The sequence below is a fragment of the Actinomycetospora termitidis genome (assembly GCF_030286555.1).
Lineage (GTDB): Bacteria > Actinomycetota > Actinomycetes > Mycobacteriales > Pseudonocardiaceae > Actinomycetospora > Actinomycetospora termitidis.
In genome coordinates, this window is sequence record NZ_JASVWF010000009.1 from 56,790 (window position 1) to 282,655 (window position 225,866).

Genomic DNA, 225,866 nt, shown 5'->3' on the forward strand with positions numbered 1-225,866 from the left:
CTCGGCGAACGGCGGCGCCGGGACCCGCTCGCCCGGCTCACCCCGCGCGAGCGGGAGGTGCTGGGGCAGGTCGCCGAGGGCCGGAGCAATGCCGCGATCGGGCGCGCGCTGGTGCTGAGCCAGGGCGCCGTCGAGAAGCACATCTCCTCGATCTTCGACAAGCTGGACCTGCACGAGGCGTCCGGCGACGACCACCGGCGGGTCATGGCGGTCCTGGCGTGGCTGGGGGTCGTCGCCGACCGGACGCGGGACTGACGCGGGAGGATGACCGCGTGGCTCGCGTGGACTTCTTCGACGACCCGGCCGCGCCGAAGGCGACGACCCGCATCCCCGGCGCCTCGGCCGCCGTGCGGGACGAGCAGGGGCGGCTGCTGCTGATCCGGCGCGAGGACACTGGCCAGTGGGCGCTGCCCGGCGGCATCTTCGAGCTGGACGAGACGATCGCGGAGTGCGCGGTGCGGGAGACGCGCGAGGAGGCCGGGGTCGACATCGAGGTGACCGGGCTGGTCGGGATCTACACCGACCCGCGGCACGTGGCCCTGCTCGACGACGGCCGCGCGATCCAGCCCCTCGGGGTCTGCTTCCACGCGCGTCCGATCGGCGGCGAGGCCCGGCCGGACGGGGTCGAGACGATCGACGTCGCGTGGGTCGAGCCGGAGCGGATCGGCGAGTACGACCTCTTCCTCACGCATCGCGCCCGGATCGCCGACGCGCTGTCCGGCGACCCTCAGCCGCGGCTGGCCTGAGTCGCGCGGCGGGCCTCCCGCTCGAGGCGCGCGACGTGGCCCTGGCGCTGGGCGGCGGCCAGGTTGCCCAGGTTGGAGTGGTCCCGGCGCAGGCCCGCCGCCCCGTCGAGCAGCTCACGGACGATGTCGGCGTGGCCGGCGTGCCGGTGGGTCTCGGCGGTCATGTGCACCAGGATCTGCTGCAGGGTGACCTCGGCGCGCTCCGCGGGCCAGTGCGGCACCCGGCCGGCGGCGTCGAGGTCGAGCGCGTCGATGGTCGCGTCGGAGTGCGCCGCCGCCCGGGTGTAGAGGTCGACGATCCCCTCCCGCGACTCCTCCGCGGCGGCCCACAGGTCGGCCTCGGGCTCGGTGTGCTCCTCGAACCAGTGCTCGGTCTCCGGGAACGGCCGGTCGAACACCACGCCGAAGTAGCCGGACTCGACGATCGCGAGGTGCTTGACCAGACCGAGGAGGTTCGTGCCGGTCGGGGTCATGGGCCGGCGCACGTCGTACTCGCCCAGCCCCTCCAGCTTCCAGAGCACGGCGTCACGCGCCTGCGCGAGGTACCGGTGCAGGGTGCTCTTCGCGTCGGGACCGGCCATGACGCCGAGCCTCCCACCTCCCCCGCCCGGAGCGCGGTCCGACCGATGAGGCATGGTCGGGGCGTCGGCGTGGAGCACGCCGCCACCGGCGATGATGGGAGCAGGACCCGCGATGACCGAGGGACGCACGGGCGTCAGCGAGGCGGACACCGAGGTCGACCGCACCTCGGCGGACTCCGCCACCGACGACACCGCGACCGGGCACGGGACCGGACCCGCCGTCGGGAACGGGTCGGGGAGCGCGCAGGACGAGGGCACCGAGCCGCAGGCGGGTGAGACCGTCCCGGCCGCGACGCTGCCCGGTGAGCAGCCCACCGAGGCGGAGCCGACCGAGGACCAGCCGACCGACGCTGCCGACGAGGGCAGGCACGCCGCGTCCGAGGACGACGAGGCCTGGGCCGACGCCGAGGACAAGGCGTACAACCGCGAGCTCCGCAAGGGCCTCGCGTTCGGGCTGGCCGGCGGTCTGGTGGTCGGCGCGATCGTCGCGCTGCTGCTCGGGGCGTTCGTCTACCCCGGCTACCTGATGGGGCCGGGCAGCCCGGACGACACCGCGAACCAGGCGGTCACCGCGCTCACGGCCAAGGACGCCCCCGCCCTCGACCAGCTCTCCTGCCGCGGACCGGACGGGGCCGCGGTCTCGCAGCTCTCGCCGCAGGTCCTCCAGCTCGTCGCCTCGGTGAAGCCGTCGGGCCCGACGACCACGGTGATCGACACCGAGGCCCGGACCCCGGTCGACCTGACGCTGACCTTCCAGGGGCAGAGCCAGACCCTGCCCTCGGAGATCGTGCTCGGGCAGTCGGGTGGCTCGTGGTGCGTGAAGGGGCTCGCGCAGCGGCAGTAGGGCTCAGCCGGTGAGGCCGGCGGCGTAGGCGAGCAGCCCGACCTGCGTGCGGTTGTCGCAGTCGAGCTTGCGCATCACGGCGGAGACGTAGCCCTTCACCGTGGCCTCGGAGAGGAACAGCCGGGCGCCGGTCTCGGCGTTCGACAGGCCCGCCCCGATCGCGGCGACGACCTCGCGCTCGCGCTCCGAGAGCACCTGCAGGCGCTCCGCGGCGCGGGCGCGGGCCTGGGCCGGGGCGGCCGAGGCGCTGACCAGGCGGGCGGTCGCCTCGGGGGAGAGGACGGAGTGGCCGTCCGCGGCGACCCGCACCAGGCGCACCAGGTCGGCCGGCTCCGTCGACTTCAGCAGGAACCCCGAGGCGCCGCCGCCGAGGGCGCGCAGCACCGCGTCGTCGGCGTCGAACGTCGTCAGCACGACCACCCGCGACCCGGCATCCACGAGTTCCGGGAGCGCGGCGAAGCCATCGACCCCAGGCATCCGCAGATCCAGCAGGACGACGTCGGGTCGGTGCCGGACGGCTTGCTCCACCGCCTCCGCGCCGTCGCCCGCGGTGCCGACCACCTCGAGGTCGGCGGATGCGTCGAGGATGGTCCGCAGGTGCGCGCACACCATCGGCTCGTCGTCGACCACGAGGACCCGGACCGGCACGGCCGGGAGGGTCTCACGTCGTGGTGGGTACGTAGGCCGGTAACCGCGCACGCACCGCGAATCCGGCCGCCTCCGGGCCGGCCTCCAGCGTCCCACCGACCATCGCGACCCGTCGTCGCAAGCCGTCCAGGCCGGCCCCGCCGCCCGTCGCCGCGAGGTCGGGATCGGGTGTGCCGCCGGAGTCGATCACCGCGAGCCGGGCGCCCCGGTCGTAGTGGACCTCGACCGTGACGTGGGCGCCGCGGGCGTGCTTGCGGGCGTTGCTCAGCGATTCCTGGACGACCCGGGCGAGGGTGCGCTGCACGGTCGGGGTGAGCGTCGTCGGGTCGCCGTGCTCGGAGCACGTCACGTCCACCCCCACCGCCCGCGACTCCGCGACGAGGCCGGCGACGGCGTTCCGGTCGGCGGCCGCGGGCGCGGTGGGGGAGCCGGCGGCGGGCTCGCCGGTCCGCAGCACTCCCACGAGGTCGCGCAGCTCCGCCAACGCGGCCCGCCCCGACGTCCGCAGCTCCTCCGCGGCCTGCCCGACGGCGGGGTCGGTCGTCGTCGCCTGCAGCGCTCCGGCCTGGAGGACCATCAGGTTGACGCGGTGGGTCACGACGTCGTGCATCTCGGCCGCCAGCCGGGCGCGCTCCTCGGCCCGGGCGGTCTCCTCCGCGCGGTCGGCGCGCTCGTGCGCGGCGGCGATCAGCTCGCGCCGGGTCCCCACGTACAGCCCGGCCAGCGCCACGAGCACCGAGGCGAACAGCAGGAACGCGTGGTCGTTGACGCGGAAGCCGATCCAGCCCTGCCCGCCGACGAACGACGCCGCGAACAGCAGCGGTACCAGCCACCACAGGTGCACGCGATCGCGGAGGTGCGCGCCCGCCGCGTAGATCGCGCCGTACAGGAACCACGTGCCCGGGAGGACGAGCACGAGCGCCGCGGTCAGGAGCGCGACGACCACCGGGCGGGTACGCCGGAACAGCAGCACCACGGTCAGGACGACCGTGACCGCGAGCTCGCCGCCGGTCGTCAGCGGGACCAGCGGGTGCGGGGGCGACGGGAAGAGCAGGGTCAGACCGACGCCCCAGACGCCGAAGGCCAGGGCGACCACGACGTCGGCCGGCGTCACCCCGCGCGTCACCCCACGCGTCGCAGCGGCGCGCGCTGCCCCCAGGTCAGGCACCGCCACCCCCACTCCACCGGGCCGTAGGCGAAGTGTCGCAGCCAGAGCCGGCTCCACACGATCTGCACGACGAGGATGCCGACGGTCAGGGCGGCGATCTGCGGCCCGTCGGCGAGCGAGTCGATCCCGAGCAGCGGGCCGGACACGAGGAACAGCACCGTGGCGGACAGGTAGTTCGTGAGCGCCATCCGACCCAACGGGGCGAACACGGCGTCCAGCGCGGGGGCCACCGGGGTCCGCAGCAGGAGCAGGACCAGGCACGAGTAGGCGATCGCCCCGGCCACCGACGCGGTGGCGTGCAGCAGGTCGCCGCCCAGGGCGGCACCGAACACGCTCACCACGGGCAGCCGGACTCCCGCGAGCTGGGCGACGGTCCACGCGAGCACGACGACCGCGCTCACGACGAACGCGACCGCGATCCGACCCGGGTGCCGCCGGAGCCCGTCGGGCACGCCGACCCGGGCCAGACCGAAGCCGAACGGCAGCAGGCCCGCGATGAGCCCCACGCTGGTCTGGACCTGCGGCAGCAGGACCAGCAGCACGATCCCGACCACCAGACAGGCTCGCGGCGACAGGAACGACATCGGGATCAGCAGGACCAGCCCCACCAGCGCGTAGGGCAGCAGGGCCTCGCCGACGTGGAAGAACTGGTGAATCCCGCCGATCACCAGCAGGATCGCGAGCCGCCGGGCGAGCACGAGCCGGGGTCGGTCGGTGCGGCGCCCGGCGCGCTCGAGGAACAGACCGAACCCGACGCCGAAGAGCATCGCGAAGATCGGCATGAACCGCTCGAAGAAGATCAGGTCCACGGCCGTGGGCAGGACGTTGCGGCTGGTCGGGTCGCCCCGCAGCCACACCAGCTGCTGGTAGACGTTGATCACGAGGATCCCGCACAGCGCGACGCCACGGAGGACGTCCAGGGACTCGATCCGGTCGCCCGGCGTGGAGACGGCCGCACCGGACTCCTCGTGGGCGGGCCGGCGCCGGGGCACCGTCGGCTCGGTGGTCATGGGATCAGCATGGTCGCCCGCACCCCGCGACCACCGCCCCCGACGGTCGTCCGCGGTACCGACGAAAGTCGGGTGTCAGCCCTGTCAGCCCGGCCATTCCTCCGGGACCTCGCGCGCGATCTCGTCCAGCCAGATGCGCGCGGACGAGTCCGACGGGGCCCGCCAGTCGCCGCGGGGCGACAGCGCCCCGCCCGCGGACACCTTCGGCCCGTTCGGCACCGCGGAGCGCTTGAACTGGGCGAACTGGAAGAACCGCTGGACGAACACCTCGAGCCACCGCCGGATCTCCGGCAGGTCGTAGGCGACGCGGTCGTCGTCGGGGAAGCCCGGGGGCCACGGGCCGGCCGCGGCGTCGTGCCAGGCGTGCCAGGCCAGGAAGGCGATCTTCGACGGGCGGGAGCCGTGACGGAGGATCTGCCACAGCGTGAAGTCCTGGAGGTTGTACGGCCCGATCTTCTCCTGGCTCGACTGCACCGGGGCGTCCTCGGTCGCCGGCACGAGCTCCGGGGTGATCTCGGTGTCGAGCACCGACTGCAGGACCTCGCCGACCTCGTCGGAGAACTGCCCCGAGGAGATGACCCAGCGGATCAGGTGCTGGACGAGCGTCTTGGGCACGCCGCCGTTGACGTTGTAGTGCGACATCTGGTCGCCCACGCCGTACGTCGACCAGCCGAGGGCGATCTCCGAGAGGTCCCCGGTGCCCAGGACGATGCCGCCGCGCTGGTTCGCGGCCCGGAACAGGTAGTCCGTCCGCAGCCCGGCCTGGACGTTCTCGAAGGTGACGTCGTACACCGGCTCGCCCTGCGAGAACGGGTGGTCGAGGTTCGCGAGCATCAGCCGCGCGGTCTCGGTGATGTCGATCTCCGCGAAGGTGACCCCGAGGGCCTCGCAGAGCCGCTGCGCGTTGCCCTTGGTCCGCTCGCCGGTGGCGAACCCCGGCAGCGTGAAGGCGAGGATGTCGCTGCGCGGGCGCCCGGCCCGGTCGAGCGCCCGCGCCGCCACGATCAGCGCGTGGGTGGAGTCGAGCCCCCCGGACACCCCGATCACGATCTTCGGCTGGTTGATCGCCCGCATCCGCTGCTCGAGCCCGGACACCTGGATCGAGTAGGCCTCGTAGCAGTCCTGCTCGAGCCGCGCCGGGTCGGCGGGCACGAACGGGAAGCGCTCGACCTCGCGGCGCAGCCCCAGGTCGCCGTCGGGCGGATCGAGCGTGAACTCGACCGTCCGCCAGTCGGCCAGCCGGTCGGCGTGCTGGCGCCGGTTGTCGTCGAACGTGCCCATCCGCAGCCGCTCGGAGCGCAGTAGGTCCAGGTCGACGTCGGCGACGCAGTGCCGCTGCCCGTCGGGGAAGCGCTCGGTGTCGGCGAGGAGCCGCCCGTTCTCGTGGACGGAGGTCTGGCCGTCCCACGCGAGGTCGGTGGTCGACTCGCCCTCGCCCGCGGCGGCGTAGACATACGCGGCGGCGCACCGGGCGGAGGACGACTTCGTGAGCAGCTGCCGGTCGTCCGCGCGGGCGACCGTGATCGGGCTGCCGCTGAGGTTGGCCAGGACGGTGGCCCCGGCCAGCGCGGCCTCGGCGCTGGGCGGCACCGGGACGAACATGTCCTCGCAGATCTCCACGTGCAGCACGAGACCGGGCACGTCGGTCGCGGCGAAGAGCAGGTCGGCCCCGAAGGGCACGTCGACGCCGTCCACCCGGATCGTGCCGTGCTGGTCGTCGCCCGCAGCGGCCTGCCGCCGCTCGTAGAACTCGCGGTAGGTCGGCAGGTAGGACTTCGGGGCGACCCCCAGGACCCGTCCGCGGTGGACCACGACCGCGCAGTTGTACATCCGGTGCCGGTGGCGCAGCGGGGCGCCGACGACGAGCACCGGGTCCAGCGCCGCGGTCCGCTCCACGAGCGCCGCGAGCGCACGCTCCACCTCGTCGAGCAGGGTGTCCTGCAGCAGCAGGTCCTCGATCGAGTACCCGGAGAGCGTCAGCTCGGGGAACACGACGAGCGCGGCACCCTCGTCGTGGCACGTCCGCGCCATCTCGACGACCGCGTCGGCGTTCGCGGGAGGATCCGCGAGCGAGGTGCGCAGCGTCGCGGCCGCCACACGGGCGAACCCGTGGCGGTAGGCGTTCCTGAAGTCGTACGAGCCGATCGCGGGCAACGGTGGTCCCTCCCGGTGATCACTCCGCGTGCGACCGCAGTGTGCCCGACGGGTCCGACATCGACGCCCGGAAAAGCGGGTGACCGGGACGGGGCCCCGACTCCCCGGCCCCGGTCGGGTGCCTCAGCGGCGCTTCGCGGGACGCCGGCGCTTCGTGCCGTAGCCCGCCATGACGTCGAAGACGCCGAGGACGCGCTCGAACGCGCGTCCGGCCCTGCGCAACCTGCTCATCGCGGATCTGCCCTTCCGGTCGACTCCGTGCGGCGCCGACGGTCCCAGACGAGATCCGTGTGAGGCCGAGGGGGTCAGACCCACGCCATCGCGCGGCGGTACGTCCAGTACTCGCCCACGGGCTGCGCGAGCGAGGTCAGCTCGGCGAGCTCGTCGTCGGACAAGGTCACCGGCGCGAGGTTGGCCGCCAGCTGCCCCGGATCCGCGGCCCCGGACAGCACCACGTCGACGAACGGCTGCGCGGCGATCGCCGCGAGCGCCACCGCGTCCGCGCCGACCCCGTGCGCCGCGGCGACGCGCGCGAGCGGGGCGGGCGGGTCGACCACCAGCCGACCGTTGGCGACGCCCTCCTTGACCAGCACCCGCACGCCATCGTCGTGCGCGCTCGCCAGGGCGTCCCCGACCGAGGTCTCCAGGAGGTTCCACGTCGACTGCACCGCGGTGAACAGCGGCTCGCCGCCCACCCGCAGCGCGAGCCCGCGACCCACCGCGTCGGCCTGGTCGGGACCCGACGTCGAGAACCCGAGGCGCACCCCGCCGTCCCGCAGCCCGCCCAGCGCCTCCAGCAGCGGCCCGTCGTCGAACAGCGGGGAGTCCGTGGTCAGCGAGTGCACCTGGTAGAGGTCCGGCACGCCGAGCGTCGCCCGGGTCTCGGCCCACTGCGTGCGGAAGTGGTCGAGCGTGTGCTCCTTCACCTCGTGGACCTCGGCGTCGGGGTCCCAGCCCGCGGTGTAGCGGTAGCCCCACTTGCTGGAGACGGTGCATTCCCGACGACGGGTCGGGTGCGCGGCGAACCAGGCGCCCAGGAACTCCTCCGCACGGCCGTAGGACCGGGCGGCGTCGAAGGCCCGCACGCCGGCGTCCCAGGCGGCGTCGAGGGTGGCGTGGGCGAGGGCGCGCAGCTCGTCGACCGAGCGGTGCACGCCGTCGCGACCGACGTTGACGTAGGTCGGCCGGCCGAGCGCGGCCAGGCCCAGCGCGAACTCCGTCATCGCTCCAGCCTATCCATCGGCCCTGGTCAGGGCCGCCACGGCGCGATGTCGGGGGGCACGTCTAGACTCGCGGCCAACGCCCGGGCGGGTGTCGACGTCGAGGCCCCTGACGGGTCACCGTCGTACACCCCCGGCGCGCGATCGAGAAGTCCCGCCCGGAGGAGAACGAGCTGTGAAGTCCACCGTCGAGCACCTGTCGCCGACGCGCGTCCGTCTCGCCGTCGAGGTGCCGTTCGACGAGCTCAAGCCGACCTTCGACCAGGCGTACAAGAAGATCGCCCAGCAGGTCCGCATCCCCGGCTTCCGCCCGGGGAAGGCCCCCGCCCGCATCCTCGACCAGCGGCTCGGCCGCGGGGTGGTCCTCGAGGAGGTCGTCAACACCGCGGTGCCGCAGAAGTACGGCGAGGCGGTCGGCGAGGCGGAGCTGAATCCCCTGGGTCAGCCCGAGATCGAGGTCACCTCGATCGACGACGGCGACAAGATCGCCTTCACCGCCGAGGTCGACGTCCGGCCCGAGATCGCGCTGCCCGACTACTCGACGATCTCGGTGTCGGTGGACTCGGCCGAGGTCACCGACGACGACGTCGACGATCAGCTGACGGGCCTGCAGGCGCGCTTCGGCACGCTCAGCGGCGTCCAGCGCCCGGCGCAGACCGACGACTTCGTGGTCATCGACCTGTCGGCCACCGTCGGCGGCGAGGCCCTCGAGGAGGCCCAGGCGTCCGGGATGAGCCACCAGGTCGGTTCCGGCCAGCTCATCGAGGGCCTCGACGAGGCCCTCGAGGGCATGTCCGCGGACGAGACCAAGACCTTCACGACGAAGCTCGTCGCGGGCGACCACGCCGGCGAGGAGGCCGAGGTCACGGTCACGGTCTCGCAGGTCAAGGAGCGCCAGCTCCCGGAGGCCGACGACGAGTTCGCCCAGCTGGCGAGCGAGTTCGACACGCTCGACGAGCTCAAGGCCGACCTGCGCGAACGCCACGGCCGGGTGAAGAAGATGGAGCAGGCCGGCCAGGCGCGCGACAAGGTGCTCGAGGCGCTGCTCGAGGCGGCCGACATCCCCGCGCCGCAGGGCGTCGTCGACTCCGAGGTCGAGGTGCGCGCCCACGAGGCCGTGCACGAGTTCGACCACGACGAGGACGCGCTCACGAAGTACGTCGAGTCCCAGGGCCAGACCCGCGAGGAGTTCGACACCGAGCTGCGCACCACGGCCGAGCAGGCCGTGCGGACCCAGCTGCTGCTCGACGAGATCGCCGAGAAGGGCGAGATCCAGGTCGACCAGCAGGAGCTGATGGAGCGCATCTTCATGCAGGCGCAGCGCTTCGGCATCAGCCCCGAGGAGTACATCCAGCAGGCCCAGCAGGCCAATCAGCTCGGCGCGATCTTCGCCGACGTGCGTCGCGGCAAGGCGCTGGCCTCGGTGGTCCAGGCCGCCACGATCCTCGGCCCAGACGGCGAGGAGCTCGACCTCTCCGAGCTGTTCGGCACCGCACAGCCGGAGGCCGGCGACGAGGCCACCGACGCGGCCGAGGTCGCCGACGAGACCGCGACCGCCGCGTCGGGCTCGGACCAGGACGAGGACGCCGTCGTCGTCGAGTCCGCGGACGCCGCGGCCGGTCCGTCCGACGAGGCCACCGAGGTCGCGGACGCCGACACCGCCGCGAGCACCTCCTCCGCTCCCCAGGCCTGAGTCCCGTCCGGGCGCGTGTGCCCACAGCGGCTGTGCCCACAGCGAACACGCGCCCGGGACGGACGTTCCCGGCGGTGTCGATCGTTAGGGTCGATGGCAGCGCTGCGTCAGGTACCCCCAACACCCAAGGAAAGCAGGGACAGGTGAGCCAGCACCTCTCCGATCCGTCCGGGGCGGTCATGCGGTCCGCCGGCGGGTCGATGACGCTCAACGACTCGGTCTACGAGCGCCTCCTGCGGGAACGGATCATCGTTCTCGGCCAGGAGGTCAACGACACCATCGCGAACCAGATCTCCGCGCAGCTCCTCCTGCTGTCCGCGGAGGACCCGAACACCGACATCACGCTCTACATCAACTCGCCGGGCGGCTCGGTCTCGGCCGGCATGGCGATCTACGACACCATGCAGTGGATCGAGCCCGACGTCTCCACCGTGGCGATGGGCCTCGCGGCCTCCATGGGGCAGTTCCTGCTCTCCGCGGGCGCCCCCGGCAAGCGGCTCGCCCTGCCGCACGCGCAGATCATGATGCACCAGCCCTCCGGCGGCCTCGGCGGCACGGAAACCGACATCACGATCCGCGCGGAGTCGTTGCGCAAGCTCAAGCGCCAGCTCGCCGAGCTGATCGCCGAGCACACCGGGCAGACCTTCGAGCAGATCACGGCCGACTCCGACCGTGACCGCTGGTTCGACCCGTACGAGGCGCAGGAGTACGGCTTCATCGACCACGTCGTGACCCGGGCGAGCGAGACCCGCTCGAACGGCAACGGCACCAGCGCCTGAGGAGACGCACCATGAGTGAGCTTCACGTTCCGGGTGGGCGTGCCGCGGCGTCGCCGGAGGCCCGCTACATCCTGCCGTCGTTCGTCGAGCGGACGAGCTACGGCGTGAAGGAGTCGAACCCCTACAACAAGCTCTTCGAGGAACGGATCATCTTCCTCGGGGTGCAGATCGACGACGCGTCCGCGAACGACGTCATGGCGCAGTTGCTGTTCCTGGAGTCCAACGACCCGGACCGCGACATCACCATGTACATCAACTCGCCGGGCGGCTCGTTCACCGCGCTCATGGCGATCTACGACACCATGCAGTACGTCCGGCCGGACATCGCGACGGTCTGCCTCGGGCAGGCCGCCTCGGCCGCGGCGGTCGTGCTCGCCGCCGGTGCCCCGGGCAAGCGCCTCGCCGTGCCGAACGCGCGCGTGATGATCCACCAGCCGGCCACCGAGGGCTTCTACGGGCAGGCCTCCGACCTGGAGATCCAGGCCAACGAGATCACCCGCATGCGCCGGCTGCTCGAGACGACGCTCGCGAACCACACCAACCGCACCGCGGAGCAGGTTCGCGAGGACATCGAGCGCGACAAGATCCTGACGGCCGACGAGGCCAAGGACTACGGGATCATCGACGACGTCGTGGCCAGCCGGAAGCTCTCGGCGAACCGGTAGCCGCACGCGGTGGGTGGTCGGCGACGACCGCCCACCGCGTCGCCCGGCCGGGACGGCGCGTCGCCACCGGTCTCGGGCACACGACCAGCAGGATCGCCGCACCCCGAAGCCTCCCGCCCCGGCGGATCCGACGGGTACGGTCAATCACGACAGCGCGCACCGTCCGGGTGCGCCGGATGGGACACGGGGTCTGCTGCGATGGCACGCATCGGTGACGGCGGGGACCTGCTGAAGTGCTCGTTCTGCGGAAAGAGCCAGAAGCAGGTCAAGAAGCTCATCGCCGGGCCCGGCGTGTACATCTGCGACGAGTGCATCGACCTCTGCAACGAGATCATCGAGGAGGAGCTCGCCGAGGCCGGTGAGGTCAAGCTCGACGAGCTCCCGAAGCCCACCGAGATCCACGAGTTCCTCGACCAGTACGTCATCGGTCAGGACGACACGAAGAAGACGCTCTCGGTCGCCGTCTACAACCACTACAAGCGGGTGCAGGCGGGGGAGAAGAACCGGGAGAACGCCCGGAGCGACGACACCGTCGAGCTGGCGAAGTCGAACATCCTCATGCTCGGCCCCACGGGCTGCGGCAAGACCTACCTCGCCCAGACCCTCGCGAAGCTGCTGAACGTCCCCTTCGCGATCGCGGACGCCACGGCCCTCACCGAGGCCGGGTACGTCGGCGAGGACGTCGAGAACATCCTGCTGAAGCTGATCCAGGCCGCGGACTACGACGTCAAGCGTGCCGAGACCGGCATCATCTACATCGACGAGGTCGACAAGATCGCCCGCAAGTCGGAGAACCCGTCGATCACCCGCGACGTCTCCGGCGAGGGCGTCCAGCAGGCCCTCCTGAAGATCCTCGAGGGCACGACGGCGAGCGTGCCCCCGCAGGGCGGGCGCAAGCACCCGCACCAGGAGTTCATCCAGATCGACACGACGAACGTCCTGTTCATCGTGGCCGGGGCCTTCGCGGGCCTCGAGAAGATCATCGCCGAGCGCGTGGGCAAGGGCGGCCTCGGCTTCGGCGCGGACATCCGGTCGAAGGCCGAGATGGAGTCTGCGGAGTCGTTCGGCGACACCATGCCCGAGGACCTCATCAAGTTCGGCCTGATCCCCGAGTTCATCGGCCGTGTGCCGGTGATGGCGTCGGTGTCGAACCTCGACAAGCCCAGCCTGGTGCAGATCCTCACCGAGCCGCGCAACGCGCTGGTGAAGCAGTACCAGAAGCTGTTCGAGATGGACGGCGTCGAGCTCGAGTTCGACCCGGCCTCCCTCGAGGCCATCGCCGACCAGGCCATCCTGCGCGGCACCGGCGCGCGTGGTTTGCGGGCGATCATGGAAGAGGTCCTGAACCCCGTCATGTACGACATCCCCAGCCGCGACGACGTCGCCAAGGTGGTCGTCACCGAGCAGACGGTCAAGGACAACGTCAACCCGACGATCGTCCCGCGCCAGCCGTCCCGGCGGGAGCGCCGCGACAAGTCGGCCTGAGCCGCACCCGGACCCTGAACGGGCCGCTCATCACCTTCTTGCGTGATGAACGGCCCGTTCGCTTGTCACCGGGGGAGCCGCGCCTACAGGTGCGGGAACGCCGTCGACGACGAGGCCGGCCCGAACGGCAGCGGCGACGGCGCGACGTGCTGACCCAGGAACGCGATCACCTGCGGCAGGATCGTCGCGTAGTACGACCCGGTGTGCGCCCCGGGACCGATCCGCGAGTACTGCGGGCGCGCCACGTCGATGTAGCGCCGCACGGCCGGGGCGAACGCGTCGCGGTCGCCGCACCACATCCCCGTCGGGGTGCCGGCGAGCTCGGGGTAGAAGCGCAGCGGGTCGTTCGCGATCCAGTCGGCGGCGCCGGCGAACGGCCGCCGCGCGGCGACCGCCCAGTCGAGGAACAGGCCCGGGGACATCGCGGCGACCGCCTTTACGGGGGTCTGCCGCTGCACCCGGGCCCGGGCGTACATCAGCGCGCCCGCCCCGCCCATGGACACCCCGCTCGCGAGCACGGGGACGCCGGCGGTCTCCCGCGCCATGCCCCGCTCACCCAGCCACACGGGCAGCTCGTCGAGCAGCATCCGCATCGGGTCGTCGCCGGGGCGGAACGGGTGCCAGTAGTTGTCCCCGCCGTCGAGCGCGGCGACCGCGAACCGCGGGACCCCGGACGCCCAGGCCGTGCCCAGCGCGCGGCGCATCCCGGGGTCGCCCCACCAGAGCGCGTTGCCGCCCAGCCCGTGCAGGCCGACGGCCACCGGGAGGGTCGTGCGGTCGACCCCCGCGGGCGCGGTGATCACCAGCCGGACGGAGCGGTTCCGCGCCGCGGAGCGCACCCACTCCACGGTGGCGACCGCGTCCGGCGCGCGCGGGGGACGTGGCGCCGCCGGGACACGCTGCGGGATCGGCGCGGGGGTCTCGAACGAGCCGGCGAGAGACGTGGCGCCCGCGGCCAGCGCGCCCGCTCCGAGGACGGCGCCACCGCCGACGAGGAGCCGTCGACGGCTCACCCGCTGCTGCCCCGACACACCTCTCCCCTCGACCCCGCCGTTCTCCTGACGCGGTATCGGATCCGGCGTCGGGCGACGTTACCCAGGATCCTCGTCGACCCCGGTCACGCGGGAGGCCCCCGCGTAGATGTTCATCGACCGGCCACGCAGGAAGCCGACCAGCGTCATGCCTGCGTCCTCGGCCATCTCGGCGGCGAGCGACGACGGCGCCGACACCGCGGCCAGCGCGGGGATCCCGGCCATCACGGCCTTCTGGGTCAGCTCGAACGACGCCCGTCCCGAGACCATGAGCACCGTACCGGCGGCGGGTACCGCGCCGGCGAGCAGGGCGTGCCCGATGACCTTGTCCACCGCGTTGTGCCGGCCGACGTCCTCACGGACCGCGAGGAGGGTGCCGTCGGCGCGGAACAGGCCGGCGCCGTGCAGCCCGCCGGTCGAGTCGAACACCTTCTGCGCGGCACGCAGGGAGTCCGGGAGGGAGAACAGGACCTCGGCGGGGATCGTCACCGGGTCGTCGGCGGGGGAGAAGGCGGTGCGGGTGCGGACGGCGTCGAGCGAGGCCTTGCCGCAGACCCCGCAGCTCGAGGTCGTGTAGAAGCGCCGCTCCACCGAGTCGTCCGGCGGGGCGACGCCCGGGGCCAGAGCGAGGTCGAGGACGTTGTAGGTGTTGCGCCCGGTGTCGTCGACCGAGTCGCAATAGCGCGCCGTCGCGATGTCCTCGGCCGAGGTGATGACGCCCTCGGTGAGCAGGAAGCCGTGGGCGAGCTCGACGTCGTGCCCCGGGGTGCGCATCGTCACCGCGAGCGGCTTCCCGTCGATCCGGAGCTCGAGGGGTTCCTCGGCCGCGAGGGCGTCCGGGCGGCGGGCCACGCCCTGCTCGCGCACGCGGGTGACGGGGCGACGGACGGTCACTCTGCCCATGGGGGACACCTCGCTCGAATGGTGGGACCCGGACGACGGTGACATAGTCGCGGCGTCACACGCCCGTCACACACGGTTGCGCCCGTAGGAGGTCGCTGTGGGTTTCCTCGACCGCTCCGCCATCGTCGCACCACCGGGCTGGAGTCGCTGGCTCGTGCCGCCGGCCGCGCTGGCGGTGCACCTCGGGATCGGGCAGGCGTACGCCTGGAGCGTCCTCAAGACCGGTCTGGGCACCGGCCTGCAGCTCTCCGGGACCGCGACCGCGCTGCCGTTCCAGCTCGCGATCATCATGCTCGGTCTGTCCGCCGCGGTCGTGGGCACGACCGTGGAGCGGCGCGGACCGCGGTGGGCGATGTTCGTCTCCACGATCTTCTTCTCGGCCGGCTTCCTCGTCTCCGCCCTCGGCCTCGCGCTCGAGCAGTACTGGCTCGTCGTCTTCGGCTACGGGTTCCTGGGCGGCATCGGCCTGGGCATCGGGTACATCTCGCCGGTCTCGACGCTGATGAAGTGGTTCGCGGACCGGCCCGGTATGGCCACCGGCATCGCGATCATGGGCTTCGGCGGCGGCGCGCTCATCGCCTCGCCGATCGAGACCAACCTGCTCGCGGCCTTCGGGACGTCCCCCGGCGGGCTCGCCTCGACCTTCGCGGTGATGGGCGTCGGCTACGCGATCTTCATGTCCGTCGGCTGGCTGCTCATCCGCGTGCCCGCGGACGACTGGTCGCCGCCGAACGCCCCGCAGCAGGCCGCGCAGGCCGTCCGCGACGACCTGGCGGTCTCCGCGCAGACCGCGGTCAAGCTCCCGCAGTTCTGGCTGCTGTGGATCATCCTGTGCTTCAACGTGACCGCGGGCATCGGCCTGCTCGAGCGCGCGAACGACATCTACAAGGACTTCTTCGCGACGACGGGTCCGGCCCAGCTGATCGCCGGGGCCGCCGCGGCCTTCGTGTCGATCCTGTCGCTGGCCAACATGCTGGGCCGGTTCATCTGGTCCTCGACGTCGGACGTCGTCGGCCGCAAGAACATCTACCGGCTCTACCTCGGCGTCGGCGCCCTGCTCTACCTGGCGATCCTCACGCTCGGCGAGGGGAACAAGGTCGTCTTCCTCATCGCCTCGCTGCTGATCCTCTCCTTCTACGGCGCCGGGTTCGCGACGATCCCCGCCTACCTGAAGGACCTCTTCGGCACCTACCAGGTCGGTGCCATCCACGGCCGGCTCCTGACGGCGTGGTCGGCGGCCGGGGTGCTCGGCCCCCTGGTGGTCAACGCGATCGTCGACGCCCGCGGCGACATCGAGGGACCCGCCCGCTACAGCGTGTCCTTCACGATCATGATCGGCCTGCTCGTCGTCGGCTTCATCGCGAACGAGCTGGTCCGGCCGGTCGACCCGAAGCACTACGTCGGCACCGAGGCCCCGGTGCGTGAGGAGGCGGCACGATGAGCCAGGCGACGAGCGGTGGCCGGACCGTGCTCACGGTCGTGGCGTGGTTGTGGGTGCTGATCCCGTTCCTGTACGGGGTGTGGCAGCTGGTGATCAAGCTCCCCGCCCTGTTCTAGCCGGTCGTAGGATCGAGGGCGATGCGCTACGAGCCCGACACCTTCGACGCCGACGCCGCGGGCGACACCGACGCGGACGAACTCGCCCAGCTCCTCGCGGCCGCGGGGGGCGACACGACGGCGGGCGGTGGCGCCCTGGCGGACGCGATGGTCCGCACCGGACCCGACCCGGACGCCGTGCCGGCCGCCGAGCACGACACCGCCGAGGAGCTCGCCGCGCTGCGCGAGGTCGAGGCGGAGCTCGACCAGCGCTGGCCGGAGACGCGGATCGCGCCCTCGCTGGACCGGATCCGCGCGCTGTGCGACGTCCTGGGGGAGCCGCAGCGCTCCTACCCCGTCGTGCACATCGCCGGGACGAACGGCAAGTCGTCGGTCACCCGCATGATCGACGCGTTGCTGACGCGGATCGGGCCGCGCACCGGTCGCTACACCAGCCCGCACCTGCAGCGGGTCACCGAGCGGATCGCGCTCGACGGGCGGCCGATCTCCGCCCGCCGTTACGTCGAGACCTGGCAGGAGATCGCGCCGTACGTGGGCGTGGTCGACCGCGCCCGGGACGACGTGGACGGCGTGCACTGCTCGAAGTTCGAGGTCCTGACGGCGATGGCGTTCGCGGCCTTCGCCGACGCCCCGGTGGACGTCGCGGTCGTCGAGACCGGCCTGGGCGGCTCCTGGGACGCGACCAACGTGGCCGACGGTGCCGTCGCCGCGATCACGCCGATCGGGCTCGACCACCAGGACTACCTGGGGTCGGACCTCGTCGGGATCGCCAAGGAGAAGGCCGGGATCATCAAGCCGGGCTCGGTGGCGCTGCTGGCCCAGCAGACCCCCGAGGTCGCCCAGGTGCTCCTGGAGCGCGCCGTCGAGGTCGACGCCGAGGTCGCCCGGTCGGGCGTCGAGTTCGGGGTGCTCGAGCGGTCGGTCGCGGTCGGCGGCCAGCAGCTGCGCCTGCAGGGGCTCGCCGGCGAGTACGACGACATCTACCTCCCGCTGTTCGGCGAGCACCAGGCCGGCAACGCCGCGCTCGCCCTGGCCGCGGTCGAGGCGTTCTTCGGCGCCGGCGCCGCCCGCAAGCTCGACATCGAGGCCGTGCGCGACGCGTTCGCGGCCGTCCGCGTGCCCGGTCGGCTGGAGCGGCTGCGCTCGGCACCGACGGTCGTCGTCGACGCGGCGCACAATCCGCACGGGGCCGCTGCGGCCGCGGCCGCGGTGAAGGAGGAGTTCTCCTTCCGGCGGCTCGTCGGCGTCGTCGCGATCATGGCGGACAAGGACGCCGACGGGATCCTCGCCGCCCTCGAGCCGATCTTCGACGAGATCGTCGTGACCGGGATGTCCTCGCCCCGCGCGATGGACCCCGACGCCCTGGGTGCCCTCGCCGTCGGGCGCTTCGGCTCCGAGCGCGTCGTCGTCGAGACCCGGATGGACGCCGCGCTGGAGACCGCGATCTCGATGGCCGAGGAGACCTCCGACGACGGGGCCACCGCCGGCGGCGGGGTGCTCGTGATCGGGTCCGTGGTCGCGGCCGGCGAGGCCCGCACGCTGCTGGGGCGGGACCCGTCGTGAGCGAGGGGGTGGAGGAGGAGCCGGTCCGGCCGCCGGACCCGCGCCGCGCGTTCCGCGGCCCGGCGTCGGCCTGCCTGGTCCTGGAAGCCATCGCCGTGCCGCTGGTGCTGCCGGTGATGAACTACGTCGAGGGCGGCATCACCGCGGCCAAGCTGGCGCTCGTCGTGGTGCTGACCGTCGGGATGATCGTGGGCTGCGTGGTGATCCTGAAGCCGTGGGGCCTGCGCTTCGCGGTCGGGCTGCAGATCCTCATGCTCCTCGGCTGGGTGCTCTCACCGTCGCTCGGCCTGATGGGGCTGATCTTCTGCCTGGTCTGGGGCCTGATGCTCTGGATGCGCCGCGAGGTGATTCGTCGGCAGGAGGCCTGGTTCGCGGCGCAGTGAGGTGCCATGGTATGGCGATGGGCTCCGAGAACCGCGCTCGCCGCGCGCAGCGCTCGCGGGACAAGACACGGGAGGTCCGGCGGATGCGCCGCACCTCGATCGACGTCGACGACCTCGATCTGGACGCGCTCGACCATCGCTCCCTCCGGCCCCACGCCTCGGATCCACTGGGCCGCTGACCTCGCGGCTGCGCGCGCCCGGGCCGGCGACCAGCTTGTCGCGGGATCCCGGCCCCGAGGACCCACCTTGTCGCTGTGATTCCCAGCGACAGGGTGGGAGCGCGGCCACGAGAACCCGCGACAAGCAGCACCGATCACCCTGTCGTCGGGATCCGCCGCGACAGGATGGGAGCGCGGCCACGAGACGACTCGCGCTCGGCATGATCACCGAGCACCCTGGGCGGTCGCCGACGCGCCCGGGCCGCCGCAGGTGCTCGCTCGACGGTGCGACGGCCCCGCGGAGTCTGCGACGGGGGTCTCAGTAGGCTCGTGCGGGTCCCTGAAGCGTGAACGGAGAGGAGCGCCGTGTCCGACGAGCGCACCCTGGTGCTGGTGAAGCCGGACGGCGTGCAGCGCGGTCTGATCGGTGAGGTCATCTCGCGCATCGAGCGCAAGGGCCTGCGGCTGGCCTCGCTGGAGTTGAAGGACGTCGAGCGGTCGGTGGCCGAGCAGCACTACGCCGAGCACGCCGAGCGGCCGTTCTTCGGCGAGCTGATCGAGTTCATCACGTCGGGCAAGGTGGCCGCGATGGTCGTCGAGGGCCCGCGGGCGATCGCGGCGTTCCGGCAGATCGCCGGCGGGACGGACCCGGTGGAGAAGGCGACGCCGGGCTCGCTGCGCGGCGACCTGGCGCTGGAGACCGGGTCGAACATCGTGCACGGCTCGGACTCGCCGGAGTCGGCCGAGCGCGAGATCAAGCTCTGGTTCGGCTGAGTCGGAGACACCACGGGGGAGTGGTTCACCGGGGCCCTTATCCTGGTGAACCATGTCCCTCGATGTCTCGACCGCGCCGGGGTCGGTGTACGACCGGCTCGAGCCGTTGCTGCCGCGGGTGCGCAAGCCCGTGCAGTACGTCGGTGGTGAGCGCAACGCGACGGTGACGCCGTGGGAGGACGCCGAGGTCCACTGGGTGCTGTGCTACCCCGACGCCTACGAGGTCGGGCTGCCCAACCAGGGCCTCATGATCCTCTACGAGGTGCTCAACGAGCGGCCGGACGCCCTCGCCGAGCGCACCTACGCCGTCTGGCCCGACCTCGCGGAGCTCATGCGCGAGCACGACGTCCCGCAGTTCACGGTCGACGCGCACCGCCCCGTCGCGGCCTTCGACGTCCTCGGCGTCTCGTTCGCCACGGAGCTCGGCTACACGAACCTGCTGGAGATCCTCGATCTCGCGGGCATCCCGCTGCACGCCGCGCAGCGCACCGCCGAGCACCCCTTCGTGCTCGCCGGCGGGCACGCGGCGTTCAACCCGGAGCCGATCGCCGACTTCGTCGACCTCGTGGCGCTGGGCGACGGCGAGGAGGTCGTCGGGGACATCACCGACGTCGTGAAGGCGGCGAAGGCCGAGGGCCTCTCGCGCCACGAGACGCTCGAGCGGCTCGCCGGGGTGCCCGGCGTCTACGTCCCCGGCCTCTACGCCGTCGACTACCACGACGACGGGTCGATCGCGGCCGTGCGCCCGACCTCGCCCGCGGCGCCGGAGCGGGTCCACAAGCGCACCACCAGCGACCTGGACGACTGGCCCTACCCGCGCAAGCCGCTGGTGCCGATGGCCGAGACCGTCCACGAGCGGATGAGCGTCGAGATCTTCCGCGGGTGCACTCGCGGCTGCCGCTTCTGCCAGGCCGGGATGATCACCCGACCGGTGCGCGAGCGGTCCAAGCAGGGCGTCTCGGAGATGGTCGAGGCGGGCCTGGAGGCCTCCGGCTACTCCGAGGTCGGCCTGCTGTCGCTCTCCAGCGCGGACCACTCCGAGATCGGCGAGATCGCCAAGGGTCTCGCCGATCGCTACGAGGGCACCGGCACCGGGCTCTCGCTGCCCTCCACCCGCGTCGACGCCTTCAACGTCGATCTCGCCGAGGAGCTCACCCGCTCCGGGCGCCGCTCGGGCCTGACGTTCGCCCCGGAGGGCGGCTCGGAGCGGCTCCGCCGCGTGATCAACAAGATGGTCTCCGAGGAGGAGCTCATCCGCACCGTCGCCACGGCCTACGAGCACGGGTGGCGCCAGGTCAAGCTGTACTTCATGTGCGGGCTCCCGACGGAGACCGACGAGGACGTCCTGCAGATCGCGACGATGGCCCACGAGGTCGTCCGGGCGGGCCGGCGGGCGTCGGGTCGGGGCGACGTGCGGACGACGGTGTCGATCGGGGCCTTCGTCCCGAAGCCGCACACGCCGTTCCAGTGGGCGGCGCAGACCGCTCCCGAGGTCGTCGACTCCCGGCTGCGCCAGCTACGCGAGGGCATCAACTCCGAGAAGTCGCTCGGCCGCAACATCGGCCTGCGCTACCACGACGGGCAGCCCTCGCTCATCGAGGGACTGCTCTCCCGGGGCGACCGCCGGGTCGGGCGGGTCATCGAGGCGGTCTGGCGCGACGGCGGGCACTTCGACGGCTGGAGCGAGTACTTCTCCTTCGAGCGTTGGGAGAGCGCGGCGGCCCGGGAGCTGCACGGTGTCGACCTGTTCTGGTTCACCACCCGCGAGCGCGACCAGCACGAGGTCCTGCCCTGGGACCACCTCGACTCCGGGCTCGACCGCGGGTGGCTCTGGGACGACTGGCAGGACGCGCTGGACTCCCGGGAGCAGGACGACTGCCGCTGGACGCCGTGCTTCGACTGCGGCGTCTGCCCGCAGATGGGCACCGAGATCCAGATCGGCCCGACGGCGGGGGAGATGGCTCCCGGTCGGATGCTGCCGCTGACGCCCGTGGAGACCCGCACGTCCACGCCGGTGCACAACCCGAGGCTGGGCTCGTCGTGAGCTACAAGGGGGAGGCGGCGCACCCGTCGGCGCCGACCGTTGCGAAGGTCCGGATGCGGTTCGCCAAGCGCGGCCGCGCCCGCTTCAGCTCGCACCGCGACGTCGCCCGGGCGATGGAGTGGGCACTGCGCCGCGCGGGCGTCCCGGTGTCCCTCTCCCAGGGCTTCAGCCCGCACCCGCGGCTGTCGTGGATCGGTGCCGCCCCGACCGGCGCGGCGAGCGAGGCCGAGTTCGTCGAGATCGGGCTCACCCGGGACCTGGAGCCCGAGGCCCTCGGTCGCGAGGTGGGGGCGGTCCTGCCCGAGGGCGTCGTCGTGCTCGACGTGGTCCGGGCCGGCCCGGGCGCGCTGGCCGACCGCATCGACGGCAGCGCCTGGCGGATCGAGATGCCCGGCGTCGACCCGACGGACCTGCGCGCGGCCGTCGCCGCCCTGCTCGCCCGGGAGGCCGTCGAGGTCGAGCGGATGACCAAGAACGGCCCGCGGATGCTGGACGTGCGGTCCGCGCTCGTCGCCCTCGACGTCATGGAACCGCTCGGAGAACGTCACCCGGACGATGAACGAACGTCCGATGACCCGGGCCCGACACGCCCGGACGCGAGCACCGACCGCCGTACGCATGCGCGCTCGGCCGTGTGTGGGACACTGTCGACGGTCGTACGACACACCACGCCGGTCGTGCGACCCGACGACGTGGTGAGCGCACTGCGCACGGTCGCAGGGCTGGAGCCGCCCGTCCCCGTCAAGGCGACGAGGACGGCGCAGGGCCGGCTCGACGACACCGGAGTGCTGCTCGACCCGCTCGAGGTGGACCGCGACCCGATCGGCCGCTGACCCGCACCGGGTGGCACGTCCCGAGAGTTGCGGTGACCGCCCGAGCGTGCTGGGACGGCCACCTCAGGCGAACCACGCGATGCCCTCGTGTGGCCGCGACCGCGAGGTCGCGCCCGGGGGCGAAGGAGTTGCATGACCGAGAACGACGCCCTCCCCGAAGCGTCATCAGCGTCGGAGACCGCCCCCACGACGGAGGCGGGCCGCCCCGACGCCGCGGCGCTGGCCGCGCTCCCCGAGAAGGTGCGGGTCCACGCCGTGGCACGGCTGGTCGGCTCGTCCAGCCGCGAGGTGCTCGCGGTGCTCGCCCGCCTCGAGGTGGCGGCGCGCAGCGCCCAGTCGAGCGTCGACCGCCCCACCGTCTCCCGCGTGGTGGAGCACTTCTTCCCGAGCGCGCCGGCCGAGGAGCCGGCCGTGCCGGAGGTGCCCCCGGCGCTCCCGGATCTCCCCGACACCGCGGAGTCCGTGAACTCCCTGGAACCCCAGGAACCGGCCGAGGCGCCGGTGACCGGCGCGATCTCGTCGGCCCCGGCCGCACCGGCCGCGCTCTTCCTGGCCCCGGACGTCACCACGCCCGCGACGCCCGCCGGTGAGGACGACGGGTCCACCGGGGGCGGCCGCCGCCGGCGCCGGGGCAGCCGGTCCTCCGGGGTGGTCACCCCGGACCGCACCGAGACCCCCGAGGAGCCGACCGGCCCGGCCGTCGACGAGACGTCCGAGGACGAGACCGCGGACACCTCCGGCCCGGCCACCGACGGCACCGACTCCGACGGTGACGACGAGTCCGGCCGCCGGCGCCGCCGCCGCGGTCGCCGCGGTCGTGGCCGCGGCCGGGGCGGGGACGACGGGCCCGACGACGAGTCGACCGACGACGACGGCTCCTCGGACGAGTCCGAGGACAGCGGGGACACCGAGGACCAGTCGGACTCCGACGACACCGAGGACGCCGACGACGGGGCCGAGGACTCGTCGGAGTCGGGGTCCGGGTCGTCGCGCCGCCGGCGGCGTCGTCGCCGTCGCGGGTCGGACGACTCGGGTGACTCGTCGTCGACGCCGGACGACCCGCCGAACACCGTCACCCACGTCCGCGAGAAGACCGAGCCGAAGCGGTCCAGCGACGACGAGGTCAAGGGCGTCAAGGGCTCGACCCGCCTCGAGGCGAAGCGCCAGCGGCGTCGCGACGGCCGGGAGGCCGGCCGCCGTCGGCCCTCGATCCTCTCCGAGTCGGAGTTCCTGGCGCGCCGCGAGGCCGTCGAGCGGACCATGGTCGTGCGCCAGCAGGCGGACCGCAGCCAGATCGGCGTCCTCGAGGACGGCGTCCTGGTCGAGCACTTCGTGGCGGGCATCGGCCAGAACTCGATGGTCGGGAACGTCTACCTGGGCCGCGTCCAGAACGTGCTGCCCTCGATGGAGGCGGCCTTCGTCGACATCGGGCGCGGTCGCAACGCCGTGCTCTACGCGGGCGAGGTCAACTGGGACGCCGCCGGGCTGGACGGCAAGCAGCGCAAGATCGAGCACGCCCTCTCGTCCGGCGACTCGGTGCTGGTGCAGGTCACCAAGGACCCGGTCGGCCACAAGGGCGCCCGGCTGACCACCCAGATCAGCCTGCCCGGCCGCTTCCTGGTCTACGTCCCCGGCGGCGGCGCCACCGGCATCAGCCGCAAGCTGCCCGAGCCCGAGCGCAAGCGGCTCAAGGACATCCTCAAGCGCATCGTCCCCGACGAGGCCGGGGTCATCATCCGCACGGCCGCGGAGGGGATCGAGGAGGCCGAGCTCGACGCCGACGTGCGTCGCCTGGCCGCCCAGTGGGAGGTCATCGAGCGGACCGGCAAGGACGCCGCCGAGGGCAAGGGCAAGAACAAGCCCAAGGTGCCCTCGCTGGTGCACGAGGAGCCGGACCTGCTGATCCGCGTCGTGCGCGACATGTTCAACGAGGACTTCTCCTCGCTGGTGATCTCGGGCGAGCAGGCCTGGGAGACCCTCGAGGGCTACATCTCGCACGTCGCGCCCGACCTCGTGCCCCGCCTGTCCCGCCACACCGGCCCGGAGGACGTCTTCGCCGCGTACCGCATCGACGAGCAGCTCGTGAAGGCCCTCGACCGCAAGGTCTGGCTGCCCTCCGGCGGCACCCTGGTCATCGACCGCACCGAGGCGATGACCGTCGTCGACGTCAACACCGGCAAGTTCACCGGCTCCGGGGGCAACCTCGAGGAGACGGTCACCCGGAACAACCTCGAGGCCGCCGAGGAGGTCGTGCGCCAGCTGCGGCTGCGCGACATCGGCGGCATGATCGTGATCGACTTCATCGACATGGTCCTGGAGTCGAACCGTGACCTCGTCCTGCGCCGGCTCACCGAGTGCCTCGGGCGCGACCGCACCCGCCACCAGGTCGCCGAGGTGACCTCGCTCGGCCTCGTCCAGATGACCCGCAAGCGGGTCGGGCAGGGCCTGCTCGACGAGTTCTCCACGGTCTGCGAGCACTGCAAGGGCCGGGGCGTCATCGTCTCGTCCGAGCCGGTGATCGGGACGAACGGCGGCCACGCGCACGAGAGCAGCAAGGGCTCGTCCTCCGGCTCGAACGGCTCTTCCTCCGGCTCGAACGGGTCCTCGAACGGCTCGTCCGACGCCGGGTCGAACGGCTCCGGCGGCTCGTCCGGGTCCGGTCGCCGCCGTGGCCGGGGCCGTCGGGGCGCGAGCTCCGAGGGCGGCTCGCCGACCACGGTCGCCGCGACGGCGAACGGGGCCGGGCACGTCCCGAGCCCCGCCGACGTGGCCGGCCGCCGGCCCGCGACGGCCGAGGAGGCCGGGGAACCCGAGGAGACCGAGGTGGCCCTCGAGGCCGACCTCGCCGAGGAGTCGACCGGCACCCCCGAGGAGACCGACACGACGCCGGACACCGACGCGGCGGCGGAGCAGAGCGCGACCGACGCCGGGGACTCCGGGGACTCCGGGGACTCCGAGGTCGCCCTGGAGGCCGACCTCGCCGAGGAGTCGACCGGGGAGCCGGCGCCGGAGCCGGCGGGGGCAACGCGGGCGGACGGGACGGTGGACGCCGCCGAGGACGCGGAGGAGGCCGCCGACGAGGCCCCCGAGGGTCCGGAGGTGGCGCGCGCGGCGGGTCCGGGCGAGGAGAGCGTGGCGCCGGAGCTGTCCGCGGCCCCGGCGTCCCCGGTCGCCGCGCCGGTCTCGGAGGAGCCCGACCAGCCCGAGGAGCCGTTCATCACGGGCCGCATCGGGGCGATGGCCCCGTCACAGCCCGCGACGGAGCCGGAGGCCGAGGAGCCCGAGGAGACCGCACCCGCCGTCGGGAACTCCGAGCCGACGCCGAAGCGCCAGCGGCGACGTGCCGCGTCCCGCCCCGCCGGACCGCCGGTGGCGGTGGGCGGGAACTGACCCCCGCGACCCGCCGTCGGGAAGGCGGCGGGTATCGTGGAGCGAGCAGTGCCGGGGTGGACCACGTCGGCACACGGTGAGGCGCCCTCGCGGGCGGGCCTCCCGACCCGAACCGAACGCCCAGCACGACAGGAGCCTGCGTCCGAGATGTACGCGATCGTGAAGACCGGCGGCAAGCAGTACAAGGTCGCGGTCGGCGACGTCCTCGACGTGGAGCTGCTGGACGGCGACTCGGTCGACCTGCAGCCCGTGCTCGTGGTCGACGGCTCGACCGTCCTGTCCTCCGCCGACGACCTCGCGAAGGTCTCGATCACCGGGACCGTCCGCGGTGAGGCGAAGGGCCCGAAGATCAAGATTCTGAAGTACAAGAACAAGACCGGCTACAAGCGGCGCCAGGGCCACCGCCAGCGCTACAGCCAGGTCGAGATCACCGGCATCTCGAAGTAAGGGAGCGGAACACATGGCTCACAAGAAGGGTGCGTCCAGCTCCCGCAACGGTCGTGACTCCAACGCCCAGCGGCTCGGGGTCAAGCGCTTCGGCGGCCAGGTCGTGAAGGCCGGCGAGATCCTCGTCCGGCAGCGCGGCACCAAGTTCCACCCGGGCGTGGGCGTCGGCCGCGGTGGGGACGACACCCTGTTCGCGCTGATCCCCGGGGCCGTCACCTTCGGCACCAAGGCCGGGCGCAAGAACGTCAACATCGTGCCGGTCGAGGCCTGAGCCTCTTCCAGCAGCAGCACCAGGCGAGGGGCGGGCCCGATCGGGTCCGCCCCTTCGTCTGTGTCGAGGAAGGCATCATGGCTCGTTTCGTCGACCGCGTGACCCTGCACGTGACCGCCGGCTCCGGTGGGCACGGCTGCACCTCGGTGCGCCGGGAGAAGTTCGTCCCGCTCGGGGGTCCGGACGGCGGGAACGGCGGGGGCGGCGGGGACGTCGTGCTCGTCGCCGACCCCGGCGTGCACACCCTCCTGGACTTCCACCACCGCCCGCACGCGGTCGCCGGCAACGGTCGCCCCGGGCAGGGGTCCTTCCGCAACGGCGCGAACGCCGAGGACGTGGAGCTCGCGGTCCCCGAGGGCACCGTCGTGATGTCGGCCGACGGCGAGGTGCTGGGCGACCTCAGTGCGCCCGGGATGCGCTTCGTGGCCGCCGAGGGCGGTCGCGGGGGGCTCGGCAACGCCGCGCTCGCGAGCCCCGCCCGCAAGGCGCCGGGCTTCGCCCTGCTCGGCGAGCCGGGGGACTCGCGCGACCTCGTGCTCGAACTGCGCTCGATGGCCGACGTCGGGCTGCTCGGGTTCCCCTCGGCCGGCAAGTCGTCGTTGGTCAGCGCGCTCTCGGCGGCTCGTCCGAAGATCGCGGACTACCCCTTCACCACCCTGACCCCGCACCTCGGCGTGGTCAGCGCCGGGGAGTCGACCTTCACCGTCGCGGACGTGCCTGGGCTCATCCCGGGCGCCTCGGGCGGGAAGGGCCTCGGACTGGACTTCCTGCGGCACATCGAGCGCTGCTCGGTCCTGGTGCACGTGGTCGACTGCGCGACCTTCGAGTCCGACCGCGACCCGGTCTCGGACATCCGCGCGCTCGAGGCCGAGCTCGCCGCCTACACCCCAGCGCTGGGCACGGACCTCTCCGAGCGGCCCCGCATCGTCGCGCTGAACAAGATGGACGTCCCGGACGCGGCCGAGCTCGCCGAGCTGGTCCGGCCCGACGTCGAGGAGTTCGGCTGGCCGGTCGTGGAGATCTCCACCGCCGCGCACACCGGGCTGCGCGAGCTGACGTTCCTCATGGCGGCGGCCGTGGACGAGGCGCGGGCGTCGGCGCTCGTCACGGTCCCGCCACGGGTGGTGCTGCGGCCGAAGGCGGTCGACGACACGGGGTTTACGGTCGCGGCGGACACCACCGTCGACCCGGTCGAGGGGCCGGCGTGGGTGGTGCGCGGCGAGAAGCCCGAGCGGTGGGTCCGCCAGACCGACTTCAGCAACGACGAGGCCGTGGGCTACCTGGCCGACCGGCTCGCAAAGCTCGGCGTCGAGGAGGCGCTCGCCGAGGCGGGCGCGTCGGCCGGCGACATGGTCACCATCGGCGTGCACACCTTCGACTGGGAGCCCTCGACCCCTGCCGGGATCGCGGCCCTCGGCGGGCACATCCGCGGCACGGACGTCCGGGTGGACAACGTCGGGCGGGCCGACCGCAGCTCCGCGGCCGAACGCAAGGCCGCCAAGGTCGAGCGGCGCCGGCACCGCGACGACGCCGAACTCGGTGTCCCCTCCTGGGTCGACGGGGGAGACTCCTACGGGTGGGACGAGGAGTGATCCCGGGGGCGAGCGAAGCGACGGGGGCGAGCACCGGCTCCCGCGCCACCGTCCAGGGCGCGCGGCGGCTCGTCGTCAAGATCGGGTCGTCGTCGCTGACCAGCGTGTCCGGCGGCCTCGAGGTGTCCCGGCTGGACGCGCTGGTGGACGCGGTCGCCGGACGGGTCGCGTCCGGGACGCAGGTGATCCTGGTGTCCTCCGGGGCGATCGCCGCCGGTCTCGCGCCGCTCGGGCTCACCCGCCGTCCGCGGGACCTCGCGACGCAGCAGGCCGCGGCCTCGGTCGGGCAGCTGCACCTCACGCGGGCCTACGCCGACGCGTTCGCCCGGCACGACCGCGTCGTCGGGCAGGTCCTGCTCACCAGCCACGACGTCGTCCGCCGAGCGCCGTACCGGAACGCCCAGCGCACCTTCGAGCGCCTGCTCGGGCTCGGGGTGGTGCCGGTGGTCAACGAGAACGACACCGTGGCCACCGACGAGATCCGGTTCGGCGACAACGACCGGCTCGCCGCCCTCGTCGCGCACATCGTGGGGGCGGAGGCGCTGGTGCTGCTCTCCGACGTCGACGGCGTGTACGACGACGACCCGCGGGCGCCCGGCGCCGCGATGATCGACGAGGTGCACGGCATGGCCGACCTCGCGTCCGTGCGGGTCGCCAAGCCCGGCGCGTCGTCGATCGGCACCGGGGGGATGGCCTCCAAGCTCGCGGCGGCCGACCTCGCCTCCGGCGCCGGGGTGCCGGTGCTCGTGGCGGGCGCGGCGGACGCGGCGCGGGCGTTGACGTCCGGGGAGGTCGGGACGGTGTTCGCGCCGACCGGGCCGCGGCTGTCGGCCCGCCGGTTCTGGCTGCGGCACATGGCGGGCTCGCACGGGCGGCTCCATCTCGACGACGGGGCGGTGCGCGCGGTGGCGTCGGGCCCGGCGGCCCGCCGCCGGTCGTTGCTCGCCGCCGGGATCACCGGGTCCGACGGCGACTTCGAGGCCGGGGACGTCGTGGAGCTCGTCGGGCCGCACGGGGACACCGTCGCGCGGGGCGTGGTGGCGTTCGACGCCGAGGAGATGCCGGAGCTCGTCGGCCGCAAGACCCGCGACCTCGCTCCCGAGTTCCGCCGCGAGGTGGTGCACGCCGACGACCTGGTGCCGGTGGGCCGTCGTCCCGCCCCGGACCCGGCCGCCCACGCCTGAGGAGCGCCTCCGGGTCGCCGCACGATGTCGGCGGCGGCACACGGCTGACGTCGCGGTCCGAGACGCAAGATCCTGTCGGGAAGAGCGGACCGATCGGTCCCCGCCCCACTTCGCGCGGCAGAACGAGATCTTGCGGCTGGGGCACGCGCGCCGCCGCCCGGAACCGCCCACGCCTGAGGATCGACGTGATCGGCATACTGGTCCGATGAGCACTCCCGCCGACATCGTCACCGACTGCGGCGAGCGGGCGGCCGCGGCCGCGCCGGCCATGGCGGCGGCGAACGACGCGCAGATCGCCGCGGCGCTGCGCGGGATGGCGGACCTGCTCGTCTCGAAGGCGCCCACGCTCGCCGTCGCGAACGCCGCGGACCTCGAGGCGGCGAAGGATGCCGGGATGACCGGCGCGCTCCTCGACCGGCTGAGGCTGGACTCGGACCGGCTCATCGCGCTGGCCGAGTCGCTGCGGGTCCTGGCGGACGTGCCGGTTCCGCCGCGGGACACCGTCGTCGAGGAACGGCCCGACGGGCTGCGGCTGATCGAGCGGCGGCGGCCCGTGGGCGTGATCGGGGCGAACTTCGAGGCCCGGCCGAACGTGGTGATCGACGTGGCCTCGCAGCTGGTGAAGTCCCGCAATGCGGGCGTGCTGCGGACCGGCGGCGCGGCGCTGGCCTCCGCGAGCGCCCTGATGGCCGACGTGGTGGGGCCCGCCCTGGCCGTGGCCGGGCTGCCCGCGGACGCGGTGACCCTGGTCGGCGACGCGAGCCGGGAGTGCGCCGTGGAGCTGGTGCGCCGTCCGGGCCTGATCCCGCTGGTGATCCTGCGCGGCTCAGGGGAGACCACGCGCTCGCTCGGCCTCGAGGCGGCGCAGCACGGGGTGCGCACCCTCGCCCACGCCGACGGCGGCGGGGTCCTCTACGTCGACCGCGCGGCCGATCCGGATCTGGCCGCGAAGCTCGTGACGGAGTCCGTGGACCGGCTCGGCGTCTGCAACCGGCTCAACCTGCTGCTCGTCGACGCGCCGCAGTGGGACGCGGTGTCGCCGATCCTCGTCAAGCTGCTCGCCGATGCCGGGGTGACGGCATCGCTGCCGCCGCACGACCACGCCCTGGGCCACGAGTGGGCCCTCGACGACGGGCACGAGGCCACGGTGACGGTGGCGCCCGCCCGGGGCCCGGCCGACGCGGCCGCGATCGCGAACCGGGAGACCTCGGGGCTGGCCGCGACCGTGGTGACCGCCGACGAGGCGGCGGCGCGGACCTTCCTCGACACCTACGCCGGCACCGGCGCCTTCTGGAACGCCACGACGCGCCTGCTCGACGGGTTCAAGCTGCGCCGCGTGCCGGAGACCGGGATCAACGTCGACCACGTGCCGGGGCCCCGCGGTCCGGTGGTGTTCACGGACCTGGTCCTGCGGCAGTTCGTGGTGGTCCCGGCGTCCACGGCCGTCGGGCTGGGGTGATCCCCGGGCCGGCCCGACGCCGGGGCCACGGCCGGGCACCGAGGTGCCCGGCCGCTCCCCCCGGCGGCCGCGACCGGCGTGGCCGGCCGCGGGGCGACGGCCCGTCCCCCCACGCGCCGTCGGGGACAAGGAGTACCGAGAAGATCGGGTCCTGACCACCGCGCCCGAAAAAGTCGACCCGAAGAACGCGCCGACCAGGTATTTCTCCCGGCCCTCGCGGGCATACCGGACGGTATGGGGGAGCAGTCGAGGCGGGCGGGGGAGCCGGGTCGGCGGCCGGCGCCGGTGGAGCGCGACGGGACGCCGCGCCGGGAGCTCGCGCACTGGCTGCGCCGGGCGCTCGCGGAGCACGGTGAGCCGACCCTGGAGACGATGCTCCGCGGTCTGCCCGACGACGCCCGGCTCAGCCGGTCCGCGCTGGCCAAGGCCCTGCGCGGGGAGACGTTCCCGGAGCTGCCGCTCGTGCGGTCGGTCCTGCGCACGGCCGGGGCGGACGACGCCGAGATCGAGGCGTGGGCGGAGTACTGGCACCACCTCGACCGGCTCGAGAAGCGCCGCCGCCAGGGCGAGGCGGTCGTCGCCACCCCTCCGCGCTGGATCGAGGGCGACCCCGCCCCCGAGCCGGCTCCCGTGGTGGAGGAGCCCCCGGCCGACCCGGCTCCGGAACCAGTTCGTCCGTCCCGACGGCGGGTGGGCCGGGGATGGCTCGTGGCGGTCGGGTCCGCGGTGGTCGGGGCCGGCCTCACCCTCCTGGTCGTCGCGCTCGTCGAGGGCCGGCTCGGGCCGTCCGAGCCGTCCGCCGCCACCGTTCTCGACCCGGTGACCTCGTCGGTGCCGAAGACGTTCCGGCTGGTCGGGAACTACAACGGCCTACCCGAGGGCACCCTGCTGTGGGCGACGACGTTCGACCCCGGCACCGGCCGCTACTTCCCGCAGGACAAGCCGTGCGTCACACGCGACGACGAGTCGTTCGACTGCGGCCAGTACTACCTCGGGCGCCAGTTCGCCCCGGACACCGACCCGTACCGCGTCGACCTGTTCGTCGCCGACTCCGGCGCCAGCAACTCGCTGCTGCAGTACCAGATCGACAAGGGCGGCCCGGACGGTCCGAACCCCGGGCTCACGGCTCTGCCGCCCGGCACGACCGTCATCGGCACCCGCACCTACCGACGGTCCTGACGACGGGTCAGACCCGGCGGCGGAAGCGCGCGGTGGCCCCGGCGACGACGGCCGCCAGGCCGGTGACACCCGCCGTCAGGAAGAGGTAGGAGCCGAGCCACACGTGCTTGGACAGCTCGTAGTAGCCGTCCCCGGCCACGGCGAGCGTGACGATCCCCAGCCCGAGCAGTGCGGCGCCGCCGGCGACCCGGACGAGCCCGACGACGAGCGGGTCCCCACGGCGGGCGCGGGGGAGGAGGGTGGCCGCGGCCGCCCCGAGCGCCGCGACGACCAGCGCGAGCGGGAGCCACCCGAGGGCGATCTCGTCCAGCCACCCGACGAGCAGTGTCGTCTGCGGGCCGGCCTCCGGGTAGACCGTCCGGCCCTCGAAGTGCTCGGGCGCGGTCCCGCGGGGTTCGGACGGCAGGTAGGTCAGCTGGGGCCGCATCGTCGCGGTCAGGCCGCGGCCGACCATCGTCGCGAACGCGTCCGGGTGCGCGAGGAGCAGGCTGCGGGCGACCGAGCGGGCTTCGTCGGGGCGGTCGCCGACGGCGGTCGCCCAACCCGGGATGCCGAGACCCCCGGCGACGTAGAACCCCTCGCCGGAGTGTGCCGCGGCGCTCTGCGGGAGACCGACGGCGGGGACGACGACGTCCGGGCCGACCTCCGGCATGACCGCGGTGAAGAGCAGGTTGTGGGCGTTCACGGCCGCGTAGCTGCGGTCCTGGCCCTCGACGGCGGCGCTCACCGGGTGGGCGGCGCCGGCCAGGAGCGCGACCGCGACGAGCGGGCCGGCCAGGCGCCACACCCGACCGCGCAGGCCACCCTCCCGCCGTCGGGACCGGACGACGATCACGGCCGCGGCGGCCGCTGCGACCAGCCCGATGGGGACGAAGCCGGGCTTGGCGGTGGCGCCCGCCAGCCCGCCGAGGCCGACGAGCGCGAGCGCGACGAGGCGCTGGACCCGGTGGTCGGGCCGGGTGCCCGCCACCACCAGCAGCCCGACGAGCAGCACGGCCACCGCGACCAGGGCGGTCGGCTCGGCGTAGAGCGAGACCAGGAAGCGCGACCACCACGAGACCGCCAGCAGCCCGACCAGCGGGAGCACGACCAGCGCGGCGCGCCACGGCCGTACGGTCGCGAGCGTCGCGGCACCGATCCCGACGGCGAGGGCGGCGATCCCCGCCAGCAGCCACGCGTAGGAGGTCAGCGACCAGACCCCGGCGTCGCCCGGCACCACGAGCCCCAGCAGGAACGACGACGAGGACGGTGCCGCCGTGCAGGGCTCCGCGCCGGTGGTGAAGGACGTGACCACCACGCCGCGCCACAGCGAGAACCGCGACGGGGTGTCCGGCGTCAGCCCGGCGGTGCAGAACAGGCGGAACGCGTCGCCGTTGTCGCCGGCGCCGATGAGGCCGCCGCCGAGTCCGGGCAGGGTGACCAGGCCGATCCGCAGGGCGAGCCCGAGCACCGTCGCGAGGGCGGCCGAGAGCCCGACGGCGACCGGGATCGCCACGGCGCGGGGCACCGCGAGCACGGCGTCGCGCAGGTCGCCCGAGGCGGTGCGCAGGCCGTGGCGCAGGGAGCGGCCCGCCCGGTCGCGCAGCTCCGTGCCGCGTCGGCCCCGGGCGGGGAGAGTCGTGAGGTCGATGCTCCGACCGTACGAAACGCTCTCAGATGTCACTCATCCGGGTCCTGCGCTGCCGGTCCCCGGCGTGTCGGTCAGAGGGTGACGCCGCGGTCGCGTACGCGGTCCCACACGTCGACGGGCAGGTCGACCCAGGAGAAGACGTCCTCCACCGTCGCGAAGCGACCCGCGGCCTGGCGGGCCTGGACGATGCGCCCCGCCTGCTCCGGGGTGAGCTCGCAGACGCTCGCGAGCGCCGGCGCGGGAGCCGAGTTCAGGTCGACGAGGCCGCCGTCGTCGTAGTCCCGCGGCTGGTCGGGGCGGCCGATGCGCAGCTCCCGGGCCAGCAGCGGGTCCTCGACGACGATGCGGCGGGCCTCGGCCCGGCGCTGCCGGGAGGCGAGGGCCCGGGAGACGGCGGGGTCGGGTCCCGGCCGCGGGGACGGCGCCCCGCTGCCGTAGACCTGCTGGCGGACGACGACGAGCCCGACGAGGCCGCCGAAGAGGAGCAGGGTGAGGATCACCGTCGCGATCGCGTCGAGCGGCCCGGTCCGCTTCCCGGCCGCGTCGACCGGCGCGAGGGTGACCAGCGTGAACATCGCGACGGTCAGGACGGCGACCGCGGCCGCGAGCCAGAGGTGCACCCGGCGTCGGGACACCGCGGCCGCCGCACCGAACGGGATGACCGCGAACACGCCGAAGCTCAGGAGGTGGACGAGGAACCACCACCCGCCGCGGGTGAACCAGTTGCCCGGCCGGGTGGTCGTCACACCTTGTCCCGGAGCACCCGCTTGAGCAGCTTGCCGGACTGGTTGCGCGGCAGCTCCTCGATCAGGTGCACGGACTTCGGCACCTTGTACTTCGCGAGGCGTCCCTTCGCGTGCTCGATCAGCGTCGCCGGCTCGAAGCCGTCGGCGTGTCCGGGCCGCAGCACCACGAACGCCGTGACCGCCTCGATCCACCTCTCGTCCGGGGTCCCGATGACGGCGACCTCGGCGACCGCCTCGTGGGTGTAGAGCGCGTCCTCGACCTCGCGGGACGCGACGAGGATCCCGCCGGTGTTGATCACGTCCTTGATGCGGTCGACGACCGTGATGAAGCCCTGCTCGTCGATGCGCACCAGGTCGCCGGAGTGGAACCAGCCGTCCCGGAACGCCTCGGCGGTCTCCTCGGGCTTGTCCCAGTAGCCCTCGCAGAGCTGCGGGGAGCGGTAGACGACCTCCCCGGACCCGCCGGGGGCCACGTCGTCGCCCTGATCGTCGATCACGCGCAGCTCGACGAAGAGCACCGGGCGCCCGCACGAGTCCGGACGCTCGTCGTGCTCCTCGGGCTGCAGCACCGTGGCGAGCGGGCCGATCTCGGACTGGCCGAAACAGTTGTAGACGCCGAGCGCGGGCAGCTGCTCGCGCAGCCGCGCCAGGATCGGGCCGGGCATGATCGACGCGCCGTAGAACGCCTTGCGCAGCGACGACAGGTCCCGGGTCGCGAAGTCCTCGTGGTTCACCAGCGGCACCCACACGGTGGGCGCGAGGAACATCGCGCCGATCCCGTCGGCCTCGATCCGGCGGAGGATCTCCGGGACGTCCGGGGCCTCCATCAAGTGGTTCGTGGCCCCGACCGCCAGGTACGGCAGCATGAACAGCTGCATGCCCGCGGAGTGGTAGAGCGGCATCGCGTGCAGCGGTTCGTCGTGCTCGGACATCGACAGCGCGTGGATGCCGGAGACGTACTCGTGGACCAGGCCGCGGTGGGTCATCATCGCGCCCTTGGGCTTCGACGTGGTCCCGCTCGTGTAGAGCAGCTGGACCAGGTCGGTGTCCTCGACCGTCACGTCGATCTCGGGCACCTCGCCCGTGCGGGCGGCGTCGAGCAGGCTCCCGGGGGCATCCCGCATCGGCACGACCTGGTCCGGCCGCTGGGTCAGGGCCTCCACGTTCCCCGCGAGGGCGGGATCGACGACGAGGACCTTCGAGCCCGACTGGTCGATCAGGTACGCGAGCTCCTCGCCGGTCAGCGCGTAGTTGATCGGGACGTGCACCGCTCCGATCCGGGCCGCGCCGAGGAAGCTCAGCACGTAGGCGTCGGAGTTCCGGCCGTACGTGGCGACCCGGTCGCCCTGCGCCAGGCCGAGCGAGCGCAGCCAGCCGGCGGTGCGGCTCACCGCGTCCTCGAGCTCGCGGTAGGTCCAGGAGCGGTCGGCGAAGACCAGCGCGGTGCGATCGGGGGTGCGGTGGGCGCTGCGGCGCAGCACCCCGTCGACGGTGTTGGCGCGGGTGTCCACGTCGTCCTCTCCGGAGCCACTCGTGTGCGCGGTCACTCTCGCCGGTTGATCGGCTCCCGTCCAGCGCCCTCCGCCGGCAGCCTGACCCGCACCCGCCATCCGGCCCCGCACGGCCCCGCCTCGATCGCGCCGTCCGCGACCCGCTCCCTCATCCCCACCAGCCCGTGCCCGCCGGCCGGGGGTGGCCTGTGCCCGGGGACGGGCCCGTCGTCCCGGACCTCCACCTCGGTCGCCGGCCCCGCGGCGCGGACCTCCACCGTCACCCCGGTGGGGCCCGCGTGCTTCGCCACGTTGGTGAGTGCCTCCCGGACCACCTCCACGACCGTGGACACCGGCTCGGTGCCGTCGTCGACCTCGATGCGGACCTCGCCGCCGGAGGCCCGCAACGGCGCCGCGAGGTCGTCGAGCGCGGACCGGAGGTCGTCGTCGTGGCCCAGCGCCTCGAACAGCGAGGGGAGGCCCTGCAACGTCCGTCGCCCGGTGGCGCGCAGGTGCACGACCGCGTCGGCGAGCAGGTCGGGGCGGCCGGCCCCGACCGACCGTGCGGCCGCGGCCTGCACCGCCATGCCCGAGACGTGGTGGGCGATCCCGTCGTGCAGGTCCCGGGCCAGCCGGAGTCGTTCCCGACGGCGGGTGTCGGCCGCCAGCGCGGCCCGGTCGGCCGCGGCCGCGGCGTCGCGGGCGATCCGCTCGCTGCGCCCCAGGAGCCCGGCACCGACCACGACGGCCGTCGTGACCAGCGTGGAGATCATCGCCCCGACCGTCCCGCCCGCGGACGCCTCGGGTAGCACGCCGAACCCGACGGCCGCGAGGCTGACCACCAGCACGACACCGACGCTGAGGACGACCGCGCCGACGGCCCGCCGGGGCGTGGCGTACACGACCGTGGAGTACGCCAGGACCGCCCAGGCCACGACCGCGGCGAGCTGGCCACCGCCCCCGGCTCCGACCACCGTCGACGCCGAGGCCAGGGTCGCGACGACCAGGGCGGCCGCCGGTGCCCGGCGCCGGAATCCGGTGGCCCCGAGCTGGAGCACGAGGGCGACGACGCCGGCGACCGTGCCGGGCAGGGCGAGCACGGCCGCCTGCTCGGGTGGGGTGACGCCGGGGAGCCCGAGGACGAGAGCCAGGACGGCGAGCGCGGTCGGCGTGAGCGGGTCGAGCGCCGGAGCCGGGGCCGCGCGGGCGGACGCCTCCTGGACGGGCGGGTCGCGCAGCAGCGCCAGCATCTCGCGCAGCGCGCCCAGTGCGGCGCGGGCCGAGTCGGCCACGGCGGCGAACGCCTCCGGCGGTCCGTCGGGGTCGAGGTTCTCGGCGCGGGTCACGGTGTCCTCGAGGTGGCCGCGCACGGTGCCGTGCAGCGTCGCCGCCACCGTCCGGCGCTCGGCCTCGGCGGCCGCGGCCCGCTGCGCGGTGTCCTCCGCAGCCCGGCGTCGGGCGCGGCCCACCACCACGTGACGCCGGACCGCCCCCGCGACGCCCCCGACCACGACGGCACCCAGCGGCGCGAGAACGGGAGTCCCGGACGCCGTCGCGAGCGCTCCCGCCGCAGCGGCGGTCCCGGCGGTGGCGGCCAGGGCCGCCCCCGGTCCGGCGGACCGCGCGAGGGTGCCGACGAGGACCGCGAGGACCAGACCGAGCACCGGTCCGCCCGCCGCCGCGGTCAGCCCGGCGCCCACCAGCGCCACTGCGAGCGCGAGCACCGGGGCGTCGCGTCGGGCCAGGACCGGCAGATGGCCGAGCAGCCCGATCCCGACGACCGCGGCACCCGGCAGCCGGCCCGGGACGAGCGGCCCGGTGAGCAGGGTGGACACCGCCCACGGGACGAACAGCAGCACGAGGATCGCGAGGTCGACCCGCCGTGCGCGGGTCACGGGTCACCCCCGACCAGCCCGAGCTCGTGCGCCCGGACCACCAGCTGCACCCGGTCGCGCAGGTCCCACTTGGTCAGCACGCTCGACACGTGCGTCTTCACCGTGCTCTCGGCGACCACGAGGGCGGCCGCGATCTCGGCGTTGCTGAGGCCGCGGGCCACCTGGGCGACCACGTCGCGTTCGCGGGCGGAGAGCCCGGGGGCCGTGTCCCGGGCCGGGGCGGACCCGCCGTCGTGATCGGAGGCGGTGGGGCCGAGCCGCACGAACTCCCCGATCAGCCGGCGGGTGATCGACGGCGCGAGGAGGGCCTCTCCCGCGTGCACGAGCCGGATCGCCTCGACGAGGCGCTCGGGCTCGATGTCCTTCAGGACGAAGCCACCGGCCCCGGCTCGGAGGGCGTCGAAGACGTGCTCGTCGAGGTCGAACGTGCTCACCACCAGGACCTTCGTGCCGGTCGCCGCCGGGTCGTCCAGGATGGCCCGGGTCGCGGTGACGCCGTCCCCGGCCGGCATCCGCACGTCCATGAGCACCACGTCGGGCCGTAGGTGGGCTGCCACCGTGACGGCCTCCGGTCCACCCCCGGCCTCGCCCACGACCTCGATCCCCTCGGCCGCGTCGAGGATGGCGCGGAAGCCGGCCCGCACCACGGCCTGGTCGTCGACCACGAGCACCCGCACGGTCATGCGCCCATCATGGGGCGAAGGGGGCACGGTCGGGCGGGCAGACGGTGCCGTCCGCGGGGAGGTCCCCGTCGACCAGGAAGCCGCTCGTGGCGGTCACGCTGCACCGCGACTGCTGCGCGGCGACGTGTCCCGGGCCGTCCACGACGAGCAGCGAGCTGCCCGGCAGGAGACGCTGCGTGGCCCGGGCGCCCGGCAGCGGCGTGGCCGGATCGGAGCGGTCGTTGACCAGCAGGACCCGGCCGGAGGTGCGGATCGGAGCGTCGAGCCGGGGGAGCGGGGCGGCCGCCCGGGCGGGCCAACCGAGGCAGAGCAGGGTCTCCTCGGCGCGCAGTGCCGCGAAGCGGGGCGCCATCGCGGTCCGGTCGTCCACGGAGGCCGCGTACTCGTCGGCGGTCCCCGGACCCGCGGTCTCCGAGCAGGTGACCGCGGCGAACGCGCTCATCACCGCCTCGGCCGTGGGATCACCGGCGGCGCGGACAGCGACACCCGTGGCCACCGCGTCGCCGACCGCACCCCGCGGGTCCGTCAGGGCCTGCTCGACGGCGCCCAGGAACGGCGCGAGGGTGCTCCGCCAGGTGCTCGGCTGATAGAGCAGGGCGCCGATCTGCCCGACGACGTCGGGAGCGGTGAGGACGCGCGGGTCCTTCGCGCCGACGGTCGCCGGCAGGCGGGCGAGCAGGCGGTCGAGGGCCCCGGCCGGGTCGCTGCCGCCGAACGCGCACCGGGGACCGCCCGCCCGGCACGCGTCGAGGAACTCCGTGAGGGTCTCCTCCGTGCCGACGTCGGGGCGGGTGCGCGCGCTCATCGTGGATCGTCCCGCCGCCGCCCGACCCGGGGCGTCGATCACGCTGTCGAGGACGAAGCGGCCGACGCGGTCCGGGAAGAGATCCGCGTACACGACCGCGAGGAAGGTGCCGTAGGACTGCCCGACCAGGTCGAGCCGCTCCTCGCCGAGGGAGGCCCGGACCTCGTCGAGGTCGCGGGCGGCGTCGACGGTCGAGACGTGGGCGAGTGCGCCGCCGCTGCCCGCGGCGCACCGGGCGCGGACCCGGTCGTCGCGGGCGACGCGGTCGGTGAGTGCGGAGTGGGAGTCGGGGTAGGCGACCGGATCGGTGACGCGTCCGCCGCAGTCGATGCGGGGGCCGCTGCGGCCGGTGCCGCGCTGGTCGACCGCGACCACGTCGTACCGGTCGCGCACCGCGTCGTCGACGGGCGCAGGGAGGGTGCCGGCCGCGACCAGGCCGAGGTAGTCCACCGTGCCGTACCCGGGTCCGCCGCGGTGCAGGACGACGCTCCCGATGCGGTGCTCGGGATCGCGCGCGGGCAGGCGGGCGGCGGCGAGTGTCACCGTCCCCCCGGCCGGGTCGGCGCGGTCCAGCGGCACCTCGAGGCTGCCGCACTCCACGCCCGGGAGGTCGGGGCAGGGAGCCCAGCGGATCGGGGCGGTGCCCGGGCTGCCCGCACCGCCGGCCGCCGGCGGCGCCGCGCAGGCGGCCAGGAACAGGACGACCGCGGCGATCGCACCGAGGGCCGGGAGCCGGCGGGGGCGGGGCATCGAGTCCTCCTCGCGTTGCCGCGGGCCGGTCGGTCCGCGGGTGTGATCACGAGGCTGCCGAGCGCGGAGCGCGTGCACCTCCGGCGTGGGGCGGAATGATCGCGGCGCCACCTCCCCCGCGAGACGGAGGCCTTGTCGGTAACGGTTATCATTTGCTCATGGCTGTCCCGAAGCGGAAGATGTCGCGGGCGAACACCCGGTCCCGTCGATCGCAGTGGAAGGCCGCGGCGCCGGACCTCGTGCCGATCACGGTGGACGGCCGCGTGATCCGCGTGCCGCGGCCGCTGGTGCGGGCCTACCAGCGCGGGGTGTTGCGGCCGGAGGACTGACCCGCCGTCGCCACCACGGCCGCCGTCAGCACCCCTCCGGTGAGGACGAGCGCGTACGACCCGAGCCACACGTGCTTCGCGAGCTCGCAGTACCCGTCGCCCAGCACCGCCACGACGACGACGCCGACGCCGGTGACCGCGAGCAGCGACGAGACGCGCGCGAGCCCCACCGCGGTCGGTGGGAGGCGCCGCCGTGCTGCGGGGACGAGGGTCGAGGCCCCGGCGAGCAGCGCCAGGGCGACGACCGTCGGCGGCACCCACCGACCGGGTAGGCCGTCGAGGTAGACGAACATCGGACCCATCGTCTGGGACCCCTCAGGCACCGGCGGCGCGTCCGCGACGGTCCCGTCGACGGTGCGCGCACCGCCCGTGGCGGAGGCCAGGTACGGGATCTGTGGACGCAGGGTGGCCACGAGACCGCGGTGCACCATCCGGGCGAGCACCACCGGGTGCCTGGCCACGAAGCGCAAGGCGTCCGTCCGCAACTCGTCGGACCGGTCGCCGACCGTCGCCTGCCAGTCCCGCACGCTGCGCCCGCCGTCGAGGTAGAAGTGCTGGCCGGACTGCCCCCAGGCGTCCGGGTGGAGCCCGAGGGGCCCGGTCGCCGACGGCCCGGCTTCCGGGAGCACCGCGGTGAACGCGAGGTTGTGGGCGTTGACCCAGGCGTACGACGCGTTCTGCGCCCGCAGCCCGCCGAGCACCGGCGCTGCGGAGATCCCCACGACGAGCACCGCGGCCAGGACCCCGGGGACACGGCGCCGCCAGGGCGTCGTCCCGACCGTGACCAGCAGGCACGCGACGACGGCGGCGAGGCCGACGGGCAGGAAGCCCGGCTTCGCGGTGACGGCCACGATGCCGCCGATCGCGACGAGCCCGAGCCCGATCACGCGGGTGCCGCGCGCGGTCGGGCGGGTGAGGGCCAGGGCGAGCAGGCCCCACGCCGTCCACACGATCCCGACGAGCCCCGCGGCCTCGCTGAACGAGGAGACCAGGAAGCGCGACCACCACGGCACGACGAGGAGCGGCGCCGCCGGGACGCCGATCACGAGGAGCAGGGCGGGGACGCTGCGCCCGAGGCGACGACCCTGCGTGGCCGTGAACGCCGCGGCGCCGGCGCCCACGACCAGCAGGGCGACGTAGGCGGCTCCGAGCCACTCGAGGGAGAAGCGCGTGGAGCCGTCCGGCGCCGCGGGCGTCGGGTCGAGCGCCGTCGCGACGGCGACGGTCGCCTGCAGCACGAGACCGGCCGAGGTGATCGCGGTGTCGCGCGAGCAGCCCGGGCCGCCGGTGCGGTACTCGGTGATCGCGACGCCGTGACCCGGCGCGGTGCGGTCGGTCGTGTCCGGCACGAGGTGCGCGACGCAGTACAGCCGGCCGGCATCGCCGTTGTCCGCCGCCCCGATCGCGTCGCCGCCCACCAGGCCGAGCCGCAGGACCAGGCCGCCCGCGAGCAGGAGCGCGACGGAGGCGGCCAGCAGCACGCGTGCGGCGACCGCGGAGGGGCGCGAGGCCTCGGTCGTCAGCACCGGCGGGACGGGGACGTGCTCCGCCGGCACGGTTGCGGTCATCGTTCTCCCGGTGGTCCTCCGGGGGCGACGACGACCCAGGCGACGTGGACGCGGTCAGAGTGCCAGACGGAGCTCCGTGCAGCCCCGGAAGGTTCTCCTGGTCGACGGTCGCAGTACCTGGAGGGACATCCACGTCGGAGTGGCCCCGGCAGACCCGTCCCGAATTGGCCGAACGGGTGAAGCTTCTGCGCCGACCGCAACGTAGATACGTCGATGAGCGAGAAGGGAATCGACAACGAGATCGGGGGCTCTGCATGCACGACGATCCAGACGACTTCACGCCCAGCTTGGACGGCGATGACCTCGCCATCGTCGAACTCCTGCAACTTCGGCTGATGACGAAGGACGTCGAAGCAGAACGGGCTGTCGAGCGGCGTGCGAAGAAGCTGGACACACGCGATGAGACCGCTGACCGGTTGGCATCGATCCTCGCGGTTGCCCCTCCAGGAGCCTCGAGTTGGCGTCTCGAGCTGACAGAGAGCCTGCGAGAGCGCACGACGATCGAGGCGCGTGAGGTGCTGGCCCGAAGCGGTCGGACGGCCTCTGCCCACATCAAGGGGCGCGAAGACGCGCTCTGCGTTCTGGTCGCGCTCGCTACGAGCTCGCCATGGCCGGACGGCCTCGCTTGGGTGCCCGCCGCACGCATCCGCGTCCTACAGGATGTTGCCTCTGAGCTGGACGACGCGGGGCAGGCAGACGTCGAGGCGATTGAACACGAGCTCGGCAAGCTCCTCCGGACGATGAAGCGGGAGCAGATCCCGTGGGGACGCGTTGCCGCAGCGGGTGCCGCAGGCGTCGTGCTCGGCGCCGTGACCATGGGGTACGCGGCACCAATGGTCGGTGCCGCGCTCGGCGGAGCCATGGGCCTCAGCGGGGCTGCGGCAACCTCTGCCGGTCTCGCGGCCCTCGGGGGCGGCTCTCTGGCAGTCGGAGGGTTCGGGATGGCGGGCGGTGCGGCCTTCGTCGCGAGCGCAGGTGGCCTGCTCGGAGCCGGACTGGGTGCCGGCGGCATGCGCGTCGCCGGATGTCCGACTCAGTCGCCCGTGCAGGACGTGGTTCGGACCGAACTCCTGGCCCGGCTCCTCTTCGAACACGAGCGGACCGATGACGAGGCTCTCCGGCGGGTCGTCCTCGTGATGGAGGAGAAGCTCGTCGAGGTTCGGTCGAAGGTGAGCCTGCTCGCCGAGCGAGTGCGTCAACTGGAGGAGGAGAAGCGGGAACTCGAGAGCGAGGTCGCGCGTCTTCGGCAGTCGAAGGGCCCCGAAGAGGCTCCTTCGCCGGAGCTGTTCGAGGCTGAGGAGAAGCTCGAGCGGAACGGCCGGCATAGGGCCGAGAGTCGGACACTCCGGAGTGAGCTGCAGCTGTTGGTCGTTGCTCTCAGGGCCGCGATCCGGCGTCTGCAGCGACGGTTCGCCGGCTGAGGCGGAGCGAGATATGGGCTACGACGACGCCGCTATGGTTCTCGATGCGCAGCGCCGCAGACTCGCCGAGATCGAGGCCGCCGTTGATGCAGCCTTGGCCGGTGAAGCGATCGATCTCTCCCCACATGTCGAGACGTCCTCCTACGAGGAGGTGGTCGAGGCGACGCGCACGCTTCGAGCGGAGCGGGACTGGGAGGGTCACCTACCTCTCCCTGGCCGAGGTCGCCTCCCGTGGGCGCGGGAGGACCTGGCCGTCGCAGGTCTGGCCGGTGCTGTCGGCTTCGCTGCGGCCTGGTTCGACGCACCGATCGACGGCTTCGTGCGCGAGCGCATGAAGAAGCTGGGCGACACCGACCTGATCAAACGCTGGGAGCGTGAGGCCAAGCTGCCGATCGATTTCATGGGCAAGGGCTTCGGCGGGCCGAACCACCGAGTGCGGAGTTCGGGGCACGACATCCTGCGCCCTGTCTCCGCACTACGTCAGATCAAGAGCGGCTGTTTCGAGGGGCGTCGTTGGAGCGGGGACGCTCCTCTTCGGGAATCGATTCCGGTCACCGGTGGTGTCGAGTCGACGGCCGAAGCTCTGATCCTCTGGTGCAAGCACCTCGCGTCGGACGTGTTCAGTGATCGGAGTCTGCCGATCCCGGGGTGGACGTTCCTGAATGAACTTCCTTGGGAGGACGCTCAGAAGTTCGCCCGCTACGTCTACATGGGAAGGCGTGATGGCGCTCCGGGCCTCACGATGCGGACCCTCGCTCTGCAGCCACTGCCGGTGCTCGCAGTCGAGACGATCGTTCGGGTCCACGCCCACTCGCGGGCTCTTCATGAACGAGGCACACCCGCCTTGGAGCCCGAGGAGCGCGCACTGCGGGACGAGATGCTGCTCGCCGGTCACGCTCTGACGGCGGCCGGCTCGCTGGGAAGAACTCTCGCTACCGCCTACACCACGAGCGGGCCTCTGGCGCTCCGGCACATCAACCTGCCGTGCCTCCTCAGAACCGGGACCCTGGCGCATTCCGTGCTGGTCCAGCGCCACGATCGCCTTCCCGAGTGGTCCGAGCTCATCGCACGGATCGAGGAGCCGTGGAGCCTCGACCTCGCCGGTGAGATCGACCGTGCCGCAGCTATAGAACTCCGGGCTACCTAGTTCGTGGTCGTCAGCGTGAACGGCAGCACGGCCGGCGCACCCGCACGGCGCAGGAGCATCGCGGCGACGGTGAGCGTCCACCCGGAGTCCGACACGTCGTCGATCAGCAGCACCGGCCCGGACGACGGGTCCACGCCGCTCGGGACGGACAGCCGCCGGTACACCTCGGCGAGCCGCTGGGCGGAGTTCGGCGGCTCGGGCTCGCTGTCGTCCTCGGGGTCGGAGTAGACCGGCGGCGCACTGTCGGCGAGCGCCCCGAGGAGCGGGAGCCGGCCGATCGAGGCGATGCGCTGGGCGAAGCTCTCCACGAGAGCGGGCCGAGTTCGGCTCGGCAGCCACACGATCCCGGACGGCCGCTCCGACCAGCCCCACCCCTTGAGGACCTCGACGGCCGCGTCGACCACGGCGTCGGGCACGAGATCGTCGGAGCGCAGCAGCGGACGCAGGCGCGGACCCCACCCGACGTCGGTGAGCCGCCCGATCGCCCGGCCCTCCTCCATGGCCTCCTCGGGCTTGATCTTGCCCTTGAGCGGCACGTCGAGGGCGTCCATCCCGCTCGGCCACTGCTTGCGCGGCGCGAGCGGCACGCCCGGACGGTCGAGCACCTCCTGGGCCTGCCCCCGGACGTCCTCGCCGACGGTCGGGTCGTAGTGCTTCCCGGTGCAGTTGTCGCAGCGTCCGCACGGCGCGGCGCCCGGATCGTCGAGCTGGCGGCGCAGGAACTCCATGCGGCAGCCGTCGGTGGCGATGTAGTCCAGCATCGCCTGCTGCTCGGCGCGGCGGGCCTTCGCGAGGCCGGTGTAGCGGGCGCCGTCGTACTCCCAGGGCTGCCCCGTGGCCTCCCAGCCGCCCTTGACCCGCTTCACCGCCCCGTCGGTGTCGAGGACCTTGAGCATCATCTCCAGGCGCCCGCGCGACAGCTCGACGCGCGGCTCGAGCGCGGCGGTCGACATCGGGCGGCCCGCATCGCCGAGCACCGACAGCGCCACCCGCACCTGCGGCTCGCCGGGGAAGGCGAGCGAGGCGAAGTAGGCCCAGATGTCGCGGTCCTCCGGGCCGGGGAGCAGCAGCACCTCGGCGCGCTCGACGCCACGGCCGGCACGCCCGATCTGCTGGTAGTACGCCACCGGCGACTGCGGGGCGCCGAGGTGCACCACGAACCCGAGGTCGGGCTTGTCGAACCCCATGCCGAGCGCGCTCGTGGCGACCAGGGCCTTGACCCGGTTGGCCAGCAGGTCGTCCTCCGCCCGCTCGCGGTCGGCCGGGTCGGTCTTGCCGGTGTAGGCCGCGACCGCGTGGCCGCGCTCGCGCAGGAACGCCGCCAGCTCGTCGGCCGCGCTGACCGTGAGCGTGTAGATGATCCCCGACCCCGGCAGCTCGTCCAGGTGCTGCGCGAGCCAGGCGAACCGGTCGGCGCCCTTCGGCAGCGGCAGGACACCGAGGCGCAGGGACTCCCGGTCGAGCTCGCCCCGCAGGACGAGCGCGCCGTCGCCGTCGCCCGCCACCCCGAGCTGGTCGGCGACGTCGGTGGTCACGCGGTCGTTCGCCGTCGCCGTGGTGGCGAGGACGGGCACGCCCTCGGGCAGCTCAGAGATCAGGGTGCGCAGGCGGCGGTAGTCGGGCCGGAAGTCGTGCCCCCAGTCGGAGATGCAGTGGGCCTCGTCGACCACCAGGAGCCCGGCGGTGCGCGAGAGCTCGGGGAGCACCTGATCACGGAACTCCGGGTTGTTCAGCCGCTCCGGGCTGACCAGCAGCACGTCGACCTGACCGGCGCGGACCTCGCCGTAGACCGCGCCCCAGTCGTCCGTGTTGGCGGAGTTCACCGTCACCGCGCGGATACCGGCGCGCTCGGCGGCCTCGATCTGGTTGCGCATCAGCGCGAGCAGCGGGCTGACGATCACCGTCGGCCCCTTCCCGCGGGCGCGCAGCAACGCCGTGGCCACGAAGTAGACCGCGGACTTGCCCCACCCGGTGCGCTGCACCACCAGCGCGCGCCGCCCGTGCGCGACCAGCGCCTCGATCGCCCGCCACTGGTCCTCACGCAGGACGGCATCCGGCCCGGCGAGGCGCTGCAGGGTGGCCTCGGCGTCGGCTCGCAGGTCGGTCGCGACGGTCATGGCTCCACGAAAGCACAGGAGTCCGACACCGTGGGCCGCACCGGGTGGATCCGCCGGACCCGGGTCACCGAGAAGCACACCAGGCACGTTCCGAGGCGGCGGAACGTGCCTCCTGTACCTCTCGGCGAGCGGACCGCCGCCCAACACGTGCCGAGTGCGACACCACGCAGGACCTGCCGCCCCGGGACCTGCGTCATGTCGCACTCGCGCCGGACCCTCGTCGTCCAGGCGCTCAGCGCGCGTTCGCATAAGGGTGTTGACCTCCGGCCGAGTGAGGTTAGGCTCCCCTTACTTAGACGGGAGGCGCCGTGGACGACTGGACCGTGATCACCGACGAGGCCGCGCTGCGCGAGGTCGTCGCCGAACCCCCGCGCGCCGTCGCGGACAAGGCGATCGACCACGTCGACGAGGAGTCCGCACGGTTCCTCGCCGCCTCGCCCTTCTTCCTCTTCTCGACGACGGGTGCGGACGGTTCCGTCGACGTCTCACCCCGCGGCGACCCACCGGGCTCGGTGATCGTCCTGGAGGACGGGCGGCGCATCGCCTTCGGCGACCGCAAGGGGAACCGGCGCCTCGACTCGCTGCGCAACGTCCTCGAGCGTCCGCAGGTCGGGATGCTGTTCCTGGTCCCGGGCAGCAACGACACCCTGCGCGTCAACGGCACCGCGCAGATCGTCCGCGACCCGCCGTTCGCCCACCGGCTGGCGGTCGGGCGCTCGGTGCCCGACCTGGCCGTCGTCGTGACGGTGGAGGAGCTCTTCCTGCACTGCGCGAAGGCGTTCCTGCGCTCGACGCTGTGGGACCCGCAGAGCTGGCCCGACCCGGCCGACGTCCCGTCGGCCGGTCGCATGGCCCGCAGCCAGTTCGGGATGAAGGTGCCCGCCGGCGTCATCGACGCCGCGCTGCGCGTCGGCAACCGCTTCACGAAGTACTGACCAGACCGACGAGGAGACCGACCATGACCGACGGGGCGACCGTCGAGGACCGCCGCGCCATCTCGGGGCTGGTGTTCGGCCACATGGCCGCCCAGGCGCTGGCTGCAGCGGTCCGGCTGGGCCTACCCGACCGGCTCGACGACGGGGGGCGCCCGGCCGCCGACGTGGCCGCCGACCTCGGGGCCGACCCGGCGGCGACGCTGCGGCTCCTGCGGGCCCTCGCGGCGCACGGGCTGGCGGCCGAGACGGGCTCCGGGGTGTTTGCACTCACCGAGCGAGGGGCCCTGCTGCGCAGCGACCGGCCGGGGTCGATGGCCGCCTTCGTCGAGATGTTCCTCGACCCGGCCATGGTCGCCGCGTGGGCCCGGCTCGACGACAGCGTGCGCAGCGGCCGGACCACCTTCGACGACGTCTTCGGCACCGATTTCTTCGCCCACCTCGCCGCGCACCCCCACCTCTCCCGCACCTTCAACGCCTCGATGCGCCAGGCGAGTGCCGCGGTTGCCGCCGTGCTGCCCGGCGCGGTCGACCTGGGGCGGTTCGGCTCGCTCACCGACGTCGGCGGCGGGGACGGCACCCTGCTCGCCGCGATCCTGGCCGGCCATCCGCACCTGCGCGGCGTCCTGTTCGACTCCGCGGCCGGGTCGGCGGAGTCGACCGCCGCCGTCGCCGACTTCCCGGGCCGCGTCGAGGTGGTCACGGGGGACTTCTTCACGGCCGTGCCCTCCGGCAGCGACGCCTACCTGCTGAAGTCGATCGTCCACGACTGGGACGACGACACCGTGGTCACGATCCTGGGCCACGTCCGGAAGGTGGTGCCCGACCACGGGCGGGTGTTCGTCGTGGAACCCGTCCTGCCCGCGTCGGTCGACGGTTCGATGCACCCGAACATCTACCTGTCGGACCTGAACATGCTGGTCAACGTCGGGGGACGGGAGCGGACGGAGGAGGAGTTCCGGGGGCTGTTCGGCGCCGCCGGGTTCGACCTCGTCGCGGTCGACCCGCTGCCGGCACCGGCGGCGTTCAGCGTGCTGGAGGCCGCTCCCGCCTGAGCCCCGGCCCCGACCGCCGCCACCACATCCCGGGACAAGCCGACGATCAACGGGCAGGATGCGGGCCGTGGGCAGCGACTCGACCGGACGGACGACCCTCTTCGACTCCGTCGACGACGTCGTCTCGAGGCTGGCCGGCGTCGGGTACCTCGCGTCGACGGCCGTGGCGACGACCGTCTTCCTGGCCGACCGCCTCGGCAAGCCGTTGCTGGTCGAGGGCCCGGCCGGCGTCGGGAAGACCGAACTGGCGCGGGCGGTCGCCGAGGCGACGGGCTCAGGGCTGGTGCGCCTGCAGTGCTACGAGGGCATCGACGAGGCCCGGGCGCTCTACGAGTGGAACCACGCCAAGCAGCTGCTGCGTATCCAGGCGAGCCAGGGGCAGGCCTGGGACGAGGCCCGGGACGACGTCTTCTCCGAGGAGTTCCTGCTCACCCGCCCGCTGCTGACCGCCATCCGGCGCGACGAGCCGACCGTGCTGCTGGTCGACGAGACCGACAAGGCCGACGTCGAGGTCGAGGGGCTGCTGCTGGAGGTGCTGGGCGACTTCCAGGTCACCGTGCCCGAACTCGGCACGATCACCGCCACGCAGCGCCCGTTCACGCTGCTGACCTCGAACGCGACCCGGGAGCTGTCCGAGGCGCTCAAGCGCCGCTGCCTGTTCCTGCACCTGGACTTCCCCGACGCCGAGCTCGAGCGGCGGATCGTCGCGGCGCGCGTCCCGCAGCTCCCCGAGGCGCTCGCGGAGGAGCTGGTCCGCATCGTCGGGGTGCTGCGCGGGCTGGAGCTGCGCAAGGCACCGTCGGTGTCCGAGACGATCGACTGGGCCCGCACCGTCGTCGCGCTCGGGCTCGACACGCTCGACGACGACGCCGTCCGGCAGAGCCTGAACGTCGTGCTCAAGCACCGGGCCGACCTGGTCAAGGCCACCTCCGAGCTGCGGTTGAACTGATGGACACCCCGCAGCGGGGCCTGCCCGCCCACCTCGTCGACTTCGTGCACGCGCTGCGCGACCACCACGTCGACGTCGGGCCGGGCGAGACGGTGGACGCCGCGGCCGTCATGGCCGAGCTCGACCTGTTGCGCCGCGAACAGCTGCGCGAGGGGCTCGCCGCCGCGCTGCTGCGCCGCAGCGGTCAGCGGCAGACCTTCGACGCGCTGTTCGAGCTGTGGTTCCCGTTGGGGCAGGGGGCGGCGCTGGGGGAGGTCGCGCTGCCCTACGCCGACGACGGGTCCGTGGACGTCGACGCCCTGCGCGACCTGCTGGCCGAACTCCTCGCCGGGGGTGACACGGCAGCGCTGGCCGAGCTGGCGCGGGCCGTCGTCGACGGGCTCGGCGCGCTCGGGCCGGGCCGCGGACCCGCTGCGGGCGGCAGCGGGGGACAGGGGCGGGACGGGCAGGGCCGGGGTGGTGCGGACCAGCCGTCGGGCTTCTCCTCCTACCAGGCCCTCAACCGCGTGAAGCCGGAGACGCTGCTCGCGCGCGTGCTCGCGGAGCTGCGTGCCCGCCGTCAGGAGGAGGCGGCGGACAGCCCGTTCGCCGAGGAGGTGGCCCGCCGCGAGACCCGGGCGCGGATCGCCGACTTCCGCCGGATGGTGCAGGCCGAGACGACCCGGCGGGGCAGCGAGATCCGAGGCCGGGAGGCGGCCGCCCGCACCGGGGTGCGCCGCCAGGCCGAGCAGACCGACTTCCTCTCGGCCGGCGCGGACACCCTGGCCGATCTACGACGGCGGGTCGCGCCGCTGGGTCGTCACCTCGCCACCCGGCTCGCCGCCCGACGCCGACGCGCCCACCGCGGCGCGATCGACATGCGCCGCACGCTGCGGCGCTCGATGTCCACCGGCGGCGTGCCGGTGAACCTGGTGCACCGCCGGCCCCGCCCGGGGCGCCCGGAGCTGGTGCTGCTCTGCGACGTGTCCGGCTCCGTGGCGGGGTTCAGCCACTTCACGATGATGCTGGTCCAGGCGCTGCGCGAGCAGTTCTCCCGCATCCGCATCTTCTGCTTCGTCGACGGGTGCGTGGAGGTCACCGACCTGTTCACCCCGGGCGCCGACCTCGGCGGCATCCTCACCGAGGTGCACTCCCGGCGCGGGCTCGTCGCCTGGAGCGGGCACTCGGACTACGGCCGCGCCTTCGACCGGTTCGCCGAGCGCTGGCCGGACGCGGTCACCTCGCGCACGGCGCTGCTCGTCCTCGGCGACGCCCGGACCAACCACCAGGACCCGGGGCTGGGAGTCCTCGCCGCCGTCGTCGGGAAGGCCCGGCACGCGCACTGGTTGAATCCCGAGCCGCAACGGCAGTGGGGGACCGGGGACTCGGCCGCCCCCGAGTACGCCCGCGTGCTGCCGATGCACGAGTGCCGGACGGCGGCCCAGCTGGCCGGCGTCGTCGGCGGGCTGCTGCCGGTGTGACCGAAGGGAGCGATGGCGATGCGCGTCGGCGTCATGGGCGGCACGTTCGACCCGATCCACCACGGCCACCTGGTGGCCGCGAGCGAGGCCGCCCTGCGCTTCGACCTCGACGAGGTCGTGTTCGTGCCGACCGGGCAGCCGTGGCAGAAGTCGAAGACCGACGTCACCGCGGCGGAGGACCGCTACCTGATGACGGTGGTGGCGACGGCGTCGAACCCGCGCTTCACGGTCAGCCGCGTCGACGTCGACCGTGACGGCCCGACCTACACCGTTGACACCCTGCGCGACCTCGCCGCGATCTTCCCCGACGACGAGCTGTACTTCATCACCGGCGCGGACGCCCTGGAGCAGATCCTCTCCTGGCACCGGGCGCACGAGATGTTCGAGCTCGCGCACTTCGTCGGCGTCACGCGACCCGGCTTCGAGCTGGTGGCGGACCACCTGCCGCGCGGCGCGGTCACCGTGATCGAGGTGCCCGCGATGGCGATCTCGTCGACCGACTGCCGCGCGCGCGTCGGGAAGGGCGAGCCGGTCTGGTACCTCGTCCCCGACGGGGTGGTGCAGTACATCGCCAAGCGCGGGCTCTATCGCGACGGCGGGTCCCCGTCGCGGCTGGAGCACCTGGGGTGAGCGTCGAGCAGCCGGAACTCGTCGTGGCGGACGCCGACGCGTGGCGGGCGTGGCTCGGGGTGAACCACGACGACCCGGTCGGGGTGTGGCTGGTCCTGGCGAAGAAGGCCGGGCTGGCGGTGGCGGACCCGGAGACGACGCTGACCTACGCCCAGGCCCTCGACGAGGCGCTGTGCTTCGGGTGGATCGACGGGCAGGCCAAGCGCCGCGACGACCTGACGTCGTTCCAGCGCTTCACCCCGCGCCGGGCCCGGTCGCCGTGGTCGACCCGCAACGTCTCCCACGTCGCGCGGCTCAGCGAGGAGGGCCGGATGCACGCGGCCGGGCTGGCCGAGGTGGAGCGGGCGAAGACCGACGGCCGGTGGGACGCCGCGTACGCGGGCCCCGCGACCGCCACGGTGCCCGAGGACCTCGCGACGGCCCTCGCCGCCTCGCCGGCCGCCGCCGCGATGTTCGAGACGCTGACCAGCCAGAACCGGTTCGCGCTCACGCACCGCCTCGGGCAGCTGAAGCGGGCGGAGACCCGGGCGCGGCGGGTGGCCGAGTACGTGGCGATGCTCGAGCGCGGCGAGACGATCTACCCGCAGAAGCGTTAGCCGAAGGCCAGCACCGACGCGGTGAAGCCGTGCAGGTGGTTCTTCGACGCGACCGGGCCGATCTCGCCGTCGGCGAAGAACCCCGCGACGTGCGGGGCGAGGCCCCGCCGGATCGCCCGGACGTCGTGCGACGGGCCACCGGCCGCCGACCCGTCCTCGCCGAACATCACCCGTCCCCGCCCGGTGCACGAGAACAGCAGGGCGCCCCCGGCCGGGGCGTCCTGGGCGGCGAGCGTCATGAGCGCGTCGAGGTCCTCGCCCGCCGTCGTGGCGTCGCGGACGTGGAACCGCACGGAGCGGCCGACCTCGACCACGTCGCCGACGGTGACCGTCCCGGCCTCCTCGTCGGCGTTCATCACGCCGCGGATGAGGAAGTCGCCGCGGCCGTGGACGTCGGCGTACTCGTCCATCGCGATGCCCAGGTGCAGGCCGCGCATGACGAGCTGCGCGTCCTCCTCGCCGAGCTCGCGCAGGATCTCCTCGAGCTTGCGGTAGGCCGGCGTCCCCGCGAGCGAGGTCAGCTCCGAGCCCGACGAGCCGGTGACCGTCATCGTCGGGCCGATCGGCCGGCAGCCCTGGCTGACCAACGTGCGCACGGCCACGTCGCCACCCAGCAGCACACCGACCGCGCCGCGCTCGTGCACCTCCCCGTCGAGGAAGAGCCGGGCGCCGCCGGGACCGGGCCGCGCCGGGCCGAGCGCGGACGTGCCCACCGGCGCCGTCGCGAGCCCGCCGACCAGCGGGAGACCCGGCAGCGCCTGGCCGGACTGCTCGACGAAGCCCTGCGCCGGGAAGGTGAAGGGGTCGGCCAGGAGCACCGCGACCGCGTCGTCGTCCGCGGGCACCGGCATGCCGCCGATCGAGATGCCGCCCTCGTGCCGGGCGGCCTGCAGGTGGAACGGCGTGACCCGTACGTCGGGCAGCGAGGCGGCCCACACCGACACCGCGGGCGCGTCCTCCACCCCACGCCCGTCGCCGATCACCCCGGACGCCCGGCACCCGAGCGTGGTGGTGGCCCCGGCGATCTGCATCGCCTGCCGCCCGACGTCGGCGGCGACGTCCGGATTCGGGTGCGAGACGAACACCGACATCAGGTCGGGACGGCGGCCCTGCAACGGGGCGGTCGCGGCGGCCACCGCGGTCTCGGCGGCGGCCTGCAGATCGGGCCCCTGGGCGAGGCCGTCGCCGAAGGCGGTCGTCCGGGTCGTCGCGGCGTCGTGCATGTCCGGAGTATGAACGCCGCCACCGACGGCGAAACCCGGGCGGCGGTAGGCTTCCCCGCGATGGCCGCCACCGATCACGCGCGCCGCCTGGCCGAGGTCGCGGCCCTGGCCGCCGCCGACAAGCTCGCCCACGACGTCGTCGCGATCGACGTCTCGGAGCGCCTCCCGCTCACCGACTGCTTCGTCATCGCCTCGGCGCCCAACGAGCGCCAGGTGCAGGCGGTCGTCGACAGCATCGAGGAGAAGCTGCGCGACTCCGACGTCAAGCCGGTCCGGCGGGAGGGCACGCAGGAGGCCCGCTGGGTGCTGCTGGACTTCGGCGACGTCGTCGTGCACGTCTTCCACTCCGACGAGCGGGACTTCTACGGCCTCGAGCGGCTCTGGAAGGACTGCCCGCACCTCGAGCTGCCGGCCGAGGTCGGCCTGCCGCGCTCCGCGGAGTGACCTGAGTGCTCGACCGCATCGTCCTGCTCCGGCACGGGCGCACCGCCTGGAACGCCGAGCGTCGGATGCAGGGCCGCCTCGACCCGCCGTTGGACGCGACCGGGCAGGCGCAGGCCGAGGCGACCGCACCCGGCGTCACCACGCTGGCTCCCGTCGTGGTCGTCGCCTCCGACCAGAACCGCGCGTGGCAGACCGCGTGCACCGCCACCGAGGGGCTCGACGTCGAGCCGCGCAAGGAACCGCGGCTGCGCGAGACCGACGTCGGCGCGTGGCAGGGGCTGGTCGACGCCGAGGTGGACGCGGGCTGGCCCGGCGGGCTGGACGCGTGGCGGCTGGACCCGTTCCACCGGCCGCCGGAGGGCGAGTCGCGCCACGACGCGTACCTGCGCTCCGTGCCGGTGCTGCACGAGCTGCTCGACGCCGACCTGGACGGCACGGCGCTCCTGGTCGCCCACGGCGGGGTGCTCCTGGGCCTGACCTGCGGATTCCTGGGGCTCCCACCGGAGCACTGGGGCTCGCTGGGGCCGCTGGGCAACTGCCGGGCCGCGGTGCTGGAGTACCGGGTCGACCGCTGGCGCCTGATGCGGTGGGGCGCCGACGTGTGAGTCTGCTCGTCCTGGGGGACTCGCTGAGCTTCCACGGGCCGCGCACCGCCCATCCCGTCGACGAGCCGCGGCTGTGGCCGCACGTCGCCGCGTCGTCCCTGGCGACGACGGCGGACCTGCACGTCGGGCTGGGCTGGACCGCGCGGCACGCCTGGACCGCGGTGCGCACCGATCCGCGGGTGTGGGCCTCGGTGCGGACGGCGGACGCGCTGGTGCTGGGGATCGGCGGCATGGACTCGCTGCCCTCGCCGCTGCCGACGGCCGTGCGCGAGCTGATCCCGGTACTGCGTCCGCCCGCCGTGGCGGCTCGGGCGCGGCGGCTGTACCGCTCCCGCCACGCCGGGCTCGTGCGAGCGACCGGCGGGCGCCCGACGGCGCTGGCCCCGGCGGAGACCGTGCGGTGCCTGGAGCGGATCCGGGTGGCGGTGACGACGTTGCGCCCGCACGCGCCGGTGGTGCTGCTGCTGCCCTCGGTGCACCGGTCGGGGTTGTACGGCGGGGTGCACTCCGGGCGGTCGGCGCACGTGGCGGCGATGCGGTCGTGGGCCTCGGCGCACGGGGTGCGGGCGCTGGAGGTCGCGCCCCTGGTCACCGAGCACGTGCTGGGCGGGCACGGCAACCCCGACGGCATCCACTGGGGCTGGTCGGCGCACCGGGTGGTCGGGGAGGCCGTGGCGGAGCTGCTCCGTCCGGCGGAACCGGTTGTCCCCAGCGGCAGTTCGTCGGGAGTTGTCCCCAGGGCACGGTGCTGACCTGGGAGGACGCGGCGGGACGGTCCTAGCGTCGGTCGGGTGATCTCCGACCCCCGCTCGAGGCTGCAGGCCGTCGTTCCCGACGGTGCTGCTCCCGCCCGGCCCGAGCTGCGGCGGGGGTGGCCGACGGCGCCGGCGGGGACGCCGGGCGCGGGTCTGGTCTACAGCGAGGAGTCGCAGGTCCCGGAGCCGACCGGGCCGCCGGTGCACGAGCCCGTCCGGGCGAGCGCCTGGGATCCGTCGCCGCGGGGGCTCGCACGGTGGCTGCCCGCGTCGTGGGCGGGGGCGCGGTGGGACCCGGGCGGGCGGGGCGCGCTGGCGTTGGCGGCCGTCGTGTTGCTCGCCGCGGTCGTGGCGGCCTGGGTGGTGTTCTCGGGACGGCCGGTCGCCGAGCCGGTGCCGGCGCTGCCGGTGGTGGCGGGCGTGGCGTCGGCGCCCTCGTCCGCGGCGGCTCCGGCGCCGGGGGCGCCGGTGGTGGTGCACGTGGCGGGGAAGGTCCGGCGGCCGGGGTTGGTGACGCTGGCCGACGGCGCGCGGGTGGGCGACGCCGTGGACGCGGCGGGCGGAGCGCTGCCGAAGGTCGACCTGACGCCGTTGAACCTGGCCGCGCGGGTGGTCGACGGGCAGCAGATCGTGGTCGGGGCTGCTCCCGCGCCGGCCGCACCGGCCGGGCCCGCCGCCACTCCGGGTGCTGCCCCTGCTGCGGGAGGCGACGGGAAGCTCGACCTCAACGCGGCGACCCTCGAGCAGCTCGACGGGTTACCCGGGGTCGGGCCGGTCACGGCGAAGAAGATCCTGGACTGGCGGACGCAGAACGGGCGGTTCGGGGCCGTCGAGCAGCTCCGTGAGATCCCGGGCATCGGTGAGGCCCGGTTCGGGACGCTGCGCGAGCTGGTGCGGGTGTGACCCCGCCGGACCCGGACGAGGAGCGGCCGACCCTGGACGCGCGCCTGGTGCCGGCGGCGCTGGGCGCCTGGGCGGCGGCGTTGGTCGCGCTCGGACTCGGGTGGGGTCCGGGAGCGGTGGTGACCGTGCTGGCCCTCGGGGCGCTCGGGGTGGCCGTGGCACGTCGTGACCGGCGGTGGGCGGCCGGGCTCGTCGCCGCCGGGGCGTGCGTCGCGGCGGTGGGCGGGCTCTCCTCGGTGGCGGCCCATCAGGTCGCCGCGCACCCGCTGCACGCCGCGGCGGCGTCCGGATCGGCGGCCACGCTCGAGGTGGTCCTCACCGACGACCCGGCGCCGCTGCGCTCCGCCGGGCTCGGCGGCCCGCGGGTGGTGGTGCGCGCCGAGCTCGTCTCCGCGCAGGGCGGCGGGGGTCGGTGGGTGGGGGACGGGCGCGTCGTGCTGCTCGCACCCGCCGAGGGGTGGGCGGGGCTGCTGCCCGGTCAGCGGGCGACCGCGAGCGGGTCCCTGGCGTCCTCCGCGCGCGGCGACCTGACGGTCGCCGTGCTGCGGACCCGCGGAGCGCCCCGGGAGGTGGCCCCGCCCCCGACGGTGCAGGTGGCGGCCGGTGACCTGCGGGCGGGGCTGCGCGACGCCGCGCGGGCCGTGCTCGACGACGACCCGGCCGGGCTCCTCCCGGGCCTCGTCGTCGGCGACACGTCCGGCGTCGCCCCGGACCTCGCCGACGACTTCCGGACGGCGGGCCTCACGCACCTGACCGCGGTGTCCGGCTCTAACGTCGCGTTCGTGCTGGGCGCGGTGCTGCTCCTGGTGCGCCTGGCCCGGCTCGGTCCGCGGACGGCGGCGGTGCTGGGCCTGGTCGCGCTGGTCGGGTTCGTCGTGCTCGCGCGGCCGTCGCCGAGCGTGCTGAGGGCCGGGGCGATGGGCGCGGTGGTCGTCCTGGCCCTGGCGCTCGGTCGGCGGCGATCGGTGCTGCCCGCCCTGGCGGCGACGGTGGTCGTGCTGCTGCTGGTCGATCCCGCCCTCGCGGTCGACGCGGGGTTCGTCCTGTCCGTGCTGGCCACGGGCGCGCTCGTGCTGCTCGCGCCGCCGCTCGTGGCGCGGATGCGGCAGCGCGGGATCCCGCCCGGGATCGCGGAGGCGCTGGCGGTCCCGGTGGCGGCGCACGTGGTCACCGCGCCGGTGGTGGCGGGGCTGTCCGGGGAGGTCAGCCTCGTCGCGGTGCTCGCCAACCTGCTGGTGGCACCCGTCGTCGCCCCGGCGACGGTGCTCGGGGTGCTGGCCGCGCTGCTCGCGCCGTGGTGGACGTGGGGTGCGCACGCGGCGGTGTGGCTCGCCGGCCCGGAGGTGTCGTGGCTGGTGTGGGTGGCACGGCGGTGTGCGGGGGTCGACGGGGCGACGGTGAGCTGGCCGGGAGGCGTGGTCGGCGGGCTGGCGCTGGCTGGGCTGGTGCTGCTCGGCGCGGTGGCCCTGCGGTGGCGACGGGTGCGCCTGGTCGCCCTCGCGGCCGCGGTCGGCCTGCTGCTGGTGTTCGTGCCGACGCGGATCGTCCCGGCCGGCTGGCCACCGACGGGCTGGGCCGTGGTGGCCTGCGACGTCGGGCAGGGCGACGCGCTCGTGCTCGCGACGGGCGAGCCGGGGCGGGCGGTGCTGATCGACGCGGGACCGGACCCGGGGCCGGTCGACCGGTGCCTCGCCCGGCTCGGGGTGCGCTCCCTGGCACTGGTCGTGCTCTCCCACCTGCACGTCGACCACGTCGGTGGGCTGGCCGGGGCGCTGCGGGGCCGGCCCACGGCGGCCGTGGCGGTGGGGCCGGTGCGCGAACCCGCGGCCACGCTCGGGCAGGTGACCGCTCGCGCCCGGGCCGTGGGAGCACCCGTCGTCGGGATGGAGCGGGGGACGACGCTGCGGTGGCCGGGGCTGGCCGTGGAGGTGCTCGGACCGCTGCACCCGAGCCCGCACGTCGACGCGGACGACGGGGCGCAGGTCAACGACACCTCGCTGGTGCTGCGGGCGGCGACGCCGCTCGGGCGGGTGCTGCTGCCCGGGGACGCCGAGCGGTCCTCACAGGACACGCTGCTCGCGGCCGGGGTCGACCTTCACGCGGAGGTGCTGAAGGTGCCCCACCACGGGTCGCGGTCGTCGCTGCCCGCGTTCCTGGTGGCCCCGGGTGCACGGCTCGCCCTGGTCAGCGTGGGGCAGGGCAACAGCTACGGGCACCCGAACCCGTCGATCATCGGGCTGCTCACCGGGACGGGCGCGCTGGTGCGGCGCACCGACCGGAGCGGTGACCTGGCGCTCGTCCCGGGGCTGCGGGGCCCGGCCGTGGTCGCGCGCGGCGACCCGCTGCCGGACCCGCGGCGCCGTTAGAGCCCGAGGGCCTCGCGGACCGCCTTCGAGGTGGCCGGCACGGTCGCCTTCGGGCCGACCTGGTGCTCGATCGCGTCGAGGGTCTTCAGGCCGTCGCCGGTGATGAGCAGGACGGTGTCGGCGTCCGGGTCGAGCTGACCGGACTCGACGAGCTTCTTCGCGTTCGCGACGGTCACGCCGCCGGCGGTCTCGGCGAAGATGCCCTCGGTCCGCGCGAGCAGCCGGATGCCGTCGCGGACCTCGTCGTCGGTGACGTCGCTGACGGCGCCGCCGGTGCGGCGCACCGTGTCGAGGACGTAGGGGCCGTCGGCCGGGTTCCCGATCGCGAGCGAGCGGGCGATGGTGTCCGGGCGCTGCGGCCGGACGACGTCGGTGCCCTCGCGGAACGCGGTCGACACGGGGGAGCAGCCGGCCGCCTGCGCGCCGAAGATCCGCCAGTCCGCCTCGTCGACCAGCCCGAGCGAGACGAGCTCGCCGTACGCCTTGTCGATCTTCGTGAGCTGCGAGCCGGAGGCCACCGGGATCACGGTCTGCGCGGGGATGCGCCACCCGAGCTGTTCGGAGATCTCGTAGCCCAGGCTCTTCGAACCCTCGGCGTAGTACGGGCGGACGTTGACGTTGACGAACGCCCAGTCCTCCTGCTCGAAGGCGAGCTCGGTGGCGAGGCGGTTCACGTCGTCGTAGTTGCCCTCGACGGCGAGCAGGTTCGTGTCGTACACGGCGGTCATGAGGACCTTGGCCCGCTCCAGGGAGGAGGGGATGAGCACGACCGACTCCCACCCGGCGCGGGCGGCCGCGGCGGCGGTGGCGTTCGCGAGGTTGCCGGTGGAGGGGCAGGCCAGCACGGTGAAGCCGAGCTCGCGGGCGGCGGCGAGGGCGACGGCGACGACGCGGTCCTTGAAGGAGTGCGTGGGGTTGCCGGTGTCGTCCTTGACCCACAGGTTGCGGATGCCGAGCTCGGCGCCCAGCCGGTCGGCGCGGATCAGCCGGGTGAAGCCCGGGTCCATGTTCGGGTGCTCCTCGACCGTGCTGGGCACCGGGAGGAGCTTCTTGTACCGCCAGATGGACTTGGGGCCCCGCTCGATCTCCTCGCGGGTGATCGTCGGGAAGTCGTACGCGATCTCGAGGGGCCCGAAACACTGCGGACAGGCGAATTCCGGGGCCAGCGGGGTGCGGTGCCCACAGGCGCGACACGAGAGCGCGGCCGCCGGGCCCAGGTCGTAGCCGGTCGCCGTCTGGTCGGGCGCAGTCAGGGTCATGGAAGAGTGATCTCCTCATCTTCCCCGCCGGTGGGCGGGTCGGAATTGGCACCGGTCTTGCGCAGGGAGATGCGCCGCCGGTTGCCGGGGTGTCGTCGGGCCGTTCCCTCTACCCCTCTGGATGAGCCGTATTCGGTTGTCGGCGTCCGGCGGGTGAGGCCGTGATCGCGCTACGGGCACGTTACGGCACCTGGAGCACGGACGGCCACCGGTGGACACGTTGCCCACGCCACGCTGTCGGGGGCCGGTGCGAGGATGAGGGCGTGCCACCCCGTGCCAGGAGCAAGCCCGCGGACGAACTCGCGCCGGTCCGGCTCGTCGTCGGTGACGAGGGCCTGCTCGTGGAACGCGCCGTCTCGACGGCGATCGCCGCGGCCCGCCGTCAGGACCCGGATGTCGAGGTCCGCACGCTGAAGGCGAACGAGATCACCGCCGGCGTGCTCGCCGAGCTGGTGAGCCCGTCGCTGTTCGCGGAGTCGCGCGTGGTCGTGCTCGAGGCGGCGCAGGACGCGAACGCCGAGGTCACCACGGTGCTCGTCGAGTACGCGAAGGCGCCGACCGACGGGGTCGCGCTCGTCGTCGTGCACCCGGGCGGGGCGAAGGGCAAGGCGCTCGTCGACGGCCTGAAGAAGACCGGTGCCGCGGTGTCGGAGGCGGCGAAGTTCAAGCCCTGGGAGAACGACCGGCGGGCCGACTTCGTGCGCAACGAGGTCCGCCAGGCCGGCGGCGGGATCACCGGCGAGGCGTTGTCGCTGCTGATGGAGGCCGTGGGCGCCGACCTCCGGGAACTCGCCGCCGCAGCGTCGCAGCTGGTCAGCGACTCGGGCGGGCAGGTCGACGCGGAGGACGTGCGCCGGTTCCACCGCGGCCGGGCCGACGTGACGGGGTTCGCGGTGGCGGAGAAGGCGGTGTCGGGGGACCGCGCGGGCGCGCTCGAGGCCCTCCGCTACGCCCTCGACACGGGGGTGCCGCACGTGTTGGTGGCCGACGCCCTGGCCGACGCGGTGCGCACGATCGCCCGGGTGTCGGCCGCCGGGCGGGGCGACCCGGGCGCGTTGGCGTCGCGGTTGAAGATGCCGCCGTTCAAGGTGAAGAAGGCGATGGGCCAGGCCCGCGGATGGGACGCGCCCGGCCTGACCCGAGCGATGGCCCTGGTCGCGGACGTGAACGCCGACGTGAAGGGGGTCGCGGCGGACGCGTCCTACGCCCTGGAACGCGCCACCGTGGAACTCGCGGGCCTCGCCGGGCAGGCCCGCCGGCGCTGACGCGCGAGAGCGACACCATGCAGGAATGCGCGCCCCGGGACCTGCGCTCTGTCGCACTCGCCGTGGCGACCCGGCCGCGCCCTCACGCGAGAGCGACACCACGCAGGAATGCGTGCCCCGGGACCTGCGCCATGTCGCACTCGGGACGGCGCCCGGGCCCGGACAGACGAAACGGGCGCCCCGGAGTCGGGGACGCCCGTCGTCGGGAAGAGCCTCAGGCCGGGGTCTTGCCGCCCTTGGCGTCGACCGTGAAAGTCGTGGCGCGGTGGGCCATGCGCGACTTCTTGTTCGCGGCCTGATTCTTGTGGATGACGCCCTTGCTCACGGCCTTGTCGAGCAGGCGCGCGGCGTGGCGGCGGCGCTCGTCGGCCGCGGCGGCGTCGCCGGACTCGACGGTCTCGCGGTAGCGCCGGATCGCCGTCTTGATCTCCGACTTGGCCGCCTTGTTGCGCTGGCGGGCCTCCTCGTTCTTCCGGTTACGCTTGACCTGCTGCTTGATGTTCGCCACGGGGCCTTCGAACCTCTTGATCGCTGGGGTGTCTTCGTGCGGGCGCGCAACAGGCGTCCAGCCCGCACGGCGCAGTGGCGTCCAGGTTACCAATCGCCCTCGCCGACGATGAGCGTCGGGGGGCCGTGGGACGATGAGCAGGACCGTCCGACGACATGGAAGGCGAGACCTCGTTGACCGAGACCACCACCCAGCAGTCGACCAAGACCCCTGGCCGACCGGGCACCGTGGGCTACGCCGACGAGACGTTCACGCCCCCGGACCGGATCCGCAACTTCTGCATCATCGCGCACATCGACCACGGCAAGTCGACGCTGGCCGACCGGATGTTGCAGCTCACCGGCGTCCTGGGCGACCGCGCGTACCGCGCCCAGTACCTCGACCGGATGGACATCGAGCGCGAGCGCGGCATCACGATCAAGGCGCAGAACGTCCGCCTGCCCTGGTACGCGGCGGGCCCCGACGGCGAGATGCGCGACCACGTCCTGCACCTCATCGACACCCCCGGCCACGTCGACTTCACCTACGAGGTCAGCCGTTCGCTCGCCGCGTGCGAGGGCGCGATCCTGCTGGTCGACGCCGCGCAGGGCATCGAGGCGCAGACCCTGGCGAACCTGTACCTCGCGCTCGACCACGACCTGGAGATCATCCCGGTCCTCAACAAGATCGACCTGCCCGCCGCGGAGCCGGAGAAGTACGCCGCCGAGATCGCGCACCTCATCGGCTGCGAGCCCGAGGACGTCCTGCGGATCAGCGCCAAGACCGGCGACGGCGTCGCGGCCGTGCTCGACGAGGTCGTCCGCCGCGTCCCGGCCCCGGTCGGTGACGCCGACGCCCCGGCCCGCGCGATGATCTTCGACTCGGTCTACGACACCTACCGCGGCGTCGTCACCTACATCCGGGTCGTCGACGGCAAGATCACCCCGCGCGAGCGCATCCGCATGATGAGCACGAACGCGGTGCACGAGCTGCTCGAGGTCGGGATCATCTCGCCGGACCAGAAGCCCGCCCAGGGTCTGGGCGTCGGCGAGGTCGGCTACCTGATGACCGGCGTGAAGGACGTGCGCCAGTCCCGCGTCGGCGACACCGTGACCACCGAGCGCAAGGGCGCGTCCGAGTCGCTCGGCGGCTACCAGGACCCGCAGCCGATGGTCTTCTCCGGCCTCTATCCGATCGACGGCAGCGACTACCCGCTGCTGCGCGACGCCCTGGACAAGCTGCGGCTCAACGACGCCGCGCTCTCCTACGAGCCCGAGACGTCGGCGGCGCTGGGCTTCGGGTTCCGCTGCGGCTTCCTCGGCCTGCTGCATCTGGAGATCACCCGTGACCGGCTCGAGCGCGAGTACGGGCTCGACCTCATCTCCACCGCGCCGAACACCGTGTACCGGGTGGCGCTCGACGACGGGGGCGAGGTCGAGGTCACCAACCCGGCCGAGTGGCCCGAGGGCAAGGTCTCGACGATCTACGAGCCGATCACGAAGGTGTCGGTGCTCGCGCCGTCCGACTTCGTCGGTTCGATCATGGAGCTCTGCCAGTCGCGGCGCGGGTCGCTCGAGGGCATGGACTACCTGTCCGACAGCCGCGTCGAGCTGCGCTACACGATGCCGCTCGCCGAGATCATCTTCGACTTCTTCGACGTGCTGAAGTCCAAGACCCGCGGCTACGCGTCGCTGAACTACGAGCCGGCGGGGGAGCAGGCGGCCGACCTGGTGAAGGTCGACATCCTCCTGCAGGGCGAGCCGGTCGACGCGTTCTCCGCGATCGTGCACAAGGACGCCGCGTACGCCTACGGCAACACCATGGCCGGCAAGCTGCGCGAGCTCATCCCGCGCCAGCAGTTCGAGGTGCCGATCCAGGCCGCCATCGGCTCGCGCATCATCGCCCGCGAGACGATCCGGGCGATCCGCAAGGACGTGCTCTCCAAGTGCTACGGCGGCGACATCACCCGCAAGCGCAAGCTGCTGGAGAAGCAGAAGGAGGGCAAGAAGCGGATGAAGACGATCGGCCGGGTCGACGTCCCGCAGGAGGCCTTCGTCGCCGCGCTCTCCACCGACCAGAACGCCGTCGACAAGGCCAAGTCCGGCAAGAAGTGACGCAGCACCCGCCGTCATGAACGCCCTTCCTGACGGCGGGCCGGTGCCGGTCGCGTAGAGTGGTCGTCGAGGTGCCGAGCTGTCGGCCTGGGATGGACCGCGCGTGTGTCGGGTCCGCGGACAGCTCTCACCGTCCGACGAACCCCTCTTCGAAAGAGTTCTGTGACCGACGCTGCTGTCCTGTCCGATGCTGATCTTCCTCTGGACCCGTTCCTGACCGACGAGGTCGAGTCCCCCGACGACGAGCCCGCCAACGGCTTCGCCGCGCTGGATCTCGACGAGCGCCTGCTCGCCACCCTGGTGGAGCAGGGCTTCCACACGCCCACGCCCATCCAGACCGAGACGATCCCGCTGCTGCTCGACGGCCGCGACGTCCTCGGCCTGGCCCAGACCGGCACGGGCAAGACGGCGGCGTTCGCGCTGCCGCTGCTCTCGCGCCTCGACGCGAGCGTGCGCGCCCCGCAGGCGCTGATCCTCACGCCGACCCGCGAGCTCGCGATCCAGGTCGCGGAGGCCATCGAGTCGTTCTCGGCGGGCCTGCCGCACGTCCACGTCGTGCAGCTCTACGGCGGCGCGCCCTACGGCCCGCAGCTGTCGGGTCTGCGCCGGGGCGCGCAGATCGTCGTCGGGACGCCGGGTCGCGTCGCCGACCACCTCGAGAAGGGCACCCTCGACCTCACCGACGTCGGGTACTTCGTGCTCGACGAGGCCGACGAGATGCTCAACATGGGCTTCCTCGAGGAGGTCGAGAACATCTTCGGCCTGCTGCCGGCCGACCGTCAGGTGGCGCTGTTCTCCGCGACGATGCCGGTGGCGATCCGCGAGGTCAGCCGCAAGCACCTGAACGCGCCCGCCGAGGTGTCGATCAAGGGCAAGACGACGACGGCGGCGAACACCCGCCAGCGCTACGTCGTCATGCCGGAGCGGCAGAAGGCCGACGCCCTCGCCCGCATCCTGCAGGTCGAGGACTTCGACGCCGCCCTGGTGTTCGTGCGTACCCGGCAGAACACCACCGACGTCACCGAGGCGCTGAACCGTCGCGGCTTCGCGTCGGTCGCCATCTCCGGGGACCTCTCGCAGGCCCAGCGCGAGAAGACGATCGCCGACCTGCGCTCCGGGAAGATCGACGTGCTGGTCGCCACCGACGTCGCGGCCCGCGGGCTCGACGTCGAGCGCATCAGCCTGGTCGTGAACCACGACCTGCCGACCGACCCCGAGTCCTACGTGCACCGCATCGGCCGCACCGGGCGCGCGGGCCGCTCCGGCGAGGCGATCTCGTTCGTCACCCGCGGCCAGATCCGGCTCATGCGGGCGATCGAGAACACCACCCGGCAGAAGGCCGAGGAGATGTCGGTGCCCGGCACCGACGAGGTCAACGACCGCCGTCGGGCCAGGTTCGCCGAGAAGATCACGGCGACCCTGTCGGGGCACGACGACGGCGGCGACCCGATCGCCGTGTTCCGCCGGGTCATCGACGAGTACGTCGCCGAGCACGACGTGGACCCCGTCGAGCTGGCCGCCGCGCTGGCCAAGATGGTTCAGGGCGGCCGGCCGCTGCTGGTCGAGGAGCTCCCGGCCCCGCCGGCGCGTGGGGAGAAGCGGGGCCGTGACGACAAGCCGGGCCGCGGGCAGGGCAAGCGTCCGGCGTCGGCGCCGTCGTGGAGCGTCGGCTCCGGCACGGACACCTACCGCATCGAGGTCGGGCACAACCAGCGCGTGAAGCCCGGCGCGATCGTGGGTGCCATCGCCAACGAGGCCGGCCTCGACTCGGCGCACATCGGCCACATCGACATCCGCACCGACCACACGCTGGTCGAGCTGCCCGCCGACGTGCCCGGTCCCGTCGTCAAGCGGCTCCAGCGGGCTCGTGTCGCCGGGCGTCCGATGGGTCTGCGGCGCGCCTCCGAGGCGGGCGGCTCGAGCTCGGGTCCCCGCCCCGACAAGCGCGGTCCGCGCCGGGAGCGGCCGACCCGCTGAACCCGGGACTGACCGAAGGGCCCCTCCGCTCGAGTAGATCGAGCGAAGGGGCCCTTCGGTCGTTCCGGGCCGGTGACGCCGCCGACTGGCGGTGGGCGCCCACGGCCCGTCTATCCGACCGAACGGGCCCTTCGCTCAACCGGGGCCCCGCCCCGACCGCACCACATCGGGTGGCCGCGACCGCACCCCGCGCCTACCGTCGGGTGGCATGACGCGCTCGGTCGTGATCGTCGGTGGCGGGCCGCGGGGGACCGGGGTGCTGGAGCGGATCGTCGCCGGCGCACCCGGGCACGGTGTCGACGCGGAGCACCCGCTCGACGTACACGTCGTCGACCCGTACCCAGCGGGCGCGGGCCGCATCTGGCGCACGAAGCAGTCCGAGCTGCTGTGGATGAACTCCATGGCGGCGGACGTGACCATGTGGACCGACGACTCGGTCGTCTGCGCCGGGCCGATCATCCCCGGTCCGAGCCTCATCGAGTGGGCCGAGGAGGTCCGGGACGCCCACGCGGAGCCCGAGGGCCGGGTGGGCGAGGAGGTCCGGGCGCTGCGCGCGAACACCTTCTCGACGCGGCAGCTGCAGAGCCACTACCTCGCGGACGTGTTCCACCGGGTCCTCGACCTGGCGCCCCCGGGCGTGCGGATCCACCTGCACGAGGAGCGCGCGGCCGGGATCGAGGACGGCGACGTCCGCCGGGTCCGCCTCGAGAGCGGTGAGGTCCTGGACGCGGACGCGCTGATCCTGGCGTCCGGCCACCTGGACGCCGCGCCGACCGACGACGAGACCGCACTGGTTCGCTGCGCCGAGCGCCTCGGCCTGCGCTACTTCCCGCCGGAGCAGACCACCGACTCCGACCTCGACGCCATCCCGCCCGGCGAGACCGTGATCGCCCGGGGCATGGGGCTCGCGTTCATCGACCTCATGGTGCTGCTCTACGAGGGCCGGGGCGGTCGGTTCGAGGAGGAGCCCGACGGTGACGACGACGGGTCCGGGCGCGGCCGGCTGCGCTACGTCCCGTCGGGGCGGGAGGTGTACCTGCACGTCGGGTCGGGCCGCGGGGTGCCTTACCACGCCAAGACCGAGTACACCCTGATCGGCCCGCGGCCGCCGCTCCCGACGTTCTTCGGCCCGGAGCAGGTCGCCGAGCTGGCGAGCCGGCAGGGCGGGGCGAGCCTGCGCGACGACGCCTGGCCGCTCATCGCCAAGGAGGCGGGCTGGGGCTGGTACCACGAGCTCTTCCACGGCCACCCGGACCGCGTGCACGGCGACTGGGACACGTTCGCCGTGGCCTACGCCGACCTCGACTGGTACTCCGTCGAGCGGGAGCGGCTGGTGGAACGGCACGTTCCCGACGAGGCCGACCGACTCGACTTCGAGCAGCTCGACCGTCCCCTCGACGGGGTGCGGACCGACTCGGAGACCCTGCAGAAGTTCCTCCGGAACTACATCGCCGACGACCTCGCCCGCCACGTCGACCCGGCCCACACCGAGGAGCTCGGCGCCTTCACGGCCCTGCTCAGCGCCTTCATGATGTCGGTCGAGCTGGCCGGCCGCGACGGGCTGACCGCGAAGTCCCGCGCCCGCGACCTCACCTGGTGGCAGAACCTGTTCTCCTCGATGGCCAGCGGTCCGCCCGGCCCGCGCCTGCGCCAGCTGCTCGCCCTCAACCGCGACGGGTTCGTGACGTTCCTCGGGTCGGGCGTGAGCGTGGAGATCGAGGAGAGCACCCCGGCGTTCGTCGCGACGAGCGCGGCGCTGGACGAACCCCCGACGACCGCCGGGACCTTCGTGGACGCACGCCTGGCCTCACCCAGCGTGCGCCGCAGCTCGGACCCGATGCTGCGGTCGCTCATGCGGGCCGGGCTGCTCGACGAGGAGACGTTGAGCTGGAACGCGTGCTCGCGCGGCGACGACTACTCCGGCGTCGTGGAGCACTCGACCGGACTGATCCCGGTGCGCACCGCGGACCATCGCGTGCTCACCGGGTCCGGCTACGACGAGCCGGCCGACCGGCTCTTCGCCATCGGACCGCACACCACCGTGCGGCTGCCGGGGGCGTTCTCGCGGCCGAACACCAACAACCTGAGCTTCCGCGCCAACGACGCGCTCGCTCAGGCGGTCCTGGCGACCGTCGCCGCGGGCTGAGCGGTCGCGGCGTCGCGGACCCGGGCGCGCTCGCGCAGGCGCTCCAGGGTCTGCGAGAGCAGCCGGGAGACGTGCATCTGCGAGATCCCGAGCTTCTCGGCGATCTCGGACTGCGTCTTCTCGTGGACGAAACGGAGCACGAGGATCGTCCGCTCCCGCTCGGGGAGCGTCCCGACGAGGTCGCGGACGAGGGCCCGGGACTCGACGTGCGCGAGGTCCGGGTCGTCGTGGCCGAGCACGTCGGAGACGGTGGTGTCGGTGCCCTGGGTCAGCGTCGAGTCCAGGGAGTCCGGGCGGTAGGAGTGGTGCGCGGAGATCGCTTCGATGACCTCCTCGCGGTCGATCCCGAGGTGCTCCGCGAGCTCGGTCGCCGTGGGGGCGCGACCGAGCTGCTGGCCGAGCGTGGTCGACGCGGTGCCGACCTGGAGGTAGCGGTCCTTCACCCCGCGCGGGGTGCGGATCGCCCAGGCGGCGTCGCGGAAGTGCCGCCGGACCTCGCCCATCATGGTGGGGACGGCGTAGGACAGGAAGTCGCGACCCTGCTCCGGGTCGAACCGGCGCAGGGCGTGCAGCAGTCCGATGGCCGCGACCTGCTCGAGGTCGTCCACGGACTCGCCGCGCCGGGAGAAGCGTCGCGCGATGTTCCGGGCGACCGGACGGAAGGCGTCGGTCAGCTCGGCGGTCAGGACGTCGCGACGGGGGTCGCCCTCGGCCAGGGAGGCGAGCTCGTCCAGCTGGGGGGCGTAGTGGTCATAGGCAGAAGTGCGTTCGGACACGGGCAGACCTCGCAGACACGCGCGAGCGTTCCGTCTGGCTGCGATGTGAACTCAGACGGGGGAGCAGACGGGACGCATCGATCGCGCGTCCCGGACAGGGACTGTCGGCTCAACCCCTCGGCACCTGGGTGTCCCGGGTACGCAAACGTGAAACCTGGCCCGACGGCGGGACCGGGGGTGGACCCGCCGTCGGGAACGGGTCAGCGCGTGAAGACGATCTTCCCGGCGGTCTCGCCGTCGGACATCGCCCGGAACCCCTTGGCGGCCTCGGTCATCGGCAGCTCCTGCCCGATCTCGGGCGTGATGCCGGTGGTGGCGACGAAGTCGAGCAGGTCGCGCAGCTCGTCGAGCGTGCCCATCGTGGAGCCGACGAGGTTCTTCTGGAGGAAGAACATCTGGGCGAGCTCGGCGGGCGGCTGGTTGCCCGAGGTGGCGCCGGAGCAGACGATCGTGCCGCCCGGCACCAGGGAGCGCACCGAGTGCTTCCAGGTGGCCTCGCCGACGGTCTCGAAGACCGCCTGGACCTTGCCGGGCAGCTTCCCGTTCGACTCGAAGACCTGGTGGGCGCCCAGCCGCAGCGCCAGCTCGCGCTTCTCCTCGGAGCGGCCGGTGACCCACACCTGCATGCCCGCGGCGCGCCCGAGGGCGATGAGCGCGGTGGAGACGCCACCCGAGGCACCCTGCACCAGCATCGTCTGGCCGCCGCGCAGCCCGGACTTGGTGAACAGCATCCGGTAGGCGGTCAGCCACGCGGTGCCCATGACGGCGCCGGAGACCGCGGACATGGCCTCGGGCCGCGGGAGGGCGTTGCGCTTCGGGACGACGACGTAGTCGGCGAAGCTGCCCTGCGCCCACTCGGTCAGCATCTTGCGCTGCGGGTCGAGGGTCTCGTCGCCCTTCCAGTCCGGGTCGCCCATCAGCGAGTGCAGGACGACGGGCGTGCCGTCGTCCAGCGTCCCGGCACCGTCACAGCCCAGGATCATCGGGAACTGCTCGGCCTTGATGCCGACGCCGCGCAGGGTCCACAGGTCGTGCATGTTGAGGCTCGCGGCCTCCACCTTCACCCGCACCCAGCCCTCGGGGACCTCGGGATCGGGGCGCTCACCGACCACGAGGGAGGCGAGCGGGTCGTCGGCGTTGGGCTCGGAGGCGTACACGGCGAACATGGCTCCGAACCTAACGGGGACCACGGGGCGCCGCGACGGGCCCGGTACCGTGATCCGCGTGCTGCACGCCGTCGCGACCTGGTGGGACGGGGTCGAGCTCTGGTTGACCCAGCTCGACTTCACGCTGCAGGTGATCATCGTGGTCGGCGTCGTCGGGCCGGCCTGCTGGGCGCTCGCCGCGCTGGTGGACACGCTGGTCGAGCGGACCGTGGCGTGGCGCCTCGCGGCGATCGAGCGGCGCGGCGACGGCCCCGGCCAGTAGATGGACCGCCGCTACGCCCGGCTCTGGGTCTCGGGCACCCTGATCGCGCTGATCGTGCTGGTCATCGTCCTGAATGTGCGCTAGCGCAGGTGAGCACCTCTTGTCGCCATAGCGACAACAAGTGCTCACCTGGGCGAAGCCCACCTGGCCGGACGCTTCTCCGCGAACGCCGCCATGCCCTCCTGGCCCTCCTCGGAGGCGAAGAACTCCGCGGACAGCGAGAGCATCGCGGCGAAGTCGGCGCCCATGTCGTCGGCCGGGGTGCGGCGCAGCATCGCCTTGGTGGCCGCGAGGGCGTTCGGTGCGCCGAGGGCGAGCATGTCGACGTAGCGGTCGACCGTGGCGTCGAGCTCCTCCGGGTCGACGGCGGCGTTGAGCAGCCCGATCGCGGCGGCCCGGTCGGCGTCGAACACCTCGCTGGTGAGCATCAGCTCGTGCGCGGCGCGGGGGAGCAGGCGCGGCACCACCGTCACCGAGATCACCGCGGGGACGACGCCGATACGCACCTCGCTGAACGCGAAGGTCGCGCCCTTCACGTCACCGCCCGCCCGGACCGCCACGGCGATGTCGCACGCCGCCACGAGGCCCACGCCACCCGCACGGGCAGGGCCGGCCAGCCGCGCCACCACGGGCTTCGACGACTGCCACAGCAGCTGCAGGATCGCCGGGAACTCCTGCACGCCCTGGTCGTCCGACCCGGCGCCCCGGGACTCCCGCAGGTCCATCCCGGAGCAGAACACGGGGCCGGTGTGGGTCAGGACGATCACCCGGACCGCGTCGTCGGCCAGGGCTGTCTCCAGGTGCTCACGCAGCTCGCGGCGCAGCTGGGCGGAGAGGGCGTTGCGGTTGGCTGGCGAGTCGAGGGTGACGGTCGCGCGGCCCGCGGCGACGTCGAGGTGCACGAGTTCGGTCACGACCCCGCACGCTAGATCAGCGCACGACCCCCGCGCGCATCGCCAGCGCCACCATCTGCGCCCGGTCGCCGGTCCCGAGCTTGCGGCCGATGCGGGACAGGTGCGACTTCACCGTCAGCGCGGACAGTCCGAGCTCCGAGCCGATCTCGGAGTTGGAGTGGCCGTCGGCGACCTGCTGGAGCACCTGCACCTCGCGCTGGGAGAGCTCGCGCGGGGCACCGTCCACCGCGGCGACGCGGGTGCCGGACCCGGTCAGCGGGGCGACCGTCGGGTCGGGCTCCACGACCCGGCACATCCCCGACGACGACGTCAGGTACGCCAGCGCCCCGGCGGTGAAGGCGGCCTGGGCGGCGGTGTGGTCGTCCGGCCCGACGGCGACCGTGCGCCAGCCGTCGGTCCGCAGCTCGGCGAGCAGCGCGAACGCCCCGCCGTCGGGAAGACCGAGGTCCACGACGGCGAGCTCGCACGGCGGCCCGTCGAAGGCGCGGCGGCGGGCCTCGTCGGCCGAGGAGGCCTCGTGCACCGTGCCGGCGCCGGCCTCGGCGAGCGAGCGGGCGAGGACCTCGCGGCGCCGGTCGTCGCCGTCGACGACGAGCACGGACAGACGCGTGCCGCCCTCGGGGAAGGGCTGGGGAGCCGGGGCGAACAGCGAGCCCGGCACGGTGCGCTCCGAGAGGGGAGCCCGGGCGGCGGGGATCGTCGCTCGACGGGTGTCACCCGAGGGAGCGGCAGCCTCCGGACGGACGAAGGACTGGTGATCGATGAGCGGGAACACACCACCCCATCGGTCGTCCCTCGATCAGGCTTGAGCGCCCCGGTCGAGTCCGGTCGTTCCCGACGACGGGTCCTCGCCACGGCCAGTCCCGGGTGCACTCGCCTGCACGGCCGAGCGCTCACCCGATCAGCCCTCCGGCGCGGGTCGAACCGTCTCGGAGGCCGGGCGAGAGACCGAAGGCGCTGCACCACATGGACCAGTTGAAGGCGTGACCCACATCACACTACAGCTCGATGGGATGCAGCCGGCCCTGTGCGGCACGTCGGTGGCGGTGTCGCTGACCACCTGCGATTGCACGGCCCGCCCGCCGCTGTTCGACTCGACCGGGTGCCCCGCCGAATCCGCCTCAACGCCTTCGACATGAACTGCGTCGCCCACCAGTCGCCCGGCCTGTGGCGACACCCGCAGGACCGCTCCGCGGACTACAAGGACATCCGCTACTGGACATCGCTCGCGCAGCTGCTCGAACGCGGGGTCTTCGACGGCATCTTCATCGCGGACGTGCTCGGGACCTACGACGTCTACGGCGGCACCGACACCGCCGCCGTGCGCCAGGCGGCGCAGATCCCGGTCAACGACCCGATGATGCTGGTGTCGGCCATGGCCGCCGTCACCGAGCACCTGGGCTTCGGTGTCACCGCCGCGACCGGCTTCGAGCACCCGTACCCCTTCGCGCGGCGGGCCTCGACCCTCGACCACCTCACCGACGGCCGGTTCGGGTGGAACGTCGTCACCGGCTACCTGCCCGCGGCGGCCCGGGCGATGGGCGAGGCCGACCAGCTGCCCCACGACCAGCGCTACGACCACGCCGACGAGTACCTCGAGGTCCTCTACCGGCTGTGGGAGGGCTCGTGGGAGGACGGCGCCGTGGTCCGGGACGCCGAGCGCGGGGTGTTCACGGACCCGGAGAAGATCCACCACGTCCACCACCACGGGACCTACTTCGACGTCGACGGGGTGCACCTGTGCGAGCCGTCGCCCCAGCGGACCCCGGTGATCTACCAGGCCGGGGCGTCGCCGCGCGGGCAGCGGTTCGCGGCCGAGAACGCCGAAGCCATCTTCACCGGCGCGCCGACGAAGGAGGGTCTCGCCCGGACCGTCTCCGACATCCGCAAACAGCTCGCCGACGTCGGCCGGGACCCGTACAGCGCGAAGATCTACACGATGCTGACGGTGATCACCGACGAGACCTCCGAGGCCGCACGGGCCAAGCACGCCGAGCTCGCGTCGTACTCGAGCGACGAGGGCGCGCTGGTGTTCATGTCCGGCTGGATGGGCGTCGACCTGTCGCGCTACGACCTGGACGACCCGATCGGCGAGGTCGAGTCGAACGCGATCCAGTCCGCGGTCGCGTCGTTCCAGCAGGCCGACCCGTCGGGGAAGGAGTGGACCGTCCGCGACATCGCGCGCTGGGGTGGGATCGGCGGGATGGGGCCCCGCGTGGTCGGGTCGCCGACGGAGGTGGCCGACGAGCTGCAGTCGTGGGTCGAGGAGACCGACGTCGACGGGTTCAACCTGCCCTACGCCACCACGCCGGGGACGTTCGCCGACGTCGTGGAGCACCTGGTCCCGGAACTCCAGCGCCGCGGGGTGTACCCGACGTCGTACGAGCCCGGAACGCTGCGGCAGAAGCTGTTCGGGCGGGGCGACCGCCTGCCCGACGAGCACCGCGGGGCGTCGTACCGGGTCTGAGGAGCCCGGTGATCGTCGGACCGCGCGCCGGCTACGACCCGGCGACCGGCGTGCGGGCCGGGCGTCCCGACGACTCCAGCACCACGTCGTGCCGGGTGCCACCGACGCCGATCGTCACCGTCTCCGCCCGCGGCGCATGGCCGGGCGCGGAGCAGATGAGCAGCGCCGTTCCCGGCCGGGCGCGCAGCGTGAACGAGCCCTCCGCGTCGGTGCGGGCGCGGCCGATCTGGGTGCCGCCGGAGTCCGTGGCGGTCAGCGTCGCGCCGACCGCACGCCCGTCGGGGGTGGTGACGCGGCCGGTGAGAACGGCGGCCGACCCGGTGTCGCGGCCGCGCGGAGCGCCCGCACCCGCCGTCGAGAATGCGCCGTTCGTGCCACTGGACGTCTGCATGGCCGCAGTGCTGACACCGGAGGGAGCCGCGTGCGCCACCGTCGGGGCCGGGAGCGCCGGGCCGGCCGGGTCGCCCTCGGCGGGCTCGACCCGGTCGGCCGCGCCGTCCTGCCCGTGCACGTACTTGCCGCCGCGGAACAGCGAGGCGACGGCACCGACCAGCGACACCGCGATCGCGACCGCGAACACGACCACCAGGCCGTCGTGGAACGCGCCGGTGACGAGGTTCGGGAAGAACTGCTTGCCGACCAACGTCGCCGCATTCTCCGGCGGGAGCGTCCCGAGCACCGTCGGGCCGAGGATCTCGGCCATCGGGTTGTAGCCGAGGAACGCCGCGAACAGCGTGCCGACCGGCGGGAGCGCCGCCACCTGCTGCGCCACCCCGGCCGGCACGTTCTGCGCGGTCAGTCCACCGAGCAGGGCCGCGGGCATCGAGGACGCGAGCCCGGCGATGAGCATCGAGAAGAAGATGCCGATGGACAGGGCCATGCCGGAGTTCTGCAGCGTGGACATCATCCCGCTGCCGGCGCCGCGCTGGTCGGCCGGCAGCGAGTTCATGATTCCGGTCATGTTCGGCGAGATGAACAGGCCGGAGCCGATGCCGTTGACCAGCAGGATCGCGGCGAACCACCAGTAGTTGAAGTCCGTCGGCAGGATCAGCAGCCCGACGAAGGTCAGCGCGACGATGACGAGGCCCCCGGTGGCGAACAGCCGCGCGCCGAACCGGTCGGACAGCACGCCGGAGATCGGCGCGGACACGAGGAAGCCGATCGTGAGCGGCAGCATGTAGATCGCCGACCACAGCGGGGTCTGCTCGTACTCGTAGCCGTGCAGCGGCAGCCAGATCCCCTGCAGCCAGATGATCAGCATGAACTGCAGGCCACCGCGGGACAGCGCGCTCATCAGCGTCGCGACCAGCCCGAACGTGAACGCCCGGATGCGGAACAGTTCGAGGTGGAACATCGGCTGGGTCACCCTGGTCTCGACCACGCAGAAGATCGCGAGGACGACGACGCCGGCGATCAGGCAGCCGAGCACGAAGGGGTTCGTCCACCCCTCGGCGTGCCCGCCGTAGGGCTGGATCGCGTAGATGACGCCGACCAGCAGCAGGATCAGCCCGATGCCGAAGGTCAGGTTGCCCCACCAGTCGATCCGGTGTTCACGACGGCCGGCCGGGTCGCGCAGGGTCTTGTAGGCCCAGATCGTGCCGAGCACCCCGAACGGCACGCTCACCCAGAAGACCAGCCGCCAGTCGACCTCGGAGAGCACGCCGCCGACCAGCAGACCGATGAACGAGCCACCGATCGCCGCGACGGAGTTCGTGCCGATCGCGAATCCGCGCCGCTCGGCGGGGAACGCGTCGGTGAGGATCGCGGTCGCGTTCGCCATGAGCATCGCGCCGCCGATGCCCTGCACGACCCGGATGAGGATGAGCCACATGGCCCCGCCGCCCCCGGAGAAGGGGTCGAGGGCGAGGGCGATCGAGGCGACCGTGAACACGGCGAAGCCCGCGTTGTAGATCTTCGCGCGGCCGTACATGTCGCCGAACCGGCCCAGCGTGACCACCAGCACCGCGGTGACCAGCATGTAGCCCATGATCATCCACAGCAGGTAGCTGATGTTCCCGGGCTCGAGCGGGTTGATCCCGATGCCGCGGAAGATCGCGGGCAGCGAGATCAGGACGATCGACGAGTTCATCGTCGCCATGAGGACGCCGAGCGTCGTGTTCGACAGGGCGAGCCACTTGTAGCCGGGGTGGTCCGGGTGGGCGCGGGAGAGGGGCGCGGCCGGAGCGGCGGTCGTCATGGGCGGTCCCGTGGTCGTTAGGGCGAGCAATGGAACCGTTGCATTGTGCACCTATCCGCGCGGAGGGGCACCTGTGACGTGCGACCGACGTCGGGTCTAGGTTGAGGGAACAACTGTTCGCTTGTGAACGGAGTTCTCGTGAAGATCGGAATGGCCGTGCTGCGGCTCGTGGTGGGCCTGCTGTTCGTGGGTCACGGCATGCAGAAGCTCGCGGGGTGGTTCGGCGGCGGCGGCATCCAGGGCACGGCGCAGGGCTTCGAGGGCATGGGCCTGCGGCCGGGTCGCGACAACGCGGTCGCCGCCGGTGTCTCGGAGGCGGGCGGCGGTGCCCTCCTGGCCGCCGGTCTCGCGACGCCCCTCGCCACGACGATGATCTCCGGGGCGATGGGCTCGGCGATCTACCACGTGCACAAGCCCAACGGCCCCTGGGTGACGCAGGGCGGCTGGGAGTACAACGCCGTCCTGACGGCGGCCGTCTTCGCCGTCGCCGCGGCCGGCCCCGGGGAGCTGTCGCTGGACCACGCCCTCGGCATCGAGCGCTCCGGCCCGGCGATCGCCCTGGCCGCCCTCGGCGCCGGGCTCCTCGGCTCGGCGGGCGTGGCGGCGCGCGCGAAGGCGCTGGCCTAGATTCCGGGGCCCGGGGACCGGCCGACGTCGGTCCCCGCCCCGTGATCGATGGAGGAGAGCCCGTGGAGCTGTTCGACCTGACCGGCAGGGTCGCCGTGGTCACCGGGGGCACCCGGGGGATCGGGCTGATGATCGCGCGCGGACTGCTCGACGCCGGGGCGCGGGTCTACGTCAGCTCACGCAAGGCCGCGGCGGGCGACGACGCGGTGCGCGAGCTCGCGCCGCACGGCGACGTCGTCTCGATCCCGGCCGACGTCTCCACCGAGGACGAGTGCCTCCGGCTGGCGGCCTCCGTGCGCGAGCGCGAGCCCGCGGTGCACGTGCTGGTCAACAACGCCGGCGCCACCTGGGGCGCGCCGCTCGAGGAGTTCCCCGCCGCGGCGTGGGACAAGGTCCTCGACCTCAACCTCAAGGCCCCGTTCTTCCTGACGAGGGCCTTCCTCCCGCTGCTCGAGGCGTCCGGGGCCGCGGAGGAGACGGCGAGCGTGATCAACGTCGGGAGCATCGACGGCCTGCGCGTGACCCCGCTGCCGACCTACCCGTACTCGGCGTCGAAGGCCGGCGTCCACCAGCTGACCCGCGTCCTCGCGGCCGAGCTGGGCCCGCGGAACGTCCGCGTCAACGCGATCGCCCCCGGACCGTTCGAGTCGAAGATGATGGCGCAGACGCTCGCCGAGCGCGGCGACGAGATCGCAGCCAATTCGGTGCTCGGCCGGATCGGACGGCCCGACGACATGGCGGGCGCCGCGGTGTTCCTCGCCTCGCGGGCGAGCGCCTACGTCACGGGCGCGGTCCTCCCGGTCGACGGCGGGATCTGGGCCGCGCACTGAACCACGGAATGCCCGGGCGTTCCTGTTGCCGCGCGTCCACCATGGAGGTGTGAGAGCGCGCGAGGGGGCGCAGGCCTACCGGGAGGTGCTCGCCCAGCCGGGGCTCCGGGGGCTCTACGCGATCGGGTTCGCGGCACGGGTCCCGCTGAGCGCGACCGGGACGGTCCTCACCCTCCATGTCGCCGTCGGGCTCGATCGCGGGTTCGCGGCCGCGGGCCTGGTCGGCGGCGCGGTCACGCTGGGCACCGCGCTCGGCGCGCCGTGGCTGGGCCGGCTGATCGACCGGGTCGGTCTCCGGCCGGTCCTGCTGCTCTGCGGGCTCTCCGAGGTCGTGTTCTGGTCCCTGGCCCCGTTCCTCGGCGTCACGGTGCTCGTGGTGACGGCGTTCGTGGCCGGAGCGCTCGCGCTGCCGGCCTTCTCGGTGGTCCGGCAGTCGCTCGGGGCCGTGGTGCCGGAGGTCCGGCGTCGGCCCGCGTTCGCGTTGGACGCGATGTCGTCCGAGGTGTCGTTCATCGCCGGCCCGGCCCTCGGGACGGGGGCGGTGCTCGCCCTGCCCTCGACGGTCGCCCTGTGGCTGGTCGGCGTGGGCTTCGTCCTCGCGACGGCAGGTCTGTGGTGGCTGAACCCGCCGACGCGCCACGACGGGCGGCCGCCCGGTCGGGAGGCGCCGTCGATGCGCCACTGGCTCGGCGCGCCGATGGTCGTCGCACTGCTCGGTGCGGTCGCGGCCGTCCTGCTCCTCTCGGCCACCGAACTCGCCGTCGTCGCCGCGCTGACCGCGCGCGGGGAGACCGGGTGGTTCGCACTGGCGAACACGGTCTGGTGCCTGACGTCCCTGGTCGGCGGCTTCCTCTACGGCATCGCCGCCCGCCCGCCCGCACTCCCGACGCTGCTCGCGGCCCTCGCCGTCGGGACGATCCCGGTCGCCTTCGGCGGGCCGTGGTGGCTCGTGACGGTGCTCGTCGTGCCCGCCGGGGCGTTCTGTGCGCCGGCGCTGTCGTCGGCGGCCGAGGCGGTCGGGCGGCTGGCGCCCGACGGTGCCCGTGGGGTCGCGACCGGGCTCCACGGCTCGGCGATCATGCTCGGCGCCGCGCTGGCCCAGCCCCTGACCGGCCTCCTCATCGACCGGGTGTCCCCGACAGCGGCCCTGCTCGCCGCGGTCGGCATCTGCCTGCTCGTCGCGGCGGGGGCTGCGGTCGGACTCCGTTCCGACCGTCAGATCGCGTCGCCGTAGATCCGCTCGACGGTCATCGTCATGAGCACGCGGCGGTCCGCGACCATCGTGGCGCGGTAGTCGTCCCAGTCGGGGTGCTCGCCGGCCGCGGCGCGGTAGTAGGCCACGAGGGCCTCGACCTCCGGGCCGTGCGGATCGGAGCCGGGTCCCGTGAGCGTCACCGGGCCCTCCGCGGTGGCCCACGACCGGCCGTCGGGCGCCGTCACCTCGACCGCCGCCCGTGGGTCGCGCCGCAGGTTGGCGGTCTTGGCCCGGCCCTCCGTCATCGAGACCTGCAGGGTGCCGGCCTCCGGGTCGTAGAACGGCTGGACGGGGGAGAGCTGGGGGAGCCCGTCGCGCTTGATCGTGGCGAGGACGCCGAGGCGGCTGGACGCGAGGAGGGCGCGGTGGTCGGCCATGGCGGCGATCCTGCCGGTTCGGGGCGCCGCAGGAACGGGAAATCCTCCCGGCCATGCCCCTCCTCGACCGCGAACGCTGCGACACGCTGGTCCTGGCCGCCCTCGAAGCGGCCGACCGGAACGGCGACGAGATCCTCCGGCACCTGGAGCGCACGACCGGACGGCTGCCACGGCCCTCCGTCCGACAGGTGTACACGACGCTGCACCGGTTGGAACGCAATCGTCTCGTCGCCCGCTCACGCGGCGACGGACGACGCCGGCGCCTCACCGACACCGGGCTCCGCGTGCTCCGCGCCCGGGTCGCGGCGGCCCAGGCCTACGGCTCGGCGCTGAAGGTCGTCACCGCCTCCTGACCCCCTTCCCGACGGCGGGTCGGTGCGGGTCGCGCGTCGAGTGCGACGTGGGGCAGGTCCGCGGGCGCCGATTCCTGCCTGATGTCACTCTCGCCCGGGGCGCCGGGAGCGGGCCGCCCGCGAGCGCGACATGACGCATGGTGGCGGGCCGGCGTTCCTGCGTGGTGTCACTCTCGGCGCGCGTGCTCCCGTCGACCGGGTCCGGCCCCGCACTCGCGCGGCGGGCCGGCTCGCGGTGGACCGTGTGCATGGAGCAACGGGCTGTGCGATGACGCAACAGCGTCAACCGACCGAGTCGTGGGGACGCGGACCGCCAGCTCGTGATCAGCGCGAATCGTGTGCGGGACGCAACGCCGACCGCGGGCCAGTCGGCCGGCTCCGGCCGTGTGCGGGGCGCAACGCCGACCGCGGGCCAGTCGGCCGGCTCCGGCCGTGTGCGCAGCGCAACGCCTGCCGCGGGCCAGTCGGCCGGCTCCGGCCGTGTGCGGGACGCAACGCCGATCGCGGGCCAGTCGACCGGAGCCGCTCAGGACGAGGCGCCGGACATTCCCCCGCTCAGGGCCTCGTCGAGGGTGCGGAAGACGTAGCTCGGAGAGGCGGTCGGGTCGGGCGTCCATGCCGGCGGCCCCGGAACGCGCTCGCTCGGCGCCACGCTCTCCGGCCCGTACTCGAAGAGCCACCAGAGGGTGTCCCACGGGTCGCGGAGCCGGGCGAGGCGTTGCCCGCCGTGGAAGGGCGTCGGCTCGGTGATCACCTCGGCGCCACGGGACCGGGCCAGCGCCACGGGACCGTCCAGGCCCGCCACGTACACCTGCAGCAACGCCGGGGCCGGGCGCCAGTGCGGCTTCGTGTCGGCCAGCATGACCGTCGAGTCGCCCACCCGGACCTCGGCGTGGATGAGGAGGCCGTCCGCGTCCGGGGTCCGGGCGGCCGCGGTCTCGGCCCCGCCGAACACCTCGCACAGGAACCGGATGTATTCGTCCGCTCCCCGGACCAGGACGAAAGGGTTCACCGTGCCGTAGCCGGGTGGGAGCGCGGTGCCGGTGAGGAGGCTCATGGCCCCAGCCTCCCGCTCGACCCGGCCACCTTTGGTCCTGTTCAGGCCACGGGAGCGTCGTCCAGCACCTCGGCCGGCGGACCCACCCGCTCGACCCGCCCGTCGCGCAGCACCACCACGGTGTCGGCCACCTCGCGGGCGAACGCGATCTCGTGGGTGACCACGACCATCGTCGTGCCCCGCTCCGCCAGATCCCGCAGCACGGCGAGGACCTCCCCGACGAGCGCCGGGTCGAGGGCGGACGTCGGCTCGTCGAACAGCATCAGGGTCGGGTCCATCGCCAGCGCCCGGGCGATCGCGACCCGCTGCTGCTGCCCGCCGGAGAGCTGGCGCGGGTAGGCGTCCTCGCGGCCGTCCAGCCCGACGCGGGCCAGCAGCGCCCGCCCCCGCTCCTCGGCGTCGCGACGGGACCGGCCGAGCACCCCGATCGGCGCCTCGACGACGTTCGCGAGCGCCGTCATGTGTCCGAACAGCTGGAACTGCTGGAACACCATCCCGATCCGCCGCCGCTGGGCCGCGATCGTGCGCTCCGGCAGCTCGCGCAGCACCTCCCCGTCCCGGCGGTAGGCGATCAACGAGCCGTCCACGGAGATCGTCCCGGCGTCCGGGGTCTCGAGGTGGTTGATGCAGCGCAGCAGCGTCGACTTCCCCGAGCCGCTGGGCCCGACGATCACGGTCACCGACCCGGCGTCGACGGACAGGTCCACCCCGTCGAGCACGGTCGTCGTCCCGAAGGCCTTCGTCAGGCCGCGGATCTCGAGCAGGCTCATCGGACGACCTTCCGCAGCCGCTGCAGGGGAGTGGGCGGCAGCGTCCGCTCCGCCCCGCGCGCGTAGTACCGCTCCACGTAGTACTGCCCGACCGAGAGCACCGACGTCAGGATCACGTACCAGACCGTCGCCACCAGCAGCAGCGGGATGATCTCGTAGGTGCGGTTGTAGATCGTCTGCACCGAGTACAGCAGGTCGGTCACCGCGATCACGGAGACGATCGAGGTGCCCTTCAGCGTCCCGATCACCATGTTGCCGGTCGCCGGGATGATCGAGCGCATCGCCTGGGGCAGCACGATCCGGCGCAGCACCCGGGCGCGGGTCATGCCCAGCGCGACCGCGGCCTCGGACTGTCCCGCGTCCACCGACAGGATGCCGCCGCGCACGATCTCGGCCGCGTAGGCCGCCTCGTGCAGGATCAGCCCGAGCAGAGCGGCCACGAGGACGCTGATCAGGTTCACCGACTCGACCGAGAAGAACGTCGGCCCGAACGGGATCCCGAGCGAGAGCTGCGGGTAGAGGGCGCCGACGTTGTACCAGAACAGCAGCTGCACCAGCAGCGGCGTCGAGCGGAACAACCACACGTAGCCCCAGCTCACCGACGACAGCACCGGGTTGCCGGACAGGCGCATCGCCGCGAGCCCGATCCCGAGGACGAAGCCGACGACGGTCGTCGCGAACGTCAGCAGCAGGGTCGTGCCCAGGCCGCGCAGGACCGCCGTCGTGAACAGGTACTGCCCGACGGTCGACCAGCCGAAGGCCGGGTTGAGTGCCACGGAGCGCAGGGCCCAGACGACGAGCACGACGACGACGGCGGCCCACACCCAGCGCCCGACGTGCCGGGAACCGACGGTGCGTGGTGGTGGCGATCCCGACGACGGGTCGGTCGTGATCTCGGGCGCGAGGGAGGTCATGGGTGTGCTCCGGTGGCAGACGTCTCGGATGCACCCGCGTCCCTCAACGCCGGCGTCCGCACGGTACGACGGCCGTACGCGCTGCGTCGAGACGGACGCGCCGCGTCACATCGACCTTGACCGTGTCCGCCCCGGGTGGTTCTGTCCTGTCCATGGCACCCGGCGGCACGCTCGTCACGCGTGAGCACGTCGACCTGTGCCGTGTGTGGTCCTCCGCCTGTCGCTGAGCGTCTCCGCAGCTCACCGCCGCAGCAGGACCCACCCCTCGGCGCGTCCCACCGCGTCGGGTCCTCCGCTCGGCTCCACCTCCCTGAGTGACAGGACCTCGTCATGTCCCGTGCCGTGCTGCCGGCGCTGGTCGCCCTCGTGGGCGTGCTGCTGGCCGGGTGTGCGTCCCCGCTCGACGACGCCGACGCCGGCGTCCCGCGCGAGGACGTCACGGCGGCCGTGGCCGCGGACCCCGCGGCGGTCGCCCTGCTGCCGGACGACGTCCGGACGGCGGGCGTGCTGTCGGTCGGCGCGAGCGTGTCCGCCCCGCCGAGCGCGTTCCACCTCGCCGACGGGGTCACGACGACGGGTCAGGACATCGACATGACCGAGGCGGTGGCTCGGACCCTGGGCCTGCGGGTGCAGCGCACCGAGTCGACGTTCGACGGGATCGTGCCCGGCCTGACCAGCGGCAAGTTCGACGTCGGCACCGGCAACTTCGCGGTGACCGAGGCGCGCAAGAAGCAGGTCAGCTTCGTGACCTACATCAACGACGGGCAGGGCTTCGCCGTGCGCGCCGACGACCCGCAGCCGCCCATCCGCGACCTGGTCGAACTCTGCGGCCGCACGGTGTCCGTCCTGACCGGCTCCACCTTCGAGTCCACCCTGGCCAAGGCCCAGCCGCGATGTAGCCAGGCGGGCCGACCGGCCATCGAGGTCCGCAGCTACCCCGACGGTGCGACGACGGGTCTCGCACTCGCCCAGCGCCGCGCCGACGTCACGATGAGCACGATCAACGGCCTGCGCTACCTCGTGTCCCAGCAGCCCCGGCTGCGGTTCGTGGGGGAGTACCGCCGGCTCGACGTCGGGTTCGCCCTCGCGAAGGACTCGCCGCTGATCCCGGCCGTGCAGGCGGCCGTCACGAGGCTCATGGCCGACGGCACCTACGCCCGGATCCTCGCCAAGTGGGGCACCTCGCCCTCCGCGCTGCGCACCTCCCAGGTCGACCCGCCCGAACCGGTTTGACCCCACCCCTCCTCCGCTTCCCGGGAGACACCTGTGTCCTTCACCCCCCGTGGCGCCGCGGTCGCCACGTTCCTGACCCATCTCGACGCCGTCGTCCAGCGCGAGGTGTCGGCGGTCGATGCCGGCGCCGGGCGCTGGGAGATCGAGGCCGAGCGCATCGCGGCCGAGGTCGCCGGCTCGCTCGCCCTGCTGCGTACCGAGCTCCAGCGCCACCGCACCGCCTTCGCCGAGTAACCACCACCACCCGACGTCAGGAAGGCATCACCATGACCGAGCCCGCCCCGCCCGCCCCGGCCCCGGAGCCGCGTCCCACCGGTCTCGCCCGCCTCGGCGCGGACTGGATCGCGGTGATCGTCGCCGGGGCCCTCGTCCTGCTCGCGGGCCTGGGCCTGCTCCCGACGATCCCGTTCCTCATCAAGTGACCACCGAGACCGCCGAGACCTCCCCGACGGCGCCGTCGGGGCTGGTCCGGGCGATTCCCGGCATCCTGCTGCTGGTGGTGATCGGGGTCGTCGGCGTGGCGCTGCAGGCCGGCGTCCGCGAGCTCGGCGCGGCCACCGGCACGCGGCTGCCCGACGTCGAGTACGTCCTGTGGGCGATCCTGCTCGGGCTGCTCGTGCGGAACACGATCGGCGTCGCGCCGGTGTTCCGACCTGGCGTCGCCAGCTACGAGTTCTGGCTCAAGATCGGGATCGTGCTGCTGGGCGCGCGCTACCTGCTGGGCGACCTGGTGAAGCTGGGCGGGCTGTCGTTCGTCCTGATCCTGATCGACATGGCCGTCGCGACGACGGTGATCCTGCTGATCGGCCGGTGGCTCGGCCTGGGCGGGAAGCTCTCGTCGCTCCTCGCGATCGGCACCTCCATCTGCGGCGTGTCCGCGATCATCGCCGGCCGCGGCGCGATCGGGGCCGACGACGAGGACTCCGGCTACTCGATCGCCGCGATCCTCGCGCTCGGCGCGGTGGCGCTGTTCAGCTTCCCCGCGATCGGGCACCTGCTCCAGCTCTCCGACCTCCAGTTCGGGCTCTGGGCGGGACTCGCGGTGGACAACACCGCGGAGACCACGGCCACCGGCGCCGCGTACTCGCCCGCGGCGCAGGACGTGGCCGTCGCGGTGAAGAACACGCGCAACGCGCTGATCGGCGTCGTCGTGCTCGGGTACGCCGCCTATTGGGCCACCCGGGGCGGCCGGGCGATCGCGAGCACCGGCCGCGAGCGGGCCGTCTTCGTCTGGGCGACCTTCCCGAAGTTCGTCCTGGGTTTCCTCGCGGTCGCGGCGCTCGGGACGATCGGGTTCTTCTCCGGCGCCGACAAGACGAGCCTCGGCAACCTGTCGAAGTGGGCGTTCCTGCTCTGCTTCGCCGGAGTGGGGCTGAACTTCGACCTGCGGGCACTGTCCCGCAGCGGCTGGCGCCCGCTGATCGTGGCGGCCGCGGGCCTCGTCGTGGTCGCCGCCTGCTCGCTGGGGCTCGTCCTGATCGCCTCGCCCGCGCTGGGCGCCGCTCCGTGACCCTCCGTCCGGACAGTCACCGACATCACGTCGGTGGCCCCCACGACCGGGGCATGGCAGGCTCAGTACCCGTGACCTCCGCCGCCGACGTGCGCCTCGTGGCCCGCCGCCACGTGGACTTCGGCCGCGTGTACAGCTGCGCCTGTCTCTCCTCCTGACACACCCGCGCGACCCGCCGTCGGATTCCCGACGGCGGGTCGAACGCGGGTGGGACGCGCCGGATCACCCCGTCAGCCGACCCCGCCGCCGAGCGCGGGGCCTCCTCAGGAGAACCACCACCCGTGTCCCCTCACCGTCGGCGCACCCTGCCTGCCGTCGTCATCACCCTCCTCGCCGCCGCCCTGGCCCTCGCCGGCTGCTCCCGCGCGCAGGAGTCCACCAGCACCCCCGCCGCCGACGCGGGGCCCGCGCCGGAGCTGCGTCTCGGGTACTTTCCGAACATCACCCACGCCGGTGCCCTGATCGGCGTGCAGAACGGGCTCTTCGCCCAGCAGCTCGGTCAGACGAAGCTCTCCACGCAGACCTTCAACGCCGGGCCGGAGGAGACCAGCGCGCTCTTCGGCAACTCGATCGACCTCGGCTTCATCGGCTCGGGTCCCGCGATCAACGCCTACAAGCAGAACCCCGAGGGCGTGCGCGTCATCGCCGGCGCGACGTCGGGTGGGGCCCAGCTGGTCGTCCGACCGGGCATCACGAACCCGCAGCAGCTCCTGGGCAAGAAGATCGCGACGCCGCAGCTGGCGAACACGCAGGACATCGCGCTGAAGAAGTGGCTCAAGGACAACAACCTTCCGGCCGGCACCGGGCCGGGCGCCGTCGAGGTCGTCAACATCGACAACGCCCGCGCGCTGGACGCCTACAAGACCGGCCAGCTCGACGGCGGGTGGCTGCCGGAGCCCTTCGCGTCCCGCTTCGTGCTCGAGGGCGGCGCCACGGCGCTGCTCGACGAGAAGACCCTGTGGCCGAACGGGCAGTTCCCGACGACGGTCGTCATCGCACGCACCGACTACGTCGCGCAGCACCCGAGCACCGTCGCCGCGTTCCTCAAGGGCCTCGTCGCCGCCGAGGACCTCGCGCGGACCGACCCGAACGCCGCCAAGACCGCCGCGAACGCCGGACTCGGCGCCTCGGGCAGCAAGCCGCTCGCGCAGAACGTGCTCGACCGCGCGTGGGACGACGTGCAGCTCAACCCCGACCCCCTGGCGGGCACCTTCCCGACCCTGGCGCAGAACGCCGTCGCAGCAGGGACGGCGCAGTCGGCCACCGACGTCAAGGGCCTCTTCGCCCTCGGCCCGCTCAACGAAGCGCTGCAGGCCGCCGGACGACCGACCGTCGACCCGGCCGGTCTCGACACCAAGTAGTCCTTCCTCGAGGAGCATCACCATGACCGCCACGCTCGAGCGCTCCACCCCGGACCCGCGGACCGGACCTCCCGCGCTGGACGTCCGCGGCGTCTCGAAGGTCTTCGGCAGCGGGACCGACGCCGTCGTCGCCCTCGACGGGGTCGACCTGTCGGTCGCGCCGGGGGAGTTCGTCTGCCTCCTCGGTGCCTCGGGCTGTGGCAAGTCGACGCTGCTCAACCTGGTCGCCGGCCTCGACCGGCCCACGAGCGGCACCGTCGAGACCTCCGCGGCGCGGCCGGCCGTGATGTTCCAGGAGGCGGCCCTGCTGCCGTGGCTGGACGCCGGGCGCAACGTCGAGCTGCCGCTGCGCCTGGCCGGGATCGGCCGGTCGGCGCGGCGGGAGCGCGCCCACGAGCTGCTCGCCCTCGTGCGGCTGGAGGGTCAGGCGGACAAGCGTCCGCACGAGCTCTCCGGCGGCATGCGGCAGCGCGTCGCCCTCGCTCGGGCGCTGGCCGCGGCAACGGGGCTCGGTGAGGGCGGGACGACCCGGCACGAGCCGGGCGTGCTGCTCATGGACGAGCCGTTCGGGGCGCTCGACGCCATCACGCGCGACGTCCTGCAGGCCGAGCTGCTGCGGGTGTGGGAGGCGACCGGCACGACCGTGCTGTTCGTGACCCACGACGTGCGCGAGTCGGTCCGCCTCGCCGAGCGGGTCGTCCTGCTCTCGTCGCGGCCCGGCCGGGTCGTCCGGGAGTGGGCCACCGCCTCGGACAGCGACCCCGAGGAGCTGCACGGGGACATCACCGGTGAGCTCCGAGAGGTGATCTCGGCCCATGCCCGCTGACACGACCACCGACGAACAGCGGCCGGGCACACCCGACGACGCCGCCGACGTCGGGCGGGGTCTCGACGCCCTCGACACGCCCACCGAGCAGCGCACCCCGCTGTGGAAGCGGTTCCTCACCGGCGTGGTGCCGCCGATCGTCGCGGTCGTGCTGTTCGTCGTCGTCTGGCAGATCCTGTGGGCCTCGGCGATCTGGCCGGAGTTCAAGCTGCCCTCACCGCAGGCGGTGTTCGGGCAGATCGGCACACAGCTCGCCGACGGGCAGGCGCTGTCGATCATCTGGACCTCGATCAGCCGCGCGGTGCTCGGCTTCCTGCTGGCCGTGGTGATCGCGACCCCGATCGGCCTGCTGGTCGCGACGGTGCCGCTGGTCCGGTCCGCGATCGGCCCGATCCTCACCGGGCTGCAGAGCCTGCCGTCGGTGGCGTGGGTGCCGGCCGCGGTGCTGTGGTTCGGGCTGAACGACCAGACGATCTATTTCGTCGTCCTCATGGGCGCGGTGCCCTCGATCGCGAACGGGCTCGTCTCCGGCATCGACCAGGTCCCGCCGCTGCTGCCGCGGGTCGGGTTCGCGATGGGCGCCAGCCGGTCCCAGTCCGCGCGGTTGATCATGCTGCCCGCCGCCCTGCCCGGGTTCCTCGGCGGGCTCAAGCAGGGCTGGGCGTTCGCGTGGCGTTCGCTGATGGCCGCCGAGATCATCGCGACCTCGCCCAGCCTCGGGTTCGGCCTGGGCGCCTACCTCAACCAGGGGCAGTCGCTCTCGGACATGTCCTCGGTGATGGCGGCGATCCTGCTCATCCTCGTCGTCGGCATCGGCGTCGAGCTGATCTTCTTCCGACCGGCCGAGCTGCGCGTCCTGCGGGCGCGGGGCCTCGCGACGGGGCCGTGAGCGAGGTGGCGGGTCTGACCCGGCGACGGCACGTGGACCACGGGTGGGTGGGCAGCGCGCTCTGTCGCTGACGGCACCGGAGAGTCCGTCCCCCTGACGAGGAGCCGTCGTGTCCACCATCGTCCACCCGTCCTCCGTGCCCTGCACCGGTGGCGCCACCGTCTGGTTGACCGGCCTGCCCAGCGCCGGGAAGTCCACCGTCGCGATCGGCGTCGCAGAGCAGTTGCGGGTCGAGCGCTGCGGCGTCGAGGTCCTCGACGGGGACGTCATCCGCACCAACCTCTCCAAGGGCCTCGGCTACAGCCGCGAGGACCGGGCGGTGAACATCCGCCGTATCGGCTTCGTGTCCGGTCTGCTGGCTCGCAACGGGGTGGTGGTGCTGGTCGCCTCCATCGCGCCGCACGCCGACGTCCGCGACCAGGTCCGCGCCGACCACGACGACCTCGGCGTCCCCTACGTCGAGGTGCACCTCTCGACCCCGGTGGAGGTCACCGCGCAGCGGGACGTCAAGGGCCTTTACGCCAAGCACCGGGCGGGCGAGATCACCGGGCTGACCGGCGTCGACGACGCCTACGAGGTCCCCGAGCACCCGGATCTGGTCCTGCCCACCCACGAGCAGTCGGTCGACGAGTCCGTGGCCGCCCTCGTCGACCACCTGGTCGCCCGGGGGATCCTGGAGCGTCCGCATCCGGGCCTGCGCGACGCCGACCGTCGCCAGGCCGTCTGAGAAGGAGGAGCTCCCCCGTGAGCCACATCGACCGCACCGGCGCCCCGCTGCCCGACGGGACGTCCGCCGTCGTCGTCGTCCCGCCGCCGGACGGCCGGCCCGGCACCTGGGCCGGCGCGCCGAGCGCGGTGCGGCACGACGGGTCGGTGTACCTGGCCTACCGGCTGCGCCGGCCGGAGGGGGAGGGGCGCGGGTACGCGAACGTCGTCGCCCGGTCCGAGGACGGGGTCTCCTTCGAGGTGCTCGCCGTCGTCGAGAAGGAGCGCTTCGGCGCCGAGTCGCTGGAACGGCCCGCGCTCGTCGTGACGCCGGCCGGGCGCTGGCGGCTCTACGTCAGCTGTGCGACGCCCGGCACGAAGCACTGGTGGGTCGAGCTGCTCGAGGCCGACACTCCCGAGGCGCTCGCCACCGCACCGTCGGTGACGGTGCTGCCCGGCTCGGACTCCCTCGCCGTCAAGGACCCCGTGGTGCAGTCCCACGGCGGGCTCTGGCACCTGTGGGCGTCGGTGCACCCGCTCGACGACCCGGACGCCACGGACCGCATGACCACCGAGCACGCCACCAGCCCCGACGGCGTCGCGTGGACCTGGCAGGGCACGGCGCTCGCGCCGCGGCCGGGGGAGTGGGATGCGCGTGGGGTGCGGATCAGCAGCGTGGTCGACCTCGGTGACCGCCTCGTCGCGCTCTACGACGGCCGCGCGACCGCGGGGGAGAACTGGGAGGAGCGGACCGGAGTCGCCGTTCAGGTTCCGGACGGCGGGTTCGGGCGGTTCCGGGGCGAGGGTTCCGACCCGGCGGCCGAGGCGCCCGGTGTAGGAGGCCTGCGCTACGTCCACGTGCTGCCCCTGCCCGGCGGCGAGTACCGCCTGTACTACGAGGTCACACGGGCCGACGGGGCGCACGAGCTGCGGACGGAACTGGCCCACGCCTTGGTGGGAGCGACCTAGTGGCGCTCCCGGACTTCCTGCTCCTCGGCGCCCCCAAGTGCGGCACGTCCGCGCTGCACCGGGCGCTGCAGGGGCACCCACGGCTGTTCCTGCCTGAGGTGAAGGAGCCGAAGTTCTTCCTCACCGACGGTCCGCCGCCCACCAGCGGCGGAGGGCCCGGGGACGTGGCCACCTGGGGCGAGCACGTGTGGCGCCGGGAAGACTACGAGGCGCTGTTCGACCCCGCGCCGCCCGGCGCGCTGCGCGGTGAGGGCACCGTCTTCTACCTCTACGACACCGACGCCCAGCAGCGGATCCGGGACCTGGTCCCGCGGGCGAGGCTGGTCGCGGTACTCCGCGACCCCGTCGAGCGCGCACACTCGAACTGGTCGCACCTGCGCGACGCCGGCCTCGAGCCGGAGACCGACTTCCTCACGGCGTGCCGGCTCGAACCCGAGCGCCGGGCGGCGGGCTGGGCCCACTTCTGGCACTTCGTCTCGGCGGGCCGCTACGGCGAGCAGGTCGAGGCGCTCTACTCGCGGTTCGACCCGGAGCAGGTGCTGTTGCTGCGCTACCGCTCGCTGCGCGACTCCCCGGCGTGCACGGCCGACCGGGTCTGCGCGTTCCTCGGCGTGGAGACCGGGGTCGTCCGCGGGGTACCGCGCCACCACGTGCGCCCCGACGTGCACGGACGCTCGTCCGGGCTCTCCGCGGAGGAGCGGGCGGTGGCGCTGGAGTGGTTCGCCGACGACGTGGCCCACCTCGAGAAGCTGACGGGCTGGAACCTCACCGACTGGCGGCGCTGATGGCGGACCCGCGGTGGTTCCTCGCCCGGGAGCGCACGGTGCTGTCGCGGCTGCGATTCTCGCTGGCGTTCTCGCTGGCCGCGATCGCGATCGCCGTGCTGGTCCCGCCGCAGGTGCCGACGCCGGTCGTCGTCGTATCGGGCGGGCTCTGCGCGCTGGCCGGGTTGGGCTCCGCCCTGGCGATCTTCCGTTCCTGACGACGGGTGCGGCACGATCACGGTGATCGAACCGTCCGACACCAGGAGTGAGCCGTGCCGCGTCCGTACGCCAGTGGAGTCGTCGCCGCGCCCGTCGACCAGGTCTGGGCCCAGCTGCGCGCCTTCAACGACCTGCCGTCGTGGCACCCGGCCCTGAGCCACAGCGAGCTCGTCGAGGGCGTCGACGGGCAGGTCGGGGCGGTGCGCCGGCTGACCATGGCGGCCGGCGGGGACCCCTTCGACGAGCGGCTGATCACCCTCGACGACACGAACCGCACCCTGACCTACACCTTCGCCGGCGCGAACCCGTTCGGGGTCCGCCGGTACCTGTCGACGGTGCGGGTCTGCCCGGTCACCGACACGGGCGAGTCCTTCGTCGAGTGGTGGGCGGAGTACGACGCCGACGCGAGCCAGGAGGAGGAGCTGAACCGCACCTTCGCGGACGGTGTCTTCGGCACCGGCATCCGCGAGCTGCGCGACGCACTCGCCTGACGGGGCTACGAGTCGGCGGCGGTGCGGCTCGGCTCCCGGCCCATGTCCGACTCGCCGATGCCGTCGACCTCGGCGAGCGGGCGGCCGGCCATGTCGCGCATGAACCACAGGACCGGGATGCCGGCGACAATCACGACGACGGTCGCGTAGATCGCCGGGGAGAGCGCGATCCCGGTGCCGGCGATGAGGCCGGTGGCGATCAGCGGTGAGAGGCCGCCGAAGAGCACCGTCGCCACGTTGTAGCCGACGGCCATCCCGGAGAAGCGCCCGATCGCCGTGAACTGCTCCGGGACCGTCGCCGCCGCGACCGCGCTCCACCCGGCGGCCGGGATCGCCAGGAACGCCGCCCCGAACACCGCGAGGCCGGGCTCGCCCGTGGACATCAGCAGGTAGGCCGGGATCGTCGTCAGCACGATCACCCCGGTGAGCAGGGCCAGGGACGCCCGCCGGCCCCACCGGTCCGAGGCGAGCCCGATGAACGGGGTGACCACGATGGCGACCACGGCGGCCACCGTGCCCAGGGCCAGCGACCCGGCGTTCTCCAGGTTCGCGACGTCCTCGAGGTAGGTCGGGACGTAGGTGATGTTGAGGAAGTAGCTCACCGAGCCGATCGTCGAGATCGCGAAGGCGATCAGGACGGCCCGCGGCTGGCCGAGCAGCACCGCCACCAGCGGCGAGCGCCGGGCCACCGACGGGTCGACGTCGAGGGTCTCCTCCTGCGCCCGCTCGACGGTCTCGGTCTCCACCATCATGCGGCGCAGCGGGATCATGACCAGAGCGAGGAGCCCGCCGACGACGAAGAGGACCCGCCAGCCCCACTGCTGCATCGCGTCGGGCGACAGGTTGCCCGCCAGGAGCGCGGCGATCCCGACGGCGAGCAGGGCCCCGATCTCCGAGTTCGCGGCGGCCCAGGAGGCGGCGAAACCACGTCGGCGCGGCCCGGCCGACTCCATCAGGAACACCATGATCCCGGTGTACTCGGCGCCCACCGAGAAGCCCGCGAGGCAGCGCAGGAGCACCATCCCGACGCCGCCCCAGATCCCCACGGTCGCGTACCCGGGCAGGGCCGCGGTGCCGAGCATCGCGATCGCCATGAGGACCGCGGAGATCACCAGTGCGGCCTTGCGCCCGGTCCGGTCACCGATGTGCCCGAACACGATCGCGCCCAGCGGCCGGAACAGGAAGCCCGCGGCGCCGACCCCGAGGGTGAGGATGAGCGAACCGCTCTGGTCGCCGAAGAACTCCCGGGTCAGGATCGTCGCGACGTAGAAGTAGATCGAGAAGTCGTACCACTCGATGATCGAGCCGAAGGCGGCGACGAACATCGAACGTCGACGTCCGGCCTGGTCCGGCACGGCGTCCGCGGGTGTGGTGGACATGGAAGAGGGCTCCCCCCGAGGGCGTCGCCGACCGCGTCGTGGCGCGGCCGGCGACGGCGGACGTCAGACCGTGGCGGGCGATTCGACGCGGGTCCAGACGTTGTCGAACTCCAGCCCGCTGCGCTTGAACAGCTGCGTCACGGGGCACCGGCGCTCGGTCTCCGACACGAGCTGCGCGAACTGCTCCTCGCTGGCGTCGGTCTCGATCGTGGCGCGGACCTCGACGCGGTCGAAGTTGGCGTTGCCCTCCGCGCCGCCCACGAGCACGGCGGTGTCGAGGTCGCCGACGATGTCGAAGTTCCAGCTCGTGACGGTGATACCCAGGTCCTTCGCGACGAGGCTGCCGGTCACCTGGTTGCACGAGGTCAGGGCGCCGAGCGCGTAGAACAGCGGGCTCGGCGCGGAGTCCTGGCCGCCGAAGGCGGGGTAGGCGTCGGTCGCGAAGGCGTGCCCGCCCGCGGTCAGGTTCTGGTAGACGCCGGTGCCCTCGCCGTGGACGGCGAAGGGGACGACGGTCTCCTTGGGCTTGATGGCCATGCTGGGACTCTCCTGGGAGGTGAGGACCCGGTGCGCGGGGTCGCGGACCGGGAGACGACGCGCCCGACGTCCGCACCGGGACGCCGGGCGGGTGCGCGGATGTGACGGGGTCGCTCAGGCGGTGCGGGCGGGGCGACAGCCCATCGCCGGCACGCGGCACAGGTCGAGGTGCAGGCGTCGCACCAGGCCCGGTCCGGTCACGGGTTCCAGTGTGATCGTCCGCGCGCCGAGCGCAACCCCACCGTCAGGACAGGAGTCCGACGAGTCCCTTCGCGGCGAGGTAGAGCCCGAGGACGCCGAGCACACCGGGGACGAGGATGCGGCGGTGTCGCACCGCCCAGTCGCGGACGGCGTCGGTGGCCGACCGGGCCTGCCGAGGGCGGGTCACGCAGAGGACCAGGACCGCCGCCGGACCGCCCAGGCGCAGGACGGTGTAGACGACGACCTGCACCATCGCGCCCACCGGCCCGGCGCCGGTCTCGAGGATCGCGACGAGCCCGGCGACGTAGAACAGGCCCGGCAGATTCGTCAGGGCCCCGGCCGCGGCCGCGATCGGGATCGACGGCTCCCGCAACCGCGCGAGCAGCGCGTCGACGCGCCCGGGTCGCCGGTCGCCCCCACGGCCCGCGAGGCGGCCCGAGGCGTAGCCGGCTGCGTACCCCACCGCACCGACGCCGAGCACGAGGTCGACGATCTGCCGTCCGGCCGAGGCCTCGGCGTCCCCCGGGTCCCCGGCACCGACGGCGGGTCCGAGCCAGAGCACGACGACGGCCCCCACGGCGAGACTCACCGCGATCCCCGTGACCACGTAGGCCGCGATCGGCCGCCGCGGGTCCCGGCTGAGCAGGAACCCGGAGACGATCGCGAGCGGCGTGGCCCGGACGGCGCTGAGGAGCCCCAGGATCAGCGCCTCGATGCTCACGGTCGGCAACCCTACGAGGCCGTCGCCCGCCGTGGCCGCCCGGTCGGTCCAACCGTGATTACGCTGTGCGCCTGCTTTCGCGCGCCGCGCCCGCCCGGCACGATGATCTCCGTGACGAGCGAGCGGGGCGGGGCGGGTCCCGTCCGTCTCCCTCCGGCCCTCCTCCTGCTGCTGGGGGCCGCCGCGGCGGTCGTCGTGGCGCTGGGGGTGCGGGAGCTCGCGTGGTTGATCGGGCCGGTGCTGCTCGCGCTCGTCGTCGTGATCACGGTCCGGCCGGTGGAGGGCCTGCTCCTGCGCCGCGGCGTCCCCCGGTGGCTGGCCGTGATCGTCCTGGTCCTGCTCGTCTACGCCGTCGTCGTCGTGCTGGCGGGGGTGATCGTCGGCTCGGTCGCGCGGCTGGTGACGATCCTGCCGACCTACCGCGACGAGCTGGACGCGGTGCTCGGCGGGGTGTTCGCGCTGCTGCGCGAGCAGGGCGTCGGGGTCGTGCCGCTCTCCGAGATCGCGTCCTCGCTCGACCTCGGTCGCCTCGCCGTCGTGCTGGGGGCGCTGCTGTCCGGGGTCACGGGCCTGGCAGGCAACGTCGTCTTCCTGCTGTCCGTCCTGCTCTTCCTCGCCATCGAGTCCGGGGGCTTCGAGGCGAAGCTCGCGGCGATCGCGTCCGCACGGCCCGACGCGGCCCGGGCCCTGCGCGACTTCGCCCGGGGCACGCGCCGGTTCCTGGTCGTGACGACGGTGTTCGGCCTGCTGACCGCCGTCGTGGACACGGTCGTGCTCCTCGCGCTCGGGGTGCCGTTGGCGGTGCTGTGGGGGCTGCTCGCGTTCATCACCAACTACATCCCCTACGTCGGCTTCTTCATCGGCGTCGTCCCGCCCGCCGTGCTCGCCCTGCTCGAGGGGGGCTGGTCGCGGATGGTCGTCGTCGTCCTGATCTACGTGGTGGTCAACTTCGTGCTCTGCTCGCTGGTCCAACCGCGCTTCATCGGTGACGCCGTCGGGCTCTCCCTCGTCGTCGTCTTCCTGTCGCTGGGCTTCTGGGCCTGGATGCTCGGACCGCTCGGGGCCGTGCTCGCCGTGCCGCTGACCCTGCTCACCAAGGCCGTGCTGGTGGACGCCGACCCGCGGGCGGCGTGGGTGTCGGCTCTGCTCGCCGCGCGGCCCGAACCCTCCCGGGAGCCCTCGTGACCATCTCCGTGCCGCGGCGGCTCGCCCTCGCGTGCCAGGGCGGCGGCAGCCACACCGCCTTCTCCGCGGGCGCGCTGGCCCGCTTCTTCGACGTCGGCGCGGTGACCGCCGGGGAGGTCGTCGGGATCAGCGGCACGTCGGGCGGGGCGATCAACGCGCTGATCACGTGGTCGTGCCTGGTCCGCGGTCGTCCTGACGAGGTGGGGGACGCGCTCGCCGGCTTTTGGGCCGACAACGCGGCGTCCGGCCCGCTCGAGCGGTGGCTCAACGTCGTCATGGTGGGCGCCGGGGTCGGCCAGAACCTCGGTCTGGTCCCGCCGCTGAACCCGCACCTCCTCCCGCCCGCGCTGGACGGCCGTGAGGAGTTCCGGCGCCTGCTGCGCCGCCACGTCGACTTCGACGCGCTCCCGGTCGACAGCGAGGGACGGCACCCGCGCCTGGTGCTCGGCGCCGTGGAGATCCTGAGCGGCCGCTTCCGGGCCTTCGACAGCCGCCGCGACCGCATCACGCCCGACACGGTGCTCGCCTCCGCCGCGATCCCGACCCTGTTCCGGGGCATCCGGGTCGGCGACGGGGTGCACTGGGACGGGCTGTTCTCGCAGAACCCGCCGGTCTCCCAGCTCGTCGACGACCGTCCCGACGAGCTGTGGGTGCTCCAGATCAACCCGAGCCGGATCGACCGCGAGCCCCGCACCACCCTGGACATCGCGGAGCGGCGCAACGAGCTCGCCGGCAACCTCTCGCTGAACCAGGAGCTGCACGGCATCGAGCGCACGGACCGTCTGCTCGAGTCCGGCGCCCTCCGGCCGGACAGCGGCTACCGCCCGATCATGGTCCGGGTCCTGGAGATGCCCCGCGTCCCCGACCTGCTCGGCGCGGCCTCGAAGCTGAACCGCGACCCGGCGTTCCTGGCCCGGCTCCGCCGGGACGGTGCGACGCAGGCCGACCGCTTCCTCGTCGGGATCGGGTTCGAGAAGGCGTGGCTCGACGGGGACGTGTCCGGCCTGGAGAAGCTGCTCCTCGGCGCGTCGATCACGGTGTCCGCGCCCTTCGAGCCTCTCGCCGGCGATCCCGTGCACGCCGCCGCCGAGCTCCTGGCTCGCGACGTCACGGTCGACGTCACGCGCAAGCAGCTCGCCGGCGCCGAGCTGACGTGGTCGGTGCGGGTGACCCGCCCGGACGGCACGCGGGTGGAGGGCGCGGCGACCGCGACCGTGGCCGACGACGGCATCGCCACCTTCCGACTGGGGCCCGCCGACGAGGCCTGACCCTCAGCGCAGCAGCGGCAGCACGCCCTCGCCGAACTGGTAGGCCTCCTCCAGGTGCGGGTAGCCGGACATCACGAACTCGTCGATCCCGAGATCGTGGTACTCGGCGATCCGCTCGGCGACCTGCTCGTGGCTCCCGACGAGGGCCGTCCCCGCGCCCCCGCGGACCAGGCCGATCCCGGCCCACAGGTTGGGACTGATCTCGAGCGAGTCGGTGGACCCGCCGTGCAGCGCGAGCATCCGCTGCTGGCCGACCGACTGGCTCGTGCGCAGGGTGGCCTGCGCCCGCTCGATCGCCGCGGGGTCGAGGGCGTCGAGCATGCGCTGCGCCTCGGCCCAGGCCTGCTCGGCGGTGTCGCGGGTGATGACGTGCAGCCGGATGCCGAAGCGGATCGGCCGTTCGAGTTCGTCGGCGAGCTTGCGGACCCGGCCGATCTTCTCCGCGACCCCGGCGGGCGGCTCGCCCCAGGTCAGGTAGACGTCGGCGTGCCGGGCGGCGACGGGCAGGGCCGCGTCCGAGGAGCCGCCGAAGTAGATCGGCGGCGTCGGCTCCGGCGGGGCGTAGGTGGAGGCGCCGACGACGCGGTAGTGCTCGCCCTCGACGTCGAACGGCTCCGTGCCCCAGGCGCCCCGCAGCACCGTCAGGAACTCGTCGGTGCGGGCGTAGCGGGCGTCGTGGTCGGCCCAGTCGCCGAAGCGCTGCTGCTCGACCGCGTCGCCGCCGGTGACGATGTTCAGCATCAGCCGGCCGTCGGAGATGCGCTGATAGGTCGACGCCTGCTGGGCGGCGAGGGTGGGGGAGATGACGCCGGGGCGGAACGCCACGAGGTAGCGCAGCCGGCGGGTCTCGCGCAGCAGGGCCGCCGTCGTGATCCAGGCGTCCTCGCAGAACGAGCCCGTCGGCGTCAGGACCCCCTCGTACCCGAGGTGCTCGGCCGCGCGCGCGACCTGGGCCAGGTAGTCGATGTCGGCGCCGCGGGAGGCGTCGCCGATGTCGCCGCGGTCGGCGTGGCGGCGGGCCACGATGCCGCGGGCATCGCCCGAGGTGGGCAGGAACCAGTGCGGGACGATGGTCATGGTGTGCGCTCCGTGCAGGTGAGCACTCGTTGTCGCTATAGCGACGATGAGTGCTCACGTGGGCGGAGCCCACCTCCTTCCCGAGTCGAATCGGCGGTCGATCACGTCGGCGAAGCGGACCCGGCCGGGGATCACCCCGGCGTCGGAGAACGCGTCCGCGAGGTCCTGTTGCGAGGCGACGAGCGTCTCGTCCATGGGCACCGGGAGGTCCGGGCCGCGGTCGGTGGCGATCGTCGTGACGGCGATCGGCAGCTTCGTCTCCGCGCTCCACGACCGCGCGCGTTCCGGACGGTGGGTGTCGGAGAAGCGCATGGCGGCGTCGACGCGGCGGAGGTAGTCGTCGAGGGCGGCCTGGGTCCGCGGGTCGGCGAGGGTCTGGTTGCTCGCCACCTGGAACGAGTAGCCGTTGGCGGTCCCGGTGCCGTCGGCCAGGATCCGCGCGCCGGTCTCGAGCTGGGCCTGCGCGGTGTAGGGGTCCCACACGGCCCACGCGTCGATCTGGCCCTGCTTGAACGCGCCGTAGGCGTCGGCGGGGGAGAGGTAGGTCGGATCGACGTCGTCGATGGTCAACCCGGCCGCGCGCAGGGTCAGCAGCAGCTGCCCGTGCGCGGACGTGCCCTTCCCGACGGCGATGCGCTGGTCCCGGAGGTCGTTCACCGCGCGGATCGGCGAGTCCCGCGGCACGAGGATCGCATCGCTGACCACGTTGCCGCGCGCCGCGGCCACGAGCTGCACGCGCGCCTTCGCGGCCGCCGCGAAGATCACCGGTGTGTTCCCGACGTACCCGACGTCGATCGCCCCGGCTCGCGCCGCCTCGATCAGCGGCGGGCCGGCGCTGAAGGTCGTCCACTCCACGCGGTAGGGCGCTCCCGCCAGCCCTTTCGCGGCCTTCAGCAGGGACTGGATGCCGCCCTTCTGGTCACCGACGCGCAGCACGACCCCGGTCGGGTCGGCCGGCGGCTGGACCGGAGGGCGCGAGATCGGCACCGCCGAGCAGCCGGCCAGGACCGCCGTCGTCCCGAGCCCGAGCAGGAACGCCCTACGCCGCACCGTCGACCACCCCGAGCTCGGAGAGGACGGTCGCGCGCAGGGCGGCAACGTCGGTCCGCGGCCGTGGCCCCGGCGCGTGGTCGGCGACGATCCGGCCCTCGTCGAGCACCAGCACCCGGTCGGCGAGCACGATCGCCTCGTCGACGTCGTGGGTGACCAGCAGGATCCCGGGGCGGTGGCGTTCCCACAGGTCCAGCACCAGGTCGTGCATCGCGATCCGCGTCAACGCGTCGAGGGCACCGAACGGCTCGTCGAGCAGCAGCAGGCCCGGTTCCCGGACGAGGGCCCGGGCCAGCGACGCGCGCTGCGCCTCACCGCCGGAGAGCGTCAGCGGCCAGGCGTCGGCGCGCTCGGCGAGCCCGACCTCGCCCAGCACGCGGTCGACGTCCGTGTCCGTCCGCAGGCCCAGCGCCACGTTGTCCCGCACGCTGCGCCACGGCAGCAGCCGGGGCTCCTGGAACGCGACCGCCACCGACGACGGCACCGACACCGACCCGGCGTCGGGAACGTCCAGGCCGGCCAGGACCCGCAGCAACGTCGACTTCCCGGACCCGCTGCGCCCGAGCAGGGCGACGAACTCGCCCGCGTCGACGGTGAGGTCGAGGCCGTCGAGGACCCGCCGTCCGGAGAACTCCCGGACCAGCCCGCTCACCTGCGCGGCACTGCTCCCCGTCGCTGCGCTCGCCCGGGCGCTCACGACCGCCACCGCAGCGCGCGCTTCTCGATGCGCCGCACGAGCGCGTCCGTCCCGAGGCCGAGCAGGGCGTAGACGACGAGCCCGACCACGATCACGTCCGTGCGCAGGAACTCCCGCGCGTCCATGATCAGGTAGCCGAGCCCGGAGTCGGCCGACACGGTCTCCGCGACCACCAGCGAGAGCCACGCGATCCCGAGCGAGAGCCGCAGCCCGGTCAGCGCCGAGGGCAGGGCGCCGGGGATCACGACGTGGCGCAGCACCTCGCGCCGGTCGAACCCGGACACCTGCGCCATCTCGAGCAGCTTCGGGTCGACGCCACGGACGCCGGCGTGGACGTTGAGGTAGATCGGGAACAGCACCCCGAGCGCGACGAGCAGGATCTTCGGCGTCTCCTGCACCCCGAACCACAGGATGAACAGCGGGACCAGGGCCAGGTGCGGCAGCGTGCGCAGCATCTGCACCGGCGGGTCGATGATCAGGCCGCCCCAGCGCGAGAGCCCGGACCAGACGCCCAGCACCACGCCGAGGACGGCGCCGAGCGCGAACCCGACGACCACGCGGACCAGCGAGACGAGCAGTCCCTCGGGGAGCTCGCCGGAGAGCGTGACGTCCCACGCGGCCTGCACGACCCGGATCGGTGAGGCGAGCTCGTCCTCGGCGAGCAGTCCGGTGCTCGACGCGAGCTGCCAGATCACGAGGATCGCGACCGGGGAGATCCAGCGTTGCCAGGCTCTGCCGGGTTCCTGACGACGGGGCGGTGCGGTCTCGACGGCGCGCGCGGGCGCGCCCGGGAGGGTGGTGGACACACGGGCTCCGGGGGGTTCGGGCGGCGAGGGTCGGCGTGTCCTACCGACAGGTCGCGGCGTCGAGGCGCATGAGGTCGACGTGGCGACGCCACGCGAACCGCCAGCCCCGGAGCATGCCCCGATCGTGCGGAACCGGGCGCCGGGTCGCAAGTGGAGCGTGACGTGGCCCGCCGTCGGGCCCGGTGATCATCGAGCACCTGGGGTCGTCGGCCCGCCCGTCCCGCCGCCGAGAGTGCTCGCTCGTCCGGCGCGCGAACGCCCGGCCCCACCGTGGGGTGGGGCCGGGCGTCGGCGTGGTGGGCGATCAGTTCTCGCTGCCCTCCGAGGTGGTCTGGGCACCGGACTCCTCGGCGCCACCCGCCGAGGTCTCGGTGCCCTCCGACCCCGACCCCGATGCCGAGCCGGTGCCCGTCTCGGTCTCCGAGGTGCCCGCCGTGGCCTCGCCGCCGGTCTCCGCGACCGGGACCTCGGGGACGGCCGCCGCGCACGGAGCGGTGGTGTCACCGGTGTCCGTGGTCCCGGCGGGGCAGACCGTGGCGTCCGTGCCACCGGTGCCGGCCTCGGCCGGGATGACCGGAGCCTGCTCCCCCGCGGCGGGGTCGATCGGCGCCTGCTCGCCGGCTGCGGGGTCGATCGGGGTCTGCTCGCCCTGGTCACCGGTCAGCGTCTGGTCCTTCGGCTCCTCGGCCGGCTTCGTCGCCGGCTTGTTCGCCGATGCCTCGGCGTCCTCCTGCGCCTTCTTCGCCGCGTCCTCGCCGGCCTTGGCCACGTTCTCGTCGTTGCGGGCCTTGGCCTCGGCGTTCGTGAGCTGGCTCTCGGCGGTGTCGGCCTCCCGGTCGGCCTTCAACGCGGCGTCCCGCGCCTGGATGCGAGCGTCCTCCGCCTGGGCCTTCGCCTTGCCCGCTTCGTTCCTCGCCGCCTCGGCGGCCGCGATCCGGGCGGGGTTCGGGGGGACCTCGGCCTTGGCGGCCTGCAACTCGGTCACGGCGGACGTGAAGGCCTGGTTCGCGTCGGCCTGGGCCTTGAGCGCCTTCTTGTGCTCCTCCAGGAGCCGGTCGGCCTCACCGCGGAACACCTTGGCGTTGATCGCGAGGCTGTCGGCCTTCTCGCGGGATGCGGTGGCCTCCTTGCGGGCGTCCTCGGCGAGCTTCTTGGCCTCCTCGGCCTTGGCCACCAGGGCGGGGTCGGGCTTGCCGGTCGTCCCGGTCCCGGTCCCGGTGCCGGTCCCGGTGCCGGTCCCGGTGCCGGGGGTGGTCGGCTTCGGGTTGGGGCCGGGGTTCGGCTTGGGGTCGGGCTTGCCGGGGATGACGACGATCCGGGAGTTGTCGATGCTCGTGAACCGGTAGCTCGTGATGACGGTGCGGGTCGGGCGGACTGTGATCGCCTCGTCGGTCGCGGCACCGGCGGTCAGCGGGTTGCCGTTGTAGCACTTGACGGTGGGCTCGCCGTAGGAGTTCACCAGCACCGCGGTGCCGGCGGCCAGCACGACCGGCTCCTCGACGAAGGCGCCGTCGGTGTACGGGTGGTCGGTGACGCTGGTCGCGGCCCGGAGGACCACCGGGGACAGGGACCCGACGAACGCCGGGACGTCCGCGGCGTCGAGACCGAACACCGCGCCCCAGGCGGCGAGCTTGGCCGGGTCGGCCTGGAGCTCGCCGAGGAAGGCGTCGCCGTCGCAGGACGGCGGGGTGGTCGCGGCGTAGAGCCCGGCGGTGTCGCCCGACTGCTCGCCGGTGGCGGCGACCGCGGCGACCTCCGGGGCGTCGGTGCCGAACGGGGCGGTGGTGGGGTTCGCACCGGCGAAGCTGGTGGCCTGGACCGCGGGGGAGGAAGCCCCGGAGAGCGAGTACCACGTGCCGGCGCCACCGACGACCAGGCCGGCGGCGACCAGCCCGGCGATGATCTTGCCGGCGATCGGGCGCTTCTTCGGCAGCGGTGCGGTGGGCGGCGGGGGGACCGGACCGCGGAACTGCTGGCCGGGGAACCCCTGGGCGCCGAACGAGGGCTGCTGGGGGAAGGGCTGCTGCGGGCCGGCCTGCGGGCCGCGGAACTGCTGCGGGGCGCGGAACTGCTGCTGGTGGTGGACGGTGCGGGGGTCGAAGTGCATGTTCATCGTGGGGCTCCTCGGTGGTGAGGGGGCCTCGGTGACCCCGTCTCGGTGATGGGAGAAGCCTGTCGCGATCGGACATTCGGAACGATCGTGCGGACCCCCGTGGTCGCAGGGGACGCCCCCCGGATCCGGAGGGGGACAGCCCTACCCCGCGCACACGGACGCCCGGTCCCACCGAGCGGTGGGACCGGGCGTCCGGGTCGTGCGGGATCAGTTGTCGGTGCCCTCCGAGGTGCCCTGCGAGCCGGACTGCGAGCCGGACTGCGAGCCCGTCTCCGTGGAGCCGGTGCTCTCCGAGCCCGACGTCGTGGCGGTGCCGGTTTCGCCGCCACCGGTCACGCCGGTGTCGACGGTGGCCGGAGCCTGGTCGGCGGAGCCGGTGGCGGGGCAGATCGGGGCGGCCTCGGCGGTCACGACGTCCTGGCAGGCCCGCTGGACGGCCGGCTCCTGACCGGTGCCGGTGGTGCCCGCGAGGTCCGGGGTCTGGCCGGCCTCCTGCCCGGTGCCCTCGGTCGCCGGCACCTGGGCCTGCTCGCCCGTGGCCGGGTCGGTCTTCTCGTCGGCCTTCTCCTGCTCCGTGCCCTTCGCCGAGGCGTCCGCGTCGTCCTTCGCCTTCTTGGCGGCCTCTTCGGCGGCCTTGGCCACGCCCTCGGCACTCCGGGCCGCCGAGCTGGCGTTGCGCAGCTGGGCGTCCGCCTCCTCGGCGTCGTCCCGGGCCTTCTTCGCGGCCTCGCCTGCGACCTTCGCCTCGTCCTGGGCCTTCGACTGTGCGATGCGGGCCTCGAGGTAGGCCTGGTCGGCGGCGGCCCGGCGGCCTGCGTCGACCGGGACCGCGGCCATGGCCTTGACGCGCTCGCCGTCGGCGATCTGCAGCGCCGTGTTCGCGTCCCCGAGGCGACCCTGGGCGGACTTCTCGAGAGCGGTGAGCTTCTGCTCCTCGGTCCGCGCGGCGACCGACTTCGCATAGGCCTCGTCGGCCTTGGCGGTGGCGGCGTCGGCGTCCTTGCGGGCCTGGTCGGCGAGCTTCTGGGCGTCCGCGGCCTTCTGGCTCAGGACCGGGTCGGGGGCACCGGGGTTCGGGCCCTTGTTCGGCTTGGGGTCGGGCTTGCCGGGGGTGACGACGACGCGGCTGTTGTCGACCGTCGTGAAGCTGAAGTTCGTGACGACCCGGGTGGTCGGGGTGACCGTGACGGCGCCGGCGGTGGCGGGCCCGGCGGTCAGCGGGTTGCCGTTGTAGCACTTGACGGTGGGCTCGCCGTACGAGTTGACGAGCACCGCGGTGCCGGGGGCGAGCACCGCGGGCTGCTCGACGAAGGCGCCGTCACGGAAGGGGTGGTCGGTGACGCTGGTGGCGGCGCGCAGCACGACCGGGGAGAGCGACTCGACGAAGGCCGGGACGTCCTTCGCCGCCAGGCCGTAGACCCCACCCCAGGCGGCGAGCTTGGCCGGGTCGGCCTGCAGCTGCTGCAGGAACGCGGCGTCATCGCAGCTGGCGGGGGTGGTGGTGGCGTAGAGGCCCTTGGTGTCGCCGGACTGCGGGCCCTCGGCGGACACCGTGGCGACCTCGGCGTGGTCGGTGCCGAAGGGGCTCGTCGTCGGGTCGGCGCCGGCGAAGCTCGTGGCCTGGACGGCGGAGGCGGAGGAGTCGGAGAGGGCGTACCAGGCGCCGGCTCCTCCGACGACGAGGCCGGCGGCGACGAGGCCGGCGATGATCTTCCCGGCGATCGGGCGCTTCTTCGGCAGGGGCGCCGCGGGCGGCGGAGGGACCGGGCCCTGGAACTGCTGACCGGGGAAGCCCTGCGGGCGGAAGGCGGGGTGCCCACCGAACGGGGGCTGCTGCGGGAACGGCTGCTGGGGGCCGAACTGCTGGGGGGCGAACTGCTGGGGCCGGCCGGTGAACTGCGGGTGGCTCGGGCGGACGGTGCGGGGGTCGGTGTGCATGGTCATCGGGGGCTCCTCGTGTCCTCCGGGGCCTCGGCGACCCCGTTTCGGTGATGGGAGAAGCCTGTCGCGATCGCGCCCGCGCAACGATCGTGCGAACCCCCGAGCCGGGCGGGGAGGACCCCCGGGCGTGCGGGGGGACAGCCCTACCCCGGTGCGTCACGACCCCGGTCGGAGCACGATGGTGAGCATGCGCAAGCTTGTGACTCTCGAGGAGCACCTGGCCGTCCCGGAGGTCGCGGAGGCCTGGAAGGACGCGCCCACGTCGCCGCGCGACCGCGACGACGTGGCGATGATGATGGAGTCCCGCGGTGACGCCCTGCTCGAGTGGGGCGAGCGCCGGCTGGCGGCCATGGACGACCAGGGCGTCGACGTCCAGGTCCTCTCGCTCACTGCGCCCGGTGTCCAGAACCTCGACGTCGAGCGCGCCGTGCCGCTCGCGGCCCGGGCCAACGACACGATCGCCGCCGCGGTCGCCGCCCACCCCGACCGCTTCGACGGGTTCGCGACGCTGCCCACCCCGGACCCGCAGGCGGCCGCCGCCGAGCTCGGTCGTGCCGTGCAGGACCTGGGCCTGGCCGGCGCGATGATCCACGGCCGGACCGGCCCCGTGCGCCTCGACGATCCGCGCAACGAGCCGATCTGGACGGCGGCCGCCGAGCTCGGGGCCCCGATCTACGTCCACCCGCAACAGCCGGTCGACGAGGTCCGGGACGTCTACTACTCCGGCTTCGACCCGGCCACCGACGCCGCCCTGGCGAGCGCGGGCATCGGCTGGCACTACGAGACCGGGATGCAGGTCCTGCGCCTCGTCCTGTCCGGGGCCTTCGACCGCCACCCGGACCTGCAGCTCGTCGTCGGCCACTGGGGCGAGGTCGTCCTGTTCTACCTCGACCGGATCGCCGACGTGTCTCCCCGCTTCGGGGTCGGTCTCCGGCGGCCGATCGCCGACTACTTCCGCGAGAACATCTCCTACACCGGCAGCGGGATGGTCGTCCCACGGTTGCTGCGATGGACGATCGAGATGGTCGGCGTCGAGCGCGTCCTCTCGGCCACCGACTACCCGTTCATCGACAATTCCGGCGGGGCCGCACGGCGCTTCCTCGACGACACCGACCTCTCCGACACCGAGAAGGACGCGATCGGGCACGGGAACTGGGAGGCCCTCCGCCCGAAGCGCTGACAGGCGGGAAGACCCCCGGTGCCGTGGCACCGGGGGCCTCCTCGCTTCCGGACGGGTCAGCCGGTGGTCTGCTCACCACCGTCCGTCGACGCGCTGCCCGACGACGAGCTCCCGGTCGAGGAACCCTCGGAGGACGAGCCGCCGGTCGTCGAGCCGCCGCCCTGGGCCGTCCCCGTGTCGGCCGGCACCGGGTCGATCTGGGGCTGGGCCGGCGTGACATCGGTGTCCGTCGGGCACTGCTCGGCGATCACGCCGGTCCCGCAGACCCGGGTGTCGACGCCGCCCTGCGGGGCGAGCGGCTGCTGGACCGTGCCACCGGTGCCACCCGTCGCCGGGGTCGTGCCGGGGGTCTGCACCTTCCCGTCCTTGTCGATCACGGTGCCGTCGGAGAGTGTGACGTTCCCCTGGGCGTCGACGACCGCGTCCTTCGGGAGCTGGTCGGTGTCGACGGTGCCGTCCGCCTTGAAGTTCACGCCCTTGGCGGCGAGAGCCTGCGCGTCGACGCCTCCATTCTGCGCGCCGTCCTCGTTCTCGGTGAGCGCGTTGACGTTGCCCTTCGCCGCGGCCTGGGGGGCCGGGGTGAAGCCGCCGTCCTTCGTGACGGTCCCGATCCCGTCGATCGTCGTGTCGAGGCGCTCGGAGCCGTCCGGGTTGAGGATCTTCCCGGTGGCGGGGTCGGTGATCGACCCGTCCTGCAGGACCTGGCCCCCGGGGGGCGGCGTGACGGTCTTGGCGACCTTGCCGTCGCGTCCGATCGTGTTGACCGGGAAGTTGGTGCCCGGGAACCAGAGGGACACCGTGCCGTCGTAGTTCCACTGCGACTTGATGAACCCGACCGGATCCACGTTCCCGTTCGCGTCGACCGTCACCTTCCCGAGGCCCGGGATGTCCGCGGTGATCGGCAGCCGCTCGGTCCCGTTGATGTTGAAGCGCTTGCCGTCCGGGTGCTGGATCGACCCGTCGTCGAAGGTCTTGCTGTTCGGCGGGTGGTCGACCTTGACCTCGGGGTCGATCACCTTGCCGTTCTTGTCCATGATGCGGCCGTCCGACAGGCGCATGTTGCCGTCGTAGGTCCGGGTCATCGTGAGCGCCAGCTGGCCCTGCGGGTTCGTCGCCGGCGCCGGGTTCGGGGTGTTCGGGCCCGGCTGGGTCTTGATCGGGGTCGGGGTCGGGGTGTTGTTGCCCGGCTTGACGACGGTCAGCGTCTTCTGCGGCGCCGGGGCGGGCGTGACCCGGATCGTGCGGTCCGCGGTGAAGCCGTTCCACGCGGTCCCGACGACGGTGCCGGTGTCGTTCGACGAGGTGGCAGCGCCGAGCGGGTTGCCGTTCTGGCACTTCACGGTGGGCTCGCCAAAGCTGTTCACCATCACCGCGGTGCCGGCCTGGAGCACGGCCGGGTACGGCTGGAACGCGCCCTGGGAGAAGCCGTACTCGGTCACCGCGGTGTCGGCGCGGAGGGTCACCGTCGTCAGGCTCGTGACGTAGGCGCCGATGCCGTTCGGCTCGACGTTCAGCGGGCGACCCCAGGCCGCGGCCTTCGCCGGGTCGGCGGTGAGCTGGGCGATCAGGGCCTGGGTGTCACAGGCGGGGGCGGCCGGGTCCTGGGCGTAGAGCCCGCCGGTGTTGCCGGCCTGCGGCCCGGCCGCGTTCTCGGGGCTGGCGACGTTCTGGACGTCGTCACCGACCGGAGCGGTGAACGGCATCGCGCCGGGGGAGGAGACGCTCTCGAGCTGGACCTGCGCGGCCTCCGCCGACGCGGGACCGGCGAGGCCCACCCACGCGACGGCGCCGATCGCGACGACCGCGGTCACGGCGCCGACCTTCAGCCGCCACTTGGGCTTCGGCCGCTCGGGGGCGCGAGGGCCGCGCAGGGCCTCCGGGATCTCCTGGTTCATCTGCGGCTGCCCGGCGGGGTGGCCGTACTGCTGGTGCGGGGGCATCTGCGGGCCCGGCATACCCGGGCCGTACGGCGGGCGGCCACCCTGGAAGGTGGAGCGCGGGCCGGGGACCTGCTGGCGGGGGAAGTGGTCGGTGTACATCGGTTTCTCCTGGGGCTCGGTGCCGGTCCCCGGTGGGACCGGGTGCTTCGGACTGGAGAAACCATCGCCGGATGCGGCGTGCCTTCCGATGGTGTTGTCCCTGCACACGAGGGGGAGACGTCCCGCTTCCCGAGGTGGGGCGGGCCCTACCTCGCGAGCGCACCAGCCAGGTCGGCCACGAGATCGTCCGGGTCCTCGAGCCCGACCGAGAGCCGGAGGTGGCCGTACCGGCGGAACTCGTCGGGCCAGTGCGCCGCGCGCGGACCGTCCGGCCCGACGTGCACGATCAGCGACTCGTCGTGCCCCACCGACACCGCTGACGTGATCACCCGGAGATCCGCGACGAACCGGTTCTGCGTGTCCGCATCGCCGTCGAGGGCGAAAGCCATCACCGCGCCGGGCGGCTCGCCGTCGAACAGGCGAAGCGCGAGGTCGTGCTGCGGGTGCGACGGCAGGCCGGGGTACGCGACGTAGGCGACCTCGGGCCTCGTCGTCAGGAACTCCGCCACCCGCTGCGCCGACGCCAGGTGCTGCCGCAGCCGGAGCGGGAGGGTGATCGCCCCGCGGGAGATCAGCCAGGCGTTGAACGGCGAGATCACGCCGCCGACGTCGATCATGACGTCGGCGCGGATCGGGTCGAGCAGCTCCGTCGCCCCCAGGACCGCTCCGCCCATCGCGTCCCCGTGCCCGTTGACGAACTTCGTCAGCGAGTGCACGACGAGGTCCGCGCCGTGCTCCAGCGGGCGGTACAGCGGGGGCGGGGTGAACGTGGAGTCCACGGAGAGCAGCGCGCCGGCCTCGTGCGCGATCGCCGCGACCGCCGGGATGTCGCACACCCGCGTCGTCGGGTTCGCGACCACCTCCGTGTGCACCAGCCTCGTCTCCGGCCGGATCGCGGCGCGCACCGCGTCGAGGTCGGAGGTGTCCACGAACGTCGCCCGCACGCCGTACCGCGCGGGGAGGATGTCCCGGAACAGCCGGAATGTCGCCTCGTAGGTCACGTCGGAGATCACCGCGTGGTCCCCGGTGCGCAGCAGGCTGAAGAAGACCCCGTGCAGCGCGGCGACCCCGGACGCCAGCACGACGGCGTCCTCGGCGTGCTCCAGTGCGGCGAGCTTGCGCTGCAGGGCGATCTGGTTGACCCCGGAGTTGCGTGTGTAGAGCGGCGTGTCGAAGCCCGACCACGACAGCGACGACGGGTCCTCCGGCAACGCGTACGAGTTCGCCATCACCAGCGGCGTGCGGATCGCCCGCGTGCCGGGGTCGACGGCGTTCCCGCCGTGCACCGCCTGCGTCTCCAGCCGGCACGACGACGGGTCGTGCTTGTCCGGTCGCTCCGTCACGGGCTGGAACGTACGGCCCGTCGACCAAGATCACCGGAACGACGAGGATCCGGACGCTCAGGCCTCGAATCCTCGTCGTTGTGGTGATCTTGCTGGGGAGCCGGACCACAGATGTCGCGGATTCGGACACTCCGCCCTCGGATCCGCTACCTCGGCGCGACGGCGGCATGCACCAGACACGCCGCACGTGGCCCTGGTGTCCCGACGACGGGTCGACCCGGAGTCCCCAGGCCCGCCGGCCGGCGTACGCGAGGTCCGTCGGCCGCACGTCGACGCCCGACCCCGTGACCGGGGCCGGGCGTCGGCGGCGGGCGCAGGTCCTCGACCGTTCCTAGCGTGCGGCCTCCAGGACGTCGGCCTTCTGGTCCGCCCGGAGAGCCACGGCCTCGCTGCCCTTGTAGGTGGCGTAGGCGTCGGAGTACCGGCCGATGCTGTCCTTCCACGCCTTGTGGGCCGCGCCGATCCGGTTCGCGTGGGCCTGGGAGGGGTTCGGGTCGGCCTTGAGGCGGTCGAACTCGGCCTTCAGCGCCTGCATCTCCGCGTTGGCGCCCCGGAGCTTGTCCCGCGACTCCGCCAGCCTGCCCTGCGCCCGGTCGGACTCGGCGCGGGCCTCCTCGGCCTTGGTCGTCCGTGCGTCGCTCCCAGCCTCGGGCTCGGTGACCTCGGGAGTTCCGGCCTCGGGCTCGGTGACCTCGGGAGCTCCGGCCTCGGGCTCGGTGACCTCGGGCTCGGAGACCTCGGGCGTTCCGGCCTCGGGCTCGGTGACCTCGGGCTCGGTGGGTTCGGTGGCCTCGGGTTCGGTGACCTCGGTGGTCTCGGCCTCGGTGCCGGCGGTCTCGGCGATCTCGGTCCCGGTCTCGGCGGTCTCGGATTCGGTGGCCTGGGTCTCGCCGGTCTCGGTCTCGGCGCTCGCGCTCTCGTCGGTCGGGCCGGTCTCGTCGGTCGCGACGGCCGCCGCGGCCTGCACGTGCGACGCGATCGGACCTCCGACGGCGACACCGATGCCGCCGAGCAGCACGGTGGCGGCCAGCACCCCGGTCACGACCTTGGCTGCCATCGGACGCCTGCGCTTCCGCCCGCTCGGCGGCGGAACGGGCCCCGGGAACTCCGGGGCGAACGGTGCGGCCGGGCGGTGGAGGTGGTGTCGGTCGGCGTTCATCAGGATCTCCTCGGGTGATCCGGGAGCCTTTGTCCGGTTCCCGGGTGGTGATGAGGAGCCTCGTGCGAACGACTGCTCGCGGAGATCGGGTGGACCCTCGTACTGTCGCGGGCTGTCCCTACGCCCCGAGAGGGCCTGCACCACACACGCCTCTCGCAGCCCTAGCGTCCCGACGACAGGTCCGCCCGGGTCACCAGCCCCGCCAGTCGGCCGTCGCGCACGAGGTGCGCCACTTCGCCGTCGGGAAAACGATCCAGCGCGTCCGCCACCGACTCGCCGACGCCGAGTCCCACCGGGGGAACCGCGGCCGGCCCGACAGTGCCGGCGGTCAGATCCGCGAAAGTCACGAGCGCCAGCACCTCACCGGCCGCCGGCGGGAAGCGGTCCGAGCGCCCGGCCAGCACCACCGGCAGCGCCGGCTGCCCGGACTCCTCCAGGACACGCCGCGCCTCCGCGACCGGCGTCCCCACCGGCACGGACACCACGGGCGACGCGAGTCCGGCGAGCTCCCCGTCCACGAAGCCCTGCCGCCGCACCCAAGTGTCCGAGTGGTACTTCGTCAGGTAGGCCCGCCCGGAGTCCGGGAGCAGCACGACGACGCAGTCACCGGTCACCGAGGACGCCACCGCGTACGCCGTCCCCGAGGAACCGCCGACCAGCAGGCCCTCGTCCCGCGCCAGCGATCGGCACGCGGTGATCGACGCGCGGTCCGGGACGCTGACGACGGCGTCCACGACATCACGGTGGTACGAGTCCGGCCACGGGTCGTCGACCGTCTTCGGGTGCACGTAGTGCCCGGCCGCCTCGATCGCGAAGGGCGAGCCGTCGCCGCCGCCGTACGACGAGGTCGCCGGGTCCGCGCCGATCACCTGGACCCGCCCGTCCGAGGCCTCCTTGAGGAACCGTCCGGTGCCGGAGATCGTGCCGCCGGTGCCGATCGTCGCGACGAGGTGCGTGATCCGGCCGGAGGTCGCCTCCCAGATCTCCGGACCCGTCGTCCGGAAGTGAACCGCGGGGTTCGCCGGATTGCCGTACTGGTCGGCCCACCACCCGCCGTCGGTCTCGCGGGCGATCCGCGCGGCCCACGCGACGACGTGGTTCGGGTGCTCCTTCGGCAGCGCCGACGGCGTCAGCACCACCTCCGCGCCGTAGGCCCGCAGGGCGTCGAGCTTCTCGACGGCGGTCTTGTCCGGCAGCACGCACACCATCCGGTAGCCGCGCGCCGCCGCGACCTGCGCGAGCCCGAGCCCGGTGTTGCCCGACGTCCCCTCGACGATCGTCCCGCCCGGGCACAGCGCCCCGGAGGACTCGGCGTCGAGCACCATCGCCAGGGCGGCCCGGTCCTTCACCGAGCCCCCCGGGTTCAGGTACTCGAGCTTGGCGTGCACCCCGGAGCGCAGCGTCACCAGCGGGGTGCCACCGACGAGGTCGAGGAGACCACTCACGACTGCGAGAGCGCTCGCACCGGCGAGAGCCCCAGGTTCTCCCGCAGCGTCGTGCCCTCGTAGGAGCTGCGGAACGATCCCTTCTCCTGCAGCAGCGGCACGACCTGGTCGACGAACGGGTCCATCCCGCCCGGCGTGATGTGCGGGACGAGGACGAAGCCGTCGGAGGCGTTCGACTGCACGAAGTCGTCGATCGTGTCCGCGACCCGCTGCGGCGTCCCGACGAACGTGTGCCGCCCGTTCTTCGCGATCACGACCTCGCGCAGCGACCACCCGTTCGCCTCGCCCAGCTCGCGCCACTCGTTCGCCGTCGCGACCGGGTCCCGGTACATCCGCACGCTCGCGCGGCCCTTGGAGAAGTGCTGGCCGGAGTCGACGTCGTTCTCGGTCACCGGGTCGAAGCTCGGCACCGGACCGTCCGGATCGATGTCGGACAGGTCGCGGTTCCACACCTGCTCGGCGAACGCGATCGCCGTCGCGGGGGAGACCTGCTGGTACTGGACCTCGCGGGCGTTCTCCGCGGCCTCCTCCTCGGTGTCGCCCAGCACGAACGTCGCCGCCGGGAGGATCTTCAGGTCCTCCTCGCGGCGGCCGAACTTCGCGAGGCGGCCCTTCACGTCGCGGTAGAACTCCTGGCCGGCCTCCTTCTCGCCGTGCCGGGTGAAGATCGCGTCCGCCGAGCTCGCGGCGAATTCGCGGCCCTCCTCGGAGTCCCCCGCCTGGATGATCACCGGGTGGCCCTGCGGGCTGCGCGGCAGCGGGAAGCGGCCGGTGATGTCGAACTGGTCGGTGTGGATGTCGAACTCGCCGCCGTCGGTGTCCCAGAGGCGCTTGGCGACGTCGAGCATCTCCTTCGCCCGCAGGTAGCGCTTCTCCTTGGGCAGGTAGCCCCCGCGGCGGAAGTTCTCGCCGGTGAACTCGTCCCAGCTCGTCACGACGTTCCACGCCGCGCGCCCGTTCGACAGGAAGTCCAGCGAGGCGAGCTTGCGGGCGACGTCCAGCGGTTCGTTGAACGTCGAGTTGACCGTGCCCGCCAGCCCGATGTGCTGCGTCACCGCGGCCATGGCCTGCAGGATCGACACGTTGTCCGGGCGCCCCATGACGTCCAGGTCGTAGATCTTCCCGCCCTGCTCGCGGAGGCGCAGGCCCTCGGCGAGGAACAGGAAGTCGAAGAGCCCGCGCTCGGCCGACCGGGCGAAGTGCTCGAAGGACGAGAAGTCGATGTGGCTTCCCGACGCCGGGTCGCTCCAGACGGTCGTGTTGTTGACGCCCGGGAAGTGCGCGGCGAGGTGGATCTGCTTCTTGGTCATGACGAGGCTCCGGCGTAGCGGTCGGCGGGCTTCTCCAGGCCGAGCAGGCCCCGCAGGGTGTCCGCCTCGTAGGCGGTGCGGGTCAGGCCGCGACGGGCCAGCTCGGGGGCGAGGTCGCGGGTGATGCGGGGGAGGTCGTGGTCGGCGACGGCGGGTCGCAGGCGCGCCCCGGCGAGCCCGGCCGCGGCCCAGCCCTCCAGCCGGTTCGCGAGCTCGTCGGCGGTCCCGGCGAACACGGCCGCGTCCGAGCGCAGCGTCCGCTCGCCGTCGAGCCGGGTCCAGCGCGTGCTCGCGGCGGTCGCGTCGTCGTCGAGGAAGACGATCAGGTCACCGAGCACCTGAGTGGGTTCCTCCGAGCGACCGATCTCCGCCTCCGCCGACCGCACCCCACGCAGCGTCGTGGCCGCGTCGCCGGTAGGCCCGTCGCGCCCGACGCCGTCCGGCGTGGTGAACACGAGGTCCGCGCACCGCGCCGCGAGCCGGTAGGCCGTGTCGACGTGCGCGAGTGCGGTCACGATCGGCTGGCCCTGCGGCGGTCGGGGCGTGATCGACGGGCCGCGCACCGCGAAGTGCGAGCCCACGAAGTCGACGTAGTGCAGCTTGTCGCGGTCGACGAAGCGGTTCGTCGACGCGTCGCGGATCTCGGCGTCGTCCTCCCACGAGTCCCAGAGGCGGCGCTGCACCTCGACGTGGTCGGTCGCCTCCTCGAACAGCGCCTCCCGGCTCTCCGCGGCCGGGTCGCGGCGGCCGAACAGCTCCGCCTCGCCCGGGTCCGTCGACACCTTGATCCGCTCGCCGGCCCGCCCGCGCGTGACCCAGTCCAGCGTCGCGATCTGCGTCGACACGTGGAACGGCTCGGTGTGGGTGGCGACGACCGTCGGCACGAGACCGACGTGCGAGGTCTGCGGGCCGGCCCGCAGCGCGATCAGCACGGAGTCCAGGCCCCGGCGGGCGAACCCGTCCTCCAGGGTGACCAGCGTGGCCAGGCCCCGCTCGGCCTCCTGGACCTGGGCGACCCAGAAGTCCGGGTCGAGCGTGTCGCCGGGTGGGGCCGCCGGGTGCCAGCCCGTGTCGTTCAGGGCGACGGCGAGGTGGAAGGTCATGAGTCCTCCGGACGAGACGGAGCGCGGACGGCGACGAACGACGGCTCGGCCCGCAGCACGAAACCGAGTTCGGCGTAGAGCCGGATGGCGGTGGTGTTGTCGGCGGCGGCGTGCAGGAAGGGGGTCTCCCCGCGCGCCCGGATGCCGGCGGCGACGGCGAGCACGAGCCGGGTCGCGAGACCGTGCCCGCGCATCGCGGGATCGGTGCACACGGCGCTGATCTCGCACGCGCCGGGCACGTGCATGCGCTCCCCGGCCATGGCCGCGAGCCCGACCAGCGGGTCGCGGATGCCCAGGTACGTGCCCAGCTCATGCGTCCGGCGCGCGAACGGGCCCGGCTTCGTGCGCCCGACCAGCGCCAGCATCTCGTCGACGTCCGGTGTGCCGAGCCGCACGACGTCGGCGTCGGCCGCGACCGGCACCGGCCGATCGCCGGGAAGGACCATCTGGACGCCGGGGAGGTCGCGCTCGAGGGTCCAGTCCGACGGCAGGTCGACCGGCCCGGGCGCCCGGATGATGACGACGCCGCCGGGCCCGGCCAGGTGCGCCGCGTCGGCCCACTCGGCCGCGTCGCACGGCGGGGCGAGGAACGGCGCGACGTCGGGGTGATAGCGCACGGCGGCGCCGTGGCGCACCGCGAGACCGGCCTGCGGCCCGTCGAGGGCAGCGCGCAGCGGGTCGTCGAGCGCGGTCGTGGTGGGGGCGTCCACCGGGGTCCTCCCTGTCGGTCCGGGTGCGGGCACCGGCGGACCTACAGCCCGGCCGGAGACCCCCGACCGTCGAGCCAGCGGCGCGACACGAGCACGATCACGTGCCCACCGTAACCACGTCCGGGGCGTTCGGGCAGGTGAGCAACATCCGGGCGCCGACCGGGAATATCAGTCGTCCCCGCCCTTCCCCTTGCCCTTCTCCCCGCCCTCGTTCCCGCCGGGCCCCTTGTCCTTGCCCTTCCCCTTGCCGCCGACCTCCCCGCGCGCAGCGTCGTCCCCCTTCGTCCCGACGGCGGGTCGGGGCACGTCGCGCGTGCCGGCGGCGGCCCGGGCGGCAGGCGCCTCGGCGCGGGTGCCGGCGACCGGGGACGGGACGTCGACCGACGGACCGCCGGCGGAGGTCGGGGCGGGCGCGGGCGGTGCGATCAGGGCCGGAGCCGCGCCGGCGGGCACGATCGGCGCTGCCGCCACGGGGAGGGCAGGAGCCGCGTCCGGACCCGTCGTCGGGAGCCCGACGAGCGCGACCGTCGCCGCCCCCGCGATCGCGAACAGGCCACCGGCGGACGCCGCGAGTCGTGACCAGGTCCAGTCCATGAGGTCAGGTAACCACAGGCGTTCCGTGCGACACCCCCGTCGTGCCGGTCCTGACCTCGTCGCGGGCGCGCGGCCCGGGCTCACGCGGCGCACACTTCGCGGCCATGACGGACACCGCTCCCACGTCCGACGTCGAGGCCGAGGAGGGCCGCCTGCGCCGGCACCTCGGCGTGGGCGGGCTGTCCGCCATCGGGTTCTCGAACATCGTCGGGTCGGGCTGGCTGTTCGCCGCGCTCTACGCCGCCCAGATCGCCGGGCCCGCCGCGCTGGTCGCTTGGCTGGTGGCGGGCGTGCTGGTGACGCTCGTCGCGCTGGTGATGGTCGAGCTGGGCGCGACCCGGCCGGAGGGCGGCGGGACCGTGCGCTGGCCGCTCTACGCGAGCGGGCGCCTCACCGGCACCGTCATCGGGTTCTCGGTGCTGCTCTCGGTCGGTGCCACCTCCGCCGAGCTGACCGCGATCGTCCAGTACGCGGGCTACTACCTGCCCTGGCTCTACGTCGACGACGCCCTGACCGGCGCCGGCGTGGTGTTCGCGATCGTGCTGTCGGTCGTCCTCACCGCCCTGAACTGGTTCGGCGTGAAGCTGTTCGGGCGGGTCAACACGGCGGTGACGGTCGTCAAGGTCGCGGTCCCGCTGCTGACGGTCGTCCTGCTCCTCGCCTCGGGTTTCGACTCCGCGCGGCTCACCGACCACGGCGGCTTCGCGCCCTACGGCTGGTCCGCGGTGCTCTCGGCCCTGGCCGGCGGCGGGATCGTCTACTCGCTGAACGGGTTCCAGGCGCCGGTCGACTTCTCCGGCGAGGCCCGCAACCCGCAGCGCACCGTGCCGCTCGCGGTCCTCGGCTCGATCGGCCTCGCGCTGCTGCTCTACCTCGGGCTGCAGCTCGCGTTCCTCGGAGCCGTTCCCGACGATGCCCTCGGCGCCGGCTGGCAGGGCGTCCACTTCGAGTCGCCGTTCGGGCAGCTCGCGGTCGCGCTGAACCTCGGGTTCCTGGCCGCGGTGCTCTACGGCGACGCGGTCGTCTCACCGGGCGGGTCCGCCTTCGTCGGGGTGGCCGTCGACGCGCGGCACACCTACGCGCTCGCCAAGAACCGGCTGCTGCCGCGCGCTCTGATGGCGGTGCACCCGTCGTCGGGCATCCCGCGGCGGGCCCTGCTGCTCAACCTCGCCGTCATCGTCGTCTACCTGCTGCCCTTCTCCGGCTGGCAGTCGATCGTGTCCGTGATGGGCACGCTGTACCTGCTGCTCTACCTCGCGGCGGCCGTCGCCGCGGAGGTGTTCCGGCGACGGGAGCCCGAGCGGCTCTCGGGCTGGGTGCCGGGGCTGCGGATCATCACGCCGGTGTCGTTCGTGCTGGCCACGCTGTTCGTCTACTGGTCCGGGTTCTCCGACCTGCGCCTGGCGCTGCCGCTGACCCTGATCGGCGTGCCGCTGTTCGTGATCCTGTGGCGCCGGGACCGCGAGGGGTCGCTGGTCGAGGAGCTCCGTCGCGGGGCCTGGCTCGTCGTGCACCTGCTGGTCCTGACGCTGCTCTCGGGTCTCGGCTCGTTCGACGGGGCCGGGGTGCTCCCGGCGCCGTGGGACACCGTGGTCGTGGCGGTGTGGGCGGCGGTGGTGTTCCCCGTCGCGGTCCGTTCCGGGGTGCGGGAGCCCGTGTTAGCGTCCTGACCCAGGTCACGAGTGCCAGCGCCAAGCCCCGGCTCGCTGGTCGGCAACCCTCCTCCGCGGTGGGGTGCTCCGGGTGATGACCAGGCCGACGCGACACCCGCCGTCGGCAAGCGCGGATCCGGCCCCGGATCCCCGAGGGTCGGGAGACCCCGTCATGACCGCTGTGCTGAGCCCTGCCCTGCCGCCGACCGTCGGCGCGGACCTCGAGGTCCCGCTCGTCGACGGGCGCCGCGTCCGCTACGCCGACCTCGACGCGGCCGCCAGCGCGCCGCCGCTGCGGGCGGTGGCCGACCACGTCGCCGAGGTGCTGCCCTACTACGCGAGCGTGCACCGCGGGGCCGGCTACACCTCGCGGGTGTGCACGTCGCTGCTCGAGTCGGCCCGGGACACCGTCGGCCACTTCGTCGGTTCGAGGGTCGACGACGTCGTCGTGTTCACCCGCAACACCACGGACGCCCTGGCCCTGCTCGCCCGGGCCGTGCCGGGTCCCGTGCTCACCCTCGACCTCGAGCACCACGCGACCCTGCTCGCCTGGCGTCACACCGAGCACCACGTCGTCGCCGCCCGGCGTACCGTCGCGGCGACGCTCGACGCCCTGCGCGAGGGCGTCCGGACCCACCGGCCGGCCCTCGTCGCCGTGACCGGTGCCTCCAACGTCACGGGCGAGACTCTGCCGCTGACCGCGATCGTCGAGCTGGCGCACGCCGCGGGTGCCCGGGTCGCGATCGACGCTGCGCAGCTCGCCCCGCACCGCCGGGTCGACCTCGCCGCGCTCGGCGCCGACTACCTCGCGCTGTCCGGGCACAAGCTCTACGCGCCCTACGGTGCCGGGGTGCTCGTCGGGCGCCGGGACTGGCTGGACGCCGCGCCCGCGCACCTCGCGGGCGGGGGAGCGGTGCGCTCGGTCGCGGTGGCCGACGGCGCGACGGACACGGCCTGGCTGCCGGCCCCGCAGCGCCACGAGGGCGGCACCCCGAACCTGCTCGGCGCCGTCGCGCTGGCCGCCGCGTGTCGCGCGCTGGAGCCCGTCGTCGACACCGTCGTCCCGGCCCACGAGCGCGCGCTCGCCGCCCGGCTGCGCGACAGCCTGTCCGACCTCCCCGGGGTGCGGCTGCTGGAGTGCTTCGACGACGCGCCGGACCAGGTCGCGGTCGTCTCGTTCGACGTCGAGGCCCTGCCCGCCGGGCTGGTCGCGGCCGCCCTGTCCGCGGAGTTCGGCATCGGCGTCCGCGACGGCCGGTTCTGCGCGCACCCGCTGCTCGACCGCCTCACCGGCGGCGGGGACGCCGTCCGCGCGAGCCTGGGGCTGGCGACGGTCCCGGAGGACGTCGAGCGCCTGATCGCGGCGGTCGCGCGGCTCGTCGAGCGGGGCCCGGGCTGGACCTACGCGCAGCGCGACGGCCGGTGGGTGCCGACCCCGGACCCCCGCGACCTCGACCCGCTCCGCGTCGGTGCCCGGGACGGGCTGCCGGGCTGCGACCGGTGAGCGGTTGACACCCGCCCGCACGACCGTTGACGCTCGAAGCGTGCTGCGCCCCGAGCTGACGCGCCGCCGTCACGTGGACCTGCTCCGCGTGACGGCGCAGGGCTGTCGCTGAGGAGACCCGCCTCGGCCCCAGCCCCGTCGTCGTGAAGGCACACCCATGCGATTCCAGGTCCTCGACATCGTCCCGCACGCCCCGCACCCGGTGACGGGGGAGATCATCTCGGTCCACGAGCGCCTCACGCGCGTCGTCGAGACCGCCGTCCGCGCCGAGGCGCTCGGCGTCGACTCCTACGCCGTGGGGGAGCGGCACGCGGGCGAGTTCGTGTCCTCGGCGCCGACGGTGCTGCTCGGCGCCCTCGCGCAGGCCACCTCGCGCATCCTGCTCTCCACCGGCGTCACGGTGCTCTCGCTGCTCGACCCGGTGCGCGTGGCCGAGGACTACGCGACCGTCGACCAGCTCTCCGGCGGCCGCCTGGAGATCGTCATCGGCAAGGGCAACGAGGACCGCCACTTCGGCATGTTCGGCCTCGAGCTCGGCCGGCAGTACGAGTACCTCACCGAGAACTACGAGCTGCTCTGCCGACTGCTGCGTTCCGAGCACGTGGACTGGGCGGGAACACACCACGCCGACCTGCACGACGTCACGACCTTCCCGCGTCCGTTCGACGGCCCGTTCCGCATCTGGCACGGGTCCGCGACGTCCACGCAGGCCGTCGACCTGGCCGCGCAGTGGGGCGACCCGTTGTTCTCCGCCAACGCCCTGCAGCCCCGCGAGGCGTACCTCGTCCTGATCGACCGGTACCGGGAGAAGCTCGCCGAGTACGGGCACGATCCGTCGGTCGGCTACGTCGGCTCCGGCTCCGGCGGGCTGTTCCTGGCCGAGACCGACGAGGAGGCGGTGCGGCAGTACCGCCCGATCTACGAGGCCATGGCGGCCAAGCTCGCCGCCGCGCACGCGGGCGACGCCCGCAAGGGCAAGACGATGTCGTTCACGACGATCGAGGACGCGGTCGCGCACGGCCCGGCGCTCGTCGGGACCCCGGAGCGCGTCGCGGAGAAGATCCTCGACTACCACAAGGCCTACCGCCACGACGTCCAGTCGGTGTCGATCAACCCCGTCCTGCCCTACGGGCAGCAGCAGGACGTCCTGGCGAGCTTCGCCGAGGAGGTGATCCCGCTGGTGCGCCGGGAGGTGTCGACGACGCTCTGGGGTCCCGACGACGCTGCGCGAGCGGCCGGTCTCCGAGCGTGACGTCGGGTCCCCGGAGGTGCCGCAGATCCGATTCCACCGGAATCGGATCTGCGGCACAGTCGGAGGTCGATCGAGGTCGCGGCAGTGACCGGACGCGCACACCGCTCGCGACGGACCGCAGCGCCTACGCGGCCGTCAGCGTGTCCACCCCGCGCGGACGTCCCTCGGCCTCGCGGCGGGCCACCTCCGCGCGCACCAGCGGGATGACCTCGCGGCCGAACTCCTCGGCGTCCGCGAGCAGGTCGTAGCCGCGGGCCGACAGGATGTCGACGCCGAGGTCCCAGTAGTCGACCAGCGCTGCGGCGACCGTCTCCGGCGTCCCGACCAGCGCGTTCGAGTTCCCGCCGCCTCCGGTCGCCTTCGCGGTGACCGTCCACAGCGCCCGGTCGAACCGCTCGCCCCGCTCGGCGACGGCGAGCAGGCGCTGCGACCCGGCGTTCTCGGGATTCTGCAGCCGGTGGCGGTTCGTCAGGGGCACCGTGCCGCCCTGGGTGCGCTCCTCGATCCGCGCGACCGTCGCGTACGCCTTCTCCCAGGCCGCCTCCTCGGTCACCCCGAGGATCGGGCGGAACGCGACCTGGATGCGTGGCATCGTCGTGCGCCCCGCCGCCCGGGCCGCCGCGTGGACGGTGCGGATCTGCTCCGCGGTGTCGGCCAGCGGCTCGCCCCACAGTGCGTAGATGTCCGCCTCGGCCCCACCGGTGGCGTAGGCCGCGGCCGACGACCCGCCGAAGCTCAGGTTCGGCCGCGGCGACTGCAGCGGTCGGACGTCCGCGACGAAGTCCTCGAAGGCGTAGTGCTCGCCCGCGTAGTCCCAGGCCTCGGTACGGGTCCAGGCCTGCTTGAGGATCTGCATGTACTCGCGGGTGCGGCCGTAGCGGTCGTCCTTGGGGAGCCGGTCGCCCTCGCGGGCCTGCTCGTGGTCGCTGCCGCCGGTGATGACGTGGACCGTCACGCGCCCGCCGCCGATCACGTCCATCGTCGCGAACGTCTTCGCCGCGAAGGTGGGGATCGACAGGTTCGGCCGGTGCGCCACCAGCAGCTGCAGGCCCTCGACGTGGTCGAGGATGTAGGTGGCGGCCTGCGCGGGGTCGGGGCTGCCCGACGAGTAGGCCGTGAGCACGCGGTCCCACCCGTGGTCGCGGTGGGCGCGGGCGAGGCGCAGGGTGTAGTCGGGGTCGAAGGCGGGGCCACTGCGGGCGCCGACCTCCGACCCGTCGTTGGTGGCGGCGATACCGAGGAACTCGACGGGCACGGCTCTGCTCCAGGAGGTTCACGACGACGGGTGGGGCGGGTAGGGGGCCCACCTCAGGTCGCGGAGCAGACCCGCTCGAGGTCGACGTGACGCCGACGCGTCAGGAGCGGCACGCCCTCCACCGTCCTCCGCGGGCGGCGGCAGGTCAATGGAGGCACGAGCCGCCCGCGGTCACTTCGTGTCGGTGAGGGCGAACCCGACCTTCAGGGTGACCTGCACGTGGCCGACCTCGCCGTCCTCGACGTGCCCGCGGATCTCGGTGACCTCGAACCAGTCGATCTCGCTCAGCGTCTGCGAGGCACGGGAGATCGCGCCACGGATCGCGTCGTCGACGCCTTTATCCGACGTGCCGACGATCTCGGTCTTGCTGTACGTGGTGTCCGCCATGGGAGCTCCCGGTGTCGAGGGATGATCAGTACTCCGGGAGTGGCCACCTCGACCCGGGAGCAACGCCTGATGTGACGGCGGCCTCGAAATGGACCGCGTCGTCGGCCGCGCCCGTTGACACCGTCGGTCGTGCCGCGGTTCGGTGGTCGGCGTGACACGCGGAGACGAGGTGCCGGTCATGGCACTGCTGACCTCCCGTCGTCACGTCGATCTCCTGCTGGTCTGCTCCAGCGCCTGTCGCGGCTGACCTCGACGGTCCCCGGCGCCCGCTGCGGCGCCCCTCCCCGCGCCTTTGTCCGCGCGGGTCTCCCGGCGTCCCCGCACGCCGTTCCCCGGCCGGGGATCCGCACCGCCGTGCGGTCCTCGCGGCCCGTTCCCGCGCGCCGCCGGCGTGCGCAGATCCCCGGTGGAAGGACAGCCATGACCGAGGTAGCCCGGACCGTGACCGCCGCCCGCGACGGCGGGGCGGACTTCACCGCCCTGCCCACACCACGCACGCGCGAGGAGTGGCTGGAGCGTGCCCGCCTCGTCCGGCGCGTGCTCGAGGTCGACGCCGCGGAGCGTGACGCCGCGGGCGCGACGCCGTACGACGAGGTGGCCCTGCTCAAGCGGGCCGGCCTGGTCACGCTCCTGGGCCCGACGGCGCAGGGCGGCGGGGGCCAGGACTGGACGCTCGCCTACCAGGTGATCCGCGAGGTCGCCGCGGGGGACGGCTCGATCGGCCAGCTGCTGGGCTACCACTACCTGTGGTTCTGGGCGGCGCGCCTCGTGGGCACGCCCGAACAGATCGACGCCGTCGAGTCCCAGGCCACCACCGAGCAGTGGTTCTTCGGCGGCGCGGTCAACCCGCGCGACGACGACGTCGTCATCCACGACGAGGGCGACGAGCTGGTCTACCACGGCAAGAAGTCGTTCTCGACCGGCAGCAGGGTCTCCGACGTGACCGTGCTGGAGGGTGTCGTCTCGGGCACGGAGACCCACGTCTTCGCGATCGTACCGTCGCAGCAGGACGGCATCGTGTTCCACGACGACTGGGACAACATCGGCCAGCGCCTCACCGAGTCCGGCAGCGTCACCATTGACGCGGTCCGGGTGCCGTGGGCCGCGGCGGCCGGCTTCCGCGACAAGGTGTTCCAGCCGCGGGTCTACAACACCCTCAACGTCCCGGTCATCCAGCTGGTCTTCGTCAACTTCTACCTGGGGATCGCACGGGGCGCGCTGGACACCGCGGCCGAGTACACCCGGACCACCACCCGCCCCTGGCTGCACGGGGGCCATGAGCGTGCCACCGACGAGCCCTACATCATCGACGGCTACGGCGACCTCACCGCGAAGCTGTGGGCCGCGGAGGCCCTCGCGGACGCCGTCGCCGCCGAGCAGCAGGAGATCCACCGCGACCCCGACGCCCTCACCGAGCAGGCGCGCGGCGAGCACGAGGTCCGCGTGGCCGCGGCCAAGGCGGTGGCCACCGACGTCGCCCTCGCGGCGTCCAACGCCGTCTTCGAGCTCACCGGGGCGCGTGCGACGAAGGCGTCGCTGGGCTTCGACCGCTTCTACCGCAACGTCCGCACGCACTCCCTGCACGACCCGGTGGCCTACAAGCGCCGCGAGGTCGGCCGCTTCGTGCTGACCGGCGAGCTGCCCCAGCCGACCTGGTACAGCTGACACCTGGACACACCACGCCCGGTCCCCTCTCGGGGCCGGGCGCGGTGTGCCGGCAGGGCCTGGCGGCCGCGGGCCCGAGGCCTGGGCGTCCGGATCCGCTACATCTGTGTCGGGACCGGCGTGCCCTGGTGGAACAGCACGCGCCAGGGCCCGCCGGGATCCCGTCGCCAGATCGAGCTGCGCAGCGTGGTCCGTTCCCGACGACGGGTCCGGTAGGTCACGAGCACGATGTCCTCCGCGAGCCGGACCGCCGCCTCGTCGGAGACGTCCAGCGGCTCGTGGTCGGCGGCGAACACGACCGTGAGGACCGACTCGCGGTCCCACTCCCGCCCGGAGGCCCCGTACTCGCGGAACTCCGGGTCGATCAGCGGCCCGCCAGCTCTCGGGCCCGCCGGACCTCGAGGTCGAGCAGACGGAGCTCGAGGTCGATCACCGCACGCAGCTCGTCGTCCATCGGATCACCCTGGGCGCCCGGACCCGCGTGGGGCAACGCGGTTCGCCGACCAAGATCGTCGGAACGTGGCGGATCCGGACGCCACGGCCACGGATCGGCCACGTCCCAGTGATCAAGGACCGGGTCGGGTCCTCACGCCCGCGCCTGCTGGCCGGCGATCGCGCCCAGCAAAGTCCGGGTGTACTCGTGGTGCGGGTCGTCGAACAACTCGCCCGTGGGCCGCAGTTCCAGCAACCGCCCGCCCTGCATCACACCGACCCGGTGGGCGACCCGGCGGACCACCGCGAGGTCGTGCGAGATGAACAGGTAGGACAGCCCGTCGCGTTCCTGCAGTTCGTGCAGCAGCTCGAGCACCTGCGCCTGCACGGACACGTCGAGCGCGGAGACCGGCTCGTCGCACACCACGAGGTCCGGGGACAGGGCGAGCGCCCGGGCGATCGCCACCCGCTGGCGCTGCCCGCCCGAGAGCTCCACCGGCCGCCGGTCGAGCATCGACGCCGGCAGCGCCACCCGGTCGACCAGCTCGGCCGCCCGCGCAGCCTGGTCGTCGCGCGACCCGACGCCGAACGCGCGCAGCGGCTCGGTGATCACCTCGCGCACGGGGAAGCGGGGGTCGAGCGAGGCGAAGGGGTTCTGGTAGACGAGCTGGGCGCGGCGCCGCAGGTCCCGCCAGGCCGACCCGCGCACCGTCGTGATGTCCGCGCCGTCGAGGAACACCTGTCCCGACGTCGGGTCGGCCAGGCGCAGCAGCAGTCGCGCGGTGGTCGACTTGCCCGACCCGGACTCCCCGACGAGCGCGAGCGTCTCGCCGCGGGAGATCGTGAACGACACGTCGTCCACGGCCCGCAGGTGCTCGCGCCGGAACGACCCGCGCGTCCGGGGCAGCGGGAAGTCCTTGACCAGCCCGCGGACCTCCGCGATCGGCGTCCCGGTCGCGGAGACCGGCGGAAGGGCGTCCACGACGGCGAGCCCGGGCGCGGCCGCGAGCAGCTCCCGCGTGTAGGGGTGCGTCGGCCGGTCGAGGATCTCTGCGGTCGGTCCCTGTTCGACGATCCGGCCCTGCGACATCACGACGATGCGGTCGGCCCGGTCGGCGGCCACACCGAGGTCGTGGGTGACCAGCAGTAGGGCGCTGCCGGTCTCCGCGCGCAGCGTGTCGAGGTGGTCGAGGATCTGGCGCGCCACGGTCGCGTCGAGCGCACTCGTCGGCTCGTCGGCGATGAGCAGAGCGGGGGAGGCGGCGATCGCGACCGCGATCAGCGCCCGCTGCCGCAGGCCGCCCGAGAGTTCGTGCGGGTACTGGCCCGCGCGCACCGCCGCGTCCGGGATGCCGGCGCGTTCCAGCAGCTCTACGGCCCGCGCCGGGGCGGACCGCCGGTCGGCCAGGGCGTGCACCCGCAGCACCTCGGCGACCTGGGTACCGACCTTCTGCACCGGGTTCAGAGAGACGCCCGGGTCCTGCGGGACCAGGCCGATCCGGGCACCGCGCACCGAGCGCAGCGCCTTCTCCGAACGGCCCAGCAGCTCCTCGCCGTCGAGCGCGACGCTGCCGGCCCGGACGGCTCCGTTGGCGGGCAGCAGCCCGATCACGGCCTGCGCCAACGTCGACTTCCCGGACCCGGACTCCCCGACGACGGCCACGACCTCGCCGGCCGCGACCTCGAGGTCGACCCCGCGCAGGGCGTCGACGGTGCCGCCGGCGACGCGGTAGTCGACCTGCAGGTCCTGCACGCGTAACAGCGTCGATGGTCGAGCTCCGCTGCGCTTCGTCTCCGAGCTCACCGGTCCCGCCCCCACTCGCCGTCGAGCGCCTTCGAGACGCGGTTCACCGAGAGCACGGTCGCGGCGATCGTCAGGCCGGGCATGGCGCACATCCACCAGGCGGTCGCCAGGTAGTTGCGGCCCTCGGCCACCAGCGACCCCCACTCCGGGGCGGGGGGCGGCGCGCCGTAGCCGAGGAACGACAGCGACGACACCGCGAGGATCGCGAGCCCGAACTCCAGCACCGCGAGCACGAGCACCGGACCAGCCGCGTTCGGCAGCACGTGCCGGCCCAGCGTCACCCACCACCGCGTCCCGACCGCCCGTGCCGCTTCGACGTACACGGTGCCGCGCACCCGCAGGGTCTCTGCGCGCATCACGCGGGCGAACTGCGCCACGCTCGCGACGCCGACCGCGATCGCCACGTTCGTCGTGCCGAAGCCGAGCGCGGCGATCAGGGCGAGCGCCAGCAGGATCGGCGGGATCGCGAGGAGGACGTCGACGACGCGCATGAGCACCTCGTCCACCCAGCCCCCGACGAAGCCGGCGAGCAGCCCGATCAGGCCGCCGACGACGAGCGCGACCGCCACCGCGATCAGGGTGGCCTGCAGCGACAGCGAGGTGCCGTGCACGACGCGGGTCCACACGTCGCGCCCCAGGTAGTCGGTGCCGAACCAGTGCCCCGGCCCGGGCGGCAGCGAGCGCTGTCGCGGGACGGCGAGGGTCGGGTCGCCCGGGGCGAACAGCGCCGGGAACACGGCCGAGACCAGCACGAACACGATCACCAGGATCGAGACGACGAGCCCCGGACGGCGCCGCAGGAAGCGGCCGAGGCGCGCACGGCCCTGCGCCGAGGGCGTTCCCGACGACGGGGCCGGGGCCGCCTCCCCGCGGTCGGTCCTCGGATCGAGCAGTTCGGTCATGCGGGCACCGCCTGGGTGACGCGGGGGTCGAGCAGGGGATAGATCAGGTCGACGGAGAGGTTCACCAGCACGAACACGAGCGCCGCGAACAGCACGACGCCCTGGACGAGCGGGACGTCCTGGTCGGCGACCGCCTCGACGGTGGTCCGCCCGAGGCCGGGGCGGGTGAACACCGTCTCGACGACGACCGTCCCGGCCAGCAGGTTGCCCGTTACGTACCCGAGCACGGTCAGCGCCGGGATCGCGGCGTTGCCCAGCGCGTGCCGGAGGTGGACCGCGAGCGGCCCGACCCCCTTGGCCCGCGCTGTCGTCACGTACGGCTCGGTCAGGGCGGTCGACATGCTCTTGACGAGCACCTGGGCGATCAGCGCGCCCGTCGGCAGCGCCAGGGTGACCGCCGGGAGGATCAGCGCAGCCGGCCCGCGCGCCCCGACGGCGGGCAGCCACCCGAGCTGGAACGAGAACAGCTGGACCAGCATCAGCCCGACCCAGAACACCGGCAGCGACACCGCGAGCGACGGCAGGCCCATCAGGACCTGTGCGAGCCAGCGGCTCCGCGTGTAGGTGGCGGTCAGCGCGACCCCGGCGCCGAACACGACGGCGAGGACCAGCCCCGCCGTCGCGATCTGCAGGGTCGGGGGCAGCGCCTCGGCGATCGTGCGGCCGACGGGCTGACCGTTGACGAAGGACGTCCCGAGGTCACCCCGAAGTGCCGCGCCGAGCCGCTCCAGGTACTGCACCGGCACCGGCTGGTCGAGCCCGTAGCGGGCCCGCAACGCGTCCAGCTCGGCCGTCGTGATCGCCGTCCCGTCCGACGCCCGGGCGACGAGCGTCGCCACCGGGTCGGCCAGGAGGTAGAGCACGGCGAACGACACGGTGTACGACGCCCACAGGACGAGGGCCGCGAACCCGAGCCGGCGCAGGAGATAGATCACGGTGCCGACTTCCACGTGTCGTGCAGCTGGATACGCGACGAGGCGTCGAAGGCGACGGAGTGCGCGGCCGGACCGACCGCGAGCGTCGTGGTGAGCTCCGCGACCGGCACGACCAGGTGCTGCGCGACCAGCTGCTGCTGGGCCTGGGCCACGATCTGCGTGCGCTGCGCGGGGTCGAGCGTCCCGGCCTGCGCGACGAGCAGCCCGTCGAGGGGGGTGCCGGCCGGGAAGCGGAAGACGTTCGAGCCGGCGCTTCCGTACTGCGCACGCAGGATGTCCGGGTCGGCCCGGCTGACGTTGAGCCAGGCCGCGGTGAACTGCCCGCTCTGCTGGATGGTCGCGGTGTCGGACACCGGCCGTTCCTGCAGCTGGAGGTCGATCCCGACGGCGCGCAGCTGCTGCTGGAGCAGTTCGAGCGCCGGTCGGTTGGTCGCGATGACCGGCGCGTAGAGCAGCGGCAGCGTCAGCCGCGCTCCGGCCTTCGCCCGGATGCCGTCCGGCCCCCGGACCCAGCCGGCGGCGTCGAGCGCCTGGTTCGCCCGGTTCGGGTCGAACGGGAGCACCGCGGACTGGTCGGCGTAGTCCGGCGTCGTGGATGCCAGCGCAGAGGTCGCCGGCTTCGTCTGCGAGGTGTAGACCGCCGACACGACCTCCTGCCGGTTGATCGCGGTCGAGACGGCCTCGCGCACGGCCGGGTCGGCGCCGAGCGGCGTCGCCTGGTTGAACACGATCCCGAACGGTGTCCCCGGATTGGCGCGCGACGGCAGGTCGATCCCGGCGCCGGCGAGCGGCGCCTCGTCCTGCGGGCCGATGCTCGCGATCGCGTCGACCTCGCCGGACTGCAGGCTGCCGGTCCGCACGCCGGACTCCGGGACGACCCGGAACTCGGCGCGGTCGAGGTAGGCCTCGCCGGGGTGGGTGAACAGCGACGAGCCCCAGGAGTAGCCGGGCCGCTTCGTCAGAACCGTGGCCTGGTTCTTCGTGTACGAGGCCAGCACGAACGGCCCGGACCCGATCACGCCCGCGCAGCGCTGGTCGTCGGTCTGCGCCGCGCTCGCGGGGGACACCAGGCCGAGGCTGTGGGTCGAGGTGCCCTGCAGGAACTGCACGTTGGGCTGGGCGAACCGCACCGTGAACGACGTCGGGCTCGTCACGGTCGTGCCCTGGTAGCCCGCGAGGTAGCCCTTCGGCAGCGTGCCGCGGGCGCCGAGGGACGGCACGCGGTCGAAGTTCGCCTTGACCGCGTTCGCATCGACCGGGGCGCCGTCGGAGAACGTCGCACCCGGGCGCAACTGGAAGGTCCACTCGGTGGCCTGCGGGTTCGACGACCACGAGGTCGCGAGCCACGGCTTGATGTCGCCGGTGGCCGGGTCCTGGTCGGTGAGCGAGTCGACGATCTGGCGCATCGAGTAGATCGAGTCGTTGCTGCCGACCTGCGCGGGGTCGGCGCACCCGGCGTCGCTGGACACCGCGAACACGAGCGTGCCGCCGGGCCGGGGCGGGCCGGCGTCCTCGCCGGACCCGCCCGCGCCGCTGCTGCAGGCGGCCAGGGCGAGCAGACCCGCCGTCAGGAACGCGGGGACGGTGAGTCTCACGAGGCCACCACCGACGGACGACGCTCACCGAAGCGGGCCGGGGAAGCCAGCCCGAGGTTCTCGCGCAACGTGCCTCTTTCGTAGTCGGTACGGAACACCCCGCGGTCGGCGAGGATCGGGACGACCTTCTCGACGATCTCGTCGAGGCCGGTCGGGCTCACGTGGGAGCCGAGGATGAAGCCGTCGCAGGCGTCGGCCTGGACGTAGCGGTCGATCTCGTCGGCGACGTGCTCCGGGGTGCCGACGAACACCGCCCGGTCGAACACGTGCTTGACCGTCTCGCGCAGCGACAGCCCGCGGGCGTCGGCGATCTCCCGCCACGCCTTCGCGGTGGCGTGCGCGTCCTGGGTCAGCGGGGCGCGCCCGCGGATCCAGGTCGGGGCCTCGGGCGTGGGGTCGACGTCGGGGAGCGGGCCGTCCGGGTCGTAGGCCGAGAGGTCGCGGTTCCACACCATCTCGGCGAGCACGATCGCGGTCCACGGGTCGACCTGGCGGTCGTGGATCTCGGCGTGCCGCTCGCGGGCCTGGGCCTCGGTGTCGCCGAGCACGACCCCGGCCGACGGCAGGATCCGCACCTCGTCGGGGTTCCGGCCGGCCTTCGCGACCCGGGCCTTGACGTCGTCGAAGAACGCCCGCGCCTCCTCGAACTTCTGGTAGCGCGAGAAGATCGCGTCGGCGTTCGCGGCCGCGAAGTCGCGGCCGGCGGGGGACTCCCCGGCCTGCAGGATCACCGGGTGGCCCTGCGGGCTGCGGGGCACGGTGAAGCGGCCGGCGATGTCGAACTGGTTCCCGTGCAATGCGAAGTCGCCGACGTGGCCGTCGCGCAGGAACGTCCCCGACGCCGGGTCGGCGACGACCGCGTCCGACCCCCACGAGTCCCAGAGCGTGCGGACCGCGGCCAGCGTCTCGCCCGCCCGCTCGTAGCGCTGGTGGTGCCCGAGGTAGCCGCCGTGGCGGAAGTTCTCGCCCGTCGGTGCGTCGGAGCTGGTGACGACGTTCCACGCGGCACGGCCACCGGAGAGCACGTCGAGCGTGGCGAACTTCCGGGCCAGCTCGTAGGGCTCGTTGAACGTCGAGTTGATCGTCCCGGCGAGACCGATGTGCTCCGTGACCGCGGCGAGCGAGGCGAGCACCGTGAAGGTGTCCGGCCGCCCGACGACGTCCTGGTCGAAGAAGTCCTCGCCGCGGGTCCGGATGCGTAGACCCTCGGCGAGGAAGAGCAGGTCCAGCTTGCCGCGCTCGGCGGTGCGGGCCCAGTGCTCGAACGAGGCGAAGTCGATGTGGCTCCCCGACGCCGGGTCGCTCCAGACGGTGTCGTGGTTGACGCCGGGGAAGTAGGCACCCAGCACGATCTGCTTGCGGTCGCTCATGCGGGGCTCCCTGCGGTGGCGTAGCGGCTGACGGGACGGGGCAGGCCGAAGCGCTCGCGCAGGGTCGGCTCGGCGTACACGGTGCGGAACGCACCGCGGCGCTGGAGCTCGGGGACGAGGCCGTCGACGATGCGGTCGAGGTCGGTCGGCAGGACAGCGGGGCGCAGCCGGTAGCCGTCCAGGCCGGCCTCCTGCCAGGAGACGAGCAGGTCCGCGAGGGCGGAGGGCGTGGTCGCGAGGACGGCGGCGTCGCTCGACACCGGGTCGATCGCGTCGAGGCGCTCGAGCCGCTCGCGGGCCTCGTCGTCGGTGTCCGCGAGCAGGACGACCAGGTCGGCGAGGATCCGGAGCGGCTCCTCGCGAGCGGTCTCGCCCTCGATCTCCCGGACCCGCCCGACGATCCCGCGGGCCTCGTGCGCGTCGTGCGGGGTGACGAACAGGACGTCCCCGCCCCGGGCGGCGAGGCGGTACGGCTCGTCGCCGTGGCCGAGGGAGACGACGAGGGGTTGTCCCTGCGGCGGTCGCGGCACGATCGACGGCCCGCGGACCGAGAACTGCTCGCCGACGAAGTCGACGTGGTGCAGCTTGGCGCGGTCGAGGAACCTCCCGGAGGTCACGTCGCGGATCTCGGCGTCGTCCTCCCAGGAGTCCCAGAGCCGCCGGACCACCTCGATCGCGTCGGTGGCCTCGCCGAACAGCTCGGCGACCAGGGCCTTCGCCGCCGGCGTGTCCAGCTCGTCGCGGCGTAGCCCGGCGATCGTCCGGCGCCCGAAGTGTGCGGCCTCGTCGGGACGGACGGAGGTCTGGACCCGCCAGCCGGCGCGGCCGCGGGAGTCGTGGTCGAGGGTGGCCAGCGCCGAGGCGACGTGGAACGGCTCGGTGTGCGTGGTCGTGACGGTCGGGACGAGCCCGATCCGGCTGGTCAGCGGCGCGACGAACGCGGCGATCAGCTCGGCGTCGAGGCGGCCCTGCAGGCGGTCGGTGCGGCGCTCCGGCTCGGCGAGGTGGTCGCCGGACTGCAGGCCGAGGGCGTCCTCGATCGTGACGAGGTCGAGCAGGCCGCGCTCGGCGGTGCGCACGAGGTCGGTCCAGTACCGGGCCGAGAACAGCTGGTCAGGGCGGGCGCCGGGTTCGCGCCAGGCGGCGGGGTGCCAGCCCGCACCGTCGAGGGCGACGGCGACGTGCAGCGGCAGGGGTGATCCAGACATGGGGTACCGCGCTCCTGGGATGGAGGGGGAGATGGTCCGTCGGGCTGGTCAGGCCGGACAGACCGCGCTGGCGACCCGCTGCAGGTCGACGTGGCGGCGGTAGCTCCCACGGTGCTGACAGCCCAGGACGGCGTCCCGCTCCGTGCGCATCGCGTCCTCCATCGGTCCTGGCATGAGCACCCACGCCCGTGGTCGGGGGGTTGCTGCGGCGTCAGGGAGCCAGGTCTCTCGGCCGCTCGGGATGGCTGAGGAGGACTCTAGGAAGCCGGACCCGTGACCTGTCAACCGTGCTCAGATCACACCGGAGCGGATCGTGCACGCACGGTGGTCGTCCTCGCCGGAGATCTCACGGACCGTGCCGGCGGGCCCTCGTCGCGGTCCGGCGAGATCGTCGCTAGGGCGATGACGGTCCTCGCTCGTCGGCGGGCAGGAGCACCAGGACGGAGGCCTCCGCCGCGTCGGCCGACCCCGCCTCGCCGAGCAGGAACGCCTCGCGATCGGCCCCGTCGACCCGCACCCGAGGGCGGCCGAAGGCGCCCACCGCCCGACACTCCCACAGCGGGGCGAGCCCCGGGGCCGCGGCGCGGGCGCCGGCGCGGACCTGCCCGACCCGTGCGTCGTCCCCCAGCAGGTTCCCCACCATGCGCAGCCGACGCGCGACGGCGGTGACGAGCTCCGCCACGTCGTCCTCACGGTCGAGCAGCATCCCGAGCAGCGCCCGGTCGGTCGACGGACCGAACACGTCGTCCCAGACCCTATTCGTCGCCCGGACGTCCAGCCGCTCGTCGAGGAGGGCGGCGGGGTGGGACGACCAGCTCGCGAGCAGCGGCCGCAGCGCCTCCGGACCCGACACGGGGATCGCCGGAGGGCGGGACAGCGCCCGCAGGTGCCCGCGCCCGACGTCGTCGAGACCCAGTACCCGCCCGACCGCGTCGACGACCTGCTCGGACGCCGCGACCCGGCCCTGCTCGAGCCACGTGTACCAGGTGACCCCGACCCCGGCGAGCGCCGCGACCTCCTCGCGTCGCAGTCCCGGGGCGCGCCGCCGGTCGCCCGTCGGGAGCCCGACCTGGCCCGGGCGGACCAGGTCGCGGTAGGCGCGCACGCAGCGGCCGAGTTCCCGACGACGGGCCTCGGTGGCCGAGCCTGTCACCGTCGGTACCAGCATCGGCGGGCTCCTGGTTCCGCCGCGGGTCGCGCCCGCAGCCTGCTCGGGTGATCGGTATCGGAGTGAACATCGCGGCCGGGCTCTCGGGCAACGTCCCCGTCGTCGACGAGCTCGCCACGCGGGCCCGGGCGGTCGAGGGCGCCGGCCTGGACACCCTGTGGCTGCCGCAGGGCTACGGCTTCGACGCGCTCACGGCGTACGGGGCGATCGCCCGGGAGACCTCGCGGGTGGAGCTGGGGGCGTCGGTGGTCGTGGTCCAGCCGCGGCACCCCCGCGTCGTCGCCGCGCAGGCGCAGACGGTGCAGGCCGCGTCGCACGGGCGGTTCACGCTCGGCCTCGGCGTCAGCCACCCCGGTCTCCTGGAGATCTACGGCCTGCCGTTCGTGCGGCCGGTCGCGGCGCTACGGGCCCACCTCGACGTCCTGGAACCGCTCCTGGACGGCCGGTCCGTGCCCGGCACGAGCGGCCCCGGATCGACCCCGGCGGACACCGACGTACCCGGCGCCGAGCCCCGCACCCCGGTGCTGCTCGGCGCGCTGGGCCCGGTGATGCTGGCGCTCGCGGGGGAGCGCGCGTCGGGGACGATCACCTTCCTGTGTGGGCCGCGCACCATCGGTGATCACGTCGTGCCGCACCTGTCGCGGGCAACGGCCGGGCGGCCACGCCGGGTCGTCGTCGGGGTCCCGGTCGCGGTCACGGCGGAACCGGAGCGGGTGCGGGCCGAGGTCGCCGGGGAGTACGAGGCGCTGGGGCGCCTGCCGTCCTACGCGGCCACGCTCGAGCGCGACGGGTTCGCGACCCCGGGCGACATCGCGATCGCCGGCGACGAGGACGACGTGGCGGCCGGCATCGCGCGCTACGCCGACGCGGGTGCCACCGACCTCAACGTCAGCCTCGTCGGGACGCCGGTGGAGCGGGAGCGCACGCTCGCCGCACTGGGGTCGTGGCGCCGGGGCCTGGTGAGGACGGGAGCAGGCGTGTCAGAGTGAGGGGCGTGACGGGACCCGGATCGCGACTCGTGCGCCGCACGTACGTCGATCTGCTGCGCGTCGTCTCCGCGGGGTGTCCGGCGAGCTGAGCTCGCCGTCCGTCCCCGGCCCGCTCGGGCCGCCCCCGTGAGGAACACCCGTGCGCACCTCCGCCACCCCTGCCGTCACACCCGTGTCCACCGAACCCGTCGTCGTCGTGCCGACGCGCCGCCGGACCCCGGCGCGCGACCCGCTCGCACGGGCCGTCACCGCCGCCGTCCGCGAGCTGCGCAGCACCGAGTCCGAGGGGCTGCGGGAACGCTGGGAGCGGTGCCGCCGCGTCGAGATCGCGCTGCGGGCCGCGCTCGAGAAGCAGCTGGTCCTCGGGCCGTCGGACGCCGTCCCCGCCGTCACGATCGCCTGCGCCTACCTCACCGCGACCGACGTCGAGGAGGCCTACGCGGCCCTGCTGGTCGCGGCGGACCGGGTGTGCGGCCGATGAGTCCCGCCGTCCCGCTCTCGGTGCTCGACCTCGGCCCGGTCCCGGCCGGCGGCACCGCGGCCGACGCCCTGCGGAACACGATCGACCTCGCTCGTGCCGCGGAGGCCGCGGGCTATCGGCGCTACTGGCTGGCCGAACACCACCTGAACCCGGGCGTCGCCTCGGCGTCGACCCCGGTGCTGGCCGGGATGGTGGCGAGCGCGACCTCCTCGATCCGCGTCGGGTCCGGCGCGGTGCAGATGCCGCTGACCCCGCCGCTGCAGATCGCGGAGCAGTTCGGCACCGTCGCCGCGGTGCACCCGGGGCGGGTCGACCTGGGGCTCGGGCGGTTCGACATCCACAAGATCCTGGCGATGATCCGGGCGCGCGCGGCGCCGCCCGCGGACGCACCGCCCCCGCCGCCGTCGCGCTACGTCGATGGCCTGCTCATCCCCAGCCCGGGCCGGGTGCCGGGGGCGGACCTGTCGACGTTCGCCTCGCTCGCCGAGCGCTTCGGGATCGACGGCGACGCCCCCGACCACCGCGAGCAGGTGCTCGAGATCCTCTCTTACCTGCGCGGCACCGCGGCGCGCGACGACGGCACGCCGCTGCACGCGCTGCCGGCGGAGGGCGCGGACCTCGACGTGTGGATCCTCGGGTCGAGCCCGGGCGTGAGCGCGCGGACGGCGGGGGAGCTGGGCCTGCCGTTCGCGGTCAACTACCACACGCTCCCGACGACGGTCCTCGAGACGGTGGCCGCGTACCGGGAGGCGTTCCGGCCCTCGGAGCGCCTGGACCGGCCGCACGTGATGGTGTCCGCGGACGTGGTGGTCGCGGACTCCGACGCCGCCGCCCGCGAGCTGGCGTCCCCGTACGGCCAGTGGGTCCTCGACATCCGCACCGGGCGCGGCGCGCACCCGTACGTGACGCCGGCGCAGGCACGGTCGCGGCGCTGGTCCGACGCCGAGCGGACGGGCGTGGCCGACCGGGTGGAGACGCAGTTCGTCGGCTCGCCGTGCACGGTCCGGGCCGGGCTGCGGACGCTGGTGAACGCAGTGGGCGCGGACGAGCTGCTGGTCACCACGATCACCACGGAGCACGCCGACCGGGTGCGCAGCCACGAGCTGCTCGCCGAGGCCGTCGGAGCGGTGGCGGCCTGACCGGGACCTGACCCGCCCCGTCGTCGGGAATCGTACGAACGGGCCGTTCGTCACCTTCTTCCGTGACGAACGGCCCGCTCGTGCCGTTCGATCACCCGGTCCTACCGGGCGCTGCCGGCGAACGGCACGGACGCGGCGGGGGCGTCCAGGGCGCGCGCGGCCTCGGAGCCCGCGGCCGGGGTCCACAGGCCCCGGCGGCCGAGCTCGGCCAGCGGACCCTCGCCCACCCAGTAGGCCTCCTCGAGGTGCGGGTGGCCGGAGAGGACGAACTCGGTGATGCCGAGGTCGTGGTACTCGGCGATCCGGTCGGCGACCTCGGCGTGGCTGCCGACGAGCGCCGTCCCCGCGCCGCCGCGGACGAGGCCGACGCCGGCCCACAGGTTGGGGGAGACCTCGAGGTCGGCGGCGGTCTTCGCCCCGCCGTCGTGCAGGGACCGCATGCGCTGCTGCCCGACCGACTCGCTCTTCGACAGCCCGGCCTGGACGTTCTCGATCATGTGGTCCGGGATGCCGCGCAGCAGCTCCTCGGCCTGCGCCCACGCCGCGTCGGAGGTGTCGCGGGTGATGACGTGCAGCCGGATCCCGAACCGCACCTCCCGGCCCTCCTCGGCGGCCAGCTTGCGGATCCAGGTGATCTTCTCCTGCACCTGCTCGGGCGGTTCGCCCCAGGTCAGGTACACGTCGACGTGCTTCGCGGCGACCTCGCCGGCCTTCGCCGACGACCCGCCGAAGTAGATCGGCGGCACCGGGTCTGGGACCCGCTCGAGCTTCGCCCCCTCCACGTGGACCTGCTCGCCGTCGAGGGTGACCTCCTCGCCCGCCCAGAGCCGACGGACGACGTCGAGGAACTCCCCGGTGCGGGTGTAGCGGTCGTCCTTGCCGAGGAAGTCGCCGTACGCGCGCTGCTCGGACGGCTCGCCGCCGGTCACGACGTTGACCAGCAGCCGCCCGCCGGAGTGCCGCTGGAACGTGGCGCCCATCTGCGCGGCGAGCGTGGGGGAGGTGCCGCCGGGGCGGAAGGCGACGAGGAACTTCAGCCGCTCGCTCTCGGCGGCCAGCATCGCGGTGGTCAACCAGGCGTCCTCGCACCACGCGCCGGTGGGCGTGAGCGCGCCCTCGAACCCGACCGTCTCCGCGGCGCGGGCGATCTGGGCGAGGTAGCCGAGCGAGGCCTCGCGGGGCGCCCCGGCGGCGGCGGTGCGAACGCCGTGCCCACCGCCGACCAGGCCGCGGGAGTCGCCGTAGGTGGGCAGGAACCAGTGTGCAGTGATCATGATGAGCCTCCGGCAGGTGAGCACTTCTCCGTGTCCAGACACGGAGAAGTGCTCACCAGCCGGAGGCACATCTGGTCGACGTACCGGCGCCGCGTCAGCAGCCGCGTGTGGTCGACGGACATGGACGACCATCCTCCGGTCGACGGGCGGACCCGACAACCGGAGGTGATCAGCGAGTCAGGCCTGCGCGGACTCGGACCGCTTCGGCAGCTTCCAGTCCGGGCGCACCCAGTGGCAGGTGTAGCCCCACGGCTGGCGGAGCAGGTAGTCCTGGTGCTCCGGCTCGGCCTCCCAGAAGTCGCCGGCCGGCTTCACCTCGGTGACGACCTTGCCGGGCCAGAGACCGGAGGCGTCCACGTCGGCGATGGTGTCCTCCGCGATGGCGCGCTGCTCGTCGGAGGTGTAATAGATCGCCGAACGGTAGCTGCGGCCGACGTCGTTGCCCTGACGGTTCTTCGTCGTCGGGTCGTGGATCTGGAAGAAGAACTCGAGGATCTCGCGGTAGGAGATCTTCTCGGGGTCGAACACGACCTCGACGGCCTCGGCGTGGTCGCCGTGGTTGCGGTACGTGGCGTTCGGGACGTCCCCGCCCGAGTAGCCGACGCGGCTGGAGATCACGCCGGGACGGCGGCGGAGCAGGTCCTGGGCGCCCCAGAAGCAGCCGCCGGCGAGGATCGCGGTCTCGGTGGCCATGTGTGTGGCTCCCCTTCTCTCGGTTGCATCGGGCACAACGGTCCCGGCCCGGTGAACCTTCCCTATTCGCGGGTCTGACGACGCCGGTACTGGTCGACGATCCCGGGCGGCAGCGGGCCGTTCTTCGGCACCGGCAGCCCCTTGTCACGGGCCCACATCCGGGCCGCCTCGACCCAGCCGGCGACGGTGCCGGCGCGGGCGTTCTCGTGGTCGTCCCGACGCGGCAGGGGGCGTGTGGGTTCACGGGCCTCGGTCATCGTGGTCACCTCCGCAGGGCACGACCTCGTCGTCGTGCCGGTCCTGGCGTACCCCTGTGCGACGGATCACACAACTCGGGTCGCCCGGATGCGGGCCCCGGCCCTCACATCTCGACGGGCCGCAACTGCCGCGTCGCGATCACCGTGACCGCCGCCGTCAGGACCAGGAACCCGCACGCGAGCCACGGCGAGCCGCCGGTGACGGCGAGCAGGGAGGTGAGGATCAGCGGCGTGAGCCCGGAGGCGTAGATGCCGCTGCCCTGGTAGACGAGCGACATGCCGGTGTAGCGGGTGCGGGCGGGGAAGAGCTCCGCGAACAGCGTGGACTCGGCCCCGGACTGGGCGCCGTAGACCACGCCGAGCAGCAGGACGAGCACCAGGACCACCACCGGCAGCGACCCGGTCCCGAGGCCGAGGAAGGCGGGGTAGACCCCGACGCCGAACGCCACGGCCCCACCGGCGAACACGGCCTTGCGGCCGTAGCGGTCGGCGAGCCGTCCGGCGACCGGGACGACGGCGGCGCTGACCAGCCCCGCGATCGTCACCGCGATGAGGACCTCGGTGCGGGGCATCCCGATCGTGGTGACGGCGTAGGTCAGGACGAAGACGCCCCAGGTGTTGAACGCCGCGCCCTCGGCCCAGCGCGCGAGCAGGCCCCAGCCGAGGTTGCGCCGCGACGCGGGCTCCCGGACGACGTCCACGACGGGCACGCGGGCGATGTCGGCGCTCTCCTGCATGGCCCGGAACGCCGGGGTCTCCAGCACGGCCAGGCGCACGACGAGGCCGACGACCACCAGCAGCACGCTCACGAGGAAGGCGATCCGCCAGCCCCAGGCCAGGAACGCCTGGTCGTCCATCGCGGTGCCGAGCAGCGCGAACGCGCCGGTGCCGAGGGCGAGCCCGAGCCCGAGGCCGATCTGCGGGCTGGACCCCCAGAGCCCCTTGCGCCCGGGCGGGGCGTACTCGGCGGCCATGAGCACGGCCCCGGCCCACTCGCCGCCGAGCGCGATCCCGCCGAGGACCCGGAGGACCACCAGCAGCACCGGGGCCCAGAGGCCGATCGTGGCGTACGACGGCAGGACGCCGATCAGCGCCGTCGCCACCCCGGCCAGGACCATCGTCGCGATCAGGGTCGTCTTGCGGCCGAGGCGGTCGCCGAGGTGGCCGAACAGGATCCCGCCGATCGGGCGGGCCACGAAGCCGACCGCGAAGGTCGCGAACGACAGCAGCGTCCCGACCGTCTCGTTCCCGGCCGGGAAGAACAGCTGCGGGAACACGATGCTCGCGGCGGTCGCGAACAGGAAGAAGTCGTACCACTCGATGGTGGTGCCGATGAGGGACGCGGCGAGCACGGTCCGGGGGCGGGGCCCGGTGCGCTCGTCGATCGGGGCGTCGGTGGTCGTCACAGCTGTCCTCGCAGGGTGCGGCGGGCCGGGGCGGCGCGTCCGGGACACGGACGCGGACGTGCGCTCCCCACGGGCCGCGCACGGCGGGCGGGGAGGACGACGTCAGGCCGGACAGGCCTGCGAGCAGCGCCGGCCGAGGTCGACGTGACGACGCCGGATCAGCGGCACGGCGGGACGGACGTGCGGCGCGCGACGGCGCGATGCGGACGTCCGGGACACGGGGTGGAGGGTGCCCAGCGGCGCTGCCGAGTAGCCCACATGGCTGAGTACGGCCGGGTGGTGTCGGTCACCTCGGGCCGCGGACCCCACGGAGATCTCACCTGTTCCGGCGTCGCCGGAGTGGTGGGGATCACCGGGGAGGCGTCCCAAATCCGACGTTGCGACCGGACCGCCCTTTGCCGGACAGGGGCCGAGCTGTCACCTTCGTCGCCGTGCGGCTCCGACTCCTCCTCGCCTCCCGGCGACACGTGGATCTCCTCCGCACGCACAGCGCACTCTGTCGCTGACCCCGCCGGGCCCCATCGGGCCCCGGAGCATCGTTCGCCGGTGGCCGGCCACCCGGACGTCCCGGGCGACGCATCTCCCCGGCCTCGCCCTCCCGGCGTTCCCCGCACGCCGTCCTGCTCCGTTGCGCACCCCCGGCGCGGCGTGGTCGTCGTGCTGCTCCCCGAATCGATCGAAGGACTCCCCATGAACACGTCTCGCTGGACCGCGCTCGCGATCGCGGCGCTCGTCATCCCCCTGGCCGCGGCCAGCACCGCCCTGGCCGCGCCGGCGCCGGGTCCCGTCAACCTCTGCAACGGCCTGCAGGGCGGGACGTGTGTCGGCACCCCCGCCAACGACACCCTGATCGCCGGCCAGCTGATCGACCACATCTACGGCGGAGCCGGCGACGACGACATCGAGCAGAACCTGATCTTCCTGCAGGGCAGCAGCGACGACGCCCACGGCGGCCCGGGCCGCGACTGCATCGACGGCGGCGGTGGCGTCTCGCGGCAGTTCGGTGACGACGGCGACGACAACGTCCCCTGCGAGTTCACCGCGTTCGTCGACCCGCAGGCGGCGCTGACCGGGGGGCCGGGCGACGACATCGTCCACGGGGGCAACGGCAACGACTCGATGGACGGGATCTTCGACAGCGACACGCTCTACGGCGACGACGGCGACGACCTCCTCAACGACCCGTACCCGAACGACGAGGACAAGCTCTATGGCGGGACCGGCGACGACGTCCTGAACGCCTCCGACCTCGGTGGCGAGGACTACGTCGACGGCGGTCCCGGCGTCGACACCTGCTACGGCGACTCGGGGGACACCATCGTGAACTGCGAGAAGGTCATCCGCGTGAACGCGCCGCTGCTGGTGAACCCGTCCGGGCCGGTCCCGCTGCCGAAGGCCCTCGGGATCACCCCGGACGCCTCGGTGCCGCCGCTGGTCAGGTAGGCCCCGTGACGAGCGAGCGGCACCCTCGCAGCCTCTAGGCGCGCGAGAGTGCCGTTCGCTCGGGGTCGGCGGCCGCCGTCCGGACCAGTGGCAGCAGCTCCCGGCCGTACGCGGCGACGTCGTCGAGCGGGTCGTAGCCGCGGAGCAGGAACGTCGTCACGCCGAGGTCGACGTAGTCCAGCAGTGCCGCCGCGACCGTCTCCGGGGTCCCGACGAGGGCCGTCGAGTTCCCGGCCGCCCCGCTCGCGGCGGCGGTCGGGGTCCAGAGGCAGCGGTCGTGGAGCTCGCCGCGCTCGGCCGCCGCCATCAGGCGTTGCGAGCCGACGTTCGTGCGGGTGCTCTCGTGACCCTGGCGGTGGGTGCTCCGCCCGGTGAAGGAGCCCCCGCCCCCGTCTGCGGCGACGATGCGGTCCAGGACGTCGTGCGCGCGCTCCCACGCCTCGTCCTCGGTGGCGCCGAGGATCGGGCGGAAGGACACCGAGATGCGGGGGAGGTCGGTCCGTCCGGCGGCGCGGGCCGCATCGTGGACCGCGGTGATCTGCTCGGCGGTCTCGGCGAGCGGCTCGCCCCACAGCGCGAACACGTCGGCGTGCTTCCCGCCGACCCGGTACGCGTCCGCTGACGAGCCGCCGAAGTAGACCGGGATCCGCGGCTGCCGCACCGGCCGGGCGGACGAGGCCACGTCGGTGACGTCGTAGAACTCGCCGTGGTGGTCGAAGGGCTCCTCGGCGGTCCACGTGCGCTTCACGACGTCGAGGTACTCGTCGGTGCGCCGGTAGCGGCCGGCCTTGTCGAGGTGGTCGCCGTCGCGGGCCTGGTCGGCGTCGCTGCCCCCGGAGATCGTGTGCACGGCGACCCGCCCGCCGGAGAACACGTCGAGGGTCGCGAAGGCGCGGGCGGCCAGGGTCGGCGCCATGAAGCCGGGGCGGTGCGCGATCAGGAACCCGAGACGCTCGGTCCGTCCGGCCGCGTACGCGGCGACCTGGAGCCCGTCCGGGCCCGAGGCGCTGTGGCCGATCAGGACCTTGTCGAACCCGGCGTCCTCGTGGGCGGTGACGAACCGGGTCAGGAACGCCGGGTCGATCGCGGGCCCGGAGGCCGGGTGGATCTCGGAGGCGTGCCGGGTGCTGACCTGACCGATGAACTCGACGGGCATACGCGGGGATGTGCTTCGCAGGTGAGCACTAATCCGTGTCAGGACACGGATTAGTGCTCACCTGCCGGAGGCACCTTGGAGTATGCACATCGTCATCATCGGCGGAGGCCTCGGCGGGAGCACCACGGCCGGGGCCCTCCGCGACCAGGGGTTCGACGGGGACATCACCCTCGTCGCGCAGGAGCGGCACCTGCCCTACGACCGCCCGCCGCTGTCGAAGGACTACCTCTCCGGCTCCTCGTCGTTCGACGACGACGTCGTCCTGCACCCGCGGAGCTGGTACGACGAGCAGCGCATCTCCCTGCTCCTGGGCCGCCGGGCGACGACGGTCGACCCCCAGGGGCGCCGCGTCACGCTGGACGACGGCGCCACCCTCGAGTACGACAAGCTCGTCCTCGCGACCGGCTCCACCGCCCGCACGCTGGACCTGCCCGGCGCCGACGCGCAGGGCGTCCACACGCTGCGGACGCGCGAGGACTCGGACGCGATCCAGGCCGAGTTCGGCGAGGGACGACGCCTCGTCGTCATCGGGGCCGGGTGGATCGGCCTCGAGGTCGCGGCCTCGGCCCGGGGCGCCGGGACGGCCGTGACCGTGCTGGAGCACGAGGAGCTGCCGCTGCTGAAGGTGCTCGGTCCGGAGATGGGCCAGGTGTTCGCGGACCTGCACGTCGAGCACGGGGTCGAGCTGCGGCCGGGCGTCGAGGTCACGGAGATCGTCGTCGACGGCGGCCGGGCGACGGGGGTCCGGCTCGGCGACGGCAGCACGGTCGAGGCGGACGCCGTGGTGATCGGGGTGGGCGCGGCGCCCGACCTCGAGCTCCCGCGGGCCGCCGGGCTGGACGTCGAGGACGGCGTGCTGGTCGACGCGTCGCTGCGGTCCAGCGATCCCGACGTGTACGCGGTCGGCGACATCGCCGCGCACGACCACCCGAGCTACGGCCGTCTGCGGGTCGAGCACTGGAACGCGGCCTCCACCCACCCTGCCACCGCTGCGGCCGCGCTCCTCGGCGGCGACGCCGCCTACACCGACCCGCCGTACTTCTTCTCCGACCAGTACGACCTCGGGATGGAGTACGTCGGGCACGCCCCGCAGGGCAGCTACACGCGGGTGGTGACCAGCGGCGACGTCGGGAAGCGGGAGTTCGTCGCGTCCTGGCTCGACGGGTCCGGACGCCTGCTCGCCGTCATGAACGTGAACGTGTGGGAGGGGCTCGACGACCTCCGCGGGTACGTGGGGTCGCAGGAGTCCGTACCCGAGGAGACGCTGCAGGTCATGAGCCAGGGATAGCCGACGGGTCGCCGGTGATGGCCGCCGCCGCCAGGTCCGCGGTCCGCCCGATGTGGTCGAGGTGGGCGCGGCAGGCGGCGTCGGCGTCCCGGGCGACGGCCGCCTCGAAGATGGCCCGGTGCTCGCCGGCCACGTCGCGCCGCCCGCCGTCGACGCGGACCGACCAGCGTCGGTAGAGCGACGCGCACTCCTGCAGGTCGGCGACCATCTCGATCATCCGCGGGCTCCCGCACGCCGACATCGTGGCCGCGTGGAACGCGACGTGGACGTCCATCCACGCCTCGTCCAGCACGTCCGGCCGGTCGGCGGAGACCATCGGCGTGCGCTCCAGGCGGTGGTGGGCGGCCACCAGCTCGCCCTCCCACGTGAGGTCGCCCCGCTCGATCGACCGCCGGAGCGCCTCGCCCTCGACCAGGCTGCGGACGTCGGTGAGGTCGCGCAGGTCGTCCACGGACGTCGTCGCGACGGTGAAGCCGAGCTGCGGTGAGGCGCGCACGAGCCGCGCCCCGGCCAGCCGGTTCAGCGCCTCGCGCACCACGTTGAGGCTCACCTCCTCGGCCGAGGCGATCCCTCCCGGGCGCAGCCGCTCACCCGGGACCAACCGTCCCCCGACGATGTCGGCGCGCAGCCGCTCGAAGGTGCGCTGGGTCAGGGACGGGGCCGTCCCACGCGATGCCATGGGAGCAGCATATCTCCTGCATCCAGCCCAAATATGGATTTTTGCTTGCTCGATGGACTTCCTTCGGCGCACAGTGAGGGAGCGCGGCCCGCCGCGCTCCCGTTCCCTCCCGGCGGAAGGAGCCGACGATGGCTCTCCACGGTCTCGCCTCGGTGACCATCGGGGTCCCCGACGTCGCGGCGACCTCGGCGTACTACACCGACTTCGGGCTGGTCCCCGACGACGACGGGTGGTTCTCGACCGCCGACGGCGGCCGCCAGCTGCGGCTCGTGGCGAGCCCGCACCGGCGGCTCGCGGAACTCGTCGTGCGCGCCGAGGGCCCCGACGACCTCGGGCGCATCGCGGCCTCGCTGACCGCGCTGGGCGTGGTGCACCGGCTCGAGGGCGACGACCTGGTCACCGCGGAACCGGTGTCCGGCAGCCGGGTCGTGGTGCGTGTCGCGCCGCGGCTGGTCGAGCGGTCGGCGCTGCCGCTGCCCCCGTACAACGGGCCCGGCCGGGTAGAACGCCACGGTGAGCGGGCGCCGGGCGTGGTGCGCGACGAGCGGGTCCGACCGACCCGCCTCGGGCACGCCGTGCTGGGCAGCGTCGACATGCCGACGAGCATGCGGTTCTTCGTCGACGGCCTCGGGTTCAAGGTCTCGGACTACATCAGCGACCACGGCGCCTTCATGCGCTGCTCCGACGAGCACCACAACGTCCTCGTCCTCGCCGCTCCCGTGAACTTCCTGCACCACACCTCGTGGCAGGTCCCGGACGTCGACGAGGTCGGCCGGGGCGCGACCGCGATGCTCGACGGGCACCCGGACCGGCACGTGTGGGGACTCGGGCGGCATCACGCCGGGTCGAACTTCTTCTGGTACCTCAAGGACCCTGCCGGCAACTTCAGCGAGTACTTCGCCGACATGGACTGCGACATCGACGACGCGCTCTGGACCCCGGAGGTGTTCCACGGCCGCGAGGGCCTCTACCGCTGGGGCCCGCCGCCCCCGCCGTCGTTCCTGGAACCCGAGGACCTCGCCGACCTCATGGTCGGCAACCACTCGGGGCACTGAGGGGGCGCCGACATGGAGACCATCGACACCGACGTTCTCGTGGTCGGTGCGGGACCCGCCGGCCTCACCGCCGCGGCCCTGCTCGCCCGCGAGGGCGTGGACGCGCTGACCGTCACGAAGTACCCGGGGACCGCGCACTCGCCGCGGGCGCACATCACCAACCAGCGGACCATGGAGGTCTTCCGCGACCTGGGGATGGAGGACGCCGTCCGCGCGGTCGCCACGCCGAACGAGCTCATGGGCGCGAACGTGTGGGCGACCAGCTTCGCCGCGCCGGAGCTCGCCCGGCTGGCCACCTGGGGCACGGCGGAGGACCGGCTCTCCGACTACGCCGCCGCCAGCCCGAGCCGGATGTGCAACATCCCGCAGCACGTGCTCGAGCCGGTCATCCTGGAGCGGGCGCTGGAGCTGGGCGCGGACATCCGGTTCTCCAGCGAGCTCGTCACGGTCACCCAGGACGACGAGCGGGTCGAGGCGGTGATCCGCCATCGGCACACCGGCGAGGAGACCCGCATCCGTGCCCGGTACGCGATCGGGGCGGACGGCGGGCGCAGCACGGTCGCCGAGCAGCTCGGCTTCGCCTTCGACGGAGAGTCCGGCCTGGGGGCGGCAGCCAACGTCTGGCTCGAGGCCGACCTGACCCGCTACACCGCGCACCGCCCCGGGACCCTCTACTGGATGTGCCGCCCGGGCAACGACTACTGGGTCGGCAGCGGCACCTGGATCTGCGTGAAGCCCTGGACCGAGTGGGTCCTGCTGTTCATGTACGACCCCGCCGAGGAGCCGGACCTGAGCGAGGACGCGGTCCGCGAGCGCGCCCGCGTGACGATCGGCGACGACGCCGTCGACGTCTCGATCAAGGCCGTCAGCACCTGGCAGATCAACCACGTGGTGGCCCGCGAGTACCGGCGGGGCCGGGTGTTCCTCGCGGGGGACGCCGCCCACCGGCACCCGCCCGCGAACGGCCTGGGGACGAACACCTCGATCCAGGACTCCTACAACCTGTGCTGGAAGCTCGCCGCCGTCCTGCGCGGCGAGGCCGGCGAGGAGCTGCTCGACTCCTACGACGCGGAGCGGCAACCGGTCGGGCGGCAGGTCGTGGACCGTGCGATGCAGAGCGTCCGCGACATGGCTCCACTCAGCGCGGCGTTCGGGTTCCGGCCGGACCAGACGGCGGAGGAGGGCTGGGCGGCCCTCGAGGAACTCTCGTCCGCGTCCGAGGAGGGACGACGGCGGCGCGCGGAGCTGGCCGCGGCGGTCGAGCTGCAGAACCACCAGTTCAACTGCCACGGGGTCGAGCTCGACCAGCGCTACGAGTCCGGGGCCGTGCTCGACGACGGGTCGGCGTGGCCGGAGCCGGACCGCGATCCGGAGCTGTACCACCGGCCCACGACCCATCCCGGCGCCCGCGTCCCGCACGCCCGCCTCCAGGCCGGCGACCGGCCGCTGTCGACCCTCGACCTGTGCGGCGGCGGCCGGTACGCCCTGCTCACCGGGATCGGCGGGGAGGCGTGGTGCGCGGCGGCGGAGTCGGTGGCCGAGGAGCTCGGCGTGCCCGTGCGGGCCGCCGTCATCGGAGCCGGCCGAGAGTACCTGGACGTCTACGGCGACTGGGCCCGCCGCCGCGAGGTGGACGACGACGGGTGCGTCCTCGTGCGCCCCGACGGCCACGTCGCCTGGCGCTCGCCGGGCCCGACCGACGACCCGGTGGCGTCCCTGCGCCACGCCCTGACCACGACCCTGGCCCGCGCCGGGCGACCCGTCCCCGTAGGAGGCTGACCGTGTCCGTTCCCGTGACCGCCCCGATGACCGACGAGGCGCGCAAGCACATCGCGCTGGAGTACCTGAAGCGGCTCGACACCGGCCGCGACGTGCTCGAGCTGTTCGACGAGCACGCTCAGGTCTTCTTCCCGAAGTGCCCGCTGGCGAACGGGCTCGACGAGATCCGTGCCCTGTTCGGTCGCGTCGGCGAGCTCATCGCCGCGATCAGCCACGACTACGCGTACTTCAACTACATCGCCCAGGGCGACACCCTCGTCGTCGAAGGAACGTCCTCCGGAACGACGACGGGCGGCGCCACGTGGCGGGCCGGAGTCACCCACGCCGGGCGCTGGTGCGACGTCTTCGAGATCCGAGACCACCGCATCCAGCGCCTGTTCATCTACCTGGACCCGGACTACGCCGACGCCGACGTCGCGCGCTATCCCTGGCTCGCCCGGTCCTGAACCACCCCTCACGATCGAAGGAGACCCTCCGTGCGTATCGCCAACTCGGCCGGACGCCTCGTGCTCGTGGACCCGTCGTCGGACCCGGACGCCCCGCGCGGCGTCGACGTGGAGGCCGCCAGCTCCGGCCGCTTCCCGGCGGAGCCACAGGCGGTGTACGACCGGTGGGAGGAGTTCCGGCGCTGGGCCGCCGATGCGGACCTGTCCGCGTGCACCCCGCTCGCCGTCGAGACCCTCGGCCCGGTCGCGCCCCGACCGCCGCAGGTGTTCGCGATCGGGCTGAACTACTCCGACCACGCCGCGGAGTCCGGCTTCGACCTCCCGACGGAGCCGGTCGTGTTCACCAAGTACGCCTCCAGCTTCGCCGGCCCGGTCGGCGACGTCGTGCTCTCCGCCGGGAACGTGGACTGGGAGGTCGAGCTCGTCGTCGTCCTGGGCCGGGGCGGGGCGCACATCCCGGCTGCCCAGGCGTGGGACCACGTCGCCGGGCTCACCGTCGGGCAGGACATCAGCGACCGCACGGTGCAGTTCGCGGTCACGCCGCCGCAGTTCGGGCTCGGGAAGTCGTTCCCGGGGTACAGCCCGCTCGGTCCGACCCTGGCGACGCCGGACGAGGTCCCCGACCCCGACCGGCTCGAGCTCGGCTGCGAGGTCAACGGCACGAGCGTGCAGAAGGGGACCACCGCGGACATGGTCTTCGACGTCCCGACCCTGATCGCGAAGCTCTCGGCGATCGTGACGCTGCTGCCCGGCGACGTGATCTTCACCGGGACCCCGGCCGGCGTCGGGCAGGGGCGCTCGCCGCAGCAGTTCCTGCACGACGGGGACGTGCTCACCTCGTGGATCACCGGCCTCGGGCAGCTGCGCCAGGTGTGCCGAGGCAGGTGAGCAGAAATTGTCGCTATCGCGACAATTTCTGCTCACCTGGGCGCAGCCCACATCTCAGAAGTAGCCGTTCCCCGGGAGCGGCTCGCCGCTGATGGCGAGTCGGCCCAGTGCGGTCGCCCGGTACGACGCCGGGTTGTGCAGGGTGATCGTGCGGATGTTGCGCCAGTGCCGGTCGAGGTTCTTGGTCCGGCTCGAGGCCGACGCGCCGCCGACGTCGAACAACGCCGTCGCCGCGTCGGTCGCGACCCGGTCGAGGTGCACCTTGACCGCGCTGGCCGCGACCGACGCCGCCCGCCCGACCTCCTCGGTCGGTTCCCCGGCCCGCACCGCGTCCTCCGCCGCCTGCACCGCGTCCGCCGCGGCCAGCACGGCCGACTCCGCGACCCACGCCGTCGACACGAGCCGGCCGACGGTCTCTTGCAGGATCGGGTCGTCCACCGGTTCCGGGGCGGGCGCGTGGTCGAACGTGCGCGTCCGCGACCGGACCAGTGCGGCGGCGTCCGTCGCGACCGCCCGCAGGATCCCGGCCACCACCGCGTACAGGTAGAGCTGCAGGAACGGCACGTCGCCGGCGGGGCGCGGCTCGTGGCGCGGGCGGACGGACAGGAACTCGTCCGGGGCGACGCGGACCTGCGCGAATCGCGTCGTCCCCGTCCCGGTGCGCGACTGCCCCATGCCGTCCCAGTCGTCGACGACGGACACGCCCTCCCGCGTGACCGGCACCAGCACCGTCGCGACCCGGTCGCCCTCGACCCGTGCGGCCACCGAGATCCAGTCCGAGTACAGCGTCCCGGTGCTGTAGTACTTCACGCCGTCGAGCAACCACCCGCCGTCGACCGCGGTGAGCGTCGTCGTGAAGTCGTGGTTCCCGGCGGCGACGTTCCCGGTCTCGGAGATCGCGTTGCCGAACACCTTCCCGGCGCGCACCTCGTCCAGCCATGGTGTGTGCCCGCCCCGGACGAAGCCGATCGTCTGGCTGTAGTGCGTGCGCAGCACATGGGCGACGATCGGGTCGGCCTCGGCGAGGTCGATGACGAAGCCCAGCAGCTCGCGGATCGACGCGCCCGTCAGGGGGAGCGCGCCGAGTCCGGCCGCCGCGACGGCGGCCACCTGCTCGAACGGGCTCACGTCGTCGCGCTCCCGCTCGGCCGCGCCCTCGGCGATCGAGGCGAGCAGCGCGGCGCGGTCGGGGATCACACCGTCGATCCTTCCCGACGGCGGGTCGGGTCCGGTGCCAGGAGCGCCGCCGCCGTCGTGAGCACGGCGACCCCGGCGTACGCGACGACGATCCACCACGGCCGCCCGTCGCCGGCGATCAGCAGGGAGGCGGCCACGAGCGGGGCGAACCCGCCGGAGAGGACCGAGCCGATCTGGTAGCCCAGCGAGGCCCCGCTGTAGCGGACCCGGACGTCGAACATCTCCGCGAACCACGCCGCCTGCGGCCCGTACATCGAGTCGTGGACGACGTTGATCGCCAGCACCGCGGCCACCACGATCAGCAGCGTCGAGCCGGTGTCGACGGCGAGGAAGAACAGCGCCAGCGCGAACGTCCCGCCGACCGCGCCGAGCAGGTAGGGCCGCCGTCGGCCGACCCGGTCGGACAGGACCGCCCACAGCGGCGTCGTGACCAGCCCGATCGCGGACACCACGACGACGGCCGTGAGACCCGCCGACGACGTCTTGCCCAGCTTCTGCGTCACGTACGTCAGGCCGTACGTGGTGATCAGCGTGTAGAGCCCGATCTGGGAGAGCCGCAGACCCGTCGTCAGGAGGACCTCGCGGGGCGCGGTCCGCAGCACCTCCACCACGGGCAGCCGGGCGACCTGGCGCTCGGCGCGCAGGGCCGCGAACTCCGGCGCGTCCTCCAGCCGCAGCCGGATGACCAGGCCGATCACGACGAGCACCGCGCTGGCCAGGAACGGGATGCGCCAGCCCCAGGACAGGAACGCCTCGTCGGACGTCGTCGCCTGCACCAGGAACAGCGAGCCGGTCGCGAGCAGCATGCCGGCGGGGGAGCCGATCTGGGTGAAGCTGCCGTACCAGCCGCGCCGGTGCGCCGGGGCGTGCTCGGCGGCGAGGACCGCTGCGCCGCCCCACTCGGCGCCGACCGCGAAGCCCTGCACGAGCCGCAGCACGACGAGCAGGGTCGGGGCCAGCGCGCCGATGCTCGCGTACCCGGGGAGGAGCCCGATCAGCGTCGTCGCGCCGCCCATCGCGACCAGCGCCCCGACCAGCACGCTCTTGCGCCCCACCCGGTCGCCGAGGTGCCCGGCGACGATCGCACCGATCGGGCGCGCCCCGAAACCGGCGGCGTAGGTCGCGAACGCGGCGAGCGTCCCCGCCGTCGGGCTGACCGACGGGAAGAACAGCGTGTTGAACACCAGCGCCGTCGCGGTGGCGTAGAGGTAGAAGTCGTACCACTCGATGGCCGTGCCGACCGCGCTCGCGAGGGCGACCCGGCGCGGGGTGGTGGCCTGCTCGGCGGTGGCGGTCACGGCGAGCTCAACTCCCGGACCCGGGGCGCGACCTGCACGTCGGTGCGCAGCACGCCGGAACTCCGCAGGTTGTCCGCGACGGTCTGCAGTTCGCCGACGGTGTCCGGGGTCAGCGGCACGGCCTGGCGCTGCGCCCGCGCGGCGATCACCGAGGCCACCTGTGGCGGACGCTGGGTGAGCTTCGCGTAGATGTCGGTGAACTGCTGCGGGTTCGCCCGCGCCCAGTCCAGCGCCCGGTTGTAGCGGGCCACGAAGTCCGTCATCGCGGCGCGCTTGTCGGCGTCGTCGAGGGCGTCGTTGTTCGCGTCGAGGAAGCTCAGGCCGGGGGAGAGGCCGGCGTTGTCGCGCAGGATCGTGGCACCGCTGTCCTGCTGTGCGACGGCGGTGTACGGGTCCCAGGTCGACCAGGCGTCGATCGCGCCGGTCTTGAACGCCGCGGCCGCGTCGACCGGCTGCAGGAAGCTGATCTGCACCTGGTCGGCGGGGACGCCGGCCTCCTTCAGAGCCTGCAGCAGCAGGTAGTGCCCGATGCTGCCCTGGGTCGTCGGCGAGACCTTCCTGCCCCGCAGGTCGGCGACGGACCGGATCGGTGAGCCGGGCGGGAGCAGGATCGACAGACCGCCGGCCGACGGCGTGCGGGTCGCGGCGACGACGGAGATGTCGTCGCTCGCGCCCAGCGCGTTCAGCGTGGGGGAGTCGCCCGCGACCCCGATGTCGACCGCCTCGCTGCGCAGCGCCTCCAGCAGCGGTGCCGCGGCGGGGAACTGCGCGAACTCGACCTGGTACGGGGCGCCGGCCAGCACCCCGGAGGCCTCGAGCAGCGCCTGCTGCTGACCGGCCTGGTCCCCGAAGTGGATCGTCTGGCCCGCGGCGTTGCCGGGTCCCTCGGTCGACGAGCCGCCGGAGCAGCCGGCGAGCAGGAGAGCGACCGTCGCGGTCGCGGCCAGGAGGGCGCGTCTCACGAGTCCTCCAGGGGCGTGAGAGCGGGGAGGTTCACGACGATGGCCTCCTGCGTGGTCCGGGAGATGACGACGACGGCGGGCTCGTCCGGGTCGGGGTTCTCCTCGCGGTGCGGGACCCACGGCGGGACGTAGACGTAGTCGCCGGGCGCGGTCTGCAGCACGACCTCGCCCTCGCCGTCGTGGAAGACGAACCGCGGACGCCCGGAGACCACGTAGATCGAGGTCTCGGACTCCCCGTGGTGGTGGTCGGAGGAGGCGGTGTCCGGGGCGACGTGGGTCTCGCCCGTCCACAGGGCGGAGGAGCCGACGGACTTGCCGCTGATCGCCTCCAGTCGGCGCATCCCACCGGACTGGGCGGTGTCGCCGGTGAGGTCGGTCCCGCGGACGTGGTGCACGCGCGCGTGCGCGGGCAGGTGCGGGTGGAAGGGTTCGGTCACGGTGCGGACTCCAGGGTGCGGGTGGCGAGGAAGTCGGTGACGGTGCGGGTGAGCTCGGCCCAGACGGGGGTGTCGGGAGCCGAGGCGATCTCGCCCTCGACGGCGTGCACGACGTCGGCGACGGTGATCTCGGCCGGCGGTCGGGCGAGCCAGTAGCCGCCCTCGCAGCCGCGGCGGCTGCGGACCAGCCCGGCCCGGCGCAGGTCGACCATGAGGTTGACCAGCGAATTCAGGGGAATGGCGCGGGTCCGCGCCACCGTCTCGCACCGCACCGGCTCGGCGGCGGGGTCGTCGGGCAGTTCCGCGACCGCCCGCAGCGCGTAGTCCAGCCGGGCCGAGACGTGCAGCGGGCCGGAGCGTCGGCTGCGGGTCCGGGTGGGGGCGGGAGCAGGGGCGGGAGCGTCCCGGACCACCGCGCCCTTGCCGACCTCCTCGGCGAACAGCACGAGTCGTGCGGCGACACTGCGGTGGAAACGGTCGTTCAGCACGTCGTGCACGCCGCCCTCGACGACGGCGAGCGTCGCCTGCGCACCCGCGTGCGCGAGGGCCTGCACCGGGGCCAGTTGCGCGACCCGGTCCGCCGCGCCGTGCAGGACCAGCGTCGGCACGTCCGGGAGAGCGTCCGGCGGAGTGGTCGGCGCGCCGTCGAGGGCGCCCCAGGCGAAGTCCGGGTCGTCGGAGAGCAGGGCGCGGTGCACAGGGCAGGACGTCCGGAGGTCCAGCTCGGCCTCGCGGTCCGCGGCCTGCTCGCCCGCACCCAGCGGCAGTCCGGCCAGGACGAGCGCGTCGACCCCGGCCGGGCGGGCCGCGGCGTACGCCCACGCGCGCACCGCCCCGCAGTCGGAGCCGAGCAGGATCCGGGCGCCCTCGGGGTGCGCGTCGAACGCGGCCCGCACCGACCCGTCGTCCTGGGCGGCCGGGACGACGACGGTGTAGCCGTCGACGGCGAGGCGCCGTCCGAGCCGGTCGTAGACCCCGCCGTGCTCCCCGCGCCCGGCGAGCACGACGACGGTGCCGCGGGAGGCGGCGGTCGGGGTGTGCACGACGGCGGCGCCGACCCGGGCGTGGTCCGGCGTTGTCGTCACGCCGGGACCCGCTCGCGCCGGGCGGCCAGCTCGGCACGCACGAGGGGCAGCAGGTGGCGCCCGTAGTCCACCGCGTCGTCGTACGGGTCGTAGCCGCGGATGAGCAGCGTCGTGACGCCGAGGTCGACGTAGTCCAGCAGCGCCGCCGCCACCGTCTCCGGGGTCCCGACGAGTGCGGTGGAGTTGCCCGCCGCGCCGGTCGCGGCCGCCGTCGGGGTCCACAGCGCGCGGTCGTGCAGCTCACCGCGTTCGGCGGCCGCGAGCAGGCGCTGCGACCCGACGTTGGCCGGCGGCTCCCCGCCCCGACGGCGGGTCATGCGTCCGGTGAACGACCCGGCGCCGCCCTGCGCGGAGTGGATGCGCGCGAGCACGTCGTGGGCGCGCTCCCAGGCCTGCTCCTCGGTCGCGCCGAGGATCGGCCGGAAGGAGACCGAGATGCCGGGCAGATCGGTGCGCCCGGCGGCCCGCGCGGCCTCGTGGACCGCCGCGATCTGCTCCGCGGTCTCCGCCAACGGCTCGCCCCACAGTGCGAAGACGTCCGCCTGCTTCCCGCCCACCCGGTACGCGGCGGTGGACGACCCGCCGAAGTAGACCGGGATCCTGCCGAGCGGCCGCACCGCGGCGTCCACGTCGGCGACGTCGTAGAACTGGCCGGCGTGGTCGAACGGCCGCTCCGAGGTCCACGTCGCGCGCACGACGTCGAGGTACTCGTCCGTGCGGCGGTAGCGGTCCTCCTTGCCGAGGAGGTCGCCGTCGCGGTGCTGGTCGACGTCGCTGCCCCCGGAGATGACGTGCATCGCCACGCGGCCGCCGGAGAACCGGTCGAGGGTGGCGTACGCGCGGGCCGCGAGCGTCGGTGCCATGAAGCCGGGCCGGTGGGCGACGAGGAAGCCGAGCCGTTCGGAGTGCGCGGCGCCGAACGCGGCGACCTGCAGGCCGTCCGCGGTCGACGAGCTGTGGCCGACGAGGACCTTGTCGAACCCGGCGTCCTCGTGGGCGGTCACGAACCGCCGGACGAAGTCCGGGTCGACCTCCGGCCCGACCGGCGGGTGGATCTCCGAGACGTGCCGGGTGCCGATCATGCCGACGAACTCGACGGTGCTCATGCGTGCTCCTTCACGTCGACGCCCAGCCGGGCGAGCAGGTCGGTGCGCATCGCGACGAGGGCCGGGTCGGCGAGGTCGCGGGGTCGGTCGATCTCGACGCGGGCGTCGTGCGCGATGCGCCCGCGGTCCATGACGAGGACGCGGTCGGCCAGGACGAGCGCCTCCTCGACGTCGTGGGTGACGAGGAGGACCGCGCACCGGTGGCGCTGCCAGAGCTCGTCGACGAGACCGCGCGCGGTCAGGCGGGTCAGCGCGTCCAGGGCCGAGAACGGCTCGTCGAGGAGCAGCAGGTCCGGCTCGCGCACCAGTGAGCGGGCGAGCGCCACGCGTTGCGCCTCGCCGCCGGAGAGGACCTTCGGCCAGACGTCCACGCGGTGCGAGAGGCCGACCTCGGCCAGCGCCGCCTCCGCCCGCTCCCGGTCCGGCCGGCCGGGGAGGCCGAGGACGACGTTGCGCCACACCCTCTTCCACGGCATCAGCCGCGGCGCCTGGAACCCGACGGCCCGGCCGCGGGCCACGGAGACGTCGCCGGTGATGTCGCGGTCGAGGTCGGCGAGGATGCGCAGCAGCGTCGACTTCCCGCAGCCGCTCGCGCCGAGCAGCGCGACGAACTCGCCCGGCTCGATGTGCAGGTCGAGCCCGTCGATCACGACGTGCTCACCGAACCGTCGGGACAGGTTCCGGACCTCGACGGGCGCTCCGGTGGTCACTGTCCCTGGAAGGCCGGTCGCCACGACAGCAGCCCCCTCTCCAGTCCGCGGACGATCAGGTCGGCGACGAGGCCGAGCAGGGCGTAGAGGACGAGGCAGACGACGATGACGTCGGTCTGGAAGTACTCGCGGGCGGTGTTCATCTCGTAGCCGATCCCGGAGGTGGTGTTGATCGTCTCGCCGAACACCAGCGCCAGCCACGCCGAGCCGAGCGCGTAGCGCAGGCCGACGAGCGCCTGGGGGAGCGCGGCCGGGAGGATCACCTGGCGGATCTGGTCGAGCCGGCCGAGCCCGAGCGTGCGCGACGCCTCCACCAGCGCCGCGTCGACGTTGCGGATGCCGCCGAAGAGGTTCATGTAGAGCGGGAAGGTCACCGCGAGCCCGATCAGCGCGACCTTCGGCTCCTCGCCGATCCCGAACCAGACGATCAGCAGCGGGATCAGCCCGATCACCGGGACGGTGCGCAGCATCTGCACCGGCAGGTCCAGCAGGTCCTCGCCGCGGCGGAAGAGACCGGTGATCGTCGCGAGCACGGTCGCGGTGACGATGCCGAGCACGAGACCCAGTGCGACCCGGCCGAGCGAGGCGAGGATCGCCGACGACAGCCGGCCCTCGGCCGCCATCTCGACCGCGGTCGCGAACACGTCCGACGGCGGGGCGAGGACGTCGCGCTCGAGGACCCCGGACGAGCCGAGGATCTGCCAGAGGATCACCAGGACGACGGGTGAGGCGGCCTTGACCACCCACCGCGGCACCCGCTGGTGGCCGGACTCCGGCTCGGGGACGATCGTCTCGGTCTCGACGGCGAGGTCGGTGGGTGGGGGTTTCCGGGCAGGAGCGAGCGACATGTGCCCTCCGGGGCGCGTGCGTCATCGACCGGCGCGTGGGAGCGTCGGGTGGACTCGTGCGGGGACGTCGGTGGCCGCGATCGCGGCGGGCGCTCTACCGACAGAGCGCGGAGGCGACCCGGAGCAGGTCGATGTGCTCGCGCACGGTGAGCTCCTGGCCGGGCATGTCCCGGACGCTAGGGGGCCGGACGGGGAATCACAACCTCGGCGATTGGGATTGTGACGCGGCCGGTGCTGCGGGCCGTCCTTGCGCCGTTCGCCGCAGGTGCGATCGAATGATGCGCATGGATGCAGGTGGACTCCGGGCCTTCGGGCTCACGGCCTTCTGGCCGAGCCGCCGCGTGCAGGAGTTCGACCAGTGGTGTCGCCGGGCCGCGTGAGCCCGCTGCCCGTTCCCCGCGTGCCTCCGCGGCCGGTCCGTGCCGACCCCTGACGTCGAACCCGCAGAGAGGACCCCCGGTGTCCGTCACCGACGACTACCTGAAGAACAACGAGACCTACGTCGCGCACTTCCCCGGCGAGCTGCCGCTGCCGCCCGCCCGGAAGACCGCCGTCGTCGCGTGCATGGACGCGCGCGTGAACCCCTACGGCGCGCTGGGGCTGAAGGAGGGCGACTCGCACGTCATCCGCAACGCCGGCGGCGTCGTCACCGACGACACGATCCGCTCCCTGGCCATCTCGCAGCACCTGCTGGGCACCGAGGAGATCATCCTCATCCATCACACCGACTGCGGCATGGTGACCTTCACCGACGAGCAGTTCGCCGAGATCCTCGAGAAGGAGACCGGTCAGCGGCCGTCGTGGACCGCGAACGCCTTCCCGGACGCCGAGCAGGACGTCCGCGACTCCATCAAGCGCATCACCGACAGCCCGTTCGTCAAGAACAAGGGCTCCGTGCGGGGCTTCGTCATCGACGTGGCGACCGGGAAGCTGCACGAGGTGTCGTGAGCACCGGTTGAGCGAGGGGCCCCTTCGGTCGATCTACTCGACCGGAGGGGCCCTCCGCTCGACCGGGCCGCGGTGGGCCGTGGGCGCCCACGGCCCGTCTATCCGACCGACGGGGCCCTTCGCTCGTTCACGACGGCCGGTCCGGATCAGGCCTGCGCGACCTCGGCCGTCGCGGCGTCGTGCTCGGCGCGCTCGCGGCGGGCCGAGCGCACGGCCACCACGATCGCGGCGATCCAGGCCACGGCGAGCACCAGGAGCACGGTGACCAGCGCCGTCGTCGGGACGTCGAGGGCGTTGAGCAGCGTGCGGGTGTTGGTGAGGATGATCAGCCCGCCGGCCGCGGTACCGAGCACACGAGCGGGCAGGATCCGCACGAGGTAGGCCGCGAACGGGGCGGCGACGATCCCACCGACCATCAGCGCCGCGATCGTCGTCCAGTCCAGCGGCTCGTCGGCCAGGGCGAACAGGAACCCGATGCTCGCCGACAACGCGATGACGAACTCCGCGGTGGACACGGACCCGACGACCTTGCGGGGCTCCAGCCGACCCGACGCCAGCAGCGTCGGCGTGGCCACCGGACCCCACCCGCCGCCGCCGGACGCGTCCAGGAACCCCGCGACCAGGCCGACCGGGGACAGCAGTTTCCCGCCGGGCCTCGGCCCCGCGACCACCTTCGCCGCCACCGTGCGCGAGCTGAAGCGGACCAGCACGTAGATCCCGAGCAGCAGCAGGATCACCGACATGAACGGGGCGGCGTCCTCGGTGAGGTTGACCAGCACGTACGCGCCGAGCACGGCCCCGACGGCGCCGGGCAGGGCGAGCAGGCCGACGACCTTCCAGTCGACGTTGCCGAAGCGCCAGTGCGAGACGCCGGAGACGAACGTGGTGCCGACCTCGGCGAGGTGCACCGACGCCGACGCGACGGCGGGCGCGGTGCCCGCGGCGAGCAGGACCGAGGTCGAGGTGACCCCGTAGGCCATCCCGAGCGACCCGTCGACGAGTTGCGCGACGAGGCCCGCGAGGGCGAAGACGATGAACGTGGGCATGCGGGAACCTGTCGACGAGGGTGGTCGGGGCAGCGGTCAGCCCCGACACACCGCCGACGTCACCCGCATCAGGTCCACGTGGGCCCGACCGACGAGGAGCGTCACGCGTCCACCGGGGTCGTCACCAGCGGCCGGCCGACCAGCCCGGCGGCCAGCGTGTCGCCCGCCTGCGGGTCGATCACGAGGAACGACCCGGTGGCGGCGACGCGGTCGTACTCGTCGAGCGGCAGCGGCTCGGCGACGGTGATCGCGACGTGCCCGATGTCGTTGATCTCCAGCGTCCCCGGGTCGGCGTCGAGGGCCAGGGTCTGGATGTCCAGCCGGTCCTCGACCGCGGTGATCATCGCCTGCACGGTGTGCGTCCCGTGCTTGACCAGGAGCCGGCGCCCGGGCGTGAGCGGCTTGTCGTGCAGCCATGCCAGGGTCGCGGTGAACTCCGTGACCGGCTCGGGCGCGGACCCCGCCGCCACGATCACGGCACCGCGGGCGATCCCGAGGTCGTCGGCCAGCCGCAGGACGATGCTGTCGCCCGCACCCGCCGTCGGGACGGAGTCGGTGTACCGGTCGATGCCCTCGACCGTGGTGCGCTGCCCGTCGGGGAGCACCACCACCTCGTCGCCCACCGCCACCGTGCCGGCCGCAACCAGACCCGCGTACCCGCGGTAGTCGGGGTACTCCGCCGAGCGCGGCCGGATCACGGTCTGCACCGGGAAGCGGAACGGCGCGGCGTCGTCGGGACCGTCGACCGGGACCGACTCGAGGTGGTCGAGCAGCGTCGGGCCGTCGAACCAGGGGGTGCGGTCGGAGGCGAGGACGACGTTGTCGCCCTTCTTCGCCGACACCGGGATCGTCACGACGGCGTCCTCGGCGTAGCCCAGGGCCTCGGTGTGCTCGCGGAACTCCTTGGCGATCGTCAGGTAGGTCGCCTCGTCGTAGTCGACCAGGTCGATCTTGTTGACGGCGAGCACCAGGCGCGGCACCCGCAGCAGCGCCATGACGGCGGCATGACGGCGGGTCTGCTCGACCACGCCGTGGCGGGCGTCCACGAGCAGCACCGCGAGCTGCGCGGTGGACGCACCGGTGACGGTGTTGCGGGTGTACTGCACGTGGCCGGGGGTGTCGGCGAGGACGAAGGACCGACGGGGCGTCGCGAAGTACCGGTACGCCACGTCGATGGTGATGCCCTGTTCACGTTCCGAGCGCAGGCCGTCGACCAGCAGTGACAGGTCGGGCTCGCCGTCGGCGCTCTTCGAGGCCCGCTCCACCGCCTCGAGCTGGTCGGCCAGGACCGACTTCGTGTCGTAGAGCAGCCGACCGACGAGCGTGGACTTGCCGTCGTCGACGGAACCCGCCGTCGCGAGCCGGAGAAGGTCGGTCATCTCAGAAGTAGCCTTCCTTCTTGCGGTCCTCCATGGCGGCCTCGGAGAGCCGGTCGTCGGCACGCGTGGCGCCGCGCTCGGTCAGCCGGGACTCGCGGACCTCGGCGAGCACCTCGTCCAGGGTCGTCGCGGTCGACTCCACCGCGCCGGTGCACGAACCGTCGCCGACCGTGCGGTAGCGGACGGTCTTCGTGACGACGTCCTCGCCGTCGCGCGGACCGCCCCACGGGCCCGACGTCAGCCACATGCCGTCGCGGGCGAACACGTCGCGGGTGTGCGCGTAGTAGATCGTCGGCAGGTCGATCCCCTCGCGCTGGATGTAGCGCCAGACGTCGAGCTCGGTCCAGTTCGACAGCGGGAACACGCGCACGTGCTCGCCCGGCTTGTGCCGCCCGTTGTAGAGGTTCCACAGCTCGGGCCGCTGTCGCGAGGGCTCCCACGCGCCGAACGCCGTCCGGAGCGAGAAGATCCGCTCCTTGGCCCGGGCCCGCTCCTCGTCCCGACGCCCCCCACCGAAGACCGCGTCGTGGCGGTGCTCGGCGATGGCGTCGAGCAGGGGCGTGGTCTGCAGCGGGTTGCGGGTGCCGTCGGCGCGCTCGGACAGGCGCCCGTCGTCGATGTAGTCCTGCACGCTCGCGACCTCGAGCGTCAGCCCGTACCGCTCGACGACGGCGTCGCGGAAGGCGATGACCTCGTCGAAGTTGTGGCCGGTGTCGACGTGCAGCACCGGGAACGGGATGGGCGCGGGCCAAAACGCCTTGTGCGCGAGGTGCACCAGCAGCATCGAGTCCTTGCCGCCGGAGAAGAGGATCACCGGGCGGTCGAACTCGCCGGCGACCTCGCGCATCACGTGGATCGCCTCGGACTCGAGGACGTCGAGCTGGTCGGTGGTCGCCGGGAGGGGCGTGACGTCGACGCTCATCCGTGCAACCCGCATTCGGTCTTGGTGAAGCCCGCCCAGCGGCCGCTGCGCGGGTCGGCGCCGGGCGCCGGCTTGGCGGTGCACGGCTGACAGCCGATGGACGGGTAGCCCTCGGCGACCAGCGGGTTCACCAGCACCGCGTGCTCGGCGATGTAGGCGTCCATCTGCTCGTCGGTCCAGTGCGCGATCGGGTTGACCTTCGCGAGACCGTGCCGCTCGTCCCACGTGACCAGCGGGGTGTTCGCCCGGGTCGGGGCCTCGACGCGGCGCACGCCGGTGACCCAGGCGTCGTAGAGCGCCAGGGTCTTCTTGAGCGGCTCGACCTTGCGCATCCCGCAGCAGGCGCCGGGGTCGGTGGCGAACAGGTCCTTGCCGAACTGTGCGTCCTGCTCGGCGACGGTCAGCTCCGGCTCGGCCTGGACGATGTTCACGCCGTAGACCTGCGCGACGGCATCGCGGGTCCCGAGGGTCTCGGCGAAGTGGTAGCCGGTCTCCAGGAACAGCACGTCCACCCCGGGCCGCGCCTCGGCGCCGAGCTTGACCAGCACCGCGTCCTGCATGTTCGACGCGACGATCAGCCGCTCGCCGTAGGTGTCCGCGGCCCAGGTGAGGATGTCGTGGGTGAGTTCGAGGTGGTCGGTGGACCCCTCGAGCGCCGCGAAGCGCTCGCCGGCGGCCAGGGCGTCGGCCCGGGTGGCGGTCTCGGTGCTGGTCATGCGACCACTCCTGTCACGACGAAGGTGCTGCGGCAGTCCGCACACCTCCAGGCGCCCTCGGGGGACTCCTGGGGGTGCAGGTCCTGCTCCCCGCAGTACGGGCAGTACTGGATGGCCAACCTCATTGCAGCTGCGCTTCTTCCGCCCGGAGCACCCACTGGGCGAAGCGCTCGTCGTCGTCCCGGCCCGCGACGAAGGCCCGGACCAGCCGCTCGACGTACGGGCCCAGCTCGGAGGAGAGGACCTTGTGGCCGCGCAGCTTCCGACCGAAGCCGGAGTCCAGGCCCAGCTCGCCGCCCAGGTGCACCTGGAACCCGGCGGCCGGGTTCCCCTCGGCGTCGTTGACGATCTGGCCCTTGAGCCCGATGTCGGCGACCTGCACCCGCGCGCACGAGTTCGGGCAGCCGTTGAGGTGGATCGAGATCGGCGTCTCGAGGTCCCCGGCGACGTCCGCGCACAGCTGTTCGAGCTCCGTGACGAGGTCGCCCGCCCGGTTCTTCGTGTCGACGAACGCGAGCTTGCAGAACTCCAGGCCGGTGCAGGCCATCGTCGACCGGCGGAACACGCTCGGTCGCGCCGGCAGCCCGAGGTGGTCCAGCGCCGTCGTCAGGGTGTCGACCTTCTCCTCGGCGACGTCCAGGACGACGATCTTCTGGTACGGCGTGAGGCGGATGCGGGTGGACCCGACGTCCTCGGCCGCCTTCGCGACGCCGACGAGGGTGGATCCCGACGTCCGGCCCGCGGGCGGCGCGACGCCGACGTACTTGCGGCCGTCGACCTGGTCGTGGATCCCGACGTGGTCGATCGTGCCCGCGATCGCGTCGGGCGCCGGGCCGTCGAGCATCGTCCGGTGCAGGTACTCGTCCTCCATGACCTGCCGGAACTTCTCGGGGCCCCAGTCGGCGATGAGGAACTTGATGCGCGCGCGGGTGCGCAAACGGCGGTAGCCGTAGTCGCGGAACACCGACACGACGGCGTGCCAGACGTCCGGCACCTCCTCGAGCGGCACCCACGCGCCGAGCCGCACCGCGAGCTTCGGGTTGGTGGACAGGCCGCCACCGACGTGCAGGTCGAAGCCCGGACCGTGCTCGGGGTGGTGGACGCCGACGAAGCTGACGTCGTTGACCTCGTGGGCCACGTCCTGCTGGCCGGAGATCGCGGTCTTGAACTTGCGCGGGAGGTTCGACAGCGACCGGTCGCCGATGTACTTAGTGGCGATCTCGTCGATGGCCGGGGTGCCGTCGAGGACCTCGTCGGCGCTGATCCCGGCAACGGGGGAGCCGAGGATGACGCGCGGGCAGTCGCCGCAGGCCTCCGTCGTCGTCAGGCCCACGCCCTCGAGGCGACGCCAGATCTCCGGGACGTCCTCGACCCGGATCCAGTGCAGCTGGATGTTCTCGCGGTCGGTGACGTCGGCGGTGTCGCGCGCGAAGGTCTGGCTGATCTCGCCGATGACCCGCAGCTGCTCGGTAGTGAGGGCGCCGCCGTCGACCCGGACCCGCATCATGAAGTAGGAGGCGTCGAGCTCCTCCTCCTCGACGTGCCCGGTGTCGGTGCCCGGGAAGCCCTCGGCGCGCTGGGTGTAGAGGCCCATCCAGCGGAAGCGCCCGCGCAGGTCGGCCGGGTCGATCGAGTCGAAGCCGCGGTGGGCGTAGATGTTCTCGATCCGCGCCCGCACGTTCAGCGGGTTGTCGTCCTTCTTGGACTGCTCGTTCTTGTTCAGCGGCTCGCGGTAGCCCAGCGCCCACTGCCCCTCGGCCTTGCCCTTCCGGGCGCGCTTCGGGGCGGCCTTCACCGGCTTGTCGTCCGAGACGTCCTTGAGGGGCGTGGTCTCGGCGTAGGACTCCTCGGGGGTCGAGGCGCCTTCGCTCGACGGGGCGCTGGTCATCGGTGGTGCGTCCTCCGGGGCGCGGGCGCGCGCGACGACCCGGCGGGCCTGCGCGCACCCGCTGACGATCGTGGTGGTGGTGTGCCCCTCGCCGGGGCGTCAGCGGCGTGCGATCAGCACGCCGGGCAGAGTGCGCTGGCGACGCGCGCGAGGTCGACGTGGGGTCGGCCGACGAGCATCAGGTCCAGGGCACGCACAGCGCCCAAGCCTGCCATGCCGGAGACGGTGATTCCACCGGCGACGGGTGTGTGGTGCCGCGCACCTCCGCCCCGGGGTGTCAGCAGTGCGGCCATGCTGACACTGGACGTCACAAAGGTGGTCGGTACGGCGCGCACAATGGACGGATGCCCTCCGTGCCCCCCGGCGGTGAACCCGCCCCGGCCGACGGCGTGCTCCCGCCCGACGCGCTGACCGGGCTGGGGACGCGCCCGTTCGGCGTCTACGTCCACGTGCCGTTCTGCGCGACCCGGTGCGGGTACTGCGACTTCAACACCTACACCGCCACCGACCTGGGGCTGAGCTCGTCCGACGACCCGGCCTCGCCCGCCAGCTGGCTGGAGGGCCTCCGTCGGGAACTGGATCTCGCCGCCCGCGTGCTCGGGTCGCCCCCGGCGGCCGACACCGTCTTCCTCGGCGGCGGGACGCCGTCGCTGCTCGGCGCCGACGGGCTGACGGCGGTGCTCGACGCGATCCGGGCGACCTTCGGGCTCGCGCCCGGCGCGGAGGTGACCACGGAGGCCAACCCGGAGTCGACCACCCCGGAGCTGCTCGCCGCGATCGCCGACGCCGGGTACACGCGCCTCTCGCTCGGGATGCAGTCCGACGTCGACCACGTCCTCGCCGTGCTCGACCGCCGCCACACCCCGGGTGCCGCCGTCTCCGTGGCCCGCTCCGCGCTCGATGCCGGCATGCGCCACGTCAACCTCGACCTCATCTACGGCACGCCCACCGAGACCGACGACGACCTCCGCCGCTCCCTCGACGCCGTGCTCGCCTCCGGCGCCGACCACGTGTCCGCCTACTCGTTGATCGTCGAGGACGGCACCGCGCTCGCCCGCCGCGTGGCCCGCGGGGAGCTGCCGATGCCCGACGACGACGTCCTCGCCGACCGCTACGAGATCGTCGACGACGTCCTGTCCGACGCCGGGTTCGGCTGGTACGAGGTCTCCAACTGGGCCCGGACGGTCGGCGCCCGCTGCCGGCACAACCTCGGCTACTGGTCCGGCGGCGACTGGTGGGGCGCGGGCCCGGGCGCGCACTCGCACGTCGGCGGCGTCCGCTGGTGGAACGTCCGCCACCCGGCCCGGTACTCGAAGCAGCTGGCCGCGGGGGAGTCCCCGGCCGAGGCGCGCGAGCTGCTCACACCGGACGACCGGCACGTCGAGCAGGTGCTGCTGGGACTCCGCACGGTCGACGGCCTCCCGGCCGCGGTCCTCGACAACGCGGGCCGCGCGGCCGCCGGGCAGGCGGTCCGGGACGGCCTTCTCGACGACGGGTCCTGGGCGCGCGGGCGGGCGGTCCTCACACGGCCCGGGCGCCTGCTCGCGGACGGCGTCGCGATCTCGCTGACGGGCTGAGGCGCCGACGGGCCGCGCGAGTGCGACGTGGCGCAGGTTCACGAGGCTCGGCACCTGCGCGGTGCAGTTCTCGCGCCTCGACCCGGCCCGGCCGGCGGAAACCGCTTCCACCGGAATCGCGTCTGCGGCGCGTGTCAGGGTCCGGGGCTCCCGTGCCCCGCACGGTGCGCGGAAACCGCTTCCACCGGAATCGGATTTGCGGCGCGTGTCAGGGTCCGGGGCGCCCGTGCCCCGCACGGTGCGCGGAAACCGCTTCCGCTGGAACCGGATTCGTGGCACGTCTCGAGGTCCAACGCTCCGCAGCGTGACCGTCGATCACGGTGAGCGCCCGGCCGGGCCGTCGAGCGAGCACGCTCGGGCTCATCAGGCGCCCGGAACCGCCGAGGGGTGCTCGGTGATCATGGGGCTCCGCGCTCGGCGTGGTCACGAGCCGGACGCCGCGGGAGCGATCGGCGTCTCGTACCGCCGGCGCAGCAGCACGGCGCCCGCGCACAGCACCTGGACGACGACGAACCCAGCGGCGACCGGCAGGAGCAGACCGGGGACCGAGGTGCTCGCCGGCGGAGCGAGGAGGGCGACGCCGAGGACGAACACGGTGTTCACGACGGCGAGGCGGGCGTAGCGGACGGCGCGTCCGCGGGCCTGGTGCTCGCCGAGACGGTGGATGACGAGCAGGCGGGCAGCGCACCCCAGGAGCATCAGCGCCAGCACCGGGGCCGCGGCCCGGTACGGCCCACCGAAGAGGCCGAGCAGGGGCCCCGAGATCGCGGCTCCGAGGGCGATCGGCGGGAGCAACAGGAGCAGCAGGCGGCGCCGGGTCGCCCTCGCCAACTCGTCCGCCCGTTCCGGCGCCCGTGCGATGCCGGAGGACAGCGGAGCGACGAAGTACAGCGCGACGACGTCGATCACCGTGATGGCCTGCCAGACCAGGAAGAACGATGCCCCGACCTCGGGCCCGAAGCGGAAGGTCACGACCAGCGGCACCTGGTTGTAGAGGACGGCCGTGGCGATCTTCCCGCTGTAGGTCGGGCCGAGGAACGCGACCACGTCGCGCCGGTGCGGGACCCACGGCTCCGTGTTCCCGGGCGACCGGGACAGGGTCTGCGCGACGACCACGGCGGCGAGCACGACCGCGCCCGCGGTCGGGAGGAGCCACGACCACACGACACCCACGGTGGTGAGCGTGGCGCCGAGTCCCAGCAGGACGGCCAGCCGCGCCACGGCGAACAGCCCGATGCGGCTGGGCGCCCACCACGGTCGTCCGAGCCCGACGAGGACGAAGTCCTGCTGCTGGAAGACGGCGTAGAGCATCGCGGTCAGCACGAAGAGTCCGGCGGCGACGGCGCGGTCCCCGTCCGGTCCCGCGGCGGCGTCCACGACGAGCGAGGAGTGCGGCAGCAGCACGTACACCAGCGCGACGAGTCCGGCGAGCCCGGCGACCGTCCCGGCCCCGCGCAGGACGAGCACGCGGGCCGCGCCGCCGGCCCGCGGGAGCCACCGCATCAGGCCGATGCCGAGGTTCAGGTCGGTGCAGCCGGCCACGAGCAGCGTGGCGGAGACGAAGGCGGCGGCGGTGCCGAGCTGGGTCGGGGTCAGCACACGGGCGGCGAGGACCCAGCTGACCATGCCGACGAGGGAGGCGCCGGCGGCGGAGAGCGACATCGCCACGCCGTCGCCGGCCGTGCCGCGCCACCACCGGCGCCAGGTCGCGACCCGGCCGGGAGGCCGGGGAGGTCCTGTGGGCTCGGGCTCCGGGAGGTTCAAGAGCGCGCCGCGCCCTCCGGGCGGCGGTGGTGGCCGAGGCGCGACAGCACCGCCGCAGCCGCGAAGAGCATCTGCCGTCGGGCCCGGGCGGTGCGGGCGCCGACGAGGCTGACGGCGAGATCCCCCGGGTGTCGGCTCCAGGAGGCGTCCCGGGCGAGCGCCGTGGTGAAGGCCCGTTGCACCGTGAACTCCCGTCGGCCCGCGGTCGCCGTCACGGTGCCGGGGCGGACCCGGAAGGCCGCCACGGACTCGGTCTGCCCGAGAAAGTCCCCGCGAGCCAGGAGCCGCGCCCAGAGGGAGATGTCCAGGGTGAACTGCTCGCGGTCCCGGACCCCGCCGACGGCCTCGTAGTCAGCCCGCCGGAACATCACCGAGGCCGGCGGGCCGATGGGGTTGCCGCCGTGCCGCACCACCCGCCGGACGAGGTCGTCGCTGCCGATCCGCCCGGCGACGTGCCGGAGCAGGCGGTTCGACGTCAGGACCCGGTCGTCCCCGTCGATCATGTCGACCCGCCCGGCGACCAGGGCGAGCCCCGGGTCCGACGCGAGCGCGGCGACCTGCAGCTCGAGGCACCGGGGGTGCAGGACGTCGTCGGCGCAGACGACCTTGACCAGATCGCCCCGCGCGAGTCGGACGGCGCGGTCGAAGCTCTCGGTCAACGGCACCGTCGACTCCGACCGGTACCGGCGGATGCGGGGGTCCGCGAAGGAGCCGACGACATCTGCGGTCCCGTCGGTGCTCCCGTTGTCGCGGATCACGAGCTCGAAGTCGGAGTATGTCTGGTCCAGAACGCTCCGGACGGTCCGGGCGAGGAACTCCCGCCCCTGGTATACGGGGATGCACACCGACACCGAGGGTGTGGGCGGGTCCGGCGCGCCGACGTGCCCCACCCGATGCTCGACGAGCCCCGCGACGACCTCGCGCACGCACTCCTCGACCGGGCGCCCGACCGTGATCACCCGGAGCTCCGGAGCGTCGGGCACCTCGTACGGGTCGTCGACGCCGGTGAGGCCACGCAGGTCCCCGGCGCGCTGCCTGGCGTACAGGCCCTTCACGTCGCGGAGCGTGCACTCCTCGAGCGGGGTGTCCACGTGGACCTCGACGAAGGGGAGCCCGTCCTCCTCGTGACGGGCGCGCACCTGCTGCCGGACGTCCGCGAACGGGGCGATGACCGGGACGACCACGATGACGCCGTGGGCGGCGAGCAGGCGTGCGGCCCACCCGATCCGTCGGACGTTGGTATCCCGGTCGGCGCGGGAGAAGCCGAGGTCCGCGCACAGTTCGGCGCGCACCGCGTCGCCGTCGAGCACCTGGACGCGCAGCCCGCGTCCGCGCAACACCCGCTCGACGCCGTCCGCGATGGTCGACTTCCCCGCGCTGGGCAGACCGGTCAACCACACCGTGCCCCCGCAGGCCTGCACCCCGCCGTCGGACATCGATCGCTCCCTGCCCGGTGACCGACGCGCGCTGTCCGCGATCGGGTGCGCGCTGATCGGGTGACGAGTGCGGCTGACAATTGCTCCGGAGTGTAGCCAGATCGGCGCCCCGCGGCGATACTTCCCGCTGGTCGGGCAGGCGAGAGGTCGTGGAACGAGGTGGTTGTGAACGCTCTGTCACTTTCCCAGCTCGGTGCCCTGAGTGCGGAGCACCGGCGGGGAGTCGCCGGCGCACTCGCGGTCGTGGGCGTCGTCGCCGGCGTCCTGGTCGCTCTCGACGCCGCCGGCACCCTGCTCGGACCGGTGCGGGCGGTCACCACCGTCGTCTTCATGATCCTCGGCCCCGGGTGGGCGATCGCCGGATTCCTGCGTCGGAGCGCTCCGGCGCTCGTCTGGGCCGTCGCCGTCGCGGTGGGCTGCGCCGTCGGCGGCCTCGGCGCCCAGGCGATGCTCGCCGCGGGGTGGTGGCACCCGGATGCCGCGCTCGTCCTGCTCGTCCTGCTCTGCGTGCCCGCCCTGGTGTGGCACGTCGTCCGTCGGCGGTGACCGGCACCGTGGTGCCGACACCTCAGGGCGGGCGGACTCCCGCGGTCTCGGTCTGCATCCCGGTGTACCGCGGGGAGGACCACCTGGCGACCACCATGGAGTCGGTCCTCGCGCAGACCTTCGACGACTTCGAGCTCGTCGTCCTGGACAACTGCAGCCCCGACCGGTCTGCCGAGATCGCCGCGTCGTTCGACGACCCCCGTATCCGGCTCGAGTCCACCCCCCGCGTGCTGCCCCTGACCGAGAACTGGACCACGGCCGTCCGCGCCACCCGGGCGCCCCTCGTGAAGCTGCTCTGCGACGACGACCTGCTCCACCCGCGGTGCCTGGAGCTCCAGGTCGCGGCGCTGCAGCACGAGCCCGACCTCGCGCTCGTCGTGTCGCGCCACCACCTCGTCGACGGCGACGGCCACCTCGTGGTCCCGGCCCGGTTCCTGCGGGGTCTGCTCGGTCGGCGGACCCACGCGGAGGTCGTGCGGCGGGTCGTCCGCAGCGGTGCCAACCCGATCGGTCCGATGTGCGGGGTGACGTTCCGGCGCGCCGCCTTCGACGCCACCGAGGGCTTCGTCAGCGACAAGATCTTCATCGCCGATCTCGACCTGCTCGTGGCCATGTCCGCCCACGGCGCGTTCCGGGGGCAGCGCGAGAGCCTGGCGGCGTACCGCCTCGTACCCACCAGCGTCATCGCCCGCGCCCGCCGCGAGCACTTCCGGGTCCAGGAGGCGTTCATGACGGAGCTGCGGGCCTCCCCCGGGAGCCCGGTCCGGCGGGTCGACGCCCTGACCGGCCACCTCGCCGCACCATGGGCCCGCGCCCGCCGTCGCGCCGGATCCGCCCTCGCCGAACGACGGGGGGCCTGAGATGACGTCGACCAGCGTCCGCGGCGGCCGCCGGACGGTGGACCTGCGGGAACGGCCGGCCGAGGATCGGACGGGCCGGGCGACCGGCCGTGCGCGGTGGCCTGCCGCGGCGCTGCCGATCCTCCTGGGGCTCGCCGCCCTCGCGTGCCTCGTCCCGGCGGTGCGGGACACCCGGTTGGACCTGATCGGCGGGCTCGGCCTGGCCGGTGTGCTGTCCCCGTGGGCCTGGGTGGCGCTGACGTGCGCCGTGCTCGGCGCGGTGACCGAGTTCGGGCGCGCCCGCCCCCGATCCGTCGTCCTGGTCGCGCTGACGGGCGTCGTGATCCTCTGCTCGACCGGCCTCCCGTCCCTCGTCGAGTCGGCGGCGCGCATCCCCGCCGCGTGGACCCATCTCGGCTTCGTGGAGGCCATCGCGACGACGGGTCGCCTCCCGGTCGGCGTCGACTCCCGGTTCGCCTGGCCGGCCTTCTTCGCGCAGTGGGCCTGGATCTCCGACGCCGCGGGCGGGTTGACGTTGGACGGGGTGCTGCGCTGGACGCCACCCGTCGTCGTCGCCGTCTGGGCACTGAGCGTCCACGCGATCGCCCGACCCCTGCTCGGCGGGACACGGGCGCCGTGGGTGGCCGTCTGGTTGTTCCTCGGGACGAACTGGATCGAGCAGGACTACTTCTCCCCCCAGGCCACGGCCATGGTCCTCGGCCTGGCGGCGCTGGCCTGCGTGCTCGGACCCCTCGCGACGGGGCGCGGCGACCCCGCCGGCGGACGCTGGCCGCTGCCCGCCCCCGGGAGCCCGCCCCTGCCGGTGTCGCGCCGTATCGTGGCCGCCGCCCTCATGCCGGTGCGCCGACCCGAGGGGGCGGCCGCGCAGTTCCTCCTCCTCTGGCTCGTCGTCGCCCTGTGCCTCGCGGGCGTCGTCCTCTCTCACCCGCTGACGCCGTTCGCCCTCGGCGCCCAGCTCCTCCTCCTCGCCCTCGCCGGCCGTTTCTGGGGACGGTGGCTCGTCCTGGTCCTCGTCGTCGTCGAGCTCACCTGGTTCGTGCTCGGCGCCCAGGAGTTCTGGCAGGCCCGGCTCTACCTCGTCACCGGGGACGTCGGGGACGTCGGCGGGTCGTTGATGAGCGCCCTGGTCGACCGCCTGGTGGGGGACCCCGGCCAGCTCGCGGCGAAGGTCGGGAGGGTCCTGCTCGCGGCGGCCACGTGGGGCCTCGCCCTGGTGGGCGCCTGGGTCCGGTGGCGCCGGACCGGGACGTGGCTCGTCGCCGCCCTGGCGGCCGCGCCGCTCGGTCTGGTCCTCGTCCAGAGCTACGGCGGGGAGGTGCTCCTCCGGGTCCAGCTCTACGCCCTGCCGTTCCTGGCGGTCCTCGGCGCGGAGGCCGTGCGGGCCGCGGGGCGCCGGTGGCGCGGCACGCCGCCGGGCCGCGTCGTCGAGGTGGGGCTCGTGCTCGGGATGCTCCTCCTGTTCGGCCTGCTCGTGGTCCTGCGCGGAGGCAACGACGCCTACGTCGGGGTCCAGGCCCGGGACGTCGCCTTCTCCCGCAGCGTGCTCGCGGGTGTCCCACCGGGGAGCAAGGTGCTGCGCCTGACGAACGAGGGACCGATCCGCGTGACGCGCGCCGGGGACGTGGTCCAGGCGACGTCGACGCCGGGCTGTTCCCGGATCGCCGACGACCCGCTCGGCTGCCTGGCGAAGGAACGGCCCGACCTGGTGCTCGTCCAGCCGGCCATGGAGGCGGAGGGGCGGTTCCTCGACGGCTTCGCGCCGGGGTGGTCGCGGGCGATGGTGGAGCGCATCGTGGCCGGCGGGACGTACCGGGTCGTCCGGGACGAGGGCACGAGCCTGGTGCTGGCGAGGGTGGAGAGGCGATGAGCGTCGTCGGGGTCGGATGGGGTCTGTTCGCCGCGTTCGTCGTCCTGCTCGGGCTCCGGGTCGTGGTGACCGAGGCCGTCCGGCCCACCTACCGCGTCGAGGCCGGTCCGCGGCGGGTCGTGCGCACGATGGACGTGGCCCTGGTCGTGGTCCTGGTCGCGCTCGCCGCCGCGCTCCTGGCGGTCATCGGGCCGCCGCTGCTCGCGCGGTGACTCCTCACCGCCCCGGGTCGTAGTCGCCCTGGGGCGGGACGGGACCGGGGAGCACGGGCGTACCCGCCGGCGGCAGCCGGTGGAACCGGGCCCAGTCGACCTGCAGGCGCGCCGGGACGAGGTCGCCCGGCCGGTAGGCGTCGAGCTGGACGTTGAGCTTCATCGGCCGCGTCGGGATCGCGGCGGGGCGGGTCACGGTGGCGCGGACGGCACCGTCGACGAACCAGGTCACGTGGTCGGGCGCCACCTCGACGGCGAACGTGTGCCAGGCGGCGAGATCCAGCGGGATCGCGAGGTAGTCCTGCTTGCGGGGCGGGTAGTGGACGAACAGGTTCACCTCGCCGGTCCCCACGTCCGCCTCGGCGAAGTCGACGTCCCGCTCGCCGGCGTCGTAGGCCCCCGTCGCGGGGATGAGCGCGATCACCGCGTGGTACGGCCGGGCCCCCGGCCCCCGGCCGTCGGCGCGGGCACGGACCTCCCAGCGCCCGAACCGGGCATCGTCGCCGTCACGCGCCATGCCCGCGCTCACGGCGTCCGCGGTGCCCGCCTGCGTCAGGACCCCGCCCGCCACCGTGACCTGCGACGGTCGGCGCGACCCGTTCCCGTCGTGGCCGGGGCTGTCGTACACCGACCACCGGGGGTCGAGCGTGTCGCCCGCGAACTCGTCCGCCCACGCGGGAGCGCCCCACCCGTGCGCGGCCGCAGCGGTCGCGGCGGGCGCATCGGCCCCCGCGGCCTCGAGCGGCCACGTGGTGGGAGCCGCCGGGGGCCGACCCGCTCCCGTGACGCAGGCCCCGAGGGCGACCGCCACGAGCACCACGGCGACGGCTCCGACGGCCCGGCCCCGTCCGGACCGCGCGGGGCCGCTGCTCGTGTCCGCGTCGATGCCTGCCCCCCGGAACCGGACCGCACGCTCAGGCGGCGTGGTCGTGCTGATGATGGCCGCTCGGGACCCGCCACGGATAGCCGTAGTGTCGCAGCCACGGCAGCGACAGGGCCGTCGTCACGCCGCGGTCGAGCGGTCGCTGCGCCGTGCGCCACTCGTCGTCGAGACCGATGGTGATCTCCCCGGTCCGGAACCGCCCGGGGTTTCCGGCGATGGTGTGGTTGCCGGGCAGGACAACCGTGCGGTCGTCGGTGAAGGGACCGTCCGGCACCGGTTCGCCGAGGAGGTCGAACACCTGCGCGACGGTCTCCCGGGGCGCCGTCATGAAGTCCTCGTAGCGGAGCTGCAGGTAGCGGTCGGGCGGGTACGCCCGCGCGGCCCGCTCGGCGAGCAGGTTCCAGCTCACCCAGTGTCCGACGTTCATGAGCCGCCCATGACGGTGCATCGGCTCGGGCCGCGCGGTCGACGGGTCGGCCTTGACGCGCTGCCAGGAGTAGGCGCACGCCCGCGGGTCGCGGACCATGTGGAGCAGGTAGGGCCGCACCCCGTCGGCGAGGGCCGTCGTCACGGCGTCCGGCGGTCGCTTCGAGGCATCGACGACGACCCGCGCGCCGGCCACGTCGGCGACGGCCCGGTAGAGGCGGGACAGGACGCCCGCGTACTCCGCGGCGCCGGCGGGCGGGTCCCCGCGGCGCACGGCCTCGACCAGTGCGTGCGTTCGCAGCACGGCGAGGGGTCCGTGCCGCAGCGCGAGCATCCGCTCCGGATCGGGCGGGGGACCGCCGAAGGCGCGGTCGAACACCGCGGCCCAGAACGCGCAGTCCGGAACCGGTGTCCCGCAGCCGCACCGCCGGCGGCCGAGCAACCCGAGCTCCCAGAGCTGCGTCACCTCGCCGGCGGTGACCACGTCGGGGTGGGCCCCGAGGAGGTTGTCCATCAGCGTCGTGCCGCTGCGGCCCCATCCCACGAGGTAGAGCACCTTCGGTCCGTCGTCGGGCGCGTCGGTCGTGCCGTCCGCGTTCATCCGGATCCCCTCGTGTCCCACAGAGCGGGAGCAGAGGGTGACAAGAAGGTCGATGCTTGACCCTTGCTTCACTCTGGTGGACGCTCTTCCGCGAGTTCATACCCACTGCTGTTCTCGGAGCGTAGTCGATCCGGGCTCGTCGTCGGAACGGATCGCGATCACGAAGGGGATGTCCGATGGCAGCAGCAGCGGGTGGGCGCGCCGCGAACGCCGACATCCCGGTGGTGATCTTCGCCGGCGGGTTGGGGACGAGGCTGCGGGAGGAGACCGAGCGCGTTCCCAAGCCCATGGTGCGCATCGGCGACGAGCCGTTGCTGTGGCACATCATGAAGCTGTACGGGCACTACGGCTTCCGGCGGTTCGTGCTCTGCCTGGGGTACCGCAGCGAGGTCGTCAAGCAGTACTTCCTGACCTTCCGCGAGCACGTCGCCGACCTCCGGATCGACCTGTCCGGAGCACAGCCGCCCCGGATCGTGGGCCGGGCCCGCACGGAGCCCTGGGACGTCGTCTGTGCCGAGACCGGACTGCTCACCGGCACGGGTGGGCGACTCAAGCGGGTGCGGGAGTACGTGGACGCGGACACGTTCATGTGCACCTACGGGGACGGGATCGGTGCCGTCGACCTGCAGGCGTTGCTCGACCATCACCGGTCGCACGACCGCGTCGCGACGGTCACCGGCGTGCGTCCCGGCGGCCGGTACGGGGAGATGGAGATCGACGGCGACGCGGTCCTGGAGTTCAACGAGAAGCCGGCGTCGTCCCGGAACTGCGTGTCGGGCGGGTTCTTCGTCTTCGACCGCAAGGTCTTCGACTACCTGACCGACGAGGACGACCTCGTGCTGGAGCGCGAGCCGATGCGGAAGCTGGCCCGGGACAACGAGCTGTCGGTGTACGAGCACCACGACTACTGGTTGGGGATGGACACCTACCGCGACCTGACGCAGCTGAACGACCTGTGGCTCGCGGGAGAGGCGCCCTGGCGGGTCTGGACCTGAACCGGTGTTCGGCGCGGGGGCGGGTCGGTCAGGACGACGGAGCGGGGTCGGCCGCCGCCTCGATCGCGCCGGGCGACCGTCCGGGGTAGGGCTTCACGCCGTAGCAGCGGTCTTCGCGTCGGGGTCCCGGGTGGGTGCTGGACCAGGAGGCCTCCCGGAGCACGGTGCGCAGGACACGCCATCCGTCCCGCCACGGGCGGAGGTGGGACGTCCCGCTGAGGCGGGGCAGCTCCGTGGACGGCACCTCGGCGACGCGGAGTGCGGCGCGCGCCGCGCGGCAGAAGATCAGCGCCTCGATCTCGAAGCCGTGCCCGTACCCGTGCCCCGCACGGTCGCGACCCGCGGGCGTCCCCAGACCGCCCAGGTCGAGCAGCGGGACCACGTCGGACCACAGGGCGGCGTAGCCGTAGCAGAGTTCGCTCCACCGCAGCCGGTACCCGCCGTTGGTCAGCGCGGTCAGGGCCCGGTTGCCGCACCACCGCAGCAGCGAGAGGTCCCGCGAGCCCCCGCCCGCCACGGCCCGCGAACCCTTGACGACGTCGGCGCCGCTCAGCAGGGCGCCGACCAGACCGGGAATCTCTCCCGGGTCCATGGAACCGTCCCCGTCCATCATCACGACGATGTCGCCGGTCGCGAGACCCAGCCCCAGGGCGAGAGCCGCCCCCTTGCCCGGCACCGGCTGCTCCACGATCCGCACGTCAGGGCGGCAGCCCCGGGCGACCGCGACGGTACCGTCCCGCGACCTGCCGTCGACGACGACCACCTCGTCGACGTTCCCGCCGATCCGGTCGAGGACCCAGCCGATGTTGGCCGCCTCGTCGAGGGTCGGGATGACGACGCTGACCCGTGGGATGACCCCGGCCCGTCGCCCGCTCCGCGGCTGAGGGAGGACGACGGACGCGGTCGGCCCCGACGGGCGTCCACCCGTGCGCGGCACGGGACGGAAGCGGGTCGGCGACCGGCGCGACGGTGCGAGGGCTGCGCCGGGTGGGTCGTTCTCACCCTCAACGAACCGCTTCACGCGCAACCCCCTGCTCGTCACCCGGACGGGTTGACACCGTAGCGGGTGATCGGCGATCAGCGATACAGCGAGTAGTCGCCGGGTCGAGCCGTCGTTCAGAATCGCTCGGTCCTGCTCCGCTCGTGGGGGAGAACGGTCGACACCGGACACCCTCCGCTGCCATGCTGCGCCCGACCGGGAGGGGAGATTCGGGTGCTCAGGTACGCCGGGGCCGTCGCCGCATCGAAGGCCTTCTCGGCGACGGCGGTCGGGCGACGGGTCTACCACCACCTGGGGCGGCAGGCCCTGGAGCGGCTACGGGTCGCGGAGGGTCTCCCGCAGCGCTACGTGGACCGGGCGGACCGCCTCCTCGCCCAGGTCGCCCGCCACGACGTGCTCGCCCCCGGGGACCGGGTCCTCGAGATCGGGACCGGGTGGGTGCACTGGGAGGCCACCGTCCTCGCCCTGCACCACGACGTCCGGGTGACCATGCTCGACGTGCGGGACAACCGTCTTCCGCGCGCCTATCGGGCCTATCTCGCGGGGTACCGCGCCCATCTCGAGAGCGTTCCGGCCTCCCTCGCGCCCGCCGGTCGGGACCGCGCGCTCGACCGACTGGGTGCCGCCCTCGACGCCCCCGACCTGGACGGCGTGTACGACCTCCTGGGGCTCGAGCACGTCGTCGAACCGACGGGCAGCCTGGCCGGTCTGGACGCGGGGCGGTTCGCCCTTGTCGTGTCGGCCGACGTCCTCGAGCACCTCCCGACGGCGTCGCTGGCGGCCCACGTCCGGGAGGAGCTCGAGCGGGTCCGTCCGGGCGGGTACGCCATCCACCAGATCGACCTGGTGGACCACTACCACTACTTCGACCCGTCGACCTCGCCGAAGACCTACTACCGCTACGGCGACGGGACGTGGCGGCGCTGGTTCCAGAGCGAGGTGCAGTACTTCAACCGGGTCCAGCGACCGCAGTGGCAGGCCCTGTTCCGGGACGCCGGGTGGTCGGTGGTCGAGGACGGGGTGGCGTGCGGCGAGATCGGTGAGGTGCCGATCGCCGCGCCCTTCGCCGCGCTCTCCCCGGCCGACCGGGACTGCCTGCAGATCCTCGGCGTGCACCGGCGTCCGGCGTGACCCCGACGTCGGCGGTCGTCGTCTGCACGTACACCGCGCGGCGGTGGCCCGAGCTCTGCGCGGCGATCGCCTCCGTCCGCGCGCAGCGACCGCGTCCGCTCCGGGTCGTGCTCGTCGTCGACCACGACGAGGACCTCGGCGGGAGGGCGCGCGCGTCGTTCCCGGACCTGACCGTCCTCGAGAACGTCGGGCGGCGCGGCCTGTCCGGGGCGCGCAACACGGCCGTGGCCCACCTCGGCCGCTCCGTCGACGTGATCGCCTTCCTGGACGACGACGCCGTGGCGCGGGACGGCTGGCTCTCGGCGCTGCTCGCGCCCTACCGGAACCGGCGGGTGGCTGGCGTCGGCGGACCCGCCTACCCGCGGTGGCCGGGGGGCACGGCCCCGGCGGTCCTGCCCCGCGAACTCCGCTGGGTGGTCGGGTGCACCTACGCGGGCCAGTACCCCGAGCGTGCCTCCGGCCCGTCGGTGGTCCGCAACCTCATGGGGTGCTCGATGTCGGTGCGCGCCGACCTCCTCGTCCGCCTGGGCGGGTTCGCCGAGGAGCTGGGGCGGGTCGGGTCGACGCCGCTCGGTGGCGAGGAGACGGACCTGTGCATCCGGGCGACGCAGCTCGATCCCTGCTCCACGTTCGTCCTCACGCCCGACGCGGCGGTCGACCACCAGGTGTCCCCGGAACGCACGACGATGAGCTACGTGTGGCGCCGGGCCTACGCCGAGGGCGTCACCAAGGCGGCGCTCGCCGAGCGGGTCGGGAGCCGGGACGGGCTGGCCAGCGAGCGCGCGTACACCCGGTCGGTCCTCCCGGCCGCGGTCCGTCGGGAGCTGACGTCCGCGCTCCGGGAACCGAGGTCCGGCCACGATCATCTCCTCGCGGCAGCGGCGATCGTCGTCGCCGTCGGGGCGGCCGCCACCGGATACCTGCGGGGCCGCGCCGCCGGCCGCCTGCGCGGGTCCGCCGGCGCTCGTCGGTCCGGAACGGTCGTCGCGACGACGGGCCCCGGGCGCGCGAGTGCGACCTGACGCAGCCTCGAGGCAACCGGAACCTGCGTCTTATCGTTCTCGCAGTCGACGGTGCCCGGGTCTGCGGCGCGAGTGCGACATGGCGCAGCGTGGGAGTGCCCGGAAGCTGCGTGGTGCAGTTCTCGCGCCTCGACCCCGCACGGTTCGCGGAAACCGCTTCCACCGGAATCGGATTTGCGGCACGTGTCGGAGTCCGAGGCGCCCGCGCCCCGCACGGTGCGCGGAAACCGCTTCCGCTGGAATCGGATTTGCGGCACGTGTCAGGGTCCGGGGCGCCCGTGCCCCGCACGGTGCGCGGAAACCGCTTCCAACGGCACCGGATTCGTGGCACGTCTCGGGGTCCACCGCTGCGAAGCGTGACCATCGATCACCGTGCGCACCCTCCCGGGCCGTCGAGCGAGCTCCCTCGGTGCCGCCAGGCGCCCGGAAACCGCCGAGGGTGCTCGGTGATCACCAGCGGCGTCAGCGCGGGCCGAACCCTGCCGCCGCGCCGCCCTCGCCCGCGCGGTAGTCGGCGGCCGTCGAGCGGAGCGCCCCGCCCAGTGCGCCGAGCCCCGTCGCCTCCTGCTCGATTGCCGTCATGCCCTCGGCGGCCTTCGGGTCGTAGCGCGCCGCGAACGTGCGGCCCTGCTCGTCGTCGCCGGCGACATCGCCGAGCCCGCTCAGCGACGACCGCAACGACGCGCAGGCGTCCGCGGCGATCCGCGCGGCCTCGTCGAACCGCGCGGCCGCCGCCTCGAGATCCTCGGGTCGGGTGCCGAATCCGCCTGCCACGTGACCGAGCCTAGGAACCCGCGGCCGTCTGCGGTGGCCGTTCCGCACAAGTGGTCAGGGCCAGAAGATGCTCCCCTCCTCGAACACGAAACGGATCGAGCGGGGCAGCTCCAGCCCCTCGGCCTGCGCCCGCAGCACCGCGTCGAGCAGCCCCTTCCCGGCCTCGTCCGTGTCCAGCGCGACCGCCCGGCCGTCGACGACGAGGTGACCCCCACCCTGCCGCGCCAGCCGACCGCTGCTCTCCAGTACGGCCGCCTCCACCGCGGCTGCCGAAGAGGCCTCCGGAGCGGCCATCTCCAGGAAGAGCCCGCGGTCCGCGGCGTCGGTCCGCATGAGCGCACCGGACCCGGACCGCGCGTGCACGCTCATCCCCTCGGACTCGAGCAGCCGGGCGGTCGGGGCCTGTGCGGGGGAGAACGACGCGCTCGGCGTCTCGTGCACCCCGACCCGGAACAGCGGGCCGAGCGCTCCGCGGGACGACGGGTCGAGCGCCGCGGAGATACGGCCGTCGAGCTCGCCGAGGTCGTCCCACGGGTTCGGAGCCTGCCGGGCGCCCACCACGCCGCGGGCGCCGCCGAACACCGCACCGAACCCGGCGCCGGCCGCCGCCGCCGTCCCCACCTCGCCGAGGGAGTACCCGCCGTGTCCGAACGCCTCGACGCGGAGCGGCTGGGTCACGGCGAGGTCGACGACCGCCGACTCCACCGCCCCGAACACCGCGCCGACGAGCACCCCGCCCACCACGGCGGCCGCAGTCGCCGTCAGTTCGACCCCGATCGCGGCCGCCGCCGCGACGAGTCCCGCGCTCACCCCGGCGGCCGCAGCGGCCGAGACTCCGAACGTCAGCCACGCCAACCCCGCCCCGGCCACGATCGTCGCGCCCGCCGTCACCGCGAGTTCGACGACCCGCCGCTCCGCGTCCTCGACGGCCTCCGCGAACCGCACCAGGGCCACACCCAACGCCCGGCACCCCGCAGCGTCGTCCCGCAGCGCCACCTCGTGCGCCGCCCACGACACGGCGAAGCGCTCGGCGGCCTCGCCGCTCCACCCCGCGCGAGCCTGGTCGGCGCCCGACCGTCCGACGACGGCGGCCCGCTCCAGCTCGGCCGCCGTCCGGTCCCACGCCGCGGCCGCCGTGCGCAGGCGCTCCCCGTCCGCGGCCGGCCACCACAGCCCGACCTGCTCGACGACGTCCATCACGCCGCCCGGGCAGTGATCACCTGGCCGTGGCGCGCGGTGATCACGACCACCGCGCCCTCGCCGGTCAGCGTCCAGGTCTCGCTGCGCGCGTCGTAGGTCGAGGAGCCCGGGGCGGCCAGCGTGCGGGCGATCGTGTCCAGGGACACCACCGACCAGTCGATGCGCCGGAAGCCGTAGTACCGGTTCCCGCAGAGCAGCTCCGAGGTCTCCTCCCCGCGCGGGAACACCCGCACCACGCGGTCCTCGGCCGTGTGCGGCCCGCAGATCTCCGGTGGTTCGGCCGCGGCGGGGGAGCCCACGAGCAGGATCAACAGGGCCAGGACGGCGGCACGGACCACGACGACCTCCGGGAGACCGGGAGCCGTCCAGCACGGCTCCTCACCCTCTTGGAGTGCCGCCGCGCCCGATCGGTTCCGTCAACTCGCGATCGACGTCGTGATTCGCACCCAGGACGGCGCCGTCGGCGTCGACCCGAACCCGAACCGGACCGGTGGCGTGACCGGGCGCAGCGCCCCGGCGTCCGCGCCATCGAGCGAGGTCTCCGCGGCGACGATCCGGTGCAGGTCCTGCGCGCCGTAGTACTCGGTGCGCCCACCGCCCGCGCTGCCGACCGTCCGCACGCCCGGCAGCACCCGACGCGCGACGGCGTCGATCGTCGCGATCCACCACGGCGCCGTCGCCAGCCGCCACGGCACCGCGCGGAGAAGCAGTCCCAGGGCCGAGCGCCGGCCGAGCGTGAACGTCGACGCGACCGGACCCGCCGTCAGGAAGAAGCGGTCGCCGCGCGAGCGGAGGTCCACGGGGACGTGGCGGACCTCGTCGAACGTGTAGGTCGCACCCACGAACTCCGCGACTGCCGCGGACGGCGCGAGCAGCACCCGGTGGCCGTCGGGGTGCTCGACCATGACGTCGGTGAACGAACCCAGCGGCGAGCGCGGCCAGTGGCCGATGACGAGGCGGAGCCCGGAGGTCGTGCCGAGCCCGCCGATCCAGCCGTCGAAGCGATCCACGGCGGCGGGGTGCCCGACGGGTCCTACAGATCCACCAGCACGATCCCCACGACGACGACCGCGGCGGCCACCGCCCGCCGCCACCCGAACCGCTCGCCCAGGAACAGCGTCCCGATCACCGCGCCGATGACGATCGAGGTCTCGCGCAGCGCCGCGACGGCCGCCGTCGCGCCGCTCGTCTGCGCCACGAGCACGAGCCCGTAGGCCGCCAGCGACACCACCCCGCCGACGAACCCGACCGCGAGCGACGACCACGGCACCCGCAGCAGGCTCCGGCCCCGCCGGACCACGGCGATCAGGGGCAGCACCGGGCCCTGCACCAGGAACATCCACGCCGCGTAGACCGGGACCGGGGTCGTCGCGACTGCCTCCGCGTCGACCAGCGTGTACCCGGCGATGAACAGACCGGTCGCGACGGCGGCCGCGAGACCGGGCAGCGACGCGCGCGTCGGCCGCCCGCCGTCGAGAGCCAGGCTGAGGAGCCCGAGCGAGATCACCGCGACGCCGAGCAGCTCCCACCACGGCAGCCCGCCGCCGAACACGACCTCGAACAGCGCCACCACCCACGGCGCGGTGCCGCGTGCGACGGGGTAGACCTGACTGAACTCGCCGAGCTGGTAGCTCGCCCAGAGCAGCAGCGTGTAGACGGTGTGGAAGGCGGCCGAGACGAGGATCGCCGGCCACGCGTGCGCCGGCGGCAGGCCCAGCAGCAGAGCGACCGCGCCGCCCACGACGACGTAGGCCAGGCCGATGAGCGCGAAGCCCACGAGACGGTCGGAGACCCCGTGGGCGATGGCGTTCCACGTCGCGTGCAGGACCGCGGCGAGCAGGGTGATCGAGACGACGGCAACGGACACCGGACGGCTCCTCGGGCGTCGGCCCGCACGGAGGCGGGCACGTCGAACTGGAGCCCTCGGGGTTTCTCTCCCGTCAGGTGTCGGCGGTGACCGCCGTGGCGCCGCTCGGTCCAGACCCCGGATCGCCCTGGTTGTCGGTCAGGAGGCGGGCGTCGGACGGAACCCTAGGCGCAAGCGTGGGTGACCCTACGCCGGTCCGGTCAGCGCGACAGGCCGAACGACATCAGCTTGTGCCCCCGCTGCGTCAGGCTGATCATGACGCCGCCGACGAGCAGCAGGACCGCCCCGACCGCGACGTACCCGAGCACCAGACTCGTCAGCGCGCCCGCGAAGACGAACTCGATGAGGACGTTCCGGAGGAAGCGCAGCACGGCAGGGCCCTTCGACGCGTGATCAGACGGGGACCGTAGCCGGTGATCACGCGGGCCCCACCGGGAGCGCGCCGGGGGACCACCCGGTCAGGCGGCCGCGCGCGCCACGCCCTCCGGACGGCGGGCGCGGATCACGACGAGCTCCTCCGTGCGCTGCCCGGGCGCGATCAGCCCGCGCTCCTCGAGCATCGCGGCGCGGGCGGTGAACACCGGGCCGAACGGGTGCTCGCAGCGGGCGGCGACGTCGGCGTCCAGGCCGTGCGCGGCCAGCCGGCGCAGCGAGGTGTCCACCCCGTTGAGGGCGGAGTGCACCATCAGGAGGCACCCGCCGGGCACGAGCACCCCGGGCGCCTCGTCGCAGACGCGGTCGAGCACGGTGCGGCCGTCGAGCCCGCCGTCGAAGGCGCGCATCACGCCGCGCGTGGGCAGGTCGTCGTCGGGCGCCGGCACGTAGGGCGGGTTCGCGACGACGAGGTCGAACTGCTTCCCGACGACGGGTGCGGCCAGGTCGCCGCGGTGCAGTCGGATCCGCCGGCCGAGACGCCGGGCGTTCGTCCAGGCGCTCAGCAGAGCACGCCGCGAGAGGTCCACCGCGGTGACGTCGGTGCCCGGCACGCCCGCGGCGACCAGCGACAACGAGCCCGAGCCCGCGCACAGCTCGAGGACCCGCCGCCGGGCGACGGGTGCCTCCACGAGCTCGCGCAGCAGGACGTCCGCGAGCAGCCAGGTGTCGCGTTGCGCCGGGTAGACGCCCGGCCCGCGCAGCACCGGCAGGTGGGGTCGGAGGCCGTCGGGAGCCGGGATCGGGACGATCACGTCCGGCACGACGGGCTCGGGAGTCACCGTGGGTCGGGCGGGCGGCAGGGAGATGGACATGCGCGAGCTCCTCGGCGGTCACGGAGGTGGTGGACGCGAAGGGCCGCCGCGGGATCGCATCGGCGGCCGGCGCCCCCGGGAGACGCAGCTGTGACTCAACCGCCGGGGACGGAGGTGAACCCGTGTTACCCGGAGGTGACGTGGAGCAGCCGTCGAGATCGCTGTGATGCATACACCGCGTGGACCGCCCGGAGGTCGGGTAGCCACGACGGCCAGTCCCGCCGTCCCACCGCCGAGGAGCCCTCGTTGACCGACGTCATGACCCGCGCCGACGCCCTGCCCACCGCCCGCGGCCCCGTCTCGGCGGCGGTCCTCGAGGTGCTCGCCGGGACGCGCGAGCCGTCCGACCTGCCGTCGGGACCCGGCCTCGATCCCTACGGCGAGGACCTCCAGCTCGCGCTGTACGTGCTCTACGAGCTGCACTACCACGGGTTCGCCGGGGTGGACGAGGAGCTGGAGTGGGAGCCGGAGCTGCTGCGGCTGCGCCGGTCGCTCGAGACCACCTTCCTGACGGCGCTGCAGGCCGAGGTGCCCGCGGGTGACGACGTGGACGCCGAGGTCGGCGCGCTGCTGGTCGAGCAGGTCGGCGGCGACGGCCCGTCATACCGGCTCGCGGCCGACGGCGAGCTCTGGCAGCTGCGCGAGTACGTGATCCACCGGTCGATCTACCACCTCAAGGAGGCCGACCCGCAGGCCTGGGTGATCCCGCGGATCGACGGGCAGGCCAAGGCCTCCCTGGTCACGGTCGAGCACGACGAGTTCGGCGCCGGGCGCGGCGAGCGCGTCCACGCGAAGGTCTTCGCCGACATGATGGCCGAGCTCGACCTCGACCCGCGCTACCACGGCTACCTCGAGGCGGCCCCCGCCGAGGCGCTCGCGCCGGTCAACCTCATGTCGCTGTGCGGGCTGCACCGGCGCTGGCGCGGCGCGTCGGTGGGGCAGTTCGCGCTGATCGAGGTGACGTCCTCACCCGGCTCCGCACGCCTGGTCAAGGCGATGCAGCGGCTCGGCCTGGGCGAGGGCGCGCAGGCGTTCTACGCCGAGCACGTCGAGGCCGACGCCGTCCACGAGCAGCTCGTGCGCCGCGGCCTGCTCGCCGACCTCGTGGCGCGCGAGCCGTCGTTGGCTGCCGACGTGGTGTTCGGGATGCGCGCGCTGACCCTGCTCGAGGATCGGCTCGGCGATCACCTGGTGCGGTCCTGGGATGCGGGCTCGTCGTCCCTGCGCGGCTGACGGACCTTCTTCCGGTGGCTGGTGTCGCAGAACGGGAAGCGCTTGCTCCGCCGGCAGGTGCACACCGCGACCACCGGCCGCTCGGAGCGGACCCGCTCGCCGTCGGGGAGCTCCAGCTCGACGGGCCCCTCGACCAGCATCGGGCCGCCGTCGGTGAGGGTCACGCGGGGAACGCGCTCGGGGTGCGACATGCCGCGCGGCTACCCGCCCCCACCCGTGAGGGGAACCCTCACGATGCTCGGGCGGACGGATCCTCCCCTCACGCGTCGAGCAGGGCCTCCGGCACGTCGACGACCCGGCTGCGCAGGTACTCGCCGAGCCCCTTGGCCTGCGGATCCGGGCGGGTCGACGACGCGACGCCGTCGCCGAGAATCCCGTGCACGACGACGTTGAGCGCCCGCAGGTTCGGCAGCTCGTGGACCTCGATCGCCAGGTCGGCGACCTCCGGCCCGAGCAGCTCCCGGACCCGATCCACCGTCAGGAACCGCCGGAGCCAGGCGTGCGCGGCGTCGGTTCGCGCCCAGACGCCGATGTTCGCGTCGCCGCCCTTGTCGCCGGACCGGGCACCGACGACGCGGCCCAGCGGTGCGCGGCGGGTGGGGCCGGCGGGCGTGGTGGCGGCATCTGTGACGTCGAGTGTCAGCATGGCCGCACTGCTGACACTCGTGGGCGGGTCCGCGACGACGCGCCGTTCCCCGCTGGGCAGGACGACGGCGTGCGTGACGGCGGATCGCGGCACCGCGGCGGGCCGGTAGACGCCGAAGGCCGACTCGGCGCTCGGGGGCGTCGTGGTGTGGAAGCCGGCGTAGCCGCCCAGCGCGAGCTCCATCGTCGCGTTGGAGAACGACCGCCCGACGACGCGCGGGTCCGGGTCCTTCACCGTGACCTTGAGGTGCGCCGTGGCCTCGGCGTTGGACGCGGCGTCCGGGTGGTCGAAGCGCAGCAGCCGCACGTCGACCTCGGCGAAGCGGTCGCGCCCGCCGAGCACGTCGAACAGCAGGGCCTCCGCGTGGGCGGCCTTCGCCTCGATGTCCAGCCCGGTCAGGACCAGCGTCATCGAGTTCCGGTACCCGCCCGCGTCGTTGAGCGCGACCTTGAGCGTCTCCGGCGGCGCCGACCCCCGCACCCCGCTGATCCGCACCCGGTGCTCGCCGTCGTCGGAGAGCGTGATCGTGTCGAAGTGCGTCGTGCAGTCCGGGCCGAGGTAGGCGGGCGCGGCGATCTCGTAGAGCAGCTGCGCGGTGACCGTGCCGACCGAGACCAGCCCCCCGGTCCCCGGGTGCTTCGTGATCACCGACGAACCGTCGGCGTCCACCTCCGCGATCGGGAAGCCGGGATAGCGGCGGTCGGTCACCTCGTCCAGGAACGAGTAGTTCCCGCCGGTCGCCTGCGGCCCGCACTCGATGACGTGGCCCGCGACGACGGCGCCCGCGAGCTGGTCGAACGCGTCGCGACCCCACCCGTGCCACCACGCCGCTGGCCCCACGACCAGCGACGCGTCCGTCACCCGCCCCGTCACGACGACGTCCGCCCCTGCGGCCAGGGCCTCCGCGATACCCCACCCGCCCAGGTAGGCGTTGGCCGAGACGGGCTTCCCGACGACGGCGGGCTGGATGGCTTCCAGCGATCCCCGCAGGTCGTCGCCCTCGACGTACGCGACCCGCGCGCCGGTGCCGAGGTCCCCGATCGCGGCCGCCAGCCCCGCCGGGTTCAGCCCACCGGCGTTCGACACGACCTTGACGCCGCGGGCGACGCAGTCGGCGAGCACGTCGCGCATCTGCGTGAGGAACGTCTTCGCGTACCCGGCGTCGGGGTCCTTGGCCTGCGCCTTCGCGAGGATGAGCATCGTGAGCTCGGCGAGGTAGTCCCCGCACAGGACGTCGACCGGGCCGCCGTCGAGCATCTCGCGCGCGGCGTTCAGGCGGTCGCCGTAGAAGCCGGAGATGTTGCCGATCCGTACCGGTCTCACCGCGGCTTCCTTCCCGTCCCGGGCTCGCCGGCGAACGCCTGGCCGATGCGCACCCACTCGGTCGCGGCGTCGCCGACGACCTCCAACGCCAGGTCGTCCCGGTGCCGCCGCTGCGTGATGAGCAGGGCGAAGTCCTCGGCCGGGCCCGAGATGCGGTCGGCGGCATCGCCGGGACCCCAGGTCCACGACGACCCGTCCGGCGCCGTCAGCTCCACCCGGATCGGCACGTCGGGCATCTCCAGCCCGTGCGCGAGGTAGCTGAACGCCCTGGCGCCGACCCCGATGTGTGCCACGTGCCGCAGCCGTTCCGACGGCGGGTGTACCGCTCCGACCGTGTCGAACACGTCCTGCCCGTGCGCCCAGGTCTCCATGATCCGGGCGGTCAGCGACGACGCCACGGCCATCGGCGGGCCGAACCACGGGACCCGGGTCTTCGGGTCGAGGTCCCGGAACCCGTCGATCAGACGGGTGCGGGCCTCGTCGAACCAGGCCAGCATCTCCGCGCCGCTCATCGACCGGAAGCGGGCCGCGATCGTGTCCGGGCTGACCCCGCCCTCGGCGTCCATCGCGGCCTTCTCCGCGGTGAACGCGTCGGGGTCGGTCGCGGAGCGCAGGGCGACGTCGTCGAAGTAGGCCAGGTGCGAGACCTGGTCGAGGACGGTCCAGCCCTCGGCGGGTGTCTCCCGCCGCCAGTCGGACTCGCTCAGCCCTGCGAGCACGGCCCGCAGCTCGGCGGATTCCGCCGCCAGGTCGTCGCACAGCGCCGTCATCGACACCGGCATCGTCGCTACCTCCCCGTCCAGACCGGCGTGCGCTTGTCGCGGAACGCCGCGGGCCCCTCCTGGGCGTCCGCGGAGCGGTACACCGGCGCCCAGATCTCCTCGGCCTCCTCGTACACCCGCGGCCGCGACAGCAGCACCGTCGCCTTCGCCGCCCGCACCGACAACGGCGCGTTCCCGACGATGGATCGGGCCAGCTCCTGCGCCCGGTCCCGCAGCTCGGCCGCCGGCACGACCCGGTTCACCAGCCCGACCTCCTGGGCGCGCGCCGCGTCCACCGGGTCACCGGTCAGCAGGATCTCCATCGCGACTCGCGGCGGCACGAGCCACGCCAGCGGCGCCGCCCACGGCGACCCGCGCCCGACCTTCACCTCGCTCACGGCGAACCGCGCGTGCTCCGCGGCGATCACGAGGTCGCACTGCTGGGCGAGCAGGAACCCACCCGCGAACGCCACGCCGTTGACGGCGGCGATCGTCGGCTTCGCGACCTCGACGTTGCGCCCGAACTGCGGCAGGAAGTCCGGCGGCGGGATCTCCAGGGAGGTCTCCGCCATCTCCTTGAGGTCGCCGCCCGCGCAGAACGCCTTCTCGCCGGCGCCGGTCAGCACGAGCACGGCGGCGGAGTCGTCCGCGTTGAACCGGTGCGTGCACTCCCACAGCCCGTCGCGGACGTCCTTCGAGAGCGCGTTCCGCGCCTCGGGGCGGTCGATCGTCACCCAGGCGACGCCGTCGTCGACCTCGTAGGTCACGCTCACGGGAACATCCTCCGCAGGTCGGGCCGGTTGAGCTTGCCGCTGCCCGTGCGGGGCAGCGCGTCGACGATCTCGATGCGCCGGGGACGGTGCATGCCCTGCAGGTCGGGGTGCTCCGCGCACCACCGGTGCAGTTCCTCGACGGTGATCGCGGTCCGCGGCACCACCACGGCCGTCACCTGCTCCACCCACCGCTCGTGCGCGGTGCCGATGACGGCGACCTCGGCCAGGTCCGGGTGGCCCGCGAGATGTTCCTCGACCATCTGCGGGAACACGTTCTCGCCGCCGGAGACGATCATGTCGTCGATCCGGTCGACGTAGTAGAGGTAGCCGTCCGCGTCGCGGGACATCAGGTCGCCCGTGCGGAACCACCCGGTCCCGTCCTCGGACACAGGGAACTTCTCCGACGCGTCGATGCCCCAGTAGCCCGGCGTCACCGCGTCGCCGCGCACCCACAGCTCGCCGACGCCCGGGTCGCCCGGTTCCAGGTCCGCCGACCCGTCCACCGGCACCAACCGCGTCCGGACGATCTGCGACAGCGGCCGGCCCATCGAGTCCGGACGGCGGGTCTCGTCCGGCCCGTAGGTCACGACGAGCCCGCTCTGCTCGGTCTGCCCGTAGATCTCGGTTCCGAGGATCCCGGTGCCCGCCTCGAGCCGCTCGATCGCCGCGCTCGGCGTGCGCGACCCGCCGAACATGCAGACCCGGAACGAGTCCAGGACGACGGGGTTCTCCACCGTCCGGTTCCCGACGTCGATCATCATCGTCGAGATCAACCCGCCGTAGGTCGGCCGCAGCTGCTCCACCAGCTCCAGCCACCGCACCACGTCCCACCGCGGCATGAACGTGATCTGCCCGCCGCGCATCAGGATCGGCAGGCTCGCGAGCTGCAGCCCACCGACGTGGAACATCGGCATGCAGTTCAGGACGTGGTCGTCGCCGGTGAGCTCGTAGACCTCGATCGCGCCGTCGACCTGCGCGGCGATGTTGCGGTGGGTCTGCCGGACGCCCTTGGGCACGCCGGTCGAGCCCGAGGTGTACATGAGCAGCGCGTCGTCGCCGTCCAGCCGCGGCACCACGCCGTCGAGCGGGTCCGCACCGGACACCGCCGCCGCGAAGCTCCCGTCCCCACCCGTCGTCAGGACCTCCGGAGCCGTCCCGTCGAGGGCCTTCTCCAGCCGCTCGACGTCGCCGGGCGGGGTGACGACGAGCCGCGCCCCGGAGTCCGTGACCGCGTGCCGCAGCGGCGCGTCCGGGAACATGTAGTTCAGCGGCACCCCGACCGCCCCGGCCTGCCACGTGCCGAGGATCGCGATCAGGTACTCCAGGCAGTTCGGTGCGAGGACCGCGACCCGGTCGCCCTCCCCGATACCGGTCGCGCGCAGGTGCCCGGCGAAGCGGGCGGCGCGGTGCGCGAGGTCGGCGTAGTCGATCTCGACATCGTCGAGTCGCAGCGCCACCCGTTCTGCGTGGTCGGCCGCGGCTCGCCGTAGCAGCGTCGCGAGATTCATGACGCTTCCCCCGTCGCTTCGCTCGCCCCGGCCTCGACCACCGCCAACACCTGCCGGGTCTCCACCTGGTCACCCGGGCTGACGTGCAGTTCCGTGACGACGCCGTCCACCGGCGCCGCGACCGTGTGCTCCATCTTCATGGCCTCCAGGACGACGAGGGCGGCCCCCGCGGCCACGGAGTCACCGCCCGCCGCGAGCACCCGGACGACCGTCCCGGGCATCGGCGCGAGCAACGACCCGGCGTGCGCGACGGCGTTGGGGTCGGCGAAGCGGGGGACGTCGACGAACCCGCTGGACCCGTCCGGACCGTCGACGAACGTCTTCGCGTCCGCGCGGTGGACGAGATACCGACGACGGACGCCGTCGCGATCCAGCACGACGAGCTCCGGTGTGGCCGAGACCAGGCGCAGCTCGTGCGCCGCCCCGTCGACGGCCACGTCCAGCCCGGAGCGGCGGAAGGAGTAGGCCACCTCGAGGGTGCGGTCGCCGACGGCGTAGGCGACCGTCTGCGGCGGTCCGCCGACGTTCCGCCATCCCGACGGCAGGTCGCGCAACACCGTCGCACCGGCGCGGTGCTCCGCCTGGCGGGCCAGCGCCGCCGCGACCGCGCGGACGCGCTCGCCGTCGTCGGGACCGGGAGTGACGAGCTCGGGGTGCCGGGGCAGGTAGCCGGTGTCGGTGCCGCCGGCCAGGAACTCGTCGTCGCGCAGGATGCCGACGAGCAGGTCGCGGTTCGTCGTGACGCCGTGGATGCCGGCCCGGGCCAGCGCCCGGGCGAGGGTCCGCGCGGCCTCGTCCCGCGTGGTGCCGTGGGCGATGACCTTGGCGAGCATCGGGTCGTAGTGCGGGCTGACGACGGAGCCGTCGGTCACCCCGGCGTCCACCCGGATTCCGGGCAGCTCCGGGATGTCGAACCGGTGCAGCGTGCCCGTCGCCGGGAGGTACCCGGCGGGCACGTCCTCGGCGTAGAGCCGGACCTCGATCGCGTGCCCGGCGATCGAGGCACCCGTGACCTCGGGCGGCAGCGCGTGCCCCTCGGCGACCCGCAGCTGCACCGCGACGAGGTCCAGCCCCGTCACGAGCTCCGTCACCGGGTGCTCCACCTGCAGCCGGGTGTTCACCTCGAGGAAGAAGAAGGCCCCGTCGCGGTCCAGCACGAACTCGACCGTGCCCGCGCCGGTGTAGCCGATCGCCTTCCCGGCGGCGACGGCGGCCGCGCCGAGCTCCGCGCGCAGCGTCTCGTCGACGGCGGGGGAGGGGCTCTCCTCCACGATCTTCTGGTAGCGCCGCTGGATGGAGCACTCGCGCTCGAAGAGGTGCACGACCTCGCCGCGGGAGTCCCCGACGATCTGCACCTCGACGTGCCGCGGGTCCTCGACGTAGCGCTCCAGGAACACCGTGCCGTCGCCGAACGCGGACGCGGCCTCGCGGCGGGCACCGTCGACCGCGTCGCGCAGCTCCGCGGCGGACCGCACGATCCGCATCCCGCGCCCACCACCGCCGAAGGCGGCCTTGACCAGCACCGGGAAGTCGAGGTCGGAGGGCAGGGGAGCGCCGTCGGGCAGCGTCGCGCCCGGCAGGACCGGCACGCCGGCGGCCTCCATGAGCGCCTTCGCCTCGAGCTTCGAGCCCATCGACGCGATCGCCTCGGGCGTCGGCCCGACGAAGGTCAGGCCGGCCGCCGCGCAGTCGCGGGCGAACCCGGCGTTCTCGGAGAGGAACCCGTAGCCCGGGTGCACCGCGTCGGCGCCGGTGGCGCGGGCGGCCGCGACGACGAGGTCGGCGCGCAGGTAGGTGTCGGTCGGCGACGCCCCCGGCAGGCGCACCGCCTCGTCGGCGAGCGCGACGAAGGGCGCGTCGGCGTCCGGGTCGGAGTACACCGCGACCGTCGCGATGCCCATCGCGTGCGCGGTCCGCATGACGCGAGCGGCGATCTCACCGCGGTTGGCGACGAGGAGCTTGGTGATCATGATGTGCGCTGCGCGCAGGTGAGCACTTGTTGTCGCTATAGCGACCAGAAGTACTCACCTGGCGAAGCCACCTCCTCACATCCGGAACGTGCCGAAGCCGCGGCGGCCGACGACGGGATTGGAGTGCACGGCCGAGAGCGACAGGCCGAGCACGGTGCGGGTGTCGCGGGGGTCGACGATGCCGTCGTCGTAGAGCTTCCCGCTGATGAAGAAGCTGTGGGACTCGGCCTCGATCTGCGCCTCGATCGCCCGGGTGCGGGCGGCGTCGGCCTCCTCGTCGAACGGCTTGCCCTGCGACTGGGCGGAGGCCCGCCCGACGATCGACATGACCCCCGCGAGCTGCGCGGCGCCCATGACGGCGAGCTTCGCGCCCGGCCAGGCGAACATCAGGCGCGGGTCGTACGCCCGGCCGGACATGCCGTAGTTCCCGGCCCCGAACGACGACGCCATGTTGATCGTCAGGTGCGGCACCCCGCTGTTGGTCACCGCGTTGATCATCTTGGCGCCGTCCTTGATGATCCCGCCCTGCTCGTAGTCCGTGCCGACCATGTAGCCGGTCGTGTTCTGCAGGAAGATCAACGGCGTGTCGGTCTGGTTCGCGAGCAGGATGAACTCGCTGGCCTTCTTCGCCTCCTCCGAGAACAGCACGCCCCGGTGGTTCGCGAGGACCCCGACCGGATAGCCGTGGATGCTCGCCCACCCGGTCACCAGCGAGGTCCCGTAGAGCGGCTTGTACTCGTCGAACTCCGAGCCGTCGACGGTGCGCGCGAGCACCTCGCGCGGGTCGAACGGCACCTTCGGGTCGGGCGGGAGGATGCCGAGGATCTCCTCCGGGTCGTACCGCGGCGGTGCGACGTCCGTCGACGGCGCCGGCCCCAGCTTGCGCCAGTGGAACCGCGACACGATCTCGCGCCCCAGCCGGATCGCGTCGTGTTCGTCGGTGGCGAAGTAGTCCGACAGGCCCGAGACGCGGGAGTGCATCTCCGCGCCGCCGAGCGACTCGTCGTCGGCGTTCTCCCCGGTCGCCATCTTGACCAAGGGCGGCCCGCCGAGGAACACCTTCGCCGCGCGGTCGACGAGCACCGCGTAGTCGCACATCCCGGGCACGTACGCGCCGCCGGCTGTGGAGTTGCCGAAGACCAGCGCGATCGTCGGGATCGCCATCGACGACAGCTCGGTCAGCTCGTGGAAGATGCGCCCGGCCGGGACGAACAGCTCGGCCTGCGTCGGCAGGTCGGCCCCGCCGGACTCGACGAGGTTGATCACCGGGAGCCGGTTCAGCCGCGCGATCTCCAGCGCCCGCAGCGTTTTGCGCAGCGAGTACGGGTTCATCGCGCCGCCGCGCACCGTCGGGTCGTGCCCGATGATCACGCACTCGACGCCGGAGACCACCCCGATGCCCGTCAGGATCGACGCGCCGACGGTGAACTCCGTGCCCCACGCCGCGAGCGGGGACAGCTCGAGGAACGGCGAGTCCGGGTCGAGCAGCAGCGCGAGGCGCTCGCGCACCGGCAGCTTGCCGCGGTCGCGGTGCCGCTGGGTGTACCGCTCGCCGCCGCCCGCGACGGCCAGCTCGAGCTGCTCGTCGAGCTGCGCGATCACCTCGAGCTGGTGCTTGCGGTTCGAGACGGCGGTTTCCGACGACGGGTCGAACAGGCTGGTCAGGACGGCCATGCCGAGCGTCCTCCGTAGTGGTCGGCGTGCGTGTCCCGGACGACGTTCTTCTGGATCTTGCCGGTGGAGGTCCGAGGCAACTCGTCGGCGACGATCACGGCCTTCGGCACCTTGTAGCCGTCGAGCCGGTCCTTGAGGGCGGCCGTCAGTTTCTCCGCGTCGATCGTCGCGCCGGGCTTCGGCACGACGACGGCCGTGATCGCCTCGCTCCACCGCTGGTGCGGCAGCCCGACCACGACCACCTCCGCGACGTCCGGCTCGGCGTCGTACACCGCCCGCTCCACCTCGAGCGACGCGACGTTCTCGCCGCCGGTCTTGATGACGTCCTTGGTGCGGTCGGCGAACCACAGCACCCCGTCGTCACCGAACCGCCCGACGTCGCCCGAGTGGAACCAGCCGTGCGCGAACGCGGTGGTGGTCGCGGCCTCGTCGTACAGGTACTCCTGCATCGTCGAGGGCCCGCGGTAGACGATCTCGCCCTGCTCACCGGGCCCCAGGAGCTCGCCGTCGGGACCCATGATCCCGACGTGGACGCCGGTCAGCGGCGTCCCGACCGACCCGACGTGCGTGAGCTGGTGCTCCGGCCGGAAGAGCGTCGTGATCGGCGACATCTCCGTCTGGCCGAACAGCAGCGCGAAGTCACACCGGTAGCCGTCCAGGCACGCCTTGATCTGCGCCTCGGGCATCGGCGCCATGGCGTAGACGGCACGCTTCAACGACGACAGGTCGCGGTCGGCGAAGCTCGGATGGTCCAGGGCCGCGCGGTACATCATGGGCAGCCCGAAGACCTGGGTGATGCGCTCGCGTTCGATGGTGTCCAGGAACCGGGCCGGGTCGAAGCCGCGGTGCACGTGGATCGTCGCGCCCACCACCACGGCGGGCGTGCAGAACGCGTTGAGCTGCGCGGTGTGGAACATCGGCATCATCGCGATGAACCGGTCGTCGGCGCTCCAGCCGGAGTCCAGCGCGGCCGACATCGACTCGAGGTGGATCGCGAGGTGCGTCCCGACGACGCCCTTCGGGAACGACGTGGTCCCCGACGTGTAGAGGTACGAGAGCGCCGCCCGGTCGTCGATCCCGACCTCGACGGGGGAGTCGTCGCCCGCCTCGAGATCTGTCAGCAGTGCGGCCATGCTGACGCTGGACGGCACAGAATCCGCATCGTCGGTCCCCGGCGCCACGAACACCTCGGCGACGGACGGGACCTTCCCGACGGCGGCCGTGATCGGTTCGAGCAGCTGCGACTCCACGACGATGCCGCGGGCCTGCGAGTGCCCCAGCACGTACGCGACCTCGTCCGGGCGCCAGCCCAGGTTGATCGGGACGCACACGACACCGGCCTTCGCGCAGGCGTAGTAGACCGCGAGGAACTCGGCCGAGTTGCCGGACGCGAGGGCGAGCGCGTCGCCGACGGCGTAGCCGCGGTCCACCAACCCGTGCGCGAGCCGGTTCACCCACGCGTCGAACTGCGCGTAGGTGAAGGAGCGCTCACCGTCCACGACGGCGAGCTGGGCGGGCCTGGCGGCCGCGCTCCGGGTCAGGGCGTCGCCGACGTTGACCCGCTGGACGAGGTTGCGCTGCAGGTCCATCAGTACGACCTCGGCAGTCCGAGGCTGTGCTGCGCCACGTAGTTGAGGACCATCTCCCGGTTCACCGGCGCGATCCGCAGCAGGCGGGCGAGGCCCCAGTAGGGGAGGAACCCGAACTCCTGGGAGACGCCGTTGCCGCCGTGGGTCTGCATCGCGGCGTCGCACGCGGCGATCGCGGCCTCTGCAGCGGCGTACTTCGCCATGTTCGACGCCTCGCCGGCCGGCAGCCCGCGGTCGTGCAACCAGGCGGCCTTCTGCGTCATCAGCGCGGCCAGCTCGGTCTCGATCTTGGCCTTCGCCAGCGGGTGCGCGACGCCCTGGTGGGCGCCGATCGGGCGGTCCCAGACCTGGCGGTCGTTCGCGTAGCGGGCCGCCTTCGAGAGCGCGTACCGGGCGATCCCGACGCACAGCGCGGCGCCCGTGATCCGCTCCGGGTTGAGGCCGTGGAAGACCTGCCGGAAGCCCTGTCCCTCGTCCCCGACCAGCGCGGACGTCGGCACGCGGACGTCGTCGAACCGGAGGGTGAACTGCTTCTCGGGCAGCAGGACGTCGACGGGGAGCGGCACCTTCTGTAGTCCCGGCGCGTCGGTGGGCACGAGGAACAGCGAGAGCTGGGCGCGGCCGGCGTCGTCGCGACCCGTCCGCGCGACGAGCAGCAGCGCCTCGGCGTCGTCGACCCCGGAGATGTAGTACTTCTCGCCGCTGATCACCCATTCGTCGCCCTCGCGGCGGGCGTGCGTCGCGAGCTGGTGGGTGTTGGAGCCGGCGCCGGGCTCGGTGATGGCGAAGACGACCTTCTCGCGGCCGCTCGCGAGGCCGGGCAGCCACTCCTTGCGCTGCTCCTCGGTGCCGTACTCGGCAATGACGGCGGCCGAGATCGCGTGCGTCACGAGCAGGAGCAGGATCGGGGCGCCCTGTGCGGCGGTCTCCTCGCACACCAACGACAGCTCGACGAGCCCGCCGCCGCCCCCGCCGTAGGCCTCCGGCACGGACACCCCGACGTACCCGGCGTCGCCGAGCGCGTGCCACAGCTCGGTGCACTCGACCCCGCGGCGGGCGTGGTCGACGTAGTAGTCGCCGCCGAACGGGGCCGACGCCTTCGCGACGGCGGCCCGCAGGTCGCGGTGCTCGTCGGTCTCCACGAAGTCCACGCCGACTCCTCACTTGTGACTCGCCGTTCACTCGTGGCGTACCGTAGCGTCCGCGACGACGGGTGAGAAGAGGGATGGCGATGGCGGAACCTGCGGACGCGCCGGTGGTGCTGGCGGAGGTCGGGACGGTCGGAGACGCCGACCGCGTCGCCGATGCCACCGACGTCGCCGACGCGACCCGGCCCCGCCGTCGTCGGGACCCCGCCCGCAAGGACCGCATCCTCGCCGCGGCCGCGGAGCTGGTCGCGAAGCACGGCTACCACGCCGTCGGCATGGCGGACATCGGCGCGGCCGCCGGCATCGTCGGGTCCGGCATCTACCGGCACTTCGACTCCAAGGCCGCGCTGCTCTCCGCCCTGCTGGAGCAGCTCATGGACGAGATGCAGCGCACGGCGGCCGCCGTGGTGGCCGCGGCCGCGGACGACCGGGACGCGCTCGAGGGCCTCGTCGCGAACCACGTGCGCTTCGCGATCGAGGACCGCCGCCTGTTGCAGGTGTACTACCGCGAGGCCCACCACCTCCCCGAGGACGACCTCCGCCGGCTGCGCCGCGCCCAGCGGCACTACGTCGAGGAGTGGGTCATCGCCCTGGCGCCGCTGCGTCGGGAGCTCTCGGACGCGGAGCTGCGGGTCGTGGTCCACGCGGCCCTCGGCACGACGCAGGCCGTGCTGTTCCACCACAGCGGCCTGCCGGCCGACCGGCTCGCGGAGATGCTGGAGGGGATGGCGCGGAGCGTGCTGGACGTCGACGACTCGTCGTCACGCTGAGCGACCTCGACTCCGCGGACATGCTGGAGAACCGATTCCACCGGACTCGGTTCTCCGGCACGTCCCCGCAGAAGCCGTCACCGCCGCGACGACTCCAGACGCGGCCATGATGTGAATGACGGATAACTCGGGGCTTGCGCTCGAGCCGTCCGCCTGGGAATGCTGCACGTCACACCCGGCGTGCAGGGAGGCTCGCGTGGACCTGGGCACCACGACGTTCGACGTCACGACCCTCCGCGGCCGCCGCGCTGTCCACCGGTGGGAACGCACGTCGATCGGCGACGTCTTCGAGCGGCTGACCTGGAGCTACCCCGACCAGGTCGCGATCGCCGGCCGGCCGGGCGCCTACGCCGACGAGCGCTTCGCGTCGCTGACCTACCGGGAGGCCGACCGGACGGCGAACCGCGTGGCGAACGCCCTGATCGCGCGCGGTCTCGAGCCGGGCGCCCGGGTGCTGATGTTCTGCGAGAACTCGGTCGAGGCCTACGTCGCGAAGATCGGGATCGCGAAGGCCGGCCTGGTCGCGATGCCGCTCAACCCGAACCTCGCACCGGACGTCGTCGAGCACCTGATCGCCCACGCCGAGCCCGGGTTCGCGATCGTCGACGCCGAGACCCATCCGCGCGCCGCGACGGCGTTCGTGAACGCCGGCCTCGCCGTCGGGGTGACGATCGCGATCGGGGGCGAGCCGGTCGAGGGCAGCCTCTCCTTCACCGCGTTCGTCGACGCCGCGTCCGACGACGAGCCCGACGTCGAGATTCACGGCGACGACATCTGGGAGATGCTCTTCACCTCCGGGACGACCGCCATGCCCAAGGGCGTGATGATCTCCCACGCGGCGAGCCAGGCCGCCGCGCTGAACTTCGCCCTGTCGCTCACCCGCGGCACCGGTCTGGAGAACGAGGTCCGCGTCGGCACCTTCCTGCCGATGATCTACCACGTCGGCGAGCTGATCTTCGCGCTCGCGTCGTTCCACGCCGGCGGCACGCTGGTCCTGGGTCGCCGTCCGGTCCCGGCCGACGTCGCGGCGGCCGTCGCCGAGGAGCGGATCACCGCACTCTGGGCCGGGTCGCCGCAGTTCGTCACGGCGCTGACCAAGGAGTTCGAGGGTCTCGACGTCTCCTGCCTCGACGTCCTGGTCTACGGCTGGGGTGCGCTGCCGCCCGAGACCTACGACCGCCTCCAGCAGCAGGCCGGGGAGATCGTCGTCCTCGGGATCTTCGGCCAGACCGAGGCGATCGCGTGCCACCGGTTCTGGCCGCGCCGCTGGCCCGAGACCTACGCGGCCACGGCCCCCGTCGTGAACTACGTCGGTCTGCCGAGTCCGCTGCTCGCCTCGGACGTGTTCGACGACGACGGGGTCTCGCTGCGCGACCGTCCCGGGGTGCCCGGTGAGGTCGTCTACCGGACCCCGACCGTCACCGCCGGCTACTACCGGAACGAGGAGGCCACCCGGGAGGCGTTCCGCACCGGGTGGTTCCACTCCGGTGACAGCGCTGCCTACGACGACGACGGGCTGCGCGTCATGGTCGACCGCATCAAGGACATCGTGAAGTCCGGCGGGGAGAACGTGTCGAGCCTGCGCGTGGAGTCGGCGCTCTACGAGCACCCGGCGGTCGCCCGTGCGGCCGTGATCGGGCTGCCGCACGAGCGGTGGGGCGAGGCCGTGACGGCGGTGGTCGTGCCGTCGTCGGAGGTGGGCGCGGAGGAGTTGATCGCGCACTGCCGCGCCCGTCTCGGCGGCTACGAGACACCGAAGGCGATCGTGTTCGCGGACGCGCTGCCGGAGACGGTCGGCGGGAAGATCCTCAAGTACAAGCTGCGCGCGGCGCACGCCGACCTGTTCACGGTGACGACGTAGGGATGCGGATCGGGGTCAACGTCGGGCACTTCGCGGGCGCACCGCCGGCCTCGTTGGCGGCCCGTCTGCGCGAGATCGACGAGGCGGGCTTCGCGTCGGTGTGGTTCGCCGAGGCGTACGGCTCCGACGTGTTCACCCCGCTGGGGTTCGCGGCGGCGCTGACGTCGCGGGTGCGGCTCGGGACGGCGGTCGCGCAGGTGCCCGCACGCACCCCGGCGGCGACCGCGATGGCCGCCATGACGCTCGACCACCTGTCCGGCGGGCGGGTGGTCCTGGGCGTCGGCGCCTCCGGCCCGCAGGTGTCCGAGGGCTGGCACGGCGTCCCGTACGCCCGGCCGCTCGCCCGCACGCGGGAGTACGTGTCCGTCGTGCGGCAGGTCCTCGCGCGCGAGGCGCCGGTCCGCAACGACGGCGAGTACTTCCCGCTGCCCTCGCCCGGCTCCGAGCTGGGGAAACCGCTGCGCTCGTCGTTGCACCCGTACCGGCCGTCGCTGCCCGTGGTGCTGGGCGCGGAGGGTCCGAAGAACATCGCGCTGTCCGCCGAGATCGCGGACGGCTGGCTCGCGATGTTCGTCGCGCCGGCGTTCGACGACTTCTACCGGCAGGCCCTCGACGAGGGCTTCGCGCGGCGGGGTGGCCGACCGGAGGGCTTCGAGGTGGTCGCGACGGTGCCCGTGGTGCTCGACGACGACGTCGAGCGCGCCGCCGACCGCCTCCGTCCGGAACTCGCGCTCTACATGGGCGGGATGGGCGCGCGCGGGGCGAACTTCCACCACGACGTCTTCGTCCGCATGGGATACGAGTCCGTGGCCCGTCGGGTGCAGGAGCTCTACCTCGACCGGCGCAAGGACGAGGCCGCGGCGGCGATCCCGACGGAGCTCGTCGACGAGGTCGCGCTGATCGGGTCGGTCGACCGCGTGCGCCGGGGACTCGACCGGTGGGACTCCACCATCGTCGACGAGATCGCCGTCCAGGGCCTGCCCGACGACCTCGCCGCGGTCGCGCGGTTGCTGTAGGCGCCGCCCTCCCCGGAACGTCAGCACTGCGGCCATGCTGACACTGGACGTCACAAAGGCCGCAACGACGACGCTCAGGTGGGCAGCTGCGGCCGCGCGCCCGGCGCGTGGACCACGGTGATCAGGCCCTCGACCCCTCGGCGGAACGTGTCGTCGGTGTCGCCGGACGCGTCGATCGAGGCCGCGCTCATGGCCCCGTCGCGCAGCATCAGGAAGTGCCGGGCGGCCCGTTCCGGACGAGCCCCGGGTCCCTCGCCGCGGTAGACCTCGGCGAACAGGTCGCGGAGCGCGCCCACGAAACATGCCCGGTGGGCCACGACCTCCCGGTGCACCGGATCCGCCGGGTCGGGGAACTCGGCCGCCGCCCGCAGGAACGCGCAGCCGCGGAACTCCGACCGCGAGAGGTCGTCGGCGATCGAGGCTGCAACGGCGCGCAGGGCGTCGGCTGCCGTCGAGGCGGACTCCGTGGCCGTCCGCACCTGTGCCCGGACCTGCTCGTCGGCCGCCCGGAGGTAGGCGACGACCAGGTCCTCCTTCGACGGGAAGTGCCGGTAGAAGGTCGCCCGGGTCACCTGCGCCTCCGACACGAGGCGGTCGACGCCGACGGCGCGGATGCCCTCGCCGTAGAAGAGCCCGCTCGCCGTCGCGAGGAGGCGCTCACGGGCTTCGGATCGGGCCGGCACGGTGTCGACGCTAGCAGAAAGAACGATCGGTCTTGACCGAGTGTCCAGTGGTGGAGCATCGTGCTGGGAGGAAGAACGATCGTTCTACTTCGCTGGAGGAGCCTGCCATGTCCGTCACCACCCCGACCCGTCGCTCGTCGCCGGGTCGCGAGCAGGCATCGCTGCTCCTGGGGCGCATCGTCGTCGCGCTCGTGTGGGCGGCGGCCCTGCTCGCGACCGGCCCGGGCCTCGGGGTCGCCACCGCCGTCGTGCTGGTGCTCTACCCGGTCGCCGACCTCGTGCTCGTCGTCGTCGACGCGCTCCGGTCTCGTCGCGCCGGGCCGGTGAGTCGGGGGGCCGGGTTCGGTCTCGCGTTCAACGTCGTGGTCAGTGCGATCGCCGCCGTGGCCCTCGCTGTGGCCGCGTCCTCCGGGGTGTCGAGCGTGCTGACGGTGTGGGGGGTCTGGGCGGTGGTCGCCGGGCTGGGGCAGTTCGTCGTCGCGCTCGCCCGGCGTCGGACCCGGCGCGGACAGTGGCCACTGATCGCCAGCGGCGGGCTGTCGTGCCTGGTCGGCCTGGGGTTCGTCGTGATGTCGGCCGGGCCGGCGCCCGCGTTGACGCCGCTGGCCGGGTACGCGGCGGCGGGCGCGGTGTTCGCCCTCGTCGGGCTGCTGCGTCTGCGCGCGGCCTGAGGTTGTCGGACCCCTGGTGCATACTCTCGAACAGGAGTTCGAACGAGGAGCGTGCGATGTGCTGGAAGTGCCGGGAACCGGGGGTCACGAAGGCGGAGGCCGACGCGCGGATGTTCGCGATGATCGAGCGCTACGGCTGGGCGATCCAGTACGTGGGGGCCGACCGGGTGCATCCGCCGTGGGCGTACACCGTCGGCCTGGTGCAGGACGACCTGGCGGAGCTGGTGGTGACGGGGCTGTCGAGGGAGCGGGCGGCCGAGGTGCTCAACGACGTGGCGCACGAGGTCGCCTGGCACGACGGGGAGTGCCTCCCGGGGCAGCGGTTCCCGCTCGAGGACGGGACGACGATCGAGGTCGTCGAGCTCCCGCACCCCGACGCGCACCTGCGGGTCGTCACCGACCTCTTCCCCGACCTGCCGTTGCGGGCGCAGCAGCTGGTGTGGTGCGACGACCGCGGACGGTGGCCCTGGGATCGGCGGTTCCGGGGCCGCCGGGGCGGTCAGCCGGTGCTCGGCCCCCGCGCCGAGACCGGGGCGTAGACGAAGCCGTCGCGCTCGTAGGGCCGGCCGACCGTCACGTCGACGGGCTGGGCGAACCCCGGTGCGTCGGTGACGAACGTGTGGAACTCGCCGTGCTCGCCGCACGGGTCGACATCGGCGGGGAGATCACGGAGGAGGTCCTCGTCCCACACCCGACCCGCGATCCCGGCAGGCACCTGGGCGGGGTCGAGGCACACGACGACGGCCCGGACGCCCGCGTCGAGCATCTCCCGCGCCAGCTCGGCCGTCGGTCGCTGCCAGAGTGGGAAGCGTGGTTCCAGCCCGGTCCCGACGAGGCCCTGCTCGCGGTAGGCGCGGACGTCGGCGAGGAAAAGGTCGCCGTGGACGACCTCGTCGGCGCCCGCGGCCCGCAGCGCGGCGAAGGCGGCTCCGGTCTCCCGCTCGTAGACGTCGTTCGGGCAGGGCCACGGGAGGTCGACCGTGCGCAGCGGCAGGTCGAGCGCGGCGGCCTGGGCGTGCAGGAGCTCGACGGGCACGCGGCTCATGGCGACGACGCCATCGGTCACGGTCGTCAGCAGTCCGCCGATCTCGGCCTCGTCGCGCACGTCGTGCAGCGCGAAGGCGCTGTCCTTCCCGCACGACCAGCTGATCCAGGCCCGCGGGCTCACGCGCGGTACCGGTCGACCGCGTCCTCGTCCCACTCCACGCCGCTGCCGGGTTCGTCGGGCAGCACCACGGCGCCGTCGACTACGCGGGCGGGGGAGCGGAGGACCTCGGCCGCCATGTCCAGGTACTCGAGGAGGAAGGCACCCGGGGTGACCGTGAGCAGGGCGGCGCTGATCTCCGGCCAGAAGTGGCTGGAGACCGGGAGGCCCGCGGCGTGGGCCAGGGGTGCGGCGCGGAGCCAGCCGGTGACGCCGCCGATCCGCGCGACGTCCAGCATCGCGTGGTCGCTCGCGCCGGCCGCGATGCTCGCGTTCATCTCGTCGACCGCCCACCAGCTCTCGCCGAGCTGGATCGGCGTCGACACCGCGGAGCGGATGCGGGCATGACCGTGCGCGTCGTCGGCGCGGGTCGGCTCCTCGACCCACATCAGGTGCTCCCCGGCGAGGGCGTTCACGCGGCGGATCGCCTCGGGGACGGGCAGGCTCTGGTTGAAGTCGACCGCGATGTCGGCGTCCGGCCCGACGGCCTCGCGCAGTGCGGCGATGACCTCCCGGTCCCGGGCGAGCCCGGCCGACCCGACCTTGACCTTGTACGCGTCGAACCCGAGTTCGGCGAGCTTCCCGGCCTCCGCGCGGACCTCTTCGGGCGCCATGCGCCGCAGGCTGCCGTAGGCGCGGACCGGCCGCGGCTCGCCGCCGAGCAGCCGCACCAGCGGCAGCCTGGCCCGTCGGGCGAGGACGTCCCAGAGCGCCATGTCCAGCCCGGAGATCGCCATGGTCGCCAGGCCCTGCGGGCGAAGCAGCCGCAGCCGGGCGCGCAGGTCGGCCTCGACCGCCCGTGGTGCGTCCGCGGTCCCGGCGACGGCCGCGCCCAGCTCCTCGACCAGGCTCGTCAGCGCCGGCAGCACCATCGGCGTGTAGCAGAACAGGTACGCGTGCCCGACGACGCCGTCGGAGGCCGTGACGTCGATCAGCACCAGGGGCGCCGTCGGGACCTCGCCGCTCGCGGTCTGCAGGGGCGGGTCGAGGGGCGCCAGTACGGCTCGCGCGGACACGGATCGCACCGTCGTGGTCATCGCCGTCATCCTCCGCCTGCTCAACGTATAGCGGGCCGGGGGACTTGCCACAAGGCCCCGGCCCGCCCGCACACTTCCCGACCGTCCGGGTCCTCGGAGCGATGTGGAGTCCCGCGTGATCGATGTGCTCGTGGTCGGTGCCGGACCGACGGGAACGATGCTGGCCGCCGAACTCCGGCTGCACGGGGTGCGGGTCGTCGTGCTCGAGAAGCGCGGGACCGCGACGTGGCGTGCGGGCGGCCTGGGCCTGCACGTCCGCAGTGTGGAGGTGATGGACCAGCGGGGCCTGCTCGACCGGTTCGTGCAGGAGTCGACGCGCTTCAGCACGGGCGGTCCCTTGGCCGGGGTCGTGCTGCCGTGGCCGGAGGACCTCGACACCGCGCACCCCTACGGCCTGGCGCTGCGTCAGGAGAAGATCGAGCGCCTGCTCACCGACCACGCCCTCGAGCTCGGTGCCGAGATCCGGCGCGGCGTCGAGGTCACCGGTGTCGTGCAGGACGACGAGGCCGTGACCGTGACCCTCACCGACGGCTCCACCCTCTGCGCCCGGTACCTCGTCGGCGCCGACCCGGCCGCAGCGTCGTCCGCGCGGCGGTGGGCGTGGGCACCCGCGGCGAACCCTCGACCGCGGACACCTACCTCGCCGACGTCGAGCTCACCGAGGACCCGACGGAGACCGTCGCCGAGCTCCGCAGGACCCACCTGCGGTTCGGTATCGCGCCGTTCGAGGGCGGCGTCTCCCGGATCATCCTGCCCGCCGCCGACGTGTCCGACGGTCCGCAGCCGACCTTCGAGGAGTTCCGCGACCGGCTGCGCGAGTTCGCCGGCACCGACTTCGGCGCGCACTCACCGCGCGGTGTGTCCCGCTTCGGCAACGGTGACCGCCTCGCCGACGCCTACCGCACGGGCCGCGTGTTCCTCGCTGGCGACGCCGCGCACACGCACCCGCCCACCGGCGGGCAGGGCCTCAACCTCGGCGTCCAGGACGCACTCAATCTCGGCTGGAAGCTGGCCGCCGCGGTCGCCGGGTGGGCTCCCGCCGACCTCCTGGACACCTACGAGGCCGAGCGCCGCCCGGCCGCCGAGCGCGTCATCGCGAGCACACGCGCGATGGTGGCGCTCCTGCGCGACGACCCGCGGACCGGAGCACTGCGGACACTGCTGACCGAGATCGGGAAGCTCCCCGGGGTGAGTCGGCACCTCACCGAGCGGATCAGCGCGATCGGCGTCCGCTACGACTTCGGCTCCGACGACGAACGGGTCGGACGGCGCATGCCCGACGTCGGGCTGGAACGGGGCCGGCTCTACCCGCTCCTGCGCAGCGGTCGGGGGCTGCTGCTCGACCGCACCGGCGACCTCCCGGCCGTGGGGTGGGCCGACCGGGTCGACCACGTCGTGGACGACGCCGGCCTCGAGGCGCCGGGCCTGCTGCTGCGGCCCGACGGGCACGTCGCCTGGATCGGGAAGGACCCGGAGGAGCTGCGGGAGCAGCTGACCCGCTGGTTCGGGGCCGCGGGCGTCAGCCGCGACCGCGCGGCAGACAGCACTTCTTGTACTTGACCCGTGAACCGCACCAGCAGGGATCGTTGCGCCCGGGCGGCCACGGGAGGAGCGGTCCGGGCGGTACCGGGGTCCCGTCGTCGGCGAGGAACACCGCGAGCATGTCCGGCGTGCCGACCTCGATGACCGGGAGGTCGCTCGGATCGCTCGCCTGCATCCTGCGTTCGATCACCGCGCGGTGCTCGTCCCAGGTGGGCGGGGAGTCGTCCTCCTCGGGAGGGAGCGCCGCGAGGAGCTTCGCGTAGGCGGCCTCGGGCCAGAAACGGAAGTCGCTCACCTCGTCGTCGTCGACCTGCTCGGCGACACGATCGGTCTCGTCGAGCGGGAGGTCCATCTCGCGTCGGAGGTCGTAGCGCAGGACGAGCAGCCGATCGGCGATGTCGAAGGCGTCCTGCTCGACGTCGGAGTCGTCCTCGGCGCGATCGGCGACTCCGAGCGCGGTCGCCAGCGCCGCCGTCAGCCATTCCTCGGCCAGCTCGTGGCGGCCGTTCTCCACGAGCGGTGTGATGACGTAATGGTCGGCGAGCAGGTCCCGGCTGAGCTGTGGGCGGAGCGCCCGGAGCAGCGCCATGCCGTCGTCCTCGTGCCCGTACCGCAGGAGGAGGTCCGCGTGCTCGCCGCGGGAGTTGAAGTGGTCCCGCCGGCCCTCGGACACCTCGACGCCCCGTGCCGACAGCTCCAGGGCCCGCGCCTCGTCCTTGAGCTTCGCGGCTGCACTCGCCGCCAGCGTCAGCGCGTACGGGACGTCCTCCGGGTCCGCGATCCGGTCCTCGTCGACGGCCGCCACGAGCTCCGCGAGCATCTCCTGGGGGTCGGTCGGGAACGCCAGGTCGCCGTACGCGTCGAGGTCGTCGCTGGTCAGGGTGCGCGCCACGACCAGCACCGTACGGCCGGGGCGTGGCGCCCTGCGCGGAGGCCGGTCGACCGCCCGGATCCTGTGGCGGCGGGCAGCCGTCGCGTGCTCGGGCTCAGGACCACGCCGCCGAACCGCTTCCACCGGAATCGGATCTGCGGCACCGTGCCGGACCCCGGGTCGCGCTCGGTGAATGCGACGACTCCGCCGGCACGCCGCTCACCGTCCGCCGAGCACCTCGGCCACGTGCTCCAGCCAGCCGCTCCAGGTCGTCGTCCGGGCAAGGTCCCGACTCCGAGGTCCGGCGCCGCGACCTGACCAAGATCACCGCAACGAAGAGGATCCGGGCGCTCACCGTCCAGATCCTCGTTGTCCTGGTGATCTTGGTCGGGAGCAGGTGGTGGTGCCCGCCTCACGTCGGTCGGCACAGCAACAGATGTAGCGGATCTGCGCGCTCAGCGTCCGAATCCGCTACATCTTCACGCCGCGGACCGGCTCGGACGGTCACCGATGAGCTCCGGACAACGGTCGCAGGATTCGCCGCGATTCAATGATCGGCGCGCCGCCGCACGCTGGCCTCCAGCCGCGAGGCCACGAACTCCAACCACGCCGCATCGGTCCAACCGTCGGCCCAGTACGCATAGGCGACCTGGGCCTCGGTCATCCGCTGTCGGAGGGCCTCGTCCGATTCGGACACCGCGAGGGACCGAGCTTCCGCGGCCGCTCGGCGGACGTACTCGACCTCCTCGTCCTGCCCGAAACCGTCGATCGTGCCCTCCGGGGTCCCGTCGTACTCGAGGTCGAAGTCCTGGTGGAAGTAGGCGAGGAGGAGCGTCTCGAGATGTGGCCATCGAGCCAGGGCGGTCACGCTGCCGTCTCCTATCGCTGGGGGTACGAGGTCAGGACGTAGAAGCCGTCGGGTTGCGTCGCGTCCCTGCGCAGGACGAGACGTGTTCGGTGCACTTCGACCGCGTCGGTCGGCGCCGTCGCCGAGCGATCGATGCTGATGCCCACCGCTTGCCGGTGCTCGAAGTCCACGACCCGGCTCCTCGCCGACGTGTTCGCCAGCCAGTCGTCGATGGCTCCTCTGTTGCCCTCGAGATTCTCCGACACACTGCGCTCGGCGATGGCCCGGTCGAAGAAGCTCGAGGCCGAAGGTATCGGTCGCGGGGCGTTCCGGACCCGGTCGAACAGCGCCTGCTCGTCCGTGCCGATGTGCACCTTGTGGGGCGCGAGGGTGTGCCCGCCGGCGTCCTCGTGGTGCTGCAGTCCGCCGCTCGGAGCGAGTGGAGTCTGGTTCTCCCCGCGGAGCCGCCGCAGCTTCTCGAGCTTCGTCAGCCCCTTCGTGCCGATGACGCCGGCGAGGACGGTCGGTGTCCGCCCGATCGCCTCGTCCAGGCCACCGGTCCCGTAGGACTCGCCGACCGGCGCGACCGTCCCCTCCACGACCGCCCGGCCCGCGCCGACCGGGTCCGCGACGGTCGCCGTCGCCGTGTCCCACGTGCTCGCCCACGCCGGCCCGAAGCCGTCGGAGAACGGGTTGAGCAGGGTGGCGAGGCCGGAGACCGAGTCGACGACCTCGCCCGACACGTCGCCCGCGGCCTTCACGAGCCCGTCCCCGAGCGTGCCGTCCCGGCCCACGACCGGACCGAGCTCCGGCACCGGAACCAAGCCCGCCAGCACCGTCGCCGCCTCCGCCAGAGCACGCGCCGCGACCTCGTTCGCCTCGAGGGCTCGGTCCTGCGCACTCTGCATCGCGTTCGCGCCGTCGGTGAGCGTCTGGACCGCGGAGTCCCGCGCCGCATCAGCCGCCGCAGCCGCACCGGAACCCGTCGCGAGTTGCGCCGCCTCGCCGTCTTGCGCCATCTGCTCGCCGAGCGCGAAGTCCCGCTGTGCATCGCGCAGCGCCTCCGCATACACCGCGAGGGGTGGCGCCGACCGCGCGACCGCATCGACCGCCCGCTCCAGCTCGAGCGCGTGCCGTTCGATCAGCTCCAGCGCGGCCGGCGCAGCGCGCCCGCTCCACTCGGCGGTCACCGCCCGACCGCGCGCCGCCAGTCCTTCGCGGGCGAACTGCAGCGCACGAGCCGCCGTCGTCAACTCGGTCGAGGCAGCGAGCACGGCCTCCGGGTCTCCGAGCACCGCCATCAGAACCCCGGCACGGCGGCACCCGAGATGCTCCGCGACGCCGCGGCGTCGGAGGTCTCGTAGTCGGTCGAGGCAGCGTCCAGAGCAGCGGCCGTCTCCTCGATGCTGCGCCGGGCCGCGTCGATCGCCTTATCGAGCTGCGACGCCAACTCGTTCGCCGCTCCGGCGAGCGGACCCACGCCCGACGACTGCGCCGCGGACTGCGCCGCCGCGCTCGCCCGGCCCCCGGCTGCATCGAGTCCGCCTGCGTCCCCACGCAGTCCGGCGGCACCGGCGCGGAGCTGCTCGGGGCGGACGTCGAAACCGTCGGGCACGTCCAGAGCGTGGCCGACGGCCGCCCGCGTCAGGTGACGTTCGGTGAAACCCACCGCCGGTACGCGGCCAGGTCCACGTTGCTCCCGCACACGACCGTCACGACGTGCCGCCCCGCGAACCGCTCTCGATCCTCGAGCACCGCGGCGATCCCCAACGCGCCCGACGGTTCGACGACGAGTCCGGCCTGCTCGAGCAGCATCCGCATCGCCGTTTCGATCGACGACTCCCGCACGAGCAAGCAGTCATCGGCCACCAGCAGGAGGTCGTCCAGGACCGGTTCGAGCGGGAGCCGTCCCGCGACCCCGTCGGCGATCGTGTCCGTCGAGTCGGTGGTCACGACCCGCCGCCCGCGGTAGGAGAGCGTCATCGCGGGCGCGCCCGCCGGCTGGACGCACACCATCTCGACGTCGGGCGCGGACTCCTTCAGGACGTGCCCGATCCCGGTCGCCATCGCCCCGCCACCGAGGGCGATCAGGGCGACGTCGAACGGACGGTCCGCCAGTTCCAGCCCGATCGTCGCGGCGCCCTCGCAGGTCTCGAGGTCCAGACTGTCCTCGACCAGTCGCACGTCCCGCTCCCGCGCGTCGGCGACCGCGTGCTCCCGGGCGAGGTCGAAGTCGCCGTCCACCAGTTCCAGACGGGCCCCGAGCGCCCGGATGCGCTCGAGCTTGACCGCGGGCGCAGATCGCGACGCCCACACCGTGACCGCCAGCCCACGCGACCTTCCCGACCACGCCAGCGCCTGCCCGAGGTTGCCGGCACTCGCGCACACGGCGGCCGTGCCACCGTTCGCGACGATCCCGCTCGCGACCAGCTCCGTCCCGCGCCCCTTGAAGCTCCGCACCGGATTCGCCGTCTCGAGCTTGATGCTCACCGCGCATCCGAGGTGCGGCTCCAGCGCCTCGCAGCGGAAGAGCGGTGAGTCGAGGAAGACCGGGTCGATCACCTCGCGTGCGGCCCGGATGCGGGCGCTGTCGAGTCGCGTGGCCGGCACTCGTCGCACGGTAGCCACAGCTTCCTGAACTGCGAACACCATTCCCGACGACGGGTCCACCCCGCGTGACCGTTCTGTTACCTCGCGTGGCACTCTGCCGGGACTCAGCGGGATCTTCTCCTGCTGCTCCTGGGGGGAGCACGACATGGCCCGATGGACACGTCTCGGCCCATTCGCCGTCGCCGTGGTCGCGAGCGCGCTGTTGGTCGCCGGCCCTGCATTCGCAGCGCCGGTGCCGCCCGCTGACCCGACGTGCTCGGCCGACCCGAGTGTCCCGTCAGGTACCACGGGTGGCGAGAACCAGGAAGGCACCACCGGCTCCGGGTCTGGCGCCGCGCCGTGTGAGCAGCCGGGCGAGGATTCGGGGACCGGCGGCAACACGGACGATCCTGCGACCGAGAAGCCGCAGACTCCCGGCACTGATGGAGCACCTGGAGCCGCTCCGGGAGCGCAGACCCAGTCGGGGCCGTCTGCCGGAAACCGCCGCCTGCCCGGCCAGGGCCAGCAGTCTCCCGCCGCCACGAAGAAGCAGCAGCGCACGGGCGACCAGAACTGCCCCGACTTCGCCAATCAGCGCGAGGCGCAGCAGTACTTCGAGTCCATCGGTGGGTCGGCGACGAACAACGCCGACCGCCTCGACGCCAACCACAACGGCATCGCCTGCGAGGACTACTTCGACGACGGCGACAACCAGAACGCCGCTGTGACGAGCACCGGTGACGACGGGTCCGAGGCGAAGACCTCGGGCGACCAGGTCACCGAGGTGCCCGAGGGCTCGGCCCAGACCGGGGGGTTCTGAGATGCGCCAGCGCACCGCCGTCGCCGTCGTCGTGGCGGCCCTGCTCGCCCTGTTCGCGACCGCCTGCGGTTCCGGGGACACCAGCGGCGCTGCCGCGTCGCTCGCGACGGGCCAGCAGAGCACGGCCGGCGTCGTCCCGGGGTATCAGGTGACGATCCCGAAGCTGAACGAGTCGTCGCAGCTCGTCGGGCTCGGGCTCAACGCCGACCGGTCGATTCAGGTCCCACCGTTGTCCGACCCGATGCAGGCCGGCGTCTACACGAAGGGCCCGATGCCGGGGCAGAACGGGCCGGCCGTCGTGCTCGCGCACATCAATGCGGACGGAAAGCCTGGGTTCGGCGCCGACTTCCACACCCTCGCGGCGGGCGACAAGATCAACGTCACGACGCCGAGCGGCCCGGTGACCTTCGCGGTGACGCGCACCGTGACGACGCCGAAGTCCGAGTTCCCGACGGCCGACGTCTACTCCGACACCCCTGGCCCGGAGCTCCGCCTCATCACCTGCGGGGGCACCCTCGACCGCGAGGCGCACAACTACCTCGGCCAGACGATCGTCTACGCGACGAAGGCCTGACGCTCGGCGTGTCCGCGTCATCGTGACGCGGACACGCCGACCTGTGTCCTGCAGATCGCAGGTGCGTGCCCCGCGCACACGGCCGGTCCGCCGGAGGAGCGCGCCGCGAACAACCCTGTCCGAAGGACACGGTTGCGACGATGCGGTCGAGGCCCGACCGCCGTCGTCGGGACGCATTTCGCCCGGAGCGAACCGGGGCCCCAACGCACCACCATCTGCTTACGGTGGCAGTGATGGAAGCGGGCCCGATCGACCTCACCGGAATCTCACGGTTGGCCCAGCCGTCCCCCGAGGCATCCGCGCCGGAGCTGCCGGACATGGTCGTCGACAAGGCTCTGACCTCGACGAATCCGTCCGCGACAGTCGAGGTTGTGGCGCCGGTCCGGGGGTATCCTCCGACTACGACGTTGTGTAGTAGGAGGTGTTCGTCGTGGCCGATGTATCCCGTCTCCCGGCCGCACTCGTGTCCCACTGGGATTGGCAGCGACAAGCCGCCTGCCGGGACATGGAGCTCGAGATCTTCTTCCATCCCGACGGCGAGCGGGACCCGTCCCGTTCGCAACGGGTCGCCCGTGCCCGGGCGATCTGCGATGCCTGCCCGGTCGAGAAGGCCTGCCGGGACTGGGCGCACATGGTCGAGGAGCAGTACGGCACGTGGGGCGGCGAGAGCGAGGACGAACGACGCCTCGCGATCCGCCGCCGTCGCACGGCACGCCGTGGCATCACGCACCCCGCCGCCTGATCCATCGTCGATGAACGGAGCTCAGCGATGACCGACAACGCCACCGAGACCCCGATGGCCCTCGTCCCCGAACTCACCAGCGTCCCCGCCGCCGAGGCGCACGACCGCGCCCTCGACGCCGGCCTCCTCGCCGTCGCCGAGAACGCCTTCCACACCGCGGCCGGTCGCGCCTTCATCGGCCGGCAGGAGCCCGAGCCGGGCACCGAGGTGCAGAAGGGCTCGATCGTCCGCATCTGGATCGGCGAGGACAACGGCGGTCGTTGATCACACCCGCCGTCGGGAAGGTCCTTCCTGACGGCGGGTCGGCCCTAGGCTCCCGGCCGTGCCGACGGCGGACGAGCTGTTCGAGGCCGCCGTGGCGGCCGACCTCCGGGGGCGACCGGAGGAAGCCCGGGAGAAGCTCGACGAGGTTCTGACCCGCCGTCGGGACGAACTCGGCCCGGACCACCCCGACACGCTGGCGGCCGCCCACCGCCTCGCCGGGCTGGTCGCCGACCTCGGCGACCCGCACGCGGCGCTCGACATGGACCGGGACACCCTGGCGCGTCAGCGCGAGGTGCTCGGGGTCGACCACCCGCAGACGCTGGAGACCGCGAGCAACGTCGCAGCGACCTTGGCCCAGCTCGGCGACCTGCGAGAGGTCGTGGGCGTGCTCGACGACGTGCTGACCCGCCGTCGACGCGTGCTCGGCCCGGACGCGCAGCCCACCCTCGACGCCGCGCGGAGCCTCGTCTCGGTCGCGTTCGCACTCGGCGAGGAATCGATGGTCGCGGCCCTCGCACACGACACCCTCGACCGCCACCGCCGCACCCTCGGCGACGACGACCCCCGCACGATCGACGCCGCACACCAGGTCGGAGCGGTGCTGCGGGCGGGCGGGGACGTCGTGAACGCGCGATCCGTCGACGCCGAGGTGTTCTCGCGGGCGATGCGGGTGCTGGGGGAGCAGCACCCGTGGACGATCCGCTCGGGCGGCGCACTCGCGGTCGACGCCGAGCTGCTCGGCGACACGGCCACGGCGGCGCAGTGGCGGCAGTGGCTGGGGCGACGTCAGGGCTGACCGGGCACCCTTCGCGCATGCCCGAGACCGTGCACCTCCAGCAGGAACAGCAGACGATGCTGTGGACGCTCGCCATGCACGCCCACGACGCCGCGTCCTCCCGGCCGATCCTCGACGACCGCTTCGCCGCCGATCTGCTCGCCCGCGTCGACGACCCACTCGACCTCGGCGTGAGCCTGGGCGGCAACACCCCGCTGATCTGCGCCCGCGCGAAGCTGATCGACGACGCGGCGCGACTCTTCCTGGCGCAGCACGACGAGGCCGTCGTCCTGCACCTGGGCTGTGGTCTCGACAGCCGGGTGCTCCGGCTGGACCCCGGACCCGGCGTGCGGTGGTTCGACGTCGACCAGGAGCCGGTGATCGGCCTCCGGCGGCGGCTCTACGACGAGCGCGAGGGTGCGACGACGGTCGCGGCGTCGGTGACCGACCCGTCGTGGTGGTCGCAGGTCCCCGACGACCTCCCGCGCCTCGTCCTCGCCGAGGGCCTCCTCATGTACCTCGACCCGGAGGGCGTGCGCACCGCCGTCGGTCGCGCACTCACTCCCGGGGCCACGCTGGTCGCCGACACCGTCGCGCCGTGGGTCACCTGGATCGCCGGCTTGCAGCTCGCGATGCGTGCGGCGGACACGGGCTTCATGAGTTCCACGAACGACCTCACCGCGGCGGCGCAGGAAGCGACGCCGGACGACGAGGTGTCCCTCGTCGACGCCACGGCGACCCGCACGAGCGGGCTGATGTCGACGGCGGTCCGGCTGTTCGCGCTGGTCCCGGGCGGTCGGGACGCGATGGTCCTACGAACGTACCGAAGGGCTTGACGGTCGTACTTGTTTTTTGCAAGTCTTCTCCTCGTCCACGCAGCACGACGAGGGAGACCCCGATGAAGGCGATGTTCGTCAACCTGCCGGTGACCGACCTGGACCGCGCGAAGGCGTTCTACGAGGCCCTCGGTTTCCGCATCAACCCGCAGTTCACCGACCACAACGCGGCCTGTGTCGTCGTCGACGACGACCACGCCTACTTCATGCTGATCACGCGGGACTACTTCGCGACCTTCACGAAGCTGCCGATCGGCGACCCGACGCAGGCGCTGTCCAGCTCGACCGCGATCTTCCTCGACAGCCGCGAGCAGGTCGACGCGACGGTCGAGGCCGGGGTCGCCGCCGGGGGGACCGAGCCGCAGCCCGCGTCCGACTACGGCTTCATGTACCAGCGCGGGTGCACCGACCCCGACGGCAACGTCATCGACTTCGGCTGGATGGACCCGAAGGCCGGCGAGCAGCAGGCCTGATGGCGCCGCGCGAGTACGGGCAGTACGACGGCGTCACCCGCGCCCTCGAGCTGATCGGCGAGCGCTGGGCCCTGCTCATCGTGCGTGACCTGCTCGTCGGTCCCCGCCGCAACGGCGAGCTCGCCGCCGGTCTGCCGCGTATCCCGACGAACATCCTCGCGGCCCGCCTCAAGGAACTGCAGGCCGCGGGGATCATCCGGAGGGCGCCGCGTTCGCGGATCATCATCTACGAGCTGACGCCGTTCGGTCGTGAGCTCGAGCCGATCGTCCTCGCGCTCGGGGCGTGGGGGTTCAAGGCGCTGGGCGATCCGCGGGAGGAGCAGGTCATCACCCCGGACTCCATGACGATGGCTCTCCGCTCCGCCTTCCAGGCACGGGTGGCGGCGGACCTGCCCGCCACCGCCTATGCGGCTCGGGTCGGGTCGGCCGAGCTGCTGATCCGGGTGGACGGGTCCTCGCTCGACGTGGCCCGCGGCGACGGCCCCGCCGACCTCGCTTTCGCTGCGGGCCCGGACATCCGTCGGCTCCTCTCCGGCGAGCTCGCCCCGGACCGGGCGATCGCGACCGGCGTCGTCGAGGTGCTGCGGGGGAGCGGCGACCTGCTCGGTCGCTTCGCGGAGACGTTCCACCTCGCGGCCTGAGCACCCGCCGTCGTGAACGACCGGCACTCTCGCGCACATAGAGGATGTGAGAGTGCCGTTCGTGCAGGTGGGGGGCGGGATCAGGCCGGCGTGACCGCGAGGATCGAGCTGACCGTGAAGTCCCGGCGGTCGTTCCTCAGGTGGCACCACGCCGTGATCCACGGGCCGTACAGGCGCTCCGGGGTGATCGCCCGCTCGGTGACCGAGCCGCTGTTCACGCGGTAGGTGATGTGGACCGGCTCGTGGCGGTCGAGCGAGTGCGCGAGCAGGTCCAACTCGTCGGGAGTGAGGCGGCCCGACAGCTGCGCGAGCGTGTGCGACGTCGGGTGTTCGGCGCCCGTCGGGCCCTCCCGCAGCCGACGGACCACCTCGGCCGGCTGGAGGCCCGGCGTCGTGATCGGCTCGAACGCGTCGACCGGCTCCACGGCAGCGCGCTCGACGGACACCGCCCCCGACCCGTCGTCGAGCACGGGGCTGTATCCGGCGTCGCGCAGCATCGCCAGCACCGTCGCCGGCGTCTGTCCCGAGCCGAGCACCGTCGGCGTGATCCGGCGCCACCCGAGCTTGCGCAGGGCGCGCGCCGCCGCGAGCTCCGTCGCGAGCGGCTCCTCGGCGACCACGCACGTCCGGACCTCGTGGACACGGACGGACCCGTGCACGCGGGCGGCGTCGTGGACGAGGTAGTCGAGGGGTTGCGGGACGTCCGGCGCGAGGGCGCGCAGTCCTGCGAGCAGGCCCTCGGCGGTCCATCCCTGGTCGAGCGCGTGGCGCACGCTGCGGGAGGAGAAGCGGTAGACCGTCGCCGCTCCGCGTGTCTCGACGTCCGCGGCCTCGGTGAGCAGGCAGCCACGTGGTGACGAGGCTCGACCACCGCATGGCGGAGGAGGCGGCCCGCCAGCCCGGATAGCGGTCGGTCGTCGTGTAACCGTCCGGTCCGGGGGCGAGCAGCCCGGCCGCGAAGGCGAGGTCGATGACCAGGACGAGCTGCTCGTCGTCGGGAAGATCCAGGTTCTTGACGAGGCGCGTGCGCTCGCGCTTGCCGATGCCCCCGGTCTTGAGCATGGCGATCGGCGCGGAGCGGGCCTGGTCGAGGACCGCCCCGACGTGGCGCAGGAACTCCTGCGCGGAACCGGCCACGGCGCGCGCGTCCGCCTCGGAGGGCGGCAGGGCCGGAGGTCCTGTCATATGGGCGACGGCGACCCACATCCCGGTCGCGATCTCGCGTGGCACGACCACGCCGTACGGGGTCACGAGGAGCATCCCGTGCCGGATCAGCGCCTTCTCGGGAGCGTCGACCCGTCGTTGGTAGGCACCGAACGCCGACATGATCTCGCCCAGCCGTCGGCGGGGTTCGGGGTCGAGAGCGCGGACCCGGGCGGCGACGACTCTCGGGTCGGCGATGGCCGCGACGGCGGCGTCGACGAGCTCCTGCTTGCGCAGACCAGCCGTCGCGACCCCGTTCCCCTCCGCGAACAGGCGCAGCTCGTCGACCCGGCTCGTCGTCGCGACGCGAGCCAGGCCCTCCCCGCCGCCGAGGTCGGTCGAGAACTGCACCACGAGCCGGTCCGGGAGTCGGAGCCGCTCGCCGTCGGGAAACCCCAGCCCCAGCTCGATGAGGCGGTCGACGGCGCGGTCGACGTGGTCGGGTCGGGCGCCGATCAGGTCGGCGACGGAGGAACGCGAGGCGTCGGCGCCGAGGGCGGCGATCGCGCGTCCGGCCTCCAGGACGTCGCGGTCGGCCTGCAGCAGAGCGGCGACCAGCGAGGGCCAGACGCTGAGTCGGTCGGCGAGACGGGCGAAGTCCCGGGGAGCCGGCTCGACGCAGACGTCGCGGCGGAGGGCCAGCAGTGCAGCCAGCGCGTCGTCGTCGAGCTCGGCCAGGTACTCGGCGAAGGTCGCGGCCACGAGGTCAGTGTCCGACGATCGATGGGCCTTCCTGACGGCGGGTCGGGCCCCGAGGTGTATCCCGATCGATCCGGCGGGCCCGGTGTGCTGCTCTACGGAGATGAGCCCGCCGGACTGGTTCGGACCCGACATCGCCGACCGCTACGACGATGACGACGACGTGCGGTTCACAGCCGAGCACCTGGCGCTGGAGTCGACGTTCCTCGCCGATATCGCGGGCGGCGGTGGCCGTGCCCTCGAGTTCGCGATCGGCACCGGTCGCATCGCGGTGCCCCTGCGGGACCGGGGCGTGGAGGTGCACGGCATCGACCTGTCCGAGGCGATGGTGGCGAGGCTCCGCGCCAAGCGTGACGACATCCCCGTCGTGGTCGGCGACTACTCGTCGGCGCAGGTCGGAGGGGTGTTCGACCTCGTGTTCCTGGTGTTCAACTCGATCGGCAACGTCGTGACCCAGGACGCCCAGGTCACTACCTTCGCCAACGCTGCCCGCCACCTGCGCCCCGGCGGGCGCTTCGTCGTCGAGACCGAGGTGCCCGGGGTGCAGCGGCTGCCGCACGGCGAGCGGTTCCGGGTCTTCCGGCACGACGGGAACGGCGTCGGCTACGACGAGTTCGACCGAGCGAGCCAGACGATGTGGTCGCACCACGTGTCCTTCGACCCGGACGGCTCGGCCAGACGCCGCTCGCTCCCGTTCCGCTACGCCTGGCCGGCCGAACTGGATCTCATGGCCCGGCTGGCCGGGATGGCCCTCGAGCAGCGGTGGGCGTGGTGGGACCGCTCGCCGTTCACCGACACGAGCACGTCGCACGTGTCGGTCTGGACGAAGCTCGACGTGTCGGGCCCGTGACGGCCCTCTGGTCCGACGGGCGGCGGCAGAACAGTGTCCTCGGGACACGGTTCGCCGCTCTGCGGCCTCGCCGCGGGAACGAGGCGTGGCTCACCCCCGGCGTCCGATCGGCTCCGGGACCCGACCGCCCACCCACGCTCGGCTGCCGCACGTCGTGCTCGCCCGAATGCCCGCACATCGTCCGGATCGCGAGCTCCACACTGGACTCATGGACGGTCACGACGACCCGACTCCGACGCGTCTCTGGTTCTCGCTGCTGCGTCGCCTCGGCCGGGGCCTGACGGGGCGTCGGGTCGCGGTGCAGGGCACGTCGTTCACGGTGGCGTCCGTGCACGGCTGTCCCGACGGCTGGTCCCTCGGCCGGGCGCGTGACGTGCAGCTGACCCTTCACGACGTCGTCGCTCCCGAGATCACCGCGCAGGAGCTCGTCGTCGAGTGCGACACGCTGACCGTCGGATCGACCGTGACCGCCACCGGCGTCACCGTCACGGCCACCCTCTCGTCGTCGGCCTTCGCGTCCTTCGGCGACGGCACCGAAGGCCCGCGGGTCACTGTCGAGGACGGAGAACTCCGCACCGCCTGGTGGCCCGGGATCACCCTGGCGCTGCGGCCCGAGGTCACCGCCGACGAGCTCCGCTTCACCCCGGTCGCCGTCGTGACCCCGCTCGGCCGCTGGTCGTCGTGGGGGCTCCTGCCGTCCGGGTCGGTGCCGTCGCCCGTCCTGCCCGGCGGGCTGCGGGTCACGGACATCGCGACGACGGGTGACGTCGTCGTGGTCCGGTCCGCGACCGAGCACTGGACGGCCAGCGCGGCCGACCGGCCCCGACTCCGCGAGCTGCTCGCCGCGGCCTGACAAGGCTCTTGACGGCGAGGCGACGACCCGCAACAGTTAACCTTGTGGTTCACCGTCAGTTCGCGGCGCTCGGGGACGCGACCCGCCTGGCCATCGTCGAGCAGCTCGCCCGCGGGCCGTCGCCCGTGGGCGACCTCGCGGTGCCGACGGCGATGTCGCTGCCCGCCGTCCTCAAGCACGTCCGCGTGCTCGAGGAGGCGGAGCTGGTGACGACCGTCAAGCGCGGCCGGGTGCGCGAGTGCCGGCTGCGCGAGGACGCGCTCGTCGCCGTCGCGGAGTGGACCGCCCGTCAACAGGCGCTCTGGTCGGCCCGACTGGACGCGCTCGGCCTTCTCCTGGAGGAATCGTGACCACCGCCCCGCTCCTGTCGTTCGACCTCGACCGCACCTATCCGGTGTCGCCCGAGCGCGTGTGGGCCGCCTGGACCCGCGCCGACCTGCTGCAGCGCTGGGCCTGCCCGGACCCGGAGTGGCTGGTGTCGACCTGCGAGGTCGACGCCCGCGTCGGCGGCGGATACCGCATCGTCTTCGGACCGCGCCCGAACGGCGACGCGTTCAGCGAGGTGTCGACCTTCACGACGTTCGAGCCGGCCGAGCGCCTCGTGATGGACGTGATCACCTCCGGCGAGGGCATGAACGAGAGTTCACGGTGCACGGTGGTGCTGCGCCCGGTCCACGGCGGGACCCGGCTCGACCTCACCGTCGAGGGGCTCTCGGGCCAGGAGGCGTTCGACGGGATGCGCACGGGCTGGGAGTGGTGCCTCGAGGGGATCGCGGCCCAGTTGGAGCCCGCGGCCTGACCGCGGTCGGTCCCCGGGGTGGCGCCGCCGGACAGGATTCCCCCATGGCTGACGCACACACCCTCGCCGTCACCGGAGCGACCGGCCGCCTCGGCGGCCGGATCGCCCGGCGGCTCGCCGACCGCGGCATCCCACTCCGCCTCGCGGTGCGCACTCCGGCCCGCGCGCCGGAGCTGCCGAACGCCACCGCGGTCGCGTGCAGCTACGACCGGCCCGACCAGGTCCGCGAGGCCCTCACCGGGATCGAGACCGTGCTCATGGTGTCGGGCTCGGAGACCCCGGACCGCGTCGAGCAGCACCGGACGTTCATCGACGCCGCCGCAGCGGCCGGGGTCGGGCGGCTGGTCTACATCTCCTTCGCCGAGGCCTCGCCGACGGCGACCTTCACGCTCGCCCGCGACCACGCGGCCACCGAGGAGCACCTCCACGCCTCCGGTCTCACGCCGATCGTGCTGCGCGACAACTTCTACCTCGACTTCCTCCCCGCGCTCGTCGAGGCGGACGGCGTGATCCGCGGGCCGGCGGGGGAGGGCCGGGTCGCCGCGGTCGCGCAGGACGACATCGCCGACGCCGCGGCCGCCGTCCTCGCCGACCCAGCGCCGCACGACGGCCGGACCTACCGCCTCACCGGCCGCGAGGCCCTGACCCTGGCTGAAGCCGCGTCCCGGATCGGTCGTCACCGGGGCACCGAGGTCCGGTTCGAGAACCAGACGGTCGAGGAGGCCTACCGCTCCCGCGCCGGGCAGGCCCCGGACTGGCAACTCGACGCCTGGGTCAGCACCTACACCGCCATCGCCGCCGGCGAGCTCGCCGAGGTCACCGACGACATCCCCACCCTCACCGGCCACCCCGCGCTGACCCTCGACGACGTTCTCGCCCGCACCTGAGCGAGGCGCCCGATGCCGTTTCCTGTCGTCGGAACTGTGGTCGGGAGGGCTTCCGCGCCGCGAGCGACACCGCCGGACCCTCCCGCAGCTCTCGAAAGTTTAATCGAACTGATGTTCTATACTTGGTCGACTACGAGCTCGGGATGTGGCTGCCGTGATCGACTCCGACCAGTACCCTCAGGCGATGACCAGTGAGTTGGACGTGGTGGTGCGCGGGTCCGCGTTGCCTGCCGATCGCGTCCTGACTCAGATGCAGCTCCTGGTCCAGCTCCTCGGACTGGCCGAGGACAGTACTGTCCGCAAGGACCGTCGGGCCGTGGACAGGACGTCCTGGGGCTTCGGCGAGCTCGGGCTGGGGAGCGTGCACGCCCGGTTGGTGCCTCTCGAGCGTGCGCAGGACACGACGCAGGATCAGCTGAACCGAGTGCCTCTTTCGGTGGTCTCCGGCTTCGAACACGCCCAACGCAGTTCCGACCTTCCGAGCGGTTGGGGCGAGGACCTGGCGACCGCGGGACGGCGGGTCGCGGCCGATCTCGGCGACGATCCCGCGCACGGCATGACGTTGACACTCATCGAGGAGGGGCGGCCGGTTCGCTCCGTCACGATCACGGGAACGGCCGCCAAGAACCTGAAGCGGGCCGTCGACGACAAGCGGACCAGTACCGGGTCCGTGATCGGCACTCTGGCGTCCATCAACACGCGGCGGAACCAGGCCGGTCTGTGGACGGATCTCGACGATCGACGGGTCTCCGTCGCCATCGGTCCCGTGCCGCTCGCCGACTTCGCGGAGAACCTCGGACTGCGTGTCCTGGTGGCCGGTGCCTTGACGCGGAACGCAGTCGGGCACGTTCTGTCGATCTGGCCGGACGAGATCACGCGATGGCCCCGTGGTCGCCGACGGCTGACGGATTCCGCTGGTGTCGCCCGGGGGTATCTCGCCGACGAAGGCCCGGTGGAGCACCTGGAGCGAGTGGGTGGCTGGGCCACGTAATCCGGAACGGGTCTACCTCGACAGCAGCGTCTGGCTGCAGTGGTTCGAGGATCCGTCCGGTCAGGCCGCCGTGCGTCGGGTGCTCGAGTGGACCGAGACGGGCCAGCTGTAGCTCCTCGTCTCACCGCTCCACCTGGTGGAGTGCCTCGGCCGGCGGCCGAGTCAGCCCGTGTTCGACGAGGTCGACCCGGCGGATGAGATCCAGGACGTCCTCACCGCGGGTTCACTCGCATTCGTCGAGTTCGATCTCCGGGTCGCCTTGAAGGCCCGGCAGCTCAGACTCGCGCAGGTGGTCAAGAAAGTCGCCGACTCGGTGCATCTCGCTCATGCGATCGTCGCTCGAGCTGACGTTCTCATGACGCTCGACGAGGACGACTTCCCGATCGGAGAGGTGGTCGACGGCGTGCACGTCGACAAGCCTTACCTGTTGGGTGCCGCCGACCTGTTCACCTCCGAAGCCGAGTAGTCCCACGAGCTCGCGGCGGCGATTCGGCTCCACGAAGCTCGATCAGGCCGGCGCCCGGAGATCATCCGAGTCTCGCGGACTCGGATCCGGTTCGCAGGCAGTGTTGAGGCATCAGGCCGACCACGTCCCGGAGACCCTCGACGCAGCTCCATTGACGTCGGGTCTGGCGCGCCTGACCCGTCGTCGGGAAGGGTTTCCTGCCATGCACGACGTCCGCTCGCTCCTCCCCGCCGCCACGGACCGCTTCGGCGCGCGGGTGCACGCGGTGCCGGCGGAGCGGTGGTCGTCGCCGACGCCGTGCTCGGAGTGGAGCGTGCGCGACCTGGCGGCCCATATGTGCTTCGAGCACCGGTGGGCGCCACACGTGCTGGCGGGGGAGTCGATGGAGGAGGTCGGGGACCGGTACGACGGCGACCTGGTCGGCGACGACCCTATCCGCGCGTGGGACGCCGCCGCGCTGCGGTCCCGACCGGCGTGGTCGGGCAGCGCCGCGCGGGTGCACACGTCGTTCGGGTGGCTGGCCGTCGAGGAGTACGCGGTCCAGATGCTCGTCGACCTCACCGTGCACGAGTGGGACCTCGCCCGTGGCGCCGGGCTCGACGAGCACCTGGACCCGGAGGCGGTGGGGGAGGCGCTGGCCTACATCGCGAGCGACCCGATCATGCTCACCGGTCCGGGCCTGTTCGCGTCCGCCGTCGAGCCCCGCAGCGACGACCCGCAGGACCGGCTGCTCGCGCTGGTGGGGCGGCGGGTCTGATCAGCGGACAGGTCGTCGCGAACGTTCCCAGGACTCGTGAGAACGACGGCTGTTCCATTCGAGAAGGCGTCTCGTCGACCTGACGACACGACCGGGCCCCGGAAGCAGTCGCGCGGGCCGATGAGATCCTCAAGCTTCACCATCGACGCACAGGGGAGCGCATGGGATTCGGCGTCAGCGTCAAGATCATGCCAGGAGTACGGATCCGCGCGTCGTCCCGGGGACTACGTACGAGCGTCGGTCCGCGCATCGCTCGGGTGCACGTGGGCGGGGGACGTTCGAGTATCTCGAGCGGCATCGGGCCGTTCACCGTGTCGACGAGCGCGGGAGGCCGCCGCACCCGGACCGGGGCACGCCGGCAGAGCATGCCCTCGCTGGCACAGCTCGAGCGGCAGGCGAAAGCAGCGCAGCGGGACGAGGAGATCGCCCAGCTGGAAGCCGTCGAACGCGATCTGACCTCGCTCCATCTCGATCAGTTCGAGCCGGCCTCCCGTCCCGTCGCGCCCTCGCCGGAGCCGGTGGACGAGCGCTCGATCCGTCGGCGGTGCGAGCAGGAGGCACTTCGGGGTGTGTCGGTCTTCGCGCGGCGGGAGCGCCGCGCGGCCCACGAGCGGGCCGCCGCCATCGCGCAACAGGAGATCGATCACGAGACCTTGGCCCGCGCCTCCGCCCGCGACCAGGCTCAACGCGGACTCGATGCCGAGTGGCGCGCACTCACGGCGCACGAGCCGTCGGCCGTGCACGCGGCCCTGGAGGAAGCGTTCGAGGACAACCAGTCACCAGCTACGTGCGTGGACGTCGATCGCGACCATCGCCGCCGCTTCGCCACGGTGGTGCTGCTCTTCGGGGACGTGGAACAGGTCCCGGAGAAGGAGCCGGGAACCACCCCGACCGGACGACCGACGATCAGGAAGCGCAGCAAGACCGCGCGGAACGAGCTGTACGTCCGGGCCATGAGCTCGTCCGTTCTGGCCACGGTCAAGGAGGGCTTCGCCGTCGCCCCGAGTGTGGACGAGTTCCGTGTCGTCGTTGTAGCGCACGGCCACGGGAGGGCCGACGCGGTCTTCACCGGAAGTTTCGAGCGGACGGCCATCGAGAGGCTGCCGTGGCGGGAGCTCGACCCGGAACAGACGGTCATGGCTGCGCCCGGGTCGAGCATGCGACGGCAGGGCCAGGCGCGCGCGGTCGCCGCTCTCGACCTCGCCGAAGACCCAGAACTCTTCGCCATCATGACGGCGCTCGCGCCCGCCCTGGGCTGCCCTCCTCCCGGACGCCCACGTGCCTCTCGAAGTCGGGGACAGGACGGTCGACACCGTCGACCACAGGACTGACACGCGAGGGCGCCCTTTGGGCACAGGCGGCGACTTCGCCGCCCTTGTCGCCATCGCGGTCGGGATTCGGCGGACCTCGTCCTCCATCGGGCTCCCGGACGGGCAACTCTCCCGTTGACCCTTCAACGTGACCTGGGCCACGCTAGCGGGAAGACGATGTCGAGCAGCTCGCCGAGGAGAAGCCGATGACCACGGGCACCCCGCACGTCCCTCCGGGCCGGCTCGGCGATCCCGCCCTCACGCTCGGCACCGATCCGCGCTCCGACCCCCGCATGGTCGCCGTGTTCGGGGCGCTCGGAGCGCTGGACCACCCCGCTGACAACCCGCTCACCGCCGACGCGGGCCGCGAGACCCTGCTCGGGTTCAGCGTCGCCGCCGAGGAGGCCTTCGAGGGCCTGTTCACCGTGTTGGCCCAGGACCTGAAGCCGGTGGACGGTGTGTCCCGCGAGGTCCGGACGGTGACCCGGGACGGGCACGAGATCGCCCTGCACGTGCACCGGCCGGACGGCGTCGAGGGCCCGCTCCCGGTGATCGTCCAGATCCACGGCGGCGGCATGGTGATGCTGTCGGCCACGGGCCCGCTGTACGTGCACTGGCGCGACGAGATGGCGAAGGCGGGCGCGGTCGTCGTCGGGGTCGACTACCGCAACGCCGGTGGTGTCGCCGGCGCCAACCCGTTCCCGACCGGACTCGACGACTGTGCCGCCGCCATCCGCTGGGTGCACGCGAACCTGGCGGAGCTGGGCGGCAGCCACGTCGTGGTCTCGGGCGACTCCGGTGGCGCCAACCTGTCCCTCGCGGTGGCGATCAAGGCGCGCCGGGAGGGCTGGCTCGACGAGATCGCGGGCGTCTACGCCCAGTGCCCGTACATCCTCGGCACCTGGGACGAGCCACCGGCGGAGCTGCACTCGCTGTGGGAGAACGACAAGTACTGGCTGGACCGGGCGCTGTTCCCGCTGCTCGCGGAGGTCTACGACCCGGACGGCAAGAACGTCGACGACCCCACCTGTTGGCCCTCCCGCGCCGAGCCGGCCGACCTCGGCGGCCTGCCGCCGCACGTCATCTCGATCAACGAGTGCGACCCCCTGCGCGACGAGGGCCTCGCCTACCACCGGCTGCTGGTGGCGGCGGGTGTCCCGTCGGTCGGGAAGGTCAACCTCGGCCTGTGCCACGTCGGGGAGCTGCTCTTCCAGAACGCGATGCCGGAGGTGTACGCCGAGGCGGTCCGCGACGTGACGGGCTTCGCGCGTTCGCTGGAGTAGTCCCGGCGGTGTCGCGCTGGTCAGGGAGGTCCCACGCTTCCTCCGGAACTAACGCGCACGGAGACGCCTGGAAGCGGGAGCGGCCGCACCGGGAGGACACAGCTCGATATCGGCAGCACGCGGGCTCGATTCCTCCACCGCAGCCATGATGTGGACCCAGAGGACCACCAGCGCGGCCTCGAGCGGCTCCAGCAAGGGGAACACCGGCGCGTAGTCCGGAGCGAGGTCCCGCAGCACTCGACCGAGAAGCGCCGGGGTGAGGTGCAGTCGTAGCTCCGGTGCGCTCTGCCCGGGCTGGCCTCGCAGGACGATCACGTCCCCGTCGAACTCGGGTGCCACCTCCCCGGCTTCCTCGAGCTGCTCGAGCAGCATCGCGAACAGCTCGTCGTCCATCGATCCCACGGGCTCCTCCTGTCACACGACGTCGTCATGGGATGAGAGGGGTTCGGAGGCCGATCGGTTCCATCGAATTTCCGCTCGTCGGTCGGCCAGCGAGACGGGGTCTTCCGAACCGCGTCCACTGGACATGGTCTCGCCGGCACGGTCGGTACGTCTTCTCCTCGGTCGTGCCCTTCTTCCCGACGACGGGTGGCAGCGCCCGTTTCCGGCGGGTGTTGACGACACCCGTCCTTCCCTCGGAATTTCAGTGACCCTCGGTCCAGAAGCGGTGGAGGCGGGCAATGGCTTCGTCCTTGCTCATCGCCCTGACATCGCTCTCGTCCAGCCCGACCCGCGACATGAGCAGGGCGACGACCTCCGCGGGGAGGGCGATGTCGGGCACCGGAGGCTCCCCGCGGTCGGGCGCTTGGCCGTCGTGGACGCACGACCAGAAGGTCGCTTCGTCGACGTCGAGCTGGTCGCGCAGGATGTGCGACCACAGGGCCTTGCCATACGTCTGCCGGCCCGGCGGGTGGGAGACCCGGGTGCGGAGGACGCGGCCGTCGGGAAGGGCGAGCTCGTAGGTGACGTGATGTGTCCCGGTCCGGCCGCGCACATCACGTATCGGCTGCCAGCCCTCGACACGACAGGATCGTTCGTGGTCCTGTCGGGTCGGCGCCGGGAAGGTCACGACGACGAGCCGGTGAGCCAGGTCCGGAGTTGATCGTTGTTGCTGAGACCGATCATCTGCACGAGGCCCCAGTGCTCACGGTGGTTCGGGGCGTCGAGGAGGTGGTCCTGCCAGTCCTCGGCGTAGTCCCGTAGCGCTTCCACCATCTCGTCGATCGCCTCGTCGAAACTCGCGCCGTCCGCCGCGACAGGGAGCCCGGGAAGAAAGACCGACCAGCCTTCGGCCTCGGGGACCACCTGTGCGCGAGCCGGGCTGAGCGTGGCGAGAAAGTGCCGCAGCCGTTCCACGTCGACCATCGCCGTGGTCGCTGCGTTCCGGCGCACGGTGGCCAGCCGACCTCGCTCGGCCGCGTCGAGGAGATCCTTGAGGTGTGCCCGGGCCTCGGAGTAGCTGTCGCAGTGGACCTCGGCCATAGCAACCTCCACGAGCGCGCGTACGTGACGTACCTAGCGTACGTTCCCGCTGTCGTGCGCCAGGCCTCTTAGGCCCTGGCGACCCGCACGCCCACGTGCTCAACCATGCCGACTGCGCGACAGGCTTCGCTGATCAGCGAGACCGCCCGGCCGACCCCCAACGGCGTCCACTCGGTCAGCGTCACCGCGAACGTCACCGTGTGCGGCGGTCCGTCGCCCAACCACCACCGCCACGGCACTGCCTCCGCGAACTCCGGCGCGGTCTCGTCAGTGGCCCGCGGGTCGAGACCTTCTTCCGACGGCGCGGTGCGTGAGAGCTCGTCCAGGACGTCGTCCCGCCGGTCGACCACTGCGCTCGAATCGCCGGAGTCGAGAGAGACGGCGACCCGCGTGCGGCTCGCCGGAGGAGCGAGGGAGAACCAGTTCTCGGCGTTGGCGATCTGTCGGCCTGCCGGCCCCGCGACGCTGGTGGGGAGGTAGTACTCGTAGCCCTCGACGTCGAGAGTGCCGAATCGCCCCAGGGTCGTGGCGCAGGTGTCGGTGAAGGACGGGACAGGGAGGCCGAGGACGCGCTCGTTGAGCGGACTCACCTGGAACCACCCGCACAGAGCCCGACCTTCCTCGGTGAACGAAGGCCCGCCCGCGTCGTTCATGCCCCAGGCGCCACCGGCGTCGAGCCCCACCGGAGCGAGGTGGCCGAGGAGAAAGCTCAGCGCGTGGAAGACGCTGTAGGCATCCTCGTCCGCTTGCGGTCGGTCCGCGTGACGCGAGAGTCGCCCGAAGAGGCCCAGCGCCATCGAACCGACGGGTGAGGTCGCCATCGGGAATCAGGCCCCGCAATCCAGGAGGCGAACGGTCGTGTAGAGCTTCTCAGGGCTGTCGATCACGCCGACGATGTCGACGTCGATGACGCTCCTCCACTCCGTCGGGGTGCGATCGACGCAGGGGACTCGGGCGTTCGCCCGATACACGGAGCCCCCGGTCGCGGGACGAACCCGCTCGATTCCCGGGACACCGACGTCGGTCCAGACGCCCTGACGGTTCACCTGGAGCTGGACGGTCACGTCAGCGCGCAGATCGCTGTCTTTCGAGTATCTCCACCATCCGTGGCCGGAGGCCGTCCGCACGGAGGTGGTCGTCGAGATGTGCACGAAGTCGCCTTCCGTCGAGCCCGGCACGAGGCCCTGGGTCGGGGTGCTGTGCGTGCTGGCCTCGGCCGACTCCGCGACACCGATCATGAGGCTAACAACGGAGATCGCCACGAGAAGCCACGCCGCGACGAGACGCGCGAGTCGAGGAGTTCTCCCGGACGTTCGTCGGACCATCCCGCACGTCGGGCCCCCGACTCGGTCGGCGACCACGATGAGGGTGTCAACGAATCTGGCGAGAGGAGAGCTCCGCATGACGGGCCACCTTCCGAACGGGGAGCCCGCCGGCCGGGCTCCTCATCGGCTTGGACCACGCCCATCGCAAAACGGTTCCAACTTTCTCGGGCTGCGCTCCGCCGTCGAGCCTGCTGCCCGCCCACAGGAAGGGCTGCACCGGAGCCTGGGGGAGTTGGGCGAGGGGCCGTACAAGTCGCAGCGCACCGCTGCGCAGGGTCGTCGGCAAATGGGGCTGTCCGACGGTGCCGCGATCTTCGCCGCGGCCACCGTCCTCGCACGTCACGTGGTCGAGACCGCCGTGCGCTCACCGAGCTGACGGAGCGAACACAGGCCGCAGCACCAACCCACGAAGAGAGGTAGCTGCGACGCCGGGAGGTCCGACGTAGAGCAATCCCGCGCGGCCAGGTAATGACCACCTGAAGGTGCGGTAACAGGCCCGAATGAAGTTCCGATGGTGCGGTTGCGCGGCCGCACCCTCGTCCACCTGTCGTTGATCGGAACCCTCGATGTCCCTCGACGCCCCCGCACCCGACGCTGACGCCGACACTGCGCGGATCTACGTCCCGCAGCAGTACCGAGGCGGAGCTTTCCCACCTCCGCCGCAGCAGGCCCCGTCCCATCCGCGGGGACGGCGTTGGCTCTGGATCGCCGGGGCGGGAGTCGCCGTGGTCGCGGTGCTCGTCGCGCTGGTTGGCTTGTCGGCATCGAGTCGCCCAGCGGCGAAGCTGTGCTCGGCGCTCGCGAACGGCGCCGTCCCCTACGCCGCGATAGGCCAGGCGTACTCGGAGTTCGGGCAGGAAGGGCGGGCAGCCGAGGTCCTTCGTCGGGCGGCGAGTGACATCCGATCGACCTGCCCCGAGCGCGAGTCGGTCGCGCAGTCCGCCGACGCCCTCGCTGCGATGTCGGAAGGCAGGCTGCCGTTCGCGATGCCCGCCTACGTCGGGGCACCGGCGACGAGCATCGCGCCCGCGGTTCGAAACTACGAACTCAAGATCACCGGATCCGCCAAGCGCGCCACCGTCTACTACGGAGTTGCGGGGTCCAGCGGTGGCGGGGACGCAGTTGGCGTTCCATGGTCCAAGAGGATGTCCGACAGCACCGGCGGCTACTCGTCCGCGACCCTGTCGGCGACGACCGACATGGGCACGAAGGGCAACCTGACGTGCTCCATCGTCGACACCGACTCGGGCGCCGTCCTCGACACGAAGACCGCCGAGTCCCAGGGCGGCAGCTACGGCTACGCCTCCGTCAGCTGCTCCGCGTCCAGCTAGCTGTCGCGACGAACCAGACCACGAGGAGAGCAGCAGATGAGCAGGTTCGTCTGGGGGGCCTTCGCGGTCCTCTTCGTCGGGTGGGGGCTGTGGCGGGGAACCGACACCGCCACTTTCCCGAGGTACCCGTATGGCACAGTGTCGTGCGGTTCTCCGTGGTCGCCGAACACGACCGGGCCAGCCACCTCTGGCTTGTTCTCCGGCGCGTACTCGTCCGTATGCGACTCCATCAACTCGGGCGGGCTGCTGTTCTCGATCCTCTCCCTGCTTCTGGGAGCGGTCTGCATCGCGATGTGCGTCCGCGCGGTCAAGCGCAGGCAGAGCGCATTCACTGTCGCAGCGGCGACGCCCGAGAAGGCCGCCTAGTGTCGCGCGTCTGAAGTTCGCTGACGGGTGGCGTGGGGCAGGATCTCTTCGGCGGTCTTGGTCCAGGTGAAGG

224 protein-coding genes, 1 pseudogene and 3 riboswitches (1 of these 228 only partly in view) are annotated in these 225,866 nt (G+C 73.3%); of the genes and pseudogenes, 112 read left to right on the forward strand and 113 right to left on the reverse strand.

Features of this window, described 5'->3' with window-relative positions; translation table 11 throughout:
- Both QRT03_RS28715 and QRT03_RS28720 read left to right on the forward strand, forming a co-directional pair.
- On the forward strand, window positions 1-255 hold the 3' end of the coding sequence (locus QRT03_RS28715) for a response regulator transcription factor (protein WP_286056590.1). It extends 411 nt beyond the left edge of the window; the window shows 255 of its 666 coding nt (coding positions 412-666); the start codon falls outside the window, past its left edge; the stop codon is at window positions 253-255.
- A gap of 17 nt (window positions 256-272) precedes the next feature.
- Entirely contained in the window at window positions 273-746 is a 474-nt protein-coding gene (locus tag QRT03_RS28720) for an NUDIX domain-containing protein (protein ID WP_286056591.1), read from the forward strand.
- Here QRT03_RS28720 and QRT03_RS28725 read toward each other — a convergent pair.
- Window positions 728-1,327, reverse strand: coding sequence for a DinB family protein (locus QRT03_RS28725; RefSeq protein WP_286056592.1), 600 nt, complete (start codon window positions 1,325-1,327; stop codon window positions 728-730). The two genes, QRT03_RS28720 and QRT03_RS28725, sit on opposite strands and share 19 nt — an antisense overlap.
- Window positions 1,328-1,439: 112 nt before the next feature.
- Between QRT03_RS28725 and QRT03_RS28730 the strand changes: the two genes are divergently transcribed.
- Window positions 1,440-2,171, forward strand: coding sequence for a hypothetical protein (locus tag QRT03_RS28730; protein WP_286056593.1), 732 nt, complete (start codon window positions 1,440-1,442; stop codon window positions 2,169-2,171).
- Between the two features lie 3 nt (window positions 2,172-2,174).
- Here QRT03_RS28730 and QRT03_RS28735 read toward each other — a convergent pair whose 3' ends face one another.
- The 5 genes from QRT03_RS28735 to QRT03_RS28755 form a co-directional block, all read right to left on the reverse strand.
- The gene (locus QRT03_RS28735) at window positions 2,175-2,819 is read right to left on the reverse strand and encodes a response regulator (protein WP_286056594.1); all 645 of its coding nucleotides are present in this window, start codon (window positions 2,817-2,819) and stop codon (window positions 2,175-2,177) included.
- A 13-nt stretch (window positions 2,820-2,832) separates the two neighbouring features.
- Entirely contained in the window at window positions 2,833-3,933 is a 1,101-nt protein-coding gene (locus tag QRT03_RS28740; protein ID WP_286056595.1) for a sensor histidine kinase, read from the reverse strand.
- Window positions 3,934-3,941: 8 nt separating this feature from the next.
- Window positions 3,942-4,997 carry a DUF418 domain-containing protein gene (locus tag QRT03_RS28745; protein ID WP_286056596.1) on the reverse strand — a complete coding sequence of 352 codons (1,056 nt, stop codon included), beginning with the start codon at window positions 4,995-4,997 and terminating at the stop codon, window positions 3,942-3,944.
- An 84-nt stretch (window positions 4,998-5,081) separates the two neighbouring features.
- A complete protein-coding gene (locus QRT03_RS28750; protein WP_286056597.1) occupies window positions 5,082-7,151 on the reverse strand; it encodes an NAD(+) synthase in 2,070 nt (689 codons plus the stop codon).
- A gap of 305 nt (window positions 7,152-7,456) precedes the next feature.
- Window positions 7,457-8,374 carry an aldo/keto reductase gene (locus QRT03_RS28755; protein ID WP_286056598.1) on the reverse strand — a complete coding sequence of 306 codons (918 nt, stop codon included), beginning with the start codon at window positions 8,372-8,374 and terminating at the stop codon, window positions 7,457-7,459.
- A gap of 172 nt (window positions 8,375-8,546) precedes the next feature.
- On the opposite strand from QRT03_RS28755, the gene tig reads away from it, so the two are divergent.
- From tig to clpX, 4 genes are all read left to right on the forward strand, one after another.
- Entirely contained in the window at window positions 8,547-10,064 is a 1,518-nt protein-coding gene (gene tig / locus QRT03_RS28760; RefSeq protein WP_286056599.1) for a trigger factor, read from the forward strand.
- 179 nt (window positions 10,065-10,243) lie between these two features.
- Window positions 10,244-10,843: an ATP-dependent Clp protease proteolytic subunit gene (locus tag QRT03_RS28765; protein WP_286056805.1), complete on the forward strand. Its 600-nt coding sequence runs from the start codon at window positions 10,244-10,246 to the stop codon at window positions 10,841-10,843.
- A gap of 11 nt (window positions 10,844-10,854) precedes the next feature.
- A complete protein-coding gene (locus QRT03_RS28770) occupies window positions 10,855-11,508 on the forward strand; it encodes an ATP-dependent Clp protease proteolytic subunit (RefSeq protein WP_286056600.1) in 654 nt (217 codons plus the stop codon).
- Window positions 11,509-11,706: 198 nt separating this feature from the next.
- Window positions 11,707-12,993, forward strand: coding sequence for an ATP-dependent Clp protease ATP-binding subunit ClpX (gene clpX / locus QRT03_RS28775; protein WP_286056601.1), 1,287 nt, complete (start codon window positions 11,707-11,709; stop codon window positions 12,991-12,993).
- A gap of 83 nt (window positions 12,994-13,076) precedes the next feature.
- Here clpX and QRT03_RS28780 read toward each other — a convergent pair whose 3' ends face one another.
- Window positions 13,077-14,006 carry an alpha/beta hydrolase gene (locus QRT03_RS28780; protein WP_286056602.1) on the reverse strand — a complete coding sequence of 310 codons (930 nt, stop codon included), beginning with the start codon at window positions 14,004-14,006 and terminating at the stop codon, window positions 13,077-13,079.
- A 78-nt stretch (window positions 14,007-14,084) separates the two neighbouring features.
- Complete coding sequence (gene fdhD, locus QRT03_RS28785) at window positions 14,085-14,927, reverse strand: formate dehydrogenase accessory sulfurtransferase FdhD (RefSeq protein ID WP_286056603.1); 843 nt, start codon at window positions 14,925-14,927, stop codon at window positions 14,085-14,087.
- Window positions 14,928-15,024: 97 nt separating this feature from the next.
- On the opposite strand from fdhD, the gene QRT03_RS28790 reads away from it, so the two are divergent.
- The 15 genes from QRT03_RS28790 (at window position 15,025) to QRT03_RS28855 (ending at window position 31,761) form a co-directional block, all read left to right on the forward strand.
- Window positions 15,025-16,368 (forward strand): OFA family MFS transporter, encoded by a 1,344-nt coding sequence (locus QRT03_RS28790; protein ID WP_286056604.1) that lies wholly within the window; start codon window positions 15,025-15,027, stop codon window positions 16,366-16,368.
- The gene (locus QRT03_RS32265) at window positions 16,365-16,484 is read left to right on the forward strand and encodes an MFS transporter small subunit (RefSeq protein WP_425604925.1); all 120 of its coding nucleotides are present in this window, start codon (window positions 16,365-16,367) and stop codon (window positions 16,482-16,484) included. The genes QRT03_RS28790 and QRT03_RS32265 overlap by 4 nt, the downstream gene beginning before the upstream one ends.
- 21 nt (window positions 16,485-16,505) lie before the next feature.
- On the forward strand, window positions 16,506-18,047 hold the full coding sequence (folC, locus tag QRT03_RS28795) for a bifunctional tetrahydrofolate synthase/dihydrofolate synthase (protein WP_286056606.1): 1,542 nt from the start codon (window positions 16,506-16,508) through the stop codon (window positions 18,045-18,047).
- Complete coding sequence (locus tag QRT03_RS28800; RefSeq protein ID WP_286056607.1) at window positions 18,044-18,430, forward strand: DUF4233 domain-containing protein; 387 nt, start codon at window positions 18,044-18,046, stop codon at window positions 18,428-18,430. The genes folC and QRT03_RS28800 overlap by 4 nt, the downstream gene beginning before the upstream one ends.
- An 11-nt stretch (window positions 18,431-18,441) precedes the next feature.
- Window positions 18,442-18,609, forward strand: coding sequence for a hypothetical protein (locus QRT03_RS28805; RefSeq protein WP_286056608.1), 168 nt, complete (start codon window positions 18,442-18,444; stop codon window positions 18,607-18,609).
- A 345-nt stretch (window positions 18,610-18,954) separates the two neighbouring features.
- Window positions 18,955-19,362: a nucleoside-diphosphate kinase gene (gene ndk, locus QRT03_RS28810; RefSeq protein ID WP_286056609.1), complete on the forward strand. Its 408-nt coding sequence runs from the start codon at window positions 18,955-18,957 to the stop codon at window positions 19,360-19,362.
- Window positions 19,363-19,414: 52 nt separating this feature from the next.
- On the forward strand, window positions 19,415-21,406 hold the full coding sequence (locus QRT03_RS28815) for a TIGR03960 family B12-binding radical SAM protein (protein ID WP_286056610.1): 1,992 nt from the start codon (window positions 19,415-19,417) through the stop codon (window positions 21,404-21,406).
- Window positions 21,403-22,239 carry a TIGR03936 family radical SAM-associated protein gene (locus QRT03_RS28820; RefSeq protein WP_286056611.1) on the forward strand — a complete coding sequence of 279 codons (837 nt, stop codon included), beginning with the start codon at window positions 21,403-21,405 and terminating at the stop codon, window positions 22,237-22,239. The genes QRT03_RS28815 and QRT03_RS28820 overlap by 4 nt, the downstream gene beginning before the upstream one ends.
- Window positions 22,240-22,371: 132 nt before the next feature.
- The gene (locus QRT03_RS28825; protein ID WP_286056612.1) at window positions 22,372-25,629 is read left to right on the forward strand and encodes an Rne/Rng family ribonuclease; all 3,258 of its coding nucleotides are present in this window, start codon (window positions 22,372-22,374) and stop codon (window positions 25,627-25,629) included.
- 147 nt (window positions 25,630-25,776) lie between these two features.
- Complete coding sequence (rplU, locus tag QRT03_RS28830) at window positions 25,777-26,076, forward strand: 50S ribosomal protein L21 (protein ID WP_286056613.1); 300 nt, start codon at window positions 25,777-25,779, stop codon at window positions 26,074-26,076.
- 13 nt (window positions 26,077-26,089) lie between these two features.
- On the forward strand, window positions 26,090-26,347 hold the full coding sequence (rpmA, locus tag QRT03_RS28835; RefSeq protein WP_018335422.1) for a 50S ribosomal protein L27: 258 nt from the start codon (window positions 26,090-26,092) through the stop codon (window positions 26,345-26,347).
- Window positions 26,348-26,424: 77 nt separating this feature from the next.
- Window positions 26,425-27,939 (forward strand): GTPase ObgE, encoded by a 1,515-nt coding sequence (obgE, locus tag QRT03_RS28840; RefSeq protein WP_286056614.1) that lies wholly within the window; start codon window positions 26,425-26,427, stop codon window positions 27,937-27,939.
- Window positions 27,939-29,123: a glutamate 5-kinase gene (proB, locus tag QRT03_RS28845; RefSeq protein ID WP_286056806.1), complete on the forward strand. Its 1,185-nt coding sequence runs from the start codon at window positions 27,939-27,941 to the stop codon at window positions 29,121-29,123. Before obgE ends, proB begins: the two co-directional genes overlap by 1 nt.
- A 205-nt stretch (window positions 29,124-29,328) precedes the next feature.
- Complete coding sequence (locus QRT03_RS28850) at window positions 29,329-30,582, forward strand: aldehyde dehydrogenase family protein (RefSeq protein ID WP_286056615.1); 1,254 nt, start codon at window positions 29,329-29,331, stop codon at window positions 30,580-30,582.
- 234 nt (window positions 30,583-30,816) lie between these two features.
- Window positions 30,817-31,761: a hypothetical protein gene (locus QRT03_RS28855; RefSeq protein ID WP_286056616.1), complete on the forward strand. Its 945-nt coding sequence runs from the start codon at window positions 30,817-30,819 to the stop codon at window positions 31,759-31,761.
- 7 nt (window positions 31,762-31,768) lie between these two features.
- On the opposite strand, the gene wsfD (QRT03_RS28860) is transcribed toward QRT03_RS28855, so the two are convergent.
- From wsfD (QRT03_RS28860) to QRT03_RS28885, 6 genes are read right to left on the reverse strand one after another with little or no spacing between them, the layout of a single operon-like run.
- A complete protein-coding gene (gene wsfD / locus QRT03_RS28860) occupies window positions 31,769-33,424 on the reverse strand; it encodes a glycan biosynthesis hexose transferase WsfD (protein WP_286056617.1) in 1,656 nt (551 codons plus the stop codon).
- A 38-nt stretch (window positions 33,425-33,462) separates the two neighbouring features.
- Window positions 33,463-34,137, reverse strand: coding sequence for a ComEA family DNA-binding protein (locus QRT03_RS28865; protein ID WP_286056618.1), 675 nt, complete (start codon window positions 34,135-34,137; stop codon window positions 33,463-33,465).
- Window positions 34,134-35,648, reverse strand: coding sequence for an acyl-CoA synthetase (locus tag QRT03_RS28870; protein WP_286056619.1), 1,515 nt, complete (start codon window positions 35,646-35,648; stop codon window positions 34,134-34,136). Before QRT03_RS28870 ends, QRT03_RS28865 begins: the two co-directional genes overlap by 4 nt.
- Before the next feature lie 32 nt (window positions 35,649-35,680).
- Window positions 35,681-37,522, reverse strand: a complete 1,842-nt coding sequence (locus tag QRT03_RS28875; protein WP_286056620.1) for a sensor histidine kinase — start codon at window positions 37,520-37,522, stop codon at window positions 35,681-35,683.
- Window positions 37,519-38,205 carry a response regulator gene (locus QRT03_RS28880; protein ID WP_286056621.1) on the reverse strand — a complete coding sequence of 229 codons (687 nt, stop codon included), beginning with the start codon at window positions 38,203-38,205 and terminating at the stop codon, window positions 37,519-37,521. Before QRT03_RS28880 ends, QRT03_RS28875 begins: the two co-directional genes overlap by 4 nt.
- A gap of 7 nt (window positions 38,206-38,212) precedes the next feature.
- Entirely contained in the window at window positions 38,213-39,760 is a 1,548-nt protein-coding gene (locus QRT03_RS28885) for an alpha/beta hydrolase (protein WP_286056622.1), read from the reverse strand.
- 158 nt (window positions 39,761-39,918) lie between these two features.
- Between QRT03_RS28885 and rpmF the strand changes: the two genes are divergently transcribed.
- Window positions 39,919-40,089 carry a 50S ribosomal protein L32 gene (gene rpmF, locus QRT03_RS28890; protein ID WP_286056623.1) on the forward strand — a complete coding sequence of 57 codons (171 nt, stop codon included), beginning with the start codon at window positions 39,919-39,921 and terminating at the stop codon, window positions 40,087-40,089.
- Here the strand turns inward: rpmF and wsfD (QRT03_RS28895) are convergent.
- Entirely contained in the window at window positions 40,056-41,657 is a 1,602-nt protein-coding gene (wsfD, locus tag QRT03_RS28895; RefSeq protein WP_286056624.1) for a glycan biosynthesis hexose transferase WsfD, read from the reverse strand. The two genes, rpmF and wsfD (QRT03_RS28895), sit on opposite strands and share 34 nt — an antisense overlap.
- A gap of 254 nt (window positions 41,658-41,911) precedes the next feature.
- On the opposite strand from wsfD (QRT03_RS28895), the gene QRT03_RS28900 reads away from it, so the two are divergent.
- Window positions 41,912-43,078 (forward strand): hypothetical protein, encoded by a 1,167-nt coding sequence (locus tag QRT03_RS28900; RefSeq protein WP_286056625.1) that lies wholly within the window; start codon window positions 41,912-41,914, stop codon window positions 43,076-43,078.
- Window positions 43,079-43,091: 13 nt separating this feature from the next.
- Window positions 43,092-44,225, forward strand: coding sequence for a hypothetical protein (locus tag QRT03_RS28905; RefSeq protein ID WP_286056626.1), 1,134 nt, complete (start codon window positions 43,092-43,094; stop codon window positions 44,223-44,225).
- Here the strand turns inward: QRT03_RS28905 and QRT03_RS28910 are convergent.
- Window positions 44,222-46,342 (reverse strand): RecQ family ATP-dependent DNA helicase, encoded by a 2,121-nt coding sequence (locus QRT03_RS28910; RefSeq protein WP_286056627.1) that lies wholly within the window; start codon window positions 46,340-46,342, stop codon window positions 44,222-44,224. The genes QRT03_RS28905 and QRT03_RS28910 overlap by 4 nt on opposite strands.
- A gap of 308 nt (window positions 46,343-46,650) precedes the next feature.
- On the opposite strand from QRT03_RS28910, the gene QRT03_RS28915 reads away from it, so the two are divergent.
- Genes QRT03_RS28915 through QRT03_RS28940 form a run of 6 tightly spaced genes read left to right on the forward strand, consistent with a single transcriptional unit; the run spans window position 46,651 to window position 51,964 of the window.
- Window positions 46,651-47,277: an MSMEG_1061 family FMN-dependent PPOX-type flavoprotein gene (locus QRT03_RS28915; protein WP_286056628.1), complete on the forward strand. Its 627-nt coding sequence runs from the start codon at window positions 46,651-46,653 to the stop codon at window positions 47,275-47,277.
- Between the two features lie 23 nt (window positions 47,278-47,300).
- Entirely contained in the window at window positions 47,301-48,329 is a 1,029-nt protein-coding gene (locus QRT03_RS28920) for a methyltransferase (protein WP_286056629.1), read from the forward strand.
- Between the two features lie 58 nt (window positions 48,330-48,387).
- Entirely contained in the window at window positions 48,388-49,278 is an 891-nt protein-coding gene (locus QRT03_RS28925) for an AAA family ATPase (RefSeq protein ID WP_286056630.1), read from the forward strand.
- The gene (locus QRT03_RS28930; protein ID WP_286056631.1) at window positions 49,278-50,738 is read left to right on the forward strand and encodes a VWA domain-containing protein; all 1,461 of its coding nucleotides are present in this window, start codon (window positions 49,278-49,280) and stop codon (window positions 50,736-50,738) included. The genes QRT03_RS28925 and QRT03_RS28930 overlap by 1 nt, the downstream gene beginning before the upstream one ends.
- A 12-nt stretch (window positions 50,739-50,750) precedes the next feature.
- A complete protein-coding gene (gene nadD / locus QRT03_RS28935; RefSeq protein WP_286056632.1) occupies window positions 50,751-51,368 on the forward strand; it encodes a nicotinate-nucleotide adenylyltransferase in 618 nt (205 codons plus the stop codon).
- The gene (locus QRT03_RS28940; RefSeq protein ID WP_286056633.1) at window positions 51,365-51,964 is read left to right on the forward strand and encodes a YdeI/OmpD-associated family protein; all 600 of its coding nucleotides are present in this window, start codon (window positions 51,365-51,367) and stop codon (window positions 51,962-51,964) included. Before nadD ends, QRT03_RS28940 begins: the two co-directional genes overlap by 4 nt.
- Here the strand turns inward: QRT03_RS28940 and QRT03_RS28945 are convergent.
- Window positions 51,961-53,187 carry an FIST signal transduction protein gene (locus QRT03_RS28945; protein ID WP_286056634.1) on the reverse strand — a complete coding sequence of 409 codons (1,227 nt, stop codon included), beginning with the start codon at window positions 53,185-53,187 and terminating at the stop codon, window positions 51,961-51,963. The genes QRT03_RS28940 and QRT03_RS28945 overlap by 4 nt on opposite strands.
- A 60-nt stretch (window positions 53,188-53,247) precedes the next feature.
- Here QRT03_RS28945 and rsfS point away from each other — a divergent pair, with 60 nt between their 5' ends.
- From rsfS to QRT03_RS28970, 5 genes are read left to right on the forward strand one after another with little or no spacing between them, the layout of a single operon-like run.
- On the forward strand, window positions 53,248-53,631 hold the full coding sequence (gene rsfS / locus QRT03_RS28950; RefSeq protein WP_286056635.1) for a ribosome silencing factor: 384 nt from the start codon (window positions 53,248-53,250) through the stop codon (window positions 53,629-53,631).
- 5 nt (window positions 53,632-53,636) lie between these two features.
- Entirely contained in the window at window positions 53,637-54,236 is a 600-nt protein-coding gene (locus QRT03_RS28955) for a histidine phosphatase family protein (RefSeq protein ID WP_286056636.1), read from the forward strand.
- Window positions 54,233-54,988: a diglucosylglycerate octanoyltransferase gene (gene octT, locus QRT03_RS28960; RefSeq protein ID WP_286056637.1), complete on the forward strand. Its 756-nt coding sequence runs from the start codon at window positions 54,233-54,235 to the stop codon at window positions 54,986-54,988. The genes QRT03_RS28955 and octT overlap by 4 nt, the downstream gene beginning before the upstream one ends.
- Window positions 54,989-55,027: 39 nt before the next feature.
- Window positions 55,028-55,894, forward strand: coding sequence for a ComEA family DNA-binding protein (locus tag QRT03_RS28965; RefSeq protein ID WP_286056638.1), 867 nt, complete (start codon window positions 55,028-55,030; stop codon window positions 55,892-55,894).
- The gene (locus QRT03_RS28970; protein ID WP_286056639.1) at window positions 55,891-58,260 is read left to right on the forward strand and encodes a ComEC/Rec2 family competence protein; all 2,370 of its coding nucleotides are present in this window, start codon (window positions 55,891-55,893) and stop codon (window positions 58,258-58,260) included. Before QRT03_RS28965 ends, QRT03_RS28970 begins: the two co-directional genes overlap by 4 nt.
- Here QRT03_RS28970 and thrC read toward each other — a convergent pair.
- The gene (gene thrC, locus QRT03_RS28975; protein WP_286056640.1) at window positions 58,257-59,519 is read right to left on the reverse strand and encodes a threonine synthase; all 1,263 of its coding nucleotides are present in this window, start codon (window positions 59,517-59,519) and stop codon (window positions 58,257-58,259) included. The genes QRT03_RS28970 and thrC overlap by 4 nt on opposite strands.
- A gap of 12 nt (window positions 59,520-59,531) precedes the next feature.
- A riboswitch (SAM riboswitch) is annotated at window positions 59,532-59,647 on the reverse strand.
- 135 nt (window positions 59,648-59,782) lie between these two features.
- Here thrC and holA point away from each other — a divergent pair.
- On the forward strand, window positions 59,783-60,784 hold the full coding sequence (gene holA / locus QRT03_RS28980; protein WP_286056641.1) for a DNA polymerase III subunit delta: 1,002 nt from the start codon (window positions 59,783-59,785) through the stop codon (window positions 60,782-60,784).
- 214 nt (window positions 60,785-60,998) lie between these two features.
- On the opposite strand, the gene rpsT is transcribed toward holA, so the two are convergent.
- Window positions 60,999-61,292 (reverse strand): 30S ribosomal protein S20, encoded by a 294-nt coding sequence (gene rpsT / locus QRT03_RS28985; protein ID WP_286056642.1) that lies wholly within the window; start codon window positions 61,290-61,292, stop codon window positions 60,999-61,001.
- Between the two features lie 155 nt (window positions 61,293-61,447).
- On the opposite strand from rpsT, the gene lepA reads away from it, so the two are divergent.
- The 3 genes from lepA to QRT03_RS29000 all read left to right on the forward strand — a co-directional run bounded on the left by lepA (window position 61,448) and on the right by QRT03_RS29000 (window position 67,508).
- Complete coding sequence (gene lepA, locus QRT03_RS28990; protein ID WP_286056643.1) at window positions 61,448-63,385, forward strand: translation elongation factor 4; 1,938 nt, start codon at window positions 61,448-61,450, stop codon at window positions 63,383-63,385.
- A 162-nt stretch (window positions 63,386-63,547) separates the two neighbouring features.
- Window positions 63,548-65,362 carry a DEAD/DEAH box helicase gene (locus tag QRT03_RS28995; RefSeq protein ID WP_286056644.1) on the forward strand — a complete coding sequence of 605 codons (1,815 nt, stop codon included), beginning with the start codon at window positions 63,548-63,550 and terminating at the stop codon, window positions 65,360-65,362.
- A gap of 208 nt (window positions 65,363-65,570) precedes the next feature.
- Entirely contained in the window at window positions 65,571-67,508 is a 1,938-nt protein-coding gene (locus QRT03_RS29000; RefSeq protein ID WP_286056645.1) for an FAD/NAD(P)-binding protein, read from the forward strand.
- Here the strand turns inward: QRT03_RS29000 and QRT03_RS29005 are convergent.
- Window positions 67,475-68,284, reverse strand: a complete 810-nt coding sequence (locus tag QRT03_RS29005; RefSeq protein ID WP_286056646.1) for a SigB/SigF/SigG family RNA polymerase sigma factor — start codon at window positions 68,282-68,284, stop codon at window positions 67,475-67,477. The genes QRT03_RS29000 and QRT03_RS29005 overlap by 34 nt on opposite strands.
- Window positions 68,285-68,484: 200 nt before the next feature.
- Complete coding sequence (locus tag QRT03_RS29010; protein ID WP_286056647.1) at window positions 68,485-69,450, reverse strand: quinone oxidoreductase family protein; 966 nt, start codon at window positions 69,448-69,450, stop codon at window positions 68,485-68,487.
- A gap of 58 nt (window positions 69,451-69,508) precedes the next feature.
- On the opposite strand from QRT03_RS29010, the gene QRT03_RS29015 reads away from it, so the two are divergent.
- On the forward strand, window positions 69,509-69,712 hold the full coding sequence (locus QRT03_RS29015) for a hypothetical protein (protein ID WP_286056648.1): 204 nt from the start codon (window positions 69,509-69,511) through the stop codon (window positions 69,710-69,712).
- A 125-nt stretch (window positions 69,713-69,837) separates the two neighbouring features.
- Here QRT03_RS29015 and QRT03_RS29020 read toward each other — a convergent pair whose 3' ends face one another.
- Together QRT03_RS29020 and QRT03_RS29025 are read right to left on the reverse strand one after the other, a co-directional pair.
- Window positions 69,838-70,626, reverse strand: a complete 789-nt coding sequence (locus QRT03_RS29020) for an enoyl-CoA hydratase-related protein (RefSeq protein ID WP_286056649.1) — start codon at window positions 70,624-70,626, stop codon at window positions 69,838-69,840.
- Window positions 70,627-70,642: 16 nt separating this feature from the next.
- The gene (locus QRT03_RS29025; protein ID WP_286056650.1) at window positions 70,643-71,287 is read right to left on the reverse strand and encodes a response regulator transcription factor; all 645 of its coding nucleotides are present in this window, start codon (window positions 71,285-71,287) and stop codon (window positions 70,643-70,645) included.
- Between the two features lie 441 nt (window positions 71,288-71,728).
- Between QRT03_RS29025 and QRT03_RS29030 the strand changes: the two genes are divergently transcribed.
- Window positions 71,729-73,093 (forward strand): LLM class flavin-dependent oxidoreductase, encoded by a 1,365-nt coding sequence (locus QRT03_RS29030; RefSeq protein WP_286056651.1) that lies wholly within the window; start codon window positions 71,729-71,731, stop codon window positions 73,091-73,093.
- Between the two features lie 31 nt (window positions 73,094-73,124).
- Here QRT03_RS29030 and QRT03_RS29040 read toward each other — a convergent pair whose 3' ends face one another.
- Window positions 73,125-75,290 (reverse strand): MFS transporter, encoded by a 2,166-nt coding sequence (locus tag QRT03_RS29040; protein ID WP_345783305.1) that lies wholly within the window; start codon window positions 75,288-75,290, stop codon window positions 73,125-73,127.
- A gap of 138 nt (window positions 75,291-75,428) precedes the next feature.
- On the opposite strand from QRT03_RS29040, the gene QRT03_RS29045 reads away from it, so the two are divergent.
- The 3 genes from QRT03_RS29045 (at window position 75,429) to QRT03_RS29055 (ending at window position 77,981) form a co-directional block, all read left to right on the forward strand.
- Complete coding sequence (locus tag QRT03_RS29045) at window positions 75,429-75,917, forward strand: DoxX family protein (RefSeq protein ID WP_286056652.1); 489 nt, start codon at window positions 75,429-75,431, stop codon at window positions 75,915-75,917.
- Window positions 75,918-75,979: 62 nt separating this feature from the next.
- On the forward strand, window positions 75,980-76,747 hold the full coding sequence (locus QRT03_RS29050) for a glucose 1-dehydrogenase (protein ID WP_286056653.1): 768 nt from the start codon (window positions 75,980-75,982) through the stop codon (window positions 76,745-76,747).
- Window positions 76,748-76,796: 49 nt separating this feature from the next.
- On the forward strand, window positions 76,797-77,981 hold the full coding sequence (locus QRT03_RS29055) for an MFS transporter (protein ID WP_286056654.1): 1,185 nt from the start codon (window positions 76,797-76,799) through the stop codon (window positions 77,979-77,981).
- Here the strand turns inward: QRT03_RS29055 and QRT03_RS29060 are convergent.
- Window positions 77,963-78,379 (reverse strand): PPOX class F420-dependent oxidoreductase, encoded by a 417-nt coding sequence (locus tag QRT03_RS29060; RefSeq protein ID WP_286056655.1) that lies wholly within the window; start codon window positions 78,377-78,379, stop codon window positions 77,963-77,965. The genes QRT03_RS29055 and QRT03_RS29060 overlap by 19 nt on opposite strands.
- A gap of 53 nt (window positions 78,380-78,432) precedes the next feature.
- On the opposite strand from QRT03_RS29060, the gene QRT03_RS29065 reads away from it, so the two are divergent.
- Entirely contained in the window at window positions 78,433-78,732 is a 300-nt protein-coding gene (locus tag QRT03_RS29065; RefSeq protein WP_286056656.1) for a PadR family transcriptional regulator, read from the forward strand.
- Window positions 78,733-79,258: 526 nt separating this feature from the next.
- Here QRT03_RS29065 and QRT03_RS29070 read toward each other — a convergent pair.
- From QRT03_RS29070 to QRT03_RS29080, 3 genes are read right to left on the reverse strand one after another with little or no spacing between them, the layout of a single operon-like run.
- Window positions 79,259-79,789 (reverse strand): VOC family protein, encoded by a 531-nt coding sequence (locus tag QRT03_RS29070; RefSeq protein ID WP_286056657.1) that lies wholly within the window; start codon window positions 79,787-79,789, stop codon window positions 79,259-79,261.
- A 41-nt stretch (window positions 79,790-79,830) separates the two neighbouring features.
- Window positions 79,831-80,559, reverse strand: coding sequence for an amino acid ABC transporter ATP-binding protein (locus QRT03_RS29075; protein WP_286056658.1), 729 nt, complete (start codon window positions 80,557-80,559; stop codon window positions 79,831-79,833).
- On the reverse strand, window positions 80,556-81,473 hold the full coding sequence (locus QRT03_RS29080; RefSeq protein WP_286056659.1) for an amino acid ABC transporter permease: 918 nt from the start codon (window positions 81,471-81,473) through the stop codon (window positions 80,556-80,558). Before QRT03_RS29080 ends, QRT03_RS29075 begins: the two co-directional genes overlap by 4 nt.
- 330 nt (window positions 81,474-81,803) lie before the next feature.
- Between QRT03_RS29080 and QRT03_RS29085 the strand changes: the two genes are divergently transcribed.
- The 12 genes from QRT03_RS29085 to QRT03_RS29140 all read left to right on the forward strand — a co-directional run bounded on the left by QRT03_RS29085 (window position 81,804) and on the right by QRT03_RS29140 (window position 90,440).
- Complete coding sequence (locus QRT03_RS29085) at window positions 81,804-82,706, forward strand: ABC transporter substrate-binding protein (protein ID WP_286056660.1); 903 nt, start codon at window positions 81,804-81,806, stop codon at window positions 82,704-82,706.
- Between the two features lie 33 nt (window positions 82,707-82,739).
- On the forward strand, window positions 82,740-82,940 hold the full coding sequence (locus tag QRT03_RS29090; protein ID WP_286056661.1) for a hypothetical protein: 201 nt from the start codon (window positions 82,740-82,742) through the stop codon (window positions 82,938-82,940).
- Between the two features lie 32 nt (window positions 82,941-82,972).
- On the forward strand, window positions 82,973-83,128 hold the full coding sequence (locus tag QRT03_RS29095) for a hypothetical protein (RefSeq protein WP_286056662.1): 156 nt from the start codon (window positions 82,973-82,975) through the stop codon (window positions 83,126-83,128).
- Window positions 83,125-84,216 (forward strand): YeiH family protein, encoded by a 1,092-nt coding sequence (locus QRT03_RS29100; RefSeq protein WP_286056663.1) that lies wholly within the window; start codon window positions 83,125-83,127, stop codon window positions 84,214-84,216. Before QRT03_RS29095 ends, QRT03_RS29100 begins: the two co-directional genes overlap by 4 nt.
- Window positions 84,217-84,497: 281 nt before the next feature.
- Window positions 84,498-85,577, forward strand: a complete 1,080-nt coding sequence (locus QRT03_RS29105; protein ID WP_286056664.1) for an ABC transporter substrate-binding protein — start codon at window positions 84,498-84,500, stop codon at window positions 85,575-85,577.
- A gap of 22 nt (window positions 85,578-85,599) precedes the next feature.
- Window positions 85,600-86,403, forward strand: a complete 804-nt coding sequence (locus QRT03_RS29110) for an ABC transporter ATP-binding protein (protein ID WP_286056665.1) — start codon at window positions 85,600-85,602, stop codon at window positions 86,401-86,403.
- The gene (locus tag QRT03_RS29115; RefSeq protein ID WP_286056666.1) at window positions 86,393-87,292 is read left to right on the forward strand and encodes an ABC transporter permease; all 900 of its coding nucleotides are present in this window, start codon (window positions 86,393-86,395) and stop codon (window positions 87,290-87,292) included. Before QRT03_RS29110 ends, QRT03_RS29115 begins: the two co-directional genes overlap by 11 nt.
- Before the next feature lie 109 nt (window positions 87,293-87,401).
- A complete protein-coding gene (cysC, locus tag QRT03_RS29120; RefSeq protein ID WP_286056667.1) occupies window positions 87,402-88,019 on the forward strand; it encodes an adenylyl-sulfate kinase in 618 nt (205 codons plus the stop codon).
- A gap of 17 nt (window positions 88,020-88,036) precedes the next feature.
- A complete protein-coding gene (locus QRT03_RS29125; protein ID WP_286056668.1) occupies window positions 88,037-88,966 on the forward strand; it encodes a glycoside hydrolase family protein in 930 nt (309 codons plus the stop codon).
- Window positions 88,966-89,751: a sulfotransferase family protein gene (locus tag QRT03_RS29130; protein WP_286056669.1), complete on the forward strand. Its 786-nt coding sequence runs from the start codon at window positions 88,966-88,968 to the stop codon at window positions 89,749-89,751. The genes QRT03_RS29125 and QRT03_RS29130 overlap by 1 nt, the downstream gene beginning before the upstream one ends.
- Window positions 89,751-89,948 (forward strand): DUF202 domain-containing protein, encoded by a 198-nt coding sequence (locus QRT03_RS29135; protein ID WP_286056670.1) that lies wholly within the window; start codon window positions 89,751-89,753, stop codon window positions 89,946-89,948. Before QRT03_RS29130 ends, QRT03_RS29135 begins: the two co-directional genes overlap by 1 nt.
- Before the next feature lie 54 nt (window positions 89,949-90,002).
- Window positions 90,003-90,440 (forward strand): SRPBCC family protein, encoded by a 438-nt coding sequence (locus QRT03_RS29140; protein WP_286056671.1) that lies wholly within the window; start codon window positions 90,003-90,005, stop codon window positions 90,438-90,440.
- A 5-nt stretch (window positions 90,441-90,445) separates the two neighbouring features.
- On the opposite strand, the gene QRT03_RS29145 is transcribed toward QRT03_RS29140, so the two are convergent.
- The 3 genes from QRT03_RS29145 to QRT03_RS29155 all read right to left on the reverse strand — a co-directional run bounded on the left by QRT03_RS29145 (window position 90,446) and on the right by QRT03_RS29155 (window position 93,278).
- Window positions 90,446-91,819: an MFS transporter gene (locus QRT03_RS29145; RefSeq protein WP_286056672.1), complete on the reverse strand. Its 1,374-nt coding sequence runs from the start codon at window positions 91,817-91,819 to the stop codon at window positions 90,446-90,448.
- A gap of 63 nt (window positions 91,820-91,882) precedes the next feature.
- On the reverse strand, window positions 91,883-92,356 hold the full coding sequence (locus QRT03_RS29150) for an OsmC family protein (protein WP_286056673.1): 474 nt from the start codon (window positions 92,354-92,356) through the stop codon (window positions 91,883-91,885).
- Window positions 92,357-92,600: 244 nt separating this feature from the next.
- Entirely contained in the window at window positions 92,601-93,278 is a 678-nt protein-coding gene (locus QRT03_RS29155) for a GAP family protein (RefSeq protein WP_286056674.1), read from the reverse strand.
- A gap of 111 nt (window positions 93,279-93,389) precedes the next feature.
- Between QRT03_RS29155 and QRT03_RS29160 the strand changes: the two genes are divergently transcribed.
- Both QRT03_RS29160 and QRT03_RS29165 read left to right on the forward strand, forming a co-directional pair.
- Entirely contained in the window at window positions 93,390-94,463 is a 1,074-nt protein-coding gene (locus QRT03_RS29160; protein ID WP_286056675.1) for an AI-2E family transporter, read from the forward strand.
- On the forward strand, window positions 94,460-95,731 hold the full coding sequence (locus QRT03_RS29165) for a patatin-like phospholipase family protein (RefSeq protein WP_286056676.1): 1,272 nt from the start codon (window positions 94,460-94,462) through the stop codon (window positions 95,729-95,731). The genes QRT03_RS29160 and QRT03_RS29165 overlap by 4 nt, the downstream gene beginning before the upstream one ends.
- Before the next feature lie 3 nt (window positions 95,732-95,734).
- Here the strand turns inward: QRT03_RS29165 and QRT03_RS29170 are convergent, their stop codons facing one another.
- From QRT03_RS29170 to QRT03_RS29195, 6 genes are all read right to left on the reverse strand, one after another.
- The gene (locus tag QRT03_RS29170; RefSeq protein ID WP_286056677.1) at window positions 95,735-96,808 is read right to left on the reverse strand and encodes an LLM class flavin-dependent oxidoreductase; all 1,074 of its coding nucleotides are present in this window, start codon (window positions 96,806-96,808) and stop codon (window positions 95,735-95,737) included.
- A gap of 54 nt (window positions 96,809-96,862) precedes the next feature.
- A complete protein-coding gene (locus QRT03_RS29175) occupies window positions 96,863-97,858 on the reverse strand; it encodes an ABC transporter substrate-binding protein (protein WP_286056678.1) in 996 nt (331 codons plus the stop codon).
- Window positions 97,848-98,555: an ABC transporter ATP-binding protein gene (locus tag QRT03_RS29180; RefSeq protein WP_286056679.1), complete on the reverse strand. Its 708-nt coding sequence runs from the start codon at window positions 98,553-98,555 to the stop codon at window positions 97,848-97,850. The genes QRT03_RS29175 and QRT03_RS29180 overlap by 11 nt, the downstream gene beginning before the upstream one ends.
- Window positions 98,552-99,361: an ABC transporter permease gene (locus QRT03_RS29185; RefSeq protein WP_286056680.1), complete on the reverse strand. Its 810-nt coding sequence runs from the start codon at window positions 99,359-99,361 to the stop codon at window positions 98,552-98,554. The genes QRT03_RS29180 and QRT03_RS29185 overlap by 4 nt, the downstream gene beginning before the upstream one ends.
- A 304-nt stretch (window positions 99,362-99,665) precedes the next feature.
- Entirely contained in the window at window positions 99,666-101,474 is a 1,809-nt protein-coding gene (locus tag QRT03_RS29190; protein ID WP_286056681.1) for a DUF6777 domain-containing protein, read from the reverse strand.
- Window positions 101,475-101,681: 207 nt separating this feature from the next.
- Window positions 101,682-103,418 carry a DUF6777 domain-containing protein gene (locus tag QRT03_RS29195; protein WP_286056682.1) on the reverse strand — a complete coding sequence of 579 codons (1,737 nt, stop codon included), beginning with the start codon at window positions 103,416-103,418 and terminating at the stop codon, window positions 101,682-101,684.
- Window positions 103,419-103,602: 184 nt separating this feature from the next.
- Here QRT03_RS29195 and QRT03_RS29200 point away from each other — a divergent pair, with 184 nt between their 5' ends.
- Window positions 103,603-104,595, forward strand: coding sequence for an amidohydrolase family protein (locus tag QRT03_RS29200; protein ID WP_286056683.1), 993 nt, complete (start codon window positions 103,603-103,605; stop codon window positions 104,593-104,595).
- 56 nt (window positions 104,596-104,651) lie between these two features.
- On the opposite strand, the gene QRT03_RS29205 is transcribed toward QRT03_RS29200, so the two are convergent.
- The 8 genes from QRT03_RS29205 to QRT03_RS29240 form a co-directional block, all read right to left on the reverse strand.
- Window positions 104,652-106,634: a DUF6777 domain-containing protein gene (locus tag QRT03_RS29205; protein ID WP_286056684.1), complete on the reverse strand. Its 1,983-nt coding sequence runs from the start codon at window positions 106,632-106,634 to the stop codon at window positions 104,652-104,654.
- A gap of 146 nt (window positions 106,635-106,780) precedes the next feature.
- Window positions 106,781-107,977 carry a trans-sulfuration enzyme family protein gene (locus QRT03_RS29210; RefSeq protein ID WP_286056685.1) on the reverse strand — a complete coding sequence of 399 codons (1,197 nt, stop codon included), beginning with the start codon at window positions 107,975-107,977 and terminating at the stop codon, window positions 106,781-106,783.
- Window positions 107,978-108,308: 331 nt separating this feature from the next.
- Window positions 108,309-109,136, reverse strand: coding sequence for a prolipoprotein diacylglyceryl transferase (locus QRT03_RS29215; RefSeq protein WP_286056686.1), 828 nt, complete (start codon window positions 109,134-109,136; stop codon window positions 108,309-108,311).
- Window positions 109,137-109,297: 161 nt separating this feature from the next.
- Complete coding sequence (locus QRT03_RS29220; protein ID WP_286056687.1) at window positions 109,298-110,581, reverse strand: pyridoxal-phosphate dependent enzyme; 1,284 nt, start codon at window positions 110,579-110,581, stop codon at window positions 109,298-109,300.
- Entirely contained in the window at window positions 110,578-111,891 is a 1,314-nt protein-coding gene (locus tag QRT03_RS29225) for an LLM class flavin-dependent oxidoreductase (RefSeq protein ID WP_286056688.1), read from the reverse strand. Before QRT03_RS29225 ends, QRT03_RS29220 begins: the two co-directional genes overlap by 4 nt.
- Window positions 111,888-112,994 carry an LLM class flavin-dependent oxidoreductase gene (locus QRT03_RS29230; protein WP_286056689.1) on the reverse strand — a complete coding sequence of 369 codons (1,107 nt, stop codon included), beginning with the start codon at window positions 112,992-112,994 and terminating at the stop codon, window positions 111,888-111,890. Before QRT03_RS29230 ends, QRT03_RS29225 begins: the two co-directional genes overlap by 4 nt.
- Window positions 112,991-113,704: a GNAT family N-acetyltransferase gene (locus QRT03_RS29235; RefSeq protein WP_286056690.1), complete on the reverse strand. Its 714-nt coding sequence runs from the start codon at window positions 113,702-113,704 to the stop codon at window positions 112,991-112,993. Before QRT03_RS29235 ends, QRT03_RS29230 begins: the two co-directional genes overlap by 4 nt.
- A 168-nt stretch (window positions 113,705-113,872) precedes the next feature.
- A complete protein-coding gene (locus QRT03_RS29240; protein WP_286056691.1) occupies window positions 113,873-114,298 on the reverse strand; it encodes a hypothetical protein in 426 nt (141 codons plus the stop codon).
- Window positions 114,299-114,402: 104 nt separating this feature from the next.
- Here QRT03_RS29240 and QRT03_RS29245 point away from each other — a divergent pair, with 104 nt between their 5' ends.
- From QRT03_RS29245 to QRT03_RS29255, 3 genes are all read left to right on the forward strand, one after another.
- Complete coding sequence (locus QRT03_RS29245) at window positions 114,403-115,968, forward strand: APC family permease (protein ID WP_286056692.1); 1,566 nt, start codon at window positions 114,403-114,405, stop codon at window positions 115,966-115,968.
- 4 nt (window positions 115,969-115,972) lie between these two features.
- A riboswitch (SAM riboswitch) is annotated at window positions 115,973-116,087 on the forward strand.
- Window positions 116,088-116,122: 35 nt separating this feature from the next.
- Window positions 116,123-117,454 (forward strand): aminotransferase class V-fold PLP-dependent enzyme, encoded by a 1,332-nt coding sequence (locus QRT03_RS29250; protein WP_286056693.1) that lies wholly within the window; start codon window positions 116,123-116,125, stop codon window positions 117,452-117,454.
- A 157-nt stretch (window positions 117,455-117,611) separates the two neighbouring features.
- On the forward strand, window positions 117,612-118,706 hold the full coding sequence (locus QRT03_RS29255) for an LLM class flavin-dependent oxidoreductase (protein WP_286056694.1): 1,095 nt from the start codon (window positions 117,612-117,614) through the stop codon (window positions 118,704-118,706).
- 124 nt (window positions 118,707-118,830) lie between these two features.
- Here the strand turns inward: QRT03_RS29255 and QRT03_RS29260 are convergent, their stop codons facing one another.
- Entirely contained in the window at window positions 118,831-119,961 is a 1,131-nt protein-coding gene (locus QRT03_RS29260; protein WP_286056695.1) for an LLM class flavin-dependent oxidoreductase, read from the reverse strand.
- A gap of 171 nt (window positions 119,962-120,132) precedes the next feature.
- Window positions 120,133-120,348: a dodecin gene (locus tag QRT03_RS29265; protein WP_286056696.1), complete on the reverse strand. Its 216-nt coding sequence runs from the start codon at window positions 120,346-120,348 to the stop codon at window positions 120,133-120,135.
- Window positions 120,349-120,768: 420 nt separating this feature from the next.
- Here QRT03_RS29265 and QRT03_RS29270 point away from each other — a divergent pair, with 420 nt between their 5' ends.
- Window positions 120,769-122,013 carry an acyl-CoA dehydrogenase family protein gene (locus QRT03_RS29270; RefSeq protein ID WP_286056697.1) on the forward strand — a complete coding sequence of 415 codons (1,245 nt, stop codon included), beginning with the start codon at window positions 120,769-120,771 and terminating at the stop codon, window positions 122,011-122,013.
- A 98-nt stretch (window positions 122,014-122,111) separates the two neighbouring features.
- On the opposite strand, the gene QRT03_RS29275 is transcribed toward QRT03_RS29270, so the two are convergent.
- The 9 genes from QRT03_RS29275 to QRT03_RS29310 form a co-directional block, all read right to left on the reverse strand.
- A complete protein-coding gene (locus QRT03_RS29275; protein ID WP_345783308.1) occupies window positions 122,112-122,381 on the reverse strand; it encodes a DUF4440 domain-containing protein in 270 nt (89 codons plus the stop codon).
- A 218-nt stretch (window positions 122,382-122,599) separates the two neighbouring features.
- Window positions 122,600-124,249: a dipeptide ABC transporter ATP-binding protein gene (locus QRT03_RS29280; RefSeq protein WP_286056698.1), complete on the reverse strand. Its 1,650-nt coding sequence runs from the start codon at window positions 124,247-124,249 to the stop codon at window positions 122,600-122,602.
- Window positions 124,246-125,151 (reverse strand): ABC transporter permease, encoded by a 906-nt coding sequence (locus QRT03_RS29285; protein ID WP_286056699.1) that lies wholly within the window; start codon window positions 125,149-125,151, stop codon window positions 124,246-124,248. The genes QRT03_RS29280 and QRT03_RS29285 overlap by 4 nt, the downstream gene beginning before the upstream one ends.
- Window positions 125,148-126,101: an ABC transporter permease gene (locus tag QRT03_RS29290; RefSeq protein WP_286056700.1), complete on the reverse strand. Its 954-nt coding sequence runs from the start codon at window positions 126,099-126,101 to the stop codon at window positions 125,148-125,150. Before QRT03_RS29290 ends, QRT03_RS29285 begins: the two co-directional genes overlap by 4 nt.
- Window positions 126,083-127,681 (reverse strand): ABC transporter substrate-binding protein, encoded by a 1,599-nt coding sequence (locus tag QRT03_RS29295; protein ID WP_286056701.1) that lies wholly within the window; start codon window positions 127,679-127,681, stop codon window positions 126,083-126,085. The genes QRT03_RS29290 and QRT03_RS29295 overlap by 19 nt, the downstream gene beginning before the upstream one ends.
- Window positions 127,678-129,051 carry an NtaA/DmoA family FMN-dependent monooxygenase gene (locus tag QRT03_RS29300; protein WP_286056702.1) on the reverse strand — a complete coding sequence of 458 codons (1,374 nt, stop codon included), beginning with the start codon at window positions 129,049-129,051 and terminating at the stop codon, window positions 127,678-127,680. The genes QRT03_RS29295 and QRT03_RS29300 overlap by 4 nt, the downstream gene beginning before the upstream one ends.
- On the reverse strand, window positions 129,048-130,259 hold the full coding sequence (locus QRT03_RS29305; RefSeq protein WP_286056703.1) for an LLM class flavin-dependent oxidoreductase: 1,212 nt from the start codon (window positions 130,257-130,259) through the stop codon (window positions 129,048-129,050). The genes QRT03_RS29300 and QRT03_RS29305 overlap by 4 nt, the downstream gene beginning before the upstream one ends.
- Before the next feature lie 48 nt (window positions 130,260-130,307).
- Window positions 130,308-130,409, reverse strand: coding sequence for a putative leader peptide (locus tag QRT03_RS32115; protein ID WP_345783306.1), 102 nt, complete (start codon window positions 130,407-130,409; stop codon window positions 130,308-130,310).
- 5 nt (window positions 130,410-130,414) lie between these two features.
- Window positions 130,415-130,507: riboswitch (SAM riboswitch) on the reverse strand.
- 146 nt (window positions 130,508-130,653) lie between these two features.
- On the reverse strand, window positions 130,654-131,427 hold the full coding sequence (locus QRT03_RS29310) for a helix-turn-helix domain-containing protein (RefSeq protein ID WP_286056704.1): 774 nt from the start codon (window positions 131,425-131,427) through the stop codon (window positions 130,654-130,656).
- A 47-nt stretch (window positions 131,428-131,474) separates the two neighbouring features.
- Here QRT03_RS29310 and QRT03_RS29315 point away from each other — a divergent pair, with 47 nt between their 5' ends.
- The 3 genes from QRT03_RS29315 to QRT03_RS29325 all read left to right on the forward strand — a co-directional run bounded on the left by QRT03_RS29315 (window position 131,475) and on the right by QRT03_RS29325 (window position 134,036).
- Window positions 131,475-132,416, forward strand: coding sequence for a TIGR03564 family F420-dependent LLM class oxidoreductase (locus QRT03_RS29315; protein ID WP_286056706.1), 942 nt, complete (start codon window positions 131,475-131,477; stop codon window positions 132,414-132,416).
- A gap of 172 nt (window positions 132,417-132,588) precedes the next feature.
- Window positions 132,589-132,897 carry a hypothetical protein gene (locus QRT03_RS29320; protein WP_286056707.1) on the forward strand — a complete coding sequence of 103 codons (309 nt, stop codon included), beginning with the start codon at window positions 132,589-132,591 and terminating at the stop codon, window positions 132,895-132,897.
- Complete coding sequence (locus tag QRT03_RS29325; protein ID WP_286056708.1) at window positions 132,894-134,036, forward strand: LLM class flavin-dependent oxidoreductase; 1,143 nt, start codon at window positions 132,894-132,896, stop codon at window positions 134,034-134,036. The genes QRT03_RS29320 and QRT03_RS29325 overlap by 4 nt, the downstream gene beginning before the upstream one ends.
- A gap of 101 nt (window positions 134,037-134,137) precedes the next feature.
- Here QRT03_RS29325 and QRT03_RS29330 read toward each other — a convergent pair whose 3' ends face one another.
- The 4 genes from QRT03_RS29330 to QRT03_RS29345 form a co-directional block, all read right to left on the reverse strand.
- The gene (locus QRT03_RS29330; RefSeq protein ID WP_286056709.1) at window positions 134,138-135,310 is read right to left on the reverse strand and encodes an LLM class flavin-dependent oxidoreductase; all 1,173 of its coding nucleotides are present in this window, start codon (window positions 135,308-135,310) and stop codon (window positions 134,138-134,140) included.
- A gap of 177 nt (window positions 135,311-135,487) precedes the next feature.
- Complete coding sequence (gene msrA, locus QRT03_RS29335; protein WP_286056710.1) at window positions 135,488-136,003, reverse strand: peptide-methionine (S)-S-oxide reductase MsrA; 516 nt, start codon at window positions 136,001-136,003, stop codon at window positions 135,488-135,490.
- Window positions 136,004-136,065: 62 nt separating this feature from the next.
- Window positions 136,066-136,260, reverse strand: a complete 195-nt coding sequence (locus QRT03_RS29340; protein WP_286056711.1) for a hypothetical protein — start codon at window positions 136,258-136,260, stop codon at window positions 136,066-136,068.
- 104 nt (window positions 136,261-136,364) lie between these two features.
- Complete coding sequence (locus tag QRT03_RS29345; protein ID WP_286056712.1) at window positions 136,365-137,666, reverse strand: MFS transporter; 1,302 nt, start codon at window positions 137,664-137,666, stop codon at window positions 136,365-136,367.
- A 690-nt stretch (window positions 137,667-138,356) separates the two neighbouring features.
- On the opposite strand from QRT03_RS29345, the gene QRT03_RS29350 reads away from it, so the two are divergent.
- The gene (locus tag QRT03_RS29350) at window positions 138,357-139,109 is read left to right on the forward strand and encodes a calcium-binding protein (RefSeq protein WP_286056713.1); all 753 of its coding nucleotides are present in this window, start codon (window positions 138,357-138,359) and stop codon (window positions 139,107-139,109) included.
- Window positions 139,110-139,143: 34 nt separating this feature from the next.
- On the opposite strand, the gene QRT03_RS29355 is transcribed toward QRT03_RS29350, so the two are convergent.
- A complete protein-coding gene (locus tag QRT03_RS29355) occupies window positions 139,144-140,265 on the reverse strand; it encodes an LLM class flavin-dependent oxidoreductase (RefSeq protein ID WP_286056714.1) in 1,122 nt (373 codons plus the stop codon).
- A gap of 82 nt (window positions 140,266-140,347) precedes the next feature.
- On the opposite strand from QRT03_RS29355, the gene QRT03_RS29360 reads away from it, so the two are divergent.
- A complete protein-coding gene (locus tag QRT03_RS29360; RefSeq protein WP_286056715.1) occupies window positions 140,348-141,553 on the forward strand; it encodes an NAD(P)/FAD-dependent oxidoreductase in 1,206 nt (401 codons plus the stop codon).
- Here QRT03_RS29360 and QRT03_RS29365 read toward each other — a convergent pair.
- Window positions 141,537-142,232 carry a GntR family transcriptional regulator gene (locus QRT03_RS29365; protein WP_286056716.1) on the reverse strand — a complete coding sequence of 232 codons (696 nt, stop codon included), beginning with the start codon at window positions 142,230-142,232 and terminating at the stop codon, window positions 141,537-141,539. The two genes, QRT03_RS29360 and QRT03_RS29365, sit on opposite strands and share 17 nt — an antisense overlap.
- Window positions 142,233-142,360: 128 nt before the next feature.
- On the opposite strand from QRT03_RS29365, the gene QRT03_RS29370 reads away from it, so the two are divergent.
- From QRT03_RS29370 to QRT03_RS29385, 4 genes are read left to right on the forward strand one after another with little or no spacing between them, the layout of a single operon-like run.
- On the forward strand, window positions 142,361-143,287 hold the full coding sequence (locus QRT03_RS29370) for a VOC family protein (RefSeq protein WP_286056717.1): 927 nt from the start codon (window positions 142,361-142,363) through the stop codon (window positions 143,285-143,287).
- 12 nt (window positions 143,288-143,299) lie between these two features.
- A complete protein-coding gene (locus tag QRT03_RS29375) occupies window positions 143,300-145,066 on the forward strand; it encodes an FAD-dependent monooxygenase (protein ID WP_286056718.1) in 1,767 nt (588 codons plus the stop codon).
- Between the two features lie 2 nt (window positions 145,067-145,068).
- Window positions 145,069-145,512: a nuclear transport factor 2 family protein gene (locus QRT03_RS29380; protein WP_286056719.1), complete on the forward strand. Its 444-nt coding sequence runs from the start codon at window positions 145,069-145,071 to the stop codon at window positions 145,510-145,512.
- Between the two features lie 30 nt (window positions 145,513-145,542).
- Complete coding sequence (locus QRT03_RS29385; protein WP_345783307.1) at window positions 145,543-146,400, forward strand: fumarylacetoacetate hydrolase family protein; 858 nt, start codon at window positions 145,543-145,545, stop codon at window positions 146,398-146,400.
- 54 nt (window positions 146,401-146,454) lie between these two features.
- Here QRT03_RS29385 and QRT03_RS29390 read toward each other — a convergent pair whose 3' ends face one another.
- The 9 genes from QRT03_RS29390 to QRT03_RS32270 all read right to left on the reverse strand — a co-directional run bounded on the left by QRT03_RS29390 (window position 146,455) and on the right by QRT03_RS32270 (window position 154,209).
- On the reverse strand, window positions 146,455-147,597 hold the full coding sequence (locus tag QRT03_RS29390; protein WP_286056720.1) for an acyl-CoA dehydrogenase family protein: 1,143 nt from the start codon (window positions 147,595-147,597) through the stop codon (window positions 146,455-146,457).
- Window positions 147,594-148,895, reverse strand: a complete 1,302-nt coding sequence (locus tag QRT03_RS29395) for an MFS transporter (protein ID WP_286056721.1) — start codon at window positions 148,893-148,895, stop codon at window positions 147,594-147,596. Before QRT03_RS29395 ends, QRT03_RS29390 begins: the two co-directional genes overlap by 4 nt.
- Complete coding sequence (locus QRT03_RS29400; protein ID WP_286056722.1) at window positions 148,892-149,857, reverse strand: ABC transporter substrate-binding protein; 966 nt, start codon at window positions 149,855-149,857, stop codon at window positions 148,892-148,894. Before QRT03_RS29400 ends, QRT03_RS29395 begins: the two co-directional genes overlap by 4 nt.
- A complete protein-coding gene (locus QRT03_RS29405) occupies window positions 149,854-150,294 on the reverse strand; it encodes a cupin domain-containing protein (protein WP_286056723.1) in 441 nt (146 codons plus the stop codon). The genes QRT03_RS29400 and QRT03_RS29405 overlap by 4 nt, the downstream gene beginning before the upstream one ends.
- Window positions 150,291-151,379 (reverse strand): Rrf2 family transcriptional regulator, encoded by a 1,089-nt coding sequence (locus QRT03_RS29410; protein ID WP_286056724.1) that lies wholly within the window; start codon window positions 151,377-151,379, stop codon window positions 150,291-150,293. The genes QRT03_RS29405 and QRT03_RS29410 overlap by 4 nt, the downstream gene beginning before the upstream one ends.
- Window positions 151,376-152,485, reverse strand: coding sequence for an LLM class flavin-dependent oxidoreductase (locus QRT03_RS29415; protein ID WP_286056725.1), 1,110 nt, complete (start codon window positions 152,483-152,485; stop codon window positions 151,376-151,378). The genes QRT03_RS29410 and QRT03_RS29415 overlap by 4 nt, the downstream gene beginning before the upstream one ends.
- On the reverse strand, window positions 152,482-153,195 hold the full coding sequence (locus QRT03_RS29420) for an ABC transporter ATP-binding protein (protein ID WP_286056726.1): 714 nt from the start codon (window positions 153,193-153,195) through the stop codon (window positions 152,482-152,484). Before QRT03_RS29420 ends, QRT03_RS29415 begins: the two co-directional genes overlap by 4 nt.
- Complete coding sequence (locus tag QRT03_RS29425; protein WP_286056727.1) at window positions 153,192-154,043, reverse strand: ABC transporter permease; 852 nt, start codon at window positions 154,041-154,043, stop codon at window positions 153,192-153,194. The genes QRT03_RS29420 and QRT03_RS29425 overlap by 4 nt, the downstream gene beginning before the upstream one ends.
- A 94-nt stretch (window positions 154,044-154,137) precedes the next feature.
- Window positions 154,138-154,209: a putative leader peptide gene (locus QRT03_RS32270; protein WP_424511274.1), complete on the reverse strand. Its 72-nt coding sequence runs from the start codon at window positions 154,207-154,209 to the stop codon at window positions 154,138-154,140.
- 293 nt (window positions 154,210-154,502) lie between these two features.
- Between QRT03_RS32270 and QRT03_RS29430 the strand changes: the two genes are divergently transcribed.
- A complete protein-coding gene (locus tag QRT03_RS29430; RefSeq protein ID WP_286056728.1) occupies window positions 154,503-154,991 on the forward strand; it encodes a beta-class carbonic anhydrase in 489 nt (162 codons plus the stop codon).
- Window positions 154,992-155,137: 146 nt separating this feature from the next.
- Here QRT03_RS29430 and QRT03_RS29435 read toward each other — a convergent pair whose 3' ends face one another.
- The 7 genes from QRT03_RS29435 to QRT03_RS32275 form a co-directional block, all read right to left on the reverse strand.
- The gene (locus QRT03_RS29435; RefSeq protein WP_286056729.1) at window positions 155,138-156,037 is read right to left on the reverse strand and encodes a sulfite exporter TauE/SafE family protein; all 900 of its coding nucleotides are present in this window, start codon (window positions 156,035-156,037) and stop codon (window positions 155,138-155,140) included.
- A gap of 101 nt (window positions 156,038-156,138) precedes the next feature.
- Window positions 156,139-157,416, reverse strand: a complete 1,278-nt coding sequence (locus QRT03_RS29440) for a sulfate adenylyltransferase subunit 1 (protein ID WP_286056730.1) — start codon at window positions 157,414-157,416, stop codon at window positions 156,139-156,141.
- Between the two features lies 1 nt (window position 157,417).
- The gene (gene cysD, locus QRT03_RS29445) at window positions 157,418-158,338 is read right to left on the reverse strand and encodes a sulfate adenylyltransferase subunit CysD (protein ID WP_286056731.1); all 921 of its coding nucleotides are present in this window, start codon (window positions 158,336-158,338) and stop codon (window positions 157,418-157,420) included.
- On the reverse strand, window positions 158,335-159,054 hold the full coding sequence (locus QRT03_RS29450; protein WP_286056732.1) for a phosphoadenylyl-sulfate reductase: 720 nt from the start codon (window positions 159,052-159,054) through the stop codon (window positions 158,335-158,337). Before QRT03_RS29450 ends, cysD begins: the two co-directional genes overlap by 4 nt.
- A complete protein-coding gene (locus QRT03_RS29455; RefSeq protein WP_286056733.1) occupies window positions 159,051-159,179 on the reverse strand; it encodes an Insertion element protein in 129 nt (42 codons plus the stop codon). The genes QRT03_RS29450 and QRT03_RS29455 overlap by 4 nt, the downstream gene beginning before the upstream one ends.
- On the reverse strand, window positions 159,176-160,942 hold the full coding sequence (locus tag QRT03_RS29460) for a nitrite/sulfite reductase (RefSeq protein WP_286056734.1): 1,767 nt from the start codon (window positions 160,940-160,942) through the stop codon (window positions 159,176-159,178). The genes QRT03_RS29455 and QRT03_RS29460 overlap by 4 nt, the downstream gene beginning before the upstream one ends.
- Before the next feature lie 113 nt (window positions 160,943-161,055).
- Window positions 161,056-161,235 (reverse strand): putative leader peptide, encoded by a 180-nt coding sequence (locus tag QRT03_RS32275; RefSeq protein WP_425604928.1) that lies wholly within the window; start codon window positions 161,233-161,235, stop codon window positions 161,056-161,058.
- Between the two features lie 51 nt (window positions 161,236-161,286).
- Here QRT03_RS32275 and hemW point away from each other — a divergent pair, with 51 nt between their 5' ends.
- Window positions 161,287-162,519, forward strand: coding sequence for a radical SAM family heme chaperone HemW (gene hemW / locus QRT03_RS29465; RefSeq protein WP_286056735.1), 1,233 nt, complete (start codon window positions 161,287-161,289; stop codon window positions 162,517-162,519).
- A 423-nt stretch (window positions 162,520-162,942) separates the two neighbouring features.
- On the opposite strand, the gene QRT03_RS29470 is transcribed toward hemW, so the two are convergent.
- Window positions 162,943-164,181 (reverse strand): polysaccharide biosynthesis protein, encoded by a 1,239-nt coding sequence (locus QRT03_RS29470; RefSeq protein WP_286056736.1) that lies wholly within the window; start codon window positions 164,179-164,181, stop codon window positions 162,943-162,945.
- Window positions 164,182-164,279: 98 nt separating this feature from the next.
- Window positions 164,280-165,719: an adenylyl-sulfate kinase gene (gene cysC, locus QRT03_RS29475; protein ID WP_286056737.1), complete on the reverse strand. Its 1,440-nt coding sequence runs from the start codon at window positions 165,717-165,719 to the stop codon at window positions 164,280-164,282.
- A 243-nt stretch (window positions 165,720-165,962) separates the two neighbouring features.
- Here cysC (QRT03_RS29475) and QRT03_RS29480 point away from each other — a divergent pair, with 243 nt between their 5' ends.
- From QRT03_RS29480 to QRT03_RS29495, 4 genes are read left to right on the forward strand one after another with little or no spacing between them, the layout of a single operon-like run.
- The gene (locus tag QRT03_RS29480) at window positions 165,963-166,265 is read left to right on the forward strand and encodes a hypothetical protein (RefSeq protein ID WP_286056738.1); all 303 of its coding nucleotides are present in this window, start codon (window positions 165,963-165,965) and stop codon (window positions 166,263-166,265) included.
- Complete coding sequence (locus QRT03_RS29485) at window positions 166,262-167,125, forward strand: glycosyltransferase family 2 protein (protein ID WP_286056739.1); 864 nt, start codon at window positions 166,262-166,264, stop codon at window positions 167,123-167,125. Before QRT03_RS29480 ends, QRT03_RS29485 begins: the two co-directional genes overlap by 4 nt.
- A gap of 1 nt (window position 167,126) precedes the next feature.
- Window positions 167,127-168,992, forward strand: a complete 1,866-nt coding sequence (locus tag QRT03_RS29490; protein ID WP_286056740.1) for a hypothetical protein — start codon at window positions 167,127-167,129, stop codon at window positions 168,990-168,992.
- Entirely contained in the window at window positions 168,989-169,204 is a 216-nt protein-coding gene (locus QRT03_RS29495) for a hypothetical protein (protein WP_286056741.1), read from the forward strand. The genes QRT03_RS29490 and QRT03_RS29495 overlap by 4 nt, the downstream gene beginning before the upstream one ends.
- 4 nt (window positions 169,205-169,208) lie before the next feature.
- Here the strand turns inward: QRT03_RS29495 and QRT03_RS29500 are convergent, their stop codons facing one another.
- Window positions 169,209-170,024 (reverse strand): glycoside hydrolase family 16 protein, encoded by an 816-nt coding sequence (locus QRT03_RS29500; RefSeq protein ID WP_286056742.1) that lies wholly within the window; start codon window positions 170,022-170,024, stop codon window positions 169,209-169,211.
- 94 nt (window positions 170,025-170,118) lie between these two features.
- Window positions 170,119-171,114, reverse strand: a complete 996-nt coding sequence (locus tag QRT03_RS29505; protein ID WP_286056743.1) for a sulfotransferase family protein — start codon at window positions 171,112-171,114, stop codon at window positions 170,119-170,121.
- 176 nt (window positions 171,115-171,290) lie between these two features.
- Here QRT03_RS29505 and rfbF point away from each other — a divergent pair, with 176 nt between their 5' ends.
- Window positions 171,291-172,109 (forward strand): glucose-1-phosphate cytidylyltransferase, encoded by an 819-nt coding sequence (gene rfbF / locus QRT03_RS29510; protein ID WP_286056744.1) that lies wholly within the window; start codon window positions 171,291-171,293, stop codon window positions 172,107-172,109.
- 28 nt (window positions 172,110-172,137) lie between these two features.
- On the opposite strand, the gene QRT03_RS29515 is transcribed toward rfbF, so the two are convergent.
- Window positions 172,138-173,046 carry a glycosyltransferase family 2 protein gene (locus QRT03_RS29515; RefSeq protein ID WP_286056745.1) on the reverse strand — a complete coding sequence of 303 codons (909 nt, stop codon included), beginning with the start codon at window positions 173,044-173,046 and terminating at the stop codon, window positions 172,138-172,140.
- 276 nt (window positions 173,047-173,322) lie between these two features.
- On the opposite strand from QRT03_RS29515, the gene QRT03_RS29520 reads away from it, so the two are divergent.
- Both QRT03_RS29520 and QRT03_RS29525 read left to right on the forward strand, forming a co-directional pair.
- Window positions 173,323-174,240, forward strand: coding sequence for an SAM-dependent methyltransferase (locus QRT03_RS29520; protein WP_286056746.1), 918 nt, complete (start codon window positions 173,323-173,325; stop codon window positions 174,238-174,240).
- Entirely contained in the window at window positions 174,237-175,262 is a 1,026-nt protein-coding gene (locus tag QRT03_RS29525) for a glycosyltransferase family 2 protein (RefSeq protein WP_286056747.1), read from the forward strand. Before QRT03_RS29520 ends, QRT03_RS29525 begins: the two co-directional genes overlap by 4 nt.
- A gap of 462 nt (window positions 175,263-175,724) precedes the next feature.
- On the opposite strand, the gene QRT03_RS29530 is transcribed toward QRT03_RS29525, so the two are convergent.
- The 7 genes from QRT03_RS29530 to QRT03_RS29560 form a co-directional block, all read right to left on the reverse strand.
- Window positions 175,725-176,036, reverse strand: coding sequence for a hypothetical protein (locus QRT03_RS29530; RefSeq protein ID WP_286056748.1), 312 nt, complete (start codon window positions 176,034-176,036; stop codon window positions 175,725-175,727).
- 54 nt (window positions 176,037-176,090) lie between these two features.
- On the reverse strand, window positions 176,091-177,233 hold the full coding sequence (locus QRT03_RS29535; RefSeq protein WP_286056749.1) for a WXG100-like domain-containing protein: 1,143 nt from the start codon (window positions 177,231-177,233) through the stop codon (window positions 176,091-176,093).
- Window positions 177,233-177,574, reverse strand: coding sequence for a hypothetical protein (locus QRT03_RS29540; protein ID WP_286056750.1), 342 nt, complete (start codon window positions 177,572-177,574; stop codon window positions 177,233-177,235). Before QRT03_RS29540 ends, QRT03_RS29535 begins: the two co-directional genes overlap by 1 nt.
- Window positions 177,575-177,652: 78 nt before the next feature.
- Entirely contained in the window at window positions 177,653-178,246 is a 594-nt protein-coding gene (locus tag QRT03_RS29545) for a hypothetical protein (protein WP_286056751.1), read from the reverse strand.
- A 23-nt stretch (window positions 178,247-178,269) separates the two neighbouring features.
- Window positions 178,270-179,103, reverse strand: coding sequence for a DMT family transporter (locus QRT03_RS29550; RefSeq protein ID WP_286056752.1), 834 nt, complete (start codon window positions 179,101-179,103; stop codon window positions 178,270-178,272).
- A gap of 200 nt (window positions 179,104-179,303) precedes the next feature.
- Complete coding sequence (locus tag QRT03_RS29555; RefSeq protein WP_286056753.1) at window positions 179,304-179,474, reverse strand: hypothetical protein; 171 nt, start codon at window positions 179,472-179,474, stop codon at window positions 179,304-179,306.
- Between the two features lie 87 nt (window positions 179,475-179,561).
- Window positions 179,562-180,350 carry a HemK2/MTQ2 family protein methyltransferase gene (locus QRT03_RS29560; protein ID WP_286056754.1) on the reverse strand — a complete coding sequence of 263 codons (789 nt, stop codon included), beginning with the start codon at window positions 180,348-180,350 and terminating at the stop codon, window positions 179,562-179,564.
- A 258-nt stretch (window positions 180,351-180,608) separates the two neighbouring features.
- On the opposite strand from QRT03_RS29560, the gene QRT03_RS29565 reads away from it, so the two are divergent.
- On the forward strand, window positions 180,609-181,583 hold the full coding sequence (locus QRT03_RS29565; protein ID WP_425604930.1) for an iron-containing redox enzyme family protein: 975 nt from the start codon (window positions 180,609-180,611) through the stop codon (window positions 181,581-181,583).
- On the opposite strand, the gene QRT03_RS29570 is transcribed toward QRT03_RS29565, so the two are convergent.
- The 9 genes from QRT03_RS29570 to QRT03_RS29610 all read right to left on the reverse strand — a co-directional run bounded on the left by QRT03_RS29570 (window position 181,535) and on the right by QRT03_RS29610 (window position 192,978).
- Window positions 181,535-181,774 (reverse strand): CDGSH iron-sulfur domain-containing protein, encoded by a 240-nt coding sequence (locus QRT03_RS29570; protein ID WP_286056756.1) that lies wholly within the window; start codon window positions 181,772-181,774, stop codon window positions 181,535-181,537. The two genes, QRT03_RS29565 and QRT03_RS29570, sit on opposite strands and share 49 nt — an antisense overlap.
- A 68-nt stretch (window positions 181,775-181,842) precedes the next feature.
- Complete coding sequence (locus QRT03_RS29575) at window positions 181,843-183,552, reverse strand: acyclic terpene utilization AtuA family protein (RefSeq protein WP_286056757.1); 1,710 nt, start codon at window positions 183,550-183,552, stop codon at window positions 181,843-181,845.
- Window positions 183,549-184,334 (reverse strand): TIGR03084 family metal-binding protein, encoded by a 786-nt coding sequence (locus QRT03_RS29580; protein ID WP_286056758.1) that lies wholly within the window; start codon window positions 184,332-184,334, stop codon window positions 183,549-183,551. The genes QRT03_RS29575 and QRT03_RS29580 overlap by 4 nt, the downstream gene beginning before the upstream one ends.
- 5 nt (window positions 184,335-184,339) lie before the next feature.
- Window positions 184,340-185,086 carry an enoyl-CoA hydratase/isomerase family protein gene (locus QRT03_RS29585; RefSeq protein ID WP_286056759.1) on the reverse strand — a complete coding sequence of 249 codons (747 nt, stop codon included), beginning with the start codon at window positions 185,084-185,086 and terminating at the stop codon, window positions 184,340-184,342.
- Complete coding sequence (locus QRT03_RS29590; RefSeq protein WP_286056760.1) at window positions 185,083-186,594, reverse strand: class I adenylate-forming enzyme family protein; 1,512 nt, start codon at window positions 186,592-186,594, stop codon at window positions 185,083-185,085. The genes QRT03_RS29585 and QRT03_RS29590 overlap by 4 nt, the downstream gene beginning before the upstream one ends.
- Window positions 186,591-188,564, reverse strand: a complete 1,974-nt coding sequence (locus QRT03_RS29595; RefSeq protein ID WP_286056761.1) for an acetyl/propionyl/methylcrotonyl-CoA carboxylase subunit alpha — start codon at window positions 188,562-188,564, stop codon at window positions 186,591-186,593. Before QRT03_RS29595 ends, QRT03_RS29590 begins: the two co-directional genes overlap by 4 nt.
- Window positions 188,565-188,639: 75 nt before the next feature.
- Window positions 188,640-190,238 carry an acyl-CoA carboxylase subunit beta gene (locus tag QRT03_RS29600; RefSeq protein ID WP_286056762.1) on the reverse strand — a complete coding sequence of 533 codons (1,599 nt, stop codon included), beginning with the start codon at window positions 190,236-190,238 and terminating at the stop codon, window positions 188,640-188,642.
- Entirely contained in the window at window positions 190,226-191,827 is a 1,602-nt protein-coding gene (locus QRT03_RS29605) for an AMP-binding protein (protein WP_286056763.1), read from the reverse strand. Before QRT03_RS29605 ends, QRT03_RS29600 begins: the two co-directional genes overlap by 13 nt.
- Window positions 191,827-192,978 carry an acyl-CoA dehydrogenase family protein gene (locus tag QRT03_RS29610; RefSeq protein ID WP_286056764.1) on the reverse strand — a complete coding sequence of 384 codons (1,152 nt, stop codon included), beginning with the start codon at window positions 192,976-192,978 and terminating at the stop codon, window positions 191,827-191,829. The genes QRT03_RS29605 and QRT03_RS29610 overlap by 1 nt, the downstream gene beginning before the upstream one ends.
- Window positions 192,979-193,058: 80 nt before the next feature.
- Here QRT03_RS29610 and QRT03_RS29615 point away from each other — a divergent pair, with 80 nt between their 5' ends.
- The 3 genes from QRT03_RS29615 to QRT03_RS29625 all read left to right on the forward strand — a co-directional run bounded on the left by QRT03_RS29615 (window position 193,059) and on the right by QRT03_RS29625 (window position 196,622).
- Window positions 193,059-193,745, forward strand: coding sequence for a TetR/AcrR family transcriptional regulator (locus QRT03_RS29615; RefSeq protein ID WP_286056765.1), 687 nt, complete (start codon window positions 193,059-193,061; stop codon window positions 193,743-193,745).
- Between the two features lie 196 nt (window positions 193,746-193,941).
- Window positions 193,942-195,606 (forward strand): AMP-binding protein, encoded by a 1,665-nt coding sequence (locus tag QRT03_RS29620; RefSeq protein ID WP_286056766.1) that lies wholly within the window; start codon window positions 193,942-193,944, stop codon window positions 195,604-195,606.
- A 2-nt stretch (window positions 195,607-195,608) separates the two neighbouring features.
- A complete protein-coding gene (locus QRT03_RS29625) occupies window positions 195,609-196,622 on the forward strand; it encodes an LLM class F420-dependent oxidoreductase (protein WP_286056767.1) in 1,014 nt (337 codons plus the stop codon).
- 74 nt (window positions 196,623-196,696) lie between these two features.
- Here QRT03_RS29625 and QRT03_RS29630 read toward each other — a convergent pair whose 3' ends face one another.
- A complete protein-coding gene (locus tag QRT03_RS29630) occupies window positions 196,697-197,305 on the reverse strand; it encodes a TetR/AcrR family transcriptional regulator (protein ID WP_286056768.1) in 609 nt (202 codons plus the stop codon).
- 107 nt (window positions 197,306-197,412) lie between these two features.
- Between QRT03_RS29630 and QRT03_RS29635 the strand changes: the two genes are divergently transcribed.
- Window positions 197,413-197,976 (forward strand): DUF308 domain-containing protein, encoded by a 564-nt coding sequence (locus tag QRT03_RS29635; protein ID WP_286056769.1) that lies wholly within the window; start codon window positions 197,413-197,415, stop codon window positions 197,974-197,976.
- A gap of 56 nt (window positions 197,977-198,032) precedes the next feature.
- Window positions 198,033-198,515, forward strand: coding sequence for a DUF4262 domain-containing protein (locus QRT03_RS29640; protein ID WP_286056770.1), 483 nt, complete (start codon window positions 198,033-198,035; stop codon window positions 198,513-198,515).
- On the opposite strand, the gene QRT03_RS29645 is transcribed toward QRT03_RS29640, so the two are convergent.
- Both QRT03_RS29645 and QRT03_RS29650 read right to left on the reverse strand, forming a co-directional pair.
- On the reverse strand, window positions 198,476-199,144 hold the full coding sequence (locus tag QRT03_RS29645) for a Dph6-related ATP pyrophosphatase (protein ID WP_286056771.1): 669 nt from the start codon (window positions 199,142-199,144) through the stop codon (window positions 198,476-198,478). The two genes, QRT03_RS29640 and QRT03_RS29645, sit on opposite strands and share 40 nt — an antisense overlap.
- Window positions 199,141-200,196 carry an enolase C-terminal domain-like protein gene (locus tag QRT03_RS29650; protein WP_286056772.1) on the reverse strand — a complete coding sequence of 352 codons (1,056 nt, stop codon included), beginning with the start codon at window positions 200,194-200,196 and terminating at the stop codon, window positions 199,141-199,143. The genes QRT03_RS29645 and QRT03_RS29650 overlap by 4 nt, the downstream gene beginning before the upstream one ends.
- A gap of 136 nt (window positions 200,197-200,332) precedes the next feature.
- Here QRT03_RS29650 and QRT03_RS29655 point away from each other — a divergent pair.
- Window positions 200,333-201,777, forward strand: a pseudogene (locus QRT03_RS29655) (FAD-dependent oxidoreductase).
- Here the strand turns inward: QRT03_RS29655 and QRT03_RS29660 are convergent.
- The 5 genes from QRT03_RS29660 to QRT03_RS29680 form a co-directional block, all read right to left on the reverse strand.
- Window positions 201,737-202,651: an SEC-C domain-containing protein gene (locus QRT03_RS29660; protein ID WP_286056773.1), complete on the reverse strand. Its 915-nt coding sequence runs from the start codon at window positions 202,649-202,651 to the stop codon at window positions 201,737-201,739. The pseudogene QRT03_RS29655 and the gene QRT03_RS29660 sit on opposite strands and share 41 nt — an antisense overlap.
- Window positions 202,652-203,177: 526 nt before the next feature.
- Window positions 203,178-203,498 (reverse strand): contact-dependent growth inhibition system immunity protein, encoded by a 321-nt coding sequence (locus QRT03_RS29665; protein ID WP_286056774.1) that lies wholly within the window; start codon window positions 203,496-203,498, stop codon window positions 203,178-203,180.
- An 11-nt stretch (window positions 203,499-203,509) separates the two neighbouring features.
- Window positions 203,510-204,778, reverse strand: a complete 1,269-nt coding sequence (locus QRT03_RS29670) for an RNase A-like domain-containing protein (RefSeq protein WP_286056775.1) — start codon at window positions 204,776-204,778, stop codon at window positions 203,510-203,512.
- Window positions 204,778-205,092: a type VII secretion target gene (locus QRT03_RS29675; protein ID WP_286056776.1), complete on the reverse strand. Its 315-nt coding sequence runs from the start codon at window positions 205,090-205,092 to the stop codon at window positions 204,778-204,780. Before QRT03_RS29675 ends, QRT03_RS29670 begins: the two co-directional genes overlap by 1 nt.
- 29 nt (window positions 205,093-205,121) lie before the next feature.
- Window positions 205,122-206,087: a threonine ammonia-lyase gene (locus QRT03_RS29680; protein WP_286056777.1), complete on the reverse strand. Its 966-nt coding sequence runs from the start codon at window positions 206,085-206,087 to the stop codon at window positions 205,122-205,124.
- A 184-nt stretch (window positions 206,088-206,271) separates the two neighbouring features.
- Here QRT03_RS29680 and QRT03_RS29685 point away from each other — a divergent pair, with 184 nt between their 5' ends.
- The 8 genes from QRT03_RS29685 (at window position 206,272) to QRT03_RS29720 (ending at window position 211,191) form a co-directional block, all read left to right on the forward strand.
- Window positions 206,272-206,886 (forward strand): excalibur calcium-binding domain-containing protein, encoded by a 615-nt coding sequence (locus QRT03_RS29685; RefSeq protein WP_286056778.1) that lies wholly within the window; start codon window positions 206,272-206,274, stop codon window positions 206,884-206,886.
- 1 nt (window position 206,887) lies between these two features.
- Window positions 206,888-207,460 carry a sortase domain-containing protein gene (locus QRT03_RS29690; RefSeq protein WP_286056779.1) on the forward strand — a complete coding sequence of 191 codons (573 nt, stop codon included), beginning with the start codon at window positions 206,888-206,890 and terminating at the stop codon, window positions 207,458-207,460.
- A 463-nt stretch (window positions 207,461-207,923) separates the two neighbouring features.
- Window positions 207,924-208,202 (forward strand): WhiB family transcriptional regulator, encoded by a 279-nt coding sequence (locus tag QRT03_RS29695; protein WP_345783309.1) that lies wholly within the window; start codon window positions 207,924-207,926, stop codon window positions 208,200-208,202.
- Window positions 208,203-208,229: 27 nt separating this feature from the next.
- A complete protein-coding gene (locus QRT03_RS29700; RefSeq protein ID WP_286056781.1) occupies window positions 208,230-208,466 on the forward strand; it encodes a PASTA domain-containing protein in 237 nt (78 codons plus the stop codon).
- A gap of 58 nt (window positions 208,467-208,524) precedes the next feature.
- Window positions 208,525-209,262, forward strand: a complete 738-nt coding sequence (locus QRT03_RS29705; RefSeq protein ID WP_286056782.1) for a tetratricopeptide repeat-containing protein — start codon at window positions 208,525-208,527, stop codon at window positions 209,260-209,262.
- 17 nt (window positions 209,263-209,279) lie between these two features.
- Complete coding sequence (locus tag QRT03_RS29710; RefSeq protein ID WP_286056783.1) at window positions 209,280-210,077, forward strand: class I SAM-dependent methyltransferase; 798 nt, start codon at window positions 209,280-209,282, stop codon at window positions 210,075-210,077.
- Between the two features lie 62 nt (window positions 210,078-210,139).
- Complete coding sequence (locus tag QRT03_RS29715) at window positions 210,140-210,550, forward strand: VOC family protein (protein ID WP_286056784.1); 411 nt, start codon at window positions 210,140-210,142, stop codon at window positions 210,548-210,550.
- The gene (locus QRT03_RS29720; protein ID WP_286056785.1) at window positions 210,550-211,191 is read left to right on the forward strand and encodes a winged helix-turn-helix transcriptional regulator; all 642 of its coding nucleotides are present in this window, start codon (window positions 210,550-210,552) and stop codon (window positions 211,189-211,191) included. Before QRT03_RS29715 ends, QRT03_RS29720 begins: the two co-directional genes overlap by 1 nt.
- 80 nt (window positions 211,192-211,271) lie before the next feature.
- Here the strand turns inward: QRT03_RS29720 and QRT03_RS29725 are convergent, their stop codons facing one another.
- Window positions 211,272-212,096 carry a helicase-associated domain-containing protein gene (locus QRT03_RS29725; RefSeq protein WP_345783310.1) on the reverse strand — a complete coding sequence of 275 codons (825 nt, stop codon included), beginning with the start codon at window positions 212,094-212,096 and terminating at the stop codon, window positions 211,272-211,274.
- Here QRT03_RS29725 and QRT03_RS29730 point away from each other — a divergent pair.
- The 12 genes from QRT03_RS29730 to QRT03_RS29785 all read left to right on the forward strand — a co-directional run bounded on the left by QRT03_RS29730 (window position 212,026) and on the right by QRT03_RS29785 (window position 221,289).
- Window positions 212,026-213,249, forward strand: a complete 1,224-nt coding sequence (locus QRT03_RS29730; protein ID WP_286056786.1) for a hypothetical protein — start codon at window positions 212,026-212,028, stop codon at window positions 213,247-213,249. The genes QRT03_RS29725 and QRT03_RS29730 overlap by 71 nt on opposite strands.
- Complete coding sequence (locus tag QRT03_RS29735; protein ID WP_286056787.1) at window positions 213,197-213,943, forward strand: class I SAM-dependent DNA methyltransferase; 747 nt, start codon at window positions 213,197-213,199, stop codon at window positions 213,941-213,943. The genes QRT03_RS29730 and QRT03_RS29735 overlap by 53 nt, the downstream gene beginning before the upstream one ends.
- Before the next feature lie 208 nt (window positions 213,944-214,151).
- Window positions 214,152-214,796, forward strand: coding sequence for a hypothetical protein (locus QRT03_RS29740; protein ID WP_286056788.1), 645 nt, complete (start codon window positions 214,152-214,154; stop codon window positions 214,794-214,796).
- 44 nt (window positions 214,797-214,840) lie between these two features.
- Window positions 214,841-215,146: an ArsR/SmtB family transcription factor gene (locus QRT03_RS29745; protein WP_286056789.1), complete on the forward strand. Its 306-nt coding sequence runs from the start codon at window positions 214,841-214,843 to the stop codon at window positions 215,144-215,146.
- Window positions 215,143-215,595 (forward strand): SRPBCC family protein, encoded by a 453-nt coding sequence (locus tag QRT03_RS29750; protein ID WP_286056790.1) that lies wholly within the window; start codon window positions 215,143-215,145, stop codon window positions 215,593-215,595. The genes QRT03_RS29745 and QRT03_RS29750 overlap by 4 nt, the downstream gene beginning before the upstream one ends.
- Window positions 215,596-215,639: 44 nt before the next feature.
- Window positions 215,640-216,482, forward strand: coding sequence for an NAD(P)H-binding protein (locus tag QRT03_RS29755; RefSeq protein ID WP_286056791.1), 843 nt, complete (start codon window positions 215,640-215,642; stop codon window positions 216,480-216,482).
- 184 nt (window positions 216,483-216,666) lie between these two features.
- Window positions 216,667-217,473 (forward strand): hypothetical protein, encoded by an 807-nt coding sequence (locus QRT03_RS29760; protein ID WP_286056792.1) that lies wholly within the window; start codon window positions 216,667-216,669, stop codon window positions 217,471-217,473.
- Window positions 217,457-217,585, forward strand: a complete 129-nt coding sequence (locus QRT03_RS29765; RefSeq protein WP_286056793.1) for a hypothetical protein — start codon at window positions 217,457-217,459, stop codon at window positions 217,583-217,585. The genes QRT03_RS29760 and QRT03_RS29765 overlap by 17 nt, the downstream gene beginning before the upstream one ends.
- A 57-nt stretch (window positions 217,586-217,642) precedes the next feature.
- The gene (locus tag QRT03_RS29770; protein WP_286056794.1) at window positions 217,643-217,939 is read left to right on the forward strand and encodes a PIN domain-containing protein; all 297 of its coding nucleotides are present in this window, start codon (window positions 217,643-217,645) and stop codon (window positions 217,937-217,939) included.
- Between the two features lie 202 nt (window positions 217,940-218,141).
- Window positions 218,142-218,696: a TIGR03086 family metal-binding protein gene (locus tag QRT03_RS29775; protein WP_286056795.1), complete on the forward strand. Its 555-nt coding sequence runs from the start codon at window positions 218,142-218,144 to the stop codon at window positions 218,694-218,696.
- Between the two features lie 365 nt (window positions 218,697-219,061).
- Window positions 219,062-220,027, forward strand: coding sequence for a hypothetical protein (locus QRT03_RS29780; protein WP_286056796.1), 966 nt, complete (start codon window positions 219,062-219,064; stop codon window positions 220,025-220,027).
- Window positions 220,028-220,212: 185 nt separating this feature from the next.
- Window positions 220,213-221,289 carry an alpha/beta hydrolase fold domain-containing protein gene (locus QRT03_RS29785; protein ID WP_286056797.1) on the forward strand — a complete coding sequence of 359 codons (1,077 nt, stop codon included), beginning with the start codon at window positions 220,213-220,215 and terminating at the stop codon, window positions 221,287-221,289.
- Between the two features lie 48 nt (window positions 221,290-221,337).
- Here the strand turns inward: QRT03_RS29785 and QRT03_RS29790 are convergent, their stop codons facing one another.
- From QRT03_RS29790 to QRT03_RS29810, 5 genes are all read right to left on the reverse strand, one after another.
- Window positions 221,338-221,682, reverse strand: coding sequence for a hypothetical protein (locus QRT03_RS29790; protein WP_286056798.1), 345 nt, complete (start codon window positions 221,680-221,682; stop codon window positions 221,338-221,340).
- A gap of 250 nt (window positions 221,683-221,932) precedes the next feature.
- Complete coding sequence (locus tag QRT03_RS29795) at window positions 221,933-222,283, reverse strand: cytotoxic translational repressor of toxin-antitoxin stability system (protein WP_286056799.1); 351 nt, start codon at window positions 222,281-222,283, stop codon at window positions 221,933-221,935.
- A gap of 71 nt (window positions 222,284-222,354) precedes the next feature.
- Complete coding sequence (locus QRT03_RS29800; protein WP_286056800.1) at window positions 222,355-222,771, reverse strand: prevent-host-death protein; 417 nt, start codon at window positions 222,769-222,771, stop codon at window positions 222,355-222,357.
- A 68-nt stretch (window positions 222,772-222,839) separates the two neighbouring features.
- Window positions 222,840-223,568: a hypothetical protein gene (locus QRT03_RS29805; protein ID WP_286056801.1), complete on the reverse strand. Its 729-nt coding sequence runs from the start codon at window positions 223,566-223,568 to the stop codon at window positions 222,840-222,842.
- A gap of 30 nt (window positions 223,569-223,598) precedes the next feature.
- Window positions 223,599-224,174, reverse strand: a complete 576-nt coding sequence (locus tag QRT03_RS29810; RefSeq protein ID WP_286056802.1) for a hypothetical protein — start codon at window positions 224,172-224,174, stop codon at window positions 223,599-223,601.
- Between the two features lie 647 nt (window positions 224,175-224,821).
- Here QRT03_RS29810 and QRT03_RS29815 point away from each other — a divergent pair.
- Together QRT03_RS29815 and QRT03_RS29820 are read left to right on the forward strand one after the other, a co-directional pair.
- Window positions 224,822-225,427, forward strand: coding sequence for a hypothetical protein (locus tag QRT03_RS29815; RefSeq protein ID WP_286056803.1), 606 nt, complete (start codon window positions 224,822-224,824; stop codon window positions 225,425-225,427).
- A 36-nt stretch (window positions 225,428-225,463) separates the two neighbouring features.
- Window positions 225,464-225,793, forward strand: a complete 330-nt coding sequence (locus QRT03_RS29820; protein WP_286056804.1) for a hypothetical protein — start codon at window positions 225,464-225,466, stop codon at window positions 225,791-225,793.
- Window positions 225,794-225,866: the final 73 nt, after the last annotated feature.

Coding starts and splice junctions, on each gene's coding strand:
- QRT03_RS28725 (WP_286056592.1), bottom strand. CDS start 1,327: ATGGCCGGTCCCGACGCGAAGAGCACCCTGCACCGGTACCTCGCGCAG.
- QRT03_RS28730 (WP_286056593.1), top strand. CDS start 1,440: ATGACCGAGGGACGCACGGGCGTCAGCGAGGCGGACACCGAGGTCGAC.
- QRT03_RS28745 (WP_286056596.1), bottom strand. CDS start 4,997: ATGACCACCGAGCCGACGGTGCCCCGGCGCCGGCCCGCCCACGAGGAG.
- QRT03_RS28755 (WP_286056598.1), bottom strand. CDS start 8,374: ATGACGGAGTTCGCGCTGGGCCTGGCCGCGCTCGGCCGGCCGACCTAC.
- QRT03_RS28765 (WP_286056805.1), top strand. CDS start 10,244: ATGCGGTCCGCCGGCGGGTCGATGACGCTCAACGACTCGGTCTACGAG.
- QRT03_RS28770 (WP_286056600.1), top strand. CDS start 10,855: ATGAGTGAGCTTCACGTTCCGGGTGGGCGTGCCGCGGCGTCGCCGGAG.
- clpX (WP_286056601.1), top strand. CDS start 11,707: ATGGCACGCATCGGTGACGGCGGGGACCTGCTGAAGTGCTCGTTCTGC.
- fdhD (WP_286056603.1), bottom strand. CDS start 14,927: ATGGGCAGAGTGACCGTCCGTCGCCCCGTCACCCGCGTGCGCGAGCAG.
- QRT03_RS32265 (WP_425604925.1), top strand. CDS start 16,365: ATGAGCCAGGCGACGAGCGGTGGCCGGACCGTGCTCACGGTCGTGGCG.
- folC (WP_286056606.1), top strand. CDS start 16,506: ATGCGCTACGAGCCCGACACCTTCGACGCCGACGCCGCGGGCGACACC.
- QRT03_RS28805 (WP_286056608.1), top strand. CDS start 18,442: ATGGCGATGGGCTCCGAGAACCGCGCTCGCCGCGCGCAGCGCTCGCGG.
- QRT03_RS28815 (WP_286056610.1), top strand. CDS start 19,415: ATGTCCCTCGATGTCTCGACCGCGCCGGGGTCGGTGTACGACCGGCTC.
- QRT03_RS28825 (WP_286056612.1), top strand. CDS start 22,372: ATGACCGAGAACGACGCCCTCCCCGAAGCGTCATCAGCGTCGGAGACC.
- rplU (WP_286056613.1), top strand. CDS start 25,777: ATGTACGCGATCGTGAAGACCGGCGGCAAGCAGTACAAGGTCGCGGTC.
- rpmA (WP_018335422.1), top strand. CDS start 26,090: ATGGCTCACAAGAAGGGTGCGTCCAGCTCCCGCAACGGTCGTGACTCC.
- obgE (WP_286056614.1), top strand. CDS start 26,425: ATGGCTCGTTTCGTCGACCGCGTGACCCTGCACGTGACCGCCGGCTCC.
- QRT03_RS28850 (WP_286056615.1), top strand. CDS start 29,329: ATGAGCACTCCCGCCGACATCGTCACCGACTGCGGCGAGCGGGCGGCC.
- QRT03_RS28855 (WP_286056616.1), top strand. CDS start 30,817: ATGGGGGAGCAGTCGAGGCGGGCGGGGGAGCCGGGTCGGCGGCCGGCG.
- QRT03_RS28880 (WP_286056621.1), bottom strand. CDS start 38,205: ATGACCGTGCGGGTGCTCGTGGTCGACGACCAGGCCGTGGTGCGGGCC.
- QRT03_RS28885 (WP_286056622.1), bottom strand. CDS start 39,760: ATGCCCCGCCCCCGCCGGCTCCCGGCCCTCGGTGCGATCGCCGCGGTC.
- rpmF (WP_286056623.1), top strand. CDS start 39,919: ATGGCTGTCCCGAAGCGGAAGATGTCGCGGGCGAACACCCGGTCCCGT.
- wsfD (WP_286056624.1), bottom strand. CDS start 41,657: ATGACCGCAACCGTGCCGGCGGAGCACGTCCCCGTCCCGCCGGTGCTG.
- QRT03_RS28900 (WP_286056625.1), top strand. CDS start 41,912: ATGCACGACGATCCAGACGACTTCACGCCCAGCTTGGACGGCGATGAC.
- QRT03_RS28905 (WP_286056626.1), top strand. CDS start 43,092: ATGGGCTACGACGACGCCGCTATGGTTCTCGATGCGCAGCGCCGCAGA.
- QRT03_RS28910 (WP_286056627.1), bottom strand. CDS start 46,342: ATGACCGTCGCGACCGACCTGCGAGCCGACGCCGAGGCCACCCTGCAG.
- QRT03_RS28920 (WP_286056629.1), top strand. CDS start 47,301: ATGACCGACGGGGCGACCGTCGAGGACCGCCGCGCCATCTCGGGGCTG.
- QRT03_RS28925 (WP_286056630.1), top strand. CDS start 48,388: ATGCGGGCCGTGGGCAGCGACTCGACCGGACGGACGACCCTCTTCGAC.
- QRT03_RS28930 (WP_286056631.1), top strand. CDS start 49,278: ATGGACACCCCGCAGCGGGGCCTGCCCGCCCACCTCGTCGACTTCGTG.
- nadD (WP_286056632.1), top strand. CDS start 50,751: ATGGCGATGCGCGTCGGCGTCATGGGCGGCACGTTCGACCCGATCCAC.
- QRT03_RS28945 (WP_286056634.1), bottom strand. CDS start 53,187: ATGCACGACGCCGCGACGACCCGGACGACCGCCTTCGGCGACGGCCTC.
- rsfS (WP_286056635.1), top strand. CDS start 53,248: ATGGCCGCCACCGATCACGCGCGCCGCCTGGCCGAGGTCGCGGCCCTG.
- thrC (WP_286056640.1), bottom strand. CDS start 59,519: ATGACCCTGACTGCGCCCGACCAGACGGCGACCGGCTACGACCTGGGC.
- lepA (WP_286056643.1), top strand. CDS start 61,448: ATGGAAGGCGAGACCTCGTTGACCGAGACCACCACCCAGCAGTCGACC.
- QRT03_RS29000 (WP_286056645.1), top strand. CDS start 65,571: ATGACGCGCTCGGTCGTGATCGTCGGTGGCGGGCCGCGGGGGACCGGG.
- QRT03_RS29010 (WP_286056647.1), bottom strand. CDS start 69,450: ATGTTCGCCGTGTACGCCTCCGAGCCCAACGCCGACGACCCGCTCGCC.
- QRT03_RS29040 (WP_345783305.1), bottom strand. CDS start 75,290: ATGACGACCGCCGCTCCGGCCGCGCCCCTCTCCCGCGCCCACCCGGAC.
- QRT03_RS29060 (WP_286056655.1), bottom strand. CDS start 78,379: ATGGCCGACCACCGCGCCCTCCTCGCGTCCAGCCGCCTCGGCGTCCTC.
- QRT03_RS29065 (WP_286056656.1), top strand. CDS start 78,433: ATGCCCCTCCTCGACCGCGAACGCTGCGACACGCTGGTCCTGGCCGCC.
- QRT03_RS29070 (WP_286056657.1), bottom strand. CDS start 79,789: ATGAGCCTCCTCACCGGCACCGCGCTCCCACCCGGCTACGGCACGGTG.
- QRT03_RS29075 (WP_286056658.1), bottom strand. CDS start 80,559: ATGAGCCTGCTCGAGATCCGCGGCCTGACGAAGGCCTTCGGGACGACG.
- QRT03_RS29080 (WP_286056659.1), bottom strand. CDS start 81,473: ATGACCTCCCTCGCGCCCGAGATCACGACCGACCCGTCGTCGGGATCG.
- QRT03_RS29085 (WP_286056660.1), top strand. CDS start 81,804: ATGTCCCGTGCCGTGCTGCCGGCGCTGGTCGCCCTCGTGGGCGTGCTG.
- QRT03_RS29095 (WP_286056662.1), top strand. CDS start 82,973: ATGACCGAGCCCGCCCCGCCCGCCCCGGCCCCGGAGCCGCGTCCCACC.
- QRT03_RS29110 (WP_286056665.1), top strand. CDS start 85,600: ATGACCGCCACGCTCGAGCGCTCCACCCCGGACCCGCGGACCGGACCT.
- QRT03_RS29115 (WP_286056666.1), top strand. CDS start 86,393: ATGCCCGCTGACACGACCACCGACGAACAGCGGCCGGGCACACCCGAC.
- QRT03_RS29135 (WP_286056670.1), top strand. CDS start 89,751: ATGGCGGACCCGCGGTGGTTCCTCGCCCGGGAGCGCACGGTGCTGTCG.
- QRT03_RS29145 (WP_286056672.1), bottom strand. CDS start 91,819: ATGTCCACCACACCCGCGGACGCCGTGCCGGACCAGGCCGGACGTCGA.
- QRT03_RS29150 (WP_286056673.1), bottom strand. CDS start 92,356: ATGGCCATCAAGCCCAAGGAGACCGTCGTCCCCTTCGCCGTCCACGGC.
- QRT03_RS29170 (WP_286056677.1), bottom strand. CDS start 96,808: ATGACCATCGTCCCGCACTGGTTCCTGCCCACCTCGGGCGATGCCCGC.
- QRT03_RS29190 (WP_286056681.1), bottom strand. CDS start 101,474: ATGAACATGCACTTCGACCCCCGCACCGTCCACCACCAGCAGCAGTTC.
- QRT03_RS29195 (WP_286056682.1), bottom strand. CDS start 103,418: ATGACCATGCACACCGACCCCCGCACCGTCCGCCCGAGCCACCCGCAG.
- QRT03_RS29200 (WP_286056683.1), top strand. CDS start 103,603: ATGCGCAAGCTTGTGACTCTCGAGGAGCACCTGGCCGTCCCGGAGGTC.
- QRT03_RS29205 (WP_286056684.1), bottom strand. CDS start 106,634: ATGTACACCGACCACTTCCCCCGCCAGCAGGTCCCCGGCCCGCGCTCC.
- QRT03_RS29215 (WP_286056686.1), bottom strand. CDS start 109,136: ATGAACGCCGACCGACACCACCTCCACCGCCCGGCCGCACCGTTCGCC.
- QRT03_RS29225 (WP_286056688.1), bottom strand. CDS start 111,891: ATGACCAAGAAGCAGATCCACCTCGCCGCGCACTTCCCGGGCGTCAAC.
- QRT03_RS29230 (WP_286056689.1), bottom strand. CDS start 112,994: ATGACCTTCCACCTCGCCGTCGCCCTGAACGACACGGGCTGGCACCCG.
- QRT03_RS29240 (WP_286056691.1), bottom strand. CDS start 114,298: ATGGACTGGACCTGGTCACGACTCGCGGCGTCCGCCGGTGGCCTGTTC.
- QRT03_RS29245 (WP_286056692.1), top strand. CDS start 114,403: ATGACGGACACCGCTCCCACGTCCGACGTCGAGGCCGAGGAGGGCCGC.
- QRT03_RS29250 (WP_286056693.1), top strand. CDS start 116,123: ATGACCGCTGTGCTGAGCCCTGCCCTGCCGCCGACCGTCGGCGCGGAC.
- QRT03_RS29255 (WP_286056694.1), top strand. CDS start 117,612: ATGCGATTCCAGGTCCTCGACATCGTCCCGCACGCCCCGCACCCGGTG.
- QRT03_RS29265 (WP_286056696.1), bottom strand. CDS start 120,348: ATGGCGGACACCACGTACAGCAAGACCGAGATCGTCGGCACGTCGGAT.
- QRT03_RS29270 (WP_286056697.1), top strand. CDS start 120,769: ATGACCGAGGTAGCCCGGACCGTGACCGCCGCCCGCGACGGCGGGGCG.
- QRT03_RS29285 (WP_286056699.1), bottom strand. CDS start 125,151: ATGACCGAACTGCTCGATCCGAGGACCGACCGCGGGGAGGCGGCCCCG.
- QRT03_RS29300 (WP_286056702.1), bottom strand. CDS start 129,051: ATGAGCGACCGCAAGCAGATCGTGCTGGGTGCCTACTTCCCCGGCGTC.
- QRT03_RS29305 (WP_286056703.1), bottom strand. CDS start 130,259: ATGTCTGGATCACCCCTGCCGCTGCACGTCGCCGTCGCCCTCGACGGT.
- QRT03_RS32115 (WP_345783306.1), bottom strand. CDS start 130,409: ATGCGCACGGAGCGGGACGCCGTCCTGGGCTGTCAGCACCGTGGGAGC.
- QRT03_RS29310 (WP_286056704.1), bottom strand. CDS start 131,427: ATGCTGGTACCGACGGTGACAGGCTCGGCCACCGAGGCCCGTCGTCGG.
- QRT03_RS29325 (WP_286056708.1), top strand. CDS start 132,894: ATGAGTCCCGCCGTCCCGCTCTCGGTGCTCGACCTCGGCCCGGTCCCG.
- QRT03_RS29330 (WP_286056709.1), bottom strand. CDS start 135,310: ATGATCACTGCACACTGGTTCCTGCCCACCTACGGCGACTCCCGCGGC.
- msrA (WP_286056710.1), bottom strand. CDS start 136,003: ATGGCCACCGAGACCGCGATCCTCGCCGGCGGCTGCTTCTGGGGCGCC.
- QRT03_RS29340 (WP_286056711.1), bottom strand. CDS start 136,260: ATGACCGAGGCCCGTGAACCCACACGCCCCCTGCCGCGTCGGGACGAC.
- QRT03_RS29350 (WP_286056713.1), top strand. CDS start 138,357: ATGAACACGTCTCGCTGGACCGCGCTCGCGATCGCGGCGCTCGTCATC.
- QRT03_RS29355 (WP_286056714.1), bottom strand. CDS start 140,265: ATGCCCGTCGAGTTCATCGGTCAGGTCAGCACCCGGCACGCCTCCGAG.
- QRT03_RS29360 (WP_286056715.1), top strand. CDS start 140,348: ATGCACATCGTCATCATCGGCGGAGGCCTCGGCGGGAGCACCACGGCC.
- QRT03_RS29365 (WP_286056716.1), bottom strand. CDS start 142,232: ATGGCATCGCGTGGGACGGCCCCGTCCCTGACCCAGCGCACCTTCGAG.
- QRT03_RS29370 (WP_286056717.1), top strand. CDS start 142,361: ATGGCTCTCCACGGTCTCGCCTCGGTGACCATCGGGGTCCCCGACGTC.
- QRT03_RS29375 (WP_286056718.1), top strand. CDS start 143,300: ATGGAGACCATCGACACCGACGTTCTCGTGGTCGGTGCGGGACCCGCC.
- QRT03_RS29415 (WP_286056725.1), bottom strand. CDS start 152,485: ATGAGCACCGTCGAGTTCGTCGGCATGATCGGCACCCGGCACGTCTCG.
- QRT03_RS29425 (WP_286056727.1), bottom strand. CDS start 154,043: ATGTCGCTCGCTCCTGCCCGGAAACCCCCACCCACCGACCTCGCCGTC.
- QRT03_RS29435 (WP_286056729.1), bottom strand. CDS start 156,037: ATGCCCACGTTCATCGTCTTCGCCCTCGCGGGCCTCGTCGCGCAACTC.
- QRT03_RS29440 (WP_286056730.1), bottom strand. CDS start 157,416: ATGACCGACCTTCTCCGGCTCGCGACGGCGGGTTCCGTCGACGACGGC.
- cysD (WP_286056731.1), bottom strand. CDS start 158,338: ATGAGCGTCGACGTCACGCCCCTCCCGGCGACCACCGACCAGCTCGAC.
- QRT03_RS29450 (WP_286056732.1), bottom strand. CDS start 159,054: ATGACCAGCACCGAGACCGCCACCCGGGCCGACGCCCTGGCCGCCGGC.
- QRT03_RS29455 (WP_286056733.1), bottom strand. CDS start 159,179: ATGAGGTTGGCCATCCAGTACTGCCCGTACTGCGGGGAGCAGGACCTG.
- QRT03_RS29460 (WP_286056734.1), bottom strand. CDS start 160,942: ATGACCAGCGCCCCGTCGAGCGAAGGCGCCTCGACCCCCGAGGAGTCC.
- QRT03_RS32275 (WP_425604928.1), bottom strand. CDS start 161,235: ATGGCCGCACTGCTGACACCCCGGGGCGGAGGTGCGCGGCACCACACA.
- hemW (WP_286056735.1), top strand. CDS start 161,287: ATGCCCTCCGTGCCCCCCGGCGGTGAACCCGCCCCGGCCGACGGCGTG.
- QRT03_RS29470 (WP_286056736.1), bottom strand. CDS start 164,181: ATGTCGCTCTCCGCCGCCGGCGCCTCCCTCGTCGGCATGGTCAGCTGG.
- cysC (WP_286056737.1), bottom strand. CDS start 165,719: ATGTCCGACGGCGGGGTGCAGGCCTGCGGGGGCACGGTGTGGTTGACC.
- QRT03_RS29490 (WP_286056740.1), top strand. CDS start 167,127: ATGACGTCGACCAGCGTCCGCGGCGGCCGCCGGACGGTGGACCTGCGG.
- QRT03_RS29495 (WP_286056741.1), top strand. CDS start 168,989: ATGAGCGTCGTCGGGGTCGGATGGGGTCTGTTCGCCGCGTTCGTCGTC.
- QRT03_RS29505 (WP_286056743.1), bottom strand. CDS start 171,114: ATGAACGCGGACGGCACGACCGACGCGCCCGACGACGGACCGAAGGTG.
- rfbF (WP_286056744.1), top strand. CDS start 171,291: ATGGCAGCAGCAGCGGGTGGGCGCGCCGCGAACGCCGACATCCCGGTG.
- QRT03_RS29535 (WP_286056749.1), bottom strand. CDS start 177,233: ATGGACGTCGTCGAGCAGGTCGGGCTGTGGTGGCCGGCCGCGGACGGG.
- QRT03_RS29560 (WP_286056754.1), bottom strand. CDS start 180,350: ATGTCCATCTCCCTGCCGCCCGCCCGACCCACGGTGACTCCCGAGCCC.
- QRT03_RS29565 (WP_425604930.1), top strand. CDS start 180,609: ATGACCCGCGCCGACGCCCTGCCCACCGCCCGCGGCCCCGTCTCGGCG.
- QRT03_RS29570 (WP_286056756.1), bottom strand. CDS start 181,774: ATGTCGCACCCCGAGCGCGTTCCCCGCGTGACCCTCACCGACGGCGGC.
- QRT03_RS29580 (WP_286056758.1), bottom strand. CDS start 184,334: ATGCCGGTGTCGATGACGGCGCTGTGCGACGACCTGGCGGCGGAATCC.
- QRT03_RS29590 (WP_286056760.1), bottom strand. CDS start 186,594: ATGAATCTCGCGACGCTGCTACGGCGAGCCGCGGCCGACCACGCAGAA.
- QRT03_RS29595 (WP_286056761.1), bottom strand. CDS start 188,564: ATGATCACCAAGCTCCTCGTCGCCAACCGCGGTGAGATCGCCGCTCGC.
- QRT03_RS29600 (WP_286056762.1), bottom strand. CDS start 190,238: ATGGCCGTCCTGACCAGCCTGTTCGACCCGTCGTCGGAAACCGCCGTC.
- QRT03_RS29605 (WP_286056763.1), bottom strand. CDS start 191,827: ATGGACCTGCAGCGCAACCTCGTCCAGCGGGTCAACGTCGGCGACGCC.
- QRT03_RS29615 (WP_286056765.1), top strand. CDS start 193,059: ATGGCGGAACCTGCGGACGCGCCGGTGGTGCTGGCGGAGGTCGGGACG.
- QRT03_RS29625 (WP_286056767.1), top strand. CDS start 195,609: ATGCGGATCGGGGTCAACGTCGGGCACTTCGCGGGCGCACCGCCGGCC.
- QRT03_RS29635 (WP_286056769.1), top strand. CDS start 197,413: ATGTCCGTCACCACCCCGACCCGTCGCTCGTCGCCGGGTCGCGAGCAG.
- QRT03_RS29640 (WP_286056770.1), top strand. CDS start 198,033: ATGTGCTGGAAGTGCCGGGAACCGGGGGTCACGAAGGCGGAGGCCGAC.
- QRT03_RS29670 (WP_286056775.1), bottom strand. CDS start 204,778: ATGGCGGTGCTCGGAGACCCGGAGGCCGTGCTCGCTGCCTCGACCGAG.
- QRT03_RS29690 (WP_286056779.1), top strand. CDS start 206,888: ATGCGCCAGCGCACCGCCGTCGCCGTCGTCGTGGCGGCCCTGCTCGCC.
- QRT03_RS29700 (WP_286056781.1), top strand. CDS start 208,230: ATGACCGACAACGCCACCGAGACCCCGATGGCCCTCGTCCCCGAACTC.
- QRT03_RS29710 (WP_286056783.1), top strand. CDS start 209,280: ATGCCCGAGACCGTGCACCTCCAGCAGGAACAGCAGACGATGCTGTGG.
- QRT03_RS29715 (WP_286056784.1), top strand. CDS start 210,140: ATGAAGGCGATGTTCGTCAACCTGCCGGTGACCGACCTGGACCGCGCG.
- QRT03_RS29720 (WP_286056785.1), top strand. CDS start 210,550: ATGGCGCCGCGCGAGTACGGGCAGTACGACGGCGTCACCCGCGCCCTC.
- QRT03_RS29735 (WP_286056787.1), top strand. CDS start 213,197: ATGAGCCCGCCGGACTGGTTCGGACCCGACATCGCCGACCGCTACGAC.
- QRT03_RS29740 (WP_286056788.1), top strand. CDS start 214,152: ATGGACGGTCACGACGACCCGACTCCGACGCGTCTCTGGTTCTCGCTG.
- QRT03_RS29755 (WP_286056791.1), top strand. CDS start 215,640: ATGGCTGACGCACACACCCTCGCCGTCACCGGAGCGACCGGCCGCCTC.
- QRT03_RS29760 (WP_286056792.1), top strand. CDS start 216,667: ATGACCAGTGAGTTGGACGTGGTGGTGCGCGGGTCCGCGTTGCCTGCC.
- QRT03_RS29775 (WP_286056795.1), top strand. CDS start 218,142: ATGCACGACGTCCGCTCGCTCCTCCCCGCCGCCACGGACCGCTTCGGC.
- QRT03_RS29780 (WP_286056796.1), top strand. CDS start 219,062: ATGCCCTCGCTGGCACAGCTCGAGCGGCAGGCGAAAGCAGCGCAGCGG.
- QRT03_RS29785 (WP_286056797.1), top strand. CDS start 220,213: ATGACCACGGGCACCCCGCACGTCCCTCCGGGCCGGCTCGGCGATCCC.
- QRT03_RS29790 (WP_286056798.1), bottom strand. CDS start 221,682: ATGGACGACGAGCTGTTCGCGATGCTGCTCGAGCAGCTCGAGGAAGCC.
- QRT03_RS29800 (WP_286056800.1), bottom strand. CDS start 222,771: ATGGCCGAGGTCCACTGCGACAGCTACTCCGAGGCCCGGGCACACCTC.
- QRT03_RS29805 (WP_286056801.1), bottom strand. CDS start 223,568: ATGGCGCTGGGCCTCTTCGGGCGACTCTCGCGTCACGCGGACCGACCG.
- QRT03_RS29810 (WP_286056802.1), bottom strand. CDS start 224,174: ATGCGGAGCTCTCCTCTCGCCAGATTCGTTGACACCCTCATCGTGGTC.
- QRT03_RS29820 (WP_286056804.1), top strand. CDS start 225,464: ATGAGCAGGTTCGTCTGGGGGGCCTTCGCGGTCCTCTTCGTCGGGTGG.